Raw genomic sequence first — 228,643 nt, 5'->3', positions numbered from 1 at the left:
CATCCGCGTCCTGCTCGACAATGCCACCGCCACCATTAATCCCGGTCAGAAGGTCGGGCTGGTGGGTAAAAACGGCTGTGGAAAATCCACGCTGCTGTCGCTGTTAAAAGGTGAGATCACCAGCGATGCCGGCACCGTCACCTTTCCTGCTCACTGGGCGCTGGCCTGGGTTAACCAGGAAACCCCCGCGCTGGACAAAGCCGCGCTGGAGTATGTGATTGATGGCGACCGCGACTATCGCCAGCTTGAGGCTGAACTGGCGGAGGCGAACCGGCGGGACGACGGCAATGCGATCGCCCTGCTGCACGGCAAGCTTGATGCGGTGCAGGCGTGGAGTATCCATGCGCGCGCCGCCAGCCTGCTGCATGGGCTGGGCTTCAGTCAGGAGCAGCTGCAGCGCCCGGTCAGCGACTTCTCCGGTGGCTGGCGGATGCGCCTCAATCTGGCACAGGCGCTGATCTGCCGCTCCGATCTGCTGTTGCTGGATGAACCGACCAACCACCTCGATCTTGATGCGGTGATCTGGCTGGAGCGCTGGCTGAAGAGTTACGAAGGTACCCTGATCCTGATCTCGCATGACCGTGACTTTCTCGATCCGGTGGTCGACAAAATCATTCATATCGAACAGGCGTCGATGTTCGAATATACCGGCAACTACACCTCCTTTGAGCGGCAGCGCGTCGCCAAACTGGCTCAGCAGCAGTCGCTGTATGAGAGTCAGCAGGAGAAGGTGGCGCATCTGCACAGCTACATTGACCGCTTCCGTGCCAAAGCCTCCAAGGCGAAACAGGCGCAGAGCCGCATCAAAATGCTGGAGCGCATGGAGATGATTGCGCCTGCCCATGTCGATAACCCGTTCAGCTTCACCTTCCGCAAGCCGGAAAACCTGCCCAACCCGATTCTGAAGATGGAGAAGGTCACGGCGGGGTATGGCGATCGCATCATTCTCGACGCCATCAAGCTCAACCTGGTACCGGGTTCGCGCATTGGTCTGCTGGGCCGCAACGGGGCGGGCAAATCGACCCTGATTAAGCTGCTGGCGGGCGAGCTGGAGGCGATGGAGGGCAGGATTGGCCTGGCGAAAGGGATCAAGCTCGGTTACTTCGCCCAGCATCAGCTGGAGTACCTGCGGGCCGACGAGTCCCCGCTGCAGCATCTGGCGCGCATTGCGCCGAACGTGCTGGAGCAGCAGCTGCGCGACTATCTGGGCGGCTTTGACTTCCGCGGCGATAAAGTCACGGAAATGACCGAACGCTTCTCCGGCGGTGAGAAAGCGCGCCTGGTGCTGGCACTGATTGTCTGGCAGCGCCCTAACCTGCTGCTACTGGATGAACCGACTAACCACCTTGATCTGGATATGCGCCAGGCGCTGACGGAAGCGCTGATCGACTTCGAAGGCGCGCTGGTGGTGGTGTCGCACGATCGCCATCTGCTGCGCGCCACCACGGACGATCTCTATCTGGTGCACGACGGCAAAGTGGATGTCTTTGCCGGCGACCTCGAAGATTATCAGCAGTGGCTGAGCGATCTGCAGAAGCAGCAGGCGCAACAGGAGGCCACGCCAAAGCAGGACAACGGCAACAGCGCCCAGGCGCGAAAAGATCAGAAGCGCCGCGATGCCGAACTGCGTGCGCAGACTCAGCCGCTGCGTAAAGAGATCGAAAAGCTGGAAAAGCAGATGAGCAAATGGCAGAGCCAGCTGGCCGATGCCGAAGCTCAGCTTTCGGACAGTGCCATTTATGATCCTGGCCGCAAAGCGGATCTGACCACCGCGCTGCAGCGTCAGGCAGAGAGTAAATCGGCGCTGGAAGAGGTGGAGATGGCGTGGCTGGAGGCGCAGGAGCAGCTCGAACAGATGATGGCGTCCTGACGGGCTGGCCTTCTCCCTGCCCGCAGGGAGAAGGCTGTGCGCTTAACGGGGTCTGTCGCCCAGGACGGTGGCCCGCTGCATAATCCGGCGCGCCGGATAGTAGTCGGCATTGGCATAGTGCTGTGTGACCCGATTATCCCAGATAGCCAGATCGTTGGGCTGCCAGCGCCAGCGCACCTGGAACTCCGGTTTGGTGGCGTGAGCGAACAGAAAGCGCAATACCGCCTCACTCTCCTTCTCACTTAACTCCACGATCCGCGTCGTGAACCCCTCATTCACAAACAGGGCTTTTTTGCCGCTGACCGGATGAGTGCGGATCACCGGATGCTGCACCGGCGGATGTTTATCGACCGCCTGCTGCCAGCGCTGATGCTCCTCCGGGGTTTTGCGGTACTTATACTCCTGGAAGGACTTTTTAAAATCGTGTTCCGCACTCAGGCCCGTCAGCAGTTGCTTGAAGGGTTCAGAGAGCGCCTCGTAAGCCGCTATCCCGCTGGTCCAGAGCGTATCGCCGCCCGCCGCCGGTAGCACCTTAGAAGCCAGCAGCGCAATCGCAGGCGGCGTGTCGATAAAGGTGACGTCGGTGTGCCAGTTATCATTATCCGGCGGGTTATCCTGGTGGGTATCCAGCACGATAATCTCCTCCACGCCTTCCGCATGCGGATAGACCGGATGGATATGCAGGTCACCGAAGCGCACCGCCAGCGCGCGATGCTGCTCCGGCGTAATCTGCTGATCGCGCAGAAACAGCACCTGATGCCGCAACAGGCCGTGATAGAGCTGCTCAAACTGCGCATCGCTCAGGGGGCGCGAGACATCCAAATCAGAAACCTGTGCGCCAATATAGGGGCCAAGCGGGGTAAAACTAAGACGTTCACTCATGATTGTTCTCCACTCCAGGGCGTCAGACGGCGCTGCAATGCGCGGAGCCCGAGTTCTAAGCTAAAAGCGATAACGGCAATCACCGCGATACCTGCCAGCACCACGTCGGTGGCAAGAAACTCTCCGGCCGACTGCACCATAAACCCCAGTCCTCGCGTGGCGGCAATCAGTTCAGCCGCCACCAGCGTCGACCAGCCCACGCCCAGACCGATGCGCAGTCCGGTCAGGATCTCCGGCAGCGCACCCGGCAGAATCACCCAGCGCAGCAGCTGCCAGCGGTTAGCCCCCAGCGAGCGGGCCGCCCGCAGCCGCACCGGCTGTGTGTTTCGTACCCCGGCCAGGGTGGAGAGCGTCACCGGTGCGAAGATGGCCAGATAGATCAGCAGAATTTTTGAGGTTTCGCCGATGCCGAACCAGATCACCATCAGGGGCAGATAGGCGAGAGGCGGAATCGGGCGATAAAGCTCAATCAGCGGATCGAGCAGTCCACGCGCAACCGGGCTGAGGCCCATGAGAATGCCGGTCGGAATACCGATGGCGGCAGCAGCGGTCAGCGCAATCAGCATGCGCGTCAGGCTGGCGGCCAGATGCTGCCAGAGCGTGGCATCCATAAACCCCTGTGCGCTGGCAATCAGCAGCAGCTTGCTGAACACCTGCTGCGGCGGTGGCAGAAACAGCGGCGCGATCAGGCCCAGCGCGGTCACGCCCCACCAGAGCAGTAACAGCAGAGAGAGACTCAGCAGGCTCAGCGTCAGGGCAGTTGAGAAAGGCCAGCGCAGCCGACGGCGCACCGGCAGAGATTTGTCGTTGATAAGCGCGCTCATGCAAATGCCTCCCGCTGATCAAACACCCGGCTCAGCACATACTCGCGCTGGGCGATAAACTGCGGATCGGATTTGATGCTGCGGCACGACTCGCCCGCGGCAAAGCGCCGGCCAAAATCGGGGCGCAGGCGCTCGACAATGCGGCCCGGTCCGGGTGAGAGCAGAATCAGTTCGCTGGCGAGGAAAATCGCCTCTTCAATGTCGTGCGTAATCAGCAGGATCTGTTTACCGCTGTCACGCCACAGTGTCAGCAGCAGGGTCTGCATCTGTTCGCGGGTAAACGCATCCAGCGCACCGAAGGGTTCATCCAGCAGCAGCAGTTGCGGATCGGTCGCCAGCGCGCGTGCGATGCCCACCCGCTGACGCTGACCGCCAGAGAGCTGCCAGATGGCGCGCTTCTCCGCCCCTTCCAGCCCCACCTGTCTGATCAGACGGCGCGCCACCGCCTCACGCGGCTGGCGGGGCATCCCGGCCAGCTGCAGACCAAACGCAACATTATCCAGGACGTTGCGCCACGGCAGCAGCCCCTCATTCTGAAACACCACGCCGCGCTCCGCGCCAGGTCCGGTCACCGGCTGGTTATCCAGCGTAATGGAGCCCGACTCAACCGGCAGGAATCCGGCGACCAGATTCAGCAGCGTGGTTTTGCCGCAGCCGGAGGGGCCCAGTACCACCAGCAGTTCCTGGCTGTCCAGTTGCAGGTTGATATCCTGCAACACCGGCTGCCCGGCATACCGTGCATTAAGGTGAGCGATGCGCAGCATAGTGCCTCCTTACTGTTTAACGAGTGGTGCGACGAAGCGGGAAGTGACGTAGCTGCTGTAGTCGTTATCGGCCTGTGGCACTCTGCCCTGCGCTTTCAGAAACTGCGCGGTATCGACAATCGCTTTATTGACCGGTTTGCCCAGCTGCTCAACCTGCTGCTGCGCCGTCAGATAGGTATTCCCCTTCACCAGGTCCGGCACCTGCGCTTCCGGCACCCCGCTCAGGCGTGACAGTTTGCTGAGGTTTTCAGGCTGCTTCAGCCAGCTGTCGGGACTCTTCAGGTAGGCCTGTTGCGCCTCGATAGCGCTGCGGGCAAAGGCAGTGACGATCTCCGGATGCTGTTCGGCAAAATCTTTGCGTACGACCCAGACATCCAGCGTCGGTGATCCCCAGCTCCCCACCTGCGAAGAGTCGGTTAACACCCTGCCCTCTTTTTCCAGCTCATTCACCGCGGGTGCCCAGACATAGGCACCGTCAATATCGCCGCGCTGCCAGGCAGCAATAATCGCGGGCGGCTGCAGATTGACCAGCTGAACCTGTGACGGCTTAATGCCCCAGTGTTTCAGCGCAGCCAGCAGGCTGTAGTGGGTGGTGGAGATGAACGGCACCGCGATGCGCTTGCCGATAAGATCTTTCGGGGAGGTGATGCTTTTTTTGACGACCAGGGCTTCCGAATTACCCAGCTGCGACGCGAGTAAAAAGGCTTCAATCGGCAGCTTCTGCGCCGCGGCCACTGCTAACGGACTGGAACCGATATTACCAATCTGAACGTCACCGGAGGCCAGCGCACGTAATACGCCCGCGCCGCTGTCAAACTTACGCCAGTCGACGCTGGCCCCGCTATCTTTGGCAAAACTGTTGTCCGCCTGCGCCACTTTTGCCGGTTCGGCGGAAGTCTGGTAGGCCACGGTGACATTCACCGCATCAGCCCGGAAAGCCAGCAGCGCCAGCGCGGCGGCTAAAAGTGTGAAACGTGTTGTTGCCATGATCGTTTTCCCCCCTGTTTTTTTATCGTGGGGGCAGTGTCTCTGCGCACTATAGTTTCATAAAGGAATTAAAAATTATCCCTAATAGAAATAAGTTCTTAGATCACTATCTGCAAACCTAAGTCAGAAATCGCAAATGCTGAAAATAGCTAAAGTAAGCAAAAATGTCAGGCGCTCACATTGTCCCTGTGATATTGATATGTGTTCCCATTCATTGCCTGTTAAGGTCTCTGTAACCCGATGTCGATTGAGAAAGTCGCTCAGCTGGCTGGCGTCTCCAAAGCCACGGTATCGCGGGTACTCAACGCGCATCCTGGCGTCAAGCCCGATACGCGTGAGAAAGTTCTGGCGGCGATCTCTGCCTGCGACTATCAGCCCAACTTACTGGCACGTCAGCTGCGTACGGCGCAAAGCCACATGCTGCTGGTGCTGATCTCAGATATCACCAATCCCTTCTGCTCGCGCGTGGTGCAGGGGATAGAGGCAGAAGCTGAGCTGCATGGCTATCACATCCTGCTCTGCAACTCCGCTTCGCAGCTGCAGCGGGAAGCCGCCTATCTGAGTTTGCTGACCGGAAAAGTGGTGGATGGCGTGATTACCATGGATGCCGCGTCGGGCTTGCAGGATTTGCAGGCGCTGATTGCCGGTGCGCCGTGGGTGCAGTGCTGCGAGTTTGATCCGACGATCCCCGCCTCCTCGGTCACCATCGATCATCTTGAAGCTGCGCGTGACACCGTCCATTACCTTGCCGGTAAAGGACGTAAACGCATCGGGCTGGTGAATGGCGATATGCGCTACCTCTATTCACATCATCGTGAAAAGGGCTACCGTCAGGCACTGGAAGAGCTGGAGTATCCCTGGTCCGGCGTCGCTTATACCGATGAAATTTCCCCTGAGGCGGGCAGTCAGGCCGTGAAGGAGCTGCTGGCGCTGCCGGAACCGCCGGATGCGGTGTTTGCGGTTTCCGATGTGCTGGCGGTGGGCGTGGTGCATGCGGCACTGGAGGCAGGTCTGCGCGTACCGGAAGATCTGGCGGTGGTCGGTTTTGATGGGATTCCGTTCACCCGCAGCCTGAATCCGCCGCTGACCACCATCGAACAGCCGATGAACCAGCTGGGCGCTCGTAGCGTGCAGCTGCTGTTGCAGAAGATCCGTAATCCGAACGCGCCAGTAGTCCGCGAAGTGCTGCCCTGGACGCGCGTTGAACGCGCATCCAGTTAACTCAGTGCCAGATTAACAGCACGCAGGCGGCAGTCAGCAGCCCCATGGCGAGGTTGAAGATTTTCCAGGCGCGACGGCTGCGCAGAATGCGGCCAATCATCGCGCCGAATCCCATCCAGATTGCGCCCGACAGCAGATTGACCATAAACATGCCGATGCTTATCGCGGCAATCGAATGGCGATAAGCGTCCCCTGCCAGGCTGAAGCTGGCGACCGCACCCAGCGCCATCAGCCAGGCTTTAGGGTTGATCAGCTGCAGCACGCTCCCCTGCCAGAACGGCATCGGCGCGTCCGGGCCCTGGCCAGTTTCCAGCTTTTCATAACTGGCTGTGGCAATTTTCCACGCCAGCCAGAGCAGATAGAGGCTGCCGGCGATTTTCAGCATCAGATGCAGTGACGGATAGAGCAGGATCAGGCCACCCACCCCAAAGGCCACCATCAGCAGCATCACCTGCATGCCGATCATGATGCCAATCATCAGCGGAATGGTGCGCACAAAGCCAAAATTAGCGCCCGAGGCGGTGAGTAACATATTATTAGGGCCTGGCGTGATGGCAGCGACCCAGAGAAACCCTAACATCGATAAGAAAAGACTCAGTTCCATGGCAATCGGGTACTCCTTACCCCTGCAAGAAAAAACCTTTCGAAGCTAACAGTGTGATATGGAACAGACAAGCTTTTACCCCATGAAATTCACCGGACCCGGAAATGAGCGCTTTATCCCGCCGGGCTCACTGCGTAATGCGCATCTGCAGACCGTGCTGCCGCGCCTGTTGCGGCGCCATGTCACTCTCCAGCCCCACTGGCAGCGTCTCGATCTGCCGGATGGCGATTTTGTCGACCTCGCCTGGAGCGAAGATCCGCACACGGCGCAGCATAAACCGCGTGTGGTGCTGTTTCACGGTCTGGAGGGGAGTTTTCACAGCCCCTATATCCATGGCCTGATGGCAATCTGCCGTGCGCGCGGCTGGCTGGCGGTAGTGATGCATTTTCGCGGCTGCAGCGGCGAGCCTAACCGGCTGAACCGGATCTATCACTCCGGCGAAACGGACGATGCCCGCTTTTTCCTGCAGTGGCTGCACCGCCGCTGGGGACGCGTGCCCACCGCCGCCGTAGGCTTCTCGCTGGGCGGCAATATGCTGGGCTGCCTGCTGGGTCAGCAGGGTGCAGACGCCGGGGTTGATGCGGGCGTGATCGTCTCCGCCCCGCTGCAGCTGGAACCCTGCAGCCTGAGACTGGAGCGCGGCTTTTCCCGCGTCTATCAGTACTATCTGCTGGCGCAACTGAAGAAAAATGCCCGCCGCAAGCTACACGCCTGGCCGGATACGCTGCCGGTCAACCTGGCGCAACTGAAAGCCCTGCGGCGACTGCGTGATTTTGATGACGCGATCACGGCCCGTGCCCACGGGTTTGCGGATGCGACCGACTACTATCAGCGTGCCAGCGCCATGCCGTGGCTGAAGCAGGTCGAAACACCGCTGCTGATCATCCATGCGAAAGACGATCCCTTTATGAGCGATGAGGTGATCCCGCACAGCAGCCAATTATCTGCCACTATTACTTATCAACTGAGCCTACACGGCGGCCACGTCGGCTTTGTCGGTGGGACGTTACGTCAGCCCGAAATGTGGCTGGAACAGCGCATCCCCCAGTGGATCGCCCCTATTCTGGATAACTGATCGCGTGATTATTCCCTGGCAACAGGTCTCCCCGGAGACCCTCGAAAACCTGATTGAAACGTTTGTGCTGCGCGAAGGCACCGACTATGGCGAACAGGAGCGCAGCCTGGTCGACAAGGTCGCGGATGTGCGTCGGCAGCTGGAGTCTGGCGAAGTGGTGCTGGTATGGTCGGAACTGCATGAGTCGGTCAATATTATGCCGCGCAAAGAATTTCGCGGCTGATGCACCGGCGGGCATTTCATGATAACAATGCTCATTGCCCGACCACACAGGGAGCTTTTCTATGTCTGCTCGTCATCCCATTATCGCGGTGACCGGTTCCAGCGGCGCAGGAACCACCACCACCAGCCTCGCGTTTCGCAAAATCTTCCAGCAGCTAAATCTGCATGCGGCGGAGCTGGAAGGCGACAGCTTTCACCGCTTTACCCGCCCTGAAATGGATATGGCGATTCGTAAAGCGCGCGATTTAGGACGTCACGTCAGCTATTTCGGCCCGGAGGCCAACGACTTTGGCCTGCTGGAGCAGAGTTTCAAAGAGTATGGTCAAAGCGGACAGGGCCAGTCGCGTAAATATCTGCACACCTATGATGAGGCGGTGCCGTGGAATCAGGTGCCTGGCACCTTTACGCCGTGGCAGCCGCTGCCGCAGGACACCGATATTCTGTTCTATGAAGGCCTGCATGGCGGCGTGGTTACCGCGCAGCATAACGTCGCAGAACAGGTGGATCTGCTGGTGGGCGTGGTGCCGATTGTTAACCTTGAATGGATTCAGAAGCTGGTGCGGGATACCAGCGAGCGCGGCCACTCACGCGAAGCAGTGATGGATTCGGTGGTGCGGTCGATGGAGGATTACATCAACTTCATTACGCCTCAGTTCTCCCGCACCCATATTAACTTTCAGCGCGTCCCGACCGTGGATACTTCGAACCCGTTTGCCGCCCGCGCTATCCCGTCACTGGATGAGAGCTTTGTGGTAATCCACTTTCAGGGACTGGAGGATATCGACTTCCCCTATCTGCTGGCGATGCTGCAGGGGTCGTTTATCTCGCATATCAATACGCTGGTGGTGCCCGGCGGCAAAATGGGTCTGGCGATGGAGCTGATCATGGGGCCGCTGGTGAAGCGGCTGATGGAAGGTAAACGGATAGAGTAAGAGGTCAGCAAAAAAACCTCAGAGAGCAGATGCCTTTCGCAAAAATGTAAAACCGGTTTTTCTGCGGATAAAGGCTTACTGCTGAGCAGGCTTCAGGGAGAATACGCCTTTCGTAAAGACGCAAAACCGCCATTCCTGGCCCGCTATGCTTTGCTACAGGCGTATGCTCCCTTCGCTTCATGTCCGGTAGCCGCATCCGGTTTCAGTAAGGCCGCTACAAACAAAACCTGCATACAAAGAATCTGACAGCAACACGAAAGCTCATCATGCAGGGAACCGGGTCAGAAGAGGAAAGCGTCCCGCCGCCCGGATAAAAACGCCGGGAGCGTTTTTGAACAACGCAACGTGTTGGCCCGGCTACGGGCGCACCTCAGGGATGAGGTGCGTAATCGCGCGGGCCGAGCGGCCATGGATTGGCTCAAGCGACTTTCCGATCTGACCCGGTTTCCTGCGCAGGCACGACCTCACACCGGACAGCCAGCAACTTTAAAAAAACCTGCGGCTATTACAGCTCAACCACCTCATAGCTGTGCGTCATCGTCACCCCTTTCCCCAGCATGATGGCCACCGAACAATATTTTTCCGCAGAAAGATCCACCGCGCGTGAGACCGCTTTATCCTGAAGTGCTTTGCCACTCACGATAAAATGCAGGTTGATGTGCGTAAAGATTCGCGGTGCCTCTTCACGACGTTCTGAGGTCAGTTTTACTTCACAATCAGCCACATCGTTGCGGCCTTTTTGCAGAATTGATACCACGTCGATCGCGCTGCATCCGCCCGCTGCCATCAGCACCATCTCCATTGGGCTGGGCGCTTTATCCCCTGAATTGCCATCCATCAGGATCTGATGGCCGGAGGATGACTCACCAAGGAATGTCATCCCTTCTACCCATTTCACTCTTGCCTGCATGATTTTTGCTCCGGAATACGCTGTTTTGTCGCCAGAGTACGCTTTCGCCTGATAAACAGCAATCCAGAGAAATCCGCCCTTAGCTGAAGCGAGACAACAGAAGACAGTCGGCAAAAGCTGTGCTACAAACAGAGCTGAAAATATTTTTCGTCACCCGATGGCGAAGCCGGGAAGAATGATGCGCACTGCGCCTGATGCGGCCCGAATAATTTCCTGAAAAGGAAACGCTTGAAGCTTTCACCGCCTGACAGGGAAAACTGCCCCCTGTATTTTGGGCACGATTACAACAGAGGATAATAGCGAATGGTTCTCGGCAAACCGCAAACAGACCCTACACTCGAATGGTTCCTGTCCCATTGCCATATTCACAAGTATCCATCCAAAAGTACGCTGATTCACCAAGGTGAAAAAGCTGAAACGCTTTACTACATCGTGAAAGGTTCCGTCGCGGTTCTGATTAAAGATGAAGAAGGCAAAGAGATGATTCTTTCCTACCTGAATCAGGGGGATTTCATCGGCGAGCTTGGCCTGTTTGAAGAAGGTCAGGAGCGCAGCGCCTGGGTTCGTGCTAAAAGCGCGTGCGAAGTGGCGGAGATCTCCTACAAGAAATTCCGCCAGCTGATTCAGGTGAACCCTGACATCCTGATGCGACTCTCGTCGCAGATGGCGCGTCGCCTGCAGGTGACGTCAGAAAAAGTGGGTAACCTCGCTTTCCTCGACGTGACCGGACGCATTGCACAGACTCTGCTTAACCTGGCGAAACAGCCAGATGCCATGACGCATCCCGACGGCATGCAAATTAAAATTACCCGTCAGGAAATTGGCCAGATTGTAGGTTGTTCACGCGAAACCGTGGGCCGTATTCTGAAGATGCTGGAAGATCAGAACCTGATCTCTGCACACGGCAAAACCATCGTCGTTTACGGCACCCGCTAATTCCTGTCATCCACGGCGTGATGTTCGCATCACGCCGTTATTGTTTGTGCTGAGCCGATGTGGCGTCGAATTATTTATCACCCTGAAGTGAACTATGCCCTGCGGCAAACGCTGGTGCTCTGCCTGCCGGTCGCGCTGGGCTGGCTGGCTGGCGACCTGCAAAAAGGTCTGCTGTTCTCGTTAGTCCCCGCCTGCTGCAACATTGCCGGTCTCGATACCCCGCATAAACGCTTCTTCAAACGTCTGATTGTGGGCGGCAGCCTGTTTGCGCTTGGCAGCTTCCTGATCCAGTGGCTTACCCTGCATGCGGTTCCGCTGCCGCTAATCCTGTTTACGATGCCCCTGTTGCTGGGCGTCACCGGGGAGATCAGCCCGCTGCATGGCCGCCTGCTCTCCGGCACCCTCATCGCCGCTATTTTTACCCTGAGCCTGACGGGCCGCATGCCCATCTATGTGCCGCCGCTGCTCTATATCGGCGGCACCCTCTGGTATGGCGTGTTTAACTGGTTCTGGTTCTGGCTGTGGAAAGAGCAGCCGATGCGCGAAAGCCTGAGCCTGATCTACCGCGAGCTGGCGAACTACTGCGACGCCAAATATACCCTGCTGACGCAGCTGACCGATCCGGAGAAGGCCCTGCCGCCGCTGCTGGCTCGGCAGCAGAAAGTGGTCGATTTGATCAACACCTGTTATCAGCAGATGCATATGCTGTCGGCGAGCCGCGACAATAGCCATAAACGGCTGACGCGCGCCTTTCAGGTGGCGCTGGATCTGCAGGAGCACATCTCGGTCAGCCTGCACCGGCCGGAAGAGGTGCAGAAACTGGTTGAGCAGAGCCATGCTGAAGCGGTGATCCGCTGGAACGCCAAAACCATCTCAGCCCGGCTGCGGGTGCTGGCCGATACCATTCTCTACCACCAGTTAGCCGATCGTTTTGCGATGGATAAACAGCTTGGCGCGCTGGAGAAGATCGCCCGTCAGCATCCCGACAATCCGGTGGGCCACTTCTGCCTTTATCACTTCAACCGCATTGCGCGGGTGCTGCGCACCCAGAAACCGCTTTACCAGCGCGACCTGATGGCTGACCGCCAGCGCCGTCTGCCGCTGCTCCCGGCGCTGCGCAGCTACCTCTCATTTCGCTCCTCAGCGCTGCGCACTGCCGGTCGCTTTGCGGTCATGCTGATGCTGGGCAGCGCGCTGGCGCTCTTCTTCAACATCCCTAAGCCCTACTGGATTCTGATGACGATCATGTTCGTCAGCCAGAACGGCTACAGCGCCACCCGCGTCCGTATCCAGCACCGTGCGCTCGGCACCTTTGCCGGTCTGGTGGTCGCGGCGGCCACACTGCGTCTGGCGGTGCCGGAACCTGTCGTCCTGCTGGTGATGCTGGCGATTACCTTTATCAGCTATCGCTTTACCCGTCAGTTTTATGGCTGGTCGATGATTGGCTTTACGGTCACCGCGGTTTACTCGCTGCAGCTCCTCTCACTGAATGGCGCGCAGTTTCTGCTGCCGCGACTGATGGATACGCTGATGGGCTGCCTGATCGCCTTTGGCGGCATGATCTGGCTCTGGCCGCAGTGGCAAAGTGGCTTACTGCGGCAAAATGCCCATGACGCGCTGGAAACTTATCAGGATGCGCTGCGCCTCCTGCTGGGAGAGGAACAGGCACCCGGCAAGCTGGCTTATCAGCGCGTGCAGGTGAATCAGGCGCACAATGCGCTGTTTAACTCGCTGAATCAGGCGATGCAGGAGCCGGGTTTCAACGCCCAGTATCTGAAAGATATGCGGCTCTGGGTCACGCACAGCCAGTTTATCGTCGAGCACATCAATGCGATGACCATTCTGGCGCGTGAGCACACCATGCTGACCCCCTCGCTGGCGGAACGTTACCTGCAATCCTGTGAGATCGCGCTGCAACGCTGTCAGCAGCGGCTGGAATATGAGGGTGCCAGTTCGCAGGTTAATCTGCTGGATGAGCTGGGGAATATCAGTGAAGGACCGGTAACGGTGGTGGAGCAGCATGTGCGACGCATTCTCGATCATCTCAGCGTCATGCACACCATCTCCTCGCTGGCGTGGAGCCAGCGACCACAACATGGCCGCTGGCTGATCAGACACTTACGGAAAAAATCCGCTAGCCGTTGAGCACTTTGCCGACAGCCGTGGCAAAGCGGCTCATGCCCTCTTCGATGTCAGCAGGCTCGATGATCAGCGACGGGGCAAAACGCATCACGTCGGTGCCGGCGACCAGCACCATCACGCCTTCAGCGGCCGCGGCATTGAGAATGTCGCGCGACCGTCCGGCATGCTGCGGTTTCAGCGCCGCGCCAATCAGCAGCCCCTTGCCGCGAATATCGCTGAACAGATCGTACTTCGCATCGATAGCCTGTAAGGCGGTCACAAAGTGCTGACGACGCGCCTCAACGCCTGACAGCACCTCTGGCGTATTGATGATATCGAGTGCGGTTTCGGCAATGGCACAGGCCAGCGGGTTACCGCCGTAGGTGGTGCCATGCACGCCTGGCGCCATCGTCGAGGCGATCTCATTAGTGGTCAGCATGGCGCTGACCGGGAAACCGCCGCCCAGCGCTTTGGCTGAGGTCAGGATATCGGGCTGAACACCATAGTGCTCATAGGCGAACAGCTTGCCGCTGCGGCCCATACCGCTCTGCACTTCGTCCAGCACCAGCAGCGCCTGATGCTTATCGCACAGCTCACGCAGTCCCTGCATAAAGGCCTGCGTCGCGGGCATCACGCCGCCTTCGCCCTGAATCGGTTCCACCACGATGGCACAGGTGTGATCGTCGATAACCGCTTTTACCGCCTCCAGGTCATTGAACGGCACATGCACGATGTCCGCCGGTTTCGGGCCGAAGCCGTCTGAATATTTTGGCTGACCGCCAACCGTGACGGTAAACAGCGTCCGCCCGTGGAAGGCGTTATGAAAGGCGATGATCTTACTTTTGAAAGGGCTGTGACGTTTGCAGGCGTAGTAACGCGCCAGCTTAAAGGCGGCTTCGTTCGCTTCGGCACCGGAGTTGGCAAAGAAAACGCGCTCCGCAAAGGTGGACTGGATCAGCTTACTGGCCAGGCGCAGGGCCGGTTCGTTGGTGAAAACGTTGCTGGTGTGCCACAGGGTTTCGCCCTGGCTTTTCAGCGCCTCCACCAGCGCCGGATGGCAGTGGCCCAGTGCGGTGACGGCGATCCCGCCGGAGAAATCGATATACTCTTTGCCCTGCTGATCCCATACACGACTGCCTTTGCCTTTTACCGGCACAAACTGCGCAGGTGCATAAACAGGCAAAATAACGTTATCGAACGTCTCCCGGGTAACCGCAATTTTTTCCGCCGCCATTGATGACCCCATTTGAATGATAGTTGTGCAACATTGAAATAATAATCACAAAATATGCATAAAAAATCACTCAAAGGCAACTTATTGCGTCAGGAAATTGCGCAGCAGCTGATGACCCTGCTCGCTGAGAATGCTCTCGGGATGAAACTGCACGCCTTCCAGCGCCAGCGTTTTGTGGCGGAAACCCATGATCTCGTCAGGCTCACCGTCGCGCAGACTCCAGGCGGTGACCTCGAACGCATCGGGCAGCGTCTCGCGCTGCACGATCAGCGAATGGTAACGGGTGACAGTCAGGGGATTGTTGAGATTGCGGAACACACCTTTGCCGGTGTGCTGAATGGCGGAGGTTTTGCCGTGCATCACCTGACGGGCGCGCACCACCTGCGCACCATACGCCTGCGCGATAGCCTGATGACCCAGACAAACGCCCAGCACCGGCAGCTGCCCGGCAAAGTGGCGGATGGCCGCCAGTGAGATCCCCGACTCCGAAGGCGTACAGGGGCCAGGGGAGATCACCAGATGGGTCAGCGGTAAGGCAGCCATCTGCTCCAGCGTGATGGCGTCATTGCGCACCACCTTAACCTGCGCATCCAGTTCGCAGAAATATTGATAAAGATTCCAGGTAAAGGAGTCGTAGTTGTCGATAAGCAGCAGCATGACTGATCCAGAATGATAAACCGCGCCGCTATTCTACGTGGTTAAGCCGCCTCACTCACCACTTTCGCAAAAACCGCCTCCAGCGGAGCCAGATCACCCGCCACACCTGCCTGATTGGCCGCTTTCCAGCTCTCCGCATCGGTCTCTTCCCACGTCAGCAGATACCCGGCATGCAGCGCCAGCTGTTCGAAGAAGATGCGCTGGGCCCGCCCGTTGCCATGGCGGAACGGATGCAGCATGTTGATTTCACAATAGTAGTGGGCGATACGCGGGATAAAGGCGTCACGCGGGAGGTCAGCCAGCCCCTTCTCCTCTTCCAGCGCGGCCATCAGGGCGTTGCCCTCTTTTTCGATATATTCGAAATGACAGAACGGCGTCTCATCGCGCCAGATATCGATGGTGCGCAGTTCACCGGCCCAGCTGTAGAGATCCTGGAACAGGGTGCGGTGGATCTGACGCAGCCAGGGCAAACCGGAGTTGCGGGGCCCCAGTTCCAGCGTGGCGAGACGCGCCGCACTGAAGCTCAGCTCCGCCTTACGCAACTGGGCGGCATCGTGAATTTCGGCCAGATTTTTCAGCACATTGTCGTGCTGCCACAGGTAAGGGTCCTGGCTGACGGCGCTGTTAGAGTCCATATTGCCTCCTCAGTGACGCCAGACGTGTTTCCGCATCGTCACTCTTCACGCTGATCTCATTTGGTGTGAAGCCCTCCAGCCGACAGCTGGCCTGATAGCTGACGCTGCGCCGCTGTTGCCACAGTGTGACCTTCTGTTTTTCGGTGAGTTTGTTCGCCATGCCGCCTCCTGCTCAGGTTTTTGCCCTAAGTATAAGAGCAAATTCTGGCTTTGCCGGAGGCGGCGGGCGATCGCCATCCGCAGAGGGCGACAAAAGGCGTTAAGGCAGGACTTTCGCGGAGAGGATAACGACCGGTTTAGACGGGACATTCTGGTAAGGGCCAACATCTTTGGTCGGCACCTGAGAAATTTTTTCAACCACATCCTGGCCTTTCACAATCTTACCGAAAACGGCGTAGCCAAAATCGCGCTGTCCATGGTCGAGGAAGGCGTTATCCGCCACGTTGAGGAAGAACTGGCTGGTCGCGCTGTCTTTATCCGCAGTACGCGCCATCGAGATGGTGCCACGCAGGTTGCGCAGGCCATTATCGGCTTCATTTTTGATCGGCGCGTTGGTCTGCTTCTGCTGCATATCGGTGGTGAAACCGCCGCCCTGCACCATAAAGCCCGGGATCACGCGGTGAAAAATGGTGTTGTTGTAAAAACCGCTGTTAACGTAATCAACGAAGTTTTTTACGGAAACCGGCGCTTTCTGGTTATTCAGTTCGAGTTCGATATTACCGGCGGAGGTGGTAAGCAGAACGTGCGTGTCGCCTTTTGCGGCCAGCGCCTGGGCGGAAACAGATGAGAGCGCTAACAGGGTAATGGCCGCTGTTAAAGTACGTTTGAACATGAAAGGTTCCTTACCCTGGAGAGTGGGGATCGAAAAAAGTGATTTAGTGTAAAGAGCATGGAATACAAGAGCCAGCGTTTTACCTATATTTACGCTGCCTGCGCAAAAGCGAGACGCAAACGTTAACCCTCAGCAATTACGTGATTAAAATCACACAACACATGAAATTTGGATCTGTAGTTTCACTGCTTGTTTATTAAGATCACAGTTCCGTTTACACTTTCTGACACTTTTTGGCACCCGGTCCCTAACAGGTTCAGAACATGACAAACCGAAATCGTATTGGCCTTACCTGGATAAGCTTTTTCTCCTATGCGCTGACGGGCGCACTGGTAATCGTTACCGGCATGGTAATGGGCGATATCGCAAAAGATTTCCAGATCCCTGTCTCCAGCATGAGTAACACCTTCACCTTCCTCAACAGCGGCATTCTGGCTGCGGTCTTCCTGAATGCCTGGCTGATGGTGATTGTGCCCCTGAAGCGCCAGCTGATTTTCGGCTTCGTTCTGATGGTCCTGGCGATCGTCGGATTAATGACCAGCCGCGATCTGACCATCTTCTCGCTCTGTATGTTTGTGCTGGGCGTGGTCAGCGGCATTACCATGTCGATCGGCACCTTCCTGATCACCCATCTGTATGAGGGTCGTCAGCGTGGTTCCCGCCTGCTCTTCACGGACTCCTTCTTCAGCATGGCGGGCACGCTGTTTCCGGTACTGGCCGGGATCCTGCTGGCGCGTCAGCTGCCGTGGTACTGGGTCTACGTTTGCATCGGCTTCATCTACGTCGCGATCTTCATCATGACGCTGTGTGTGGAGTTCCCGGTGCTGCGCAAGCCTGAAAACAGCCCGACGGTGGAAAAAGAGAAATGGGGTGTGGGCGTGCTGCTGCTGGCAGTGGCGGCTCTCTGCTACATTCTCGGCCAGCTTGGCTTCATCTCCTGGGTGCCGGAATATGCCACCAAAATCATGGGCATGAACATCAATGATGCCGGACAGCTGGTGGGCAGCTTCTGGACAGCCTATATGGTCGGCATGTGGGTCTTCAGCTTCCTGCTGCGCTTCTTCGACCTGCAGCGCATTCTGATGGTGCTGGCGGGTCTGGCCACGGTGCTGATGTACTGGTTCGTCAGCAGCAACGATGCCGGCATGCTGAAATGGATCATCATGATTCTTGGCTTCAGCTCCAGTGCGATCTACACCACCATCATCACGCTGGGTTCGCTGCAGACCAAAGTCGCCTCACCGAAGCTGGTGAACTTTATCCTGACCTGTGGCACCGTCGGCACCATGCTGACCTTTGTGGTGACGGCGCCTATCGTTGAGAAAAGCGGAGTGCATACCGCACTGGCGACCGCCAACGCGCTTTACGCGGTGGTGTTTGTCATGTGTGCGCTGCTCGGCTTTGTCAGCCGTCATCGTACGCACGGTCACATCACGCATTAATGCTTCAGGGCGGCGATTCATCGCCGCCCTGCTCGTTAACGCCGGAAATCTATGCGCTCCCGCTCCCGCCAGTAAATTTCACTTTCCGCCGGTTTTGTTTCGGCCACGACGGTGCCACGCCGCACCGAGTAGCGCACCGGAACCTGCCTTCTCACCGCATCAAAGCCACTCTCAGCCGGCAGAATGATCAGGCTCGCCTCGTTGCCGCTCTGAATGCCATAGCCGGCAAGCTGCATCGTCTTCGCGCTGTTATGCGTAATCAGATCCAGCCCCGCATCAATCTGCTCGTAGCCCATCAGCTGACAGACATGTAAGCCCATGTGCAGCACCTGCAGCATGCTGGCGGTGCCCAGCGGATACCAGGGATCAAACACATCGTCGTGGCCGAAGCAGACGTTGATCTCCGCCTCCAGCATCTCTTTCACCCGCGTAATGCCGCGCCGCTTAGGATAGGTGTCGAAACGCCCCTGCAGGTGAATATTGACCAGCGGGTTCGCGACAAAGTTGATGCCCGACAGCTTCAGCAGGCGGAACAGCCGCGAAGTGTAGGCACCGTTATAGGAGTGCATGGCGGTGGTGTGGCTGGCGGTCACGCGTGCGCCGTTGCCGTCGCGATGGGCCAGCGCCGCCACGGTTTCCACAAAGCGCGACTGCTCATCATCGATCTCATCGCAGTGAACATCGATCAGCCGGTCGTAGCGGTTCGCCAGCGCAAAGGTCTTATGCAGCGACTCCACGCCATATTCGCGGGTAAATTCGTAGTGCGGAATCGCCCCGACCACATCAGCACCCAGCCGCAGTGCCTCCTCCAGCAGCGCCTCCCCGTTGGGATAGGAGAGGATGCCCTCCTGCGGAAAGGCGACGATCTGCAGGGTTATCCAGGGGGCCACCTCCGCCTTCAGCTCCAGCATCGCTTTGAGCGCCGTCAGGGAGGGATCGGAGACGTCAACGTGGGTGCGAACAAACTGGATGCCGTTGGCGATTTGCCATTTCAGCGTCTGCATCGCCCGCTGTTTAACATCCTCGTGGCTGAGCATCGCCTTGCGTTCCGCCCAGCGCTCTATGCCTTCAAACAGGGTGCCGGACTGATTCCACGCGGGCTGACCCGCGGTCTGGGTGGTATCCAGATGAATGTGCGGCTCAATAAAGGGCGCACAGGCCAGACCGCCCTCACCGTCCAGTGACTGATCGGCCGGTGTCGCCTGCTGGGGCTGGGCCGACAGACGGACAATCCTGCCGTCGGCAATTTCGATCTGCCACAGACCTTCCCGCCAGGGTAAACGCACGTTGTTAATCCACTTGGGTGACCGCATTGCCAGCTCCTTATCCGGGTTTTGGTTAAAACTAGCACGAATCGTCGTCCCGGCGGCAATACCGGATTATCAGCGGGTTAGCTCTTCCGGATAAAATCAATTCAAATCAACCACCTAACCCTAAATAGGTATATGGGCGGGTGGTTGATGTACATCAATAAGCGCCAGAAAGGGCGCGCTATTGTAGCCGCAGAAATCGCAAATCTGAGGCAAAAATGAGCAAGCACAATGTCGTCGTTATCGGTAACGGCATGGTCGGCCACCGCTTCATAGAAGAGTTAATGGAGAAAGCGGAACCTGACCAGTTTTCGCTGACCGTCTTTTGTGAAGAACCGCGCGTCGCCTACGATCGTGTCCACCTCTCGGCTTACTTCTCCCACCACACCGCAGAAGAACTCTCGCTGGTGAGTAAAGGGTATTACGAGAAACATCAGGTCACGCTGCTGCTGGGCGAGCGCGCCATCGCCCTTAACCGTGATGAGAAACTGATCCACTCCAGCACCGGTCGCACGGTCCGCTACGACACGCTGATTTTTGCCACCGGCTCTTATCCCTGGGTCCCGCCGATTAAGGGAGCGGACGGCAGCGACTGCTTTGTCTACCGCACCCTTGACGATCTTGATGCGATTGAGGCCTGCTCACGCAGCAGCTCACGTGGCGCGGTGATTGGCGGGGGTCTGCTGGGCCTGGAAGCGGCGGGTGCTCTGAAAAATCTGGGCATAGAAACCCACGTTATAGAATTTGCCCCCGTGCTGATGGCAGAACAGCTGGATCAGCAAGGCGGAGAGCAGCTCCGTCGCAGGATCGAAGAGATGGGTGTACGGGTCCACACCGGCAAAAATACCCAACAGATTGTGCATCATGCACAGGGCGGCAAAACACTGCAGTTTGCCGATGGCAGCACGCTGGCGGTCGATTTTATCGTCTTCTCCACCGGTATCCGTCCGCAGGACGCGCTGGCGAAGCAGTGTGGCTTGACGCTGGGGCCGCGCGGCGGCATCGCGATTGATGACCAGTGCCGCACCAGCGACCCCGCCATCTACGCGATAGGTGAGTGTGCCGCCTGGCAGAACCGCGCCTATGGCCTGGTGGCACCGGGGTACAAAATGGCCCAGGTCGCCAGCGACCATCTGCTGGGCCGCGACAATGCCTTTACCGGCGCGGACATGAGCGCGAAGCTCAAGCTGCTCGGGGTCGATGTCGGCGGGATTGGCGATACGCGCGGCACCACACCGGGCGCCCGCAGCGTGGTCTGGCTGGACGAAGGCAAATCGATCTATAAACGCCTGATTCTCAGCGAGGATCAGAAAACCCTGCTGGGGGCCGTGCTGGTGGGCGACACCCGCGACTATGGCAATATGCTGCAGCTGGTGCTGAACGCGATTCCGCTGCCTGACCAGCCGGAAGCGCTGATTCTGCCCACAGGCAGCGGCGAAAAACCGGCTATCGGCGTCGACTCTCTGCCGGAGAGCGCGCAAATCTGTTCCTGCTTCGACGTCACTAAAGGCGATATTGTGCAGGCGGTCCAGGCGGGCTGCCACACCGTGGCTGCACTGAAAACCACCACCCGTGCAGGCACCGGCTGCGGCGGCTGTATTCCGCTGCTCACACAGGTGCTCAACAGTGAGCTCAGCCGCCAGGGGATTGCGGTCAGCGACCATCTTTGCGCCCATTTTGCGTATTCCCGTCAGGCGCTGTATCACCTGATTCAGGTGGAAGAGATCAAAACCTTTGATGAACTGCTGGCCCGCTATGGCCAGGGTTACGGCTGTGAAGTCTGCAAGCCCACGGTGGGTTCGCTGCTCGCCTCCTGCTGGAATGAGTATGTGCTCAAACCCCAGCACGCCCCGCTGCAGGACAGCAATGATCTCTGCCTGGGCAATATTCAGAAGGATGGCACCTACTCCGTGATCCCGCGTTCCCCCGGTGGGGAAATCACGCCGCAGGGACTGAAAGCGATAGGTGAGATCGCCGGGCGCTACCAGCTCTACACCAAAATCACCGGCTCACAGCGCATCGGCCTTTTCGGGGCGCAGAAAGACGATCTGCCCGCCATCTGGTCACAGCTGATCGACGCCGGATTCGAAACCGGCCAGGCCTACGCTAAGGCACTGCGAATGGCGAAAACCTGCGTCGGCAGCGCCTGGTGCCGCTATGGAGTCGGCGACAGTCTCGCTCTGGGCGTGATGCTGGAGAACCGCTACAAAGGCATCCGCACCCCGCATAAGATGAAATTTGGCGTCTCCGGCTGCACCCGCGAGTGCGCGGAAGCCCAGGGGAAAGATGTCGGCATCATCGCCACCGAAAAAGGCTGGAACCTTTACGTCTGCGGCAACGGCGGCATGAAGCCGCGGCATGGCGACCTGCTGGCCGCCGATCTGGATCAGGAGACCCTGATCGCCGCACTTGACCGCTTCATGATGTTCTATATCCGAACCGCCGATCGCCTGCAGCGCACCTCGCTGTGGCTGGAGAGCATGGAGGGCGGCATCGGCTATCTGCGTTCGGTGATCATGGATGACCGGCTCGGTCTCAACAGCCAGCTGGAGCAGCAGCTGGCTGCGCTGCGCGCCACTGTCCGCTGCGAATGGAAAGTCACGCTGGAAGAGGAACCGTCCCTGTCGCGCTTCGCCCACTTTATCAACTCGCCGCAGCGCGACCCTGGCATACAGCGGGTGGCCGAACGCGACCAGCACCGTCCGGCCCGCGCCGACGAGCGTATTGCCATCACCCTGACAGAGGAGACGAAATCATGAGCCAGTGGCATCCGGTGTGCGCGCTGACGCAGATCCTGCCCGCCACGGGCGTCTGTGCGCTGGTCAACGGCGAGCAGATCGCCATCTTCCGTCCACGCGATGATGAACAGCTCTATGCCATCAGCAATATCGACCCGTTCGCCGGGGCCAGTGTGCTGTCGCGCGGCATCATCGCGGAACATCAGGATGCGCTCTGGGTGGCCAGCCCGCTGAAAAAGCAGCGTTTTCGTCTCAGCGATGGTGTCTGTATGGAGGATGCCTCGCGCAACGTGGCCGCCTGGCCGGTGCGGGTCAATGCCGGACAGGTCGAAGTCTGCCTGTAACTCTCTTCACAGCCCGCTCCGGCGGGCTTTTTTAAGGATCGCTGATGGACTACTTCCCCCTCTTCTGCCGCCTGCAGGGCCGGCGCTGTCTGCTGGTGGGTGCGGGTGATGTGGCGGAGCGCAAAGCCCGCATGCTGCTGGAAGCCGGTGCCGAACTCCGGGTGGGTGCCCCTGATTTTTCGCCCGCCTTCCGGGCGTGGGCACAGCAGCGTGCGGTTACGCTGCTGCCGGGACATTTCGATCCGCACTGGCTGAACGGCTGCTGGCTGGTGGTAGCCGCCACCAGCCACAACGCGGTCAATCAGCAGGTGGCGGAAGCGGCGGAAAGGCAGCAGATCTTCTGCAACCTGGTGGATGCACCGCAGCAGGCCAGCGCGATTGTGCCATCGATCATCGATCGTTCCCCGCTGATGGTGGCGGTGTCGTCCGGCGGACGGGCGCCGGTGCTGGCGCGCCTGCTGCGGGAGAAGCTGGAGGCGAGGCTGCCGCAACATCTCGGCCAGCTGGCGCAGCTGGCCGGTCACCTGCGCGCGCGGGTGAAAAAGCAGTATGGCACGCCAGATGCCCGCCGCCGCTTCTGGGAGCGCTTCTTTCACAGCGAGCGACTGGCGCAATCGCTGGCGAACGGCGACAGGCCGCGTGCAGAGCAGATCGCTGACGCGCTTTTTGACGCCGATCCGGCCCGCCAGGGGGAGGTGGCGCTGGTCGGTGCCGGACCGGGCGATGCCGGACTACTGACCCTGAAAGGCTTACAGCTTATTCAGCAGGCGGACGTCATCGTCTATGACCGCCTGGTCTCCGATGCGGTCCTGAATCTGGTGCGCCGCGATGCCGAGCGTATCTTCGTGGGTAAACGCGCCGGACATCACTGCGTGCCGCAGGCGTCGATTAATCAGCTGCTCTGCGAACAGGCGCAGCGCGGAAAGCGGGTGGTACGCCTGAAAGGGGGCGATCCCTTTATCTTTGGACGGGGCGGCGAAGAGCTGGAGGCGCTGGCGCAGCAGCAGATCCCCTTCAGCGTGGTGCCGGGGATCACCGCCGCATCAGGCTGCGCGGCCTACAGCGGCATTCCCCTGACCCACCGCGATCATGCGCAGAGCGTCAGGCTGGTTACCGGCCATCTGCAGAAAACGGGCACCCTCGCCTGGCAGACGCTGGCGGCGGAACAGCAGACGCTGGTCTTTTACATGGGGCTGACGCAGGCCGGAGAAATTCAGCAGCAGCTGATAAAACATGGGATGCGCAGCGATATGCCGGTGGCGCTGGTGGAGAACGGCACCACAGCGCATCAGCGGGTGGTGACCGGCACGCTGAGCGAGCTGGAGAGTCTGGCCGGACAGGTGAGCAGTCCGGGCCTGGTCATCATTGGCAGCGTGGTCAGTCTGCGCGAGACGCTGCGCTGGTTCTGAATCGACAAATAAAAACGGCGGACATCATGTCCGCCGTTTCATTGACTGCTCAGCCGTTACGGCATCGCAACGAAGCCCACCGCCTCATACACCTTCTTCAGGGTTTCCTGCGCCTGTGCGCGTGCTTTCGCCGCGCCATCACGCATCACCTGCTCCAGCAGTGCTTCGTCGTTGCGGAAGGTGTGATAACGCTCCTGCAGCTCAGAGAGCATGCCCGACACCGCATCCGCCACTGCACCTTTCAGATGGCCATACATCTTACCCTCAAACGCCTGCTCAAGCTCGGCGATACTCTGACCGGTCACGCCCGACAGAATATCCAGCAGGTTAGAGACGCCCGCCTTCTCTTTCACGTCGTAGCGCACCACTGGTGGCTCTTCAGAGTCGGTGACGGCGCGTTTAATCTTCTTCACCACCGCTTTCGGATCTTCCAGCAGGCCGATCACGTTGTTGCGGTTGTCGTCAGACTTGGACATCTTCTTCGTCGGTTCCAGCAGCGACATCACGCGCGCGCCAGACTTCGGAATGAACGGCTCCGGCACCTTGAAGATGTCGCCATACAGCGCATTGAAACGATGCGCGATATCACGGCTCAGCTCCAGATGCTGTTTCTGATCTTCACCGACCGGCACCTGATGGGTCTGATAGAGCAGAATGTCCGCCGCCATCAGCACCGGATAGTCGAACAGACCGGCATTGATGTTCTCTTCGTAGCGTGCGGATTTATCCTTGAACTGCGTCATGCGGCTCAGCTCACCGAAATAGGCGTAGCAGTTCAGGATCCAGCTCAGCTGCGTATGCTCCGGCACATGGGACTGAACAAAGATGGTGCTTTTTTGCGGGTCGATGCCGCAGGCCAGATAGAGCGCCAGCGTGTCCAGCGTCGCTTTACGCAGTGCGGCAGGGTCCTGACGCACGGTGATAGCATGCAGATCAACGATGCAGTAAATGCAGTGGTAATCATCCTGCATCTGCACCCACTGACGCAGCGCACCCATATAGTTGCCGATGGTCAGTTCGCCGGACGGCTGTGCGCCGCTGAAAACGATGGGTTTCATACTTAAGTCCTGATATTTACAGCCCCAGAGCGGGCAAAAGTTCGTCGAAAGAGTCGAGAGTTAAATCGGGCTGGCTGGTGGCAATCGGCTCGCCATAGTTATAGCCATAGGTCATGGCCACATTGGGCACGCCTGCCGCCTGCGCCGCCTGGATATCATTGCGGGAGTCGCCGACAAACAGCAACTGATCCTGCAGCACCCCAAAGGTGCCAAGCACCATAAAAATGGCGGCCGGATGCGGTTTTTTAACCGGCACATCATCGCCACCAATAATCAGCGAAAACGCATCGGCAATCCCCAGCGATTCCAGCAGCGGCGCCACAAACGGCGTCGGCTTGTTGGTGACAATCGCCATCGGCAGTCCGGTCGCTTTAAGGGCTGCCAGCGTCTGCTTCACGTGCGGAAACAGCGTACTGCCCGCCTCCACGGTATCAGCGTAGTGCCGGTCAAACAGCGCCCGCGCATCGCGCTGCTCTTCCGGCTGCGGTTCGCGGCCCAGCGCAAAGGTCAGCGCGCGCGCCATCATGATATCGGCACCGTTGCCAATCCACGTGGAGACCCGCGCCAGGCCCGCCTGCGGCAGACGCAGGTCGTTCAGCGTGCGGTCAATAGCCTCGGCAAGGCCGGGTGCGCTATCCACCAGGGTGCCATCCAGATCAAACGCCAGTGCGCGAATATCAGTGAAATGAGCCATTGGCCTTCTCCAGTTCGTTGCGCATGTCGTCGATGACTTTTTTATAGTCGGGATGACCGAAGATGGCGGAACCGGCAACAAACATGTCGGCACCGGCGGCGGCAATCTGGCCAATGTTGTCGATCTTCACACCGCCATCCACTTCCAGACGGATGTTGTAGCCGCTCTGATCGATACGCCGGCGCGCTTCACGCAGTTTATCCAGGGTGCCCGGGATAAACGACTGACCGCCAAAGCCCGGGTTTACAGACATCAGCAGAATGATATCCAGCTTATCCATGACGTAATCGAGGTAGCTCAGCGGGGTCGCCGGGTTAAAGACCAGACCGGCTTTGCAGCCATGCTCTTTAATCAGCTGCAGGGTGCGGTCAACGTGTTCGCTGGCTTCGGGATGAAAGGTGATATAGGTGGCACCCGCTTTGGCGAATTCCGGGATCAGCGCATCGACGGGTTTCACCATCAGATGCACATCGATAGGGGCGGTGATGCCATAGTCACGCAGGGCTTTCAGCACCATCGGACCCATGGTCAGGTTTGGCACGTAGTGGTTGTCCATCACGTCGAAGTGAACCACGTCACCTCCGGCCGCCAGCGCTTTGGCTGTATCTTCGCCCAGGCGGGCAAAGTCCGCCGACAGGATTGAAGGGGCCAGCAAATATTGTTTCATCCGATTCTCCCACTGTTGTGCGCCAGCACTCAGGCTGGCGTAATGCGTTGGTCGCGGACGAAACAGACTAGCGATAAAGTGCCAGCAGTTCGTCGACCTTGGTGCGACCGGTTATGCTCCGGCTGATAGAACGCCGGGCTTTGACCACATGTAACACTGCATCCTGATACCACAGACGCGTCAGTGCAGTGTCGTGGTTAGAAATCAGTACCGGAATCCGGTGTTCCGACGCGGCCAGCTGTGCCGCCAGCATCGCCAGATTCTCCTGCTCACGCAGGCTGAAGCTGTTGGTGTGATAAGCCGTAAAGTTGGCCGTTGCCGACAGCGGCGCATAAGGGGGGTCACAATAGACCACCGAGCCTTTGCCGGCACTGGTCAGGGTAACATCGTACGATTCACAGACAAACGTCGCTTTTTGCGCTCGCTCGGCAAACCATAACAGTTCAGCTTCCGGAAAATAGGGTTTGCGGTAGCGGCCAAACGGCACGTTGAACTCACCACGCAGGTTATAACGGCAGAGGCCGTTATAACAGTGGCGGTTCAGATAGAGGAACAGCAGCGCGCGCTGGTAGGCATCCGTGCTGAGGTTAAATTCGGTGCGACGCTGGTAGTAACAGGCTTCGGTGTTCCCTTCCGGCGTGAACAGCAGTTGCGCGTCACGAATGAAATCCGCGGTGCGCAGTTTGACGATGTTATAGAGATTAATCAGGTCGCTGTTGATGTCAGCGAGATGATAGCGATCAAAGTCGGTGTTCAGAAACACCGAACCCGCGCCAACAAATGGCTCGACCAGGCAGTCGCCTTGCGGCAGATGGCGATGGATCTCTTCGACTAAGGGAAATTTTCCCCCTGCCCATTTCAGGAAAGCGCGATTTTTTTTCATGCTGTCGTGGTAATTACATCTTATTGTGAGGCTGTGGCTGGACCGACAGCAGATCTGCGCTTAAAACGGGGCCAGAGACTGGCCCCCTGTCCGCTATTGACTGGCTTCTTTCTTCACCTGGCTGACCGGTTTTACCCACGGATTTTTCGCGCGTACGTCTGCAGGCAACGAGGCGACAGCGCGTTTGGCATCAGCCGGTGTGGCATAGGAGCCGCTCACCAGCACATACCACGCCTGACCATTACGGGTGGTTTTGTAGACGTGATAGCCGCTCAGATTCTGCTGCTTCGCCCAGGCATTCAGGCTTTCTGCTTTAGACGCGCCGCTCAGCTGCAGGGTGTAGCTGCCGCCTGGCAGTGATTTGCTGGCCGTGCTGCTGCCTGCTGCCGATGTAGCGGGCGCAGAACTGACGGGTGACCGTGCTGGCGTCGTGTGTGTTTTGCTGTCGCGGGTTGCCGGCTTCGCCGCCGCTTTGTGCGCGGTGTCGTGCGCCGGACGGGAGGCCGCGTTTGAGCGGGCTGGTGTCTGACGCGTCACCGGTGCGGTAACGGGATTCGCCGCCGTTCCGGCATTGCCGCTGACGGTGGCAGGCGCGGTCGGCAGTGAGCTGCCGCCCTGCGAGCCCATTGCCGCACTGTCGACCTGCTGCTGCTGATTACTCAGCGCACTGTTCAGATCGCCTGGCAAGGTGACGCGCTGCTGATTCGCTGGGGCGTCAACCGGTGCAGCCTGGGTCGGCGTAGAGGCAACAGGCGGCATTGAGACGTCACGCGCCTGGCCGGACGCCGCCTCACCGCTGGCCGCCGCATTATTGTCGGTGGTGGCCGGCGTGTTCTGAGCGCCAGACATGGAAGAGGAGCCGGTCAGGTCGATGTTCTTCTCACTGCCGGTGCTGCCACCCGCAGCAGGCGTAGTGCCCGCTGACGCGGTTTTTTTCTCATCAGGGCCGTTCAGCGCGGAACCAATCCCCAGAACCAGTAACAGCAGAACCAGAATCCCGACGCCCATCATGATGCGCTGGCGCGAAACCGGTATTCTGGCTGCGGTAGACGACTTACGAGGGCGCGAGGGACGGCGGTCGCTGGCGTCAGGTTTTAACTCATCTTCCGGTTTAAACTCATCCATTTTGCCTCCTCCGTAAAGCGGCATTCCGCACTGCGCACCCTGCGCGCCGCGTCACCACTCAACTGCTTATTCTCAGGGTTGCTGACAATCGTTAATTGCAGCCAGCACCATATCATGTGCCACGCCGCCACGCACTTCAGAGCGGCCGATCGACAACGGCAGAACCAGCCGCAGTTCGCCCGCCAGAACTTTTTTATCGCGCATCATGTGCGGCAGGTACATCTCTGCACGCATCGCCTGTGGGCCATGCACCGGTAAACCGGCACGCTGCAACAGGGCAATGAGGCGTTCCGTCTCGTGCGGCTGGAACTGCCCCAGCCGTTCCGCCGTGCGGGCCGCCATCACCATACCTGCGGCAATCGCTTCACCGTGCAGCCAGTTGCCGTAGCCCATATGCGCTTCAATCGCATGGCCAAAAGTGTGCCCCAGATTGAGCAGCGCCCGCTGACCGTTTTCACGCTCGTCAGCCGCCACCACCTCGGCTTTCAGCTCACAGCAGCGACGAATGCAGTAGGCCAGCGCCTGTTCATCCAGCGCCAGCAGCGCATCAATATTCTGCTCCAGCCACTGGAAAAAGGCGCCGTCGAGGATAACGCCATACTTGATCACTTCTGCCAGACCGGAGGCCAGCTCACGCGCCGGCAGGGTCTGCAGACAGGCGGTATCGATCACCACCGAGGCAGGCTGATAGAAGGCGCCGATCATGTTTTTGCCCAGCGGATGGTTCACCGCGGTTTTGCCACCCACCGACGAGTCCACCTGCGACAGTAAGGTGGTCGGAACCTGAATAAAGCGCACACCACGCTGATAGCTGGCCGCAGCAAAACCGGCCAGATCGCCAATGACGCCGCCGCCTAAGGCAACCAGCGTCGTATCACGACCGTGCGGCTTCTGCAGCAGTGCGGTAAAAACCTGATCCATCACCGCCAGCGTCTTATATTGTTCGCCATCGGGTAAGATCACCTGATCAACTTTTACGCCTGCCGCCGTCAGCTGCGCCGTTATCCTGTCAAGATAGAGCGGTGCCAGCGTCTGGTTGGTCACCACCATGGCGTTTTCGCCCGCGGTCAGCGGCCAAAAAGAAGCCGGATCGTTAAACAGTCCGGCGGCGATAGTGATGGGGTAACTGCGTTCCCCCAGTGAGACGGTGATCTTCTCCATGATGCTCAATACCTGTCAGAGAGCCTTCGAACGTTGGATCAACTTTTTTCCAACATGTGGATAATCTGATTCGCCACGACTTTCGCACTTTGGTCGTCTGTACGAATGGTCACATCGGCGATCTCTTCGTAGAGCGGGTTACGTTCGCCAGCCAGCGCTTCAAGCACCTCACGCGGCGGGGAGTCCACCTGCAGCAACGGACGTTTTTTATCGCGCTGAGTGCGCGCCAGTTGCTTCTCGATCGTGGTTTCAAGATAAACCACAACACCACGGGCGGAGAGACGGTTACGCGTTTCCCGGGATTTGACGGAACCACCCCCTGTCGCCAGGACGATGCCTTGCTTCTCGGTCAGTTCGTTAATGATTTTTTCTTCGCGATCGCGAAAGCCAGCTTCGCCTTCGACATCAAAAACCCAGCCCACATCCGCTCCGGTGCGTCGCTCAATTTCCTGATCGGAATCGAAGAACTCCATGTTGAGTTGCTGAGCCAACTGACGGCCAATAGTGCTTTTGCCGGCACCCATCGGCCCAACCAGAAAGATATTGCGTTTCTCTGCCATTTTGTCGGTATTACTAAGAATTCGTTAATGATACCCCGCGTTCAGCTTTTGCTGGCGGGACAGGAACTGAGACCTCATGAGCGTTAGCAAGAGTCAGATGAAAAATTATCTCAACACTCAAGGCTGTTTGGCAACCGATTATATTGCCTTCAGCACATCCATTTCTGAATTGGCCTGTGTTCGCGAAACTGTAACGCGCCAGCGCTGCGTCTTTTACCACGCTGCTTACAGAGGAGTTGTCTGATCTGTTAACCGGGATTTATCCGGTTCAGACGGTTACACCGTATTGAAAATCGCTAAACCTTGTAAGCTAATTCCTCTTCTGCGTCAACGCAGATGACCCCGAGGGCCTCATTTTCCGTTTTATCCCGTCGTAAGCGCTGCTTCCCTGACCAATCGCGGCGTAATAAAGATAACCAGCTCTCTTTTTTTGCGCTGCGCCGATTGCTGGCGAAACAGTCCGCCAATCAGCGGCACCTTTCCCAGCAGCGGCACCCTGTTCTCTCCCCGGTTTCGCTGCTGCTGAAAGATGCCGCCTAAGGCCAGCGTTTGTCCGTCGCTGACCGTGACCTGGGTCTCTATTTCCTGTTTATCGATGGATAAGATGTCGCTGTCACCGGTCCGGATGCTGCGCCCCGGCATATTCTGACTGATATGGATCTTCAGCCGGATGCGGCCGTTTCCGGCGATAGTGGGCGTCACCTCCATGCCCAGCACCGCTTCTTTAAACTCAATCGAGGTAGCGCCGCTGTTGCCTGCCGACACTTCATAGGGAATTTCAGTGCCCTGCTTAATCGAGGCGGTCTGCTGGTGCGAGGTGAAGAGGCGCGGACTGGCGATGATCTCAATCTGGTTCTCCTGCTCCAGGGCGCTCAGCTCCAGATCCAGCAGGGCGCCGCCGATACGCGCCAGCGCCATCCCCGCGCTGATACCGGGTGAACTTACTGCCAGCGGAACAGCGAGCCGGGGATGATGCAGGCTCTCTGTCACCGCAGCGTCTCCCGCCAGCATGCCCCACTGCACCCCCAGCTCCTGCAGGTGCTCCTCACTGATGGTGACGATATGGGCAGAGAGTTCAATCTGCTCCAGTGGCCGATCCAGCCCCTGAATCCAGCGTACTGTCTCTTTCAGTGCCGCGGCGGTATCGCGCAGAAGCAGCGCGTTGGTGCGTTTATCCACCGTCACGCTGCCACGCGGCGTCATCAGTGACTGACGTTCACTCAGCAGGCTGGCATGAACGTCGCTGGCGCTGGCATAACGGAGTGTGACCGTGCGCTGTTGCAAAGGTGTCTGCTGTAACTGCGCCTGTCGCTCCGCCTCCCGGGCCGCGTCCTGTGCCTGCTGCCAGCGCAGCGGATAGACCAGCAGAACATTATCCTGCTCAATAACCGTCAGTTTTGCCATCCGCGCAACCAGCGCCAGTGACTGACGCCACGGCAGGTTATCCAGCCGCAGCGATAGCGTCCCCTCAACCTCAGGCGCGATCAGCAGATTGACCTGCTGATAGTCAGCCAGCGCCTGCAGAATCTGTTCCACCGGTGCGTGGTCAAAAGCGAGGCTGAGCGGCGCCTCGTCAGCGGCGTAAACCGGCTGCAGGCTGCTGATGAGGAGCAGGGTCGCTATCCTTAACATGCGCATATCCTTTTAAATAAAATGTGGTTCGCTGAGCGTGACAGCTCACTGGCACGGCAAGCGTGAGGCTGCGGGAGGTGATCGCCACCAGTTGCCAGGGCGTCAGCGGAAAAGGCTTGTCGCTGCCCACCGTGACGCGTTCTCCCTGCGGGGTAAGCAGCCAGGCCTGATAGCGGGTTTCCCGCCCGGCAATCCCCTGCAGACGCCAGCCGGTGAGCGGGGCCACCGCCTCCTGACACAGGGAACCGGCAACAGGCCGGAAGGGATCGCGTGCCAGCACATCCCCCCAGCACAACAGCAGAATCAGCAGGCTATGGCGCATCGGCTGGCTCCAGCCAGAGTTGCGCCTCCAGGTCGTGCGGCTGCGCCAGCAGCAGGAAATGCACAGGCAATGGCGCAGAAGCCTGGGCAAATTCAGCAAAGAGAGTGCGGAACGCCTGCCAGGGCAGATGCAGCGTCAGCAGGCGGGCGGGGCCATCCGGCTGCCACGCCTCCAGCTGGTGAGAGCGGCCCGCCAGAATATCGTCGATAGCCCCCTCCGATGCGGCTGCGCGAGTCAGAGCGAGCTGCATCGTCTCCCGCTGCGCCTGCAGCTGCGCGATAGCGGGATGCTGACGCCACTGCTGCTGGCCCTGCTGCAGAGTTCGGGTTAACTGTGACAGCGCCGCCCGTTCAGCGGCCAGTGCCTGCTGCTGAGGCCGTAAGCCCGACAGCCAGATAAGCAAAAGCAGACCCAACGCGAGAAGGAGCAGCAGGCCGTAGCGCGGAACAGCCGCCATCTGACACCAGCGATCAATCATCGCGTCCCCCGGCTATCTGCGCCCGTAGCGAAAAATGGTAGCGGCCATCCGCCTGACGCCGGACCCCACCCTGCTGCACCTGCCCCAACAGGGCGGCGGTAGCGAGCTGCTGGCGAAACTGCCTGATTGCTGCCATATCCTGCGCCTGCCCCTCCAGGATCAGGCGGTTATCGCGCTTCTCCAGCCGGGTCAGCCAGGCGGTGTCGGGCAGCATGCCGGGCAGATCGCGCCAGAACTGTTGCCACCCGGCCAGCTGCGCAGCCTTGTCACGCTGCTTCGCCTGCTGTTTTTGCAGAAGCGCGAGCTGTTCCAGCAGCTGCTTCTGCTGCGCTAAACGCGCAGCCAGTGTCTCCAGCGCCTGCTGCTGCATTCTGCTCTCCTGCGCTATCCGCTGGCGCGCCTCATGGACCCGGTACGCCTGCTGCATCACCAGCAGCAGCAGACCGCCCGCCACCAGAGCCAGCACCAGCAGGTTCTGCCGTCGCTGCCGTTGCCGCCGTTGCTGCCGCCACGGCAGCAGATTTACCGCCACGCCGGGTCATCTCCGCTGGTCAGTGCCAGCCCGGTCGCCAGTGCAAAGGCTCCCGGATTCGCGGGCAACGGGGGCTGCTGATAACGAAGCAGATCAAAAGGGGAAAACGCGACAGCGTCAGCGGGCAGCGCGGCTGGCGTGGCGGCACACCAGGCGATGGCCGTTGCCCGGGGAAAGGCCTGCTGTTTCAGTGCGTCCAGCGTGGTGGCGTCGTCACACTCTGCTGCGGTCTGCGCATCGCTCCAGAGCCAGCGCCCCTCCTGCTGCAGCACCAGCACCGTGCCGCCCGGCAGTCGCGCCTGCCGGGCCAGCCGCTTCAGCGCATCGGTGGTCAGTTCCAGCACCTGCGGCCTGAATCCCGCCTGTAACAGGGGCATCATCCACTGGTCAACACTCTCCCGCCGGGCCGCCGTGACGCAGAGCTGACGGTTTCCGGCCTCCTCGTAATAGTCCAGCGCCAGCGTGTCAGGCTCCAGCGGAAAGAGACGACGCGCGGCCACCTGCACGTAGTGGCCCAGCGCTGGCTCCCTGAGTGACTGTGCGGGCAGGGGAAGCGGCCGCTGCAGCACCAGCCGGGCGGGGAACCCGACCCTCAGCGAGTAACGGCGCGGCAACTGCTGACGCCAGGCTGTCAGGACCGCCTGTAATTCAGGCGAAGATTGCAGCACGCCGTTTCTTAACGTATCTTGCGGCAGCCGTTGCAGCCACCAGTGGCGTAGCTGCCAGCCATCACGACGACGCTGGAGGGCCAGGCCACACATCTGCCTGTTCTGAATATCCAGCCCGATTTGCCAGGTATGAAAAGCCATGCGCGCGATCTCCTTATCGTCCGGGAAAATGGACATATCAAAGCGTCTGGCTTGCCTTTATACTACCGCGCGGTTGTTTATAAACTGCTCAAACGACAATAGATGGGAAACTCCAGGTGAAGTTCGTAAAGTATTTATTGATCCTTACAGTGTGTTGCATCCTGTTGGGAGCTGGCTCGATTTATGGCTTGTACAAGTACATCGAGCCACAGCTGCCTGACGTCAACACGCTGAAAGATGTGCGTCTGCAAACCCCTATGCAGGTTTACAGCGCCGATGGCGATCTGATCGCCCAGTATGGCGAAATGCGCCGTATTCCTTTGACCCTGCAGCAAGTGCCACCTGTGATGGTGAAAGCGTTTATTGCAACCGAAGACAGCCGTTTTTATGAGCACCACGGTGTGGACCCGGTGGGGATTTTCCGTGCGGCCAGCATTGCGCTGGTTTCCGGTCACGCCTCCCAGGGGGCAAGTACCATCACTCAGCAGCTGGCCCGTAACTTCTTCCTGAGTCCGGAACGCACCCTGATGCGTAAAATAAAGGAAGCGTTTCTGGCAATCCGCATTGAGCAGTTACTCAATAAGGATGAAATTCTTGAGCTCTACCTGAATAAGATCTACCTCGGCTACCGGGCTTATGGCATCGGTGCGGCTTCGCAGGTCTATTTTGGTAAGCCGGTTGACCAGCTGTCGCTGAGTGAAATGGCGATGATTGCCGGTCTGCCGAAAGCGCCGTCCACCTTTAACCCGCTCTACTCGCCGAGCCGCGCCCTGTCGCGTCGCAACGTGGTGCTGGCGCGTATGCTGGATCAGCACTACATCACGCAGCAGCAGTATGATGAGGCACGCAATACGCCGCTGGTGGCGAAGTATCATGGCCCGGAAATCGCCTTCTCTGCCCCTTATCTCAGCGAGATGGTGCGCCAGGAGATGGTGAAGCGCTACGGCGACAACGCCTACACCGACGGCTATAAGGTTTACACCACCGTGACCCGTCGCCTGCAGGAAGCGGCTCAGACTTCGGTGCGTAACAACGTCATCGCCTACGATATGCGTCATGGCTATCGCGGCCCGACCAGCGTGCTGTGGCGGGTGGGCGAGCCCGCCTGGGATCAGACTAAGATCGAGAAAGCGCTGAGTGCGTTGCCGGTCTATGGCCCGCTCTATCCGGCGGTGGTCACGGAAGCACGCAGTGATGAAGCAACCGTGATGATGAAAGATGGCAGCAATGTGTCGCTGGCCTTAGCGGGTGTGCGCTGGGCGCGTCCTTATAAGTCTGACACCGTGCAGGGCCCGACGCCGAAAAGCGTGACGCAGGTGCTGCAGCCAGGCCAGCAGATCTGGGTGCGCAAAGTGGGTGATGCGTGGTGGCTGGGCCAGGTACCGGATGTGAACTCGGCGCTGGTCTCACTCGATCCGAATGATGGTGCGGTGCGGGCGCTGGTAGGCGGCTTCGCCTTTAACCAGAGCATGTTTAACCGTGCAACCCAGGCACTGCGCCAGGTCGGCTCTAACATCAAGCCGTTCCTCTACACCGCCGCGATGGATCGCGGACTGACGCTGGCGTCGATCCTGAACGATGTGCCGATTTCACGCTGGGATGCCGGTGCGGGTGCCGACTGGCGTCCGAAAAACTCCCCGCCAACCTACGATGGACCGATTCGCCTGCGTCAGGGACTTGGCCAGTCGAAAAACGTGGTGATGGTGCGTGCGATGCGCGCCATGGGCGTGGATTATGCCGCAGAGTATCTGCAGCGCTTTGGATTCCCGGCGCAGAACATTATTCATACCGAGTCGCTTGCCCTGGGGGCGGCCTCGTTCACCCCGTTACAGGTGGTGCGCGGCTACTCCGTGATGGCGAATGGCGGCTTCCTGATTGACCCGTACTTCATCACCCGGATTGAGAATGAACAGGGCGGCATTGTCTTTGAAGAGAAACCGAAGATCGCCTGTCCGCAGTGCAATCTGCCGGTGATCTACGGCGAAACGAAGAAAGCGCTGGCGCTGAACGAAGAGAGCGTTGAGAACGTGGCCGCGTCAGACAGCAATCAGAACCAGGCGGTGCCACAGCCTGCACTGGAGCAGGTTCCGGCGCAGGCACAGCAGGGCGAACAGCAATATGCCCCGCATGTCATCAACACCCCGCTCAGCTTCCTCATCAGGAGCGCACTGAACAGCAACATCTTCGGTGAACCGGGCTGGATGGGAACCGGCTGGCGTGCCGGGCGTGACCTCAAGCGTAATGACATTGGCGGGAAAACCGGTACCACGAACAGCTCGAAAGATGCCTGGTTCTCGGGTTATGGCCCTGGCGTCGTGACCTCCGTCTGGATCGGTTTTGATGATGCGCGCCGCAATTTAGGCCGCAGCACCCTTTCCGGTGCGATTCCCGATCAGATTTCAGGCTATGAGGGCGGCGCTAAGAGTGCGCAACCGGCATGGGATGAATATATGAAGAGTGCGCTGGAGGGGGTACCGGTGCAGCCGTTAACGCCGCCGGATGGCGTGGTCACGGTCACGATTGACCGCAGCACCGGCAAGCTGGCAAATGGCGGAGGCAATACGCGTCAGGAGTACTTCATCAACGGCACCCAGCCGACCGAGTATTCCGTTCATGATGTGGGCACCACCATTATGGACAACGGCGAGAGTCACGAGCTGTTCTGATGTGACCCACACACCTACCCTGTTAAAAGGCCGACATCAGTCGGCCTTTTTTATTCAGTAGCGCAGACGCCCCTGCTTCACCAGCCATTCGCGCGCCATAAAGAGCGCACTGACGTTGCGTGCCTCGCGAAAATCGGGCTCCTCCAGCAGCGACAGCATATCGCTCAGCGGCCAGCGGTGAACAATCAGTGGCTCCGGCTCGTCACCTTCCAGCTTATCGGGATAGAGACCTTCTGCCACCACGATATTCATTTTGCTGGAAAAGTAGGAGGGGGCCATCGTGAGCTTGCCCAGCGGCGTGAGGTGCTCAGCCCCAAAACCGACCTCTTCTTTCAGTTCACGCACCGCCGCCTCATTCACGGTTTCGCCTGCATCGATCAGCCCTTTGGGAAACCCGAGTTCATAGGTTTCCAGTCCGACGGCATACTCCTGAATCAGGATCAGATGGTCATCAATAATGGGCACAATCATGACCGCTTCACGTTCTGACGGCTTCATGCGCTCATAGACGCGACGCGCCCCATTACTGAAGGCGAGATCGACCGATTCAACGGTAAACAGCCGTGAACGCGCCACGGCGGTGATATTGAGGATGTCAGGTTTTTTTGGAATTTTCATATCAGCCTCAAAAGTTTCTGCGCCGGCTATCAGGAACGAATTAGCATACCTAACCCCAGGCAATTGTGCGACAGTCTCACCATAACGATATCGTTACATAGATTCCGGCAATTGAATAACGGCCTTTGGTTATCAGTTAAGACTAAATTTGCATTAGTCAATATGCTGCGATAAGTTTCAGATAATACCGATATTTAATCCAGTCTGAGCCGGTTACCATTCGGACAAGGCAGGGTTTAATAAATGCTAATCAGATATTCCCTGGCACTATTTAATCGGGTGTCTGACTCCTCAGGATTATATAATCTTCCGGAATGCCTCTTCAGAAGTGAGCATCCCCCGGAGCGTACGTTTAAAGTGAAGGCAGCATTTTGGCTGAATTGAGCAGAGCATGAGCACAATCTTTATGATCCTGGCCATAGTGCTGACCTGTTCAATCCTGGCAGGTATTGGGTTCTGGTACGCTATGCGGCATCGTCCGCCGTTGGCGAAACCGCTGCCATTTATCAGTCCGCCCTGCCGTAAGCTTTCCCCTCAGGAGCGCGAGGCGGTAGACAAATATGTCACCGCACTGGCAAAACAGCCCCGCACCGCCGTGACGACCGACAAGCGCAGCGCGTCTGAACGCCTGACGCTGACCGCGCAGAGCAACAACGTCTATCCGGTGACCCGCGCCATTACCCGCTACGGCCTCTCAACGGACGATCCCCATAAATGGCGTTACTATCTGGATGAAGTCGAAGTTCATCTTCCGCCGCTGTGGGAGCAGTACATCACCGACGAAAACTACGTCGAGTTGATCCGCACCCAATCCATTCCGCTGGTGATTTCGCTCAACGGCCATTCGCTGGTGGATTACGCGGTGGATCAGCAGTCCCTGCCGACGCTGATGCGTCCGGTGTCGACCAACGCCTCGATCCGCAAAGCAGAAACGGAAAACGTTGAACTGCTGCAGGTGCGTAAAGAGACCCCGGAAGAGTATCGCCTGTCGCGGCCAGACGGCACGCGTGAAGGGGTCATCATCTCGCTTGCCTTCTTACTGTTCTTCTTCAGCCTGCTGGTGCCCACGACTCTGATGATCTGGCTGGTGCTGGCCGGTGCGGGAATGATCGCAGCCAGCCTGTGGCTGCTCTATCGCATTCCGGGTGAGCGCGGCCTGCGTGACATCCACTGCCTGCGCGGCGCGCCGAAGCGCTGGGGCCTGTTCAGCGAATCGAACCAGGAGCAGAGCAACATCACGCTGGGAATTATCGATCTCGCCTATCCGGCGCACTGGCAGCCCTATGTTGCGCACGACCTCGGTCAGGTGACCGACGTGGAGATCTACCTTAATCGTCAGGTGGTGCGTCAGGGCCGCTTTTTATCCCTGCAGGATGAGGTCAAAAATTTCCCGATTCAGCGCTGGCGGAAAAATGTGGTGCTGGCCTGCGGCTCGCTGCTGGTGCTGACCCTGCTGGTCACCTGGATCCCGCTCGGGATGCCGATCAAGCTCAGTCTCGCCTGGGCCAGAGGCACCGACAGCCTGGAGGTCAACAGCGTCGATAAACTCAGCAGCGTGGCCCTGAATATTGGCGACAGCCTGAAGGTGAGCGGTACCGGCATGTGTTCAGTGCCGGACAACTACCAGAGTAACCGGAGTTACGCCTTTATGCCGTTCGACTGCTCGGCCATCTACTGGAATAACGCGAAGCCGTTGCCGCAGCCGCAATCTGACATCATTGATAAAGCCGCCGCCCTGCTGGATACCACGACCCGGCAGCTGCACCCGGAAACCAATACCGATCCCAAACTGAACCCGCAGCTGGCGTCAGCGATCCAGAAGTCCGGCATGATTCTGCTGGATGACTTCTCCGATCTGGTCATGAAGACCCAGGATCTCTGTAATCAGCCGCAGGATTGCGTGCGCCTGAAAAACGCGCTGGTAAACCTGGGCAACGCCAAAGACTGGGAGGCGCTGATGCGCCGCGCCGACTCCGGCCAGCTAAACGGCATGAACGTGCTGCTGCGACCGGTCAGTGCGGAAGCACTGGAGAACCTGGTGAATACCGCCACCTCGACCTTCTTTTTCCGCGAAACCCGCCGTGCGGCTGAAAATCTCAACAGCCCGCCGCCGGGAGGATTCCTGATCGTCAGTGACGAGGGTCGCCAGCTGGTCAGTCAGCCTCAGCCTGCCGTGTCACTGTTCGATCTCGATCCGCCCGCTCAGTGGCATGAGCTGCAGCGCATCTCCGCCATGCTGCTGCATACGCCTTTCAGCGCCAGCGGCATCATCACCAGCATCACCACCGATGCCAACGGCACGCGTCACATCGCGCTGCACAATGAACCGGATGCCATGGCGCAGTGGCGCTATCTCGGCACCGTACTGCTGCTGATGGTGCTGCTGGCCTGCGGCGTGATCAACGGACTGCTGGCTCTGCGCCGCATGCACCGTAATCGCCAGCGCATGATCGATATCCAGCTCTACTACGACAAGTGTTTCAACCATAATCTCAGCACTTTGCAGAGCGTGCGCTCGATATTCTGAGCCCTGCCCTTCTGTGCTACCCTGTCGCCCGGTTTTTTTACAGGGTGAGAGCCACGATGCTCAACTGGTCTGAAATTGACACCGTGCTGCTCGACATGGATGGCACGCTGCTGGATCTGGCGTTTGATCGTCATTTCTGGCTGGAGCATGTGCCCGCGGTGCTCAGCCAGCAGCGCGGCATCACCCTGGCTGACGCTGACCGGATCATCACGGAAAAGTATCAGGCCGTCGCCCATACGCTAAACTGGTATTGTCTGGATTACTGGGCAGAGGCGCTGGCGCTGGACATCCGTGCCATGACCTGGGCGATGCGCAGCCGGGTCGCACTGCGTGACGACACCCTGCCCTTTTTGCAGGCGCTGCGTCGCGCCGGCAAGCGCACCATCCTGCTGACCAACGCGCATCCCTATAATCTCGACGTCAAACTGGCGCAGACAGGTTTAGCGCCACACCTTGATTTATTACTTTCCACCCATACCTTTGGGTATCCGAAAGAAGACCCGCGTCTGTGGCAGGCGGTACAACAGCACACCGGCTTTTCTGCGCCGCGCACGCTGTTTATCGACGACAGCGAAGTGATTCTGGATGCTGCGGCGTCATGGGGCATCGGCTGGTGCTTAGGCGTAAAAAATCCCGATTCGGGTCGTCCTGAGCAAATCTTTCAGCGTCACCGCGCCACCGGCGACTACCGGACGCTGATCTGAGTCAGGAGCAGCAATGAAAGAGAAAAGCAGCGAAGAGGTTCGCCTCGACAAATGGCTGTGGGCGGCGCGCTTTTACAAAACCCGGGCGATTGCGCGGGAGATGATTGAAGGCGGCAAAGTGCACTACAACGGTCAGCGCAGTAAACCCGGCAAGATCGTCGAGCTGAATGCGGAACTGACCGTGCGTCAGGGCAACGATGAACGCACCGTGGTGGTGGCGAATATCAGCGCTCAGCGCCGCCCCGCCAGCGAGGCACAGCAGCTCTACCGCGAAACCGATGCCAGTATCGAGAAACGCGAAAAAATGGCGCAGGCACGCAAACTGAATGCGCTGACTATGCCCCATCCCGATCGGCGACCTGACAAAAAAGAGCGTCGCGATTTGATGAAGTTTAAATTATCGGGCGATGAGTAATGCCGTCTTCGCGGACGCGCCATCGCCCCGTTCCAGTGAGAGAAAAAATATGTCAGTCCAGGATCAACTGCACCGTTATCTGTTTGAAAATGCCGCTGTGCGCGGCGAGCTGGTGAACGTCTCCGACACCTGGCGTGAAACCGTGAAGAACCACGACTATCCGGCTCCGGTTAAGACGCTGCTGGGTGAGATGCTGGTCGCCACCAGCCTGCTGACTGCCACGCTGAAGTTTGACGGTGAAATTACCGTGCAGCTGCAGGGTGACGGTCCGCTCTCTCTGGCGGTGATCAACGGCAACAACAATCAGGAGCTGCGTGGCGTGGCGCGCATTAAAGGCGACATCCCGGCCGACAGCACCCTGAAAAGCATGGTGGGCAACGGCTACCTGGTGATCACCATTTCCCCTGAAAAAGGTGAACGCTATCAGGGCGTGGTGGGACTGGAAGGTGAAACGCTGGCGGAATGCCTGGAAGATTACTTCATGCGTTCTGAGCAGCTGCCTACGCGGCTGTTTATCCGCACCAGCGACCAGGGCGCCGCCGGTATCCTGTTGCAGGTTCTGCCGGCACAGGAGACAGAGAAAGAGGCGTTCGACCACCTCGCGACCCTGACGGAAACCATCAAAACCGACGAGCTGATCACCCTGCCGGCCAATGAGGTGCTGTGGCGTCTCTACCATCAGGAAGAGGTCACCCTCTATGATCCGCAGCCGGTCATCTACAAATGCACCTGTTCGCGTGAACGCTGTGGTGAAGTGCTGACCACGCTGCCGAAGGAAGAGGTGGATGAGATCATTGCGGAAGATGGCAAAATTGACATGCACTGCGACTACTGCGGTTCAGACTACGTGTTTGACGCGGTCGATATCGCGGCGATTCGCAGTCATTCTCACGGGAATGACGAGCGTCTGCACTGATTCACCGGGCGGCGTCTGCCGCCCCGTTTTCCTCTCCCCCTCCTATCCCCATAATTTCTCAGGCAAATTATCTTTTTTTACTTTCATAACATCTTTAAAACGTTCGAAACATAGCCTTAACGCGCCCTGAGTCGCATTTTTAGATCGCTGCCCTTTTTCCCTCAACGCAGAAGAGTAAACTGCGCGCGATCGTGCAGCCGCCCGGAAGGCAGAGGCAGAAGCCCTGATAAGCCTGGTTGTGCCTGCAGGCTGAGGTGACGACGCGCTGTGACTTTTCAGTGCGTCGTCGCATCAGTGCAACAGCCGGCCGTACGATCCCAACCTATCTCTGCTTTGCAGAACAGACACCGATTTAAGGAGCAGTAAAATGCGCGTTAACGGCCTGACCTCGCAAGACCTTGCCGCTTTGGGCATCGTGGATACCACGGAAGTGGTTTACAACCCTGATTACGACACGCTCTTTCAGGAAGAGACGCGCCCGGACCTCGAAGGTTTTGCACGTGGCACCCTGACGCAGAGCGGTGCGATTGCAGTAGACACCGGGATTTTCACCGGGCGATCGCCAAAGGATAAGTACATTGTGCGTGACGACACCACGCGCGATACCCTGTGGTGGAACGACCAGGGCACCGGCAAAAATGACAACCAGCCCCTGTCGCAGGAGACCTGGAACGCGCTGAAAAGCTGCGTCACCCGGCAGCTCTCCGGCAAGCGCCTGTTTGTCGTGGATGCCTTCTGCGGTGCCAATGCTGACTCCCGTCTGAGCGTGCGTTTCGTCACCGAAGTGGCCTGGCAGGCCCACTTCGTCAAAAATATGTTCATCCAGCCGACCGACGCTGAGCTGGCCGACTTCACGCCCGATTTTGTGGTGATGAATGGCGCGAAATGCACCAACCCGGACTGGCAGGCGCAGGGTCTGCACTCTGAGAACTTTGTCGCCTTCAATCTGACGGAGCGCATGCAGCTGATTGGTGGCACCTGGTACGGCGGCGAGATGAAGAAAGGTCTGTTCGCCATCATGAACTACCTGCTGCCGCTGAAAGGCATCGCTTCGATGCACTGCTCTGCCAACGTTGGCAAAGCGGGCGACGTGGCGGTCTTCTTTGGCCTGTCGGGCACCGGGAAAACCACACTCTCGACCGATCCTGACCGCCAGCTGATTGGCGATGATGAACATGGCTGGGACGATGACGGCGTGTTTAACTTCGAGGGCGGCTGCTACGCCAAAACCATCAACCTCTCAGAGCAGGCTGAGCCGGAGATCTACCGCGCCATTCGCCGTAATGCGCTGCTGGAGAATGTGGTGGTGCGCGAAGATGGCAGCGTGGATTACGCCGACGGCAGCAAAACCGAAAACACCCGCGTCTCTTACCCGATCAATCACATCGACAACATCGTGCAGCCGGTCTCAAAAGCGGGCCATGCGAAGAAGGTAATTTTCCTGACCGCCGATGCGTTTGGGGTGCTGCCACCGGTTTCCCGTCTGACGCCGGAGCAGACACAGTATCATTTCCTGTCCGGTTTTACCGCCAAACTGGCCGGAACCGAGCGTGGTGTGACTGAGCCGACACCGACCTTCTCTGCCTGTTTTGGCGCCGCATTCCTGACCCTGCACCCGACGCAGTATGCCGAAGTGCTGGTGAAGCGGATGGAGGCGTCTGGTGCGCAGGCGTATCTGGTCAATACCGGCTGGAACGGCAGCGGCAAGCGTATCTCGCTGAAAAATACCCGTGCCATCATCAACGCGATCCTGGCGGGTGAACTGGATGATGCGCCGGTAGAAACCCTGCCGATCTTCAATCTGCAGATGCCGGTGACACTGGGTGAGCTGGACAGTGAGACGCTCGATCCGCGTCGCAGCTGGGAGAGTGAAGAGAAGTGGACCGCCGCCGCCGAAGGGCTGGCGCAGCGTTTTATTGATAACTTCGATAAGTACACCGATAACGCAGCCGGTGCAGCGCTGGTAAAAGCGGGCCCGCAACGCTGACGGAACGGGCGCGGCAGTCCTCCTGCCGCGCCCGTTTTATCCGCCTGAGACGCTGTTGCTGCCGTTGTTATGGCTCAGCGCCATATTTTCCGTTAACGGCAACCAGGCGCGAATACGCAATCCCCCGCGCTCGCTCTCGCCAATCTCCAGCGACCCCTGATGCGCATCAATAATACGCTGTACAATCGCCAGGCCGAGACCGGTTCCGCTGGTGCTGCGGGCACTGTCGCCGCGCACAAACGGCTGGAAGAGATGCGCCAGCTGATCGGGCTTAATACCCGGCCCGTCATCTTCCACCTGAAACCAGGCGCGATGCAGTTCCCGTCCGCTGCTGACTTTAATCCAGCCATTGCCGTATCGCGCGGCGTTGACCACCAGGTTAGCCAGTGCGCGTTTGATCGACAGCGGGTTGATATCCAGCATTAACTCTTCCGGCATCACCGCATTTTCGATCTCACGTTCGTAGCCACTCTCTGCGGCCACCACCTCGCCCAGCACGCTGTTCAGGTCGGCGCGCTCGGTCTGCATCTCCTGACCGGTGCGCAGGTAGTCGATGAACTGTTCGATGATGGCGTTGCACTCTTCGATATCTTTGTTAATCGATTCGGCCAGATAGCCATCCTGCTCGCTCATCATCTCGGTGGCGAGACGAATACGGGTCAGCGGCGTGCGCAGGTCGTGACTGACCCCCGCCATGAGCAGCGTGCGGTCATCCGCCAGCTGTTTTACCCCGGCCGCCATCTGGTTAAAGGCCCGGGTCACCGATCGGACTTCGGACGCGCCATACTCGCGCAGCGGCGGCGGAATAATCCCGCGCCCGACCTGCAGAGCGGCGTGCTCCAGATCCACCAGCGGCCGGTTCTGGATGCGGATAAACAGCCAGGCGCCGCCAATCGCCAGCAGCATTATCGCCAGGGTATAGCGGAACAGCGGCGAGAAGTCGCCCTGATGGATTTCCGTCAGGGGCACCCGCACCCAGATATCAGGCGACAGCCAGGTTTTCAGCCAGACCACAGGCGAGTTTTTGTTGACCTCGACCCGCACATCGGTGGGCCCGCCCAGCTGCTGCCCCATCTGTTCACTCAGGAATTCATAGTGCTGCGCCCAACGCAATCCGCTCTCCTCTGCTGCTGCATTGGTGTAGAGCGAGATCCCCAGTTCGCGGTAGATTTCCCGGCGAAACGCCGGAGGCACTTCCAGCTGCGTGCCATCCTCCAGCTGCAGCCGGTCGGTCATCAGCATACGTACTTCGTATGCCAGCACCTTATTGAACTGCTGCAGGCTGGGAAGGATGGCAAAGTTCAGCACCACCAGATAGGTCGTGACCAGGCTGACAAACAGCAGGGTCACGATCAGCAGCAGGGTGCGCGCAAACGAACTGCGTGGCGAGAAGCGCAGTCGCCTCATGCTTTACTGCCGTCCGGCACGAAGACGTAGCCCAGACCCCAGACGGTCTGGATGTAACGTGGATGCGCCGGGTCCTCTTCCACCATGCGACGCAGGCGTGAGATCTGAACGTCGATCGAACGCTCCATGGCACTGTATTCACGGCCACGCGCCAGGTTCATCAGCTTGTCGCGCGACAGCGGCTCACGCGGGTGGCTCACCAGGGCTTTCAGCACGGCGAACTCACCGCTGGTCAGCGGCATCGGCTCATCTTCACGGAACATCTCGCGGGTGCCGAGATTAAGTTTGAATTTACCAAAGGCGATAATCGCCTCTTCCTGCGACGGTGCACCGGGCAGTTCATTGGCCTGACGACGCAGCACCGCGCGGATACGCGCCAGCAGTTCGCGCGGGTTAAAGGGTTTAGGAATGTAGTCGTCCGCGCCGATCTCCAGCCCGACGATACGATCGACCTCTTCACCCTTGGCCGTCACCATAATGATAGGCATCGGGTTGCTCTGACTGCGCAGACGACGGCAGATAGAGAGGCCATCTTCACCCGGCAGCATCAGGTCGAGCACCATCAGATGAAAGGATTCACGGGTTAACAGACGATCCATCTGCTCGGCATTAGCGACACTGCGCACCTGAAAGCCCTGCTCGGTGAGATAGCGTTCAAGCAGAGCACGCAGACGCATATCATCATCGACGACCAGAATTTTGTAGTTCTCTTGCATTTTCAACTCCCAAAGGCGCTATTGCCTGAGCCAACATTGTTAAAAAAAGATGCCTTATAGTGACAGTCATTAATGGTTTATATTCTAGCCAAAATTGTTACAAAGCATATTAAACAGGAGCTTATATTTAATTTCGGGCCAATTTCGGGGCCAGGCTCACCCTTTTTACCGGCGACAGGGCAGGATACGGCAAATCTGAAAAAACGGCCCTGTTTCTCAGAATCGCTGGCGTCAGAAGCGGACCGGCATTTATTCGATGAATAAATTCAGCGGCTTAGCAGTTAATTTGGCTTAAAACGGAGTCATCATTATGGATAAGCTCCAGATAATCTATCCTGCCCGCATTCAGACAGCATAATATTCCAGCAAAAGCGTCCGGGACGCCATCCTCATCTCGGATTAATTTCAGTGCTTCTCACAGCAAGGCCAGTTGAAATTAAAGTCACATAAATCAATCAGTAAAGCCAACTTTTCGCCTTCTCCGTTTTCAACCAGACTGCTCAGGCACCATTCGACGTCTCAACGGGGATTACACAATGAAAAAAACGATTTTACTGCTGAGCGCGCTGGCATTAGGCAGCGTTAGCCCAGGTTATGCTGCCACAGCGACCGGTGAAGCGGCCGGTGCAGCGGCAACCTCAACCGCTAAAGGTAACTCTGACGCCATTGGCGTTGGCGCAGTCGCAGCCCTGCTGGGCGTTGCGCTGGCGACCATGGGCGGCGGCGGCGGTGACGGACATGGCACCGGCACCTCGACCACCACGGCGACTCACGCCGGAAAATAAGTCTGTTTTATTGGCCAGCGTCCTGTGACTGGCTTCAGATTACGCTTCAGCAGCACCCCTTTCGCCGCCGGGGAAGTCAACGCGGGTTTTTAGCTTTAAAAACCCCTTCCCCGACTCTTTTTTGCCGCGCCCTGTTTGCCTTACACTGTTTCTCTTTTGATTTGGCTGGCCGGATTAGCATGAAAACCCGACTGATTACCCGCGAAGGCTTCGATAAGCTGAAAGCGGAACTCGACTACCTCTGGCGTGAAGAGCGACCGGAAGTGACCAAAAAGGTGACCTGGGCTGCCAGCCTTGGCGATCGCAGTGAAAATGCCGACTATCAGTACAACAAGAAACGGCTGCGGGAAATTGATCGTCGCGTTCGCTACCTGACCAAAAGTCTTGAGCAGCTGCGCATTGTTGACTACTCGCCCCAGCAGGATGGCAAAGTCTTCTTCGGTGCCTGGGTGGAAATTGAAAACGATGCGGGCGACCTCAAACGCTTCCGCATCGTGGGCTACGATGAGATTTTTGGCCGCAAGGATTACATCTCCATCGACTCGCCGATGGCGCGGGCACTGCTGAAAAAAGAGGTGGGCGATGCTGCCACCGTCGAGACGCCAGTGGGTCCGGCGCTCTGGTATGTCAACGCGATTGATTACCCGCAATAACGTTTCAGATTATGGCTGAAAGCCGCCAGCGTCTCTGGCAATTTTGACCATCAATCCGTATAACTGTCCGCTATTTCTCAACCCGGAAAGCAAGACAGTCCTGATGATGAACGTTCTGAGCCAGATAATAGCCAGTGAGCTGCAGGCGCGTCCCGAACAGGTTGACGCCGCCGTTCGCCTGCTGGATGAAGGGAATACCGTGCCGTTTATCGCACGCTATCGTAAAGAGGTCACCGGCGGGCTGGATGATACCCAACTGCGCCAGCTGGAAACCCGCCTCAGCTATCTGCGTGAACTTGAAGAGCGACGCCAGTCGATTCTGAAGTCGATTGACGAGCAGGGAAAACTCACCGACGACCTCGCCCGCGCGATCAACACCACCCTCAGCAAAACCGAGCTGGAAGATCTCTACCTGCCCTACAAACAGAAGCGCCGTACGCGTGGACAGATCGCGATTGAAGCGGGTCTTGAGCCGCTGGCGGACACGCTGTGGCAGGATCCGTCTCACACCCCTGAGCAGCTGGCTGCACAATATGTCGATGCCGACAAAGGGGTGGCTGACGTGCGTGCCGCGCTGGATGGCGCCCGCTACATTCTGATGGAGCGTTTCGCTGAAGATGCGGCGCTGCTGGCGAAAGTGCGTAACTATCTGTGGAAAAATGCTCACCTGGTGTCGCGCGTGGTGGAAGGGAAAGAGGAAGCGGGCGCGAAGTTCCGTGACTACTTTGACCACCATGAAGCGCTGAGCAGCGTGCCGTCACACCGTGCACTGGCGATGCTGCGCGGCCGTAACGAAGGCGTTCTGCAACTCTCGCTGAATGCTGACCCGCAGTTTGATGAAGCGCCGCGTGAAAGCCACGGCGAAACGCTGATTGCGGAACACCTGAACCTGCGCCTGAACAACGCCCCGGCAGACAGCTGGCGTAAAGCGGTCGTGAGCTGGACATGGCGCATCAAAGTGATGCTGCATCTGGAAACCGAGCTGATGGGCACGGTGCGCGAACGCGCAGAAGATGAAGCGATCAACGTTTTTGCCCGTAACCTGCACGATCTGCTGATGGCCGCGCCCGCGGGCATGCGGGCCACCATGGGACTGGACCCGGGCCTGCGCACCGGCGTTAAGGTCGCCGTCGTTGATGCCACCGGCAAAGTAGTCGCGACCGACACCGTCTATCCGCACACCGGTCAGGCCGCGAAAGCCGCCGCCGCCGTTGCGGCCCTCTGCGTTAAGCATCAGGTGGAGCTGGTGGCAATTGGTAACGGCACCGCATCCCGCGAAACCGAGCGCTTTTTCCTCGATCTGCAGAAGCAGTTCCCGCAGGTCACGGCGCAGAAAGTGATTGTCAGTGAGGCGGGCGCGTCCGTCTACTCCGCCTCTGAACTGGCGGCGCAGGAGTTCCCGGATCTGGATGTCTCTCTGCGCGGCGCGGTGTCGATTGCCCGACGTCTGCAGGACCCGCTTGCTGAGCTGGTGAAAATCGATCCGAAATCGATCGGTGTCGGTCAGTATCAGCATGATGTCAGCCAGAGCCAGCTGGCGAAGAAACTCGACGCGGTGGTGGAAGACTGTGTGAACGCCGTCGGCGTGGATCTGAATACCGCCTCGGTGCCGCTGCTGACCCGCGTCGCGGGCCTGACGCGCATGATGGCGCAGAACATTGTCGGCTGGCGGGATGAAAATGGCCGCTTCCGCAACCGCCAGCAGCTGCTGAAAGTGAGCCGCCTGGGACCAAAAGCCTTTGAACAGTGCGCGGGCTTCCTGCGTATCAATCACGGCGATAACCCGCTCGACGCCTCCACGGTCCACCCGGAAGCCTATCCGGTGGTCGAGCGCATTCTGGCCGCTACCGAACAGGCGCTGAGCGACCTGATGGGTAATGCGGGCAGCCTGCGCAATCTCAGCCCGCGCGATTTCATTGATGACCGCTTTGGTCTGCCGACCGTAACCGACATCATGAAAGAGCTGGAGAAGCCGGGCCGCGATCCGCGTCCTGAGTTTAAGACGGCGCAGTTTGCCGAAGGCGTCGAGACGCTGAGCGACCTGACGCCGGGCCTGATTCTGGAAGGCAGCGTTACCAACGTCACTAACTTCGGGGCGTTTGTGGACATCGGCGTGCATCAGGATGGCCTGGTGCATATCTCCTCGCTCTCTGACCGCTTCGTGGAAGATCCTCATCAGGTGGTAAAAGCGGGCGATATCGTCAAAGTCAAAGTGATGGAAGTCGATCTGCAGCGCAAACGTATTGCCCTGACCATGCGTCTCGATGAGCAGCCAGGTGAAGGCAATGCGCGTGGCGGCGCGAAAAATGGCGCGCCGCGTGACGAGAAACGTCCGGCTGCCGCGAAAGGCCGTCCGCGTCCGGTCAGCGCCTCTGCGGGTAACAGCGCAATGGGTGATGCCCTGGCCGCCGCGTTCGGTAAAAAACGCTAAGCTTATCAGGGGGCCGCACGCTGGCCCCCTGTTCCCGCCGCTTTCCCCGGTTGAAAATCCCCGCCATAACGCTACGCTAAAAAGACGCCTGTCATAAAAACAACATCTGCTGTGGCATCCAACTCACGATGGAAACGATCACCGATCTGATTGATAAGATTTATGCCGGCACCTTTCCCCAGGCTACCCTGACGCGCCTGCTGAGTGAGATCGCCACCGCCCGCGACGCCATCAAGCTGCCGCGCAAGGCGCACTGGGACGAGCAGGATGTGGTGCTCATCACCTATGCCGATCAGTTTCGGGAAACCGGCAAGCCCACACTCACGACCTTTTCCCGCTTCTATCAGCAGCATCTGCAATCCCTCTTTCCGCTGGTTCACCTGCTGCCTTTCTTTCCCTGGTCGTCTGACGACGGCTTTTCTGTCATTGATTACCATCAGGTTGATCCGCTGTGCGGTGACTGGCAGGACGTTGCCCGCCTGCATCAGGAAACCCGACTGATGTTCGATTTTGTCTGCAACCATATGTCGTCGCGGAGCGCCTGGTTCCGCCACTTTCTGGCGCAGGACCCCGGCTGGGACGATTTCTTTATCAGCATGCCGCCCGCCACTGACCTCAGCGCCGTCACCCGTCCGCGAACCTCGCCGCTGCTGACCCCTTTTCAGATGGCCGATGGTGACACCCGCTTTATCTGGACCACCTTCAGCGCCGATCAGATCGACCTGAACTTTGCCAATCCTGAGGTGCTGCTGCGCATGGTCGGGGTGCTGCTCGACTACCTGATACGCGGCGCGGACTACGTGCGGCTCGATGCGGTCGGCTACATGTGGAAAACGCCCGGCACGCGCTGTATTCACCTGGAAAAAACCCATCAGCTGGTGAAGCTCTTTCGCGCGATTGCCGACCAGGTCGCCCCTGGCACGGTGATTATCACGGAGACCAACGTGCCACATCGGGACAACATCAGTTACCTGGGCAACGGCCACGATGAGGCGCAGATGGTTTATCAGTTTTCGCTGCCGCCGCTGGTGCTGCATGCGATTCATACCGGCTCGGCGCGCGCGCTGCGGCAGTGGGCCAGCTCGCTGGATCTCAGCAGCAATGACACCACCTTTTTTAACTTTCTGGCGTCCCACGATGGTATCGGCCTGAATCCGGCGCGCGGAATTTTGTCGGAGGTGGAGATCGTGGCGCTGGTGCGCGACCTGGCACTGGAGGGTGCGCTGGTCTCCTACAAAAATAATCCGGACGGCACCACCAGCCCGTATGAAATCAACGTCACCTATCTGGATGCGTTAAACCGTGAGGCGGACGACGACGCCACGCGGCTGAAACGTTTTTTACTGGCCCATGCCATTCTGCTGGTGTTCCCTGGCGTGCCGGCCATCTATATCCAGAGCATTGTGGGCGGGCGAAATGATTACGATGGGGTACGTGCCGCCGGACACAACCGGGCGATTAATCGCCAGAAGTATGATCTGCAGACGATAGAAGCGGCGCTGGCGGGGGAAGAGTGGCTGCGTCAGCAGATCTATATCCGGCTCGGTCAGCTGATCCAGCTGCGCCGTCGCCAGCCTGCTTTTCATCCCGATAATCCGATGACGATCTCAGAGAGCGAAAATGCCCTGCTGGTACTCAGACGTCATTCGCCGGACAGCGATGAAGGATTGCTCTGCGTGTTTAATCTCAGTGGACGGCCGGTGGAGACACCGCTACCTGAGGCACGTATGTGGCAGGATCTGATAAGCGGAGAGAAGATGGATGGCACCCAGCCGGTTAAGCTGGATGCCTGGCAGTTCATGTGGCTACGCTGATTACTTGTAGACTTCAGCGGTGGCGCTGAATTTACCGTGTTCGCGACCCGCGATCACCAGGTAGTATTTACCGCCTTTCTCGTCAGCAAGCTGAGACAGCACTTTTTTAGCATCCATTGGCGAGGTGGTTTCCGCTGTGGTGTTAACAGTGCCAATCTTCTGCAGGTTCATTGATTTAACTTCTTCTTTGGTGACTTCTTTCGCTGCCATCGCAGAAAATGAAATCGCGCCCATCATCATTGAAGCCACAACCCATTTAAAAACCTTCATTATGTTTACCCTCATTCATGATCCATTGTGAGATGTAAGCAGCCGCTAAACGCGTAAGGCAGTATGGAACGGCATAGTCATTTCCGTGACTAATCACATAAATTTGCAGCGGCCTTGCTCACAGAGAGAAGTATTGCTGCTGCCAGCGATTTTGCCAACTTAAAGCCTCATTATCCCGGCAAATCACTGATAAAGTTAATAATATGCTGACAAAAGATGTCTGGATGGGAAATAAAAGGTGCATGTGCTGCCTTGTCGATAACGACTGAAGGCGAGGCTGGCAACATTTCATCAATCTCTGCAGCAATCCGGCGCGGCACCAGCCCATCGAGTGCGCCATAGAGACGCAGGAACGGCAGCCCGATCTGCGGTAACGCGCTGCGCAGATCGACCTGACGCAGAATCTCCAGTCCGCTATCCAGCACCGCCACTTCCGGCATCGGTTGCGACAGCACCACCTCTTTCAGCTGCCGTGCATCGGCGCGCGCCGTTTCGGTGCCCAGCGTCTGCAGCGCCAGAAAGCGCTCCACCGTGCGCTGAAAATCGTTGCTGAGCATCTGCTGAAAGTTCTGCAGCGTCTCGGGTTTAATGCCGGGCCAGTGCTCTGTGGCGGTGAAACAGGGCGACGATGCAACGGTAATCAGTGCAGCCAGTTTTTCTGGCGCGGTCAGCGCCAGCTGTGTCGCCACCAGTCCGCCCAGAGACCACCCCATGACGATCGCCTGTGCGGGCAGCGCAGGCAGCAGCGCCTCTGCCATCTGTGTCAGCGTCAGCGCACCCGCATCCTGACTGCGGCCATAGCCCGGCAGATCGACCAGATGCAGGCGGTAATGCGGGCTGAGTCGCGGAATAATGCTTTGCCAGACTTCGGCATTCAGCCCCCATCCGTGCAGCAGCACAAGATCGCGTTTTCCTTCTCCGCAGGTGTGCCAGTAGAGCGACGTCATCAGTTACTATCCCGAAAATGATAAGGAGGTCGCTATGCTAGCAATGCCTGCCCTGTGTTGGCTATGCCAGATGCCGTTACAGATCGCCCGTCACGGTCTGTGCAGCTTATGTCTGCGTGAATTACCGCCGCTGCCTCTGCTCTGTCCACGCTGCGGATTGCCCGCCGGGACGACGCGGGTCGCCTGTGACCGCTGCCAGCGCAAACCGCCCGCCTGGCAGGCGCTGGTCTGCGTCAATGACTATCGCCCGCCATTCAGTGAGTGGGTTAATCAGCTTAAGTTTTCTCACATAACCGCACTCAGGGTGATGCTGGCGCGGCTGCTTTTGCTAAGCTGGCTGGATGTCTGGCGGCACGGTCGTGTGGTGCGTCCCGACCTGCTGCTGCCGGTGCCGCTGCACTGGCGGCGACGCTGGCGGCGTGGTTACAACCAGAGCGCCCTGCTGGCCGCCCCGCTGGCGCACTGGCTACGGTGCGAATGGCGTGACGGCCTCTCCCGCCAGCGAAGGGGAGCGTTGCAGCATCAGCTCACTGCCCGCCAGCGCCGCACCAACTTACGGGATGCCTTCCGCCTTGAAATGGCGGTGCAGGGTCGCCATATCGCCCTGCTGGATGACGTCATCACCACCGGCAGTACGGTCGATGAAATCAGTCGTCTGTTACTGGCGCAGGGCGCGGCCAGCGTGCAGGTCTGGTGCCTGTGCCGTACCTTGTAGAGCGTCATTGATGGGCGTATTATAACCAACTAAATTAGTCAACTATTGAGCAATCGACATGATCCGAATTACTGACTCTGCCCAGGAACATTTTTCTAAACTGCTATCCAAACAAGAAGATGGCACCCAGATTCGCGTATTCGTGATTAACCCGGGTACGCCAACAGCGGAGTGCGGCGTCTCTTACTGTCCGCCTGATGCCGTTGAAGCGACTGACACCGAGCTGAAGTTCGAAAAGCTCTCTGCGTATGTTGATGAACTGAGCAAACCTTATCTGGAAGATGCGGAAATCGACTTCGTGACTGACAATCTCGGCTCACAGCTGACGCTGAAAGCGCCGAACGCCAAAATGCGGAAGGTGTCTGACGATGCGCCGATGGTAGAGCGCGTGGAGTATCTGCTGCAGGCGCAGATCAACCCACAGCTGGCCGGTCACGGCGGACGCGTGTCACTGATGGAGATCACCGATGACGGTTACGCCATTCTGCAGTTTGGCGGCGGCTGTAACGGCTGTTCGATGATCGACGTCACCCTGAAAGATGGTATCGAGAAAGAGCTGCTGGCTGCCTTCCCGGAACTGAAAGGCGTGCGGGATATTACCGAGCATCAGCGCGGCGAACACTCCTTCTACTGATGTTAACGCACAGGATAAGAGCGCGGCAGTCAGACTGCCGCGCTCTTGTTACTTCTCTTTCCTGCCTGACTGACGCTGCTGGCTGACCACCTTCAGCAGTGCATTCACTTCCCTGTCGGCAAAGATCGCCTCCAGCGTTTTGCTCAGCTTACGCCGCCAGTTGGGATATTGATCTACCGTGCCCGGCACGTTGACCGGCGTGGTCATGCCGAGCCAGTCCTCCGGTTGCAGCCCCAGCAGCGCACTGTCGGTGTCGGCCAGAAAACGGTGGATTGCCCGGTTCAGTGCAGGCGTCATTGCCAGCTTCTCCGCCTTTTTCTGACTGCGAGCCGGCAGGGCCCCCGCCTGATGCAGGGCATCCAGCAGCGCCTGCTTCTGCGTCGCCCGCTGCTCATGCAGTGCCTTCACCGCGTCGCCCGGATAGAGGCCCAGTTTCTCGCCCAGCGCCAGGTCGCCCTGCTCCCAGAAACCGGTGAGGGTGGGCAGATCGTGCGTGCTGGCGCTGGCAATCGACTGACGCGGATAGTCCTGCGGCGCGCGATAACGCTGATCTTTCTCCTGCTCGAACCAGAGCACCTTCCATGAAAAGACGCCGCTTTTGCGCAGCAGGCTGACTATCGCCTCCGGCACGGTGCCCAGATCTTCGCCAATCACCATGCAGCGCAGCCGGTGGCTCTCCAGCGCCAGAATCCCCAGCAGATCGTCGACCGGATAGGCGACATAAGCGCCTTTATCCGCCGTCTCTCCGGCGGGCACCCACCACAGACGCAGCAGCGACATCACATGATCGATGCGCAATGCACCGCAGTCACGCATGTTGGCTCGCAGCATGTCGATAAAGGGCTGATAGCCGCGCGCCTGCATCACATGCGGGTCCATTGGCGGCAGGCCCCAGTTCTGCCCCAGCGGACCGAGGCGGTCGGGCGGTGCGCCGACAGAGGCTTTAAGGCGGTAGAGCTCCGGGTCGTGCCAGGTTTCGGCGCTGCCTTCCGCCACGCCAACCGCCAGGTCACGGTAGAGACCCACGCTCATGCCCAGCGCCTGGCTGTGCGCCCAGCAGCCTGAGAACTGCTGCTGCGCCAGCCACTGCAGCCACTGCCAGAAGGCGATCTCCTCTTCATGCTCCTTACACCACTGCTGCACCTCCGGCTGCTGACTGTTGCGCCACCCTTCCGGCCACGCGGGCCAGCCCCACTGTTTTGCATTCTCAGCCCGTCGGGCCTGCTGTATGCCGTCGTAGGCCGCCTGATAACGCAGGCTGTCACCGCCTTCACGCACAAACTCAGCCCAGGATTGCTGCTCGTCGCTGGCGCGGTCACGGGCCTGAAAGTGGGCCCAGGCGTGGCGCAGTGCGGCGAGCTTCAGCGCCATCACCGCTGCGTAATCGACATGCTCCGCCTCGCGGGCTTTGGCCAGCGCCTTCTGCGTTCTGGCACTTTTCCACCACTTCTGTGCCGCCGCGCTTTGCTGAAAATCGACCACCTGGCTGACATCGATATAGATGATGTTCAGCCAGCGGCGTGATGACGGACTGTAAGGACTGGCGAAATCGGCGCTGGCGGGATAGAGCGCATGCAGCGGATTCAGCCCGACGAAATCGCCTCCGCGTGCGGCCAGCTGCACCAGCAGCTGGTCGAGATCGCCGAAGTCACCGATGCCCCAGTTCTGTTCAGACCGTACGGTATAGAGTTGCACCAGTGCGCCCCAGCGTTTCTCTCCCGCCTCCAGCGCCGGCGGCAGATAGCAGCGGCGCGGGGCAACAATGACCCGCGTCTGCCAGCTTTTCTTCCCTTTGCTGAGCGTCAGCTGGTGATACCCCTGCGCCAGCGGCGTGGGCAACGTAAAGGGTTCGCCCGCGGTTAACTCGCCGCTGAGCAATTTGCCCTTCTCTGTCTGCAGCTGCCAGCGATAGACGCCACGGCCCTGCGGCGTCAGCTGACGTTTGCCTCTGCCGCTGAAGACGGCGACTGGCGGCAGCGGCGATTTACCCGCCTCCTGCGGATCGCCCATTACCGCCAGCAGCGCACGTTTAGTTTCGTCGCTGATCGCCTCTTTCTCGCCGTTGACGTTGATGTAATCCAGTGAAATACCCGCAGCACGGGCGGCCTGATCAAGTGAATCCTGTTTCATTGCTGCTCCTTAGCGGGGTGCCTGCCAGATACGTTGCTGATAGTCACGAATGGACCGGTCCGAACTGAACATGCCGGTCCGGGCTGTGTTGAGGATGGCGGCGCGGGTCCAGCCTTCCGGGTCGCGCCACAGGGCTTCCACCCGTTGCTGCGCCTCGATGTAAGGCTGGAAATCGGCCAGCACCAGCCAGGGATCGCCGTGTTTCGTCAGGCTCTCCAGCATCAGGTCAAACGCGTGCTTATCCCCGTCGCTGAATTTGCCCTTCTCCAGCGCTTTCAGTAAATCATCCAGCGCCTTGTTCTGCCTGCGCACCTTTTTCGGGTTATAGCCTTTGGCCTTCAGCGCTTTCACCTCCTCTACGGTGTGACCGAAGATAAAGATATTCTCCTCGCCCACCTGCTCAGCGATTTCGACATTGGCCCCATCCAGCGTGCCGATGGTCAGCGCGCCGTTCAGCGCCAGCTTCATGTTGCCGGTGCCCGAGGCTTCATAACCGGCGGTAGAGATCTGCTCAGAGAGGTCGGCCGCCGGGATCATCATTTCGGCGACGGTGATGCGGTAGTCGGGGAGAAAAACCACTTTCAGCCGGTCGCCGATGCGGGGATCGTTGTTCACCACCTCCGCCACCCGGTTTATCGCGTAGATAATGTTTTTCGCCAGGTAGTAACCCGGTGCGGCTTTTGCCCCGAACAGGAAGACCCGCGGCGTGAAGGTGACATCCTCCGGGTTATTACAGAGCTGCTGATAGCAGTAGAGGATATGCAGCAGGCTGAGGTGCTGGCGCTTGTACTCATGCAGTCGCTTGATCTGCACATCGAACAGGGCCGCCGGGTTGACGATAATCCCGGTGTGCCGGGCGATATAGTCGGTCAGCTGCGCCTTGTTCTGCTGCTTGATGCTGCGATAGCGCTGACGAAACGCCGGGTCGTCGGCGTAAGGTTCCAGGCCGATCAGCGCGTCGAGATTGCTGGCCCATTCGGTTTTCAGCGTCTCATCAATCAGCCCGGCCAGCGCCGGATTGCACTGCTTCAGCCAGCGGCGCGGGGTAATGCCGTTGGTGACGTTATGGAATTTTTGCGGCCACAGCTGGTGATATTCCGGGAAGAGATCGCTGACCACCAGCCGGGAGTGCAGCGCCGCGACGCCATTGACCGCAAACCCACTGACAACGCAGAGATTCGCCATCCGCACCTGACCGTCCGCAATCACCGCCAGCTTATGCCACAGCGCTTTGTCATCCGGCCAGCGCTGCTTCACCACCTTTTTCAGCCGCTGATTGATCGTTTTGATGATCAGCAGATGACGCGGCAGCAGCGCGCGCATCAGCTTCTCATCCCAGCGCTCCAGCGCCTCCGGCATCAGGGTGTGGTTGGTGTAAGCAAACAGCCGGCTGGTGATCTGCCACGCCTCATCCCAGCCGAGCTGGTGCTCATCCAGCAGCACGCGCAGCATCTCCGGGATGGCGATGGTGGGATGGGTATCGTTGAGCTGAATCACTTCGAAATCGGGCAGGCTGTGAATGCTGCGTCCCGCCTGATGGTGGCGGCGCAGAATATCGGCCACCGCACAGGCGCACTGAAAATATTGCTGCATCAGGCGCAGCCGCTTGCCCGCGTGATGATTGTCGTTGGGATAGAGCACTTTGGTCAGCTTTGCCGCCTCAATGCCGGGCTGCTCCGCCTGCAGGAAGTGACCGTCATTAAACGCCGTCAGGTCAAAAGGGTGCGCACTCACCGCCTGCCACAGACGCAGCGGCAGCGTGACGCCATTGCGGTAGCCGGTGACCGGCAAATCCCAGGCTTCACCGCGCAGTGTAAACCCGGGCTGCCAGCGTACCTCGCCGTTCTCCTGCTTTTCGACCCGACCGCCCATCGCCACCTCCACATCCAGCGCCGCGTTGTGGCGGAACCAGGGATAGTGCTCGCGCTGCCAGTCGTCGGGCGCCTCCTTCTGCTGGCCCGCCTGAAAAGACTGGCGGAACAGGCCGTACTGGTAGTTAAGTCCGTGACCGGTTGCAGACTGACCGACCGTGGCCATCGAATCCATGTAGCAGGCAGCCAGTCGCCCCAGTCCGCCGTTGCCGAGTGCCGGATCGACCTCCTGCTCCAGCAGCGCCGTTAAATCGAACTGCTGCTCTGCCAGCGCCGCCTGCACCTCGTCATACCAGCCGAGATTAAGCAGATTGTTGCCGGTCAGCCGGCCAATCAGAAACTCCATCGAGAGATAGTTAACGTGACGCTGCTGCTGCGCCGGACGCGGGGCCGGTTGTGCGGCCAGCAGTTCCGCGATAGCCGCACTGACCGCCTGCCACGCCTGGTGCGGGGTCATCTGCTGAGCGGAAGAGAGGCCGAGGTGTTGCCACTGGCGGGTAAAGGCGGCGTTAAAACGGGCTTTATTGAATTTCTGCTGCGGCATATCACTCCCTTCTGTTACGCAATGAGGTGAAGCAAAAATGGCAAGCGCACGGGCTGGCAGGCGGGGCCAGCAATCGTTAAGTAAAGACGGGAGTGGGGAAAAAAGCGACAGCAATCAAATAAAAACGCCAGCCCGGAGGCTGGCGTGGCAGGAATCAGCAGAGTTCGAGGTGCACCTCATGCTGTTCAATCACCTTCATGACGCTGGCGGGCGGCATCTTGTCGGTGTAGATGTAATCCAGCAGACTCATATTGCCGAGGTTAACCATGGCGTTGCGGCCAAACTTCGAGTGATCCACAACCAGCAGCGCACAGCGGGAGTTTTCAATAATCGCGCGCTTGGTCCGCACTTCGTGATAGTCAAACTCCAGCAGCGAGCCATCCATATCGATGCCGCTGATGCCGAGAATGCCGTAATCCAGCCGGAACTGCGAAATGAAATCGAGCGTCGCCTCTCCCATTACCGCCCCATCGCGGGTGCGCACTTCGCCCCCGGCAATAATCACCCGAAAATCGGGTTTGCCCATCAGCAGCATCGCCACGTTGAGGTTGTTCGTCACTACACGCAGATCGCTGTGGTTGAGCAGCGCATGCGCCACCGCTTCCGGCGTGGTGCCGATGTCGATAAACAGCGTGGCCCCATCCGGGATCTGGCTGGCGACCCGCTGAGCAATGCGCGCTTTCTCCGCCGACCACATCATTTTACGATCGTGCCAGGCGGTGTTCTCAGAGCTGGAGGGGAGCGCCGCGCCGCCGTGGTGGCGCTGAATTTTGTTCTGATCGGCCAGATCGTTGAGATCGCGACGGATGGTCTGCGGGCTGACCTCAAAATGATCCACCAGCTCCTCAGTACTGACATATCCCTGACGACGGACCAAATCGATAATCGCGTCATGACGTTGCGTCTGCTTCACATTCCTCTCCTGTTAACCCGCAAAATCTCTTTACCGACGCGTAACGTTACGCGTATCCACCAGCGCCATCGCCAGCCCGACCAGCAGACCGGCGACGTGCGCTGCGTTGGCAATGGCCAGCCCAAAGACGCCGAACCAGCCAATCACCAGCCAGACCAGCGCAAAACCGATCAGGCCACGTTCAAGATAGACGCCGCTGTCGGGATCGCGCTCGCCGCGCAGCCAGCAGTAGCCCATCAGGGCATACACTACACCCGACAGGCCGCCAAACCAGATGCCGCTGAATTTCGCCTGCAGCCAGCCGCTGAGCAGCGCGGAAATCAGCATAATGACAAAGAGTTTGCCGCTGCCGAGCCGCTTCTCAACCGCCCCGCCCAGATACCACCACCACATCAGGTTAAACAGAATGTGCAGCAGCGAGAAGTGCAGCAGCGCATGGCTGAACCAGCGCCAGACCTGAAAATGCTGGTCATCATCCGGCCAGGCGAGCCAGGCCATCACGGTCTGATCGCCCATCACCTGCATCAGGATAAAGACGGCGATACAGAGCACCATCACCGTCATCGTCAGCGGCCCGGCGCGCTCACGAATGTTTGCCCAGATGTTACTGCGCTCATAGCGCAGCCCGCTGTCGGTTTTGCCGCTGTGCCAGCTGGCCGCCTGATAGCGTGGGTGATTAGGGTCATGCAGAAACTGCTGAAGTTCGTTTTCGACCACGGAAAACTGGCTCTCATCATCCAGCATGATGACATAGTGCTGGTCATGCTCAATACGCAGCGTCACGCCGCGCGTTGCCATGTAGTCCACAAACGCCTGCGCCATGCGCGGCTGATTAAATTGGGTAATGCGCATCAGTAACTCTCCGTGTGACAGGCGGCCACTTACTCACTGCCCAGGGCAACCTGCTGCGGAAAGGCCGCGCGCCAGGCATCGAAACCGCCATCAATACTGTAGGCCGCACTGAAGCCCTGCCCCAGCAGATATTGTGCTGCACTTTTACTGCTGTTGCCGTGATAACACATCACCAGCACCGGCAGGCTGTGGTCTGCACGACTGATAAAGTCGCTGAGGTTAGTGTTGGTCAGATGCAGCGCACCCGCCGCATGGCCCATCGCAAAGCTTTGCGGATCGCGGATATCGACCAGCAGTGCCCCCTGCGCCAGACGCGCCTGCGCCTGCTGCACATCAATACATTCGAACGTTTCCATGGGATCTCTCAAAGTCGTCACAATAGCGCGTAGTGTAACCCGAGAAGCCACGCCGATAACCTGACAATCGTTACGGGTATCTGTTTTTTTGGTGGACATAATGTTAGCTATATCACGCAAAAATGTTTTTAGCGGGTTAAAAGCTGGCGCTAATGTTGGTTTTCGACTATGATAATGCTCGAAAACGAACATTAGTGAACTATTCCGAACATCGGAGGAGATGACGTGGAAACCAAAGACCTGATCGTGATCGGCGGCGGCATCAACGGTGCCGGCATTGCAGCAGACGCTGCAGGACGCGGACTGTCGGTGTTAATGCTGGAGGCGCGGGATCTGGCTTGCGCGACCTCCTCTGCCAGCTCGAAACTGATTCACGGCGGCCTGCGCTACCTTGAACATTATGAATTCCGTCTGGTCAGCGAAGCGCTGGCTGAGCGCGAAGTCCTGCTGAAGATGGCGCCGCACCTGGCCTTCCCGATGCGCTTCCGTCTGCCGCACCGTCCGCACCTGCGTCCGGCGTGGATGATCCGCACCGGCCTGTTTATGTATGACCATCTGGGCAAACGCACCAGCCTGCCAGGCAGTAAAAGCCTGCGCTTTGGCGCGGATTCGGCCCTGAAGCCGGAGATTACGCGCGGATTCGAATATTCTGACTGCTGGGTCGATGACGCCCGTATGGTCGTGCTCAACGCGCAGGAAGTGGTGAAGCGCGGCGGCGAAGTGCGGACCCGCACCCGCGTGACCCGCGCCTGGCGTGAAGGCGGTCTGTGGAAGGTGGAAGCGGAAGATGTCGACAGCGGCAAAACCTACACCTGGCAGGCGAAAGGCCTGGTCAACGCTGCAGGCCCGTGGGTTAAGCAGCTGTTTGACGACAGCCTGAAGCTCAAATCCCCTTACGGTATCCGCCTGATCAAAGGCAGCCACATCGTGGTGCCGCGCGTGCACACCGAAAAGCAGGCTTACATCCTGCAGAACGAAGATAATCGCATCGTGTTTGTGATTCCGTGGATGGATGAGTTCTCCATCATCGGCACCACCGACGTGGAGTACAAAGGCGATCCGAAAAACGTCAACATCGATGACAGCGAAACTGACTACCTGCTGAAGGTGTTCAACGCCCACTTCAAAAAGCAGCTGACCGCTGACGACATCGTCTGGTCTTACTCCGGTGTGCGTCCTCTGTGTGATGATGAATCGGACTCACCGCAGGCGATCACCCGCGATTACACGCTGGATGTCCGTGATGACAACGGCCAGGCGCCGCTGCTGTCGGTGTTTGGCGGCAAGCTGACCACCTATCGCAAGCTGGCCGAGCACGCGCTGGAAAAACTGGCGAAGTACTATCCGAACGCCGGTCCGGCCTGGACGAAGAACTGCGTGTTACCGGGCGGGAACATCTCCGGCACACGTGAAGATTATGCGGCCAGCCTGCGTCGTCGCTATCCGTTCATCAGTGAAAACATGGCGCGTCACTTCTCACGCACCTACGGCAGCAGCACCGAAACCCTGTTAGCCGGAGCGAAAAGCCTGAACGATCTGGGTGAGAACTTCGGTCATGAGTTTTACGAGGCGGAGCTGCGCTACCTGGTGCAGCATGAGTGGGTTCGCGAGCTGGATGATGCTATCTGGCGTCGTACCAAACAGGGTATGTGGCTGACGAAAGAGCAGCAGGCCCGCGTGGCAGAGTGGCTGGCCGCGAAAGCAAAACCGGCACTCTCGCTGGCCTCTTAAGCAGGCCGCAGAAAGCAGAAAGCAGGCTCCGGCCTGCTTTTTTTATGGGTGGCCGACCGCGAACTGAACCGGTTAAATCGTGCCGCAGCCCTTTCCCCTCGCACGCTCTCCTCCTGTCACCCTGCCATTTCCCCCTTCCCGCCTGCCTGCAGCGCCTCGGGTTTCGCCTGCCGCCAGGCCGCTCACCATCGTTACCTTAAATCTAACGTTTCGCTTTTTTGCTTAATTGAACGCCGTATGCAGAACGCGCAGACTTTGTTCAGCAAAAACGTCAGTACCGCGATTCTAATCAGGAGGTTGAAATGAACACAGGCCAAACGCCTGCCCGGGAGTGGAACACACGCCGCAATGAAAAAGCGCGTCGTATGGCCGCCTTCCCCCTTGATGGCAAAGTCATTCCTGTTGAACGAGCCACAGAAGCCCTCGAACACTTAATTGCCCCAGGCGACCGCGTGGTGCTGGAGGGGAATAACCAGAAACAGGCTGACTTCTTATCCCGCACCCTGGCGCAGGTAAATCCGGCAAAGATTCACGACCTGCACATGATTATGCCCAGCGTCGGCCGCAGTGAGCATCTCGATATTTTTGAAAAAGGCATTGCCCGCAAACTCGACTTCTCTTTTTCCGGTCCGCAGAGTCTGCGCATGTCGCAGCTGCTGCAGGATGGCCAGCTGGAAATCGGCGCTATCCACACCTATATCGAACTCTACTCCCGCCTTTATGTTGACCTCTGCCCGAATGTGGCGCTGATTGCCGGTTACAAAGCTGACCGCAAAGGCAACCTCTACACCGGTCCGGGCACCGAAGATACCCCGGCGCTGGTGGAAGCCGCCGCGTTCCGTGACGGTATCGTGATAGCCCAGGTCAATGAACTGGTCGATGACGAAACCGACCTGCCGCGCGTCGATATTCCCGGCTCCTGGATCGACTACATTGTCGTTGCTGACAAACCGTTCTTTATCGAACCGCTGTTTACCCGCGATCCGCGCCTGATTAAGCAGGAACATATCCTGATGGCGATGATGGCGATTAAAGGCATCTACGCCGAACACCAGGTGCAGTCACTCAACCACGGCATCGGTTTTAACACCGCTGCGATTGAGCTGCTGCTACCTACCTACGGCGAACAGCTCGGCCTGAAAGGCAAAATCTGTAAGCACTGGGCGCTGAACCCGCATCCGACGCTGATCCCGGCAATTGAGAGTGGCTGGGTGGAGAGCGTGCACTGCTTCGGCGGCGAGCTGGGGATGGAAGAGTATATCCGCGCCCGTCCCGACATTTTCTTTACCGGCAGCGACGGCTCGATGCGCTCTAACCGCGCCTTCTGTCAGCTGGCCGGCCAGTACGCAGTCGACATGTTTATCGGGGCCACCCTGCAGGTTGACGGGCTGGCCAACTCCTCGACCGTGACCCGTGGCCGCCTCTCCGGCTTTGGTGGCGCGCCGAATATGGGCCACGATCCGCACGGCCGCCGTCACGCGACCCCCGCCTGGCTGAATATGATCACCGAGCCAGACCCGATGCAGCGCGGGAAAAAACTGGTGGTGCAGATGGTCGAGACCTTCCAGGCCGGCGCAAAACCCACCTTCGTTGAAACCCTTGATGCGGTCGATGTGGCCAAAACCTCGGGTATGCCGCTGGCTCCGGTGATGATCTACGGCGATGACGTCACCCACGTGCTGACCGAGGAGGGCATCGCCTACCTCTATCGCGCCGAGAGCCTGGAAGAGCGTCGCTCTATGGTCGCCGCCGTGGCGGGCATTACCGACATCGGTCTGGGTGTGGATGCGGCACGTGTCGCGGCCCTGCGTAAAAGCGGCAAAGTGGTCTATCCGGAAGATATGGGCATCCGCCGTTCCGACGCCACCCGTTCACTGCTGGCCGCGGGCAGCGTGGCTGACCTGGTCGAATGGTCAGGTGGTCTGTACAACCCGCCTGCTAAATTCCGGAGCTGGTAAATGAAACTCCTGTCACAGACTCAAGCCGAGGCGCAGGCCAGCCTGCTGGCGACGCTGGCGCGCGATTGCCTGATCGATGAAGCACGTCTGAGCCCCAAGCCGGGTCTGGTCGACAGTCGGGGTAACGGCGCGCATCAGGATCTGACGCTGGCGCTGATGGAGCGCTCCGCTCACAGCCTGGCACCGACCTTTCTGGCGCTGGCCCGTCACAGCTGGCAGCGTCCCGCCGATATCGCCCTGCGCGAGACGGTCGGGCGTCTGGGCCGCGACGGCGAGCAGCAGATGATGGCGGCCACCGGTGGCGTGAATACCCATCGGGGAGCAATCTGGGCGCTGGGCTTACTGGTAAGTGCCGCTGCCATGCATGGCGGTGCTGCCAGTGCCGACCCGCTGACCCGTACCGCCGCCGCCCTGGCCTGCCTGCCCGACCGGGTAGCGCCGAAACTGTTCAGCAAAGGGTTAAAAGCGACGCACCGCTATCGGGTGCCCGGCGCACGCGAAGAGGCGCAACAGGCGTTTCCTCACGTGATGAAGCTGGCGCTGCCGCAGTTGCTGATCAGCCGGGCGGTGGGGGCCAGCGAAAGCGAAGCCCGCCTGGATGCGCTGATGGCGATCATGACTTCGCTCAGCGATACCTGCGTGCTGTCACGGGCAGGGATGGCGGGGCTGACGGCGATGCAGCACGGGGCACAGGCCGTACTGCTGGCAGGCGGCAGCCGCACCGCAGGCGGAAAGCTGGCGCTGGCGCAGCTTGATCGCCGGATGCTGGCGCTCAACGCCTCGCCGGGCGGGGCCGCCGATTTGCTCGCGGCGACGCTGTTTATCGATCGGGTCTGTTCGCCTGAACACACATATTTTTAGAGGCCATTATGGAACACATCACATTATCTTTACCCGCTAACCGCCTGCTCAATGGCAGAGCGCTGGCCGGGGTCGTGGGTTCCGGTGATATGGAAGTACTGTACACCGCAACCCAGGGCGACACGCTGAACGTTGATATCACCACCTCACTGGATAACAGCGACGCCCGCTGGAAGGCGCTGTTTGACCGCCTGAATTTGATCAACGGCCTGCCGGCCGGCGAACTGATTATTCACGATTTCGGTGCCACACCCGGTGTGGCTCGTATCCGTCTTGAACAGGTTTTTGAAGAGGTAAGCCATGCGTAACGACGCCAGTTTTATTGAATTACGGGCGCGTGAACGCGCCCGTACGCTGCTGGATGCCGGCAGCTATCGCGAACTGCTGGATCCCTTTGAGGGCATTATGTCGCCATGGCTGGCCCCGCAGGGCGTGGTGCCGCAGTCCGATGACGGCATGGTCGTGGCACGCGGCACACTGAACGGTCAGCCTGCGGTGGTTATCGCCATCGAAGGCACCTTCCAGGGCGGCAGCATGGGCGAAGTCTCCGGGGCGAAAATGGCGGCGGCGCTGGAGCTGGCGGCGGAAGACAACCGCAACGGCATTCCGACGCAGGCGGTGCTCTGCCTGGAAACCGGTGGCGTGCGCTTACAGGAAGCGAATCTTGGCCTGGCGGCGATTGCGGATATTCATGCCGCGATTGTCGATCTGCGTCGCTACACCCCGGTGATCGGCATCATCAGCGGCACCGTTGGCTGCTTCGGCGGGATGTCGATTGCCGCCGCGCTGTGCAGCTACCTGATCGTGACACGGGAAGCGCGCCTGGGCCTGAACGGCCCACAGGTCATTGAGCAGGAGGCGGGCATTGAAGAGTATGACTCGCGCGATCGGCCCTTTATCTGGAGCATGACCGGGGGCGAAATCCGCTACGCCAGTGGACTGGTGGATGCGCTGGTGGATGACGGCATCAACGCCGTAAAAACCGCGATGAATGACTTCATTGCCAGAGGCGTACCGGCGCAGCACCGCAGCGACAACTATGCCGACTTCCTGTCACGTCTGACGCGGTTCGACACCCGCCAGCAGGCGGACACCGCCCAGATCAAACAGCTTTTCGCCCGGGAGGAGAAATAATGACCCAGACAAGCAGCCGCGGTGCAACCTGGCTGGAAAAACTCGCACCTCATGCACAGCGTCTCAGTGGCCTGTGCGCCTCTGTTCAGGTGGCTGACGGCCAGCTGAATGGCGAAAACGTCCGCTTCATCGCCGTGGTGCCCGATGCACAGAACCACTATCCGCGCGCCGCGCAGGGGGAAGTGGGTCTGCTGGAGGGCTGGACGCTGGCAAAAGTGGTGAATGAAACGCGGGAAGAGGATAAAAACAGCGCCGTGAAACGCCCGATTGTGGCGGTCATCGACGTGCCGAGTCAGGCCTATGGTCGCCGTGAAGAGGCATTTGGTATTCATCAGGCGCTGGCGGGCGCAGCGGGTGCCTATGCTAACGCGCGCCTGGCCGGCCATCCGGTCATCGGGCTGATTGTCGGCAAGGCGATGTCCGGTGCGTTCCTGGCACACGGCTATCAGGCTAACCGCCTGATTGCGCTTAACGATCAGGGCGTGCTGGTTCACGCCATGGGCAAAGCGTCGGCGGCGCGTATCACGCTGCGTTCGGTGGAGTCGCTGGAGAAACTGGCCGCCACCATCCCCCCCATGGCCTATGACGTGAATAACTTCGCCACGCTGGGTCTGCTCTCCGATCTGCTGAACGTGGGCAATCCCGATGCGCCGTCTGACGCCGACGTGGCGATGGTGGAAATCGCGCTGCACAAGGCGATCGGCAATGCCCGTCAGGACCCGAGCCTGAAAAACCGTCTGGGTGCCTCCAACCGTCACAGCTCTTCCCTGGTGCGCGAGCGTATGCGCGCGACCTGGTAAACCGATAAAAAAAATAAACCTGCCGAATCCGGTCTGACGGGGCGTGTCACAGCGCCCCGGCGCAGTGGCCGTGTTCAGAATTATAAACATCGCTGTTTTTTGGAAAATTCTTTCTTAATAACAGGTGATTTATGATTTATATAATTGTGCATGCCCTTGCGCCTATCTTTGTCATTATGCTGCTGGGTTTCTGGGCCGGTAAGTGCGGAATGGTCAATAACAAAGACGTTTCGCTGCTGAATATTTTCGTGATGGATTTTGCGCTGCCCGCCGCGCTGTTCAGCGCCACGGTGCAGACACCCTGGGCCGGGATTGTGGCGCAGTCGCCGCTGATTGTGGTCCTGACCGGAGCGATGTGGATCACCTATGCGGCGATCTATTTCCTGGCCACCGGCGTATTTAAAAAGTCGCCACAGGATGCGGCGGTGCTGACGCTGACCGTCGCCTTACCCAATTACGCGGCGCTGGGCCTGCCGATTCTGGGCAGCGTGCTGGGCGAAGGCTCATCCACCTCGCTCTCGGTCGCTGTCTCTATCGCCTGCGGTTCGGTGCTGATGACGCCCTTCTGCCTGCTGATTCTGGAGCGGGAAAAAGCGCGCAGTGCGGGTGAGAATGTGGGGTCGACGCTGACCATGCTGCCGGTGCTCATGTGGCGCTCCGTTAAAAAACCGATCGTCTGGGGTCCGCTGCTGGGCGTGGTGCTCTCTGCGCTGGGCGTCAGAATGCCGGAGCTGGTGCTTTCGGCTATTAAGCCGCTGGGCCTGGCCGCCACCGCGGCGGCGCTGTTCCTGACCGGTGTGATCCTTTCTGCCCGTCAGCTGAAACTCAACGCCGTCGTGGGCGTCGGTACGGTGGCGAAACTGCTGATTCAGCCCGTGATTGCCTGGGGTCTGGTGCTGGCGCTGGGGCTGAACGGCCCAGTGGCGATCACCGCGATCCTGATGATTGCGCTGTCGGCCGGTTTCTTTGGTGTAGTGTTCGGCAACCGCTTTGGCGTTCAGTCGCCGGATGCTGAAGCCGTGCTGCTGTTAAGTTCGGTGCTCTCTATTCTGTCGTTGCCCCTGTTCATTACGCTGACATCAGGAATGTAATATGACCGCGCCCTGCCCCCACGATCTGCTCTGGCTGCGTGACCGCAGCGCATTAGCCACGATCTCAGCGTGCTGGGTCGGGACGTTCTGGCATCCCGGCCTGCCGGTGGTGGTGCGGCGCGATCATCGCGAATCCGGCCTGATCCCGATTGGGGTGCGCGGTGAACGGCGGGAGCAGCGTGCCGCCGGATGGATTCATCCGGACGATATTGTCCGGGTGATAACGCCGGAGAGGCTGGCCGATCGCACCCTGCTGCAGGCTTCCCCTTTCAGCGCCTTTGCCCCGGTTCGCGCGGCGATCGTGCTGAGTGAGGCGGAGTGGCCGTGGCGCTGGGGGATCACCGGCAGCACCGGTTATGCGCTGGCGACGCAGCAGCCCACGCTGCACGCCGCCAGCGATCTCGATCTGGTGATCCGCGCCCCGCAGCCTCTGGACCGGGCTGCGCTGCAACGGTGGCAGAACCAGACCGACGCGCTGGCGTGCCGGGTGGATACCCAGGTGGAAACGCCTGCCGGTGCGTTTGCCCTCAACGAGTGGCTGCGCGAGGGACAGGTGCTGCTGAAAACCGACACCGGCCCCCTGCTGACCGCTTCACCCTGGAGCAGAGAAACCTAATGAAAATACTCTTTACCTTTCCCGGCCAGGGCACCCAGCGAGCCGGCATGCTGCAGCATCTGCCTGACGGCGAGGCGCTGTTAGCCCGCGTGCGGGCGGTACTGGGCGACGAAACTGACAGGCTCGACAGCGATGACGCCCTGCAGCACACCCGCGCCGTCCAGCTCAGCCTGCTGATCAGCGGGGTCGCCTGGGCGCACGAGCTGATACGTCGCGGGGTGAAGCCGGATATTGTCAGCGGTCTGTCGATTGGCGCATTTCCGGCGGCAGTGGTGTCAGGTGCGCTCGATTTCAGCGACGCCCTGCGGCTGGTGGCATTGCGCGGCGACCTGATGGAGCAGGCTTATCCGCAGGGATATGGCCTGACGGCGATCACCGGCCTGACGCTGACGCATCTGGAAACGCTGCTGCCTGGCAGCCACACTTACATTGCCAATCTCAATGCCGAAACGCAGATAGTGATTGCCGGTCGTGATGAGGATATGGCGAGGGTGGCGCAAAAGGCGCTGGAGGCAGGTGCCAGTAAGGCGATCAGACTGGCGGTAAGCGTGCCGTCGCACTGCGCGCTGCTGGACAAACCGGCGGCAGAACTGGCGCGTGCGTTTGAATCCGTGCGCCTCTCCCGTCCCGATTGTGCTTACCTCAGCGGCTCAACCGCACGGGTGATCCACGACCCGGAGAAGATCGCGGAGGATCTGGCGTTCAATATGGCACGGACCGTGCAGTGGTATGACACCATGGTCTCGGCTAACCAGCGCGATGCCCGTCTGGCGATTGAGATGCCGCCAGGCAATGTGCTGACCGGCCTGACCCTGCAGGCGGGCTGGCAGGGCGATGCAATCAGCCTGGAACGCAACGGCGTCGACGTGGCAGGTCATCTGGCTAAACGGCTGGAACGGTAAGGTTACGGGCATACATGCGCCCTTCTGCCGCCAGGGCCAGCAGGTCATTGTCGCGTTCGCGGCGATGCGAATAGACAATCGCAACCTGCTGTCGCATCTGGTAAGGCGCCGCGAGCGTCAGCAGCTGGATATTGTTTTCATAGACTTTCCGCATCCTTCCCGGGATCAGCGCCAGGCCGACGCCCGCCTGCACCAGACTGATCATGGAGAAGATGTCATTCACCTTCGTCACCATGCGTGGTTCAAATCCCGCGATCTGAAACGCCTCCTGCGAACCGGCATAGGTGGCAAACCCCTCGGCCAGCGAGACAAAATCGCGGTCGGCATAGTCACGCAGATCGACCGGCGCGTCGCCGCTGCCCGTTTCGCCAGCCGGTGCCGCCAGACAAATCGTGTCCTCGAACAGCGGGATCACATCAAACCGGGCCTCGCTGAGTTCGCCCTCATGGGTGGCAATCAGGATCGCGTCCAGCGCATCATCTTCCAGCATATTCAGCAGCATCTGGTTAGAGCCCATGGTCAGATCCAGCTCCAGCGTCGGCCGGCGCAGTTTCATGCCCATGATCAGCCGGGGAATGGTCTCCAGGGTCAGCGAGTAGAGTGTGCCAAGCCGCAGCCGTCCTCCGCCGATACCCGCCACTTTGCGGGCCTCCTCAATGCCTTTGCCCATCAGGGCCGTGACGTCGCGACAATAGTCCAGCAGCGTCCAGGCGGCGGGCAGCGGCACCAGATTGCGCCCTTTGTGGATAAACAGCGGGCAGTCGATGCCCTCTTCCAGCGTATGCAGCGCGCGGTGCACGCTGACGCTGCTCAGCTCCAGCGCTTCCGCCGTGCGGGCGATATTGCCTTTCGTCATATACATCATGAAGACGCTGAGCTTCCGGAAGGTAATTTCCTGATTGATATTGTCACTCATGGGCTGCTGTTGCCTGTAAGGTCATTTTGCTTTTCCGCATAGTAGCGATTCTCCGCCAGCGTGTAATGATCTGGCTCGCAGCCGGATGATTTACTGCGGCTGAAGGCGGAATCTGCGGAGGTCAGGGAGGAGCGGAACGGGCAGAAAAAAGTGCGGCCGGTTTCCCGGCCGCAGAGCAGATGAATGGACGGCGCGCGCCTTACAGCCTTATCGGTGAAATGTTCCAGATCTCATCGGCATACTCCTGAATCGTCCGGTCAGACGAGAAGTAACCCATGCCGGCGATATTTTTCGCCGCACGGCGCTGCCACTCTTCCGGCTTACGGTAGAGCGCATCCACCTTGTCCTGCGTATCCACATAGCTGCGATAATCGGCCAGTAACTGGTAGTGGTCGCCGAAGTTCACCAGCGAATCGAACAGGTTGCGGTAGCGACCCGGATCCTGCGGGCTGAAGACGCCCGACGCGATCTGCGTCAGCACCTGATGCAGCTCTTCATCGCCCTCGTAATAGTCACGCGGGTTGTAGCCGCCCTGTCGCAGGGCTTCTACCTGCGGCGTGGTATTGCCGAAGATGAAGATGTTCTCTTCACCGACGTGATCCAGCATCTCCACGTTGGCACCATCCAGCGTGCCGATCGTCAGCGCGCCATTCAGGGCAAACTTCATGTTACTGGTGCCGGACGCTTCCGTTCCGGCGGTCGAGATCTGCTCAGAGAGATCGGCGGCCGGAATGATGATCTGTGCCAGACTCACGCTGTAGTTCGGGATGAAGACCACTTTCAGTTTGTTCTTCACCTGCGGATCGTTGTTGATGATGTTGGCGACATCGTTGATCAGATGGATAATGTGTTTGGCAACGTAGTAGGCGGAGGCCGCTTTACCGGCAAAAATATTGACGCGCGGCACCCAGTCCGCCTGTGGATCGGCCTTGATACGGTTGTATCGGGTGATCACATGCAGCACGTTAAGCAGCTGACGCTTGTACTCGTGAATACGCTTGATCTGCACATCAAACAGCGCATTCGGGTCGAGCACCACATCCAGGTTTTTTGCCACCCACTCGGCCAGCCGGCGCTTGTTCTGATGCTTGGCAATCGCCACTTTCTCGATAAACGCCGGGTAGTCGATCTGCGCTTTCAGCTCATCCAGCTGGCTGAGGTCGGTGCGCCAGTTGCGGCCAATCTCCTCATCCAGCACCTCTGACAGCGCCGGGTTAGCCAGCGCCAGCCAGCGACGCGGAGTGACGCCGTTGGTTTTGTTGCAGAAGCGGCCCGGGAACAGGCGAGAGAAGTCTGCAAATAGCGACTGCACCATCAGGTTGGAGTGCAGCTCTGAAACGCCATTCACTTTATGGCTGACCACCACCGCCAGCCAGGCCATGCGTACCCGGCGACCGTCGTTCTCGTCGATGATCGAAATGCGCGACAGCAGATCCAGATCGTCAGGATAGTGATCCTGAATCGTCTTGAGGAAGAAGTCGTTAATTTCAAAAATAATGCTGAGATGACGCGGCAGGATCTTGCCGATCATATCCACCGGCCAGGTCTCCAGCGCTTCGGTCATCAGCGTATGGTTGGTATAGGAGAAGACCTGACAGCAGACGTCAAAGGCGCTGTCCCAGCTGAATTTATGCTCGTCGATCAGCAGGCGCATCAGTTCGGGGATCGCCAGCACCGGGTGCGTGTCATTCAGGTGGATGGCGATCTTATCCGCCAGGTTGTCCCAGGTCTGATGCATGCGCCAGTGACGATTCAGAATGTCCTGCACCGTGGCGGATACCAGGAAGTACTCCTGACGCAGACGCAACTCGCGCCCGGAATAGGTGGAGTCATCGGGATAGAGGACGCGTGAAACGTTTTCGGAGTGGTTTTTATCTTCCACCGCCGCAAAGTAGTCGCCCTGGTTGAACTTACCGAGGTTGATTTCGTTACTGGCCTGCGCGCCCCAGAGGCGCAGCGTGTTGGTGGCGTCGGTGTCGAAGCCCGGGATGATCTGGTCATAGGCCATCGCCAGGATCTCTTCGGTCTCCAGCCAGCGCACTTTGGCCCCTTCGTGCTGGACGCGGCCGCCGAAACGCACCTTGTAGCGGGTGTTGAATCGCTGAAATTCCCACGGATTGCCATACTCAAGCCAGTAATCGGGCGACTCTTTCTGCTCACCTTCCACAATGTTCTGTTTGAACATGCCGTAATCGTAACGGATGCCATAGCCGCGGCCCGGCATACCCAGCGTCGCCAGCGAATCGAGGAAACAGGCCGCCAGACGGCCCAGACCGCCGTTGCCTAAGCCCGGATCGTTCTCCTCCTCCATCAGCTCGGCCAGATCCAGCCCCATTTCGTCGAGGGCCTGGTTGAGATCGTCATAGATCCCCATCGCCAGCAGCGCATTCCCCAGGGTGCGCCCCATCAGGAACTCCATCGACAGGTAGTAAACCTGCCGCACATCCTGCGACAGCTGAGCGCGGCTGGAACGCAGCCAGCGCTCCACCATCCGATCGCGAACCGCCAGCAGCGCGGCGTTCAGCCACTCATGCTTGTTGGCAATAGAGGGGTCTTTGCCGATGGTAAACATCAGTTTGTACGCAATCGAATGCTTTAAAGCATCAACCGTCAGCGTGGGTGAAGCGTAAGTGAAAGGTGCATTCATATCCGGTTTTCCCCATCCGTTACATCAGACGCTGGTAGAGATCGCGGTAGGCCTGTGCGGCCACCTGCCAGCTGAAATCCATGCCCATCGCCTGTCGCTGAACATAACGCCACAGTGAAGGGCGAGACCACAACACAAACGCGCGGCGAATCGCCCGCAACAGCGACCAGGCGTTAGCATCTTCAAAGCTGAAGCCACTGGCAATCCCATCCGCCAGGTTTTCCAGCGAGCTGTCGTTAACCGTATCTGCCAGTCCGCCGGTGCGGCGCACCAGCGGCAGCGTGCCATATTTCAGGCCATACAGCTGCGTCAGGCCGCAGGGCTCAAAGCGGCTCGGCACCACGATCACATCGGCACCACCGACGATGCGGTGTGAAAACGCCTCGTGATAGCCAATCTGCACACCCACGCTGCCCGGATGCTCTGCTGCCGCGGCCAGGAAGCCCTGCTGCAGTTCGGCATCGCCCTGTCCCAGCAGCACCAGCTGACCGCCCTGCGCCAGCAGGCCAGGGAGCGCCTCCAGCACCAGGTCCAGGCCTTTCTGTTTGGTCAGGCGGCTGATCACGCAGAACACCGGCGCTTTGTCATCAACCTTCAGCCCCATCGCCACCTGCAGCTGCCGTTTGTTTTCCGCTTTGGCTTCCAGCGTGTCGCGGTTGTAGCGCGCGCTGAGCAGCAGGTCGTGGGCCGGGTCCCAGATGGTCGGGTCGACACCGTTGAGGATCCCGCTCAGCCGCCCTTCCCGCATCCGCTGCGCCAGCAGCGTTTCCATGCCGTAACCAAACTCCGCAGAGGTAATCTCATGGGCGTAGGTCGGGCTGACCGCCGTCACGTGATCGGCGTAGAAGAGTCCCGCCTTCAGGAAGGAGATCTGCCCGTAAAACTCCAGCCCATGCATGTTAAAGAACGACCACGGCAGGCCAATCTGATCCATGTGGTGCGCCGAGAACAGTCCCTGATAGGCCAGGTTGTGCACGGTAAACACCGATTTGGCTGGCCGGCCGCGCGCTTCCAGATAGGCGCAGGTAAGGCCTGCGTGCCAGTCATGGGCATGGACGATATCGGGACGCCACATCGAATCCATACCGCACGCCAGTTCGCAGCCGACCCAGCCCAGCAGCGCGAAGCGCAGGTAGTTATCGACATAGGCAAACTGCGACTCGTCATGATAAGGGCTACCGGGACGGTCGTAGAGGTCAGGGGCATCGATCAGATAGATGCCCACACCGTTAAATTCACCATATAACAGACGTATATGACCGGCAAATGTCTCTCGCTCTGTCACCCTCTGGAGATCAGGTATGCCTTTGCGCAATGCAGGAAACGCCGGCAGCAGCACCCGCGTGTCTGTGCCGCCCGCAATCTGCGCCTGAGGTAATGCCCCGACTACATCAGCCAGTCCGCCCGTTTTAAGCAGCGGGAAAAGTTCTGAACAGACATGTAAAACCTGCATCCTCGACCTCATTAAGTTATCCGGCACGCTCCGCGTGCCGATTGCGTAAGTTCCGCTTATCGCTTACAGCCCCGCTTTGGCCAGCCTGGCCAGCATGGCGCGGGTGACCAGTACGATCCCTTCATCCGAACGGTGAAACCGGCGACTGTCTTCATCCGGATTTTCACCAATCACCATGCCTTCCGGTAACTCACAGGCGCGATCAATCACGCAGCGGCGCAGACGACACGAGCGACCCACCACCACATCCGGCAGCAGAACGGTTGAATCAATATTGCAAAACGAGTTAACCCGAACCCGGGGGAACAGCACCGAGTTGACCACGACCGAACCGGAGATAATGCAGCCGCCCGACACCAGCGAGTTCATCGTCATCCCGTGACTGCCGGAACGATCCTGAACAAATTTCGCGGGGGGCAGCGGCTCCATGTGGGTACGGATAGGCCAGGTGACGTCATACATATCCAGCTCAGGCATCACCGAGGCCAGATCGAGATTGGCGCGCCAGTAGGCTTCCAGCGTCCCGACGTCGCGCCAGTAAGGCGGCGCGTTGTCATCGTTCTGGACGCAGGAGAGCGCAAAGGAGTGCGCATAGCCTTCGCCGCTTGCCACCACTTTCGGCAGGATATCTTTGCCGAAGTCGTGGTTAGAGCCTGGCGTCTGCAGATCCGCTTCCAGCAGCTCATAGAGATAATCCGCGTTGAAGACGTAGATCCCCATGCTGGCGAGCGACTGCGTGTCATCACCTGGCATAGTGGGCGGCTTCGCGGGTTTCTCCACGAAGTCGATCACCATGTTCTCCTCATTCACCGCCATCACGCCAAACGCCGTGGCTTCATGCACCGGTACCGGTAAACAGGCGATGGTACATTTCGCCTCGTTCACCACGTGGTCCAGCAGCATGCGTGAATAATCCATCTTATAAATGTGGTCCCCGGCAAGGATCACGATGTACTGCGCCTGATAGCGGCGAATCACATCAAGGTTCTGCGTCACGGCATCGGCCGTGCCGCGATACCACTGTTCGGTCGAAAAGCGCTGCTGCGCTGGCAGCAAATCGACAAACTCATTCATCTCTTCATTGAAGATCGACCAGCCACGCTGGATATGCTGAGTCAGGGTATGGGACTGATACTGTGTAATGACGCCAATCCGCCGGATACCGGAGTTGACGCAGTTGGAGAGGGCAAAGTCGATAATGCGGAACTTGCCGCCGAAATGCACCGCCGGTTTGGCACGTTTGGCCGTTAAATCGACCAGCCGCGTGCCGCGTCCGCCGGCGAGGATCAGAGCAACCGTCTGTGTAGGGAGCTGGCGGGCCAGCATCAGGTGTTCTGTTCTATCTAACTTAACCATGTCTGACTCCTTATGATTGCTTTTGGAACACGCACACACCGTGTGCGGGACCATGCCAGACAGTTAGCAGGATGGGGTTGTCGTCCCCGGCGAAAGGAGGAAGGGCACGCCATTCTCCGTCTGGTAACACGATGTCATTCACCGTATCCGTGGCGTTTATTGTTATTAACCAGCGGCCAGACAGCAGGATCTGCAATCTGTGCAGCCCCTGTGCCCATTCATCGTGCTGCAGTGGCTGGCCACCGGCATTGAGCCACTGCACATTGCCATCACCCTCCTGCCACCAGCGATCCGCGGTCAGCGCCGGTATGCGCTGGCGCAGACGAATCAGTGCGGCGGTGAATCCGACCAATCCCTTCTCATCCGCCTGCCAGTCAAGCCAGCTGAGGGCGTTGTCCTGACAGTAAGCATTATTATTGCCGCGCTGCGTGTGGCCGCGCTCATCGCCCGCCAGCAGCATCGGCGTGCCCTGTGACAGCAGCAGCGTGGTGAGCAGTGCCCGCACGCTGCGGCGGCGACGTTCCGTGACGTCAAAACTGACGTTCAGCCCCTCTTTGCCGTGATTGTGGCTGTAGTTATCGCCGTGACCGTCGCGGTTATCTTCCCCGTTGGCTTCGTTGTGTTTGCGTTCGAAGCTCACCACATCCCACAGCGTAAAGCCGTCATGCGCGGTGATCAGGTTAACCGTGGCGTGGGGCAGACGGTCATCGTGCTGGTAGAGATCGCTGGAGGCGGCAAAGTGACGGACAAACTCGCCGTTGCTCATTGCGCCATGCAGCCAGTAGCGACGCGCGGTGTCGCGAAACTGATCGTTCCATTCGGCAAAGGGTGGCGGAAAACGGCCAACCTGATAGCCGTCAGGGCCGATATCCCAGGGTTCCGCAATCAGCTTGACCTGAGAGAGCAGCGGACAGGCGCGTATCGCCGCGAAAAAAGGGGCATCACGCCGGTAATCGGGCGTGCGGCCCAGCACCGGCGCAAGGTCAAAGCGGAAGCCATCAACGTGACAGACCCGCACCCAGTAGCGCAGCGCCTCTAAGGTCCACGCCATCACCTGTGGATGGTGGATATTCAGCGTGTTGCCGCAGCCGGTCCAGTTCTGATAGCCGCCCTGCTCATCCAGCCAGTAGTAGCTGGCGTTGTCGATGCCGCGCATCGAGATCGTCGGGCCGATCTCATCCAGTTCGGCGGTGTGGTTGAACACCACATCCAGCAGCACTTCGATACCCGCGGCGTGCAGGTTTTTTACCGCCTGCTGAAACTCCTGCAGCGGCGTGACGCCTGGCTGACCAGAGGCGTAACGCGGATCGACCGCCCAGAGCGCAAAGGGGTTGTAGCCCCAGTAGTTACTCAGGCCGAGCTGGAGCAGGCGCGGCTCGCTGGCAAAATGGGCCACTGGCAGTAGCTCCAGCGCCGTAATGCCGAGATCGCGCAGGTAGTTCACCATAACAGGATGACCCAGCGCCGCGTAAGTCCCGCGCAGCGTTTCCGGAATTTCCGGATGCTGCTTCGTCAGCCCGCGAACGTGCGCTTCGTAAATCACCGTGTTACCCCACGGCGTGCGCGGGGCGACATCGTCCTGCCAGTCGAAATCTTCCGCCACCACCCGTGACTTCGGCGCGATGGCCGCGTTGTCATGCGGATCGGGCTGCGCCTCGCCGCCCTGAAACAGCGGGTCATCCGGGACGTCGCCCTCAACCGCGCGGGCGCAGGGATCGACCAGCAGCTTCGCCGGATTAAAGCGGTGTCCCTGCTGCGGCGTCCAGGGGCCATGCACCCGGTAGCCGTAACGCTGCCCCGGCTTCAGCGCCGGAACATAACCATGCCAGATATCCCCGCTGCGGCCAGGCAGATCAAGACGCTGTTCACGCCCCTCGTCATCAAACAGGCAGAGCTCGACGCGCCCGGCATGCTGAGAAAACAGGGTGAAATTGACGCCTTTGCCATCGTAACTGGCACCCAGCGGTTCGGGATCCCCGGCAGTAATGGTCATTCCCCCTCCCGCACCAGCCATACCGTTGCCAGCGGTGGCAGATTGAGGCTCAGCGACTGTGGTCGTCCGTGACTCTCCTGCTCATCGGTATGCACCCGGTGATTACGCACATCACTGCCGTGATACTCATGCTGGTCGGTGTTCAGCACTTCGCGCCAGGTGCCAGGCTGATTGACCCCAAAGCGGTAGCCCGGACGCGGCACCGGCGTAAAGTTACTGACGACGATGATTTCGTTACCTTCGCGGTCACGACGTACAAAGGCGAAGACCGAATGTTCCGCATCGTTGACCACCAGCCACTCAAAACCTGCCGGGTCGAAGTCGAGCTGATGCAGCGGCGTGTAGTACTGATAGGTGTGGTTGAGATCGCGCACCAGACGCTGCACGCCGTGATGCCAGTTATCGCCGCCTTCCAGCAGATGCCAGTCCAGGCTGACATCGTGGTTCCACTCGCGGCCCTGAGCAAACTCGTTGCCCATAAACAGCAGTTTCTTGCCGGGGAAACCCCACATCCAGCCGTAATAGGCGCGCAGATTGGCGAACTTCTGCCAGGCATCGCCCGGCATGCGGTCGAGAATGGAGCGCTTGCCGTGCACCACTTCGTCGTGCGACAGCGGCAGCACAAAGTTTTCGGTGTAGTTGTACATCATGCCGAAGCTCATCAGGTTGTGATGATGCTTGCGGTAGATAGGATCAACCTGCATGTAGTCGAGCGTGTCGTGCATCCAGCCCAGGTTCCATTTGAACCAGAAGCCCAGCCCGCCACCCTCTGTCGGACGCGTTACGCCAGGGTAGTCCGTCGACTCTTCCGCCATCGTGACCGCGCCGGACGCCACGGTACCGAGCGTGCGGTTAGTGTGTTGCAGGAACTCAATCGCCTCAAGGTTCTCGCGGCCACCATACTGATTCGGCACCCACTGCCCTTCGACGCGGCTGTAGTCGCGGTAGATCATGGAGGCGACGGCATCCACGCGCAGGCCATCGATGCCAAAGCGTTCTGTCCAGTAGAGCGCATTGCCCGACAGGTAGTTACTCACTTCCCGGCGGCCAAAGTTGTAGATCAGGGTGTTCCAGTCCTGATGGTAGCCTTCTCGCGGATCGCTGTGCTCATAGAGCTCGGTGCCGTCAAAGCGCGCCAGCCCGAAGTCATCGTTGGGGAAGTGACCCGGTACCCAGTCGAGCAGGACGTTGAGGCCGGCAGCATGGGCGCTGTCGATAAAGGCGCGGAAGTCGTCACGGGTTCCGAAACGGCGGGTTGGTGCATACATGCCCAGCGGCTGATAGCCCCAGCTGCCGTCAAACGGATGTTCGTTAATCGGCAGCAGTTCGATATGGGTAAAGCCCATCTCTTTGACGTAGGGCACCAGCTGTTCAGCCAGCTCTTTGTAGCTCAGCCAGAAATTGTTGTCGGTATGACGACGCCAGGAGCCCAGATGTACTTCATAGATGGAGATCGGCGCATCGAAACCGTTGGCGGCCTTGCGCTCCGCTTTCATCTCAACGGGCGCAGGCAGGCCGCAGATCATCGACGCGCTCTCCGGGCGCATCTGTGCTTCGAAGGCGTAAGGGTCCGCTTTGATACGCAGATCGCCATTGGCGTCGATGATTTCATATTTGTAGAGCTGACCGTTGACCGCACCCGGCACAAACAGCTCCCAGATGCCCAGCTCCTGGCGCAGACGCATCGGGTGACGGCGGCCATCCCAGAAATTGAAATCGCCGACGACGGAAACACGACGGGCGTTGGGCGCCCAGACGCAGAAGCGGGTACCGGTCACGCCATCAATCACGTCACCATGCGCGCCCAGGGTTTCGTACGGACGCAGGTGGGTGCCTTCGGCCAGCAGCCACAGATCCATCTCCTGCAGCAGCGGGCCAAAGCGATAGGCATCGTCAACCAGGTTTTGCTGGCCGTGCCAGTTCACCGCCAGCTGATAGCGGAACGGATTTTTGCGACGGGGGATCACGCCGCTGAAGAAGCCGCGTGCGTCTTCACACGCCAGTTGAGCCAGCTTGCGCCCGGTAGAGGTCTCAATGACCCACACCTCAAGCGCTTCGGGGAGCAACGCCCTGACTTCAAGGCCTTGTGGCGTTCGGTGCATCCCTAGTAACGAAAAAGGATCGGCATAATTACCCGCAAACAGGGCATTGATCGCCTCGCGATCGGGAAGCTCTGACATGACTTTCTTCCTGTGATAACTGGCAGCCGAGATGCTCGCGACACGGCCTGTCGCGCGTCATCTGCGCTGCTCTTCATTGAGCCATACGTACGACGGCAAAAAAGTGTCAGGCCATTCCATGGAAAAAGTGTTTTGCCGTGTACCACAACCATTTAATCCGGAAAGCAAAAGCGAAACCTGTGGCACATCATGGTTAAATCATAGCTTGGTCGCAGCAGTTGCCATGGCTGAAAGCAAAATATTCTTTGCCGACCGCCAAAAAGGGGAAGCTGATCACTGAGTAAGCGGTCCGGCAGGTTGTTTCACGTACTGCAAAGCAAAAAAAAGGCCGGATAAATCCGGCCTTTGGCGATATTTTTCTTAGTCGATTAACAACCGCAGCATGCGACGCAGCGGTTCGGCTGCGCCCCATAACAGCTGGTCGCCTACCGTGAAGGCGGAGAGATACTCCGGCCCCATATTCAGTTTGCGCAGACGGCCAACCGGCGTGGTCAGCGTACCGGTCACGGCCGCGGGGGTCAGTTCCCGCATCGTCAGCTCGCGGTCATTCGGCACCACTTTGACCCACTCGTTATGAGAGGCCAGCAGCTGTTCAATTTCAGACAGCGGCAGATCGCGTTTCAGCTTCAGGGTAAACGCCTGGCTGTGGCAGCGCAGTGCACCCACACGCACGCACAAGCCATCAACCGGAATGACGTTGCGGGTCGCGAGGATCTTGTTGGTCTCCGCCTGGCCTTTCCACTCTTCGCGGCTCTGGCCATTCTCCAGCTGTTTGTCGATCCACGGAATCAGACTGCCTGCCAGCGGCACGCCGAAGTTATCGGTCGGCAGGGTGCCGGAACGGGTGAAGTCGGTCACGCTGCGCTCGATGTCGAGAATTGCTGAGGCCGGATTCTGCAGCGCAGGCGCAACGTGGTCGTGCAGCATGCCCATCTGGGTCAGCAGTTCACGCATGTGGCGCGCGCCGCCGCCTGACGCCGCCTGATAGGTGGCGACAGAGGCCCACTCCACCAGGTCCTGCGCGAACAGGCCGCCCAGCGACATCAGCATCAGGCTGACGGTGCAGTTACCGCCGACGAAGGTTTTGATGCCCTGGTCGATGCCCTGACGGATCACCGCGTGGTTGACCGGATCGAGGATGATGATGGCATCGTCCTGCATGCGCAGCGTCGAGGCCGCATCGATCCAGTAGCCCTGCCAGCCGCTGGCGCGCAGCTTAGGATAGACATCGCTGGTGTAGTCGCCGCCCTGACAGGTGATAATGATGTCCAGCGCACGCAGCGCCTCAAGATCAAAGGCATCCTGCAGTGCGCCCTGCTGCTTGCCCGCAAACGACGGAGCCGCCTGACCATGCTGCGACGTCGAGAAGAAGACCGGATTGATTGCATCAAAATCGCGCTCTTCGCTCATGCGGGACATCAGCACGGAGCCGACCATACCGCGCCAACCAACAAAACCTACATTCTTCATGTCGTGTCCGTCTCAGGCAGATTTCACCTGCTTTCATTTCAGTGGAGAGAGCGGCGTGCTATGTTCACGCCGCTCTGCGTAATAATAGGATTTACCTCTGTCTGCTCACTCTACAAAATGCAGGCCTGGTGGCAAGTGAATTAATTCGATTACGCTAACTTTTTCAGCAGCGTAACTAATAACTCCGCTTTCTGGCGGACGGGATGGCGTTAAACCAATGACTGAAATGATTTCGGCGACAATATTATTGTTGTTAATTATGGATCCGCTGGGCAATCTGCCGATTTTTATGTCGGTTTTAAAGCATCTGGAGCCGAAACGGCGGCGGGTGGTGCTGATCCGCGAAATGCTGATCGCCCTGATTATCATGCTGCTGTTTCTGTTTACCGGCGAGCGCATTCTGGCCTTTTTAAATCTGCGCACCGAGACGGTGTCGATTTCCGGCGGCGTCATTCTGTTTCTTATCGCCATCAAGATGATTTTCCCGTCGGCCGAGAGCAGCAGCTCTGGTTTACCGGCAGGGGAAGAGCCGTTCCTGGTGCCGCTGGCGATTCCGCTGGTCGCCGGGCCGTCGCTGCTGGCGACGCTGATGCTGCTGTCGCATCAGTATCCACATCAGATGTCCCACCTGGTAGGTGCGCTGTTGATCGCCTGGGGCGTGACGGTCGGCATTCTGCTGATGTCAGGTCTGTTCCTGCGTCTGCTGGGTGATAAAGGGGTCAACGCGCTGGAGCGTCTGATGGGGTTGATACTGATTATGCTGGCGACCCAGATGTTCCTGGACGGCATCCGCGCGTATCTGAAGTTGTAGAAGAGGCACTGCGCCGCCCTGCTGATCAGGGAAGCGCAGTGTTCAACCTATGACGAGAGCAGTGCGAAAGCAATCATACCGACGATAGCCCCGGTCGTGCCGAGAATCGTCTCCATCAGCGTCCATGTCTTCAGCGTTTCCGCTTCGCTGGCCCCGGTAAAGCGGCCAAACAGCCAGAAACCGGCATCGTTCACATGACTGATGATGATGGAGCCGCCGCCGATACAGATCGAGAGCGCCGCCAGCTGCGCGCCGCTGTAGTGCAGCGGTTCAATCACCGGCATGATCAACCCGACCGTGGTCAGACAGGCGACCGTTGCCGACCCCTGAATGACCCGTACCGCACCTGACAGGATAAAGCAGGCCAGCGCAATCGGCAGGCCCGCGCCGGTCAGCGCGTTGCCCAGCACCGGACCCACACCGGAGTCCACCAGCACCTGCTTGAACACGCCGCCCGCGCCAATCACCAGCAGGATAATCCCCGCCGGTTGCAGCGCGCTGCCGCACACCTGCATCACCCGCTCTTTATCCATGCCCTGACGATAAGCCAGACCATAAATCGCCACCAGCAGCGCCAGCAGGATCGCGGTGAAGGGATGGCCGATAAATTCCAGCCACGCATACAGCGAGGTCCCTTCGGTGGTGAAGCGGGCGCCAATGGTTTTCAGGCCGACCAGCACCAGCGGAAACAGGATCAGAGAGAGGCTGAAGCCAAATGAGGGCAGCTGGTTCTCATCGACATCCGGCTGATGATCTTCCGGCGGGGCGCTGAAGGAGACGTGCTTCGCAATGAAATTGCCAAACAGCGGCCCGGCAATCAGCATCCCGGGGATCGCCGCACACAGCCCCAGCAGGATCATCCAGCCAAAGTCAGCGTGCATCTGTGAAGCCAGCAGCATCGGAGCCGGCCCCGGCAGCAGAAACGCGGCAGCAGCAGCCACCCCGGCAAAGAGCGGGATAACCAGCTTCACCAGATTGCCCCCGGTTCGCCGCGCCACGGCAAAAGCGATGCTGATCAACAGCACGACAGCCACCTCAAAGAAGAGTGGCAGCGCGCAGATCAGACCGGCAATCCCCATGGCGTAGTGGGCGCGGCTCTGACCAAAGGTTTTCAGCATCCGGACAGCAATCTGATCCACGGCCCCGGTTTCATGCAGGATTTTGCCGAACATCGCGCCCAGCGCCACCACGATAGCGAGGAAGCCGAGCGTGCCGCCCATCCCCTTCTGCATGGTGTCCGCAATCTTATCCAGAGGCATGCCGGAGAACAGTCCGGCACCAATTGACACTAACATGAGTGCGACAAAGGCGTGCATACGCGCCTTCATCACCAGAAAAAGCAGCAGCAGGACGGAGCCTGCTGCGGTCAAAACGAGTGTTGCGGTATTCATCTCTAACCCTGACTGATAGCGTCCCGGATAGTCGCAACCGTAGCCGCCACAACCTCATCCAGTGAATGCGTGATATCCACTTCCAGTACATCCGGCTCGTCGCTGCCTGGCGCTTCCAGCGTTGCAAACTGCGTCACCAGCATCTGCGGCTTGAAGAAGTGCCCTTTGCGCGCTTTCAGGCGGGCTTCAATGGTGTCGAAGTCCCCTTTCAGGTAGATGAAACGCAGGTTGTCATTTCCCTGACGCAGAATGTCGCGATAACGTTTCTTCAGGGCCGAGCAGACAATGATGGAGATCGCCTGGGTGCGCTGCATGGCAAAAGCGGCATCGTTCAGGGCCTGTAACCACGGCTGACGATCGTTGTCATCCAGCGGGTGACCATCGGCCATCTTCAGAATGTTGGCACGGGGGTGGAGAAAATCGCCGTCAAGAAAGGCTGTATTCAGCTGGTGAGAGACCTGATTGGCGACGGCAGACTTTCCGCTGCCTGAAACGCCCATCAGGATAAAAACGTGATGCGACGGGGATTGCGTTGTCATTTTTCTGCTCCGGCAGGTGAGAATTTGCCAATGTTACCGATAACAATGTCGTTTCTCATTCTCCTGGCCGCTTAACAGCGTGGCAACCTTTTTACCCGGAAAAGCCTCAAAGTGTGAGCTGACTCATAAAAACGCCACAATCAGATGCTGCCGCCTTCACTGATCGCAAAACCGGTGTCGAGCATGCGCGTTTCGCGGCTTTCCCCGGCGATGCGCGCCAGCAGCAGCGCTGCGGCTTCGCGCCCGATGCGATCACGCGGCGTCAGTACCGTAGCCAGCTGAGGCGTCACCACCTGACTGATATCGTGACCATGGAAACCGGCAATCGCCATCTGATCGGGCACCCGCAATCCCTGGCGCTGGCACTCAAACATCGCGCCGACCGCCAGGTCGTCGTTGGTACAGAAGAGGCTGTCGGTTTCAGGATAGAGACGCTGCGCCTCACGCAGCAGATCGCCACCGGCACTGAATGAAGAGGCATCTTCCATCATGACGCTGCGCGGCGTCAGCCCGGCTTCGCGCATCGCGATTTCGTAACCACGCTGTTTCTGCAGGGTACGCTCATCCAGGCGTGCACCAAGATAAACGGTGTGGCGATGTCCTTTGCCGAGGATCGCCTGAGTCATCTGCCGGGCCGCTTCGACGTTATCAAAGCCGACCGCCATGTCCAGGCAGGGCGTAACGCTGTCCATCATCTCGATGACCGGGATGCCCGCCACTTCCAGCATGCGCAGCGTGCCCGGGGTATGGGTGCGTTCGGTGAGGATTACCCCATCAATGTTCCAGCCCAGCAGCGAGCGCAGTTGCAGCTCCTCTTTTTGTGGGTTGTAACCAAAGTGGGCGACGAGCGTCTGGTAGTTCGCTTCATCCGTGACGGCTTCAATGCCGCGCAGAACGTCAGCAAAGACCTGGTTGGTCAGTGACGGCAGCAGCACGCCAATCGCACGGCTGGTGGCGTTCGAGAGCATATCGGGGGCGCGATTAGGGATATAACCCAGCTCATCCAGTGCCACCGCGATCTTATCCCGCAGGGCAACAGAAACCTGCTCAGGATTGCGCAGGTAGCGGCTGACGGTCATCTTGGTAATGCCGACGCGATCGGCAACGTCCTGTAATACCGGTCTTTTCTTCTTCATCGTAGCGCCTGGGATCGCCCTGAAAGCTAAAGTACGATGAGTCTATCACTTTTCTGTCACAAAATTGCCAGCGGGGCGCACCGGGGTGCGCCCGTCAGTTTTCTCAGACCGGTGGCAGATCAAACAGCAGAACTTCTGCGGCCGTGCTGGCTTCCAGCGTAAGCGCGCTTTCATCCCAGATGGCGAGGGCATCGCTGGTAGTCACCGCGTTACCGTTTACGCTCACATTGCCTTTGACGACCTGGATCCAGATGCGACGACCGGGTTCAATCGCCACGTTATCCTGTTCACCGGCACCCAGTACCCAGCGCGACAGAGTCATGTCCTGATAGACTTTCAGCGACCCTTCACGGGCGTCCGGGCTGAGCACCAGCTGACGTCCCTGCACATCCGGGAAGCGGCGCTGATCGTAGCGCGGCTCAATGCCGGTACGCTCAGGAATGATCCAGATCTGATAGAGGTGCAACGGTTCGCTTTCGCTGGCGTTGTACTCCGAGTGACGCACGCCAGTACCGGCGCTCATGATCTGGAACTCCCCTGCCGGGATCTGCTCTTTGTTGCCCATGCTGTCCTGATGCTCAACCGTACCGGAGAGCACGTAGGTCAGGATTTCCATATCTTTATGCGGGTGGGTACCAAACCCCTGACCGCCGTCGATCACGTCTTCATTAATCACCCGCAACGCGGAGAAGCCCATGAAGTTCGCGTCGTAATAGTTGGCGAATGAGAAGGTGTGCCAGCTATCGAGCCAGCCGTGGTTTGCGTGACCGCGTTCTTCAGCTTTGCGTACATAAATCATTTTCAGATCTCCTCAATGTTTTTTCATAGTCTGTGCCTGAGACGGTCTGATTGATAGCTGAAAAACTTCACTCCTCTGTTCAAAATAGTTGAACAAGGGTTGCGCAGTGGCTGAAAAAGGCTGAAGGAGAGCGGGCAAAAAAAAAGCCAGCGCCCTGGCTGGCTAAATAATACTGGAAGCAATGTGAGCAATGTCGTGCTTTCTCAGGCTGTCGGGCGACCTCCCGGGAACGCATGACAATAATAATCATTATCATTCGCGTCTGTAAAGCGGTTTTCGCACTTTTTCACTTGATTAACGGATTGAATACCTTGATGTTTAAAAGTTTTTTAACGGCGAAAGGAGCGACCATGAGTGAAATCGTTGTCCGGCACGTTATACCCGAAGATGCCGCTGCACTGCACCGGATTTACAGCCAGCCCGATACCCAGGCCGGCACCCTCCACCTGCCCCATTCATCCCTGCAGGGGTGGCATACGCGCCTCGCCACGCCTCAGCCCCATTCATACCTGCTGGCTGCCTGCATTGATGATGAGGTTGTCGGGCAAAGCGCGTTAAAGGTGGAAGAGCGCCCCAGACGCCGTCACGCCGCTTCACTGGGAATGGGGGTGGATGCGCGTTACCGGCAGCGTGGCGTCGGCAGCGCACTGATGCGTGAAATGGTCGCCATGTGCGATAACTGGCTTCAGGTGAGCCGAATGGAGCTGACGGTGTTCGTCGACAACGCGCCGGCCATTGCCCTTTATCAGCGATTTGGTTTTGAGATTGAGGGAACGGCGCGTGGGTTCGCTATACGGGACGGTGAACTCATCGATACGTACTATATGGCGCGGATTAGACCCTGACCTGTGATGATGAAAAAGGGCACCTGCTGGTGCCCTTTGTGCTGAAAACCCTGGCACGTTTCGCTGTCAGTCAGCGCCTGCACAGGAAACGGGGTCAGATCGGAAAGACGCAAAAGCCGTCATCCATGACACGCTCGGCCCGCGCCGTCCTGGCGCGGGACGCTTTCCTCTTCTGACCCCGTTCCCTGCGCGTTAAGCTTATTTATTGCTGTCAGATTCACCTGGGTCAGGTTTGTATCAGTAACCCGCACTTAAATCATCGATGCTGCGCGGGTCAGACGCGCCATACAGCATGCCATCCGGCCCAATCATGATGCTCTGGGTACTGCCCATCGCAGGCAGCACCTTCACATGCTGACCTCTGGCTTCCAGCAGACGCAGTGTGTCCGGACTGAAGCCCTTCTCTACCCGCAACTGATCCGGCAGCCACTGATGGTGGAACCGCGGTGCGTTAGTCGCTTCCGCCACGTTCATGCCAAAATCGATGCTGTTAACCACCATCTGCAGCACGGTGGTGATAATGCGGCTGCCGCCCGGGCTGCCGGTCACCAGCCAGGTTTTGCCCCCTTTGGCCACGATAGTCGGCGACATCGACGACAGCGGGCGTTTCGCTGGCTGCACGGCATTCGCTTCACCGCCCACCAACCCATAGACATTAGGCGTTCCGGGTTTAGCAGAGAAATCATCCATCTCGTTGTTCATCAGAATGCCGCTCTTGCCTGCCACAATGCCGCTGCCGAAATAGGTGTTCAGCGTATAGGTCACCGCAACCGCATTCCCCTGCTTATCCACCACCGAGAAGTGGGTGGTCTGGTTGCTTTCATAAGGGTCGAGTTTACCCGGCTTGATCTCGCTGGAGGGGCGCGCTTTCGCCACATCGATCTGCTGCGCCAGCGTCTTAGCGTAGGCTTTACTGGTCAGCGCCTGCCACGGCACCTTCACGAAATCGGGATCGCCGAGATACTCTGAGCGGTCGGCATAGGCATATTTTTCCGCTTCCGCCATCACCTGCATGGCATCCGCACTGCCAAAGCCCATCTTCGCCAGATCGAAATTCTCCAGGATATTGAGGATCTGCACGATGTGAATGCCCCCGGATGACGGCGGTGGCATCGAGAAGACCTCATAGCCACGGTAAGTGCCGCTAATCGGCTTGCGCTCGACGGCACGATAGGCCGCCAGGTCCGCTTTGGTGATCAGCCCGCCGTGCTGTGCCATCTCTCCGGCGATCTCATCCGCAATTTCGCCTTTATAAAAGGCATCCGGCCCCTGACGGGCGATCAGTTGCAGGCTGTGAGCGAGATTTTTCTGCACCAGCCGATCGCCCTTCTGCCACGGTGTGCCGTCTGGCTTGTAGAAGATCGCCTTGCTGTTGGGATGGGTGATCAGCACCTCTTTGCCGTAGGTTTTCAGGTCATCGGCCAGCGCATCGTTAACCGGAATGCCGTCCCGCGCCAGCCGGATGGCCGGAGCCAGCAGGGTGCTCAGCGGCAGAGTGCCATATTTGTGTGCGGCCAGCGCCAGACCCGCTACGGTGCCGGGGGTACCGGACGCGAGATGTGAGGTCAGCGACAGCTTGCTGTCGGCATTGCCCTGCTTATCCAGAAACATATCGCGCGACGCCCGTCCCGGTGCCATTTCACGGAAATCGATGGCGGTGGCACGGCCCGAGGCGGTGCGCAGCAGCATAAAGCCGCCTCCGCCAAGGTTGCCCGCCTGCGGATGGGTGACCGCCAGCGCAAAACCTACGGCGACGGCGGCATCTACGGCATTGCCGCCCTGACGCAGAATCTCTACGCCGACCTGGGTCGCCATCGCGTCTACCGACGCCACCATCCCGTGCTGCGCTTTGACCGGGTGAAACGTGTCGCTGTCTACGCCATAAGAGACGGGCGGCGCCTGCGTTGGCGCGGCATTAGCACCCGCCACGACGGTAAAACTCATCACCAGCGACCAGCTAAGCTGACGCACCGTTTGCTGCATTTTCATCCTGTCACCATCCCGTGTTGTTATTTACATTTTTTTATCATTTCTGCAAGTGCTTACAAATACAGCAAAAGTGTCAGGGTTAAGTCAAATCAGGAATACATCTGAAAGTCAGGTCTGTGATATCGGGTAAACTTATGGGTGCGACCCAGAAGCCGGTGTGCGCCGTTGTGCACCCATAACCCTGTCGCGTTCAGAAAGGAGGAGTGATGAAAAAGTGGATGATTGTTTTAGCCGCCCTGCTGCCTTTCGCCAGTCAGGCGAACACGCTGAACAGCACTAATGACCCGAACCGGCCGGGCTATAATCCCAGCCAGCAGCGGATGCAGTCACAGATGCAGACCCAGCAGCAGCAGCAACAGCTGAAGCTGCGCCAGGATCAGCAGCGTCAGACTCAGGATATGCAGCGTAAAATGCAGGAACAGCGCGACAGCGCCCGGCAGCGGGTAATCACCACGCAGCCGGGGCAGCAGAATCAGAATTCAAATCAGAACTAACCGAAGTCGGGGCCGATGATGTCGATTGCGTCGGTACAGATGGCATCGACGCCCCATTTCAGTAACTCCCGCGCCCGATCCGGACTGTTCACGGTGTAGACCAGAATCTTCAGGTCCGCGCTTTTCAGCTCGGCAACCCGCTCCGCGGTCAGCACTTTATGGTTGAGGTGGATGGAGACGCACGCCAGCGCCGTGGTCTTTTCCCGCCACTGCGGGTCCCAGCTGTGAGACAGCAGCCCTCGCGGCAGCTGCGGCTCTGCCTGCATGGCGGCTTCCAGCGCCTCAAAAGAGAACGACGAGAGCAGCGGCGCGGTCTGATCCTGCCACAGCATCGCCGCGGCCTGCGCCACGGCACGGCCGGTTTCGGTCTCGCTGCCGGTGGTGGGTTTGATTTCGATGTTGGCCATCATCTGATGCTGACGGCAGCGTGCCGCCACCTCATCCAGCCGCGCCAGCTTTTCGCCCGAGAAGGCGTTGCCAAACCAGCCGCCCGCATCAAGCTGCGATAACTTTTCCCACGGCAGCTGACCCGCCACGCCCCAGCCGTTACTGGTGCGATCCAGCGTGTCGTCGTGCAGCAGAAAAATCTGCGCATCGGCCGAGAGTTTGACATCAAATTCAATCATCTGATGTCCAAACTTCGCGCCAGTGTCGATGGCTGCCAGGGTATTTTCCGGTGCCAGTTTACCGCCGCCGCGGTGGGCGACGATGCGGGGATAGGGCCAGTGTTGTGTGCTCATTCCAGACGCTTTCCATGGGTTGAATCGAAGAAGTGTAACGCATCTGACGGCAGATGCAGCCACAGCGTCGTGCCGGGTTCCGGCCGTTCACTGTGGGCTAAGCGTACCACCAGCGGCGTGTCGCCGATGCGGCCATGGGCCAGATTATCGGCACCCAGCATCTCCAGCGTGTCCACCCGCAGCGGGATGCCGCCCTGCTCGCGGCTGCTTTGCCGGATATGCTCTGGCCGGATACCCAGCACCACCGGCCGGCCAGCCCATTTCGCCCTGCTCTCGCTCAGCGGCAGCGCGTGCGAGGCGTCGAGATTAAAGCGCGACCCGTCGCTGCTGAACTGCCCTTTCAGCAGGTTCATGGCAGGCGCGCCGATAAACGCGGCGACGAACTGGCTGGCGGGACGCTCATAGATCTCCACCGGGGTGCCAAGCTGCTCGACCACCCCTTTATTCATCACCATCACCCGCTGCGCCAGCGTCATCGCCTCAACCTGGTCGTGCGTCACATAGAGGCTGGTGGTCTGCAGGCGGCGATGCAGCTGCTGCAACTCCAGCCGCATCTGCACCCGCAAACGGGCGTCGAGATTCGACAGCGGCTCATCAAACAGAAAGACCGCCGGTTCGCGCACGAGAGCGCGGCCCATCGCCACGCGCTGACGCTGCCCGCCGGAGAGCTCCCGCGGCCGCCGCGTCAGCAAATGATCCAGCTCCAGACTGCGCGCCGCGTCGAGCACCCGCTGACGAATCTGCTCTTTGCCCATGCCGCGAATTTTGAGGCCATACGCCATGTTCTCCTCTACCGACATGTGGGGATAGAGCGCATAGTTCTGGAACACCATCGCGATGCCGCGATCTTTCGGCTCCTCCTGGGTGACGCGCCGGTTATTGATGTAGATATCGCCGGAGGTGACCCGCTCCAGACCGGCCACCATGCGCAGCAGGGTCGATTTTCCGCAGCCGGAAGGGCCGACCATCACCATAAATTCGCCGTCATGGATGGTGACGTTCAGCGGCTGAATGATCTGATTTTTACCGTCATAGGATTTGGTCACTGCCTGAAGGGTTACGCCTGCCATCTTATTTCTCACTCTCAACCAGACCGCGCACAAAGGCACGCTGCATGACCAATACCACCACCAGCGGTGGGATCAGGGTTAATAACATTGCTGCCATCACTTCGTTCCACTGGGTCGGCGAACCGCTGCTGGAGATCATGCTTTTAATCCCCGCCACCGCCGTGCCGAGGCTGGCGTCATTGATAATCAGCAGCGGCCAGAGATACTGGTTCCAGCCGTAGATAAAGGTGATCACGAATAACGCCGCCAGATTGGTTCTGGAGAGCGGCAGCACGATGTCGATAAAGAAGCGCATCGCGCTGGCCCCATCAATGCGCGCCGCTTCGACCAGCTCATCCGGCAGCGACATAAAAAACTGACGAAACAGGAAGGTGGCGGTTGCTGAAGCCATCAGTGGCAGGGTCAGCCCGCTGTAGCTGTCGAGCAGATTGAGATCGGCAATCACCTGCACCGTCGGGAAAATACGCACCTCCACCGGCAGCATCAGGGTGATAAAGATCAGCCAGAAGAAGAGCGTGCGCAGCGGAAAGCGAAACCAGACCAGCGCAAATGCCGACAGCATCGACACGGTGATTTTGCCGAAGGTGATGCCGAGCGCCATGATCATGCTGTTAAGCAGCATCAGACCAAATGCCGGGCCGCTGCCGTTGACGCCGTGAGTCCAGATGCGTGAGACGTTCTCCCAGAGATGGGTGCCGGGCACCAGCGTCATCGGCACCTGATAGACCGCCTCGTTATCCAGCGTTGCGGCGACAAAGGCGACGTAGAGCGGAAACAGGATGGTGAGCACGCCCAGTACCAGCACGAGGTGGCTGAAGAGATCCAGCCCGCGTCGATTCTCAATCATTGGTATTGCACCTTACGTTCAACAAAGCGGAACTGGATGACCGTCAGCCCGATGACCAGCAGCATCAGCACCACCGACTGCGCCGCCGACGAGGAGAGGTCCAGACCGGTGAAGCCTTCGCGGTAGATTTTGTAGATCAGCGTGGTGGTCGCCTGCACCGGCCCGCCGCCGGTAGCCGCGTCGATCACCGGGAAGGTGTCGAAGAAGGCATAGATCAGATTCACCACCAGCAGAAAGAAGCTCACCGGCGCAATCAGCGGCAGGGAAAGGTTGAAGAAGCGTCGCACCGGCCCGGCACCGTCAATCGCGGCGGCTTCCACCAGCGATTTCGGGATCGACTGCAGAGCAGCGAAAAAGAACAGGAAGTTGTAGCTCATCTGCTGCCAGATCGACGCCAGAACAATCAGGAACATCGCCTGACCGCTGTTCTGCGCATAGTTCCACTCATAGCCGATGTGGTGCAGCAGGTAGCTGAAGAGGCCCAGACCGGGATTGAACAGAAACATCCACAGTACCGCGGCCACCACCGGCGCAACGGCGTAGGGCAGCAGCAGCAGGGTCTGATAGAGGCGGCGCAGTCGCACCACATAATCGACCAGCGCCGCCAGCAGCAGCGAAAACAGCATGCCGAACCCCGTGACCATGCCGCTGAATGTCAGGGTGGTCCAGAACGAATCGAGATAGTAGGGATCGGCAAACAGGCGTCTGAAATTTTCCAGCCCGACAAAGCGGCTGGAGAGGCCAAAGGGATCGAGGCTTTGCAGCGAGTACCACAGCGCTTCACCGGCAGGCCAGAGAAAGAAGACCGCGGTGATCAGTAACTGCGGCAGCACCAGCAGATAAGGCAGCAGGCTGGTGCGAAAAACCGGGCGAGAAGAAGACATAGCGCACTCTGATTCAGAAAGAGAGAGGGCCAGCCTGCACTGGCCCTGTCGGGCAGATTACTTCACCTGCTGCTGGAAGCGACGCAGCAGTTCGTTGCCGCGTTTGACCGCGTTATCCAGCGCGCTTTGCGGCGACTGTTTACCGGTCCAGACGCTCTCCAGCTCTTCGTCAATCACGGCACGGATCTGCGGCATATTGCCCAGACGTATGCCTTTGGTGAACGGCAGCGGCGGTTTGTTCATCATCTGACGGGTAGCGATATCTGCACCCGGATTTTTGTCGTAGAAGCCCTGCTGTTTCGTCAGCTCATAGGCGGCCGTGGTAATCGGCAGGTAGCCGGTTTTCTGGTGCCATTCCGCCGCGATTTCCGGTTTCGCGAGGAACTGCATGAACTCCGCGACGCCTTTATACGTTGCCGCATCTTTGCCTTTCATCACCCACAGGCTGGCTCCGCCGATCAGGGCGTTCTGCGGCGCGCCTTTTACGGTGTCGTCATAGGGCATCATGCCAACGCCAAAGTTGAATTTTGCGTAGTGGCGGATATCGGCCAGCGAACCGGAGGAGGCGGTAGTGATGCCGCAGTCGCCGTTGTAGAACTTCGCCGTCGGCTCATCTTTGCGGCCAAAGTAGGTGAAGTCCCCTTTTTTGTTCATCGCTTCCAGCATTTCGATGTGACGCACCTGCACCGGTTTGTTGAACTCCAGCACCGCATCCAGGCCGTCGAAGCCGTTATTTTCCGTGGCGACGGGCAGCGCATGCCAGGCGCTGAAGTTTTCGATCTGAATCCAGCCCTGCCAGCCGCTGGCGTAGCCGCAGCTCATGCCCGACTTGCGCAGCGCGGCGGCATCCGTGGCCAGCTCCTGCCAGGTTTTCGGGGGCTGATCGGGATTCAGACCCGCTTTCTTAAAGGCATCTTTGTTGTAGTAGAGCACCGGGGTAGAGCTGTTGAACGGCTGAGAGATCAGCTGGCCTTTGCTGTCGCTGTAGTAGCCCGCGACCGTTGGCACGAACTGCTTTTCATCAAAGGGGATGCCGGCATCTTTGAAGACCTGATGCACCGGCACAATCGCCTGTGAAGCCATCATGGTGGCCGTGCCCACTTCATAAACCTGCAGCACCGCAGGCGCTTTGCCGCTGCGCACTGCCGCGATCCCGGCCGCCAGGCTCTGCTCGTAGTTACCTTTGTAGGTCGGAACGATTTTGTAATCGGGATGGGTCTGGTTAAAGCGCTGAGCCAGCGAATCGACTTCTTTGCCTAACTCGCCTTCCATGGAGTGCCAGAAAGGGATCTCGGTGGCGGCGATGGCATGGCCGCTAAGGGTCAGACCGAGCAGCGCGCTCATCAGGCTACGGCGAAAGGTAACGACGGACATAGAGTTTTCCTGTGCAGGTAAATACGCGTGAAATCACGGATTTCTGGTTCGCGAAGTAACATGACACGGGGAAATGACGGATTAATAACAGGCAGATGACAGGCGGGTGACAGGCGAAAGGGAAGAAAGGCGGAGCAGCTAACGACTTTGTTGACACAATCTGGCCAGGTTGCTGTAAGACTGAGCATGCACAAGGAACAAGGTCAGATCGGAAAGACGCTAAATCCGTCATCCATGACACGCTCGGCCCGCGCCGTCCATGGCGCGGGACGCTTTCCTCTTCTGATCATGTTCCCTGCGCGTTGAGTTTATTTGTTGCGGCCAGATTCACACTGATTTAGGTTTGTCAGCAGTCTGAGCAGCTATAACATCATTACTACGTCGGATTGATTACCATAAGCTGCAACGGCCTCTGGCAAAGGCCATCGGAACTACCCTTCACACCAGTGCTCCAGGCAGTCGGCGGCGCAGGCAGGTTGCGGGCGGACAGCGCGCAGCCACCGGAGCGTACACGTAGTACGTGAGGATGGCGAGCACTGCCCAACCGGAACCTGGCAAGCAAGCCAGGCCGTGCCCCATCAGGCACCCAGATACGCGCTGCGGACGGCTTCGTTGGAGAGTAATGCTGCACCAGTGTCTTCCAGCACCACATGCCCGTTCTCCAGCACATAGCCCCGGTCCGCCAGCTTCAGCGCCTGATTGGCATTCTGCTCCACCAGGAAGATGGTCATCCCCTCGCTGCGCAGCTGCTCAATGGTGTCGAAGATCTGCTGAATAATGATCGGTGCCAGTCCCAGCGACGGCTCATCCAGCAGCAGCAGGCGCGGCTGGCTCATCAGCGCACGGCCAATGGCCAGCATCTGCTGCTCACCGCCGGACATGGTGCCGGCGCGCTGGATTTTACGCTCCGCCAGACGCGGAAAGAGTTCATACACGCGCTTGATCCGCGACAGGTAGTCCGGACGGCTGGCAAAAAAGCCGCCCATCGCCAGGTTCTCCTCCACCGTCATGCGCGAAAAGACCCGCCGCCCCTCTGGCACGATGGCAATTGCTTCACGCATGATGCGCGCCGTCTGCCAGTCAGTGATGGTTTTGCCATCAAAGGTAATGGTGCCCTGGGTCGCGCGCGGTTCGCCGCACAGCGTGCCGAGCAGCGTGGTTTTCCCGGCGCCGTTGGCACCAATCAGGGTGACGATTTCGCCCTGATTGATGTAAAGACTGACGTTGTGCAGCGCCTGAATTTTGCCGTAATGCGCACTGACGTTCTCAATGGTTAACATCGCATTTGCCATCTCAGGCCTCTCCTAAATAGGCGCGAATGACATCCGGGTTATTACGAATCTCTTCCGGCGTTCCGTTAGCCAGCGGCGTTCCCTGATTGACCACGTAAATGCGGTCAGAGATGCCCATTACCAGCTTCATATCATGTTCAATCAGCAGCACCGAAACCTTGTGTTCGCCACGCAGTTCCGCAATCAGCGCATCCAGCTCGTGGGTCTCTTTGGGGTTGAGGCCCGCTGCCGGCTCATCCAGCATCAGGATCTCCGGGCGCGTCACCATGCAGCGCGCGATCTCCAGCCGGCGCTGCTGACCATAGGCCAGATTGCCCGCCTGACGGTTAGCCAGGTCGAGTAAGCCGACCCGCTCCAGCCAGGTCGCCGCGCGATCCAGCGCTTCGCTCTCACTGCGGCGAAACGCGGGCGTTTTCAGCAGGCCGGAAAACAGGCCGCTCTTCAGGTGCTGATGCTGTGCCACCAGCAGGTTCTCAATCACCGTCATCTCACGGAACAGGCGTACGTGCTGGAAGGTTCGCACAATGCCCATGCGCGCAATCTTCTGACCCGGCAGGCCTTCCAGATGCTGGTCACGCAATGTGATGCTGCCGCCGGTTGGCTTGTAAAAGCCGGTCAGGCAGTTGAACACCGTGGTTTTCCCGGCACCGTTAGGGCCAATCAGCGAAACGATCTCCTGCGGACGCAGCTCCAGCGCCACATTGTTTACGGCTAACAGACCGCCGAAGCGCATCATCAGGCCTTCAACGGCTAATAAAGGCTGACTCATGCCTCTTCTCCTTGTTTACCGGTTCTGAGCTTCAGATGCGGACGCTTCATCGGCAGCAGGCCCTGCGGACGCCAGATCATCATCAGCACCATCAGGCCACCCAACACCAGCATGCTGTACTCATTGAGATCGCGCATCAGCTCGCGGGAAACCACCAGCAGAATGGCAGCCAGAATCACCGCGAACTGCGATCCCATGCCACCCAGTACCACAATCGCCAGCACAAAGGCGGACTCGACAAAGGTAAAGGATTCCGGGCTGACAAAGCCCTGGCGCGCCGCGAACAGGCTGCCGGCGAATCCGGCAAAGGCGGCACTGATAGTAAAGGCGGTCAGCTTGATGCGGGTCGGGCTGAGGCCCAGAGAGCGACAGGCGATCTCATCTTCACGCAGGGCTTCCCAGGCGCGACCCAGCGGCATCCGCAGCAGCCGGTTGATCACGAACAGCGTCACCACCACCAGCAGCAGCGCCACCAGATAGAGGAAGATGATACGGTCGCTGGGGTCGTACTTCAGGCCAAAGAAGTTGTGGAAGGTATCCCAGCCGCCTTCGCGCGGGGTACGCCCGAACTCCAGGCCAAACAGGGTCGGTTTAGGGATCTGGCTGATGCCGTTGGGTCCGCCGGTCAGCGCGGTATTGTTCAGCAGCAGGATACGCACAATCTCACCGAAGCCCAGCGTCACAATGGCCAGATAATCGCCGCGCAGTCGCAGCACCGGGAAGCCCAGCAGCAGACCAAACAGCGCAGCCACGATGCCGGAGAGCGGCAGACACTGCCAGAAGCCAAGGCCGTAGTAGTGGTTCAGCAGCGCAAAGGTGTAGGCACCGATGGCGTAGAAGCCACCGTAGCCCAGCACCAGCAGGCCCGACAGTCCCACCACCACATTCAAGCCCAGGCCGAGCATCACGTAGATCAGCGTCATCGTGGCGATATCCACGGTGCCGCGCGACACCAGGAAAGGCCAGGCGACTGCGGCGATAATCAGCACCGCCATCACCAGCTTCTGCTTCGGCGTTGAGCCATCAAAGCCCGGCAACACCAGCGACGGACCGGAGACTTTCTTCAGGCTGCTCTGCCAGACCGGACGCAGCAGCTGGAACAGAAACACCACCGCACAGCCTGCGGCGATCCAGTTCCAGCGCACGCTGCCCGCGTTCTGCACCACCAGATTTGTGCCATCCAGCGTCAGGCGCAGTCCCATAAAGAAGGTGGCCAGCACCAGCAGCATTACCGAGGCGATCAGGGCGTTGATAAACGAGGTCTTCATACTTTCTCAACCTCCGGACGACCCAGAATCCCGGTCGGCATCACCAGCAGCACCACAATCAGCAGGGCAAACGAAACCACATCTTTATATTCCGTGCTGAGATAAGCTGACGTCAGCGCTTCAGCGATACCCAGCACCAGTCCGCCAATCATCGCGCCCGGAATACTGCCGATCCCGCCCAGCACGGCGGCGGTGAACGCTTTCATCCCCGCCATAAAGCCGATGAAGGGGTTGATCGAGCCGTAGAACTGGCCCAGCAGCACGCCTGCTACCGCGGCCATCGCGGCCCCGATCACGAAGGTCAGCGAGATCACGCGGTCGGTGTTTATGCCCAGCAGACTGGCCATTTTCAGATCTTCAGCGCAGGCGCGACAGGCGCGGCCCATGCGGGAGTAGCGGATAAAGGTGGTCAGCGCCAGCATCGCCAGGAAGGTCACCACCCAGATAACAATCTGCATGGTTGAGATGGTGGCGGCAAACCCGTTGCTCTCCCCCACCGTCCACTGTCCGGTGATCAGGCTCGGCAGCGCCAGGTCGCGTGAGCCCTGGGTCAGGCTGACGTAGTTTTGCAGGAAGATCGACATCCCGATGGCGGAGATGAGCGCAATCAGGCGCTTAGAGGAACGTACGGGCCGGTAGGCCACGCGTTCAATGCTCCAGCCGTAGGCGCTGGAGATAATGACTGCCATCACAAAGCCAGCCGCAATCATCAGCCAGGTGGTGTCGATGCCCATCATCATCAGGGCGGCAATCACGATAAAGGAGACATAGCTACCGATCATGTACACCTCGCCGTGGGCGAAGTTGATCATGCCGATAATGCCGTAAACCATGGTGTAACCGATGGCGATCAGCGCGTAGGTGCTCCCGAGGGTGACACCGTTAAACATCTGCTGAATAAAATAGAGGAACTGCTCGGACATACCTTAACCCTTACTTATCCGATCGCAGGCGATCGGGGTACAAAAAACGCCTGGCAGCGGTGTGCCAGGCGTTCGTGTCGCCGGTGAGTGGAGACCGCTTAGCTGGCCTCCGGCTCACCAGAAAACCGCCTGGTTTACTTCACTGCGGTCGAGGTACCATCGGCATGCCATTTGAAGATGCCGAATTCAAAGCCCTTGAGATCGCCCTTTTCATCCCAGTTCAGGTTGCCCATGACGGTTGGCACCGCAGCCCCTTCTTTAAGGTTCTTCACGATAGCGTCCGGCTCTTCGCTCTTGCTACGTTCCATGCCGGTGGTCAGCGATTGCAGCGCGGCATAGGTGGTCCAGACGAACGGACCGGTCGGATCAAGTTTCTTCGCCTTCAGCGCGTCAACGATCGGTTTGTTGGTTTCAACCTGATCGTAGCGTTTCGGCAGCGTGACCAGCATGCCCTCAGACGCCGCACCGGCAATGTTCGACAGGGAGGCGTTGCCCACCCCTTCTGGTCCCATAAACTGCGTTTTCAGACCGGCCGCCCGCGCCTGACGCAGGATCTGGCCCATTTCCGGGTAGTAGCCGCCGAAATAGACGAAATCGACGTTCTCTTTCTTAAAGCGCGCCACCAGCGTAGAGAAATCTTTGTCGCCTGCGGTGATCCCTTCAAACATGACGATGTTCGCGCCCTGCTTTTTCAGGCTCTCCTGTACGGAACGCGCCAGGCCTTCACCATATTGCTGTTTGTCGTGCACCACGGCGATACGCTGCGGCTTCAGCTCGCTCATAATGTATTTGGCTGCGGTCGGCCCCTGGTCAGAGTCCAGACCGGTGGTGCGCATGATCAGTTTATAGCCGCGGGAAGTCAGGTCAGGTGCGGTCGCCGCCGGGGTAATCATCAGCACGCCTTCATCTTCATAGATGTCAGACGCAGGCTGGGTCGAAGAGGAGCAGAGATGGCCGATAACATAACGGATACCGTCGTTAATCACCTTGTTCGCGACCGCAACGGCCTGTTTCGGGTCACAGGCGTCATCATATTTCACCGCAACCAGTTTGTTGCCGTTAACGCCGCCTTTGGCGTTGATATCTTCAATCGCCTGAGTAGCACCCGCGAACTGCATGTCGCCGTACTGCGCCACCGGACCTGACATTGCGCCAACAATCGCCACTTTAATATCTTCAGCCAGCGCCGCATGGCTCATCGCCAGTGCTACACATCCCGCCAGTAATGCGCGACCTTTCATTTTCATCCTGACTACCCCATCTGTTTTGTCGTGTATGTTGTGAATGCGTGCATTGCCAGATAAAGTCGAAAACTGATTGATCATGAAGGAGTTAGCGTACTTTTCTGGCATTTTTTAATAATAAGGCTTTATTTTTCAGGTTATTAAACAGGATGTTTCTTCTGTAAATCAACTGACATATTCAGAATTGACTGAGTGAAACAGCATAATACACTGGAGGCAATGGCCGGTTTTTCACCACTTTGCCAGCGCATTATGCTGGGTTGATCGCAGGCTTAACCTGTTTACACCTATTATCCTGGCACCCAGGCCATCTTTTGACCTGTTTTATTGATGAAAATGTGGTGGCGCTCTGGTTGTATACTTTCGCTGCACTTTCCCCTTTTTTAGAGGTTTTTGTTATGAAGCTGACTATCCAGCGTTTAACCACGCTGACGCCGCAGGACCACATCGATCTGGGCAAGGTCTGGCCCGATCTGAACATTCAGGAACTGGAACAGCGGCTGGATGAGCGCCATCGTCTCTATGCGGCGCGCTTCAACGATCGGCTGCTGGCGGGGTTACAGCTGGAAATCTCCGGTACGCACGGCAAGATCCACCGGCTGGCGGTGCGTGACGTGACGCGGCGACGCGGTGTGGGCCACTATCTGCTGGAAGAGACGATTGCGCAGAACGGATCGATAGCGGACTGGTGGATTGCCGATGATGGCAGTGACGATCAGCAGGTGCGGGCGGCATTTATGCAGGCGTGCGGTTTTCGGGCGCAGAGTGACGGCTGGATACGGGCAACAGATGACGCAGAGGGGATGGCGGAAGAGGCGTGACAGTCCGGGGCGACAGAAAGCAACAGGGGCGACATGCTGTCGCCCCTGTGGGTATTACGCTTCGATCGCCATACGCAGTTTTTTCATGGCGTTCTTCTCCAGCTGCCGGACTCGTTCGGCTGAGACGCCATACTGATCGGCCAGCTCCTGCAGCGTGGTTTTGTTATCTTCGTCCAGCCAGCGGGCGCGGATGATGTGCTGACTGCGCTCATCCAGGCCTTCCATCGCATAGCTCAGCTTGTCAGCGGCGTGTGCGTCCCAGTTATCCTCTTCAATGCCATCAGCAAAGTCAGAGGTCTTATCCTGGAGATAGAGCACCGGGGCCATTGAGCGGCCTTCACTGCTCTCATCGTCGGCAGACATATCAAAGGTCATATCCTGCGCAGCCATACGCGATTCCATTTCACGTACGTCTTTACTGCTTACGCCCAGCTCACGCGCGACCATCTCAACTTCATCCTGATTGAACCAGCCCAGACGCTGCTTGGTTTTACGCAGGTTAAAGAACAGCTTACGCTGTGCTTTGGTGGTCGCGACTTTCACGATACGCCAGTTACGCAGCACGTACTCGTGAATCTCGGCTTTAATCCAGTGCACGGCGAATGAAACCAGGCGCACGCCAACTTCCGGGTTGAAGCGGCGCACCGCTTTCATCAGGCCGATGTTACCTTCCTGAACCAGGTCAGCCTGTGGCAAGCCGTAACCGGAGTAATTACGAGCGATATGAACTACAAAGCGTAGGTGTGACAGGATCAGCGTCTTAGCTGCATCCAGATCGCCCTGGTAATGCAGCCGTTCAGCTAACGCTTTTTCCTCTTCTGCCGACAGCATCGGCCAGGTGTTGGCAGCCCGGACGTAAGAATCCAGGGTGCCCGGAGAAGCAATAGCTAAAGTTTGCATTTCTTTGGTCATTCAAACCCTCACAAATTCAATGGAATTGCCGCACATTTCCCTGCGCAGACGATACAGTAAGTCAACGTCGCGCGAAATCCGAAAGCAATCTGTGCTACTTAGAGTGTGAAAGTTATCCACAAGTTCAATTATAGCAGTGAATATTTTACACACAGATGACAGGAAGGGAAGAGGGGAAAAGGTCCTCTGCATACACTGTCGGTAGCAGAGGACCATTATAACAAAAAAATGTTGCAGGCGTTTACTGTGGCGTAAATCGGCGTAAATGTTGTACCGTGGCCAGCCAGGCAGCCACCCAGCCGATGATCGCCGCAATCAGCAGCAGCAGCAGCGCTTCATCCCAGGAGAAGCCTTCCAGCGAGAAGGTGGTGCCGAAGACGGTCGCCACGCTGGCAACCACCGACTGCAGGCGCAGCACCAGCACTTCCGACAGCAGCAGCGACAGCACCGCTCCGCTGAAGCCCAGCAGCGCCCCGCCATAGAGGAAAGGCCGCAGGATGAAGCCATCCGTCGCGCCGATCAGCTTCTGAACGTTAATGGTGTCACGCCGGGCGAAAATGCTGAGCCGGACGCTGTTGCCGATCACCAGGAACACCGCCACGATCATCAGTACGCCAATCATCGACGCGATCTGCCCCACCAGCCCGGTCAGCGCGGCCAGTCGTGCAAACCAGCTGTCATCCATCCGGACTTCATCCACGCCCTGCACTTTCGTCACGCGGTCGCGCAGGCTTTGCATGGTGTCGGAGTTCTGGAAATTGAGCTTCGGCGTAATGATCGCAACGGCGGGCAGCGGATTCTGCTCCAGCATATCCATCGCGCCGCCAAAGCCTGACCAGTTACGGAACTCGTTCAGCGCCTCTTCGCGCGTCAGGTAGTTGACGTTATCCACCCCTTCCACCTGTTTGAGCTGCGCCACCACATTTTCGGCCGCGCTGTCATCCAGGGTCTTGGAGAGATAGACGGTTAACTGCGGTGCCGGATACCACTGGGTCGCCGCCTGGCTGACGTTTTTCCACACCATGTAGCAGACGCTGGGCAGCGTCAGGGAGATGGCGATCACCATCACCGTCAGCAGCGTAGCCAGCGGCTGACGCCACATATCAGAGAGGGTGCCGCGCAGCGCATAGCGCCACTGCTCCTGCCAGCCACCCTTCAGCGCTTTACTCTTCGACGGCTGCTTTGCTTTCGGTGCCGCCGGACGTTTAATGCGTTTATTGACCATCGTGGCCTCCGTGCAGGCGTCCCTGATTCAGCGTCATCATCCGATAGTTGCGTCGGGCGATCAGGCCGCTGTCATGCGTTGCCATCAGGACGGTGACGCCGACGCGGTTGAACTCTTCGAACAGGCGCAGAATATCTTCTGACAGCGCGTCGTCGAGGTTACCGGTCGGTTCATCCGCCAGCAGCACTGACGGTTTGTTCACTACCGCACGGGCGATGCCGACACGCTGCTGTTCACCACCAGAAAGCTGAATCGGATAACTTTTCGCTTTGTCGAGCAGACCCACTTTATCCAGCGCGGCCGATACGCGACGACGGATATCTTCGCCACTGGCGCCCGAGATAATCAGCGGGATCGCCACGTTGTCATAGACCGAGCGATCCATCAGCAGGTGGTGGTCCTGGAAGATCATGCCGATCTGACGACGCAGAAACGGCACTTCACTGTTCCGCAGACGGGAAATGTCATGGCCACTGAACCAGATTTTTCCGGCACTCGGGCGCTCAATGCCACAAATCAGCTTCAGCAGGGTACTCTTACCGGCACCGGAGTGGCCGGTGAGAAACGCCATTTCGCCGGGGCGCAGATGGAAATCTACCCCCTGCAGCGCCTGACGTCCGCCGAGATATGCCTTACTGACCTCTTCAAAGCGAATCATCCTAATTAGTCCTCTCGGGCAAACAGTGCCTCAATAAAATCGTCCGCCTTAAACGGTCGTAAATCTTCAATGCCTTCACCGACACCAATGTAGCGAATCGGAATACCGAACTGATCGGCCACCGAGAAGATCACGCCGCCTTTAGCGGTGCCATCCAGTTTGGTGAGCGCAATACCGGTCAGGCCGACCGCTTCGTTAAACAGCCGGGCCTGGCTGACCGCATTCTGTCCGGTGCTGGCGTCCAGCGTCAGCATCACTTCGTGAGGCGCGGACTCATCCAGCTTTTTCATCACGCGGGTGATTTTTTTCAGCTCTTCCATCAGGTGCGATTTGTTCTGCAGACGCCCGGCGGTGTCGGCAATCAGCACATCCACGCCACGCGATTTCGCCGCCTGAATCGCATCAAAGATCACCGAGGCGGAATCTGCGCCGGTGTGCTGGGCAATCACCGGAATGTTGTTGCGCTGGCCCCACACCTGCAGCTGCTCAACCGCTGCCGCACGGAAGGTATCGCCCGCCGCTAACATCACGGATTTGCCTTCGGCCTGATACTGGCGCGCCAGCTTACCGATGGTGGTGGTTTTCCCCACACCATTGACGCCCACCATCAGGATCACAAACGGTGTTTTGCCTGAAACGTCCAGCGGCGCGTCGACTTTGGCAAGAATTGACGCCATCTCCGCCTTCAGCAGGCCATAGAGCGCTTCCGCGTCGCGCAGCTGCTTGCGGTTTGCCTGCTGGGTCAGATGCGTAATGATGCGGCGCGTGGTATCCACACCCACATCCGCAATCAGCAGCTGCTCTTCCAGCTCATCAAACAGATCGTCATCAATCTTTTTGCCCCGGAACAGGCTGATAAAACCGGAACCGAGGTTCTGACGGGTTTTTACCAGGCTGCGTTTCAGGCGGGCAAAGAAGCCCTCTTTGGCGGGACGCTCCTGCTCCTGGGCGATAAATGGCGCAGCAGCCAGCGGCAGATCGCTGACGGTATCAGCAGTGCTCTCGTCCGCCGATTCCTCAGCGATCACCTCTGCGTCGGCCAGCGCCAGCGCGGTCAGCTCCTCCTCGCTCAGCGGCGCGTCAGCCTCGCCAGGCAGGATTTCCGTATCTGCATCGTCCTCTGCCCGTGCGGCAGAATCCTGCTCGCTGTGCGGGGCATCCGCGTCGCTGTGCGGCGTGTCGATAATCTCTGCGTCACCCAGCGCCAGCGCGGTCAGCTCCGCTTCGCTCAGCGGAGCCACGGCGTCATCCGGTGTCGTTTCAACGACAGCGGCATCGCCCAGTGCCAGCGCCGTCAGCTCCTCGTCACTTAACGGTGCGTCTGAGGGGACGGCATCCTCAACCGGCATGACCACGGCGTCGGCGTCAATGACCGGCGCGTCGTCATGTTCAGGTGCAGCAGATTCAGTGATAGCGTCAGATTCGGTAACGACAGATTCAGCGTCATCCAGCGCCGCCGGTGCCGCTTCAGATGGCGCGGCCGCGGTTACGTCCGCCTCATGCTGCTCGCTGGCTACCGTTTCGGTAATGGCAACCGTCTCTTCCGCCTGTGCTTCTGCCTGACTTAAAGCCGGGGCTTCCTGTTCTGGCTGCTGCTGAGCGGGTTCTGCGACCTGTTGTGTCTGCTCTTCCGCTGCAGGTTGTTTCTCTTCCTCTTTGCCAAATCCCAGCCAGGAAAAAAAGCCACGTTTTTTCTCTTTTGCCATTGTGTGACTACACTCCTCGATGGCTTTGTCCCGGTCGCGCAGGGTTTCCAGGGGTAAATCAATGAAAGTTGGTCATCGCCAGACCGGCGTAAACCGCAGAATAATGCATGACTTCAGCAACTCAGTAGTCTAACACTTTCCAGCCAGCTCACCACAGCACCCTTTTTTAACGTTTCTTCTCACCGATTCGCCCGTTAAACTACGCAACAAATTATGACGAGTTGTGAGCAAGATGAATAAAAACCCCCGCAGTACAGGCGGAACCGGGCAGATCCGCATCATTGGCGGCCAGTGGCGCGGACGTAAATTGCCGGTGCCGGACAGTGCCGGACTGCGCCCCACCACCGACCGGGTGCGAGAGACGCTGTTTAACTGGCTGGCCCCGGTGCTGCCCGAGGCGCGCTGCCTCGACTGCTTTGCCGGAAGCGGCGCATTAGGCCTGGAAGCGCTGTCACGCTATGCTGGATCGGCGACCCTGCTGGAGCTGGAACGTCCGGTGGCGCAGCAGCTGACAAAAAATCTGCAGACCCTGCGCGCCAGCAACGGCACCGTCATCCAGACCAATACGCTAAACTGGCTGGCGCAGCCGGGCGAACCCTTCGATGTGGTGTTTATCGACCCACCGTTTCGTCAGGGATTGCTGGCCCAGACGCTGCAGTTGCTGGAGCAGAATCACTGGCTGGCCGATCAGGCGCTGATTTATGTCGAGAGCGAAGTGGAAAATGGCGCACCGCCGGTGCCGCCAGCGTGGGATCTTTATCGCGAGAAAATAGCCGGACAGGTGGCTTATCGTTTGTATCAACGTCAACAGGAGACGCAGGATGTTACTTAATTTGGGGCGTCTGTTGATGCTTTGCGTGTGGGGATTTTTACTGGCTAACGTGGTGCATCCCTACCCGAAACCGCTGACTTACTTTATCAACGTGGCGCTGTTCTTCATGATCATGATGCACGGTCTGCAGCTGGTATTGCTGCGCGCCACGCAGACTAAAGACGCGCCGCCTATCGATCGCGTCACCCAGATCAAAGTCTTTCTGTTCGGGGTTTTCGAGCTGGTCGCCTGGCAGAAGAAACATTTCCCGCGCAAAAAATAGTGCCGGGCGGGCGTCACGCCCGCCAGTTACTGCACGGGCGTGAAGCTGATAAAGCGCGTGCCCTGCATCTTCAGTTCGCCCTTCGCCCCTTTATCCAGCTGATGGTACTCCGCCTCTTTAATCTGCACCTTAATATCGCTGGCCCCGTTCAGCGGATGAAACAGGGCTTCATACCGCATCTCTTCGCCGGCGATCACTTCCCGCTGCCGTGAACGGCGATTGGGTGCCGGAAATTCCCGTTTGGTTCTGACTTCAGCCTGCAACGCCCGCACCGGTGACGCGTCATTGACCGCGCCTTCGCGGCGTTGCTTGATGAACTGACGCGTGGCCAGCACGGCGATAACCGCCAGGACGATAATAAAAATCAGCGGGGGTTTACTCATGGTGAATCTGTGCCTGAGGAGATGATGAAACAGGGAGCAAAGGATACAACCAGAGTTGCCTGATTGTCACATCTCTGAGGCGTAACCTAAACTGGAAGGGATATTTTGGGATCTTTCATCATTCTGAATAAAAAAGGGAGAAACAATGCTCTGGTCTTTCCTCGCTGTCCTTTTCTCCGGCTGGCTCTATGTCGATGCCACCTATCGCGGCCCGCAGTGGCAACGCTGGTTGTTTAAACCGGTCACCCTGCTGCTGTTGGTGGGTCTGGCCTGGCAGGCACCGGTGCTGCAGACCACGGACTACCTGATTCTGGCGGGGCTGATCGCAACCCTGATCGGTGATGCGTTGACGCTGCTGCCGCGTCAGCAGATGCTCTATGCCGTAGGGGCCTTTTTCCTGTCGCATCTGCTCTATACGCTCTGCTTCGCCGCCAGCATGACCATGACCTTCTTCTGGCCGATCCCGCTGACGCTGCTGATCATCGGTGTCGCCCTGATTGGCGTGCTGTGGAGCCGACTGGAAGATCTGCGCTGGCCCGTCTGCACCTTCATCGGCATGACCCTGGTCATGACCTGGATCGCCACCGAGCAGTACTTCTTCCGTCCGACGGATTACAGCTTCTCCATCATGGTGGGTTCAGCGCTGCTGCTGCTGGCAAACATCATCTGGTTTGTCTCTCACTACCGTCGTCGCTTCACCGCCGACAGCGCCATCGTCGCCGCCTGCTATTTTGCCGGTCACTTTATGATCGTGCGCTCCTTGTGGGTGGTGTGATAAAAGCGGCTTGACTCTGGAGTCCACTCCAGAGTGTAGGATAAGGGATGAGCTGCATGGCTCATCCCGCTCTTCTTACGCTCCGGAGGTCATATGCACCAACATCACGCCTGTGGCTGTGGCAAACCCCGTGCCAGTCACGCTGCAGCAAAACCGCTGTGCCAGGTTCGCCAGGCCCGTCCCCTCTCCCTTTCTGTTCATGCTGCGACACCCGTAACGGCTGATACGGCAGGCTGCTGCTGTGAAAGCAACAGCAGCCCTGGCACGGAGGCCGACGCCGCAGAGGAAAGCGACCGGCGAGACGCCGGTTCCCCCTTTAGCTGGCAGGTCAGCGGGATGGATTGCCCCGGCTGCGCCCGCACCATTGAGACGGCCGTGCGCCAGATAAGCGGCGTCACCGACGCCCGCGTCCTGTTCAGCAGTGAGAAGCTCGTCGTCAGCGCCAGCCAGGATGTCCGGAACGCTGTCGAACAGGCGGTCAGAAAAGCCGGATTTGAGCTGACGGCCTCATCAGCCTCCTCAGTCACTCCCGCCGCCCGTCCGGGCTGGCAGCAAAACCGGATGCTGCTTTTACTGGCGCTGCTGGTGCTGCTCAGCAGCGTTCTCGGCCAGTTCGCGCCCGCCTGGGGGGATCGGCTGTTTGTGCTGACCACGCTCATCGGGCTGGCGCCGGTGGCACGCGGCGCCTGGCAGCGCCTGCGCAGCGGTTCGCCGTTTACCATCGAAACATTAATGACGCTGGCCTCGGCGGGCGCGCTGATCATTGGTGCCCACGCCGAAGCGGCGATGGTGCTGCTGCTGTTTCAGCTGGGTGAACAGCTGGAAGGCTATGCCGCCGCCAGAGCGCGCAGTGGGGTGACCCGCCTGATGGCGTTACGGCCTGAATCCGCGATCCGCCTGCAACAGGGTCAGCGCACGGAAGTTCCCCTCGCGGCGCTGCGCCCCGGCGATCGGATTGAAGTGGCGGCGGGCAGCCGACTGCCGGTCGACGGCCGGTTAATCAGCCCGCTCGCCAGCTTCGATGAGAGCGCGCTGACCGGTGAGTCACTGCCGGTCACGCGAGCCAGCGGCGAAACGATCCCCGCCGGTGCCACCAGCGTGGATCGCCAGGTGGAGCTGGAAGTGGTGTCGGAACCGGGTGAAAGCGCTATTGACCGTATCCTGCAGCTGATTGAAGAGGCGGAGACACACCGTGCTCCGGTCGAGCGCTTTATCGACCAGTTCAGTCGTCTCTACACGCCGCTGGTGATGCTGCTGTCGCTGCTGGTGATGGTGGTGCCGCCCCTGCTCGGCGCAGGCGACTGGCAGCCGTGGATCTACAAAGGCCTGACCCTGCTGCTGATCGGCTGTCCCTGTGCGCTGGTGATCTCCACCCCTGCGGCCATTACCTCCGGGCTGGCGGCGGCAGCACGGCAGGGTGCGCTGATCAAAGGCGGCGCGGCGCTGGAGCGGCTGAGTTCGCTGCGCAGAGTCGCGTTTGATAAAACCGGCACCCTGACGCCGGGCAAACCGCAGCTGACACAGATCCTGCGGTTTGGCGCGGTCAGTGAAGCGGAGATGCTGGCGCTGAGCGCCGCAGCCGAACAGGGAGCGACCCATCCGCTGGCCAGCGCCATTGTGGCGGCCGCCCAGGCGCGTCATCTGCCGATGCCGGATGCACGGGATCAGCAGGTTCTGGCCGGGCGCGGTATCCGGGCCCGGGTAGCAGAGCAGCAGATTGAACTGCTGACGCCCGCTCATGCGCCAGGGCTGACCGCACAGCAGCGCAGGCAGATTGCGCAGCAGGAGGAGGAAGGTAACACCCTGGTGGTGCTGATGCGCGACGGTGAGGCGCTGGGTGCGCTGGCATTGCGCGATCGGCTGCGCAGCGATGCAGTGGCGGCCATTCAGGCGCTGAACCGGCTCGGCATTGAGAGCCTGATGCTGACCGGCGATAACCCGCGCGCCGCCGCGACGCTCGCCCGCGAGCTGGGGATCGATTATCGCGCCAGCCTGCTGCCCGCCGATAAAGTGGCCGCTATCCGTGAGCTGAGTCAGCAGCAGCCGCTGGCGATGGTCGGGGATGGCATCAATGATGCACCGGCAATGAAAGCAGCAACGCTGGGCATTGCCATGGGCAGCGGCACCGATGTGGCACTGGAGGCGGCCGATGCGGCGCTGACGCGGAATCAGCTCACGCAGCTGGCCCCGATGATTGCGCTGGCGCGCCGGACACGCCGCATTATCCGTCAGAATATCGGCATTGCGCTGGGGCTGAAAACAATTTTTCTGGTCACGACCCTGCTGGGGCTGACCGGACTCTGGCTGGCGGTGCTGGCGGATTCCGGTGCGACCGCGCTGGTGACGGCCAACGCGCTGCGCCTGCTGCGCCACCGCGACTGAGCGCGCAGCGCTGGCCAGGGGCCGGGGATAACAGCGGCCGGTGCGGCTGGGGTTATCCCGTCATCCCTTTGCGGATCAGAAACTGATAGGGCAGCGTCTCCGTCTGCTGCGCCAGCAGACCATGTTCCATAAAACGGCAAAAGCCGGGAATATCGCGGGTTGTGGCGGGATCGTCGGCGATAATCAGTAAGGTCTCACCCTCCTGCAGGCCACGTACGGTTTTGCGCACCATCATCACCGGCTCCGGGCAACGCAGGCCGCGGGCATCCAGCTGATGGTCGGCAGAGGAAAAAAGATCGCTCATATTCAACTCGCTTCAGGTCAGGGGCGCTCATTCTAGCGCGTGCTGACCGTGACGCAAGGCGATAACGATTGCGCTAAAATTAACCATTGCATAAAAAGCACAACGCGGTAATATGCCGCCGCTTTTTGCTCATAAAACTGCCTGGCACCGCCCGAACGGTGTCCCGCAATGGGTTCCCTCACCCCAACATTAAAAAGGTTGACTATGCTCGCATTTTCTTCGCGTCAGCGCATGTATGCGCTTTTCTGGTTGTCGCTGTTTCACCTGCTGGTGATCACATCGAGCAACTACCTGGTTCAGCTGCCTGTTTCTGTCTTTGGCTTCCACACCACGTGGGGCGCGTTCAGCTTCCCGTTTATCTTCCTGGCGACCGATCTCACCGTGCGTATTTTTGGCGCACCGCTGGCCCGTCGTATTATCCTGGCGGTGATGATCCCGGCGCTGTTTATCTCTTACGGCGTTTCGTCGCTGTTTTATCAGGGAGAGTGGCAGGGCTGGCAGGCACTGAAAGAGATGAACCTGTTCGTGGCTCGCATCGCCTGCGCCAGCTTTATGGCCTACGCGCTGGGCCAGATCCTCGACGTTCACGTCTTCAACCGGCTGCGCCGCCTGCCGCAGTGGTGGGTCGCACCGGGCTGTGCCATGTTCCTGGGGAATATCAGCGATACGCTGGCCTTCTTCTTTATCGCCTTCTATAAAAGTCCCGATGCGTTTATGGCGCAGCACTGGGTGGAGATTGCGCTGGTGGATTACAGCTTCAAGGTGCTGATCTGCATGGTCTTCTTCCTGCCCGCTTACGGCGTGCTGCTTAACGCCGCGCTGAAACGTCTGGCTGAACGCCAGACTGCCCGCCAGGTAAATTTCGGCTAATCCGCCATACATTTTTCCGCCATTACCCGCTAAGATCTTCTGACAATCATCAGGTTGCGTTTGCAGCCTGATTCCTGTTGTACTGATGCCTGACCGGAAATTTAAAAAGGGATTCTGATGCGTAACCTGGTGAAATATGTAGGAATGGGCTTACTGGTTCTGGGCTTAGCAGCCTGCGATCAGAAGAAAGATGACGCGGCGAATGACAACGGCGTCAGCGCCAGTCAGTCGGCGCAAACCGTGACGCTGATGGATGGCAAACTGAGCTTCTCACTGCCGCCAGGCATGTCAGACAAAAGCGGCAAACTGGGTTCGCAGACAACCAATATGCATGTCTATGCGGATGAAACCGGAGCCCGCGCCATCATCGTGATTGCCGGTGAGCCGACCAGCGAAGCGCTGGATGTGCTGTCGCAGCGTATGGAGCAGCAGCAGCGCAACCGCGACCCGCAGCTGCAGGTGGTGTCGAACAAAGCGGTAACGCTGAAAGATCAGCCTGCTCAGCAGCTGGATACGGTGATCTCTGCCAACAACCAGACCTCCTGGTCTTCGGTGGTGCTGGCGAAGGTCGACGGCAAGCTGGTGACGCTGCAGATTACGCTGCCAGGCGATAATCAGCAGCAGGCGCAGAGCGATGCTGACAACATCGTGAAGAGCATCTCGCTGAAATAAGCCGATCGCTGGCCTCTCTGCATTGCAGGGAGGCCAGCATTCTCAGAGCTGTTTATAACCCCGCATTCTCACGAATATATTTTCGCGCTTTGACTGCATATTCAAACGGATTGGCCAGTGCCGGGTCCTGCTCCGCTTCCACGACCATCCAGCCCTGATAGCCATACTCATCCAGAATTTTAAACACCGGCTTAAAGTCGATTACGCCATCGCCCGGAACGGTGAAGGTGCCCTTTTTCACCCCCTCCAGGAAGGAGAGGTGATTCTCGCGAACCGCCGCGACCACCTCATCACGTACATCCTTGAGATGAACATGGAAGATGCGCGGCAGATAGTTCTCCAGCACCGCCAGCATCTGCTGCTGTGACCCCTCGGAGTAGTAGATGTGGCCGGTGTCATAGAGCAATCCGACCCGATCGTCGGTCATGGCCATAAAGCGGTCAATCTCTTCAGTGGTCTGAATGCCGGTGCCCATATGGTGATGCAGCGTGACGCGCATCCCCTTCTCTGCCGCCAGGCGTGCCAGTTCGTTATAGCCATCGGCCGTTAACTGCCACTCCTCATCACTGAAAATGGGTTTCTGCTCAAACACCGCCAGCGGGGTGCCCTGAATACTTTTGCTCTGCTCAGAGCAGCCAATCACCCGTGCGCCCATCGCATGGAGAAAGTTCATGTGATTGATGAACTCATCGATGGTTTTTGCTTTATCGCCGTTGGCGAAGAAGGTACTGAACCAGGCGTTGCAGATTTCAATGCCGCGGATATCGAGCATCGGTTTCAGGATCGCCGGATCGCGCGGGTATTTGCTGCCCACTTCACTGCCGGTAAAACCCGCCAGCGCCATCTCACTGACGGTCTGCTGAAAGGTGTTTTCATGGCCGAGATCCGGCATGTCATCGTTGGTCCAGCCAATCGGCGCGATCGCCAGCTTTACATTTTCTTTGTTCATCATCTTATTCCCGGACGGAGCGCGGCGAGGCCGCATACAGGGCTGAATCAGCGATAGAAATCAGGACGTGGCGGCATCTCTACCGGCTCAATCGCCCCGCTGTTCTGCGCTTTGATGCAGGCATCGGCGGCCACCGAGGCGGCAAAACCATCCCAGGCCGAAGGGCCGGTCAGCTGGCCCGCTCTGATGTCATTAATAAAGGCCTGCAGCTCCACGTCATACGCCTCGATAAAACGATCTTTCCAGTCGACCAGGATCGTATTCGACAGGCGAGCCTCTTTGCGCAGTTGCACAGAGGAGGGTTCGGGCAGACGCGCAATGCCCTCCTCCCCCACCACTTCACACTGGATGTCATAGCCGTAGGCGCAGTTCACAAAAATCTCGACGTCGATGCGCACCCCTTTCCGGGTTTCGAACAGAACAATCTGTGGATCTTTCAGCTGCCCATGCGTCTTCGATGTGACGCGCGGGAAGACCACCTGCACCGTTTTGTAGTCATCATTTGTCAGCCAGCGCAGCACATCCAGCTCATGGATCAGGGTGTTGGTGATCGCCATCGGCGTGGTGTAGTTCTCCGGCACCGTCGGGTTGCGGTGCGCGCAGTGCAGCATCAGCGGCTCACCAATATCGCCATCGGTGATCACTTTTTTCAGCGCGCGGTAGCCTGCATCGTAAGGCCGCATAAAGCCGACCTGCACCAGCCGTTTTCCCGCCTTCATCTCCGCCTCCACCACCCGGCGGCAGCCTTCGGCACTCATCGCCAGCGGCTTCTCGCAGAACACCGGCTTTCCGGCGGCAATCGCCGCCAGGGTGAACTCTTCATGGGTGGGGTCCCATGAGGTGACCAGCACCGCCTCGACATCCGGTGACTGAATCACGTCGTGACCGTTCTGGAAAACCTCCGCTTCAATGTTCAGGCGCTGCAGGGCGGCACGCGCACCCTCGACATTAATGTCAGAGACCGCCACCACCTGTGCCCCCTGCAGCACATGGCTGCAGCGACGAATATGTTCCTGACCGATTGCACCTGTACCGATGACGCCAAGTTTCAAAGTCATAATTACACCTGTGTAGGGTTCGTACGGAGAAGAGGAAAACGGGCCGCGATACGGCCCTGAAATTAATATTTTCGCGCCTGGCCGAGATGCGTATTGAGCTTGTCCGCTACCGCCTGGGCGCGTTCGGTCTGCGAAGCCTGCGCCACCCCGACATGCCACCAGCTGAAATATTTGTGGATCATGGTTTTTGGCAGCACTTTGATGTCGATAAGGGTAGAAATCGTCTGAGTGCGGGCATCTTCCAGCGCCGCCCTGAGCTCTTCAAGCGTGGTAACCCGGTAGGTCTTACAGCCATAGCCTGCAGCAATCGCGGCGAAATCGACCGGGATAAAGCCGCCATCGAGCCTGCCCCCTTCCGGGTTGCGGAAGCGGAACTCGGTGGTGAAGCTGTCCATGCCATGTTCCATCTGCAGGTTATTGATGCAGCCGTTGGTCATGTTATCCAGCAGCACCACGTTGATCTTCGCCCCCTCCTGAATGGAGGTAACCAGTTCGGAGTGCAGCATCATGAAGGAGCCATCCCCGACCAGCGCATAGACCTCACGCTGCGGCTGAGCGAGCTTCACGCCCAGCGCGGCATTGACTTCATAGCCCATGCAGGAGTAGCCATATTCGACGTGATAGGCGTTGTAATCTTTGGTGCGCCAGACGCGCTGCAGGTCACCCGGCAGGCTGCCCGCCGCCGCCACCACCACCGCTTCTTTGGGCAGCTGTTCATTCAGGGTGCCAAGCACGCTGCTCTGCGTCAGCCAGGAGTGGGTCAGCTGGTTAAACTCAGCAAACACCGCGTCGCGGTCGAGATGATCCGCAATCTCCGGCACAAAGTCGCCATCATGCCAGGCCACCTGATAGACGCGCTGCGTCTCTTTCAGCAGCTGGCTCTGCGCCTCTTCAATCTGGCTGCCCCAGTCGTTACTGTAGTGCTGTGATGCCAGCCCGGCGGTGAGCGCCGTCAGCCCCTCACGGGCATCGGCCAGCAGCTGCACGCCATCCAGCTTGTAGCTGTCGAAGTTGCTGACGTTGATGTTCAGGAAGCTGACATCAGGATGGCGGAAAATCCATTTGGAGGCGGTGGTGAAGTCGGTATAGCGGGTGCCGATGCCGATCACTAGATCGGCCTCTTTCGCCAGCAGGTTAGCGGCCAGCGAGCCGGTTTCACCGACGCCGCCGACATTCAGCGGATGGTCAGAAACCAGCGTGCCCTTGCCCGCCTGGGTTTCCGCAAAGGGGATCTGATAGCGCTCGGCAAACTGGCGCAGCGCCTCACCCGCCTCAGAATATTTCACCCCGCCGCCGCAGATAATGAGCGGTTTACGCTTGCGGGAAATCAGGGTCAGCGCATCCGCCAGCTGCGCGGCGACGGGCAGGCGGCGATCGAGCCGGTGCACCCGTTTCTGGAAGAAGTAGTCGGGGTAATCCCAGGCTTCGCCCTGCACATCCTGCGGCAGCGACAGGGTAACCGCACCGGTTTCAGCGGGATCGGTCAGCACCCGCATGGCGTTGATACAGGCGGACATCAGCTGCTCCGGACGGCTGACGCGGTCCCAGTATTTGCTGACCGCGCGGAACGCATCGTTGGTGCTGATGCTGAGGTCGTAGCTCTGTTCAATCTGTTGCAGCACCGGATCGGGCTGGCGCGTGGCGAAGACGTCGCCGGGCAGCAGCAGCAGAGGAATGCGGTTGGCCGTCGCGGTGCCCGCGGCGGTGATCATGTTGGCTGCACCCGGTCCCACTGACGAACTGCAGGCGATAATCTGCCGACGCAGCGACTGACGGGCAAAGCCCGTAGCGGCATGGGCCATCCCCTGCTCATTACGCCCCTGCCAGACCACCAGATCGCCGCTATCCTGTTCCAGCGCCTGGCCCAGCCCCAGCACGTTGCCATGACCGAAGATGGCGAAGATGCCTTTAACGAATTTCGTCTCAGTGCCATCAACATCAATGAACTGGTTATCCAGAAATTTAACCAGCGCCTGTGCCGTGGTCAGTCTGATTGTGCCCATATGCTTTTCCTTTACATGCTGGCGGACCCCAACTCCCGTAACACCGCGCCAGGCGCTGTCATCGGCGGAAAAGGCGACCGGAATAACTGAAACGTGAGGCGATTATAAACAAATATATTTTTCATAAAACACGCTTACAGAAGAAACATTTCATTTTGCGAGTGAGATCAAATTTAGCCGCTGCGTCAGCCCTGGCGGGCTGTCGCGAGGGTGAAAAGCGGAACGTTTAGCCATGAGCAGGGTACGATAAAAAAATTCATTCCGTTGCCACCGCCTGACCGAACGGCACGCCAGCAGGTGCGTTCGCCTTCATACCCCTGCTGCAGCGGGCATCATCCTCTCAGCAAGCAGGCGGAGAGAGGAGATTCAGGATTTTTACCTGGTTCACAAATTTGCGATGGATATTTCATTTCGCATTGAATGTGGAATTTTTATTCCTCATACTGCCCTCATCGCCAGTCAGGCTCTTACAGACCCGAACGCAGCGCGCATCTGACGTCGCGCGTTTTGCCCGCCGGCTCTGCCAGTCACAGAAGGAAACCACAGGTATGAATGCACAACAGAAGCCGCTTGATGTGATTTGTATCGGGCGTATTGCCGTTGATTTTTATGGTCAGCAGATTGGAGCACGGCTGGAAGATGTCACCTCCTTTGCGAAGTATCTGGGCGGATCGTCAGGCAACGTCGCCTATGGCACCGCGATTCAGGGGCTGAAATCGGCCATGCTGGCGCGGGTCGGGGATGAGCACAATGGTCGCTTTCTGCGTGAAGAACTGCAGCGCGTCGGCTGTAACACGGATGCGCTGATTACCGATCCGCGGCGCCTGACCGCGCTGGTGATCCTCGGCATCAAAGATGAAGAGACTTTTCCGCTGATTTTCTACCGCGATAACTGCGCGGATATGGGCCTGGTGCCGGATGACGTGGATGAGGCTTTCATTACCTCAGCCCGCGCCGTGGCGGTGACCGGAACCCACCTCTCCCATCCGCAGACCCGTGAAGCGGTGCTGAAAGCGCTGCAGATTGCCCGCCAGAACGGCCTTCGCACCGCGCTGGATATCGATTACCGCCCGGTATTATGGGGGCTGACCTCGCTGGGTGACGGTGAAACGCGTTTCATTGAATCCTCCCAGGTGACGCAGCAGTTGCAGGAAGTGGTGCACTATTTCGATCTGATCGTGGGCACCGAAGAGGAGTTTCACATCGCCGGTGGCAGCACGGACACCCTGACCGCGCTGAAAAATGTGCGTCAGGCGAGTCAGGCGACGCTGGTCTGCAAACGCGGTCCGCTGGGTTGCGTGGTGTTTGAGGGAGCGATCCCGGATAGCTGGGAAGAGACCCGCCTGCACACCGGCGTGCGCGTCGACGTGCTCAACGTGCTGGGTGCAGGTGACGCCTTTATGTCGGGACTGCTGCGCGGCTGGCTGAATGATGAAGGCTGGGAGCAGGCGTGCCGTTACGCCAATGCCTGTGGGGCGCTGGTAGTCTCACGCCACGGTTGTGCACCCGCCATGCCGACCAAAGCCGAACTGGATGATTTCCTGAGCCGCGACGATGCGGTGAAGCGCCCCGATCTCGACAGCCGTCTGAATCATCTGCACCGGGTCACCACCCGCAAACAGCAGTGGCCGGAGCTGAATGTTTTTGCCTTTGACCACCGCAAACAGCTGGCGGAGATGGCACAGGAGGCGGGCGTGGAGGCCAGTCGGATCCCACCGCTGAAGCTGCTGCTGCTGAAAGCTGCTCAGCAGGCTGCCGAAGAGGCGGGGTTAGAGAATAAAAGCGGGATTCTGGCGGATACCACCTACGGGCAGAAAGCGCTGAATGCGATTACCGGTAAGCAGTGGTGGATTGGCCGTCCGATTGAGCAGCCCGGCTCGCGTCCGCTGCGTCTGGAGCATGGCAATATCGGTTCGCAGCTGATCGACTGGCCCGCCGAGCATGTGGTGAAGTGTCTGGTGTTCTACCATCCTCACGACAGTGCAGAACTGCGCAAAGAGCAGGATGATCTGATACTCGACGTCTGGCAGGGCTGTAACAAAAGCGGCCATGAGCTGCTGCTGGAAGTGATCCTGCCTGAGAGCAATCCGGACAGGAATGAAGCCTATTACGTGGACATTCTGCGCCATTTTTACACTCTGGGCATCCAGCCTGACTGGTGGAAACTGCCGCCGCTGTCCGCAGCGTGCTGGGAGGCGATCGGCACGCTGATTGAGCAGCAGGACCCGTACTGTCGCGGCATTCTGCTACTGGGTCTGGATGCGCCCGAAGAGACGCTGAAAGCGGGCTTTGCCGCAGCGGCCAGCGCGCCCTGGGTAAAAGGCTTTGCGGTGGGCCGGACTATTTTTGGTCAGCCTTCACGCGAGTGGCTGCAGGGGGAACTGGACGATCAGGCGCTGATTGCGCGCGTCAAAGGTAACTATCTGCGGCTGATTGAATACTGGCGCGCGGCGCGCGCCTGATGCTGTTCTGCTAAAAGCCGCTTTGAGAAAGTGCAGGCGCCGGGAACACGGTCAGATCGGAAAGACGCGACACCCGCCATCCATGGCATGCTCGGCCCGCGTCATCCCTGACGCGGGACGCTTTCCTCTTCTGACCGTGTTCCCGGCTCATCTGGCTGATGCGTTGTTGCCAGATAGATCCTGACCGTGGTTTCTCACCCGCCACAGATATTTAACGCCGGTTTTCACCCGCTTATCGCCTGTGAAGAGGCGCGTTCCGGGCTCTCAAACCAATCTGTGAACCATTTCATAAAGCCATGAAATAAACCGCGCGATTGACGCAAACAAATGAAATTTTCCATCCATCTGATACTATAGCGCTCATTATACAGCCATTATTCTAATTATTCGGGCAGAAGTGATGAACAATAATCCCACCCAACTTTCCCTGTTGCAGGACGATATTCGTCGCCGCTACGAAACGCTGAGCAAACGTCTTAAACAGGTTGCGCGCTACATTCTTGATAACAGTAACAGTATTGCGTTTGATACCGTCGCCTCGATTGCCCAGCAGGCCGATGTGCCCCCCTCTACCCTGATTCGCTTTGCTAATGCTTTTGGCTTCAGCGGTTTCAACGAAATGAAACAGGTTTTTCGTCAGCACCTGATGGAAGAGACGGTCAACTACACCGAGCGTGCGCGTCTGTTCCGTCAGACATCCACCGATGACAACGCCAGCGCCCCTGAGAGTCCGTCCGAGATCCTCAATGTCTTTACGATGGTAAACAGCCAGGCGCTGCAGCAGCTGGCGATGCAGGTGAATCCTGAACAGCTGAACAAGGCGGTAAAACTGCTGAGCGAGGCAGAGAACATCTATGTGATTGGCCTGCGCCGCTCCTTCAGCGTCGCCTCCTATCTGGTCTACGCGCTGCGTCATCTGGAGCGGCGCGCGTTTTTGATTGATGGCCTGGGCGGGATGTTTACCGAGCAGCTCAGCCTCGTTAACCCTAAAGATGTGGTGATTGCCATCAGCTATTCACCCTATGCGCGTGAAGCGGTCGAAGTGGTGGAGATGGGCGCCCGACGCGGCGCACATCAGATTGCAATTACCGACAGCCAGGTCAGTCCGCTGGCCGCCTTCAGCGACGTCTGCTTTGTGGTGCGTGAAGCCCAGGTGGATGGCTTCCGTTCACAGGTTGCCTCTCTCTGCCTGGCGCAGACGCTGGCGGTGTCGCTGGCGCTCAACAACGCCGGCACCAGCTGATTTCAGGGCGCAAAAAAGGGCAGCGTGACCCGCTGCCCTTATAGCTGAGAGACTGCTTTTCTGACGCCGCCGTAGGCTAGGTGTTACGCGGATAATTCTCGCTGTTCACCCAGGCGTGATCTTTCTCCCAGGTAAACTTCCACAGCCGCACAGGCCCCGCCATCACGTTCAGATAGTAGTTGTTGTATCCCGCCAGCGTCGCAACCGGATGATAGCCGCGCGGCACCATCACCACATCGCGATTGTAAGGTGCCATACAGGCATCCAGTGAGCGATCGTCGGTATAAACGCGCTGCATGGCGAAGCCGGGTTCCGGATCGAAACGGTGATAGTAAGTCTCTTCCAGAAGGGTTTCGTTTTCACTCTCTTCATCATGCTTGTGGCTGGGGTAAGAGCTGGTGTCGCCCTCATTGGTATAAACCTCGACCACCAGCAGGCTGTCAGCCGGTTTGTCATCGGGCAGAATATTGTGCACCAGACGCTGATTGCGCCCTTTGCCGCGATGCTCAACGCCCACGTCTGCGGGCGTAATCAGTCGTGCAGGCAGATGACCGTGACCGGGGGCGCTGCAGACCGCCAGCTCCAGATCGCTGTCCGCGTAAACCACCACCTCATCATCGTGCGGCACATAAACGGAGTAAGGCGGCACGCGCTCAAAGGGCGACATACGCTGACCAATCCCGGGAAACGCCGCGTGACGGGTTTTCACCGAGGCGAGTCCGGCCACCAGCACCAGACACAGCTCTTTATCTCCGCTGGTAAGCTGCAGGGTTTCCCCTTTTTTCAGCAGATAAGCATCAAACCCGACATAGCGCCAGCCAGCGCGTTCAGGCGTCACATGCTGAATACGACCCTGCGCATCAGGGGCCTGGGCTTTCGACAGTAAAGACATCCTGATCCTCCTCTCTGTCACGGTTATCGCTGCAGTTGCCGCGCGGGCGTGACGTGCAGCCCGCCTGCGAACAGAAAGAGCGGCAGAGTGATCTGCCGGTCGCGCATCCTGCCAGCGTGGAAATAAATCAGCCTAAGGTCGGCATACTGAATTCAGACACGGTCTGCTGACCGGATGGCCAGCGCACGGTGGCGGTTTTCATGCGGGTGTAGAAGCGCACGCCATCCGGCCCGTGCACGTTGAGCGCGCCAAACACCGAGCGCTTCCAGCCGCCAAAGCTGTGGAATGCCATCGGCACCGGAACCGGCACGTTGACGCCCACCATGCCCGCTTCAACGTTCTGCACAAAGTCACGCGCGGTGTGACCGTTGCTGGTAAAAATGGCGCTGCCGTTGCCAAACTCATGGCTGTTAACCAGCTGCAGCGCACTGTCGTAATCCGCCGCGCGCATGATGCTCAGCACCGGACCAAAAATCTCTTCACGCCAGATCACCATGTCAGAGGTGACGTTATCAAACAGCGTGCCGCCGACGTAGTATCCCTCAGCATGCCCTTCGACCTGGACATGACGCCCATCGACCACCAGCTTCGCGCCTTCCTGTTCGCCTTTGTCTATGTAGCCCAGCACCTTCTTCTGGTGCGCCGCTGAAACCACCGGCCCCATCTCATTCTCCAGAGCCCCCTGATTCATACCGGGGCCGATGCGCAGTGCCTGCACCAGCGGGGTCAGGCGGGCAATCAGCTTGTCGGCGGTATCATCGCCCACGGCGACCACGACCGGCAGCGCCATGCAGCGTTCACCGGCAGAACCAAAGGCACCGCCCATGATGGCGTTGACGGTGGCATCCAGATCGGCATCCGGCATCACGATGGCGTGGTTTTTCGCCGCGCCAAATGCCTGCACCCGTTTGCCATGCGCGCTGGCGGTTTTGTAGATGTGCTCAGCCACGCCGGAGGAACCGACGAAGCTGACGGCAGCGATACGCGGATCTTTGTAGAGCTGCTCCGCGTCTTCATTTGAGCTGTGCACCACGTTGAAGACCCCATCAGGCAGGCCCGCCTCGGTCAGCAGTTCAGCCATCCGCACAGACGCCGAGGGGTCCAGTGCCGGTGGCTTGAGAACAAAGGTGTTGCCGCAGGCCAGGGCGATCGGGAACATCCAGAGCGGCACCATCGCCGGGAAGTTAAACGGCGTAATGCCCGCCACGACGCCGACCGGCTGCATCAGCGAATAGCTGTCAACGCCGCCGCCGACGTTAGGGGAGTATTCGCCTTTCAGCAGGTGCGGGATGCCGCAGGCAAACTCAATCACTTCAATGCCACGCGTCAGTTCACCCAGCGCATCAGACCAGACTTTGCCATGCTCAGAAACAATCAGCGCTGCCAGCTCGTCACGATGCTGCTCCATCAGGGCCTTAAAATTGAACAGGACACGGGCACGGCGCAGGGGCGAGGTTTTCGACCATTCGGCAAAGGCCGCATGTGCGACGCCAATCGCCTGAGCCACTTCATCGGCGGTACTCTGCGTCAGTTCACGTACCACTTTGCCGGTTGCCGGGTCGTAAACAGGAATGGTTTCGTTGCTGGCGCTGAACGTAATTTTGCCGCCAATAAAGTTACCTGTGATTGTCATGATGTTGCCTCTTTAGATGGTTAAGTTCCCTGCAGACGAACCATGCGACCTGCCGCGCTGCCTGACCAGGCAAAGCTGAAAGCGTGCTATGAAGCTATTTCATTGGAATAAATTTTTCAAATAATTCTTTTTGGAAGATTTGCTTTTAGCGGCACAGATCGCATTTTCTCCGTCGGCTTGCGCCTGGCGCGCTCCTGACGTCCGGAGAGCGCCCGTTGCCGCAATCCCCAGCCCGGCAGGCGCGGCTTAAGACCATCACGGCGCGGTTCTCTGCGGGATAAACCCCGCGAGGCAGCACCCGGCTGAAACGAAATATGAAATTAATGCGAGGCAGATCCAATAATCTCTATTTCATAATTCACTATTAATGAAATAAATGTTTTCTTTAGTCGTAATCTTCTTCTGTTTCGGGGTAATCACATGGCTATCGATCCGACCCGTTTCTGTATCAACCGCAAAATTGCTCCCCGGCTCTCGCTGGAGGCCTTTTTTCAGCTGGTTCATCGCCTGGGGCTGAGCAAGGTTGAGTTGCGTAATGACATGCCGGGTGGCAGCGTGACAGACGATCTGACGCCCGACCAGCTGCGCGCCCTGACCGACAGATATCAGATTGATATCGTCACCATTAATGCGCTCTATCCGTTTAACCGTATTGATGACGATCTGCTGACCCGCGCAGAGCTGTTGCTGCAGACCGCACAGCAGACGGGTGCGAAGGCGCTGGTGATGTGTCCACTGAATGAGGGGATTGCCCTGTCGCCTCAGGAGACGCAGGCGGCGATACAGCAGCTGGCGCCGCGCTTTGAACACTATGGCATTCAGGGGCTGGTGGAGCCGCTGGGATTCCCGGTCAGCTCACTGCGCTCGGCCGCAGAGGCGCAGCGACTCATCGCCGCCGCAGGCGTACCCTTTAAGCTGGTGCTGGATACCTTCCATCACCATCTCTATGAAAAGGCGGAAGAGGAGTTCCTCACGGGTGTCGACGTGCAACAGATTGGGCTGGTGCACCTGTCGGGCGTGGAAGATCGTCGGCCCACCGCTGAGCTGACCGATGAGGAGCGCATTATGCTGAGTGACAGCGATGTGCTGAACAGCGTCGTGCAGGTTAAACGGCTGGAGATGCTGGGCTATAAGGGGATCTACGCCTTTGAGCCCTTCTCAAGCCAGCTCAACAGCTGGACACCGGATGAAACGGAACGGCAGATCCGCCACAGTATCGAACTGCTGCAGGCCTGAACCCGGTGTTGGCAGGCGCTGAAAAGATGGCTGGCCCGCCCGGGCGCGTTTTACGGCGCAGTCTCGTCGGCTGCCGGTGACAGCGCCTGACGCCGTTGCAGGCGCAGCGTGCAGACAAACGCAACGCAGACCAGCAGCGCCGTGAGCAGATACACCTGCGACACGCCTGCATAGTTCATGATAAATCCGGCGATCGGCCCGGTAATGCCCAGCGACAGATCCATAAACGCGGTGTAAGTCGCCAGCGCACTGCCCTGATTCTGCTGCGGCACCACCTTCACCGCGACGACTCCCAGCGCAGGGAAGACCAGCGAAAAACCGGCGCCGGTCAGAAACGCGCCCGCTTTTGCCATCCAGGGGTCGCCCGCCGCCGCGACCAGAAAGAGTCCGGCAGCTTCCGCCGCCAGGCAGAGGCTGGCAACGCGCAGGCCGCCGTGGCGGTTAATGGCATTCGGGAACAGCAGGCGCGTGCCAACAAAGGCGGCACTGAACAGGGAGAGGGCAAAGGCGGCACCCTCCCAGCCTTTATCCTGATAGAACAGCGTAATAAAGGTGGCGATAACCCCGAACCCCGCCGAGCCCATCGCCAGTATCGCGCCAAAGCCGGCAATTTTTCCCAGCACCGCACGAAACGGCAGCGGCCTGGCCCGGCTGGCTTTGACGGCCGGACGCGGTACGGCGCAGACAATGCCCGCCACGCAGATAGCGACAATGACCAGCGACAGCCAGAGCAGGCCACCCGCCCGGAAGATCACCACGCCGAGCGGCGCGCCAATCGCCATCGCGCCATAGGTGACGATGCCATTCCAGGAGATGACCCGGCCAATATGCAGCGAACCGACCCGCGCAACGCCCCATAACGAGGTGCCGGTGCCGGTAAAGCTCTGGCCCAGACCCAGAATCACCCGTCCCGCACAGAGCAGCGTCAGGCTTGTCATCGGCGAGTCGCTCAGCGCCGCCAGCAGAATACAGAGACCGCTGATCAGGCAGCCCACCAGCCCGATCACCACGACCTTCTTTGGTCCCCAGAGATCGGCGTAACGCCCGGCGTGGGGGCGACTCAGCAGCGTCGCCACATACTGCAGGCTGATCACCACACCCGCCCAGAAGGCGCTGAATCCCAGCTGGTCATGTACCCATCCCGGCAGCACCGCCAGCGGCAGACCGATAGTGAGATAGCTGGCAAAGTTATAGGCCACAATAGAGAGGATCAGCAGCGTGAGACGGAAGTTGCCGGTTGGGGTGGCCGGTTCCACTGTGGGCTGTTCAGGCATAAGAGATCCCGCTCGTATCAGGCTGTATGATAAGGTTTATCCGTCGACTATACCCGCTTTCACCGCTGACGTATCGGCGCTGCGCCGTCAACCAGCCGCAGCGTGCCGGACAAAAACCCTGCCGCGAAAGTGGAGTGTGGTGGCGCTGATTAAGGCCCCCTTCTGCCGCCGCGCTTTACCGTTTCTCTGATAAATCAGATTGTTAATTTTCTTTCAGCTACACTGTCAACAGCCAATTTACGTCACGGGAGAGGGAATGAGCGAGCTGCAACGGGAAAAGATCGGACAAAATATTCTGATCAAACTGGCAATGCTGGTCATTATCCTCGCCGGGGTGCGGGCAGCGTCCGACATTCTGGTCCCGCTGCTGCTGGCGGCTTTCTTGGCCATTGTACTCAACCCGCTGGTGACGATGCTGATGCGGCGTGGCTTCCGCCGCGGGCTGGCGATCGGGCTGGTGATCACAGTGATCTTCTGCGTCATGGTGCTGCTGGGCGCCATCATCGCCAGCTCAATGAGCGAGTTTTCCGATCTCTACCCGCAGCTGCGCGCCACCATGGAGCAGAAAATGACGGTGCTGCAGCATCTGGCCGCGGGCTTTCATCTCAACATCTCAACCGACGTTCTGATCAAACATTTCGACCCCAACACCATGATGAATCTGGCCACGGTGGCGCTGAGCGGCTTTTCCGGCGCGATGACTAACACCGTGCTGCTGGTACTGACTGTCGTCTTTATGCTGTTTGAGGTCCATCACCTGCCCTACAAAATGCGTAACGCGCTGGTGAATCCTAAGATTCGCATCGCCGGGCTGCACAAAGCGCTGAAAGGGGTGACCCACTATCTGGCGCTGAAAACTCTGGTGAGCCTGATCACCGGCGTGGCGGTCTGGCTGACGCTCTTTCTGCTGGATGTGAAGTTCGCGCTGCTGTGGGGTGTGGTGGCGTTTATCCTCAACTTCATTCCCAACATCGGCCCGATCATTGCCGGTATCCCGCCCTTCCTGCAGGCGCTCCTGCTGAACAGCCTGTTTGATGCTGCGATGGTGGCCGCCCTGTTTACGGCCATTCATATGGTGTTTGGCAATATGCTGGAACCGCGCCTGATGGGGCGGGGTCTGGGCCTGTCGACGCTGGTGGTGTTCCTCTCCCTGGTCTTCTGGGGCTGGCTGCTGGGCCCGGTTGGCATGCTGCTGTCGGTGCCGCTTACCAGCATCACGAAAATCCTGATGGAAACCACGCCCGGCGGCAGCCGTCTGGCCATTCTGCTGGGCACCGGACGACCTAAACGGGTGCGGGGCTTAACCAAGTAAGCGCTGCTGGACGTGCCGCAGATGGTTCTCCATGGCCTGACGGGCAGCCGCCTCATCCCCCGCCACGATCGCGCTGGCAATCTGCTGATGGTCAGCGTTCATCTCCAGCGCAAAGCTGTTATCAGCAAAATGGCGCTCCAGCCGCTCGACATGGGGGCTGTGGCGCTTGTTCCAGAGCTGTTCCAGCAGGTCGCGCAGCACATCATTGCCACTCATCTCGCTGATCAGCAGGTGGAAGCGTTTGTCCTTAGCCAGAAAGGCGGCATCGTTTTCCTGATGCTGCTGCAGCTCAGCGGCCAGCGCCAGCAGGGCCGCCCGCTGTTCCGGCGTACCGTTTCGGGCGGCAAAGCCCGCCAGCATCCCTTCGAAGGCTTCACGGGCCTGCAACAGATCCTGCAGACTGCAGGCCTCACTCTCCTGCGTAACTCCGGCCTGCGGCAGCGGCTGGGCGACAAACACCCCGGTGCCGGTGCGGATATCGACCCAGCCGGTCATCTCCAGCGCAATCAGCGCTTCACGCACGGATGATCGGCTGACGCCCAGCTGTTTTGCCAGCTCGCGCTCCGGCGGCAGCAGCCCGCCAGCGACAAAGTCACCGCGCGTGATACCGGCCATGATGGCGTTGGCTATCTGACGGTAGAGCCGCTCCGTTTTAATGGCTGCCAGGGTCATTGTCCTCTCCTCCTGTCCTGCTCAATCGGCCCGCTGGCCGATGCAGTTTATGATGCTGCGATCCGGATCACGGCCTTGTTTTGCACACTATCATACTCTTGGTCCAGCGGCCTGACCACTGGGCCACATCACAGTTAAGGAGCAAACATGGAACATACCTGGCGATGGTACGGCCCGAACGATCCGGTTTCACTGGATGATGCGCGTCAGGCAGGCGCGACCGGCATCGTTACCGCACTGCATCACATTCCCAACGGCGAGATCTGGCCGGTTGAGGAGATCAAAGCCCGGCAGGCCCTGCTGGCGGAAAAAGGGCTGGTCTGGTCAGTCGTGGAGAGCATTCCGGTTCATGAAGCGATTAAAACCCAGCGCGGCGACTACCTGCGCTATATCGCCAATTATCAGCAGTCGATCCGCAATCTGGCCGCCTGCGGCATTGATACCGTCTGCTATAACTTCATGCCGGTGCTGGACTGGACGCGGACCGACCTCGCCTGGACGCTGCCCGATGGCGCTAAGGCGCTGCGCTTCGATGCCGACGCGTTCGCCGCGTTTGAACTCTGCCTGTTAAAACGTCCGGGTGCAGAGCAGGACTACAACGCGGCCGAGCAGCAGGCGGCCAGAGCGCGCTTTGCCGCGATGAGCGAGGACGAGAAAAACACGCTGGTGCGCAATATCATCGCGGGCCTGCCCGGCGCCGAAGAGGGGTACACGCTGGAGCAGTTTCAGGCGCAGCTGGCGCAGTATGACGGCATCGACAAAGCAAAACTGCGTGAACATATGGCGACCTTCCTGCGCGCCATCGTGCCGGTGGCGGAAGAGGCTGGCGTAAAACTGGCGGTGCACCCGGACGATCCACCGCGTCCTATCCTGGGCCTGCCGCGCATTATCTCCACACAGGAAGATATGCAGTGGCTGAAGGAAACCGTCGACAGCCTGCATAACGGATTCTGTTTCTGCACCGGCTCCTACGGCGTGCGGGCCGACAATGCGCTGGTTGAGATGGCGGAAACCTATGCCGACCGCATCAACTTTGTCCATCTGCGCGCCACGAAGCGTGAAGAGAATCCCGCCAGTTTCCATGAGGCGGCGCATCTGGCGGGGGATGTCGATATGGTGGGAGTGATCCGGGTCATTCTGGCCGAAGAGCAGCGCCGTCGTCGGGCGGGCAACCTGCGGGCCATTCCTATGCGCCCCGACCACGGCCATCAGATGCTGGATGACCTGCATAAACGCACCAACCCCGGCTATTCCGCCATTGGCCGCCTGAAAGGACTGGCTGAACTGCGCGGGGTGGAAGTGGCGCTGAAGCAGATCTTTTTTACTGACTAATTCTTCATTCACGCGCCCGCCCTGCGACCGTCCCGTGACGGCGCAGGGTCTTTCGCCCACCGCTGCGCATCGCCCGTTATCCCTCGCGTCCTGCCTGCTGAATTTGTGTCGCTGAATCGCAATAAAGACAAAACAAACGTCACATAAATGACACGCACTGTTCGATAATTGACCTGAGTCAGTCTGATTGATTGCAAAAACGCTAATCTGCTCCGCCCGGAGAGATGTTATTCTGCGCAGCGGATTAGCGCCTCCTGATAACACCAATAATATTCAGAGGATTTTGCGGTGCCGCTACTGAAACGAAAACGCGACTACGCCAGGCTGGTGATTATTATCTCCGGCCTGCTGCCTCTGGTTATTGGCCTGTTTTTTACCGCACTGGATGCGCGCCACACCGTTCATCAGCAGCAGATGAGCGCGGCAGAAACCCTGCTATCCCAGGCGGAGAGAATGAGCGACAGCGCCTGGAATATGATTACCGAGCTGCGCCAGTTTGATCAGGTGCCCTGCAGCCAGATTGAAAACCAGCTGCAGCGCATCGGCTCGCTTAATCCCTATTTTCGCGCTATCGGTAAAATGGAGCAGGGAAAAATTGCCTGTTCATCGGTGTATGGTTCACGTCCTGCCCCGCTGAAAGCGATGATCCTGCGTGATGCCCCCGTCACCGGTAAAGCCTGGTGGAGCCTGTCGATTGCCGGTACCGCCGGTGTGCCGACGCGTCCCGCCGTGATTTTTGTGCGCGACCTGCCCGACGGCGAAAGTTTCTGGGCGGTAATCGATGGGCAGTATCTGATCGATTTTATGCGCGCCATCAGCAGCACCCATCGCTACCATTTCAGCATGGATTTCAGTGACGGCGCGCCCATCTCCTATGGCGATCCGCAAATCGCCGCCGACAGCTGGTTCAAACCGTCGATTTATCAGGCATCCTCCCAGCGCTATCCGCTGACGGTCACGCTGATAGCCTCGCCCACGGAGCTGATTTCGGCCTGGCGTCAGGTGATGTTTATCATTATGCCGATGGCGGCAATCTTCTCTATTCTGCTGATGATGATAATGGCGAACTGGCTGCAGCGACGTATTTCCTGGCGCGATGAGATCCGGCGCGCTATCGCCAGCGGCCAGTTCAGGGCGCACTATCAGCCGGTCTATGACAACCGGCTGCAGCGCTGCGTCGGTGTTGAGGCGCTGCTGCGCTGGACAACCCCGGACGGCAACGGCGTGCGGCCGGATATTTTTATCGGTGCCGCAGAAGCGGAAGGCATGATTGTGCCGCTGACCCGCCACCTGCTGGCGTTGGTCGCAGAGGATGTCCGGAGCTGGCAGGTAGAGCCCCATTTCCACCTGGGAATTAACGTGGCGGCGGAGCACCTGCAGCATCCTGACTTTGTCGACGATATGCTGCACTTTGCTGAACAGGTCAGGGATAAGCAGTTCCTGATTACGCTGGAGCTGACCGAGCGCAGCCTGATCAAAGAGGGCGCGGCGGTGGCACGCAAACTGGAACACCTGCGTCACTGCGGCATGAAAGTCGCGATTGACGATTTTGGCACGGGTCACTGTTCGCTGGGCTATTTACAGACCTTCACGCTGGATTATCTCAAGATTGATCGGGGCTTTATCAACACCATCGAGTCGCTTGAGGGCAGAACACCCGTTCTGGATGCCATTATCCAGCTCAGTCATGAGCTGGAGCTGGAAGTCCTGGGCGAAGGGGTCGAAACCGCCTTGCAGTTCCGTTATCTGCAACAGCGCGGCGTGGTCTTTATTCAGGGCTACTATTACGCGCGCCCGCTGGACAATGCGGGACTGATCGCCTGGCTGGCCGAACAGGGCGACCAGCCCGTGGAGCCGGACCTGGCCCTTACGACCTGACCGGCTACCGGCGTCTGACGACAGAACGCCGATAGCCGATTGGCCCGTCGCGATTATCTTTTTTGTCAGGGTCATCTTCTTCGCGCTCCCTCCCTCCTCCAGCCCGTCATTTCTCCCGTCCGGAAAAGCGTGAGGACCGCCGCTCAAGTGCTGAAAAAAGCGGCGGTCGTAACGCAGAGTGATAATTTTTTTGCGGAGATAAATAGCCTTATCAGTGGCAAAAAGAGGCTACATGTAGCCCAAACATGACAGATATCACACAAAAACGGTATACTCTGTCGCTGTTCGCAATAATCACAACAGTAATTATTGTGTTAACGGGCGCTAAAACAGCGCGTATTTACGGCTATGCTTAAATTTCTCAACGTGGCGGTCTGTACGATTCATCCGGCTCGCGCCGTTGAGAACTTTCGTGTTCCATTACAGGGTAATTCTATGAAATTGCGTAGGAAGCGTGTAAAACCAATTGGGATCAATGATGTCACCATCATTGATGATGCCCGTTTACGTAAAGCCATCACGGCGGCCTCTCTGGGTAACGCGATGGAGTGGTTTGACTTCGGCGTTTACGGCTTTGTGGCCTATGCGCTGGGTAAAGTCTTCTTCCCGGATGCGTCGCCAGGCGTTCAGATGATCGCGGCGCTGGGTACCTTCTCTGTGCCCTTCCTGATCCGACCGCTGGGTGGTCTGTTCTTCGGTATGCTGGGCGACAAATATGGTCGTCAGAAAATTCTTTCCATCACCATTATCATCATGTCGGTCAGTACCTTCTGTATCGGCCTGATTCCCTCCTATGCCTCCATCGGCATCTGGGCGCCGATTCTGCTGCTGTTAGCGAAGATGGCACAGGGCTTCTCGGTGGGCGGTGAATATACCGGTGCCTCGATCTTCGTGGCCGAATATTCGCCTGACCGCAAACGCGGCTTCATGGGAAGCTGGCTCGACTTTGGCTCCATTGCCGGCTTCGTGCTGGGTGCGGGTCTGGTCGTGCTGATCTCTTCCATTATCGGGGAAGCGAACTTCCTTGAGTGGGGCTGGCGTCTGCCGTTCTTCGTTGCGCTGCCGCTGGGCATCATCGGTCTTTACCTGCGTCATGCGCTGGAAGAGACCCCGGCATTCCAGCAGCACGTGGACAAGCTGGAACAGGGTGACCGCGAAGGTCTGCAGGATGGCCCGAAAGTCTCCTTCAAAGAGATTGCGACCAAACACTGGCGCAGCCTGCTCTCCTGTATCGGTCTGGTCATCGCCACAAACGTCACCTACTACATGTTGCTGACGTACATGCCGAGCTACCTGTCGCATAACCTGCACTACAGCGAAGATCACGGTGTAATGATCATCATCGCCATCATGATCGGGATGCTGTTTGTTCAGCCGATGATCGGCATGATGAGTGACCGTTTTGGCCGCCGCCCGTTTGTTATCATCGGCAGTCTCGCCCTGATGGTCTTCTCGATCCCTGCCTTCATGATGATCAACAGTGGCGTGCTGGGCATGATTTTTGGTGGTCTGCTGCTGATGGCGGTGATCCTGAACTCCTTCACCGGTGTGATGGCTTCATCACTGCCTGCCATGTTCCCGACCCACATCCGTTACAGTGCGCTGGCCAGTGCCTTTAACATCTCGGTACTGGTTGCCGGTCTGACCCCTACGCTGGCCGCCTGGCTGGTTGAGTCAACCGACAACCTCTACATGCCTGCCTACTATCTGATGGTCGTGGCCGTGATTGGTCTGATTACCGGTCTGTTCATGAAAGAGACCGCGAACAAGCCACTGAAAGGGGCCACACCGGCCGCGTCAGATATGGAAGAAGCGCGCGAGATTCTGCAGGAGCATCACGATAACATCGAGAATAAAATCGAAGATATCGACGCAGAGATCGCCCGTCTGGAAGCGAAACGTAAAAATCTGGTGCAGCAGCATCCGGATATCAACGAGTAATCGTTCTGCTCTCCCGCCGCCCGGCGGGAGAGCATTTTTCCCCCTCCCTACCGCACACAATCCTTCATGCCCTGCGGGCAAAGGGAGTAAACTGTTGTCACTTTTTTCACCTGCGTAAGAATGAAAATGTCTGATTATTCCCTTATCCAGCGCCCAAGAAGATTGCGCGCCAGCGCGTCAATGCGTGAAATGTTCCAGGAGTCATCCCTGAGCCTGAACGATCTGGCTCTGCCCATTTTTGTTGAAGAAGAGGTCGACGACTACAAACCGATTCAGGCGATGCCTGGCGTGATGCGTATTCCGGAAAAACGTCTCGCTTATGAGATTGAGCGTATCGCCAAAGCCGGTATCCGCTCGGTCATGACCTTTGGTATTTCGCACCACACCGATGCCACCGGCAGCGATGCGTGGAACGAAAACGGTCTGGTGGCCCGCATGTCGCGCATCTGCAAAGAGACCGTGCCGGAGATGATCGTCATGTCTGACACCTGCTTCTGCGAATACACCAGCCACGGTCACTGTGGCGTGCTCTGCGATCACGGTGTCGACAACGATGCCACCCTGGAAAACCTGGGTAAGCAGGCGGTCGTTGCTGCCGCAGCCGGAGCCGATTTTATCGCCCCGTCGGCGGCGATGGATGGGCAGGTTGAGGCGATTCGTCGCGCGCTGGACGCGGCGGGCTTCACCCAGACCGCAATCATGTCCTACTCCACCAAGTTTGCCTCCTCCTTCTACGGCCCGTTCCGTGAAGCCGCGGGCACGGCGCTGAAAGGCGACCGTAAAACGTATCAGATGAACCCGATGAACCGCCGTGAAGCGATTCGTGAATCACTGCTCGACGCGGCTCAGGGCGCAGATTCACTGATGGTGAAACCGGCAGGTGCCTATCTGGATATCCTGCGTGACATCCGTGAGCGCACCGAACTGCCTCTGGCGGCTTATCAGGTGAGTGGCGAATACGCGATGATCAAGTTTGCCGCAGCGGCCGGTGCGATTGACGAGCGTAACGTGGTGCTGGAAAGCCTCGGGGCGATCAAACGTGCCGGTGCAGACCTGATTTTCAGCTATTTCGCTCTTGATCTCGCCGAACAAAAGGTGCTCTGATCCCCTCCTCATAAAGAGCGTGATCGCGATGTCACGCTCTTCTTCTCCGCCAAAAGGCAAACACCAGAACCTGGCTTCGGCTAAACCAACAAAGGTCTCTGTGATGAAAGCACCTGATATTCCTGCCGACGAGGCACAACGTTTATCGCAGCTGCGTGCGCTGAACATCATGAACACCACCGCGGAGGAACGTTTTGATCGTTTAACCCGTCTGGCCCGCCGCCTGTTTGACGTGCCTATCGCGTTAGTCAGCCTGCTGGAAGCTGACCATCAATGGTTTAAATCGGCTCAGGGCTTTGCACCGCCGGGATCGCCGCGCAATATCTCCTTCTGCGGACACGCTATCCTGCAGGATGAGATCATGATTGTTGAAGATGCGCATAAAGATGAGCGTTTTCACGACAACCCGCTCGTCACCGGCGATCCACACATCCGTTTTTATGCCGGCTGTCCGCTGCGTGCACCAGGCGGCGCCAAACTGGGTACGCTCTGCATCATCGGACGCGAACCGCGCCAGTTTGATGAAGAGGATCAGGCTACCATGCGTGACCTGGCCGCGATGGCTGAAGCGGAGCTGGTCGCCTTTCAGACCGCCACCTGCGACGAACTGACGCAGATAACCAATCGCCGCGGCTTTATGACCCTGGGACAGATGGTGCTGAACGAATGCCGGATGAAAAACCGGCCAGCCTCACTGACGTTTCTCGACCTCGACAAGTTCAAGCAGATCAACGACTCGCTGGGCCATCGCGAAGGCGACCGGGCGCTGATGGACTTTGCCGACGCGATGAAGGTGGTGTTTAAACACTCCGATCTCTTTGCCCGACTGGGCGGCGACGAGTTTGTGGTGCTGCTCAATGGCATGTCGCAGCAGCAGAGCGAAGCGCTGTTACAGCAGTTCGCCTGCTATCTGCGTCAGCAGTCGATTAGCCTGAATCGTCGTTACCACCTGCAGTTCTCTTCCGGTATCGTCGAATTCGATCCGGCGCAGCCGCAGTCGCTGGAACAGTTGCTGCACGACAGCGATGAGCGGATGTACCAGCGTAAAAAGCAGAAGCGTGTCGCGGTGTAACCTCAGCCGCCGCCGCGGCTGAAGGGTCAGGGACGCGCCAGATCGTCGAGCAGGGTCTGATTAAACTTTGCAGGCTCTTCCATTTGCGGCGCGTGCCCCAGGCCCGGAAACTCAATCAGCCGCGCCCCCGGAATGCGTTTTGCGACCGCTTTACCGAGCACCCTGTAATCGCCCAGCCGCGCTTTCACCTCTGGCGGGGCGATATCGCTGCCGATAGCCGTGGTGTCAGACATGCCGATCATCAGCGTGGTCGGCACCTTCAGATCGCCGAACTCATAAAACACCGGCTGCGTGAAAATCATGTCGTAGATTAAGGCGGAGTTCCACGCCACCTTCTCATGCCCCGGCCCGCTGTTGAGTCCGGCCAGCATATCGACCCATTTGTCATATTCAGGTTTCCAGCGGCCCGCGTAGTAGGTCTGCTGCTCATACTTCTTAATGCCCTCTGCGCTGAGCCTGAGTTCCCGCTGATACCACTGATCGACGGAACGCCACGGCGCCCCTTTCGCTTTCCAGTCCTCCAGCCCTATCGGATTAACCAGCACCAGCTTCTGCGTCTGCTGCGGGTACATCAGCGCATAGCGCGTCGCCAGCATCCCGCCGGTGGAGTGACCCACAATTACCGCCTTCTCCACACCCAGCCGGGCAAGCAGCTGATGCGTATTGTCAGCCAGCTGCTGAAAGCTGTACTGATAGCGGGCGGGTTTGGTGGCGCTGCAGAAGCCAATCTGATCGGGCGCGATAACGCGGTATCCCTGCTGACTGAGGGCGCGGATGGTCTCTTCCCAGGTGGCACCACAGAAGTTTTTACCGTGCATCAGCACCACGGTTTTCCCGTTGGCACGCGCGACGGGTTTCACATCCATATAGCCCATGCTGAGCGACTGCTGCTGCGATAAAAAATCAAAATGGTGCAGAGGATAAGGGTATTGAAAGCCTTCCAGCTGTTCGCCATAGGTTGTGGCGGCACGGGTGGGGAGAGAGGTTAGCAAGGCCAGCGAGGTCAGCAGCACAGCAAGCGGTTTCTTCAGCAGAAATGTCGGGCCCATCCGGGATTCTCCAGGTTAAAGGTGAGTCGTAAGCCTGGCAGGTCGCGGAAAAAAATCTATTGATGCGCTGTGCGGTGGCGAAGTGCTCATCCGGGCTGGCGCTGCATCCGCGCCGGTTGCCGCCTTATTCCGCCAAAAAAACCAACAGATTAATTACATCTCATCTTATTTATTAATAAGCACCGTTTAAATGAACCTCATGAGAGGTTGCGATTCAAATCCTGAAGAATCTTTACGCAAAGAATAAGCACATTAAGATAAATAATTCAGAATGCCCGCACGTTAAACGGGGGGGTGCCTATGAACGACAATAAATATAATGAAAGCGTAATTGTCTCCATCACTGAGTGGATTAATCACAATCTCGATCAGCGTTTAAGTATTGATGATATTTCGGAAAAGGCGGGTTATTCCAAATGGTATCTGCAGAAACTTTTTGCCCGCTATCATAATGAAACACTGGCGCGCTATATCCGCAGAAAAAAGCTTAACGCCTGTATTCATGATTTAAAAAACAGCCGTACGCCCATTATCAGCCTGGCGCTGAAATACCATTTTGAAAGCCAGCAATCCTTTACCCGCTCATTCAAACAGATGATGGGCTGCACGCCGAGCGCCTGCCGCAAGCGTCCGCTGAGTAATGGGAGCAGCACAGCGCTGGCAGAGGCGCAGAATCCCTGTGCCCTGTGCGGCTACGCGCGGCCCGACGCGGAGATTCAGCCGCGCTGTGCCGTCACGGTGCGCCCTGTTACGCGCCCGGCACGCGGTTATGCGCAGGCCGACACTTTCCGCGATGCCGGTTAATCACTCATCCGGCTGATAATACTGCACACCAATCTGAATCCGCTCACGTCCCTGAGCAACGCGATGACGATTGGTGTCGCGCAGTGAATAGACACAGCCGCAATATTCCTGCTGATAGAAACTTTCGCGCTTGCTGATTTCGATCATGCGCGCCGACCCGCCACCTTTACGCCAGTTAAATTCCCAGTAGAGCAGATCGGGATAAGCGGCCGCTGCACGGACACCGCAGCTGTTAATCTGCTTCATATCTTTCCAGCGTGAAATCCCCAGACAGCTGGTCATAACGGGAAAGCCATTTTCATGCGCATAGAGCGCGGTTCGCTCAAAGCGCATATCAAAGCACATGGTGCAGCGTTCACCGCGCTCCGGCGACCACTCCAGACCGCGCGCCCGCTCAAACCAGTTGTCCCGGTCGTAGTCAGCATCCACAAACGGCACGCCAAATTTTTCAGCAAAACGAATATTCTCCTCTTTGCGCAGCTCATACTCTTTGAGCGGATGAATATTCGGGTTGTAGAAATAGATCGTGTAATCAATGCCGGATGCCAGCATCGCTTCCATCACTTCACCCGAACAGGGGGCGCAGCAGGAGTGCAGCAGGACTTTATTGTGACCGCCCGGCAGAGGCAGCGGCTGACGCTGGAAAGGTTCAGACATAAACACCTTCAATCAATAGCAGGAAAGCGGCAGTGTAATGCCGCCGGTGACGAGTTGCAAAATCTGCGCGGCTTTGTGTAATCGTGCCTCTGCCCCTGTTTTGTCTCCGTCGCCACCCCATTGATCTCTCATGCTTTATTTTGCGTCTCTGTCTGACTGAGCGGTAACAGTGGTCGGAAGTGTGATCGGCAACACACTGGCGTCGACTATGTTTACATAACATTAACAATGTTGACACTGGACTACCGCAAGGAGACTCGCATGGGCGCGGCAAAAAAATCGGGAAGTACGCAGAACCGCTTTACCTGGTTCGTCTGTTTTATGGCTGCGCTGTCCGGCCTGCTGTTTGGCCTGGATATTGGCGTCATCGCCGGTGCCCTGCCGTTTCTGGCGAAGGATTTGCAGATCACCAACCATCAGCAGGAGTGGGTGGTCAGTTCGATGATGTTTGGCGCGGCGCTGGGTGCGCTGGCGGCGGGCTGGATGTCATCAAAGCTGGGACGCAAGAAAAGTATGCTGGCAGGCGCGACGCTGTTTGTGATTGGCTCGCTCTGGTCAGCCTTCTCACCGGATGTGACCTCGCTGGTCTGCGCGCGCGTAATTCTGGGCCTGGCGGTAGGCATCGCCTCCTACACCGCGCCGCTCTATCTGGCCGAGATTGCGCCTGAGCGTATTCGCGGCTCAATGATCTCCATGTATCAGCTGATGCTGACCACCGGCATTGTGGTGGCCTATCTCTCCGACACGGCTTTCAGCTACAGCGGTAACTGGCGCGGCATGCTCGGGGTCATCGCGATTCCGGCGGTGATCCTGTTTATCGGCGTGCTGTTTCTGCCCAACAGCCCGCGCTGGCTGGCGGCACACGGTCGGTTTAATGAGGCGCAGCGGGTTCTGGACCGGCTGCGTAACAGCAGCGAGCAGGCCCGTGAGGAGCTGGAGGAGATCCGGGAAAGCCTGCAGGTGAAGCAGCGCGGCTGGTCACTGTTCCGCTCGAATGGCAATTTCCGCCGCGCGGTGTGGCTCGGCATGCTGCTGCAGGTGATGCAGCAGTTTACCGGCATGAACGTCGTGATGTATTACGCCCCTAAAATCTTCAACATCGCCGGGTTCTCCAGCACCAGTGAGCAGATGTGGGGCACGGTGATTGTCGGGCTGGTCAACATGCTGGCGACGCTGATTGCCATCTTCTTTGTGGATCGCTGGGGCCGCAAACCCATGCTTACCACCAGCTTTCTGGTGATGGCCGTGGGGATGGGGGTGCTGGGCACGCTGCTGCACATCGGCGTTGAGACCGACTTCCGCAAATATTTTGCGGTGGCGATGCTGCTGATGTTTATCGTGGGCTTTGCGATGGCAGCCGGTCCGGTTGTCTGGCTGCTCTGTTCCGAGATCCAGCCGCTGAAAGGGCGTGACTTCGGGATTACCGCCTCCACGACCACCAACTGGGTCGGCAATATGATTGTAGGGGCAACCTTCCTCACCCTGCTCGATCAGCTGGGGAATGCCAACACCTTCTGGTTCTATGGCGCGCTGAATCTGGTGTTTATCGTGCTGACGATGATGCTGGTGCCGGAGACCAAACATGTGACGCTGGAGCACATCGAACGCAATCTGATGAAGGGCAAAGCGCTGCGTGATATCGGGGCGTAACCGCCCCGACGCGGCTTACCACTGCAATGACTGGCCGGCGTAATCGACGTAGTGATGTCCTCCACGACCGCGCCAGTGGGTCAGCTGCCGGACGATACCTTCTGCGCTCTCTTCTGCCGTCAGGGGCGCGCTTTCGCCACCCATGTCGGTTTTTACCCAGCCGGGATGCAGCGTCAGCAGCGTTCCGCCCTGCGCGTCCACCGCAGTGGTCAGGGTGCGGCTTAACATGTTGAGTGCCGCTTTGCTGGCGGCATAAATCGGCATCTGCGCATCCGGGTTTTCATTCAGGCTGCCGAGCTGGGAGGAGGTCAGTGCCAGCACACCACTCGGCTTCAGCAGTGGCAGTAATCTCTCTGCGCTGCGTACCGGCGCGATGGCATTGGTCAGGAAGAGCTGCGCCAGTTCCTGATCGTCACTCTGCGACAGGGTCTGGTGCGACGGCCCGGAAATGCCGGCATTAATCAGAATGGCATCGAACCCCTCACCGGTGAGCTGGCCAGCCAGCTCTTCCACCGCTGACGCCTGGGTCATATCCAGCGCGTGCCAGCGGATTTCGGGCCGGTTGCCCTGCGCCGGGATGCCGCTGCGATGGGTGGCCGTGACCTGCCAGCCCTGCCCGGCGAACGCCTGCGCCACCGCCAGGCCGATACCGCGTGAGGCGCCGATAATCAGTACCTTATTTTGCTGAGCCATATTCACTCCTCGTTAGTGGTCTCATCACAAGCTTAACGGCAAATCGGCGCAGAGCGCGGCCCGCCGTGCTTTTTCGCCGGGCCACCGCACGTCAGGTAACTTTTTTGCTGCTGGCAGAGGGGATGAAGGCAGGTTTCAGGCGCCTGATGAGCGCGCCTGATGAAGGGAAAGGAGCGGGTTTTGATTATCCCTGCGTGTCCCGGCTTTTATCATCCGGACTGTCGCCGTTCTCGTTCCCCTGGCTCTTCTCCACTTCCTGGGGATGGCCCATTGAGAGCGCCGTGGCGCTGGCCGGATCGAACAGTGACAGGCTTTCAATCTGGTCAACCATGATCACCTTACGAAACGACATCGCATCTTTGGGTGTCGAGTCGAGCGTAATGCCATGCTCGGCATACCATTTGCTGTAGTTGTGCTCCACCGCCAGCTTCAGCGTCTTGCTGTCGCGATAGCCGCTCAGCATCGGAATCAGCACAATGTTTTTGGTGCTCTCATATTCGAACGTGGAGGCGTGAACCATGCCAATGTAGATGCGGCGGGACTTCAGCGTGATCCACGCCAGTTCACCCTCTTCCATGCACTGAAACAGCAGTTGCTCCACGCCGTTAGATCGGGAGAGCCGCTGATAGAGATCTTTACGGCCTGAAACGTTCAGCCGTGCGCTGCCCGCCCAGTTGGAGCGGTAGAGACAGAGCAGGATCGCGAAGGCCAGCATAATGACGACCGGAGCCTGGATGCCGAGAAAGCTCCAGTTCATGAACTCCACCTGCCACTTCAGATGGGCGCCCGGTATAACCTGAACAGCATTTGCCAGCGCGGAGATGCCCAGCAGCAGCAGCCAGACAAGGCCGGTGGCAAAGACCCCCTGCAGGACAAAAATACAGCCATACAGCGCGACCAGGAAATAGACGTCCCAGCCTGATGAGCGGCGGATTTTAAAACGGCTGTTGAGATCGCGGCTGGTGTACCAGTAACCACTCACCATCAGGACCATGAATATTGCGGTACCCACCTCAGACTCCCTTTAACGCGTTCACATGGCGGGAAAAATCTTCGTGGACTTCCTCGCTCAGCGTGTTGACCGAGATATTGCCGTTCTCATCAATGATGATGCGTTCACCTTCGGCAATCGAGTCGTTGATATCCTGGCGGGTCATGATCTGCAGAAATTTCTCGGGACTGGCAAAGACCGACTTAATAAACCTGAACATAGCGATCCACTTGTGAGTCAAAAAAAGAAGTATGTGACTGAATCCACACTCTCGCCCAATTAATTTCAGGGGAAATTTCTTAAAATCAGCTAATTAGCGAAGCGGTAAGGCGTTGTTTCCGGCGATTTTTTCCTGAAAACCTCAACGTTACCAGCGGCCTGGCGTCGCAGACGCCTCCTGTTCTGTTGGATTGAGCTGCGGGGACGCGGCGCGCTCTCCCGGCCAGGAAAGACTAAGCTCAAGGGTCATCCGCGTACTCTTACCCTGTCTGAAACGCATCGAGGAAAGTTTGCATGAAACTACGAACACTGGGCCGTACCGGTCAGCGCGTCTCTGAAATTGGCTTTGGCGCCTGGGCTATCGGCGGAACCTGGGGAGAGGTCAGCCTGGAAGATGCCAGAGCCGCACTCCATGCCGCGCTGGATGCGGGCGTCACCTTTATCGATACCGCCGACGTCTATGGCGATGGCCGCTCTGAAAAAATCATTGCCGAAGTGCTGAAACAGCGCGGCGGCGAACGCCCTTTCGTGGCTACCAAGCTGGGGCGGCGCCTCTCTCCCCATGTGGCTGAAGGCTACAATGCGAAAAACCTCAACGATTTCATTGACCGCTCGCGGGACAATCTGCAAACCGACACGCTGGATCTGGTCCAGCTGCACTGCCCGCCCACCGAGGTCTATTACAGCCCGGAGGTGTTTGCGGTGATGGATGAGATGGTGGCCGCCGGAAAAATCCGTCACTACGGCGTATCCGTTGAGAAAGTCGAAGAGGGTCTGAAGGCGCTGGAGTTTCCCAACGTCGCGTCCATTCAGCTGATTTACAACATTTTCCGCCAGCGTCCGGCTGAACGGCTTTTGCATGAGGCGAAAAGCCGTGATGTGGCTATCATCGCCCGTGTGCCGCTGGCATCAGGCCTGCTGACCGGCAAAATGCATGCCGACAGCGTGTTTGCCGCTGACGATCACCGCACTTTTAACCGTCATGGCGAAGCGTTTGATAAAGGAGAGACCTTTTCCGGCGTGCCTTATGAGGTGGCGCTGGAGGCGGTTGAGGAGATTCGCCGCTTTGTTCCGGGCGACATCACGATGGCCCTGTTCGCGCTGCGCTGGATCCTGATGAACGACGATGTCAGCGTGGTCATTCCCGGTGCGAAAAACCGCGAGCAGGCGGAAGCAAATGCGCGTGCCAGCGGCGTTGACGCGCTCTCTGCGGAAACGATGGCGGCGCTGAAGCAGCTCTATCAGGAGAAGATCGCGCCCCACGTGCATCAGCGCTGGTAAACGGGCGTTACAACGCCTGGGCGCAGGCCCAGGCGGAACTCCAGGCCCACTGGAAGTTATATCCCCCCAGCCAGCCGGTCACGTCCGCCACTTCACCAATAAAGTAGAGTCCCGGCACCGCGCGCGCCTCCATGGTTTTTGAGGAGAGCTGCGTGGTGTCCACGCCGCCCAGCGTCACTTCGGCGGTGCGATATCCCTCGGTGCCGTTTGGCTGGATGCGCCAGGCGTGCAGGGTCTGCGCCAGTTCCGTTTGCTGTCGGCTGTTGAGCTGCTTCAGCGTGACATCCGGCACCACGTTCAGCGCCTGCAGCACTTCCACCAGCCGTTTCGGCAGGATTTTGGCCAGACTGTTTTTCAGGCTGAGGTTAGGATGGGCGTCGCGCTGCGCCGTCAGAAACGGTGCCAGCGGGGTGGCGGGCGACAGATCGACCGTCACGAACTCACCCGGCTGCCAGTAGCTGGAGATCTGCAACACCGCCGGGCCGGATAGCCCGCGATGGGTGAAGAGCATCGCCTCTTTAAAGCGGGTACCATCCTCGGCATCGATGGTGGTGTCCAGCGCGACGCCAGAGAGCGTCTGCAACTGCTCCAGCAACGGTTTATGCAGGGTAAAGGGCACCAGTGCGGCCCGCGTCGGGAAGACGCTCAGCCCGAACTGCTCCGCAATTTTGTAGCCAAACGGCGAGGCACCCAGACCCGGCATCGACAGGCCGCCGCTGGCGATCACCAGCTTTTCAGCCTGCACCGTGCTGCCGTTGAGTTGCAGCGTATAACCGCGCTCATCGCGCGTGACGCTGAGCACTTCACTGCGCAGCCGCAGAGTGACATTGCCCCTGTCACACTCGGCCATCAGCAGATCGACAATCTGCTGCGCAGAGTCGTCGCAGAAGAGCTGGCCCAGGGTTTTCTCGTGCCAGGCGATGCCGTGGCGATTAACCAGATCGATGAAATCCCACTGGGTATATCTGGCCAGCGCCGACTTGCAGAAGTGGGGATTGTGCGACAGATAAGCCGCCGGTTCCGTGTAGAGATTGGTGAAGTTGCAGCGCCCGCCGCCAGACATCAGAATTTTGCGGCCCGGCTTCTTGCCATTATCCAGCAGTAATACGCGGCGTCCCCGCTGTCCGGCCTGGGCGGCACAGAACAGGCCTGCGGCCCCGGCACCAATGATGATAACGTCAAACTGTTCCACTGCAGCTCACTCATATAACAGGAAAGGCGCAGATTGTAGTGATCTGCTCACTGAGACGCCAGCGTCAAAAAATTGCCGTAAATGTGTCATAATGTATCTGCTTAATATCTAACCCTTTTTCGCTGACTTACGCGTCAGGCTTACAACGAAAGGTCAAATTAGGGCTATATTTTCCTTTCCCATACAGCACGTTGTCGCGGATAATGCGCCGCGTTCATGTCCTCCAAAAATGGCGTAACGTTTATGCTACATCTGTTTGCTGGTCTAGACCTCAGTACGAGTCTGTTATTGGTTCTTGCCCTGCTGTTTGTATTGTTTTACGAAGCGATCAACGGTTTCCACGACACGGCCAACGCGGTTGCGACGGTCATCTATACCCGTGCCATGCGTGCCCAGCTTGCTGTGGTCATGGCAGGCGTATTCAACTTCCTTGGCGTGCTGCTCGGTGGATTGAGTGTCGCTTACGCTATTGTTCATATGCTTCCCACCGACCTGCTGTTAAATGTGGGATCGGCACACGGTCTCGCCATGGTGTTTTCTATGCTGCTGGCGGCGATTATCTGGAACCTCGGCACCTGGTATCTCGGTCTGCCAGCCTCCAGCTCCCATACGCTGATCGGCGCCATTATCGGTATCGGTCTGACCAACGCCCTGATGAGCGGCACCTCGGTCGTTGATGCCCTCAACATCCCGAAAGTGCTGAATATCTTCCTTTCTCTGATCCTGTCGCCGATCATCGGCCTGGTGATTGCGGGTGGCTTAATCTTTATTCTGCGCCGCTACTGGAGCAGCACGAAAAAGCGTGCGCGTATTCATATGACGCCTGCTGACCGTGAGAAGATCGACGGCAAGAAGAAGCCGCCGTTCTGGACCCGTATTGCACTGATTGTATCGGCAATCGGTGTCAGCTACTCGCACGGGGCAAACGACGGCCAGAAAGGCATTGGTCTGATCATGCTGGTCCTGATTGGTGTGGCTCCGGCGGGGTTCGTGGTCAACATGAATGCCTCCGGTTACGACATCACGCGCACCCGCGATGCGGTCAATCACCTGGAGCAATATTATCAGCAGCATAGCGCCTCGCTGACGCATATCATCCAGATGGCACCGCCAAAACTGCCGACACCGGAAGAAGTACCGGCCACCAGCCCGCAGGAGTTCCACTGTGACAGCGCCCGCGCGCTGCAGGCGGTTCAGCGTGCTCAGGGACTGCTGAATAACCTGCAGAGCTACGATCAGCTGACGGTTGAACAGCGCGGTCAGATGCGTCGTCTGCTGCTCTGCATCTCCGACACTGCTGACAAGGCGGCGAAACTGCCGGAGACCACGCCCGATGACAAACGCTTCCTGGGCAAGCTGAAAAGCGACCTGCTCGGCACCATCGAGTATGCGCCGATCTGGATCATCATGGCTGTGGCGCTGGCGCTGGGTACCGGCACCATGATTGGCTGGCGTCGTGTGGCCACCACCATTGGTGAAAAAATCGGTAAAAAAGGCATGACCTACGCGCAGGGCATGTCAGCTCAGGTGACGGCCGCGCTGTCGATTGGCGTCGCCAGCTACACCGGAATGCCGGTTTCGACCACGCACATCCTCTCCTCATCCGTGGCCGGTACCATGCTGGTTGACGGTGGCGGATTGCAGAGCCGGACCATCAAGAACATCGCGATGGCGTGGGTCTTTACCCTGCCGGTCTGTATTGTGCTGTCAGGTTCGCTCTACTGGATTGCGTTAAAACTGGTGTAATGCAACTGGTGTAATACCAGCTAAAAAGGGCGACTCCGGTCGCCCTTTTTAATGCCAGATCGCCAGCGCCACCAGGCTGATAATGACCAGTCCGCACAGCGCGCTGGTCAGAATAAACTGTCCCCGCACCCGCTCGCAGCGCCGGATAAACTCATCGTCATGATGGTCGAGATAGCGCTTAGCCCAGATATAGGTCACCAGCCTCACCTGCTTGCTCGGCTGACCGTGAGAGGTAAAAAAGCCCGCGCCGTCGACATACTGATAGAGCAGTGGATCGCACCCCCGTAATACCGCCAGCAGTGCGCGCAGAGATGAAAAATAGCGCGCCATATTTACGATACATACCACACAAAGCGCCCAGAAAAGCGCAACCGTGCTGATCATATTCTCCCCCTCCCGACTGGCGGCGCAGTCGCTGACCCAGCGATAAATCCCTGAGCAAACCTGCCGTCATCACCAGCCACTGAATCACCGGACTGCGAAAGTTTTCGACCCCCTGAGCGGCTGCGAATCGGACCGCCTTTTTTCAGTGTAGGAGAAATCTTTACGTTTTTTCCAACGATGATTTTCGTTCGGCGCGAGTAAATCCGGCACAGCCTTGATCTTATTCACAAGCCAGACGGCAACCACAGCATTTACGGTGAGAGAAGACTATACTCAGGGCATAACTACATCACCTGCAACGCAGGCAGACACTTTGGTGGCGCTCATCGCCCGCTCGCGCAAGGGATTTCGCTCAGCTGTGACGCGGCAGGAACACCGGATGCCATCCTTAATCTCGCGAAAGGAGTTTTATCATGGCTTATAAACATATCCTGATTGCAGTAGACCTTTCCCCCGAAAGTCAGTTACTGGTGGATAAGGCCGTTTCGCTGGCTCGCCCGTACGATGCCCGCATTTCCCTGATTCACGTCGACGTGAACTACTCCGACCTTTACACCGGTCTGATCGACGTTAACCTGGGAGATATGCAGAAGCGTATCTCGGAAGAGACCCACACTGCCCTGAAAGGGTTATCAGAGGCGGCCGGTTATCCGATCAGTGAAACCCTGAGCGGCAGCGGCGACCTGGGTCAGGTTCTGGTCGATGCCATTAAGAAGTATGACGTCGACCTGGTGGTCTGCGGTCATCATCAGGATTTCTGGAGCAAGCTGATGTCTTCGGCCCGCCAGCTCATCAACACCGTACACATCGATATGCTGATTGTGCCGCTGCGCGATGCCGACGACGAATAAATCCTTTTCTGAAAGCCGGCGTCAGCCGGCTTTTCTCTGCCGTCTCTTTCAGGTTCGGCCCGGCCCCCGCATTTATCCGCTTCGTTCCGCTTATCTGAACATCATATTAAAACCGGCGTTACATTAATGAATTATTGATTCGCTAATGCGAATCGTTTTATTACATGCAGCGCGCTGTTTATCACAATTTTACTATGGGCAACCTTTTTCCCATTCGCTATCTTTCGCCTGCTCTCCGATCTGTTTACATCAGAGAGAGCAGGAAAAAGATAAGCTGATCTATTTAATCAATAAGGACATTAACAATGAGAGAAATTAACGAGAAAGAAATTGCGGCGGTAAGCGGTGCTGGCCTGCCTGAATTTCTGGGTGACGTGAACAGCGCACTGACCGACGTTTCGGGCTTACTGGACAGCACCCTGACGTCGCTGAAGGAAAGCACCACATTCGGAGAGCGACTGAGTCTGACCTTCAGAGCCCTCGGCCTGAACGTGGCCAAAAGCTTTCTGACCGCCTTTTCCGGCTTCCTGACGACAATATCGGCCTGATTTATTTACCCTGTTTGTACGATTGCGCAAACAGGAGAGGCTGAAGCATGCCTGAAACGTTATCAGGCATGCTCTTTAAGCAAAAACAGAAAACGAAACAGCCACTCGCGCTGACATACGTTATTCGCTGAGCGGAGGATAAATATCAAAGCGATGGCTTTTAGTCACTACGGCGGCCTGCGTCACCACACCCGCCAGCGGCGGCGCATAGTCTGGCCGTTTTACCACAATGCGTTTTCTTGCCAGCCGGCGGGCAGGTTCCAGTAACGCATCCGCATCCTCATCCGGCCCCACCAGCGACTGAAAGACCCGCATCTCCTTTTTCACCAGCGCACTTTTCTGGCGATGGGGATACATCGGATCGAGATAAACGACGTCAGGTGGTGGCGTGATATCACCCAGTGCCTGGGCACTGGCCGCATGAATCAGCGTCAGCCGCTCGCGCAGCCAGGGACCGATTTCCGCATCCTGATAGCCACGCTGCAGACCATCTTCCAGCAGTGCTGCCACCACCGGATGGCGCTCCAGCATCCGTACCCGGCAGCCCAGCGCCGCCAGCACAAACGCATCGCGTCCCAGACCGGCGGTCGCATCAACCACATCCGGCAGATAACTGCCTTTGATGCCGACCGCTTTGGCGACGGCTTCACCGCGTCCTCCACCGAAACGACGGCGATGGGCCATGGCGCCGGTGACGAAATCAACAAAAATACCGCCCAGCTTTGGCTCATCCCGCTTTCGCAGTTCAAGGTGGGTCGCGGTCTGCACCAGCGCCAGCAGCGCGGTGTCATCCTGCTCCAGCTGCCAGCGCTGCGCTAAACGTGACAAGGCGCCGTCTCCGGCGCCTGATTCATCGAGCAAACAGATTTTCACGAACCGACTTATCCCTGAATGCCGTAATGTTCCAGCATCGCATCGAGCTGCGGCTCACGGCCACGGAAGCGTTTAAACAGCTCCATCGGCTCTTCCGAACCGCCGCGCGTCAGGATGTTATCCAGGAACGACTGGCCGGTTTCGCGGTTGAAGATCCCCTCCTCTTCAAAACGGGAATAGGCATCCGCCGCCAGCACGTCCGCCCACAGATAGCTGTAGTAACCTGCCGCATAGCCGCCCGCAAAGATGTGGCTGAAGGCGTGCGGGAAACGGCCCCATTCCGGCCCCGGCACCACCGCCACGCGGCTTTTCACTTCACGCAGGGTTTCCAGAATCTGCGCGCCTTTTTCCGGGTTGAATTCGGTGTGCAGACGGAAATCGAACAGGCCGAACTCCAGCTGACGCAGGATAAACAGTGCGGCCTGATAGTTCTTCGCCGCCAGCATTTTATCCAGCAGGGCTTTCGGCAGCGGTTCGCCGGTCTCAAAATGACCGGAGATAAACGCCAGCGCATCCGGCTCCCAGCACCAGTTTTCCATAAACTGGCTTGGCAGTTCGACCGCATCCCATGGCACACCGCTGATACCGGAAACGCCAGGCGCTTCGATGCGGGTCAGCATGTGGTGCAGACCGTGACCGAACTCATGGAACAGGGTAATCACTTCGTCATGGGTGAAGAGCGCAGGTTTTCCCTTCACCGGACGGTTAAAGTTACAGGTCAGATAGGCGACCGGCTTCTGCAGGGTGCCATCGGCTTTACGCATCTGACCCACGCAGTCATCCATCCAGGCGCCGCCACGTTTGTGTTCGCGGGCATAGAGGTCGAGATAGAAGCTGCCGCGCAGTTCGCCGGTTTCATCGAACAGATCGTAGAACTTCACGTCAGGATGATAGACCTCAACGTCGTTACGCTGCTTCGCACTGATGCCGTAGATGCGTTTGACCACTTCAAACAGGCCAGCGACCGCACGCGCTTCCGGGAAGTATGGGCGCAGCTGCTCATCACTGATGGTATAGAGATGCTGCTTCTGCTTTTCCCCGTAATAGGTGAGATCCCACGGATTCAGCTCTTCAACGCCATGCTCTTTTTTCGCGAAGGCGCGCAGCTGCTCCAGCTCTTTTTCCCCCTGCGGACGGGCGCGTTCGGCCAGGTCATTCAGGAAGTCGATCACCTGAGACGGGCTCTGGGCCATTTTGGTCGCCAGCGATTTGTCGGCGTAAGAGTCAAAGCCCAGCAGCTGTGCCAGCTCGTGACGCAGCGCCAGCTCTTCCGCCATGATCGGGCCGTTATCCCATTTACCGGCGTTTGGCCCCTGATCGGAGGCGCGTGTCGCATAGGCGCGATACATCTCTTCACGCAGCGCCGCGTTGTCGCAGTAAGTCATCACCGGCAGATAGCTTGGGATATCCAGCGTCAGCAGCCAGCCCTCCTGCTCTTTGGCTTCGGCCTGCGCTTTCGCCGCCGCCAGCGCACTTTCTGGCATACCGGCCAGCTCACTTTCGTCGGTGATCAGTTTGCTCCAGCCCATGGTGGCATCCAGCACGTTGTTGCTGTACGCCGAGCCCAGCTCGGAGAGGCGCGCGGCGATTTCGCCATAGCGCTGCTGCTTCTCTTTCGGCAGACCGATACCGGAAAGCTCAAAATCGCGCAGGGCGTTATCTACCGCTTTCTTCTGCGCCAGATCCAGGGTCGCGTATTGATCGCCCTCTTTCAGGTCGCGATACGCCTGATACAGTCCCTCATGCTGACCCACCCAGGTGCTGTACTCCGACAGCAGCGGCAGCGTCTGCTCATAGGCTTCGCGCAGCTCCGGGCTGTTCTTCACGGCATTGAGATGGCTGACCGGCGAGAAGATACGGCTCAGTCGGTCATCCGTTTCAGCCAGCGGCTGAACCAGGTTATCCCAGGTGTAAGGCGCGCCGTGCGCCACGACTTTTTCAACTTCTGCGCGACACTGACTGAGCACTTCAGTCACGGCAGGCACCACATGTTCAGGCTGGATGGCAGAAAAAGGGGGAAGCGTAAAAGATGTCAGTAGCGGATTGGTCATAGCGCAGTCCTTTATGGATGTATGGGGCGCAGCGGGTCGCGCAACGCAATCTCAATAACATGCGGCTTAGTGTAGCGAAAATCAATGGCAGGCAGGATGAGGTGAGGAAGAAACCGCCGGATCGCGCGCCCCGATTTGTTGTCACGCTTCTGGCACATCGCCCGCCCATCCCTGATATAATCGCGGATTCTCATGCTTTTCCTGCGTCGGGTGCTGTGCGTCGTTCTGTGGGTAATACGTGAGGTAATAATTGGTACAAATTGATTTCCCATCGATTAAAACCTTATACATTCAACAGGATAAACAATGCTGAGTTATCGCCATAGCTTCCATGCTGGCAACCACGCCGACGTACTGAAGCACACCGTGCTGAGTCTGATCATTACGGCGCTGAAAGAGAAAGAGAAACCGTTCTTCTACCTGGATACTCACGCTGGCGCGGGCCGCTATCAGCTCAGCGGTGAACACGCCGAGCGTACCGGCGAATATCTGGAAGGCATCTCCCGCATCTGGCAGCAGCCCGATGCGCCTGAACTGCTGCAACCCTACTTTGATGCGATTGCTGCGCTGAACCGCAGTGGCACGCTGCGCTACTATCCCGGCTCGCCGCTGATTGCCCGTCACCTGCTGCGTGAAGATGACAAACTGCAGCTTACGGAACTGCACTCCAGCGACTACCCGCTGCTGCGTAACGAGTTCAGCAAAGATAAGCGCGCGCGCGTCGATCGTGCCGACGGCTATCAGCAGCTGAAAGCGAAGCTGCCCCCGCTGTCGCGTCGTGGTCTGGTGCTGATCGACCCGCCATACGAGATGAAAAGCGATTATCAGGCGGTGGTGAAAGGCATTCAGGAAGGCCATAAGCGTTTCAGCACCGGTGTTTTTGCGCTGTGGTATCCGGTGGTGTTACGTCAGCAGATCAAACACATGCTGCGCGATCTGGAAGCCACCGGTATCCGCAATATCCTGCAGATTGAACTGGCGACCCGTCCCGACAGCGATCAGCGCGGCATGACCGCTTCCGGCATGATCGTGATTAACCCGCCGTGGAAGCTGGCGCAACAGATGGAAACCCTGCTGCCGTGGCTGCATCAGAAGCTGGTGCCCGCCGGAACCGGCCACGCGGTCGTGAACCAGATCGTACCTGAATAAGTGCGTCCGGCCTGATGTGGCTCCTGCTGGCCGGTGCGCTGGCCGCGCTGCAACCCGCCCGACGGCTGGCTCTCCTGCTGTTAGCGTTCGCCGTCGGAGTGGGGTTCTATCAGCATGTTCTGACGTGGCCGGTGCTGCCGCTGCTGGCCGGCACCGGGGTGCTGGTCGCGCTGCGTCTCTGGCATCCGGCCCCTTCCCGGCGGCACCGCCTCAGCGAAGCCCTGCTGGTTGTGATTGCCGTGGGGTTATTTCTCCATCTGTTCCCTGGCTTTGCTAATCCCCGCCAGGTTGATGAGGTGCGTGCTGGCGCGCAGAGCGTGCCTTTCAGTTTTTCCTTTAACTTCGATAAAGCCCTGGTTCCCTTTGTGCTGCTGGCCGCGCTGCCCACCCTCTTCCGCGCCCCTGCCCATCCGCCGCGCTTTCGCTGGCTCAGTGCGCTGGCGTTAATCGCCGCGGTTCCGCTGCTGCTCGGTAGCGCCGTGCTGCCGGGCGGCCTGGCGATTGAGCCTCACTTTCCGCCGTGGCTGGGGGCGTTTGTGCTGGCGAATCTCTTCTTTGTTTCGCTGGCCGAAGAGGCGCTGTTCCGGGGTTATCTGCAACAGCGGCTGAGAGAGGCGCTGGGGGGGATGCCCGCGCTGCTGCTCAGCGCGCTGCTGTTCGGACTGGCGCACGCCCCCGGCGGCGTGCTGCTGGTGATTTTTGCCACCCTGGCGGGAGGATTGTACGGCCTGGCGTGGCACTGGAGCGGCCGCTTATGGCTGGCGACCCTCCTGCACTTAGCCCTGAATCTTACCCATCTGCTGCTGTTCACCTATCCCGCGCTGCAACACTAGACGGTGAAGACCGCCAGGTCGCTCGCCAGCTCGGTGCGGGGGAAAATCGTCTGGCACTCGGCCAGCAGGCGGCTCATATCCTTTGCCAGATAGCGGGAGCTGAAGTGAGTGGCGATCAGCCGTTTGGCTCCGGCGCGCTTTGCCACGTCGGCCGCCTGCAGGGTGGTGGAGTGTCCGCGTCCGTTGGCTTTCTCCTCCATCGCCGCCTCCAGCGTGGTTTCATGCACCATCAGGTCAACATCCGCCGCCAGCTGCAACGCGACATCGGTCGGCGCCGTATCGCCAAAGATGGCCAGCTTTTTGCCCGGCGTCGACGGGCCGAGATAATCCGCGCCATTGACCACCCGCCCATCTTCCAGCGTCACGCATTCCCCCTGTTTCAGCTGCTGAAACCATGGCCCGCGCGGAACCCCTTCCGCTTTCAGCCGCGCGGCATCGAGCAGGCCGGGTTTGTCGTGCTGCTCAATGCGATAGCCAAAACACGCAACCGGATGGTTCAGCGGCCATGCACTGATCCGGAACTCGCCATCATCCAGCGTCCAGCCCGCCTCAATCTCAACAATGTTCAGCGGATAGTCGGTGTAGGAGCCGCTGATCGCCAGCGCCGTTTCAACAAAAGTCTTTAAGCCTTTCGGGCCATAGACCGTCATCGGGGTGGTTAACCCGGCCATTGAGCGGCTGGTGAGCAGCCCCGGCAGACCAAAAATATGGTCGCCATGCAGATGGGTGATAAAAATCTTATCCAGCTTGCCCGGTTTCAGGCTGGAGCGCATAAACTGTAACTGCGTGCCCTCGCCGCAGTCGAACAGCCAGGTTTCCCCGCTCAGTGCGCGGGTGAAGGCGATGGCGGTGACGTTGCGTTGCAGGCTGGGCGCACCGCCGCCGGTGCCGAGAAAAGTAAGGTGCATGGTATGCTTCCCTGAAAGCGATGAAAAAACAGAACCCTATTACAATCATAGGCGCAATCTTTGCGTCATTTCGACCGACAGCGTTACACTCAACCCCAAATTTTTATGCAACCGGATGGATACTTCAATGACCCGACATTTCGACTATCTCGCCATTGGCGGCGGCAGCGGCGGCATCGCTTCAATTAACCGTGCGGCCATGTATGGCCAGAAATGTGCCCTGATTGAAGCCAAAGAGCTGGGCGGCACCTGCGTGAACGTAGGTTGTGTGCCGAAGAAAATCATGTGGCACGCCGCGCAAATCGCCGAAGCTATCCATCTGTACGGGCCGGATTATGGCTTCGACACCACCGTGAATCGTTTCGACTGGGCCACGCTGGTCAAAAACCGCAGCGCCTATATCGATCGTATCCACAACTCCTATGACAACGTGCTGGGCAAAAACAAAGTCGAAGTGATCAAAGGCTTTGCCCGGTTTGTCGATGCGCACAGCGTGGAAGTCAACGGCGAGATTATCACAGCCAGCCACATTCTGATCGCCACGGGCGGCCGCCCGGTTCATCCTTCGATTCCGGGTGCGGAGTACGGTATTGATTCTGACGGCTTCTTCGAGCTGGACGCCCTGCCAAAGCGCACCGCGGTGATCGGTGCGGGCTACATCGCGGTGGAGCTGGCCGGTGTGGTGAACGCGCTGGGATCGGAAACCCATCTGTTCGTGCGTAAACACGCGCCGCTGCGCAGCTTTGATCCCCTGCTCAGCGAGACGCTGGTAGAAGTGATGAACAGCGAAGGGCCGATGCTGCATACCGAAGCCGTTCCGAAAGCCGTGATTAAAAACGAAGATGGCAGCCTGACGCTGCAGCTGGAAAACGGCAGCGACTACACCGTGGACTGCCTGGTCTGGGCGATTGGTCGTGAGCCTGAAACGGACAATCTCAATATTCAGGCCGCGGGCGTGGCGCTGGATGAGAAAGGCTACATCCGCGTCGATAAGTTCCAGAACACCAATGTGTCAGGCGTTTACGCCGTGGGCGATAACACCGGTGCGGTTGAACTGACCCCGGTAGCGGTGGCCGCGGGCCGTCGCCTCTCTGAGCGCCTGTTTAACAACAAGCCGGACGAGCATCTCGACTACAGCAATGTCCCGACCGTGGTGTTCAGCCATCCGCCGATTGGCACCGTCGGTCTGACAGAGCCGCAGGCGCGTGAACAGTATGGCGACGATCAGGTGAAGGTCTACAAATCGTCGTTTACGGCGATGTACACCGCCGTGACGCAGCACCGTCAGCCGTGCCGCATGAAGCTGGTCTGTGTGGGTGCCGATGAGAAGATTGTCGGGATTCACGGTATCGGATTCGGCATGGATGAGATGCTGCAGGGCTTCGCCGTGGCGCTGAAAATGGGTGCGACGAAGAAAGACTTCGACAACACCGTGGCGATCCACCCGACCGCAGCGGAAGAGTTTGTGACCATGCGCTAGCAATCTCCCCCTGCGCATGACTGACCGTTACCCGCTGACACGTTGCTCTGCGGGTAGCGGCTTTACTTAAAATAGGTTTCCCGCAACGGCGTTAATGCCGCACCCAGTGCCGAGCTGTCCCCCTCAATGGCGCTGAGCAGAATATCCGGATATTCCGCAGAAATGCCCCAGCGTTCACCCGAACTCGTGCGCGGCATGGCTAAAAACATCTCGCCCAGCTGACGGGGAATTTCACCCCCTAATATGATGGCGCCGGGATCGATCACCGCATTCATGGCATCCATTGCCCGATGCAGATTTGGCGTTACGTCTTCTACCCACTGTTGCGCAATCGGCCAGGCCGGATCGAATTTATCATTGAGATCGCGTATATCTCTGATTTCAATACCGCCATCACGTAACCGATCGATCAGGATCCCCAGGGCCGGGCGTAGCTTGCCCTCTTCCGGCGTAAAAATACGGCTGATCTCCCCCGCATTCCCGAATGCCCCCTGGAACGGTTTGCCGTTAATCACGATGCCACCGCCAAAACCATAATTAAAAGAGAGATAGCCAAACGTATCGTATTTCAGCCCGGCGCCTAAAAAGGCTTCAGCGTGCGCCGCCGTTGTGGCGTTATTTTCAATCCATACCGGTCGATCAAATAACATGGAAATTTCACGATGCAGATCGATGCCCATCCACGCTTTTAAAGGTTCAGGCGGATTAAAATACTTTCGTGATTCATAAAGAAAGCCCGCCATGCTGTATCCCACCCCACAGACTTTTTCTGGCGAAATACCATATTGTTTTAAGGTATCCAGATAGTGATGTCTGATATTCAGTAAGGTCCGGGCAGGATCGCGCGGGTGCGTATCCAGTACGCAGTATTCTGTAATGCCGCCCCGGAAATTAATCAGGCTGGCGGCCACGCTGTCTGAGTTAATCGAGATGCCGTAACCATAACGCGCGTTCGCATTGAGGGATAACGACGGGCTGGGCTTGCCTCTTCCCTGGGAGGGCGATTCCCCCAGGCTGAGAAAGCCGTTTTCGGTCAGCGTATCAACAATGCGGTGAACAGATGACTGGTTCAGAATGGTTTGCGAAACCAGCGAGGAGCGGGAAATGCCATCGTTGCGGCGGACAAGCTCAAGAATGAGTTTTTCACTGCGATTAAGTTCGACTTCATGACCAGCGGAATATCCATAAACCACAGCGTTCTCCTCACCCTGTTTAATCATGCCTTCTGTTAACAACCTAGCATGCTTTTATGCATAGCGAATAGTTAAAGACCCTGCCCTGGCATTTTCGTTAAATGTGCCGATATTCAGCCTATCCTGCCCTGCCTTACACGATCATAAAAGCGTCATAATAGTGAAACATTACGAGGGGAGACTTCAATATCATGCAATGAGCATGATATTAAAAACGTGCCTTATGTACGGACTGGCACTTTCACCGTGCACAGGGCTCTGCCTTCATTTACACACTTTTTTCTGTGCATCAGGTGAACAATGGAAACGCGCTTAAAGGTTGCTGAACGCATCGCGCAGGAGGCCTCGCTTTTGGCTCTGGACTATTTCAGACGGCTAAGTGAGTCAGAGATCGGCGAAAAAAGGCCGCAGGATCTCTTCAGTGAAGCCAATCGGGAAGTGGAAAATCTGATTCGGCAGCGCCTGGAACATCACTTCCCACAGGAATCAGTTATCGGGGAAGAGCATGGTGGTGAGCCCGGCGCCAGCTACTGGTCTGTTGATCCGATTGATGGTACGAGTCACTTCCTGCGCGGCTCATCCCTGTGGGGGATTTCTGTTGGCTATGTGATCGATGGCGAGCCGGTGATGGGCGTGATCGTCCATCCGGCTTTAAACCTCATGCTGAGCGGCGGCAAGGAGACAGGGCTTTATCTGAATGGCGAACCCTTTCAACGTCCTGTGGTCGCTGAAGCGCTGAAAACCGTGGCGATTGGCGACAGTCCATCATGGGATTTCACCCATCAGCTCTGTATTGAAAAGGCGTATCGGGACGACGGCTGGAATGTGGTGCGCTATCGCTGTACCACCGCAGGTTTAACCTTTAGCGTGCTGGGTTACGTCGACGGTTATCAGGAATGTTTTAGCAGCATGTGTAACGTTTCTGCGGGCTATGCGCTCTGTAAAGCAGCGGGACTGGATGCGCATCTTGCCGGTTCAGAGGAAAAGAGCAGAACACATGTTAGTGTCGGGACAGCCGAAATGAATCGCCTTTCCTCCCGGTTTATCCCTTACCCGCGTTTTACGCCCGCCTGACCACGCATCGCCTCCGGCTTACCTCATCACGGCATTTCAGGACAGCCTTTCCCCGCTGTCCTGCCCGCTATGCACGTTCACCCGGCCCTCTGCCCCGAATATTAATCACAATGCATGAAAATGATTAGGGTGTTAAACGTACGATTCTAAAGTAAACGCCTACTCAACTGTTATATCTAGGTTTTAAAAAGTTAATAAATTCTTAACCTGCCTGAAATTGCTTAACTCCGATACGCCTAATTATTATGCGCCTCGCATTAATTAAAAGTCCCTGGCACTCTATGACGGAGCCGCTCAACGTGAACACGCTAGAAATTCACAATGCCATGCTGACGTTCGACGATTTTGTCGCGCTGAACGGCATTTCACTGCAGGCCAGAAAAGGGCAATTTGTTTCCCTGCTTGGCCCCTCTGGCTGTGGCAAAACCACGCTGCTTAAAGTTATTGCCGGCTTCTACACGCTTGATAGTGGCAACGTCCTGATCCACCAGCAGGACATGCATCATGTCAAACCTGAACATCGCGATACGGCGATGTGCTTCCAGTCCTATGCGCTGTTTCCTCACCTCTCCGTTGCTGAAAATATCGGGTTCGGCCTCAGGCAAAGGAAGATGGAAAAAACAGACATTCACGTTCGCGTCGCGCAGACCGCCGCGCAGGTTTCGTTAAATGCCCATTTATCTAAACTGCCAGCGCAGTTATCCGGCGGTCAGCAGCAGCGTGTCGCGCTGGCCAGAGCGCTGGCCGTGCGTCCGGAAATCGTGTTGTTTGATGAGCCGCTGTCAAATCTGGATGCCAGATTACGCGACAAGGTACGACTGGAGATCAGACAGCTTCAGCGCGTCCATGGGTTTACCGCCATCTATGTTACCCACGACCGCGCAGAAGCCCTGTCGATGTCTGACATTGTGGTGGTCATGAATGCCGGAAAGATTGAGCAAACCGGAACGCCGGATGAGATCTACTATTCCCCGGTAAACCGCTTTGTCGCCGGTTTCGTCGGTCAGGCTAACGTTATGAAAGCCCGCGTACTGGAGAGCGACAGCAGCACCGGTATTTATCGCATTGCGTGCGTACTGGGCGAAATGGAAATCCATAGCCCTGTACCGCCCGTATCGGACGAGGTCTATACCTTCTGGCGCCCTGAGGATGCCGTACTCAGCGAACAGCGTGCCGGAAAAAATACGCGGGCCTTTGAAATCGGCGCGGTGAGTTTTCTGGGCAACCTTTCTGAACTCCAGGTTCATCCGCTGGGCCATGAAGAAACGGAATATCAGTGGTGCATCCAGCTGGTCGGTAAAAGCGCCATCCGCGAAGGGGACAACGTTAATTTCTCTCTTCCGCCAGACAAGATCCGCTTTTTACGGGAAAGCTATTCATGAAAACGCGCACCCGGAACAGGCTCTGCTGGTTGCTGGTTCTGCCTGCGGTCGCGCCGGTCGTCATCACGCTGATGCTGATTGTGATCATGGCACTGGCGCAATCCGTTGGCCTGTTTAATTTTGGCGCCCCGGCGCGCTTTACGCTTCACTACTGGCAAACCATTCTGAATGACAGCCAGCTGTGGCGCGCGACAGGCTACTCGCTCAGAATCGGCGTGATCAGTGCGGTACTGTCCGTTGCCCTGGCGCTTCCGCTGGCACTCTGGCTGAGAAAGCCTTTCCCCGGCTCAATGCTGATGAGCGGCTTACTCAAAGCCCCGCTGATGGTACACGGGCTGGTGGCTGCGCTGCTGTTTATCAACCTGATTTCCTGGCAGGGCTTTATTAACCTGGGCCTGGTCCGGCTGGGGATCCTCTCTCATCCCATCAGAATGCAGAATGACCGCTGGGGCATTGGCGTGATTATTTTGCAGGTCTGGAAACAGCTTCCCTATGCGCTGCTGATCATGACCGGCAGCCTGCGCGCGATTGGCGATGAAATTTTCAATGCCGCGCGGGATTTAGGTGCCGGCAAGCGTGCCCGGTTGTTACAGATCATCCTGCCCTTATCTGTCAGATCCGTTCAGGTATCGCTGGTGCTGATCTTCATCGGCGCCCTGGGTGACTTTTCCTTCCAGGTCGTTGCGGGGCCAACCAGCGTATTCTCTCTTTCGCAATACATGCTGCGCTTCCCTGAAATCAGCGCACAGGGCTGGAATCTTGCGGCCGTTGTCGCGGTGATTTTAATGCTGGCGGCTTTTGTCGGTGCAGTCGTGCTTGCCGCCCTGGCGAAGTGGCTGCAACAAGCCGGAGAACAGAGATAATGAGAGCCAGAGAGACCTTATCCCCGCTGCGTATCGTCATGATGACCCTTATCGCCGCCCTGTTTATGCTGTGGCTGGTTATTCCCTTTATGCTGACCGTGCTGTGGTCCCTGGTCGATAAAACCCATCCGTGGGCATGGCCAGATGCCCTGCCGCCGGTTCTCTCACTGGGACGCTGGGTAGAGGTCTGGACTACGACCGCGTTACCGCAGGCGCTCAGGAACAGCTATTTACTGGCGGCAGCCGTCTCCGTCTGTACGCTGATGTTGTCTCTGCCTGCCGCGTGGGCGTTTGGCAGAATGTCGTTTACGGGCAAACACCTTTTACAGAATGCGATCTTATTGCCGCTTATCGTTCCGGGCTTTGTCGTCGCGCTGTTTTTTTCCATGTTGCTCAACGTAGTGGGCATTCACAGCCGGTTTGGCGGCATTTTGCTGGGGCATATGATTATCCTGATGCCTTATGCCGTGCGCATTCTGACCCTGTCGTTTTCGCAGATACGCCAGGACACGCTCGATGCGGCACGAGATATGGGCGCTTCGGCGATGAACCGGTTTTTAGTGGCCTGCCTGCCCACCCTCAGACCAGGAATATTTGCCGCATTAATTATTGTCTTTACATTATCCATAGAAGAGTTCGCCATAAGTTTTATTGTGGGCTCACCCGATTTTATTACCGTCCCTGCCATTCTCTATTCTTATCTGGGTTATAACTTTATCCGACCCAATGCGGCGGTCATTTCTTTAATGCTGGTTGTACCGAATGTCATTTTAATGTTGATTGCAGAAAAATTACTGACAAAAAATCCTGTCGCCTCCTTTGCGGGAAAAGGCTGACACTCTTTAATACGCGTTATTGGGGAAACATATGTTCAGACTCGCTGCTGCAATATTATTGCTGGCCGGGGCTTTCTGTAGCCCGGCTCAGGATTTAAACACAATGAACTGGGAACAGATTGTCGGACAGGCGAAAAAGGAGGGGAAACTGACCTGGTATCAATGGTATTACCAGGATCGGTTAAAAGAGCAGGTCAGCCTGTTTGAAAAACAGTACGGCATTAACGTTACCCTGTCTGAAGGCACACTTCAGGGCAACATTAATAAGCTCATGGCTGACCGCGGACGGGAAACGGGCGATATCGATCTGTTTTCGATTGGCGGGGGCGCATTCGGAACCGTCTCGCCTGAGCAGACGTTTTTTGGCCCGATTAACAGACTGCTGCCGGAAGGCAAAACCCTGAACTACACCATTGAGGGAACGGACAGTAAAGGCTATGGCGTGGCATTCTGGGGCAACCAGACCGGTCTGGCCTACGATTCGCGCCGCCTGAAAGAAAGTGAGTTGCCGCGAACTTTGCCGCAGCTCACGGCCTTCCTGCAGGCTCATCCTCAGGAATTTGGCTTTAACGTTGAAAACGGCGGTTCCGGCCCGGCCTTTATTGAATCGGTGACGCGCACGCAGGTGCCGGGTTTTGATTTCACCAAAGGCGACGCGGATGTAAAAAGCCTGACGGCTCTGCAGCCCGCCTGGAACTGGTTCAGACAGCAGCGTCCCAACTACATCATTACGGCCTCCAACGCCGACAGCGTCACCCGACTGGTCAGCGGTGAATTCCTGCTGGTTCCCGCCTGGGAAGATTACCTGGTGGGATTAGAAAACCACGGTGAAGTCCCGAAAACCATCCGGCTCTATGTCCCCGATTTCGGCATGCCCGGCGGCGGAAATATGGTGGCGATACCGCAAAATGCCCCCCATAAAGCGGCAGCGTTGCTGTTTATCCACTGGCTGACGCTGCCCACTACCCAGCGGCTGTTCCAGCAGGTTTATGGCATTACGCCGCAGAACAGAGAAGTGAATCGTGATGCCGGGCTGATCGACAGCAAAGAGCGCGTTCATGGCACCCAGTTCATGCCTAAACCGCTGGGTGATGAAGTCAGAACCGAATTCTCTAACCAGGTTTTGCTCAGGTAGACCTGCGATAAAACCCTAACAGAAGGTAAAGCCAGGAATGTCGACAAAAAAAACCCCTGCACGCGTAGTGAATGCCCGCCTGATTGCCCATCGGGGAGCACCGCTGCTGGCACCGGAAAACACGCTGCCTTCGTTTCAGGCGGCTGTTGAACGCAGAGCGACGTGGATAGAGGTGGATGTCAAACTCACCAAAGACAGACACCCGGTCATCATTCATGACGATTCCGTGGACCGGACCACAAATGGCAAAGGCTATGTGGCGAACTTAACCCTGGATGAGATCCGATCGCTGGAGGCTGGCGTGTGTTATGGCCACCTTTTCAGAGGCGTGAAAGTGCCGACGCTGGCTGAAACAGTGGCGTTTGTTCTGGATAAAGGCGTCGGGCTGCAACTGGAGATCAAACCCACCTCCGGGCAGGAAGTGGAAACGGCGGAGATTGCTATCGCTCAACTGAAGTCACTGTGGCCTGCAGGTGAGAAGAAGCTCTTTATCAGCAGCTTCTCGGAGATTTCGCTGCAGGTTGCCGCACAGCTTATGCCTGACGTCCCGCGCGGCCTGGCAGTTTGCGTCCCGCCCAAAGACCCCGAGGCGCTCCTCGCCAGAACGGGTTGCCAGATCCTGCATTTCCTGGGTGATTTCGCGACGGACGAAGATCTGACGCGACTGGCTCGTTCAGGTATTGAATTTGCGATTGCCACGATCAATGACCCGGTTCTTGCCAGAAAATATATTGATGCGGGTGCGCAAACGGTATTAAGCGATATACCCGACTTAGCATTCTGAATAAAAAATTGTTCAGGACGTTCTCAGCCAGAAACCCGTAACACCAGGGAAATTCATTATAAAAATGGCCATTACTTTTATGGCCGCTATAACGCCTTTATTATTTAGCCATTCTGGAAGACGAGAGTCATAGTGAAATAAATGCCGCTCTGAGCGGTCACCTCCTCATGCTTAAGTTAACGGATAAGGGTAGATGATATGCACAATAAAATAAAAGCCGCCGCGCCGTATGCAATCTGTTTTCTGGCCTCATTTTCTGCATACTCCGCTGAGATTTATAATAAAGATGGAAATAAACTCGACCTGTACGGTAAAGTCGATGCGCGTCATGTTTTCTCAGATAATATTGCAGAAGATGGCGACAACTCTTATGCACGCCTGGGTTTTAAAGGTGAGACGCAAATTAACGATCGGCTTAGCGGTTATGGTCAATGGGAATATAACTTCCCGCTGAATCACAGTGAAGGCGGTAGCGACGCGCAAACGGGTAATGCCACACGTTTAGGGTTTGCCGGTCTGAAACTGGCCGACTTCGGCTCGTTCGATTATGGCCGTAGCTTTGGGGTGCTGTACGTTGCCTCTGCCTATACGGATATGGCACCGGTCTACGGTTCCGGCACCATGACTACCAACGATAACTTCCTGTCAAAACGCTCAACCGGCCTCGCGACCTGGCACTCTCCGGCGTGGGGTGGGTTAAAGCTGACCCTGCAGTATCAGGGAAAAAATGACCGCGCCACCGCTAAAGTGGCTAACGGGGATGGCTACGGTGCTGGCGTGACTTACAGCATTACCGATGGGCTGAGCATTGCGGCGGCAGGGATGAAAGCAAAACGGACGCTGATCCAGCAAGCTGACGGTCAGGGAGACGATGCCACCGCCTGGGTCACCTCTGCAAAATATGATGCCAGCCAGCTCTATCTGGCCGCCATGTATGGCGAAGCCAGTGACGTTACGCCTTATGGACAGCTGGCACGGGTCGCCGACAAAACCCATAACGTTGAGGCGATTGCGCAGTACCAGTTCCTGAACGGTCTGCGCCCTTCTGTCGGTTTTGTCATGCAGCGTGGCGAAAACCTGCAGGGCGCAGGGAATTTTGCCGGAGGCAGCCAGACGATGCAGAAATATATTGCGGTGGGCACCTATTTCTATTTCAACAAGAACATGCTGACCTACGTGGACTACCGCATTAACCTGCTGAAGGACAACGACTTTACGCGTGCCACCGGTATTACGACGAAAAACAGTATCGGTCTGGGCCTGACCTATCAGTTCTGACCCGGCTGCTCCTGTTTTGTGCAGCATGGCTTCATACCTGACAACGCGCACTTAGCGAGGCTGGCTCATGCCAGCTTTTTTACGTCAGCCGCAGGGGGAATCATTACAGGGCCGGGGACGCAGCCTGATGAGGGGTTTCCAGCCACTTAACATAGGCCTGATCCCACAACGCCGCCGGCGTTCCCGCTTTGCCCAGACCAAACCCATGCCCGCCTTTGCTGATCTGAATCAGCTCAACCGGCACGCGATTACGCCGACAGGTGTCGCGCATCAGCTCGGTGTTAAACGGGTTGGAGGTGTGATCGTCTTCCGCCTGCGCCAGGAAGGTTGGCGGATAGCGCCGGGTCACAAAGTTCTGCACTGACCAGTTTGCCTCATCCTGTGGGGTGGCATTTTTGCCGACCATCATCAGATGCGTGCTGGTGTGCTGATAGGGCGCTTCCAGGGTAATGACCGGATAGATCAGGCCCACGCTGTCGACGGCGGGCACCACTTCATCCAGCGGGTCGATGGCCGGATAGGATTCAAAGTCCGGGCGCGCCGCCGCCAGCCCCAGCAGATGGCCACCGGCCGAGAAGCCCAGCACATGCACCCTGCGCTCAAACGATCGCACCAGCCGGATAGCACGCTGCGCATCCTGCAGCGGAGCCAGCCGCCCCGCCTGCCACTTCTCATGCGGCAGCCGGTAGCTGAGCACGTAGGCGGTGTAGCCATTGGCGTTCAGCCAGCGCGCCACCGGCCAGGCTTCGCGCCCCATGCCGATCCAGCGATAGCCGCCGCCTGCGGCGATCAGCACCGCTTCGCCGTTGGGATTTTCCGGTTTGAAACGCTGGATCGCCGGGCTGACGATATTGGACCACGAACCGCTGCTGTTAATGTGCAGCTGGCCCGACGGGCCACCGCCGCCGGGCGGGTCGTCCGGCCAGAGGGGAATAATGTCATCGCGGGCAAATAATTTGCCGGTGGTCATGGAGAGCCCAAGCGCTCCCGTGCCGAGAATAAAGCGTCGACGCGTAATCATAGTGCCTGTTAAGTGATGCCAGTAAGAGAGCAGACCGTTGCGGTGTGCTGCAAAAGAATCAACAGATGCAAGTCTGGTGCCAGACGCTGGCGATTATGTACGCAATGCCGGGTGAAAAGCCATAAAAAAACGCGCCCCGCAGGCGCGTTTTATACCGTGCGGCCCGGTTAATCTTCCTGCTGGAACTGCGCCATCACAGCCTGCTCACACTGCTGTTCGTTGACGCGCAGTTTGGCGCGTTCATCGTCACCCAGCTGCAGCCAGGCACTGGCGACTTCCCGCGCCGATTCTTCATCAAATTCGGGCTGATTCATCGCCGATGAGGATTTACTGCGCGCCACGTCAGATTTCATCTGCTCCACATACTGATCCGCGCTGGCGACCTTTTTTTCACTGCTGACGATGTGACACAGCTGACTGGCGTAGACATTCTGTTCGGTGTCAGCGTCGTCCGCCGCCAGCGCGCTGCCGGAGGCGAGCAGGCTCAGCAGGATAATCTGGGTTACTTTCATTCTTCACTCCTGTTTGTTCGGATTAAACTTTGCGCTGAAGGGCTTCGATGCGCTTCTGACGCCAGTTCAGCAGCGGCGACACGGTGGTGCCGTGGACAACCACGCTACAGACCACCAGCGTTAACGCCATATTCGTCATGATTTCCATCTGCGGGCCTTCCATGCCGTGCGTCCAGGCATAGGCAATATAGTTCAGGCTGCCGATTCCGCGGATGCCCAGCCAGCCAATCAGCAGACGCTGACCCAGCGGCAGCCCGGCGCGCAGCGTGACCAGCCAGACGGCCAGCGGACGCACCACCACAAACAGCACCAGGCCCAGCAGCACGCCGTAGATATTCCAGTGCTGTGCCAGCGTCACGCCCAGCACCACCATCATGCCAGCCGCCAGCAGACGTTCAATAGTATCGCCAAAAGAGAGGGCGTCGCCTACTACAAACCCAATCGACTTCACCATATTGTTATTGCCCTGGTGCGCCAGCCGCTTATTGGGATTGACCAGCGCCTCAGAGGGGAGGACGCGTTCATCATCAGAGAGATCCTCCGGCTGATGACGGCGAAACACCCCCAGCTCGGCGCGGCGTAGCCCCAGTCCGGCGGCAAAGGCGGCCAGGAAGCCGGAGGCCCCCAGCCACTCCACCAGCGAATAACTCAGCGCGATCAGCGCCAGCGCGAGAAAATCGTTGGGGGCCACATCGCCGTTGGCATTGCGCAACCGGGTCGTCAGCACACCGATCATCTGCCCCATGACAAAGCCGATAAGCAGCCCGGCGCCAATCGCCCAGATCACCTCGACCGCGCTCCAGTGAGCCAGCATCCCCCCGCTCAGGCTCTCGCCATTGAACAGCAGCAGCGCCAGCACCAGCAGCGGCAGCGCGGAGCCGTCGTTCATGCCCGCTTCGCTGGAGATCGCCACCCGCAGCGAGTCATCATCCTGCGCATCGTTTACCGAGATGAGGCTGGCCAGCACCGGGTCCGTCGGCGCGACAATGGCACCAAACGCCAGCGCAACCGGCCAGTCTAATCCCACCAGGAAATGGGCCAGCAGGGTCATTGCCGCCACGGTCAGCAGCATGGCGGGAAAGGCGAGTTTCAGCCCGGTGTGCCAGCAGTTATTCTGTAACGGCAGACGCAGCTTGAGTCCGGTGATAAACAGCGAGGCGGCCATGGTGATTTCGGTAATGTGGGCCACGGCTTCGGAATGGGTGACGATATCGATGTGGATCACATCAAACGCCCACGGGCCGCACAGTATGCCCGCGATAAGAAACAGACCAAATGAGGTGACTGGCCCCCGGTGAATCCAACCGGAAGCCAGCGACATCAGCAGCAGAAGGCCGCCCGTCGCTGCTGTCCAGGCTAAAAAGTTCATAATGCTCCAGCTTATTTCAGGTTTATCAATAAGCCTGGCACATTTTTTGAAGGGCGAGACGATCAGTTTTTCAGGTGGCGACTGGCGAAGCGCACCGCCAGCGCGGCCGCCCCGGCTAAAGTAGAGAGCGCAACCACCCCATTCCAGCCCCAGTGCGCCAGCGCCAGGCTGCCCAGTGCCGCCCCGCTGGCCATACCGATAAACACCACGGTGAACAGCAGCGCATTGAGGCGACTGCGTGCTTCAGGTGCCAGGCCATAGACCAGCGTCTGGTGCGCGACCAGCGTGGCCTGCACGCCCAGATCAAAGCCGATGGTACAGATCACAATCAGCGCCAGCTGCGCCGGGACAGGCAGCACGGGCAGCAGGAACATCAGCGCAAAAGAGAGCGTCACCAGGGCGGCACCGGCCTGGGTGACCCGCGCCGGGCCGATGCGATCGGCAAAACTGCCCGCCAGCGGGGCCGCCATCGCCCCCGCCGCCCCGGCTAAGCCAAAGGCCCCGGCCACGGCGCTGTCCAGATGAAAGCGATCGCTGAGCATTAACGCCAGCGTCGACCAGAAGGCGCTGAAGCCTACCGACAGCAGTCCCTGAGCCAGGGCGGCGCGGCGCAGCGTCTGGTGGTGACGCCACAGATGCACCAGCGACAGCAACAGGCGCGGATAGCTTACGGTGGTGCCCGGCGTAAAGCGTGGCAGCACCCGTCTGAGCGTCAGCGTAATCAGCAGCACCGACAGCGCCGCAATCAGATACATGGTGCGCCAGCCGAAATACTCCGCCACCACGCCACTGACGACCCGCGACAGCAGAATCCCCACCAGCAGGCCGGTCATCACCGTGCCGACCGTTTTACCCCGGCTGCGTTCCGGAGCCAGCGCCGCCGACGCCGGGACAATATCCTGCGCCACGGTGGCGGTCAGGCCGGTCACAAAGCTGGCGATCAGCAGCGCGCTGAGCCCCGCGGAAAAGCCACACAGCAGCAGTGCGGCGACCAGCAGCAGGCCCTTGATAAAGATAATCGTGCGCCGGTCATGGCGATCGCCCAGCGGGGCCAGCAGCAGGATGCCCAGCGCATAGCCCGCCTGCGTCAGCATCGGCACCATGCCGACCGCGCCGATCCCCGCACTGAACTGTTTACTGATGATATCCAGCATCGGCTGACTGTAGTAAATCGACGCCACGCTGAGCCCGGCCCCGGCGGCCAGGGTGAAGACCAGCGGAGCGGAGAGCGGTTCGTTTCGGGTTGGGTTTTCTATTGCTGACATGGTGTCATCCTCATCATTTCGTGCCGCTATTTAAGCGCATTGCGGTTATACGCGGTAGACTGACGTCAGGCAAAACCGTTATGCGTGGAGCGTATGAATCATTCCAGTGGCAGTGACCGCATCGAACTGATGCAGACTTTTATCCGTATTGTTGAGAGCGGCAGCCTCTCCGCCGCTGCGGCACAGCTCGGCACCACCCAGCCTACCGTCAGCCGGCGGCTGCAAATCCTGGAGCAGCGGCTGGGGCTGAAGCTCATTCTGCGCACGACCCATGCGCTGAAGCTCACCGATGATGGCGAACGCTGCTACGCCCAGGCGCGGCAGCTGCTGGCCACGTGGCATGCGCTGGAAGATGAGCTGACCGGGGCCAGTGACGATCCCATCGGCACGCTGCGGGTTCGCGCCCCGCACGCCTTTGGTCAGGATCAGCTGATCGATCCCCTGGTGGACTATCTGCACCGCTATCCCCGACTCAATATAGAGTGGATGCTGAATGACCGCACACCCGACTTCATCGCGGAGAATGTGGACTGTGCCATTCAGGTCGGCGCGCCCAGCGATCCGTCGGTCGTGGCGGTCCTGCTGGCAGAAGTGCCGCGTTTCGTGGTGGCGGCGCCGCGCCTGCTGGACCAGTTTCCGCCGATTGAGCGGGTGGAACAGCTGGGCGATCTGCCGTGGCTGGCGCTCACCAGCTTCTACCGTAATGAAGTGGCGTTGCAGAAAATAGATGACGGCCAGCCGCTGAACCTGCCGATTATGCCGCGGCTGAGCAGCGACAGCCTTTACGCCGTGCGTAAAGCGGCACTGGCCGGCATGGGGGCGGCGATTGTCTCATCGTGGGCGGTGCAGGACGATCTGGCGGAGGGCAAACTGATTCAGCTGATGCCCGCGTGGCAGGCCCCGCCGCTGCCGGTGTGGCTGACCTATCCGTGGGCGAGTTACTACCCGGCCAGGCTGCAACACTTCTTTGCCATGATCAAAGAGGTGATGCCGCAGCTGACCGGCACCCGTCCGGCCTCACAACCGGCCCGCTCAGACAAGGCGGAGTAACGACGGAGACAGCTAGCGGATTTGGGCAGGGAGACGCGGGAGGAGGAGGCAGAGCAGGCGCCCGCATCAGCGGCGCGCCGGAAAGGGAATGCGTTACTTTTTATCGTAGCGTGACAGCTTATCGAGCCAGCCCATGACAAAGGCGGAGAGCACGAAGGTCAGGTGGATAATCACGTACCACATCAGCTTATCATTATCGACGTTGCGCGCTTCCATAAACACCCGCAGCAGGTGAATCGAAGAGATGGCGACGATAGAGGCGGCCACTTTGTTCTTCAGTGAGCCGGAGTCCATCTTGCCCAGCCAGCTCAGCTTCTCTTTGTCTTCGTCGATATCGAGCTTCGAGATAAAGTTCTCATAGCCTGACAGCATCACCATCACCAGCAGACCGCCAACCAGCGTCATATCGACCAGCGACAGCAGCAGCAGGATCAGATCGTTTTCCGCAATGCTGAAAATGTTGGGCAGCAGGTGGACTATTTCCTGGAAAAATTTAATCGTCAGCGCCAGCAATCCCAGCGAAAGTCCAATGTAAACCGGGGCCAGCAACCAGCGCGATGCATACATCAGGTTTTCGGTAAAACGTTCCATACAATCCCACACGTAATCAGACAGGTCCGGGAGTATAACCGATTCACTGTGAAGTTATTTCAGCTCGTCGTCAGAAATTTCCGGAACCGGCGGCAGGGGAAGCGAGAGACGAAAGGCCGCGCCGCCTTCGGTCCGATTCTCCGCCCAGATCTGGCCGCCGTGGCTCTCAATGATGGTTTTACAGATCGCCAGCCCCAGCCCGACGCCCGGTACGGCAGACTCCTTATCACCGCGCGAAAACTTATCGAATATCCGGCTTAAGTCCCCTTCAGCAATGCCCGGCCCGCCATCCCAGACGGAGATCTCCAGCCGGTTTGCGGCACGCCACGCCCGGATGCCGCGCGGCGCACAGTTACCGGCATACTTCAGGCTGTTTTCAATCAGGTTAGTGAAGACCCGCTCCAGCAGTGTGCTGTCGCCTTTGATCAGCACGATATCGTCCGGCAGGTCGAGCTGCACCTCATGTCCTTTCAGCGACGGCGCCATGCTGCTCAGCGCCCCGCCAATCACCTCCTCCAGCGCCAGCCACTCTTCACGCAGATTGAGGCCGCCCGACTGAATGCGCGCCATATCCAGCATATTGCTGACCAGCCGGATGGTACTCAGCGTCTGCTCGCGGATCTGGCTGGCCTGCGGCACATATTTTGAGTTGTCGCTGGCCAGGTCGAGCATCAGCATTTCCGCCTGACCAAACAGCACGGTCAGCGGGGTGCGCAGATCGTGTGACAGGGCGGACAGCAGCGCATTGCGCAGCTGTTCCCGCTCGGCCGAGAGCCGCGATGCCGCCTCGCTGTGCGACAGCGCCATCCGCTCCAGCGCGTTAGCAATCAGCACCGTAAAGGTTTCCACCAGCCGCTGCTGTTCAGGGATCATCAGCTGACGCAGATTCTGCGGCTCCACCACCAGCAGGCCCCGGCAGTGCCCGCCGCTTTTCAGCGGCAGGATCTGATAAGGCACCGCCGGTAACGTATCGGTGCCCGCTCCCGCCGGCTGGCCTTTGCTGTAGCTCCACTTCGCGATAGCGCGGTCCGGTTCGCTGGCCGGTAACCCCTCACCGACCGGCTGCAGTTCGCCCTGCTCATCCGGCAGCAGCAGCAGGCAGCGCGCCTGCAGGGTGGCATCCAGCACCCGCTGGCTGGTCGCCGCGATATCCTGCGGCGTTAAGGCGCTGCCCAGCGATTTCGCCATCTCATAGAGCTGTCGCGCACGCTGTTCGCGGTAGCGTGCCACCCGCGCCTGATAGCGGACGCCCGCCGTGAGGTTGCCGACGATGACCCCGACCGCCAGCATCACACCAAAGGTGACCAGATATTGCAGGTCGGAGACCGCCACCGTGCCGGTGGGGGCCACAAAGAAGAGGTCGAAGGCGACGATATTCATCACCGTGGCGATCACCGACGGCCAGCGCCCGTAGCGCAGCGCCACGATCACCACCGCCAGCAGGTAGATCATCACGCAGTTGGCGGGATCGAAGTTGATCAGCACCGACTGCCCGGCGGCGGTAACGGCGATGCAGAGCACCAGCGCCATCATCACGCCACGCAGCTGAACCCGCCATTTATCGCTGGTCGGGCGGCCATCCGGCAGCGGATGCGGCGCATCCTTCAGCGGTTCATCCAGCGCCACCACCAGCAGGTCGAGATCCGGCCCCAGCTGGCCGAGCCGCTCGGCAAAACTGTCACGCCGCCAGCGCCGCAGCGGACGGCGGCCGGTGACGATTTTGCCCAGATTATGTTCGCGCGCGTAGCCCAGCACCGCTTCGGCTTCATCCGGCTCGGAGAGGGTGGCGGTTTCCGCCCCCAGCTCCTGCGCCAGCTGCAGCGTGCGCAGAATCGCCCGTCGCCGTCCTTCCGGCAGCCGGTGAAGACGGGGCGTTTCAACATAGACCGCATGCCATTCACTGCCGAGCCGCGCCGCCAGCCGGGCGGCCGTACGCACCAGCTTCTCACTGCCGCTGTCGTCGCCGATGCAGAGCAGAATGGCGTCGCGGGTGTGCCAGACGCGATCCCGCCCCTGCTGATCGCGCCAGGCGCGCATCTGGTCATCCACCCGATCGGCGGTGCGGCGCAGGGCCAGCTCACGCAGCGCGAACAGGTTACCTTTGCGGAAAAAGTTTTCGATGGCGCGCTCTGCCCGGTCACCGATGTAGACCTTGCCCTCTTTCAGCCGCTGACGCAGATCGTCGGGCGGCAGATCGACCAGCACCACCTCATCGGCGCTGTCGAAAAAGGGATCGGGCACGGTTTCGCGCACCTGAATGCCGGTGACGCCCCCGACCACATCGTTGAGGCTCTCAAGATGCTGCACGTTGACGGTGGTCAGCACGTCGATGCCCGCTTCAAGCAGCTCTTCGATGTCCTGCCAGCGCTTGGGATGGCGCGAGCCCTGCACGTTGGTGTGCGCCAGCTCATCCATCAGGATCACCGCCGGATGGCGAGCCAGTGCCGCATCGAGATCGAACTCCGCATGACGCGAGCGACCGGTCGCACGACGCGGCAACAGGGGTAATCCCGTCAGCAGCTGCGCGGTTTCCGGCCGTTCATGGGTCTCCACCACGCCGATCAGCACATCCAGACCCTGCGCGCGCAGCCGCTGCGCCTCCTGCAGCATGGCGTAGGTTTTGCCCACACCGGCACAGGCACCAAAGTAGATTTTCAGCTGCCCGCGATGGGTTTCGCGGTTAGCCTGCAGCAGCGCGTCGGGATCGGGACGCTGGGGTTCGTGATTCATAGCTTCCTTAATGGCATAACAGAAACACCCTTACAGATCGTTGAGCGCCATATTGAGCTGCAGCACATTGACCGTCGGCGAGCCGAGGAATGGCATCAGCGGACGGTGCGTCTGCCGGTCGATCAGCGCCTCGACCTGCGCTAACGGCAGCTTACGGCTGGCGGCGATGCGCGGCGCCTGCCATAACGCGGCGTCAGTCGAGATATCCGGGTCCAGCCCGCTGGCTGAGGTGGTGACCAGCTCAACCGGCACCGCGGCGGGCGCCTGCGGATTGGCGGCCCGCAGCGCCGCGACGCGCTCCGCGACGGCTTTGTCCAGCGCCGGGTTACTGGCTGCCAGATTGCTGCCCCCTGAGGCCAGCGGATTATCGGGTTTGTCGCTGGTGGCTGAAGGGCGGCCCCAGAAATAACCGGGCTGCGTGAAGTTCTGGCCAATCAGCGCGGATCCGCGCACCACGCCATCCTCCTCCAGCAGCGATCCATTCGCCTGCGCCGGAAACAGCCACTGCGCCAGGCTGGTCGTGAGGAAAGGATAAACCACGCCGGTGACCAGGGTAAGCAGTAACAACAGTAAAATTGCCGGACGTAACTGACTCATTTTTTGCTCCTCAGGCCATGCCTGATAACACTAACAGCAGATCGATAGCTTTGATGCCGGCAAACGGCACCAGCAGGCCGCCCAGCCCATAAATCAGCAGGTTGCGGCGCAGCAGCGCAGCGGCACTCAGTGGCCGGTAGCTGACGCCTTTCAGGGCCAGCGGGATCAGAAAGACAATCACCAGAGCGTTGAAGATCACCGCTGAGAGGATTGCGCTGGCGGGCGAGTGCAGCTGCATGACGTTGAGCATGTTGAGCTGTGGATAGGTCGCCGCAAACGCCGCCGGGATGATCGCAAAATATTTCGCCACGTCGTTGGCGATACTGAAGGTGGTCAGCGAACCGCGCGTCATCAGCATCTGTTTACCGATGTGCACCACTTCCAGCAGCTTGGTCGGGTTCGAGTCGAGGTCGACCATGTTGCCCGCCTCTTTCGCCGCCTGCGTACCGGAGTTCATCGCCACCGCCACATCGGCCTGTGCCAGCGCAGGCGCATCGTTGGTGCCGTCGCCGGTCATCGCGACCAGACGCCCTTCCGCCTGATACTGGCGGATCAGCGCCAGCTTCGCTTCCGGCGTCGCCTCAGAGAGAAAATCATCCACGCCCGCTTCCGCCGCAATCGCTGCCGCCGTCAGCGGGTTATCGCCGGTGATCATCACGGTTTTGATGCCCATCTTGCGCAGCTCGGCAAAGCGCTCTTTGATGCCGCCTTTTACGATATCCTTCAGCGCCACCACGCCCAGCACGTTTGCGCCCTCGGCGACGACCAGCGGGGTGCCCCCGGTGCGCGCCACCTCTTCGACCTGGGCATTCACCTCGGCCGGGAAACGGCCATGACTGGCTTCGATGTGGCGACGCACCGCATCCACCGCCCCTTTACGGATCAGCCGGTCCTGCACGTTGACGCCGCTCATGCGGGTCTGCGCCGAGAAGGGAATAAAGGTAGCCCCCATGCTGCTGAGATCGCGTTCACGCAGGTTAAACTGCTGTTTAGCCAGCACCACGATGCTGCGGCCCTCCGGCGTCTCATCGGCCAGCGACGCCAGCTGCGCCGCGTCGGCCAGCTGCTCCTCGCTGACGCCCGGCGCGGGCAGGAACTGCGTCGCCTGACGGTTACCCAGGGTGATGGTGCCGGTTTTATCCAGCATCAGCACATCCACATCGCCTGCGGCCTCGACGGCACGGCCGCTGGTGGCGATGACGTTAGCTCCCAGCATCCGGCTCATCCCCGCCACCCCAATCGCTGACAGCAGGCCACCAATCGTGGTCGGGATCAGACAGACCAGCAGCGCCACCAGCACCGTAACGCTGACCGGCGTTCCGCCCCAGGCCGAGAAAGGCCAGAGCGTCACGGTCGCCAGCAGGAAGACGATGGTCAGCGAAACCAGCAGGATGGTCAGGGCAATCTCGTTTGGCGTTTTGCGACGCTTCGCGCCTTCCACCATGGCGATCATCCGGTCGAGGAAGGTTTCACCCGGGTTGGCGCTGCAGGTGATCACCAGCCAGTCAGAGAGAATGCGGGTCCCGCCGGTCACGGAGGCAAAGTCCCCGCCCGACTCGCGGATCACCGGGGCGGACTCGCCGGTAATGGCGCTCTCATCCACCGAGGCCCCGCCCTCCAGCACTTCACCGTCGCAGGGAATGATGTCGCCCGCTTCTACCAGCACCGCGTCGCCTTTGCGCAGCTGATCGGCGGCCACCTGCTGCCACTCTGCGCCATAGCGCGCCGCTGACAGTTTTTTGGCAAAGCTGGTCTTTTTCACCCCTTTCAGGCTGCTCGCCTGGGCTTTACTGCGCCCCTCTGCCAGCGCCTCCGCCAGATTGGCGAACAGCACGGTAAACCAGAGCCAGAGCGCAATCGCTCCGGTAAAACTGGCGCTGCCGTCGATCCGGCCCGCCAGCATCGCCAGCGCCAGCAGCGAGGTCAGGATGCTGCCGAGGTAGACCACAAACATCACCGGGTTACGGAACTGCACCCGGGGATCGAGCTTTTTCACCGCATCCCAGGCTGAGGTGCGCAGTAGCGCTGCGTCAAATAACGCCTGTTGTTGACGACTCATGAGGATTGTCCCTGAACAAGTTGCAGATGCTCAGCCACCGGGCCCAGCGCCAGAGCAGGAATAAAGGTCAGTGCGCCGACCAGCAGCACCGTACCGATCAGCAGTGCGATAAACAGCGGGCCGTGGGTAGGCAGCGTGCCATTGCCCACCGGCTGCACTTTTTTCGCCGCCATCGCCCCGGCAATCGCCATCACCGGAATGATGATGCCGAAGCGGCCCAGCAGCATGCAGACGGCCAGTAACAGGTTCCAGAACGGCGTGTTGGCGCTGAGTCCGGCAAAGGCACTGCCGTTGTTGTTGGCCGCGGATGAGACGGCGTAAAGCACTTCGCTAAAGCCGTGAATGCCCGGGTTTGCCATAGCGCTGCGTCCGGCGTCGGTCATCATCGCCAGAGCGGTGCCGATCAGCACCAGCGCCGGGGTGACCAGAATCGCCAGGGCGGTCATTTTCATCTCCCAGACATCGACTTTTTTACCCAGAAACTCCGGCGTGCGGCCAATCATCAGCCCGGCGATAAACACCGCCAGCAGCACAAACAGCAGCATGCCGTACAGGCCGGCTCCGACACCGCCGAACACCACTTCGCCCAGCTGCATCAGCCACATCGGCACCATCCCGCCCAGCGCGGTAAAGGAGTCGTGCATGGCATTGACCGCACCGCACGAGGCTGCCGTCGTGATCACGGCGAACAGGCTGCTGTTAAGAATGCCAAAGCGCGTCTCTTTGCCTTCCATATTGACGGCGCTGTCAGCCCCCAGCTGGAGGAAGTGCGGGTTGCCCTGCAGTTCGGCCCACATCACCACCGCCACCGCCGCCACAAACATCAGCGTCATCGCCCACAGCAGCATGTGGCCCTGACGACGGTCACGCACGCTTTCGCCAAACGCGAAGCAGAGCGCCGCCGGGATCAGGAAGATGCTCAGCATCTGCACGAAGTTGGTAAGCACATTCGGGTTTTCAAACGGATGGGCGGAGTTGGCGTTAAAGAAGCCGCCACCGTTGGTGCCCAGCATTTTGATCGCCTCCTGCGACGCCACCGGCCCCATCGACAGCGTCTGCTGCGCGCCTTCCAGCGTGGAGAGGCTGTGATAAGGCAGGACGTTCTGAATGCTGCCCTGACTGACAAAGAACAGCGCCATCAGCAGGCTGATGGGCAGTAAGACGTAGAGCGTGATGCGCGTCAGGTCGCGCCAGGCGTTGCCCAGCGTGGCGATGCTGCGATTCGCGAAGCCACGGATCAGGGCAAATGCCACCGCAATGCCGGTCGCGGCAGAGAGGAAGTTCTGCACCGTCAGGCCCACCATCTGACTGAAATAGCTCAGGGTGCTCTCACCGCTGTAGGACTGCCAGTTAGTGTTGGTAACAAAGCTGATGGCGGTGTTGAGCGCCAGATGCCAGCTCAGGCCAGGCAGCTGCTGTGGATTGAGCGGCAGCGCCCCCTGCATCAGCAGAATCGCCAGCAGCACGACAAAACCCAGCGCATTAAACAGCAGAATCGCCAGCAGATAGTGCGGCCAGCGCATGTCAGATTGCTGCGCCCCCAGCAGTCGCCACAGCGGCGCTTCAAGGCGGGCAAACACTGGTTTATCCGCCACTAACGACGCCAGACCCCGGCCGAGCGGCTGCGCCAGCACCATCAGCAGCAGCAGATAAACGGCGATAAGTAAGAAAGCATTGGCCGCCATCAGAAGGCCTCCGCATTTAACAGGGCATAGATCAGATAGCCCAGTAACAACACCACCAGCAGAATGCCGGTTATTACGCCCACGCTCACAGGAACCTCCAGAGGTTTGGATTTAGGGCATAGCTTGCGCGGAGGCGTATAAAGAAGGGGTTAAAATGCAGCGGGCGGGCGTAAAAATAGTGTAAAAATGGCGAAATATCAGGCGACTTCCAGCGCCCAGATACGATTAAGATCGACATTACCCCACAGCGTGCTGTCCTCTGCGCCGACAATGCTGTCAGTGCAGAAACTGTCGCCAAGGTCGAGCTCCTCCGGTTTGACTTCGCGCTGGGCGTGCAGCGACCAGAACACATGCACACAGGGACGCATCAGCGACTTTTCACCCGCTCTGACCACCAGCGCCACCCGGCCGGAGGCGAGACGCACCAGCGATCCCACCGGATAGATGCCGATGGTACGCACAAAGGTGTGCAGCAGGCCGGGGTCAAAATGGCCGCGCCAGCTCAGCATCTGATGCATCGCTTCAGCAGGCGTCCAGCCGTTGCGATAGGCACGGGTTGAGGTCACGGCATCATAGACGTCACACACCGCCGCCATGCGGGCATAGAGCGAAATCGCCTCCCCTTTCAGGCCGTGCGGGTAGCCGCTGCCATCATATTTCTCATGATGATGCAGGGCGATATCCAGCAGATCGTCATCGGCGTCAGCTTCTATCAGCATCTGCGTGCCAACCACCGGATGCTCGCGCATCACCCTGAACTCTTCGTCAGTCAGTTTGCCGGCTTTGTTGAGGATCGCCAGCGGCACGGCCGCTTTACCGACATCATGCAGTAAACCGCCCATGCCCACCCGCCGCAGCTGCTGGTCGTTCAGCCCGAGTGTTTTACCCAGCGCAATCATCAGCCCGCAGACCGCCATGGAGTGCAGGTAGGTATAGTCATCATGATTCTTCAGCCGCGCCACGCTCAGCATGGCGGAAGGTTCACGCGTGATCGATCCGGCGATTTCATCCACCAGATTCATCATATAGTCGAGCTTCAGGCCGTTACCCAGCCGCGCTTCGTTGAACATCGCCAGGACTTTCGGTTTGCCCTGCTGGAAGATCTGCTGGGCCTGATCGAGTTCCTGAAAAAAGGGGGTGCGACCAATGGTTTTTTTCGCGACCACGGTGGCGATCGGGGCCTGTACTGAACGATCGAGATCGATCCAGAGCTGGCGGATCCCTTCACTGCGTAACAGGGCAATTTGTCGTGGATCGGCGATCAGCATCTCATTACGAATGCGCTGGTCTTTGATCCACCAGACTTCCAGCTTGTGGATAAACATCCCCGGGCGCAGTTCATCAATGGTAATCAGCTTTATCACGCTATCACTCCTTAAGCTCAGCGAGGGAGATAAGGTGATATCGGCAGCTGGACAAATTTTCTTCAGGCTGTTTTGTGCGGCGGCGGCGTTCAGGGGAGTGGTCAGAGGAGAGGCGATTGCGCTCAAACAGAACGACAGGTCAATGCCCGGATTCGTACCAGGCAGATAAAACGCGTAATCATTCAGGTCAGATTTAGCACTTCCATACAGGCGCCGAATGGTTCAGCCTGCCCTGCTATTCTTAACGAATGGCATAATTGTAAGGGTGAATTCTTAGAAAAATTATGTATCCGTATCAATTAAGAATGCATCACACACCACGTAACTTTTGCAAGAATTGAGTAGGATTATTTCGATTTATCACGCAAATCTCTTGAATATAATTGGTACTAAAAGGATATTCTTAACCCTGTTTTGAACGGCGGAGAATGGAAGCATGGCACATAACCTGGCCCCCGGATATTGCGTGGTGGAACACCCTGGAACACTGGAATATCAGGCGCGGGAGCTATTCAGAGATATCCGTTCACCGGCTACCAGTCTGTTTATGACACTTAATGCGGATACACCCTATCTCAAACCTGGACAAATCCTCATTGTGGCTGATCCTGACACGCCAGATTCGCTTACAAGGCAGATGCTGGCAACCCTCCGGCAGGCTAAGAATAAGACCAATTCAGCATTCGTTGGTGTAAACGGCGATGATGCCAGTTTTATGCAAAAACATTATGGAATGATCGCTGCGTTGACAGGTGCCGGAGACAAGATCTTCAGCACTGCGGGGGATGCAGGTGAAAAATATTTTAATGCTATCGAACAGATCCTGAGAAAAATCGAGGCCAGCTATCAGAATCAATATCGCACGCAGGGATCGTTAATCGGCCAGCAGTTCTTCGTTGAACGTAATCAGTTACTGCATCAGCTAAAAGAGCTGGTTAATAAGCCGCTGTTAAAATCCCTTGCGAGATATACCATTAAATTCAGACAATATGAAAACATGAAGCGCGCATTAAATCTTTCCAGCCGTTCGATTGTCCACGAGTGGTCCACCGCTGGTATAGGAGGCATTCCGGGATATTCATACTATGTCGGCAATGCGGCCAGAGCGGCGCGTTTTTTAAAGATGGGTGGACTTATCGGTATTGGATTTGCCTTTGCAGGAACGACTAATGATGTGGTTGATTCCTGCAGCAAAGGGCGTGAAGGAGAATGTGGAAATATTGCTGTCAAAGATTATTCAAAATTTGCCCTTGCCACAGGTGGTGGAATGCTCGGAGGTGTATGGGGTAGTTCTGTTGCGCTAGCTGGTTGTGCAGCTATTGGAATAGCGACAGCAGGGGCAGGTGGTGTTGCATGTGCAGTTGTAGGATCTGTTGCTGGTGGATATGCTGTCGGCTCAGGCGTAGATGCTATATTTAAGAAAGTAATAGAATATTATGATAACTAACGCATTACTGGCTGATACAGCGTTATTTTTTGGTGGGCTGGGCTGCTGCCTTCTGGTGCTGTCGCTTGTTCTGTTTTTGATCAAAAGACAGGATTATTATGGTCTTGTTTCCTCTTATCGGGAAAAATATACCTTGCCTGGCCCCTGCGTCTTTTATTACACGATGGGATTTTTCGGCGTGTTTCCGCTTTTACGATTTTTCATAAAATTAAGCCAAAGAAAGAAAATACGATTTATTTCCCTTAACGACCCCGGTTATGCCTTTTTTGATGACAAAAAACATCAGATTCATTCCTGGATGAAACTTTATTCGCTGCTGTGGTTTGCCGCTACGGCATGTTATATCCTGTTCGCTGTTTTTGGTCTGCTTTTGCCTTAAAGCCCATGCTGGCGTCAGCGTAACTCCCTGCGCAGCGCCTGCCGGGGAAGGCACAGCAGACAGAGGCTCCGAGAAGTGGTTAATCATTTTATAATGACAAATAAAATAATAGCGGAAATGGGACTCTTTTTTGCATTATCAGGCAGTGCAATGATATTGCTTTCTTTAATTTTTTTTCTCTTAAAAAGAGAAGAATATTATTATCTGATAGCACGGTATAAAGAAAAATATCTTTTTCCTGCTCCGGCCTCGTTTCATCATATGACGGGATTTTTTGGTGCTGTTATAGTGATACGCTTTTTTATCAGGCTATCGCATAAAAAAAGAATCTTATTTATGCGTCATGATGATCCTGCCTGCTCTTTCTTCGATGAACCTGATGTAAACCTCCAGGCCTGGATGATCTTTTTCTATTACCTGTGGGTTACCGCGACGGCGTTTTTTGTTGCTGCCGGAATGTTGAGTCTGCTGCTGCCTTAATTCAGACAGGGCGCTGCACAAAAGCGCGAAAATCCTGTCTCTCTGCCGCAGTGCGCGCAGCAATAACGCCACACTTTTCCGGCAAAGTGTGGCGGCGCCAGCAAGAGTGAAAAGAGGCAGTTGTCAAACCTGACTCTCCTTCATAAGCTGCAAATGAGCTTATTTGTCCATTCTCAGAATAAATGAAAAATCCATTCCATCCGGTTAACCTCGGGAGTCCGCAATGAAAAAATGTGCATGGGCAATTCTCTGTCTGCTCGCTCTTTCCACGTCGGCGCTGGCAGAGAAAATTGGCGTGTCGATGGCCTATTTCGACCAGAACTTTCTCACCCTTATCCGCCAGGCGATCGACAAGGAGGCAAAAGCGCAAAAGCTGGATGCGCAGTTTGAAGATGCGCGCGGCGATGTGGGCCGTCAGACCGATCAGGTGCAGAGCTTTATCAGCGCCGGAGTGGATGCGATTATCGTCGATCCGGTCGACTCCGCCAGCACCCCTGCCCTGACCCGCCTGGCGCAGCAGGCTCACATTCCGCTGGTTTACGTTAACCGCACGCCGGGCGATAAAACCCTGCCTCCGGGCGTGGTGTTTGTCGGCTCAGATGAGCGCGAATCGGGCACGCTGCAGATGGAGGCGCTGGCAAAACAGGCCGGCTATCGCGGCCGGGTCGCCATTATGATCGGTAATCTCAGCGATGCGGGTGCGTTGCAGCGCACCCGGGATGTGGAGCAGGTGGTCGCAAAGTATCCCGGGATGAAAGTGGTGCTGAAACAGACCGCCAACTATGCGCGCAACGAGGGAATGGATTTAATGCTCAGCTGGCTGTCGAACGGCGAAGATATCGATATTGTCGCCGCCAACAACGATGAAATGGCGATTGGTGCCACTATGGCGATCGCGCAGGCGAAGCCGAAGAAAACCATTCTGGTGGGCGGTATTGATGCCACGCCGGATGGCCTGAAAGCGCTGGCGAGCGGCAAACTGGCGGTCACGGTTTTCCAGGATGCCGTGGGTCAGGGCAGAAAATCGGTTGAGGTGGCGCAGCAGATGATTAAAGGCCAGAAGGTAGCGTCCCATCAGTGGATCCCGTTTGAGCTGGTTACGCAGCAGAATATGCAGCAATACAGCACGAAGAACCCGTGACGCAGACTGGCGCGGCCGCGTGACCGCGCCGTTTATTACGCGTCGTTCAGCAGCTTCGCCATCATCACGACATCGCGCAGCTGCCCGTCACGCAGGGCAGCCTGGCGCTTCATCCCTTCCCGTTCAAAGCCCAGTCGCTGGTAGAGCCGCAGCGCTCGTTCGTTGTCGTGAAACACCTCCAGCTCCATCCGGGTGATCCCCAGCCAGTTGCGGGCATAGTTCATCGCGGTGCGGATCAGACGCTCACCGACGCCGCGTCCGGCAAAGTCAGGATGTACCCCCAGCCCAAAGCTGATGCAGTGGCGGGTGCGCGGCTTATTGTCAACGAACAGCGTCAGCTCACCGGCCAGCACGCCGTCGATTTCGGCGACAAACGCAACAAAACCCTCTGCATCCATCCTGGCGAATTTTTTCTCCCAGAGGGCGACGCTGGGAAACGGCAGTTGCAGTGTCCAGGGGTAAACATCGGGGTGACTGTAAAGCCGCTGATAGGCGGCAGCATCCTGCGGTTCCCGTGCCCGTATGACAATTTCCATATTTTCTCCTGTTAGCCGGATGGGGTTCATGCACTAAGCTGTAGCTCTTTACCGGATGAAAAGAGCCTCGCTATGTTGTATCGCCGTTTTGAGCGTTTTATCAATATTTTTCATGACGCGCCGACCGATTCACCGCCCTCCACGGTCTGGCCCTTTTATCTCTACTATCTGCGCCAGGTCTGGCCCAGTTTTGCGGCGCTGCTGCTGGTAGGCCTGGTCTCCGCGCTGATCGAGGTGTCGCTGTTTGGCTATCTGAGCCGCCTCATTGATATGGTCAATCACGCCACGCCCGCCACGCTGTTCCGGGATAACTGGCCGCTGCTGCTCTGGATGGGGGCGGTGGCGCTGATTCTGCGGCCGATCTTTATCGGCCTGCACGACATGCTGGTGCACCAGAGTATCAGCCCGAGCATGACCAGTATGATCCGCTGGCAGCATCACAACTACGTGCTGCGTCAGAGCCTCAACTTCTTTCAGAACGATTTTGCCGGTCGTATCGCCCAGCGCATCATGCAGACCGGCAATTCACTGCGCGACTCGGCGGTGCAGCTGGTGGATGCCATCTGGCATGTCCTGATCTACGCCGTGACCTCGCTGATCCTGTTTGCCGATGCCGACTGGCGGCTGATGATCCCGCTGATCCTCTGGATGGTAGCCTACAGCGCCTCACTGCGTTTCTTTGTGCCGCGCGTCAAGGCGCGTTCGGTGGTCTCCTCAGAAGCACGCTCTAAGCTGATGGGCACCATCGTTGACGGCTATACCAATATCGCCACCATCAAGCTGTTCGCCCACAGCGATCTGGAACGTCAGTATGCGCGCGAGGCCATTCAGGAGCAGACCGATAAAACCCAGCACGCCAGCCGCATGGTCACCAGCATGGATCTGACGCTGTCAGCGCTGAACGGCCTGCTGATTGTCTCCACCTCCGGGCTGGCGCTCTGGCTATGGAGCCAGTCGCTGATCAGCGTCGGGGCGATTGCCCTGGCGACCGGTCTGGTGATCCGCCTGGTGAACATGTCCGGCTGGATCATGTGGGTCGTCAACGGCATCTTTGAAAATATCGGCATGGTGCAGGATGGCCTGAACACCATCGCCCAGCCGCTGAGCGTGCAGGATGCGCCGCAGGCGAAGCAGCTGAAGGTGACGCGCGGCCAGATTCGCTATGAAGATGTGCGCTTCGACTATGGTGGCGGTCGTCAGGTCATCAATCACCTTAACCTCACCATTCAGCCCGGCGAGAAGATTGGTCTGATTGGCCCCTCGGGTGCCGGAAAGTCGACGCTGGTTAACCTGCTGCTGCGGCTCTATGACCTGAACGGTGGCCGGATTGTGATCGACGATCAGGATATTGCCAGCGTGACGCAGGAGAGCCTGCGCAGCCAGATTGGCATGATCACCCAGGACACCTCGCTGCTGCACCGCTCAATCCGCGAAAACCTGCTTTATGGCCGTCCCGACGCCAGTGAAGAGGCGCTCCAGCTTGCGATCCGCCGCGCCCGCGCCGACGAGTTTATTCCCCTGCTCTCCGACCCGCAGGGCCGCACCGGCCTGGACGCCCACGTGGGCGAACGCGGGGTGAAGCTGTCGGGCGGTCAGCGTCAGCGTGTGGCGATCGCCCGCGTACTGCTGAAAGATGCCCCGATTCTGATCATGGATGAGGCCACCTCGGCGCTCGACTCAGAAGTGGAAGCCGCGATTCAGGAGAGTCTGGAGTCGCTGATGCAGGGTAAAACCGTCATCGCCATCGCGCACCGCCTGTCGACCATCGCGAAGATGGACCGGCTGGTGGTGCTGGATAAGGGCGGCATCGCCGAGATGGGCAGCCATCAGGAACTGCTGGCGCAAAACGGCCTCTATGCCCGGCTGTGGCAGCATCAGACCGGGGGATTTGTCGGCGTCGATTAATCGCCACGCCGATAGGGTAAGGCGTCGCGCGCTTCTTCCGCCCAGCCGCGCACGCCTTCCCGCTCCTGCTGCAGAAAATCGGCGACGGCATCGCGCAGGCCGGGATGCAGCAGATAGTGCCAGGAGTGGGTGATCTGCGGCTCAAAGCCGCGCACCAGCTTGTGCTCACCCTGCGCACCCGCATCAAACCGCGCCAGCCCTTCATCCAGAGCCAGATCCATTCCCTGATAGAAACAGGTTTCGAAGTGCAGCCGGTCAAACTCCGCCAGACAGCCCCAGTAGCGGCCATAAAGCGTATTGCTGTCACGCAGATAAAAGGCCATCGCCGCCGGTTGCTGCTGTAAGCGGGCGATCACCACCACAATATTCTGCGGCATCCGCTCCGCCAGCAGGCTGAAGAAATCCCGCGTCAGGTAGGGGCGCTGGCCGCGCACCGCATAGGTGTTGGCGTAACAGGTATAGACAAAATCCCACTGATCTTCCCGCAGCTGATGGCCCGGATAGCGGTCAAATTCGAAGCCGCTCTGCGCCACCTGTTCACGCTCTTTGCGTAGCTGTTTGCGCTTGCGCGACATCAGCGTATCGAGGAAATCCTGAAAATCACGGTAGCCCCGGTTGTGCCAGTGATACTGACAGCCGAGCCGCGACAGCCAGTCGGGCTGCTCAGCCAGCAGGGTATTGGCCTGCGCGTCGGTAAAGTTGATGTGCGCGCCGCTTAAGCCCTGCTGCAACAGGTGCTCAGGCAGGGCCGCCAGCAGGTGTGCGGCGGCAGAGGGATCACCCAGCAGACGGGCACCGCTGACGGGGCTGAAGGGAATCGCCCCCAGCCATTTCGGGTAGTAGCGAATCCCGGCGCGCTGGCTGGCATCCGCCCAGGCGTGATCAAAGACATACTCGCCCTGAGAATGGCGTTTGCGGTAGCCCGGCAGCGCGGCGCGGGTCACGCCATTTTCCTGCCACAGCAGATGATCAGGCTGCCAGCCCGATGCAGGCCGCACGCTGCCGCTCTCTTCTAACGTGAGCAGAAAGGCGTGGCGCAGAAACGGCTGGTCATCCGGCAACAGGGCATCCCACTCAGCGGCGGGAATCGCCGTCAGCGAGTTCAGTTGAATCAGCGACATGAATTACTCCAGACAACGGCGGGCAGAGATGCAGTCAAGCAGGTTTTGCGCGTCAGCGAAAGGGCTAAGGCACGCAAAGTGAAGGCTGCATCCGCTGAGCACAGCCCCTATACTGCGACTTTATCCCACAGGACATCGCCATGGATCGACTCGATTGTGACCGGATGTTTGTCACGGTGCTGGAAACCGGCAGCTTTTCTGCGGCGGCGTTACGTCTCGGCACCAGCAGCAGTCAGGCGTCAAAGCTGGTATCGAAGCTGGAGCAGCAGCTCGGCGTGCAGCTGTTTAAGCGCAGCACCCGCGCCCTGTCGCCGACCGATGTCGGGCGCGCCTATTACGAACGGGTCAAACACCTGCTCGACGCATTTGAGACGCTGGATGCCAGCGTGCGCGAAAGCGCCATGACGCCGACCGGCCGGCTGAAAATCAGCGCGCCCGGCTCCTTTGGCACGGCGGTGCTCTCTCAGGTGCTGGTCGCCTTTGCCCGCCGCTATCCGCTGATTGAGCTGGACGTCAGCTTTTCAGATCGGGCCGTGAATATCGTCGATGAAGGATTTGATATGGCGATCCGTATCGGCAACCTGAGCGACAGCAGCCTGGTGGCGCGCAGGCTGGGCGAGGTTCATGTGCGCTTCGCCGCCTCACCGGCCTATCTTGAACAGTTCGGCACCCCGCAGCACTGGCAGGAGATCGCTCAGCATCAGTGCATTATCGACACCAATTTTCGCGATCCCCGGCACTGGCCGTTTGCCGGTTCCGACAGTGAGGTCGTGACCGTGCCTGTGCAGGGCCGTCTGCGCTTCGCCAACACCGAAGCCTGTCTGCAGGCGGCTATCGCGGGTCTGGGCATCGCGCGCCTGCCCGGATTTATCGCGGCCCCTGCGCTGCAACGCGGTGATATCGTCCGGCTGCTGGAGAACTTCGAGACGCCGCCACTGGGTCTGTTTGCGGTTTATCCGCCCGCCCGCCATCTGCCCCACCGGGCGCGCCTGCTTATCGACTTCCTGGTCACCCATTTCATTCATTTTCCACCCCTCTGATTTCTTCCAATATGGAAGAAATGATTGTCTTCAGGACCGGATTATCAGCCTTTTAGTCATCAGTTATGCTGCTTCTCATCTCAACAGAGGAGTCGCACAATGTTAGTAGAAGGCAAGTGGAGTAGTGACTGGCATCCGGTGCAGGCTACCGATAAACAGGGCGGTTTCGTCCGCCAGACATCCGGTTTCCGGGACTTCATCAGCAGCGATGGCTCAACACCATTCCCGGCAGAGCCCGACCGCTACCATCTCTATGTGGCGCTGATCTGCCCGTGGGCGTCACGTGCGCTGATCGCCCGCAGGCTCAAAGGGCTGGAGTCGCTCGTCGGCGTTACGGTGGTGGAGCCGCAGCTCGGTGCTCAGGGCTGGCGCTTCGGTGATTTTCCCGGCGCGCAGCAGGACCCGCTGAACAACGCACAGTACCTGCATGAGATCTATACCCGCGTGGCACCCGATTACACGGGCCGGGCCACCGTGCCGGTGCTGTGGGACAAGAAAACCGGCACCATTGTCAGCAACGAGTCGGCAGATATCGTGCGCATGTTCAACAGCGGCTTTGGCGATCTGGCCGATAACCGCATCGACCTCTATCCCGCCGCGCTGCGCGCTGAGATTGATGCGCTCAATGAGAGCCTCTATCCGCGCCTGAATAACGGGGTTTACCGCGCCGGATTTGCCACGACCGCCATCAGCTATCAGCAGGCGTTTAACGACGTCTTCAGCCAGCTGGATGAGCTGGAGGCGCTATTGAGCGATGGCCGCACGTTTCTGCTGGGGGAACGGCTGACCGAAACCGACATTCGCCTGTTTGTGACCCTGATCCGCTTTGACGTGGCCTATCACGGCCTGTTCAAATGCAACCTGCGCCGCATACGCGACTATGCGCTGCTCAACCGCTATCTTAAGAGCATGCTGTCGGTCTCCGGCGTGCGTGAGACGGTCAACATCGATCACATCAAACAGGGTTACTACTCGATCAAAGCGCTCAACCCGAACGGCATCGTGCCGGCGGGCCCGGATATGAGCGAATACGGTTTTTAAAGGAGCAATGATGGCAAAGGCACTGGTGATTTTTCTGCATGGCGTGGGGAGTAACGGCGATGACCTGGCCCCGCTGGGCCACCACTGGGCGACATTGTTGCCGGATGTGATTTTTGCCGCGCCCAATGCGCCTGAACGTTTTGCCGCAGGGTTTGGCTGGCAGTGGTTCAGCCTGACCGACGTGACGCCAGAAAATCGGCCAGGCCGGGTGCGGGCAGCACGCGCCGCGTTTGACGCAACCCTGAACGCTATCGTTGAGCAGCATGGCTTCGCCGACCGCTGGCAGGATGTGGTGCTGGTCGGCTTTTCACAGGGGTCGATTATGGCGCTGGACGCGCTCGCCTCGGGCCGTTATCCGCTGGCAGGCGTGGTCGCCTTTTCCGGTCGTCTGGCCGTTGAGGGTCAATTAACTCCGCAGGCTCATGTGCCCGCGCTGCTGATCCACGGCCAGTCCGATGAGGTGATCCCGTGGCAGGAGAGCGAATCGGCCGCGACACGACTGAGAGCCGCCGGGGTGCCGGTCGACGCGCGCTTTGAACCGGCCACTGGCCACACCATTTCAGGTCCGGGCGCGATGCACGCCGCCGCCTTTATCGGACAGTGCCTGCAGGATTAACGCCGGTAGCGGTCTAACGCCTGCCAGGCCTGCGCTGCCGCCACCTCAGGCGGCAGGCGTTTCAGTCTGTCGTTGAAGACTTCAATGCCCAGCGGCCCCTGATAGCCTGCGCTTTTGAGCTTATCGACAAAGCGATCCACGTCGATAATGCCGTCGCCAGGCAGCAGACGCTGATGCTTCGCCATCGCCATCAGGCTCTGTTTGTCCTGAGCCGGAACGGCGGCCATATCACACAGCTGCACCTCATAAATGCGGTCGGCCGGAATGCCATCCAGATGGGCGGCGTCGCCCCCGCGCGCGCAGATATGGAACAGGTCAACCACCAGACCGATATTCGGCTGGTCGAGCCGCTGCAACCGCTGCCACGCCAGCGGCAGCGTGTTATCCACACTGCACCAGGCCATCGGCTCATACATAATGCGCATGTTGTAGCGCGCGGCTTCCGAGGCCATCCAGCGCAGGTCATCATCGATCAGTTCGGCACAGCAATCTTCCCGGGTGCTGGCCGGAGCCTGAAGGGTATCGCAGCCCAGCGCCTGGGCGATCTGAATAAACTGACGCAGCTCTTCGCGCTTCTGTGCGCGCAGTGCCATGGGTGCGCCGGTGAAATCGCGCAGCACCTGGAGGTTGGTAAAGCCGGGTCCCTGCCGGGCCGCGATCTCAGCCAGCGCCGCCGCACCGCCCTCGCACGCCTCAACATCCTCGCGCCAGATCTCCACCTGATCGAAACCGGCGTCACGCGCCGCCTGGAGTTTCTGGCCGGGTTCACCGTTTAACAACACCAGGTTAAGGAAGGTGGGGTTGGTTCGCATTGCTCGGCTCCTTAATCGTCCGGAATAATCGGTGATGTTCAGGTCATGCCCCCGGTAAGTGACGGGCGTGACCTGAACCCCTCTGTTTGTCTGGCACACAGGGGCCGGTTAACCGGCTCAGCCCAGCAGCGTCACCAGCGCAAAACCGGCAAACGCCATCAGCAGTGAACCGATCACATGCACCAGCGCGCTGGCCATCGCCCAGAGATACTTACCTGATTGTAGCAACACCATTAATTCTGCCGTGAAGGAGGAGAAGGTGGTCAGCCCGCCGCACAGGCCGGTGACGATCAGCAGTTTCCAGATCGGGTCGATGTCGGGGTGGCGAATAAACCAGGCCATCGCACCGCCAATCACCAGCCCGCCGATCAGATTCACCAGCAGCGTGCCGGGTGGCAGATTGGGAAAGAGCGCATTAAAGCGCATCGCGAACAGCCAGCGCAGCACACAGCCGGCCGAGCCGCCGATCATCACCGCCAGTAACGGTTTCAACATAACTTGCTCCTGATTACAGATTAATGCCGGGCTGAGAGGAGAGGCAGAGATAAACTGCGCCTGACGCCTCAGCTCCCGCGAAAGGATTGAGTGTCAGGCGTCATCAGCCAGTGTTAAGCCCACCGGCGGTTGGGAAAGGTGGCACGCCATCACCTTGAGCCGGTGATAATACGACGCCCGTTTCAGGCTGGCAACCTTGCGCCGGGAAACCGGCCCGGCTGGCGTAAATGCTTGACGCCCACGCCGCGTGCGGGGTAATGCTGAGGGATGAGAGTCGGTGACGGAGAGGCGATGCGAACCCTGATTTTTGATACTGATATCGGCGTGGATGATGCTTTTGCGCTGGCTTATGCGGCGCGCACCCAGCATCTGCTGGGCATTACCACCGTTTTCGGCAACGTGGCGGTGGGTCAGGCGGTGAAAAATGCCCGGCTGTTCTGCCAGAAGATGGCGATCGACGCAGAGGTTTATCGCGGCTGCGCGCGGCCGCTGGCCCAGGCCCCGTCGGCCCCCGCCACCCTGCACGGTCAGGACGGGCTGGGTGATGCGTTTGAAAACAGCTGTAGCGATCAGGCCCCCGGCGCAGTGCAGTTTATTATCGACAGCGTACGGGCACAGCCGCATCAGATTACCCTGGTGGCGATCGGTCCGCTGACCAACATCGCCTCGGCCATTAATCAGGCACCCGACATTATTCCGCTGGTGAAAGAGCTGGTGATCATGGGCGGTACGTTCGGCAGCGGGGGACACAGTGGCAACGTGACGCCCTTCAGCGAATTTAATATCTGGAAAGATCCGCATGCTGCCGATCAGGTGCTCACCTCGGCGCTGAACGTGGTGGTGATCCCGCTGGATGTTACCCACAAGGTCCTGATCACCGGCGAAGAGGTTCAGCGGCTGAATCAGCCGGTGCTGAGCGCCATCTGTCGCCCTTACCTGGCTTACAGTCTGGCGAAAGAGGGATTTAACGGCATGGCGCTGCACGACACCCTGGCGGTGGCATGGCTGAGTCTGCCAGAGGCGTTTACCCTGGCCGAAAGCCCGCTGCGGGTGATCACCGAAGGGATCGCCTGCGGTCAGACGGTGCGCAGGCTGAGCGCACTGGCCTCCCGGCAGGACCCATTTGCCGGTCTGCCCGCCCAGCGCATCGCGCTCGGCGTGGATGCTGACGCGGTGCGGGCGCACTTCTTTAACACCCTCACCGCGCCCTGACGCGCTGGCTGGCCGCGTTACCGGTCGAAATGAATCACGCCTTTGATCAGTTCGCGATTGTTGATGACCTGCGGTTCAAAGGTTTCATCCAGCGTGGAGAACGCCAGAGAGTGATTCAGCATCATACTGGCGCGCAGCTGACCGCTGGCCATCAGGGAGCAGGCCCGATCAAAATCTTCGCGGGTGGCGTTGCGGCTCCCGAGCAGGGTGGCCTCTTTTTTGTGAAACTCACTGTCCGGGATCACCAGATCGCCTTTGTGCAGGCCGACATAGACGACCGTGCCGCCGTGCCGTATCAGGCTGACCGCGTTGTTCATGGCCGCCGGGTTGCCGGTGGCGTCGATCACTTTCAGCGGCAGCCGCCCGCCCGATTGCTCGCGCAACGCGGCATCGAATGCCGCGTCTGCCGGGTTCAGCGCCACCAGGCCAAGCTGGTCAGCGACATGCTGACGACGAAATGCGCTGGTGTCCGCCACAATCACCTGCGCACCGCTGGCAGCGGCAATGGCAGCCACGCCCAGGCCAATCGGCCCTGCACCCACCACCAGCACCTGCTCATCAGCGGTCACGCCAGCCCGACGCACCGCATGCGCGCTGATGGCAAACGGCTCAATCAGCGCAGCCGCCTCCGGTGTCACTTCATCCACCGCCAGCAGCGTGCTGACCGGCACGCTTAAGTAGTCACTGAATCCCCCATCCTGATGGACGCCAATCACGGAGATCTGCTCACAGCAGTTGGTTTTACCGCTCTGGCAGGCGTCGCAGTGCAGGCAGGCGATGTAGGGCATAAGCGCCACCCGCTGGCCCGGCTGAACACCTTCAGCGCCACGGCCCAGCGCGACCACCTCCGCACAGATTTCATGGCCCAGCACCCGGGGATAGCTGAAAAAAGGCTGATTGCCGGACCAGGCGTGAATATCTGTTCCGCAGATCCCGGCGGTGAGAATTTTAATCAGCGCCTCGCCCGCGGCGGGCGCTGGCCTGTCGCGGGTGGCCCAGACCATTCTGCGTGGTTCAGCGATGACCAGTGCTTTCATTGTTGTCATGGTGAGTCTCCGGTTGTCCTGCAGGCAGTTATGCCGAATCCGGCAGCGGACGCGGGTCTCGCTTGCCGGAAGTGTGAAGCACCACGGTTTTTTTGGGCTCTGAATGGTTTTTAATGCATAAAAAACCGGAGAGTGCGATGAGCCGCAGCCAGAATTTGCGTCAGAACGTGGTTAACCAGATGCTGGAAAGTATTGCTCAGCGCCATATTCGCTCACCGCTGCCGCCACAGGCGGCGCTGGCGGAGATGTTCAATATCAGCCGGACCACGGTGCGCCATACCCTGCACTACCTGCATCAGTGCGGCGTACTGGATAAGGTTGAACAGACCTGGGTTATCGTGCGCGAGCCGCGCGAAGAGGACAGTTTCAGCGCCGTTACGCCGCCGATTGAGCAGCAGGCCAGCCACGTAGAGCAGATGTTTTTTAATCTGATTAACCAGCGGCAGCTGGTGCCGGGTGACACGTTCAGCGAACTGCAGCTGGCGCAGCAGGTGAAGGTCAGTCCGGTCGTGGTGCGTGAATTTCTGCTGCGTTTTATGCGCTATGACCTGCTGGAGCCGGTTAAACGCGGCCAGTGGCGGATGAAGAAATTCACCCAGGACTACGCGGAGAAGCTGTTTGAACTGCGCGAGATGCTGGAGACCCACGCCCTGAGCCGCTTCCTGAATCTGCCCGCCAGTGATGAGCGCTGGGTTCAGGCGCGGGATCTGCTGGATCGCCATCGATCGATGCGCGACACCATCGCCAGCAACTATCGCCACTTTGCCGCGCTGGATCGGCAGATGCATTCCCTGATCTTATCCGCCGCCAGCAATCCGTTCTTTAATCAGTCGCTGGAGATCATCTCGGTGATCTTTCATTCGCACTATCAGTGGGATGAGAGCGATCTTAAGCAGCGCAATATCGTGGCGCTGGAGGAGCATATGGCGATTCTGACCGCGCTGATTGGCCGTCAGGATGTCGACGCGCTCTGCGCCCTGCACAACCATCTGGCCACCGCAAAAACCTCCATGGTGCGATCAATCAGCCAGTACAATTAAAAACCGATTAAAAACCACAAAGCATTAGCTCCCGCACGCTTCAGAAACATCTTTGCAACATCCTTTTCCCTTTGCTCTTAGTCTCGACGGTAACGTCACGGCGGCCTTTTGCCGCTGCGCGCAGACCCTTCTCACCATAACGATAACCAGCCAGTTTCGGGAGAGTGCAATGGAAAAGACCTCAGTATCCGGCCGTGATCGCGCGTCCGGTGAGATGACACCAGACCAGGATTTCGTGCCCATGCGCAGCGACGTGGTGCGCTCACCGCGCATCCGTAAGATTCAGATCACCGCGATGCTGCTGTTGCTGTTTGCGGCCGTCATCAACTATCTGGATCGCAGCTCGCTGTCGGTGGCCAATATGACTATCCGCGAGGAGATGGGACTGAGCGCCACCGAAATCGGCGTTCTGCTCTCCGCTTTTTCGCTGGCTTATGGTCTGGCGCAGCTGCCGTGCGGTGCGCTGCTGGATCGCAAAGGGCCGCGCATCATGCTCGGCATCGGCATGTTCATCTGGTCACTGTTTCAGGCGGCCTCTGGCCTGGTGCACAACTTCACCCAGTTTGTGCTGGTGCGCATCGGCCTTGGCATTGGCGAAGCGCCGATGAACCCGTGCGGCGTCAAAGTGATCAACGACTGGTTCAATATCAAAGATCGCGGCATGCCGATGGGGATGTTTAACGCCGCCTCAATGATCGGGCTGTCGGTTGCACCGCCGATTCTGGCGGCGATGATGCTGGTGATGGGCTGGCGGGGGATGTTTGTCACCATCGGCATCCTCGGCATCTTCCTCGCCATTGGCTGGTACATGGTCTATCGCGACCGCGATAACCGCACCCTGAGCGCCGAAGAGATCCACTATCTGCAGTCGGGCAGCGTGGCGTCACGCAAAGAGCCGATCAGCTTCAGGGAGTGGCGCGGCCTGTTTAAGCAGCGCACCATGTGGGGCATGATGATTGGCTTCAGCGGCATTAACTACACCGCCTGGCTCTATATCGCCTGGCTGCCGGGCTATCTGCAGTCGACTTATCACCTCGATCTCAAAAGCACGGGCCTGCTGGCGGCGATTCCGTTCCTGTTCGGCGCGGCGGGCATGCTGCTGAATGGCTATGTGGTCGATACGCTGGTACGCCGCGGGTTTAACGCGGTGAAAACCCGCAAAGTCTGCATCGTCAGCGGCATGCTGCTGTCAGCCGGATTTACCGCCGTCGTCACCCGCGCGACCGACACCACCAGCGCCGTGACGCTGATCGGCATGGCGCTGTTCTTTATCCACTTTGCCGGTACGTCGTGCTGGGGGCTGATCCACGCCAACGTTACCGCGCGCATGACCGCCTCGGTCGGCAGCATTCAGAACTTCGCCAGCTTTATCTTTGCCTCGTTTGCGCCGGTCATTACTGGCTGGGTGCTCGACACTACCCAATCGTTCAGCCTGGCACTGATGATTTGCGCCTGTGTCACGCTCATCGGCGCCCTCGCCTATCTGCTGCTGGTGCGTAAGCCGATCACCGACGGTGAATAACCCCCGCTGACGGCGCGGCGGTCAGCTCAGCGTCGTCAGCGTAACCCCATGTTTCGCCCCGTAACGCTGAATACCGGCGATCACCTTCTCCGTGCTGAGCGGCGGTGGCGGTGGCAGCAGCGGTGCTCTTTCACGCAGCGCCGAGTCGAAGCGGGCAAAGGTAGCAAAATCGCGCGGGAACCGCTCTTCATCCACGCCGATGAAGACCCCCTCATCACGGGCATGGGCCAGCAGCGCCCGCCAGCGATCAATCTCCGCCAGTCCGATGCTGTCGGTGCCGTGAGAAAAGAGCATCATGTCGATATTGCGGAACGGCGGCTGTTTTTCCAGGAAGCGTTGCAGGGCCGCCGCTGACGGCTCGGTGCAGAACACCAGCCAGAACGGGATAGCCTGCTGCCGGATGCTGCTCCACGGGTCCATCAGCAGGAAACTGTCCACCGTCAGACGGGTCGGTAAAATACCGGCAGCCAGATACCAGTCGCGATAGATCTCTGCCACCACATAACTCATCGCTTCCGGATCTTCATAGCGAATCTCCATCAGCCGCCAGTTCTGGGCTTCCGCCAGCTTTTTCAGCGGCGAGATCAGATAGCCATCCAGCCCCCACTCCGCTTCCGGCACCCGATCGGTGATGGCGGGCGGTGTCCAGCGCTCGCGGTCAACGCCATAACGTGCCAGATACTCCGCAACCCGCGGACCACCCTGTAAATACTCCTGCTCGGTTGCCCCGCCGAGCGCGCCAAACTGAAAGAAGGAGCGATCGCTGGTGCGCGTGACCGGCCACTGGCGGGTACAGTGATTAATGAACAGGGTGGATCCGGCAGGCAGGCTGCCCATCAGGAACTCGTTAAAGGCCAGCGGCAGGTCGCGCAGTTTCAGCCGGAAATAGCGCATCTGGTCCAGCATCAGCCGATCCTGATTGGGGTCCTGCATATGGTGAACCGCCAGCCGCGGCCAGGCGGAGAGCAGCGCAGCGGCAATCTCTTTACCCTCCTCAAAACCTGCCTGCGCATCATCGGGATCGTTGCTGGTTGCCCGCACCGGGCAGAGAAAGGTTTGTGGCAGCCAGGGCACGCCCATCGCCGCCGCCAGATGCATCAGCGCACCGTTCGACGAGCCGATAAAGGCGGCGGGATAATCCTGCTGGGGATACTCACTGACCATCCATTCGGCGATGCCCTCCACATCCAGCTCCCCCGCCTGGCGCAGGCTGATGCCCTCTGCCATCCCGCCCAGCGCGTAGCCCCACTCCCGCAGTCCGGTGGGCAGCCGGTTCAGTGACGGCAGCAGCCGATCCAGCGTCGGAGACTGGCTGGGACTGGCAAAGGGGCGATCGTGCAGCGCATTCGCCAGCGCCAGCAGCATCGCTGCGGCGGAGTCAAAACGGGCAATACCTTTCGGGGGTTTACTCATGCTGATTCTCCTGCTGAATGCGCGCCAGGAACGGGCGAATGGCGTGACAGAAACTCCACGGATAGACGTAATGCAGGGTGTGCGTGCCGTCGCGCAGTGTGATCAGTTCGCTGTGCGGCATCAGCGCGGCAAGCTCATCCAGCCAGCGCGCCGGACAGACCGGATCGCGCGAGCCGCGCAGCAGCAGCGTGGGCGCATTGATGTAGGTGAGGCGATGCTCGATGTGGTCGCGCATCATCTCACGCATCGTGCCAAAGGCGCGGCGCAGACCCGCTTTAGCGTAATCGATGCGGGCCAGTGGCCCCGGCGGTCGCCGGGTTTCCAGCCGGCCATTGCGCCAGTCGCGCCACAGCTGACGCGGCAGGCTGCGGGCATGGCGGTCCACCGTCGGCCCCTGCAGCACCAGCCCCGCCACCGCCTGCGGATGCTTCACCGCCAGCGCGGCCAGAATCTGACAGCCAAACGAGTTACCGACCCAGATTGCGCGCTGAAAGCCGTTGTGCTGCAGCCATAACCAGAGCGCCTCCGCCTGCTGGTCGACTGACATCACCGGCGCAGAAGCGGGCAGCGTACTGGCTCCGAAGCCAGGCAGGTCGGGCACCAGCACGTGATAGTCGCGGCTCAGCGCCAGCGCCAGCGGCTCCATCGCCCGGCCTGACATCACCAGTCCGTGGATCAGCACCACCGGCAGTCCCTTATCCTCATTGGGCGTGACCCGGGTGAACATCCGCCACTCGCCCACCTGCTGAAAGTAACCGGCCATGCCGGCATGGTGGCTGCGCGGTGACACCGGCGGTGTCTGTTTCAGCTGCTGCCAGCGTTTCATGCCCCACAGGGTGGCCGCCACACCTAATCCCACGCCTGCCACTATCGCTGCCTGTTTTCGTCGCTGCTTCTGGCTCATCCACTGCTCCTGTTTCAGGGAGAATAATTCAGTGTAGGCCGGGATCGGATGGGAGGCGGTTTATCGGTGTCATGGCGAGGAAAAGTTCAGCGTGTCTCTTGCGGGGAGGCGGGACGCCGGAAAGCGTGTCTTCAGCCCCTGGATTCGCGGAGAGGGGAAAAGGCGCCAGCGCGCCTTTTCCCACTTTTTACTGTGCTTTGCGATAGGGATCTTTGATTAATGCCACGGAGAACGCCCCAATCAGCAGCACGGCAGAGACCGCCAGCAGTGCCCAGGTAAATCCCCCGCTGCTCTGGCGGATATAGCCAATCAGGGAGGGGCCGACAAAGCCACCCAGATTCCCGACAGAGACGATCATGGCTAATCCGCCTGCGGCTGCGCTGCCGGTAAGAAAGCCCGAAGGGAGAGCCCAGAATGAGGCCTGAAAAGCGAGAATGCCGCTGACGGTAAAGCAGAGTGCCAGCATCTTCAGAACGGGCTCATTCACGACGGCGCTGCAGGCCAGCGCAAAGGCGGCGATAACGAGTGCACCACTGATCCAGCGTATGCGATGTCCGGAGGCATTGGCCCGCCGGGCCCAGAACAGCATGCTGAACGCGGCACAAATGTAGGGTAATGCGGTCAGGAAACCGGTGGTGGTGTGGCTGACGCCAAGCTGGCGGATGATCTGCGGCATCCACAGGCCCACCCCGATCGAACCGACAATCCCGCAGAAGTTAATAAACGCCAGCAGATAAAGCAGCGGATTCCGCAGCGCATCGCGCAGGCTGGAGCCGTGTGCTTTTTCAATCTGCTGTTGCTCGTTCTTCAGTCGTCTGCTCAGCAGGGACTTTTCCGTGTCGCTCAGCCAGTTTGCCTTCTCCGGGCGGTCGTTAAGGAAGAAGAGGCACAGCACGCCGAGGATCACCGCCGGGAACCCTTCCAGCAGCAGCAGCCACTGCCAGTTACGGATATGTTCATGCCCGGTGATTTGCATCAGCATCCCCGACAGGGGAGCGCCGATGATATTGGCCACGGGGATCCCGACTAAAAAGGCGGCCGTAATTTTTGCGCGCCAGCTTCCGGGGAACCAGTATGTGAAGAACAGGTAAATACCGGGCGTGAATCCGGCTTCGGCCACCCCCAGACAAAAACGGGCAAAGGCAAAGCTCAGGGGGCCGGATACGAAGGCGGTCGCCATGGAGATGAGTCCCCATGAGATCATGATGCGGGCAATCCAGATACGGGCACCCACTTTTTGCATGATCAGGTTGCTGGGCACTTCAAACAGAAAATAGCCGATAAAAAACATCCCGGCGCCGAATCCGAACTGCTCAGCCGTGATGCCCAGATCGGCATTCATGCCCAGCGCCGCGAAGCTGACGTTGGTGCGATCCAGATAACTGACGACATAACAGATGAAAATAAAAGGCAGGATGCGGCGAAACGCTTTACCGGCTGCCTGTTCACTTTGTTCAAAATCCTTTTGATTCATCTCTTCACGATCGCCGGACACGGTTTCCGGCTCCGCAGGTGAGCCGGTGCTTACAGTATGCAGATTCATGAGTGCCTCCGCTGCGTTCAGAGAACGCAGAGTTGTTCTTAGAGAAAAGCAGTGGACATAAAGGACAGTGGATGGCCGGGCGTCTTCATTGAACAGGTAAGAATGCTGCCGCTGACCGATTCGGTAATAAACAGCTGCTGTAAATTTTCGCCACCAAAGCAGAGGTTGGTGGTGGAGCGTCCGGCGGGACTGGTGAGGATTTCGGCAGGCTCAGCCAGATCGTTTAGCAGCCAGACGCGACCCAGCCCCGGGTTGGCAATCAGTAGCTCACCCTGTGCGTTGATGGCCAGTCCATCGGGACCGCTGGGGCCGTGCGAGGTAAAATATTGACTCACTTTGCTGACTGACCCATCACGCTGAAGCGGCACGCGCCAGATGGCATTGCCGCGCGTCATCGCGACATAAAGCACTTTTTCATCTGGCGACAGAACCAGCCCGTTTGGGCTTGGACAGTTATCCAGCAGGATATCCAGTCGTCCCTCCTGACTGAGACGATAAACACGGCCAGTCGGATCGTGAAGTCCCGTCTGACCCTGATCGGTGAAATAGAGGTTTCCCCGGCTGTCGGGCGTTAAATCGTTCACACCGCGAAAGCTCTCACTGTGGCGGCGAGGCAGCCACGGCGTCACGTCCTGCGTTTTAAGCGAGAGCTTCATTAACCCGTGATGATAATCCGTAATCAAAAGGGTATCCGGATCGACGAGTTTCATGCCGTTCGGTTCGCCATCATATTGCACGACGAGCTCCCAGTTGCCTGCCATATCGACCCGGAATATCCGGCCATACGGGATATCGGTCAGGTACAGACAACCGGAAGGGTGCCAGACCGGCCCTTCCAGGAAGGAGTCGGTAAGCTGTCCTCCACGATTGGCGGCAGCCCAGACATTGTTGCGATCAGGGGAACGAAAGTGGTCGGGCAGCCGGGTAAAAATTGATGTCTCCCTGACATCCGCCTGCGTCAGATAAGTCATACAATGGTGTCCTTTTCAGTGAATCCCTTAACCCGGCTGATACAATCCGTGCGCATGTGTGCGTCTCTGCGGTGAATCAGCGGTGTCTCATCAGCGAACATAGCCTGCCTCACAGTCTGTTTTACTAAGTAAAACTCAGGTGTACATGATGAAATCACTATATCGACGACACTGGCGCTGATGCCAGTGTTATGAGCTTGTTTATTATGTAAACAAGATATCACTCACAATTCACGCAGACGCGTCCTGGCAGGATCAGTAACCGCAGACCGGGAAGCGGAGGGTTTAGTCCAGCAGAGAAAGGCGGGTATGCCTGGAAGCCGGGTGAGGATAATTACCTGCTGGCGGTGCTGGTTGCATGTGTGGGTAAGCGCAAAACGGGTTTTTGTGGCCTGACAGATGTGCTGGAACTTAGGGCCGGTTGAGTGCGAAAGGATGATTTGTCCCTTAGTTATATAACTGACGTATACAGATACAAAGTCGCCGATGAGCTGTGCATTTCTGGTCATCATCATTCACAGTAAAGGTATATGGTTAAATAACGCCTACTAGAATCACCCTCACTGAGGAGGATCGCACATGTTTGAAGGGTTTATGCATACGCAAATCAGCCTTTCAGAAGCAGCGCTCAATGTACGCTATGGGGGGAATGGGCCACCGGTTCTCTTATTGCATGGTCACCCAAGGACCCATGTAACATGGTCAAAAGTGGCTCCGGAGCTAGCCAGATTCTTTACGGTCGTATGTCCTGATTTGCGGGGATTTGGCAAATCATCAAAACCCGCTGATCAGCCCAACCATGCAGGTTCTTCTAAAAGAGCTAAAGCAAAAGATTGTATCGAGTTGATGAGTCAGCTTGGTTTTGAACAATTTGCAATTGTCGGACATGACAGAGGAAGTTATACAGCTTACAGAGCTGCTCTTGACTATCCAGAGCGAATCACACGGCTTGCCGTACTTGATTGCATTCCGATACTTGAAGCGCTCAACCGATGTAATGAAAAGTTTGCCCGACAGTGGTATCACTGGTTTTTCTTTGCTCAGCCTGAAAAACCGGAGCGGGCAATACTGGCCGATCCTGACAAATGGTATGGAGGCCAGCCCGCAACAATGGGTGATGATGAATATCTTGAGTTCAGACAAGCTATTCATGATCCGGAAGTTATACATGGGATGCTCGAAGACTATCGTGCGGGCCTTAGCATTGATAAAGAACATGAGCTTCAGGATCGTCAGAGAGGAAGGCTGATCAAATGTCCGACGCTCTGTTTATGGTCTCAATATGATGATCTTGAGGATTTGTATGGTGACGTCGTAGGTATATGGAAAACGTGGGCGCAAGACGTTCATGGTAAATCGATAGCCTGTGGTCACCACATGGCAGAGGAAGCACCAGAAGAAGTCACAGCTGAACTGCAGCGTTTTCTGCTACAACCTGAAAACACCTCAGGCGCAGAAAAAGGGAATTAAATCAGCGGAAGCAAAACAGAGAGGTGATAATCACCGGTCGATCCCTGACCGCGATTATCGAGGGTTTCCTGCGGGGTGCTCAGGACATGGCACCCGGCGGTACGTGTTTGAACGTCTCAACGTAAGCACGGAAAACGTATTTGAAAATGCGTTTCATGGAGCACCTGATTCAAATTAAGTTGAAGATATACTGAAAAAGTATATCTTCTGTGCGTTTTAACAGCAAATAAATTTGAACCCGATCACAAAAATGCGGCTTCCCGCGCCATAAAACCTATGCGGTGTAGCCGAGATGCTGCAGCAGAATAGTGGAACCAACAGCAATTAAGACGAGGCCACCGAGCACTTCCGCCCATTTACCCAGCACCGGACCAATAAAGCGCCCGACCAGGACACCGGTCGTCGCCATCACCGTGGTCGCGGCACCAATCGTCAGCGCGGTGGTGATGATATTCACCTGTAAAAAGGCCAGGCCAACGCCGACCGCCAGCGCATCAAGGCTGGTGGCTACCGCAGTGGTCGCCAGTACTACAAAGCCGTGGCTTTTTGGCGCTTCACAGGGTTCGGCGACCGCGGTCTGACGGAAGCCTTCCAGCATCATACGGCCACCCAGGAACGCCAGCAGTGTAAACGCGACCCAGTGGTCCCACGCCATGATGTAACGGCTGGCTGCCAGGCCGAGTGCCCAGCCAATCAGCGGGGTCAGTGCTTCAATAGAGCCGAAAATCAGACCGGTGCGCAGCGCTTCTTTAAAACCAGGACGATGCAGCGTCGCACCTTTGCCCAGCGCAGCAGCAAATGCGTCCATCGACATACCCAGCGCAAGAATTAACGTAGCAATAAAGGTCATGATTTATTCACCTGGGGCGAAAAAGCGGCTATTCACGCTGAATTCACCACACAAAGTGTTCAGTTATGAAAAAGTGCGCGCAGTCTATCATGCAAACCCGCAGATAAAAAGACAGCAAAATCAGGGATTTAAGTATAGCAAAGGCTATAACTCTTAACTTCCGCTATGAATGGACCTAAGTCGATGGTGGCAAAGCGTTTTCTGGCCACTCTGAGTGCCTGAATCCCCGCTCCGTTCGCCTTTGCGCCCGACACCGCCATTGAACCGCGCGGCCAATTACCGGAAAATGCCGGGCTGATAATGATGGGATACCGGTAATGAATAACCCTTTTGAAACGTTGATCGTGCCTGGTGGCATTCTGCTGCTGGGTTTTCTCTCGGCGCTGCTGCTGCCCGCCCCCGCCTTCAGCCTGACCGTGGCGCAGCATCTGCTGCAGCTATTCCATCTGCAGGATCTCAATCAGCTTTACACGGTCGTGTTCTGCATCTGGTTTTTACTGCTGGGCGCGCTGGAGTTTTTCGTTATCCGCTTTGTCTGGCGTCGCTGGTTCAGGGCCTGACGGCACAATGTGCGTCCACCAGCGCTTTTAGTTGTCCGGCGCTGCGGGCATAGCCTTCGCGCGGCAGATGTGCCGCGCCCAGCAACAGGCCTGCGCGGCGCTGATCCGCATCCTGATACCAGACTGACAGCGGCGAGGGTGCCATCCCCCACTCTGCCGCCTGCTGAGCAATAAGCTGGTCCGGGGAACCGGCGGGCAGGCGAACGATCACCGCCAGCCCGGCGCGCTGCAGGTCCGGAAAATGGGGGTGCAGCGCGGCAACCATCTGCTCCAGCCGCTCGTGATACACACGCTTCATCCGCCGCAGATGCCGCATGAAGTGACCTTCCCGCAGAAACTCCGCGACCGCATTGTGCAGCAATCCTGCCGATGCCGGTGCCAGTAACGCACACACCTCACCGAACCGGGCAGCCAGTGCGGGCGGCACCACCATAAAACCGAGCCGCAGCTGTGGCGTCAGCGTCTTGCTGAACGTGCCGATATGCAGGACCCGTCCCTCGCTGTCGAGGGCAGCCAGCGCTGGTGCGGCGCGATGACCAGGCTGGAGCTCACCCAGATAGTCATCTTCAATAATCCAGCGCTGTTCGCGGCTGGCCCACTCAAGCAGGGCATGGCGGCGCGCCAGGCTCATCGTCATGCCAAGCGGTGCCTGCTGGCCCGGCGTCACCAGCGCGAAAGCGGCGTCCGGCGCACGCGTCACCCCGGCAGCGACCTGCATCCCCTCCTCGTCGACCGGCACCGCAACCGGGCTGATCCGCAACGCTTCCACCGCGCCGCGCGCCAGCCAGAATCCGGGATCTTCCAGCCAGGCGGTTTTGCCCTGAAAATCCATCGCCAGGCCAATCAGCCCCATCGCGCCTGCATAGCCACTGGTAATCATGATCTGCTCCGCCTGACAGCGCAGACCGCGCGCCACCGCCAGATAGGCCACCAGTGCCTGACGCAGTGCCAGACTGCCACGCGGATCGGGATAGCTGGCTGGCCGGCTGACCTGCATTCGCGCCTGCCGCTGCAGGATGCGCAGCCAGACTTTGGCCGGGAACGCATCGCTGGCGGGCGTCCCCATCTGGAAGGTCAGCGGCGGCGCGTCAAACGCCTCGATTCCTGCAGAGTGCGGCGGAAGGCACCCGGCATCGGAGCGGGCCGGTTTTAATGGCGGTAAAGTGCTGACGAAGGTGCCCGCCGCGCCCCGGGTCTCCAGAAACTGACCATCAGCCAGCATGTCATAACTGGCACGGACGGTGCCGCGGGCAACACCGAGCTGTGCGGCCAGATCGCGACAGGAAGGCAGACGCGCCCCCGGCTGTAAACGGCCTTCACCAATCGCCTGCTCAATCAGCTGGCGCAGCTGTTCGCTCAGCCCACGCGGCGTACCGCGCTGCAGCGTCAGCGAGAAAAGGGGGGATGGACCAGTCAGACTCTCATTTTTTGGCACTTTATCTGCTCCATTCAAAGGCCGAAAATCGCCTCATCAATCCCAGGAGGCAATAAGATGAGCGAACGTATCGATTTTCACCAGGCAGCACCGGCAGGCATGAAAGCACTGAGCGGCGTATACGGTTATCTGTCACAAACCGATCTGCCGCTCACTTTACTGGAACTGCTGTTCCTGCGCATATCGCAGATTAACGGCTGCGCTTACTGCATTGATATGCATACAAAAGCGCTGAACAAGGCGGGGATCGGCTGGGATAAAATTGTACTGACGTCGGTCTGGCACGAATCCGGCACTCTGTTCAGTGAAAAAGAGAAAGCGGCCCTGCAGTGGGCGGAGTGCCTGACGCTGATTGCACAGCATGGCGCGCCGGAAACAAGTTATACCGCGCTGAGGGAGCACTTCAGTGACAAAGCGATTGTCGATCTGAACATCGCCATTGGCCTGATGAACACCTACAACCGCATGGCGATAAGTCTGAAAAAGCTGCCTGCCAGTGCGAATGCGTCATAAGTGAAACCGATGCGTGCGCCGCTGCGCGCGCATTTTCAGACTCACAAAAATGTAACATTTTTTTTACACAAGAACCTATCTGGCTGCTTTGTCGACAATTCAAACTATTCCGCATTGCATAATAAATCGCTAAAATTCAGATAATTAAATAATTCCGCACCGTTCATATCGATTCTGCCGTTGCACCATCATGGCGCTTTTCCGCAACATCATTTCCGGGTTAACCCTCTGACTTAACAATAAAAAATCCCTAATCGCGCAGCCATGCTGATGATTAATTCTTATGCTGAATCATTTCTGCATTTAAAAAATAAACAAATGTTTAATTCAGGGGTGAGAATGTTATATTCGGATGACAAAGCATAACGTGCAGTTAACCCGTTATCACCGCTTTAACCTATACCTGAGACTTAACCTTTGAGAAATAGCGCAACGCGCTCGCAAGAAGCGTGACTATTTCGCCTGCAAAACTGTTGGGCTTCAGGTCAACAGAAGAGGAGATGTCGCCTCATGTGCAATTCAGCTGTAAACCTTGCGCTCGCGATGAGTGCCATGGCAAAGGACACCACTATCGCGCAGGAGCGCAAAGACGTTGACGTGCTGCTGATTGGCGCAGGTGTGATGAGCGCTACCCTCGGTGCATGGCTGCAGGATTTAGCGCCGGACTGGTCCATCGAAATGGTGGAGCGGCTGGACAGCGTGGCCGAGGAGTCGTCCAACGGCTGGAATAACGCCGGCACCGGTCATGCCGCCCTGGCCGAGCTGAACTATACGCCGCAGCAGGCGGATGGCAGCATCGACATCTCTAAAGCGGTGACGATCAACGAATCGTTCCAGATTTCCCGCCAGTTCTGGGCATATCAGGTCCAGAAAGGCAACCTGCGCAATCCCAAAAGCTTTATTCACAGCACGCCACACATGAGTTTTGTCTGGGGAGACGACAACGTCGAATTCCTGCGCAAACGCTATCAGGCGTTGCAGAAAAGCACCCTGTTCCGGGGCATGGCCTACTCCGAAGATCCGCAGCAGATTGCGCGCTGGATCCCGCTGGTCATGAATGGCCGCGATCGTCGTCAGAAAGTGGCCGCGACCTGGACGGAGATGGGCACCGATGTGAACTTCGGTGAAGTAACGCGTCAGCTGATCGCCTCCTTAGAGAAGAAGGCGAACTTCCGCCTGCGTCTGCGTCAGGAAGTGCGTGACCTGAAGCAGCTCGCCGACGGGCGCTGGCAGGTGACGCTGCAGTGTCTGAACAGCGGCAACCGCCGCACGCTGACAGCGGGCAAAATCTTTATCGGCGCTGGCGGCGCGGCATTGCCGCTGCTGCAGAAGGCCGGTATCCCGGAAGCGAACGGCTACGCCGGATTCCCGGTAGGGGGGTCGTTCCTGGTGACGGAAAATCCGCAGGTGGTAGCCCAGCATATGGCCAAGGTCTATGGCAAAGCCAGCGTCGGCGCACCGCCGATGTCCGTGCCGCACGTTGACACCCGCGTACTGGATGGCAAGCAGGTGCTGCTGTTTGGCCCGTTCGCCACCTTCTCCACCAAGTTCCTGAAGCAGGGTTCGCTGATGGATATGTTCACCTCTCTGAACAGCAGCAACATGCTGCCGATGGTGAAAGTGGGGCTGAAAAGTTTCGATCTGGTGAAATACCTGATGGATCAGGTGCTGCAAAGCGATCGCGACCGTATGGACGCCCTGCGCGCCTATGTGCCGCAGGCGAAGCAGGAGGACTGGCGGTTAGTGACGGCCGGTCAGCGTGTGCAGATCATCAAGAAGGATGAGAAAGAGGGTGCTGTATTGCGCCTCGGCACCGAAGTGGTCGCCTCACAGGATGGGACGATTTCAGCGCTGCTGGGCGCCTCACCGGGCGCCTCGACAGCGGCACCGATTATGCTGGAACTGCTGCATAAGGTCTGTCCTGAGCAGATGGCCACGCCGGAATGGCAGAATAAAATCCGCGCCGTCATCCCTTCCTGGGGCCGTAAGCTGAACGGTGACGTGGCCCTGACAGAGAAAGTGTTGGCCGAAACCAGCCGTATTCTGCAGCTCGACTACTCGCCGGTGACACCGATGGCGGCAAACGATGAAGGACGTGAAACCGCGTTCGTTGTCGGCAAGTAATTCCGCACCGCTGATAAAAAGGCCGCTCAGACTCTCTGAGCGGCCTTAAGCGCTTGATTCGTTACTTTAACCAGGTCCAGCCCTTTCAGTCTGGTTTTCAGAACATACTTTGCATCCCTTCCTGCGATTTTAGCTTTGCCTGATAGCTTGCCATCCGCCATTGCCCACTCACTCTTTCCCCCTGTTTAAAATCGTAAAGTTACGATAAAAATATGAGCTCTTGATCACATCTCGCTATATCGCCACTTGTTAAATTTCCGAGCTCACTATTTAAAAAGGGATTTTGTATGAAAGAAATAAACCATTCAGAAGTAATATTTGTCTCTGGTGCTGGCGCTGAATCTTACAGGCTAGCTGTAAATCTTGAGATTGCTCAGGTTATGGCAGCAAAATTTTACCAATGCAATGTTAAAGATTTATCTACAGATATGTTCAAGTCCGCATTAGCATCTGGAGTACTGGGTTCAGTAAGCGCAGGCGTAATCATTCCTGGAATCGGATTGGTACCGGGATGGATCGCCGGAGCCGCTTCAGGCGCCGCAGGTGCGGCCTTTACTTATGGATTGACCTGCTGGTGGTGATGAAGTCGGTAAATAGAGTCATTCTTAATACGCTGCTAATCGTTTTAGCCCTTTTTTTAATTGACTATTTTATTCATGATTCACTGACGACAAAAAACGCAATTAAAATAGCGGTCACTGGAATAGTGATAGGGCTGATAAATTATAGGCTTTATATCAAATAAAGCTGCCCGGCGTTGAATCAAAAAATCATCTTTAAAACGCTTATTCAATGAACTGACGTCATCATGTCGGACAGTTTATATCAAGCGATTTTCACGGCCTGGGTTCGTTATCGATAGGGACCCTGGCCTTTTTTATTGGCCGGTTGCCTGGTCGTCCTGGGGTTTCTCTATTAGGGTTAAGAGATCTTTTAGCTGAACACTCAGGAGGAAAAGGCATGTCTTACTCCCCTGCTTCACCGGAATTCACGCTGCTTGACCGCTACTGGCGGGCGGCGAACTACCTCTCCGTCGGGCAGATCTACCTGATGGATAACCCGCTGTTGCGCGAGCCACTCAGGCCGGAACATATCAAACCGCGCCTGCTGGGCCACTGGGGCACCACGCCAGGGCTGAATTTTATCTATGCCCACCTCAACCGGATTATCCGGCAGCAAAATCTGAACATGATCTACATCTGCGGACCCGGGCACGGCGGCCCCGGCATGGTGGCAAACACCTGGCTGGAGGGCAGCTACAGCGAAATTTATCCGCACATCAGCCAGGATGCGGCGGGCATGCAGCGCCTGTTTAAACAGTTCTCCTTCCCGGGCGGCATTCCCAGCCACGCGGCCCCGGAGACGCCCGGCTCAATTCATGAAGGGGGGGAGCTGGGCTATTCGCTCTCTCATGCATTTGGCGCGGCTTTCGATAATCCCGACCTGGTGGTGCCCTGCGTCATCGGCGACGGCGAAGCGGAAACCGGACCGCTGGCGTCCAGCTGGCACGGCATCAAATTCCTCAATCCGCAACGTGATGGCGCGGTGTTACCTATTCTGCATCTCAACGGCTACAAGATTGCTAACCCGACGCTGCTGGGTCGCAGCAGCGATGAAGATCTGCGTCAGCTGTTCAGCGGTTACGGCTATGAACCGCTGTTTGTCAGCGGGCATGAGCCGGAGAAAATGCATCCACTGATGGCGGAAGCGCTGGACAATGCTCTGGCAAAAATCACCGCCTTCCAGCGTGAGGCGCGCCAGGGCAACGCCACGACCGATGTGCCGCGCTGGCCGATGATTATCCTGCGCAGCCCCAAAGGCTGGACCGGCCCCAAAACGGTCGACGGCAAAAAAGTAGAGGATTTCTGGCGGGCGCATCAGGTGCCGGTCGCCGCCTGTCGTGAAGATGAAGGTCATCGTCAGATTCTGGAAACGTGGATGCGAAGCTATCAGCCGGATGATCTGTTCGATGAACAGGGTCGCCTGAAGCCGGAGCTGCAGGCGCTGGCGCCGGAGGGCGACAAGCGCATGGGGGCTTCGCCTTACGCTAATGGCGGCCTGCTGCGCCGTGAGCTGGAGACGCCCGAGCTCGCCGCGTTTGCCTGCGAGGTCGGCGAACCGGGTTCACAGATGGCGCAGGCCACCGAGCATCTGGGACGCTACCTCAGCGTGCTGTTTCAGCGAAACCGCGACAACTTCCGGCTGTTTGGCCCGGATGAAACCGCCTCAAACCGCCTGACGCCGGTCTTCGACGTGACCAGCCGCACCTGGCTGGAAAGAACAGAGCCCTACGACGAGCAGCTGGCGCGCGATGGCCGCGTCATGGAAATTCTCAGTGAGCATCAGTGTCAGGGCTGGCTGGAGGGCTATCTCCTGACCGGCCGTCACGGGCTGTTCAACTGCTATGAAGCCTTTATCCACATTATCGATTCCATGTTTAACCAGCATGCCAAGTGGCTGAAAGTCACGCGTAAGCTGGGCTGGCGTAAGCCCATCTCCTCACTCAACTATCTGCTCTCTTCGCACGTCTGGCGCCAGGACCACAATGGCTACAGCCATCAGGACCCCGGCTTTATCGATCACGTTGCCAATAAGAAAGCGGACATCGTACGTATCTATCTGCCGCCCGATGCCAATACGCTGCTCTGGGTAGGCGACCACTGCCTGCGCACCTGGGACCGCATTAATGTCATTGTGGCGGGCAAACAGCCTGCGCCGCAGTGGCTCGACATGGCCAGTGCCATAACCCACTGCGAAGCGGGCATGGGCGAATGGCGCTGGGCAGGCACCACGCCCGATAATGCACAGCCGGATGTGGTGATGGCCTGTGCCGGTGATGTGCCCACCATGGAAACCCTGGCGGCCGTCGATCTGCTGCGCGAGATGCTGCCTGAACTGCGGATTCGGGTGGTAAACGTGGTCGATTTAATGGCGCTGCAGACGCAGGATCAGCACCCGCATGGCAAATCCGACGCGGAATTCGATGCGCTGTTTACGCAGGATAAACCGGTGATTTTTGCCTTCCACGGCTATCCGACGCTGGTGCATCGCCTGACCTATCAGCGCACCAATCATCGCAACTTCCACGTGCGTGGCTTCAATGAAGAGGGCACCACCACCACGCCATTTGATATGACGGTGCTCAACGAGCTGGACCGCTATCATCTGGCGCAGGAGGCGATTCTGCGCGTGCCTGGGCTGGCGGATGCTCATCCCGCGCTGCTGGAGGATTTGCAGCAGCGTCTGGCCGCGCATCACCAGTATGTCCGCGAACATGGCGAAGATCTGCCGGAGGTGCAGAACTGGAAATGGCCATCCGCCACTGCACCAGGCGCGCCTGACTAAGCGGCCTGCAGCGCGTCGGTCACCATCCAGACGGTGGTCGCCACCAGCGACAGCGCCATCAGGCTGTTAAACAGCTGGCGCTTCCAGGCAATCTGCAGATGGCTGCGCAGGCGGTCGCCCAGCGCAGCCCAGATCAGGATGCAGGGCAGATTGAGCAGCATGAAGCAGATCATCACCGTGACGACGCCGCTGCTGGCGCTGTAGAGCAGTGCAACGTTGCTGGCCATCAGCCAGGCTTTGGGGTTAATCGCCTGGAAACAGGCGCCACCCAGCAGCGTCATCGGCTGCGGCCGGGTGCGCGTTTCGGGGGCGTCAGCACGAAATATCTTCCAGGAGAGCCACAACAGATAGGTGCAGCCTGCCAGCGTCAACGGCAGGCGAATCGCCGACATCCAGTGCAGCAGCACCTCCAGCGCCATTCCGGCAATCACCGTTTGCACCGCACAGCCCAGTAGAATGCCGAACATCATCGGCAGGGTGCGCCGCATGCCAAAATTGACCCCGGAGGTCGCCAGCAACAGATTGTTCGGGCCTGGCGTAATCGACATGACGGTGACGTAACTGAAGAAAGAGGGATCAAGCATAGTGGCGCTCCTGAAAGTGGACAGTGCTCTATGCTACGGCGCGGAAATGAATGGTAACAGTGACACAAAATCACTATTGTGATGGTTACAGTTTACGTTTGCAGCAATTGTACCCATCCAATCCGGAGGCTACTGTGTCCCTTGCTCCCTCTTCCGATCAGCGTCTTTATCAGCAGCTGGCGGACAGCTTCGCTGAGGCTATCCACCAGGGCACGCTGAAACCTGGCAAACGCCTGCCAGCGATCCGGCGTGTCGCTCAGTCCCATCAGGTCAGTGTGAATACGGTGCTGAATGCCTGGCAGCTGCTGGAAGATCGCGGTCTGATTGAGGCCCGGCCGCAGTCGGGCTACTACGTGCGCGGCGTGCTGCCCGCCGTGACCCGTCACGGTGAGCATAAGACTCGGGTACGCGACCCCGGCAGCGGTAAACTCGACCTGATTGATAAGGTGTTTGCCGCACAGAACCATCCCGACTACGTCAATATCTCGCTGGCCTGCCCGCAGGACAGTGAACTTTTCCCTGCGACCCGCATCGCCCGGATCACGGCTTCACTGCTGCGCCGTCATCCCAATCTGATCGGGCGCTATGCGCTTCCGCCCGGTAGTGAGCGCTTACGGGAAGAGATTGCGCGCCGGGCGCTGCACGCCGGACAGCGGCTGACCGCCGATGAGATCACCCTGACCCACGGCTGCATGGAAGCCCTGCAGCTGGCATTACGTGCGGTCACGCAGCCCGGCGACTGTGTCGGGCTGGAGTCGCCGACCTACTTCTTCCTGTTTCCACTGCTGGCGTCGCTGGGCCTTAAAGCGCTGGAAATCCCCACCGATCCGCAGAATGGCCTGTCACTGGATGCGCTGGAGATGCTGCTGCAGGAGCAGCGCATCAAGGCACTGATTGCCATGCCCGGTGTGCAGAACCCGCTGGGCTGCGGTATGTCACTGGCAAACAAGAAGCGGCTGGCAAAGTTAGTGAATACTTACCACGTCCCGCTGATCGAGGATGGACTGTATGACGAGTTGCAATTCGACTGGCCCCTCTCGCCCGCTGTGAAAGCATTTGATTGCGATGGCTGGGTGATCTACTGCACCAGCTTCACCAAAACCGTGGCACCCGACTTCCGGATTGGCTGGACCGCTGCCGGTCGTTTTCACGACGCGATTGCCCGGCTCAAAGCGGTTTCGTCGATGGCTGAATCGGCCCTGTTGTCAGAAACACTGGCGGAGTTTCTTGCGTCCGGCGGTTACGATCACCACCTGCGCACCCTGCGCCGTCGCTACGCAGCCAATCTGGATGAGGCGCGGGGACTGATCGCCCGTTACTTCCCGCAGGGCACCCGCGCCACGCTGCCGCGCGGAGGATTCGTCTTCTGGGTCGAGTTACCCGGCAACGTGAAGACCACGGAGATGTTTGACCGGCTGCTGCAGGAGCAGATCTGCGTCACGCCTGGCGGGCTCTATTCCCTGAGCGAGCGTTACAACCATGCGCTGCGTCTCTCCTGCTGTTATCCGTTTGATGCGCGCTATAGCCGGGCGATTCAGCGCGCCGGAGAGATTGCCTGTGAACTGTCAGGACTCCCGGCTGGCGAGGCTCAGGGCGTCCCGTTGCGGCCCCAGACAGTGTAACCACGCCGTTCGGTCAGGCGCTCGTAATAGGTGCGAACCGCCGGATAATCGGGATGCTCAAGCGGCGTCTCAAACCAGCGGTTTACCGCCAGACCAATCGGAATGTCGGCCAGGGTGAAATTGCGTCCGGCAACGTAGCGACCGGTTTTTTCCAGCTGCTGATTAAGGATGCTCATGGTGTGCGCCCAGCCTTTGCAGGCCGCTGCCAGCAGGCGCGGATCCTGATGAGCCGGAGAGTTTCTTACCAGCGACATGAAAGCGTAGCGCCAGGAGGTATTCAGTTCTGTGGCCTGCCAGTCCATCCACTGATCGACCGGTGCACGCGCCTGCGGATTAGGCGGATAAAGCCACTCGCCGCCATAGGCATTCGCCAGATAGCGCAGGATGGCGTTAGATTCCCAGATGACCAAGTCATCATCTTTCAGCACCGGCACCATCGCATTCGGATTGAGTGCCATGAACTCCGGCAGATGCGTGGAGCGGAAACCGTCGCCCCACTCTTCGCGCTGGTAATCCAGATCCAGCTCGTCACACAGCCATAATACTTTGCGCACGTTGATTGAGGAGGCGCGTCCCAGGATCGTTAGCATGCAGAGTCTCCGGTAGAATCTTTAACTTATTGATAACGCTGTTAGCTGTTATAAGCAATCATCTGGCAGAGAAAAGGCCACCCTGAACACCCTCAGCAAGGAGTCACCATGCAGGTCGCGTTTAAGCAAGTCGATGTGTTTACCTCATCAGCCTTTAACGGCAATCCGCTGGCGGTCATTATGGATGCGCAGGGGTTAAGCGACAGCCAGCTGGCCGCCATTGCCCGCTGGACTAACCTGTCGGAGACCACCTTTGTGCTGCCGCCTGAGCATGCGGAAGCCGACTATCGGGTGCGCATTTTTACCGTTGAAGGCGAGCTGCCGTTTGCCGGTCATCCCACGCTGGGTACGGCGCACGCCCTGCTGGAGGCCGGCTGGCCAACCCGCACACCCGGCGAGATTGTGCAGGAGTGCGGCGTCGGTAACGTCACGGTGAAGATTAATGAGACGGGTGAATTAGCGTTTGCCGCCCCGGCTGCCACGCTGACACCCTGGCAGGATGCGCTGATGGCGAAAGCGTTAAACAGCGAGGCTTTCGATCTGACGCAAAGCCCGACGGTGGTTGATATGGGTATCCGCTGGCTGCTGGTGCCGATGACCAGCGCCGACGCGGTGCTGGCGCTACAGCCCAGCGTCAGCGAACTCGATCGTCTGCTTAAACAGGCGGACGTATCGGGGATAATGGTGTTTGGCCGCCTGCCGCAGGGAGAAGAGGAGCAGTATGAAGTACGCGCCCTGCTGGTCGAGAATGGCAGCCTGACCGAAGATCCGGTGACGGGCAGTGCCAACGCCTGTCTGGCGCGTTACTTTGCCATGGCGGGACAGACCACGGGCTATCGTGTGCGTCAGGGCACGGCGCTGCAGCGTGCCGGTCGGGTAAACGTGACCTTCGATAGTGGCACGATCTGGATTGGCGGCCATACCATCACCGTCATCGACGGCACAATCGCGCTGTAAGGCTGGCGGCATCGGCGGGCCGCGATGCCGCCGGGGGTTAAATGCCCTGCCCGCCTGAGGCTTCGATACGTTGCGCGGTGATCCAGCCGGTTTCATCACTGAGAATCGCGCTGATGGCATCGCCGATGTCATCCGGTAATCCCACCCGGCCCAGCGCCGTCAGTGCAGCAATCTGATCGTTAATCTCCCGGGTGTCACGCACCCGGCCTCCGCCGAAGTCCGTTTCTATCGCCCCGGGTGCCAGAATATTGACCCGAATCCGGCGCGCCCCCAGCTCCTTCGCCTGATAGCGGGTCAGCACCTCCATCGCCCCTTTCATCGATGCATAGGTCGCAGAGCCCGGATAGACCAGCCGGGTCAGACCGCTGGAGATGTTCAGGATGCGCCCTCCGTCGTTGATCAGCGGGAGCAGCTTCTGGGTCAGAAAGTAGGGCCCCTTGAAATGGACATTCACCAGAGCGTCAAATTCCGCCTCCGTGGTATCGGTAAACGGCTTATAGTGACCGTGCCCGGCGTTGTTCACTAAATAGTCAAAGCGATCCCGCTGCCACTGCTGCTGCAGGGCCTCTTTCACCTGCCCGACAAAGCGATCAAACTGACCGGTGTCGCCGACATCCAGCGCCAGCGCCACTGCACGCCGTCCCATCGCCTCAATCTCTTTGACAACCGCCTGCGCCTCCTCGGCATGAGTGCGGTAGGTCAGAATGATATCGGTGCCTCTGGCAGCCAGTTTTAACGCGCCGTTACGGCCTAAACCGCGATTTGCACCGGTAATTAACGCAACTTTCTGATTCATCTCTCACACCTGTTGAAAAGTTGAACACGTGTTAAGGATATTCGCGAATTATTGATCTATAAACAGTGTAAAAAGCGCATCACTGTTTCAATAAAAACAACAATCGGTGAACAACATGGACAAAATTCACGCAATGCAGGTTTTTGTGCGGGTGGCCGAAATGGGCAGTTTTACCCGCGCGGCAGAAAGTTTAGGTGTGCCTAAAGGCAGCGTATCGCGGCAGATACAGGCGCTGGAGAATCAAATGGCAACCCGTTTGCTGCATCGCACCACGCGCCGGGTGCAACTGACTCAGGATGGACTGGTCTATTACGATCGCTGTCTGGACCTTCTGTCGATGATCGACGATATGGACAGTCTGTTCCAGCACGATCCCGCCACGCTCAGCGGCAAGCTGCGGGTCGATATGTCCGTCGCGATGGCGACCGGTTTTATCCTTCCCCGCCTGCCGGAATTTTTGCAGCACTACCCTGGCGTAGAGATTGAACTGAGCAGCAGTGACCGTCAGGTGGATGTGATCCGGGAAGGCTTTGACTGTGTTATCCGGGTCGGCGAGCTGAAGGATTCGGGACTGATCGCGCGAAAAATTGGCACCCACACCTTGATCAACTGCGCCAGCCCTGGCTACCTTTCGCGTTTCGGGATGCCGGTCCGGCTGGAGGAGCTGTCGCAGCATGCGATGGTCCACTACAGCCAGCAGCTGGGCCAGGCCGCACCGGGTTTTGAATATTTTGATGGCAGGCAGTGCCACTATGTTCACACCGGCGGCGCGGTGACCGTGAACAGCACCGAAACCTATCGCGCCGCCTGTCTGGCAGGATTAGGCATTATTCAGGTGCCGGCGGCCGGCATTCAGCCCCTGCTGGAAAATGGCGAGCTGGTCGAGGTGCTGCATCGCTTCCCCGCCAGGCCCATGCCGATCCACCTGCTCTATCCACACCGGCGCAATGTGGCGCGTCGCGTGCGGGTTTTTATGGAGTGGCTGAGTCAGGTGCTGCAGGAGTACGTCACCTGAGCGACTATACTCTGATTTTAATGACAAACAGGACAGTGAAGGTCTATGACAGACAAGCAGGAACATTCGCAGGATACACAGCCAGAGAAACCGCTTATCGACATTAAAACCGGCAATCAGACCGTGGACCAGTCGATTGTCCGCGTGTCGCGTTTTGCCGCCTGGTTTCAGGCCATTCCGGCGGTGGCGCATTTTATCCGTGCCCTTGAGCGCTTTAACGACCGGCTCGGCAGCCAGTTTGGTGCGGCCATTACCTATTTCTCATTTTTATCGCTGATCCCGATTCTGATGGTGTCGTTTGCCGCCGTCGGTTTTGTACTCGCCTCCAATCCGGATCTGCTGACCGATATCATCAATAAAATCGTCAGCAGCATCAGCGACCCGACGCTGGCGACCACGCTGAAGAATACGGTGAATACCGCCATTCAGCAGCGCGCCACGGTGGGGATCTCCGGTTTACTGCTGGCGCTCTATTCCGGTCTGAACTGGATGGGGAATCTGCGGGAAGCCATTCGCGCCCAGTCGCGCGACGTCTGGGAACGCAATCCTGATGACCAGGAGAAGATCTGGAAACGCTACATCCGCGATTTCCTGTCGCTGACCGGCCTGATGCTGGCCCTGATCATTACGCTTTCGCTGACCTCAGTGGCGGGGTCTGCCCAGGCGACCATCGTGAGCGCCCTGGGGCTGGATGGCATCGACTGGCTGCGGCCTGCGATGACCATTATCGCCACCTCGATTTCTGTGCTGGCTAACTACCTGCTGTTTCTCTGGATTTTCTGGATCCTGCCACGACATAAGCCACGCAAGAAGGCGCTGTTCCGCGGGACGCTGCTGGCGGCCATCGGTTTTGAGGTGATCAAGTTTGTCATGACGCTGACCCTGCCAAAGCTGGCAACCTCCCCTTCAGGAGCGGCCTTTGGTTCCGTGCTCGGCCTGATGGCGTTCTTCTACTTCTTCGCCCGTCTGACGCTGTTCTGTGCGGCATGGATCGCCACAGCTAAATATAAAGACGATCCGCAGATGCCTGAAGCGGGCAGCGCAGCACGACGCAAAACGTCCTGATCTGTTAACAACAGCGGAAAACACCTCCCCTCGGCTATTTTTTATTCAGATAACAGGATGAATAGCTGAGGGGTCACTTTTATTTAGCCCTTTCACAGAGTATCCCGCCAGATATCGTCCGGTTTACCCCGGTATCACCCGGCATTCGCCGCACCACAGAAATTATCCTCTTTTTGCCCGCTGAAGCCAGGCGCGGCGCGGGTTTTCGCCATTGAATGCGCTCAGTCAGGTGCGTAAGATTCTTTGTCTGTATTTACAAATAAGAAACAGTTATGCAAGCCTCCCTCTCAGACACACTCGACAAACAGCAGGACCCCGCACCGGTTAACTCACGCAGTAAAGTGGTGATAGCCTCACTGGTCGGCACGGCCATCGAATTCTTCGACTTTTATATTTATGCCACGGCTGCGGTGATTGTTTTTCCCCATATTTTCTTCCCGCAGGGTGATGCCACCGTCGCCACGCTACAGTCGCTCGCCACCTTCGCTATCGCCTTTATTGCGCGTCCGATTGGCTCTGCCCTGTTTGGTCACTTTGGCGACCGCGTAGGCCGTAAGGCCACCCTGGTTGCCTCGCTGCTGACCATGGGGATCTCCACCGTGGTGATTGGCCTGCTGCCAGGCTATGAAACCATTGGTGTGATGGCGCCGCTGCTGCTGGCGCTGGCGCGTTTTGGTCAGGGGCTGGGCCTGGGCGGCGAATGGGGTGGCGCAGCACTGCTGGCAACGGAAAATGCTCCGGCGAAGAAGCGTGCGCTCTATGGCTCCTTCCCGCAGCTGGGCGCGCCGATCGGCTTTTTCTTTGCTAACGGCACCTTTCTGCTGCTCTCGTGGCTGCTGACTGACGAGCAGTTTATGCAGTGGGGCTGGCGCGTTCCCTTCATTCTCTCTGCCGTACTGGTGCTGATTGGCCTCTATGTGCGCGTTTCGCTGCATGAAAGTCCGGTGTTTGCCAAAGTGCAGAAAGAGCAGAAGCAGGTTCGGGTACCGATTGCGGCGCTGCTGAGCAGGCACCTGACTGCCACCATTCTCGGCACCTTTATCATGCTGGCGACCTATACGCTGTTCTATATCATGACGGTCTATTCAATGAGTTACGGCACCACGCCAGCGCCAGCGGGTCTGGGCATTCCGCGTAACAGTATGCTGTGGATGCTGATGCTGGCAGTCATTGGCTTTGGCGTGATGGTGCCGATTGCAGGCGTGCTGGCGGATCGCTTTGGTCGTCGCAAGACCATGATTACCATCACGCTGATGATTATCGCGTTTTCGTTCCTGTTCCCGGCGATGCTCGGTTCGGGTTCACAGGCGCTGGTGATGGCGTTCCTGCTGCTGGGTCTGAGCATTATGGGGCTGACGTTTGGCCCGATGGGCGCACTGCTGCCGGAGCTGTTTCCGACCGAAGTGCGTTATACCGGTGCCTCGTTCTCCTACAATCTCTCCTCGATTCTGGGTGCCTCGGTTGCGCCTTACATCGCGACCTGGCTGAATGCCACTTATGGCTTACAGGCGGTAGGGTTCTATCTTGCGTCGATGGCGGTGCTGACACTGATTGCGTTGCTCGCCTGTAAAGAGACGCGTCACCAGACGCTGTATGACGTGTAGTCCGGTGGGATGAAAGTCAGTAAAACCCGGCAGATGCCGGGTTTTTTTATGGGTTGGGTTTAGTAAATAAAGGGCGGTTCAGGGAGCATACATTTACTCCGCAGGGGTTAAAGTGTCGCCTTGAGGTTAGCCGACAGGCTCAGGGAGCATACGCCTTTCGCAAAGACGCAAAAGACGCTATCCCTGGCGGGCTCAGCGCGGGCCATCCCTGGCCCGCTATGCTTTGGCTACAGGCGTATGCTCCCATCGCTTTAAGTTGATTGGCTGTCTGTTTGAAGATCCTGCATCGTGCTAATGGGCAGGGTTATTCTGGCAGCAATGCAGAAGCTTAAGGGCACAGGGAACACGGGCAGAAGAGGAAAGCGTCCCGCCGCCCGGATAAAAACGCCGGGAGCGTTTTTGAACAACGCAAAGCGTTGGCCCGTTTACGGGCGCACCTCAGGGATGAGGTGCGTAATCGCGCGGGCCGAGCGGCCAGGGATTGGCTTAAGCGCCTTTCCGCTCTGACCGTATTGCCTGTGCAGGCTCGGTCTCATAGCGAAGCAGGCAGTGCAGGCACCGTTCCACCAGCGAACTTCTCAGGCAGTGTTCACAAACAAAAAACCCCGGCAAGCCGGGGTTTGTTTTGCTGAAAACGGGGGTGCCGCTTATCAGCCTGCGACAGCGATACGCTTCATGTCGGTCATGTAGCCACGCAGTTTGCGGCCCACGATTTCAATCGGATGCTGGCGAACCGCTTCGTTGACGTCACGCAGTTGCGCGTTGTCTACCTGCGTTCCCTCAATGGCTTTACCCAGGTCGCCTGGCTGCAGCGTGGTCATGAACTCTTTCAGCAGCGGTACAGCCGCGAAGGAGAACAGGTAGTTACCATATTCGGCGGTATCCGAGATAACCACGTTCATTTCGTACAGACGCTTACGGGCAATGGTGTTAGCAATCAGCGGCAGCTCGTGCAGGGATTCATAGTAAGCAGACTCTTCGATGATGCCCGCATCAACCATGGTTTCAAACGCCAGCTCCACGCCCGCTTTGACCATGGCGACCATAACGACACCTTTGTCGTAGTACTCCTGCTCGTCGATCTTACCTTCAAACTGCGGCGCATTTTCGAACGCAGTTTTACCGGTCTCTTCACGCCAGGTGAGCAGGTTTTTGTCGTCGTTCGCCCAGTCGGCCATCATACCGGAAGAGAATTCACCTGAGATGATGTCATCCATGTGCTTCTGGAACAGCGGAGCCATGATGGTTTTCAGCTGCTCAGACAGCGCGTATGCACGGATTTTTGCCGGATTAGAGAGGCGATCCATCATCAGGGTGATGCCGCCGAACTTCAGCGATTCGGTGATGGTTTCCCAGCCGAACTGAATCAGTTTTTCGGTGTAAGCCGCGTCATGACCTTCCGCCACCAGCTTGTCGAAGCAGAGCAGTGAACCCGCCTGCAGCATGCCACACAGAATGGTCTGCTCACCCATCAGGTCAGATTTGACTTCTGCCACGAAAGAGGATTCCAGCACGCCAGCACGATCGCCACCGGTTGCGGCTGCCCAGGCTTTAGCAATCGCCATGCCTTCGCCTTTTGGATCATTTTCCGGGTGAACGGCGATCAGGGTCGGAACACCGAAGCCACGCTTATACTCTTCACGCACTTCTGTACCCGGACACTTCGGTGCCACCATGACGACGGTGATATCTTTACGAATGCTCTCGCCCACTTCAACGATGTTGAAGCCGTGTGAGTAGCCCAGCGCAGCGCCATCTTTCATCAGCGGCTGAACAGCCTGAACCACCGCAGAGTGCTGTTTGTCTGGCGTCAGGTTTACCACCAGGTCCGCCTGCGGGATCAGCTCTTCGTAGGTTCCCACTTTGAAACCGTTATCGGTCGCTTTGCGCCATGAAGGGCGTTTCTCAGCAATCGCTTCAGCACGCAGTGCATAGGCGACATCCAGACCGGAATCACGCATGTTCAGACCCTGGTTCAGGCCCTGTGCGCCACAGCCAACGATAACGACTTTTTTGCCCTTCAGGAAACTCGCACCATCTGCGAACTCATCGCGCGCCATGAAACGACATTTGCCTAATTGCGCCAGCTGATTGCGCAGATTCAGTGTGTTGAAATAGTTAGCCATGGGTACTCCGGTAAGTTGTGTTTGCTTTTTTTGTTCAGGAACGGCGTGTCATGCAGCGCCGCGAATGACCCCATCATATGACAGGAATTCTGTTGCTTAAATTGATATATTAACAACGTCACATTGCAATAAATGCAACACCACCCAGAGGCGACGCGCACATGGATTTACGGGATCTGAAACTGTTTCTTCATCTGGCAGAAAGCTGCCACTTCGGGCGCAGCGCGCGTGCTATGCACGTCAGCCCTTCCACGCTGTCACGCCAGATCCAGCGGCTTGAAGAGGATGTCGGCCATGCGCTGTTTCTGCGTGATAACCGTACCGTCACGCTGACGGAGGCGGGTGAACGCCTGCGTCAGTTTGCCCAGCAGACGCTGCTGCAGTATCAGCAACTGCGTCATGTCATGGATCTTAATGGTCCGTCGCTCAGTGGCGAGCTGCGGCTGTTCTGCTCGGTAACGGCGGCCTACAGCCATCTGCCGCCCATCCTCGACCGCTTTCGCGCCGAACATCCGCAGGTGGAAATTAAACTGAATACCGGCGATGCCGCAGATGCGCTGGAAAAAGTTCACTCCGGTGATGCCGATCTGGCGATTGCCGGACGCCCTGAAACGCTGCCAGCCAGCATTGATTTTATGCCACTGGGGCTGATCCCGCTGGTCCTGATTGCGCCCGCCTTACCCTGTGCCGTTCGCACTCAGGCTACACAGCCACAGCCAGACTGGGCACAGATTCCGTTTATTCTGCCGGACCAGGGCCCGGCACGGCGGCGTATCGATCTCTGGTTCCGCCGCCATCGCATTCCTAACCCGCTGATTTACGCCACGGTGTCGGGGCATGAAGCGATTGTCTCGATGGTGGCACTGGGATGTGGCATTGCGTTGCTGCCGCATGTGGTGCTGGAAAACAGCCCGGAACCGGTGCGTAACCGCGTGATGATGCTGGAAAATGTTGAATCGGTCGCGCCGTTTGAACTCGGCATCTGCGTACAAAAAAAGCGGCTCGGTGAGCCGCTGATCAGTGCCTTCTGGAGCCAGCTGTAATCAGCTGCCTGACAGGAAGAAGCGGAACGCCGGGTTCTGGCTTTCATCATGAAAGTCATAGCCCAGATCGGTGAGATGCTCTTCGAAACGCGGCTCATCGCTGCCCAGTTCAAAGGCCGCCAGCACGCGGCCATAATCAGTGCCGTGGCTGCGGTAGTGAAACAGCGAGATATTCCAGTGCGTGCCAAGCGTCTGCAGAAACTTCAGCAACGCGCCGGGTGCTTCCGGAAATTCAAAGCTGAAAAGCCGTTCACGCAGCGGTTTGGAAGGTCGTCCGCCCACCATGTAACGCACGTGCAGCTTTGCCATCTCATCATCAGAGAGATCGACCACCTGATAGCCGCCGTGGGTCAGTTCGCTGATAATCTCGCTGCGCTCCTCGACGCCACGGGTCAGCCTGACACCAACAAAGATGCAGGCTTTATCTGCGTCAGCATAGCGGTAGTTGAACTCCGTGATGGCACGCCCGCCCAGCGTCTGGCAGAAGCGTAAAAAGCTCCCCTGCTGTTCCGGGATGGTCACAGCCAGCAGCGCCTCTCGCTGTTCGCCCAGCTCGCAGCGCTCAGAGACATATCGCAGGCCGTGAAAATTGACGTTGGCCCCGGATAAGACATGCGCCAGCCGTTCGCCTTTGATCTCATGCTGCTGGATATATTTCTTCATGCCCGCCAGCGCCAGCGCCCCGGAAGGCTCCGCCACGGCACGGACATCTTCGAACAGATCCTTCATTGCTGCGCAGATGGCATCGCTGTCGACGGTGATGATGTCGTCAAGATACGCTTTGCACAGGCGGAAGGTCTCGCTGCCGATACGCTTCACCGCCACGCCTTCGGCAAACAGCCCGACGCGGGGCAGATCGACCGGATGACCTGCCTCCAGCGCCGCCTTCAGACAGGCTGAATCTTCTGACTCCACCGCAATCACTTTGATTTGCGGCATCAGCTGTTTAATCAGCACCGCCACACCGGCTGCCAGACCGCCCCCGCCAACCGGGACAAAGACCCGATCCAGATGCGCATCCTGTTGCAGCAGCTCCATCGCCAGCGTGCCCTGTCCGGCAATCACTGCCGGATGGTCAAACGGTGGCACGAAGGTGTAGCCGCGCTGTTCCGACAGTTCGATCGCTTTGGCTTTTGCCTCATCAAAGTTGGCACCAAACAGGTAAGCCTCACCGCCAAACGCGCGCACCGCATCCACCTTGATATCGGCTGTCGCCAGCGGCATTACGATCAGTGACTTAATGCCCAGCTTGCTGGCGGAGAGCGCCACGCCCTGTGCATGGTTACCGGCGGAGGCCGTTACCACGCCGCGCGCTTTCTGCTCTTCGTTCAGGCCGGCAATCATCGCGTAAGCACCGCGCAGCTTGAAGCTGTGCACCGGCTGGCGATCTTCCCGCTTCACCAGAATGGTGTTGCCAAGACGCGATGAGATTTTTTCCATCTTCTGCAGCGGCGTTACCTGTGCGACTTCGTACACCGGTGAACGCAACACCGCGCGCAAATACTCGGCGCCGCAGGGTGCGTCGGGTAGCGGTTGAGACTCGGCCATGGTCAGCCTCCCAGCTTGCTCTTATCGCGGACAGCGCCTTTATCAGCACTGGTCGCAAGTGAGGCGTAAGCACGCAGCGCGAACGAGACTTCACGCTGACGATTGATCGGCGTATAGGCCGCATCGCCACGTGCCTGCTGCTCTTCGCGGCGGGCGTGCAGTTCGTTATCCGGCACGGCAAGTCTGATGCCGCGGTTCGGGATGTCGATCTCAATGGTGTCGCCATCTTTCACCAGCGCAATGGTGCCGCCGTTTGCCGCTTCAGGTGAGGCATGACCGATAGAGAGACCAGAGGTGCCACCAGAGAAACGACCGTCGGTGATCAGGGCGCAGCTTTTGCCCAGTCCCATCGATTTCAGATAGGTGGTCGGATAGAGCATCTCCTGCATACCCGGCCCGCCTTTTGGCCCTTCGTAGCGGATCACGACCACGTCGCCGGCCACCACTTTGCCGCCCAGGATCGCTTCAACAGCATCATCCTGACTTTCGTAGACTTTAGCCGGGCCGGTGAAGGTCAGGATCTCTTTGTCTACGCCTGCGGTTTTAACGATACAGCCATCTTCTGCGATGTTGCCGTAGAGTACGGCCAGACCACCATCCTGCGAATAGGCGTTTTCGCGGGTACGGATACAGCCTTCAGCACGGTCATCATCCAGCGTGTCCCAGCGGCAGCTCTGCGAGAATGCCTGGGTGGTACGGATGCCTGCCGGACCGGCACGGAACATCTCTTTTACCGCCTGATCGCTGGTCAGCATGATGTCGTACTGATCCAGCGTTTCACGCATCGTCTGCTGCAGGATATTTCGGGCGCTGCTGTCGAACAGACCTGCGCGATCCAGCTCGCCGAGAATCGCGTAGACACCACCCGCGCGATGCACATCTTCCATGTGGTATTTCGGGGTACTTGGCGCGACTTTACAGAGCTGAGGGACTTTGCGTGACAGGCGATCGATGTCAGAGATATTGAAGTCGATATCGCCTTCCTGCGCGGCTGCCAGCAGGTGCAGTACGGTATTAGTGGAACCACCCATGGCGATATCCAGCGTCATGGCGTTTTCGAAAGCGGCCTTGTTGGCGATGCTCCGCGGCAGCACGTTGACGTCATCCTGTTCATAGTAACGTTTGGTCAGGCTGACGATGCGCTTACCGGCGTTGATGAACAGCTCTTTACGATCGGCGTGAGTGGCCAGCAGGGAGCCGTTGCCTGGCTGCGACAGGCCGAGTGCTTCGGTCAGGCAGTTCATTGAGTTCGCGGTAAACATGCCTGAGCAGGAGCCGCAGGTCGGACAGGCAGAGCGTTCGATCTGCTCACTGTCGGCGTCGCTGACGTTCGGGTTGGCACCCTGAATCATCGCATCCACCAGATCCAGTTTGATGATCTGGTCAGAAAGCTTGGTTTTACCGGCTTCCATCGGTCCGCCTGAAACGAAGATCACCGGGATATTGAGGCGCAGTGACGCCATCAGCATCCCCGGCGTGATTTTGTCGCAGTTGGAGATACAGACCATGGCGTCGGCGCAGTGTGCGTTCACCATGTACTCGACCGAGTCAGCAATCAGTTCACGCGAAGGCAGTGAATACAGCATGCCGCCATGACCCATGGCAATACCGTCATCCACCGCGATCGTGTTGAACTCTTTAGCCACACCGCCTGATGCTTCGATCTGTTCGGCGACCAGTTTACCAAGGTCACGCAGGTGAACGTGGCCCGGGACAAATTGGGTGAATGAGTTAACCACAGCGATAATCGGCTTACCGAAATCGTCATCGGTCATTCCTGTCGCGCGCCATAAGGCACGGGCACCCGCCATATTACGGCCGTGGGTGGTGGTGGCGGAACGGTACTTAGGCATGCTCTATTTACTCCAGTAAGAAAAAGCTCGCGGACGTCAGATGACGTCCGCGCTGTATCTGATTATGGATTAACCGGATCTAACCAGCCCCATTTGTCTTCGGTTTCGCCGGTAAACAGACCAAAGAAGGCCTGCTGGATGCGTTTGGTCACCGGGCCACATTTGCCTTCGCCCACCTGAATACGGTCAACGCTGCGCACCGGGGTAATTTCTGCAGCGGTACCAGACATAAACACTTCATCAGCCAGATAGAGGGATTCACGCGACAGGGTCTGCTCGCGCACTTCAATGCCCATATCACGCGCCAGGGTGATGATGGCATCGCGGGTGATGCCCGGCAGAGCGGAAGAGGTGAATGGCGGGGTAAAGAGCACGCCATCTTTCACTTCAAACAGGTTTTCGCCCGCACCTTCTGAGATCAGGCCATTGGTATCCAGCGCGATACCTTCCTGATAGCCATGACGACGGGCTTCGCTGCCCACCAGCAGTGAGGAGAGGTAGTTACCGCCCGCTTTTGCGGCAGTTGGCAGGGTATTCGGCGCCACACGGCTCCAGGAGGAGACCATAGCATCAATGCCGTTTTCCAGAGCTTCCGCACCCAGGTACGCGCCCCACGGGAAGGCTGCAATGATCACGTCGGTGGTAAAGCCATCTGGCGGGTTCACGCCCAGGCCCACATCGCCCACGAAGGCCAGCGGACGGATATAAGCACTTTTCAGTTTGTTCACGCGGATGACTTCGCGGCAAGCTTCCATCAGCTCATCAACGCTGCTTTTAATCGGGAAACGGTAGATTTTGGCGGAGTCGTGCAGACGTTGCATGTGTTCACGGTGGCGGAACACAACCGGTCCTTTGTGAGAGTCGTAGCAGCGGACGCCTTCAAACACCGACGTGCCATAGTGCAACGCGTGGGACATGACGCTGACCTTCGCCTCTTCCCACTTAACCATCTCGCCATTGAACCAAATAAAGTCTGCTTTCTTCGTGCTCATTGTTATTCCCTCTCGCGGCTAGGCGCGGATTTGTTGTGTTGTCTGTTGTTGAATCTGAACGCATGCAACGTCAATCAATTTACTTAACTGCGAAGACAGTAAATCGACGGAGCGCTGGCTGGCAACGGTCATTTCAATATTAATGTTTTCCGCGTTGGCGACTGAGGCCATGTTCATAGAACAGACCTGAAAACCGCGGTGGCGCACGACGCGTAAAATGCGCTCCAATATTTCAGGGCGGAAGCGGGCTTCGATAGACAATTGATGCTGGTTCATACGGTTTTCTCCATCATGTTTGCATTGCTGGCACCCGGCGGTACCAGTGGCCAGACGTTTTCATGCTCATCAATTGCAACATGCAGGAAGTAAGGACCTTCGCTGTTCAGCAGAGCATCAAGTGCGGCGTCGACCTGATCTTTACGGGTAATGCGCTGGCCGGGAATATTGAAAGCGCTGGCCAGCGTGAGGAAGTCGGGATTGTCAGAGAGATTGGTTTCGCTGTAGCGACCGTCGAAGAAGAGCTGCTGCCACTGACGTACCATGCCCAGACGCTGGTTATCCAGCAGCACGATTTTGACCGGCAGCTTTCCGCGCTTAATGGTGCCCAGCTCCTGAATATTCATCATGATTGAGCCGTCGCCCGAGACGCAGATCACCGTATCTTCCGGACGGGCGACCTGTGCACCGATGGCGGCAGGCAAACCAAAGCCCATCGTGCCTAAGCCGCTGGAGGTGATGAAGTTCTCCGGCGCGCTGAAGGCCATATGCTGGGCCGTCCACATCTGGTGCTGTCCGACATCGGTGGTGACCACCGCGCTGTCCGGTTTGCGCTCGGAGAGCTGCTTCAGCAGCAGCGGTGCATAGATTGCCTCGCCTGGATGATCGTAGCGCCAGGCATGACTGGCCTTGAGTGCCTTCACCTCGTCGCGCCAGGCGTCGATGTGCAAAGGCTGACTCAGCGCGGGCAGCAGCGCGTTGAGATCGCCCTGCAGTGAGACGTGCGCGCGACGTAACTTATTTAACTCTGCGGGGTCGATGTCGAGATGAATCACGCTGGCGTGCGGCGCGAAGGTATCCAGCTTGCCGGTCACCCGATCGTCAAAACGGGCACCGACCGCAATCAGCAGGTCACACGCCTGAACAGCATAGTTAGCGGCTTTGGTGCCGTGCATCCCCAGCATGCCCAGATAAACCTCGCTCTGCGCATCGACGCTGCCCAGACCTTTCAGGGTCGCAACGGCAGGGATGCCGGTTTCTGCTGCGAATGCACGCAGTGCCGGAACCGCCTGCGCCATGCCCACGCCTCCGCCAACATAGAGCATCGGTTTTCTGGCCTGGGTCATTATTGCCCGCGCCTCGCGGATAGCATGATGCGGCAGCGACTCTTCCTCCTCAACCGAAACCAGATGCGGTGCGGGTTCACCCTGCGCAATCTGAATATCTTTGGGAATATCAACCAGTACCGGACCCGGACGCCCTGACTGCGCCATGGCAAAAGCCTCAGCCATGATAGCGGGCAGCTCATCCAGCGACTCAACCAGGAAGCTATGTTTGGTGCAGGCCAGGGACAGCCCCAGCACGTCGATCTCCTGGAAAGCGTCAGTACCGATAAACGCAGACGAGACCTGACCGGTTACCGCAACGATCGGCACGGAGTCCATCATGGCATCAGCCAGACCGGTGATCAGGTTGGTAGCGCCAGGGCCGGAGGTGGCAATACAGACACCGGTTTTGCCGGTGGAGCGCGCATAGCCAATCGCGGCCATAACCGCCCCCTGCTCATGACGGCACAGTAGGTGTTCTACGCCGCCATCGTATAGCGCGTCGTATACCGGCATGATGGCGCCGCCCGGGTAACCAAATACGGTATCAACACCCTGCGCGCGTAAAGCCTGAACTACCCACTGAGCACCTGTCATCGCTATTCTCCTGTGTCCTGACGGGAACAACAGAATTTTATGCTACTGTTCATTGTTTGTTCCTTGCAGATTTACTGATATTTCCCCGGGTCGAAAAAAAACCCCCGGACCTTTCGGTGCGGGGGTTTTTTCGGATTCGAGGCTTGATTTTTAAGCCTTTCTTTCTCCAAGCGTTGCCCCGCACGGTAGGTTAATAACCACCACCACGCTAATCACGACCAGGCTAATCACTTGTAGAAGGGCTTTCATGTGTTGTTCAATTCTTTTACGTGTTCGAAGTAATGCCTACAGAGTTATCATAGTCAGGGGCCATAACACAACTTTTTTTGCAGGTTTTTTTTAGCGCGGGAGATTAAATCCCGTCCTATCGATTTGTAATACAAGTAATAATTACAAGATGATAAATATTCATCACTTTACTGACGTAATGATGTTCTGCTGAATTTACGTGCAGTTTCGCAGCACGATGAGAGTCAGTGAAAGTGACTTCAATTTCTTGTGCAGTGCGTCGGAATCGTCAGAAGGCGTACTCGCTTTCCTTTTGGGTGCTGATCAGACTGATGGCAACAAGGAGTGAGTATGTCATTGTCTAAAGTTCTGACCCGCGCAGCATTAGGCGTGGAAGCGCCGCTGGTGACCATTGAGGCTCACATCAGTAATGGCCTGCCTGCACTGACGCTGGTGGGTCTGCCTGAAACCACGGTCAAAGAGGCGCGTGAGCGGGTTCGCAGCGCCATTATTAACAGCGGTTTTACCTTCCCGGCCAGACGGGTCACCATCAATCTGGCACCAGCGGATTTACCCAAAGAGGGCGGGCGCTATGACCTGCCCATGGCAATTGCCATTCTGGTCGCCTCAGAGCAGCTTCCTGCGGATAAGCTGATGCACTTTGAGTTTCTGGGTGAACTGGCGCTGGATGGCGCGCTATGTGCCGTTCAGGGGGCAATTCCTGCGGCAATGATGGCTCTTCAGGCTGGACGACAGCTGGTTCTCTCCGCTGAAAATCAGCGTGACGCCGGGCTGATTCGTGAGGGAGCGTCACTGGTCGCCGCTCACCTCAGTGAGGTCTGCGCTTTTCTCCGTAATGCGCTGACATTATCACCGGCTCCCTACCCTGAGCATCAGCATGCCACGCCTGGTGACGATCTCGCGGATATCATCGGTCAGCAGCAGGGGCGCAGAGCACTGGAGATCACCGCGGCGGGCGGGCATAACCTGTTACTGATTGGGCCGCCTGGCACCGGCAAAACGATGCTCGCAACCCGTCTGCCTGGCATCATGCCCGCCTTAAGCGACCAGGAAGCGCTGGAGTGTGCGGCGATAGCCAGCCTGGTAAACAGCACTGCCCTGCACCGACAGTGGCGCAGCCGGCCTTTCAGGTCGCCTCATCACAGCGCGTCTCTCTATGCTCTGATTGGCGGAGGGTCACTGCCGCGGCCCGGAGAGATCTCCCTGGCGCATAATGGCGTGCTGTTTCTGGATGAATTACCGGAATTTGACCGCAGGGTGCTGGATTCACTGCGTGAGCCACTGGAGTCAGGCATCATCGCCATTTCGCGAGCCCGGGCAAAGGTCACGTTCCCGGCACGGTTTCAGCTGATTGCTGCCATGAATCCCGGGCCAACCGGGCATTATCAGGGACAGCACAATCGCTGCTCGCCTCAGCAGATCCTGCGTTATCTCAGTAAGTTATCAGGGCCGTTTCTGGATCGCTTTGATCTTTCACTGGAGGTGCCGCTGTTGCCCGGTGGCATGCTCAGTGGCCAGCGACCGGCCGCAGAAAGCTCTGAGCAGGTTCGTCTGCGGGTCGTTGCGGCGCGAGCGATCCAGCTCGCGCGCGCAGGTAAAATTAACGCGCATCTGAATAATGCGGAAATCCTGCGCTGGTGCCAGCCTGAAAAAGAGGATGCCGAATGGCTGGAGTCTGTGCTGGAGAAACTGGGGTTATCTGTGCGAGCCTGGCAGCGAATTTTAAAAGTGGCGCGCACCGTGGCCGATCTGGCCGGAGAGAAAGAGATTACCCGCCTCCATCTGCAGGAGGCGGTCAGCTATCGCGCGATTGATCGATTAATGATCCATCTGCATAACAGCCTGCAATAAAAAAGGGGCTCTCGCCCCTTTCTGTTAATCGTCGCTGTCGCTGTAGTCTTCAACGGTGTCCATCTGCGGCTTACCGCCAGACAGCGTGTGAAAACGCTTAGGACGCTTGATGCGGGTCATATACTTTGACCATACACGCTCAGCTTCCGTCTGCGGCTCACGCACGCCACGACACACTTCGATAAACAAACGTTCTTCTTCTGTTGCAGGCTCACGCTTCGATAAATCCAGCTCATTAAAGGCGAAACCGTGGCGTTCCAGAAGCTGGGCTTCTTTAATAGTAAAGTCACCGTGGCGTGAGAAACCACGCGGGTAATGTTTGTTATCAAAGAAACGATTCTCTGTTAAGAAGCTTTCCGCCATGTTACACGCTCCTGATTCTCTAATGCCGTGCTGTTAATGGCGCGGAGTATTAGATAGGCTTGACAGAGTGTAAAACAAAACATTTAAATCTATACGACAAACAATTTTTGGGAGCGCGTTGTGGATACGGAATTACTGAAAACTTTCCTTGAAGTGAGCAGAACACGTCATTTCGGGCGTGCTGCTGAAGCCCTTTACCTTACGCAATCTGCTGTCAGTTTTCGCATCCGTCAGTTGGAGAATCAGCTCGGCGTTAACCTTTTTACCCGGCATCGCAACAACATACGTCTGACTGCCGCCGGGGAGCGACTGCTTCCTTATGCGGAAAGCCTGATGAGCACCTGGATAATGGCGAAGAAGGAGGTTTCTCATACTGAGCAGCACCATGAGCTCTCGATAGGTGCCAGCGCATCGCTCTGGGAGGCCTATCTGACGCCCTGGCTTCAGACGCTGTATGAGAATCGTGAGAGCCTGCATTTAGAAGCACGCGTGGCGCAGCGGCATTTGCTGGTTAAGCAGCTTCATGAGCGTCAGCTGGATCTGTTGATTACCACTGAAGCGCCTAAGATGGATGAATTAACCAGCCAGCAGATTGGCCATATTTCGCTGGCACTGTTCTGTGCCCGCCAGAGTGAAAAGCGCGAAAAGTATGATTACATCAAGCTGGAGTGGGGAGCCGATTTCCATCAGCATCAGAGTTACCTTTCTGGCGCTGATGATGTACCGGTGCTGACCACGACATCGGCACATGTCACCCGTGAACTGCTCTGCACTACGGGTGCATGCGCGTTTCTGCCAGACTTCTGGCAAAGCTTATACAGTGAACTGATGGTGATGCCGGACGCACCGGTCGCCGTTCGTCCGCTTTATGCGGTCTGGTTGCAGAACAGCGATCAGCAAGCGCATATCCGTCAGCTGCTTAAATTCCCGATTCTGGTCAGGCAAAACAGCTGAAATAGCAGGCAGGCGTGCAGAAAGAAGAGAGCAGAGACCAGTTAGATTTAGCTGGTTTTTCTTTTTTGCTTTTTATAAGCAAAAAAAAATCCTTTGCCGAAGCAAAGGATCGTTTTCTGGCAGGGGCGGAGGGACTCGAACCCCCAACACCCGGTTTTGGAGACCGGTGCTCTACCAATTGAACTACGCCCCTAAATAGGGTGGCGGAACGGACGGGGCTCGAACCCGCGACCCCCTGCGTGACAGGCAGGTATTCTAACCAACTGAACTACCGCTC

Annotated in this window: 209 protein-coding genes, 1 tRNA gene and 1 riboswitch (1 of these 211 cut by a window edge); of the genes, 94 read left to right on the top strand and 116 right to left on the bottom strand. The window is 58.3% G+C overall.

Going from position 1 to position 228,643, the window contains the following annotated elements:
- Nucleotides 1–1,870: the 3' portion of an ABC transporter ATP-binding protein gene (locus HFD97_RS14460; RefSeq protein WP_154929073.1), read on the top strand. Its footprint begins 35 nt before the window's first position; only the last 1,870 of its 1,905 coding nucleotides appear in the window; its start codon lies off the left edge, out of view; it ends in the stop codon at nt 1,868–1,870.
- A 42-nt stretch (nt 1,871–1,912) separates the two neighbouring features.
- On the opposite strand, the gene tauD is transcribed toward HFD97_RS14460, so the two are convergent.
- The 4 genes from tauD to tauA are packed head-to-tail and all read right to left on the bottom strand — an operon-like array spanning nt 1,913 to nt 5,327.
- Nucleotides 1,913–2,752 (bottom strand): taurine dioxygenase, encoded by an 840-nt coding sequence (gene tauD, locus HFD97_RS14455; RefSeq protein WP_009087629.1) that lies wholly within the window; start codon nt 2,750–2,752, stop codon nt 1,913–1,915.
- The gene (gene tauC / locus HFD97_RS14450; RefSeq protein WP_150030070.1) at nt 2,749–3,576 is read right to left on the bottom strand and encodes a taurine ABC transporter permease TauC; all 828 of its coding nucleotides are present in this window, start codon (nt 3,574–3,576) and stop codon (nt 2,749–2,751) included. Before tauC ends, tauD begins: the two co-directional genes overlap by 4 nt.
- On the bottom strand, nt 3,573–4,340 hold the full coding sequence (gene tauB / locus HFD97_RS14445) for a taurine ABC transporter ATP-binding subunit (RefSeq protein ID WP_009087632.1): 768 nt from the start codon (nt 4,338–4,340) through the stop codon (nt 3,573–3,575). The genes tauC and tauB overlap by 4 nt, the downstream gene beginning before the upstream one ends.
- 9 nt (nt 4,341–4,349) lie before the next feature.
- Nucleotides 4,350–5,327 (bottom strand): taurine ABC transporter substrate-binding protein, encoded by a 978-nt coding sequence (gene tauA / locus HFD97_RS14440; RefSeq protein ID WP_009087634.1) that lies wholly within the window; start codon nt 5,325–5,327, stop codon nt 4,350–4,352.
- A gap of 240 nt (nt 5,328–5,567) precedes the next feature.
- Here tauA and HFD97_RS14435 point away from each other — a divergent pair, with 240 nt between their 5' ends.
- Entirely contained in the window at nt 5,568–6,548 is a 981-nt protein-coding gene (locus HFD97_RS14435; RefSeq protein ID WP_009087636.1) for a LacI family DNA-binding transcriptional regulator, read from the top strand.
- Between the two features lies 1 nt (nt 6,549).
- On the opposite strand, the gene HFD97_RS14430 is transcribed toward HFD97_RS14435, so the two are convergent.
- Nucleotides 6,550–7,152: a LysE family translocator gene (locus tag HFD97_RS14430; RefSeq protein ID WP_167432077.1), complete on the bottom strand. Its 603-nt coding sequence runs from the start codon at nt 7,150–7,152 to the stop codon at nt 6,550–6,552.
- Nucleotides 7,153–7,210: 58 nt separating this feature from the next.
- On the opposite strand from HFD97_RS14430, the gene HFD97_RS14425 reads away from it, so the two are divergent.
- From HFD97_RS14425 to HFD97_RS14415, 3 genes are all read left to right on the top strand, one after another.
- Entirely contained in the window at nt 7,211–8,227 is a 1,017-nt protein-coding gene (locus HFD97_RS14425; protein WP_167432078.1) for a hydrolase, read from the top strand.
- 4 nt (nt 8,228–8,231) lie between these two features.
- Nucleotides 8,232–8,450, top strand: coding sequence for a YheU family protein (locus HFD97_RS14420; protein ID WP_009087640.1), 219 nt, complete (start codon nt 8,232–8,234; stop codon nt 8,448–8,450).
- A 61-nt stretch (nt 8,451–8,511) separates the two neighbouring features.
- The gene (locus HFD97_RS14415; protein WP_009087643.1) at nt 8,512–9,381 is read left to right on the top strand and encodes a phosphoribulokinase; all 870 of its coding nucleotides are present in this window, start codon (nt 8,512–8,514) and stop codon (nt 9,379–9,381) included.
- Nucleotides 9,382–9,886: 505 nt separating this feature from the next.
- Here the strand turns inward: HFD97_RS14415 and HFD97_RS14410 are convergent.
- A complete protein-coding gene (locus HFD97_RS14410; protein ID WP_009087644.1) occupies nt 9,887–10,291 on the bottom strand; it encodes an OsmC family protein in 405 nt (134 codons plus the stop codon).
- 303 nt (nt 10,292–10,594) lie between these two features.
- Between HFD97_RS14410 and crp the strand changes: the two genes are divergently transcribed.
- Nucleotides 10,595–11,227, top strand: coding sequence for a cAMP-activated global transcriptional regulator CRP (crp, locus tag HFD97_RS14405; protein ID WP_003852956.1), 633 nt, complete (start codon nt 10,595–10,597; stop codon nt 11,225–11,227).
- 57 nt (nt 11,228–11,284) lie between these two features.
- The gene (locus HFD97_RS14400) at nt 11,285–13,372 is read left to right on the top strand and encodes a YccS/YhfK family putative transporter (protein WP_167432079.1); all 2,088 of its coding nucleotides are present in this window, start codon (nt 11,285–11,287) and stop codon (nt 13,370–13,372) included.
- On the opposite strand, the gene HFD97_RS14395 is transcribed toward HFD97_RS14400, so the two are convergent.
- The 5 genes from HFD97_RS14395 to ppiA all read right to left on the bottom strand — a co-directional run bounded on the left by HFD97_RS14395 (nt 13,362) and on the right by ppiA (nt 16,706).
- A complete protein-coding gene (locus tag HFD97_RS14395) occupies nt 13,362–14,582 on the bottom strand; it encodes an aspartate aminotransferase family protein (protein ID WP_058957839.1) in 1,221 nt (406 codons plus the stop codon). The two genes, HFD97_RS14400 and HFD97_RS14395, sit on opposite strands and share 11 nt — an antisense overlap.
- Nucleotides 14,583–14,663: 81 nt before the next feature.
- Nucleotides 14,664–15,239 carry an aminodeoxychorismate/anthranilate synthase component II gene (locus HFD97_RS14390; RefSeq protein ID WP_009087650.1) on the bottom strand — a complete coding sequence of 192 codons (576 nt, stop codon included), beginning with the start codon at nt 15,237–15,239 and terminating at the stop codon, nt 14,664–14,666.
- 41 nt (nt 15,240–15,280) lie between these two features.
- Nucleotides 15,281–15,874 carry a putative adenosine monophosphate-protein transferase Fic gene (locus tag HFD97_RS14385; protein ID WP_167432080.1) on the bottom strand — a complete coding sequence of 198 codons (594 nt, stop codon included), beginning with the start codon at nt 15,872–15,874 and terminating at the stop codon, nt 15,281–15,283.
- Nucleotides 15,864–16,034 (bottom strand): YhfG family protein, encoded by a 171-nt coding sequence (locus HFD97_RS14380; protein WP_167432081.1) that lies wholly within the window; start codon nt 16,032–16,034, stop codon nt 15,864–15,866. The genes HFD97_RS14385 and HFD97_RS14380 overlap by 11 nt, the downstream gene beginning before the upstream one ends.
- A gap of 99 nt (nt 16,035–16,133) precedes the next feature.
- Nucleotides 16,134–16,706, bottom strand: coding sequence for a peptidylprolyl isomerase A (gene ppiA / locus HFD97_RS14375; RefSeq protein WP_046100711.1), 573 nt, complete (start codon nt 16,704–16,706; stop codon nt 16,134–16,136).
- 263 nt (nt 16,707–16,969) lie between these two features.
- On the opposite strand from ppiA, the gene tsgA reads away from it, so the two are divergent.
- Nucleotides 16,970–18,148 carry an MFS transporter TsgA gene (gene tsgA, locus HFD97_RS14370; RefSeq protein WP_167432082.1) on the top strand — a complete coding sequence of 393 codons (1,179 nt, stop codon included), beginning with the start codon at nt 16,970–16,972 and terminating at the stop codon, nt 18,146–18,148.
- Between the two features lie 35 nt (nt 18,149–18,183).
- Here tsgA and HFD97_RS14365 read toward each other — a convergent pair whose 3' ends face one another.
- Entirely contained in the window at nt 18,184–19,461 is a 1,278-nt protein-coding gene (locus tag HFD97_RS14365; protein WP_140925661.1) for a cytosine deaminase, read from the bottom strand.
- A gap of 215 nt (nt 19,462–19,676) precedes the next feature.
- Between HFD97_RS14365 and nirB the strand changes: the two genes are divergently transcribed.
- The 3 genes from nirB to cysG are packed head-to-tail and all read left to right on the top strand — an operon-like array spanning nt 19,677 to nt 23,949.
- The gene (nirB, locus tag HFD97_RS14360) at nt 19,677–22,217 is read left to right on the top strand and encodes a nitrite reductase large subunit NirB (protein WP_167432083.1); all 2,541 of its coding nucleotides are present in this window, start codon (nt 19,677–19,679) and stop codon (nt 22,215–22,217) included.
- Nucleotides 22,214–22,540, top strand: a complete 327-nt coding sequence (nirD, locus tag HFD97_RS14355; protein ID WP_009087662.1) for a nitrite reductase small subunit NirD — start codon at nt 22,214–22,216, stop codon at nt 22,538–22,540. Before nirB ends, nirD begins: the two co-directional genes overlap by 4 nt.
- A 44-nt stretch (nt 22,541–22,584) precedes the next feature.
- Entirely contained in the window at nt 22,585–23,949 is a 1,365-nt protein-coding gene (cysG, locus tag HFD97_RS14350) for a siroheme synthase CysG (protein ID WP_167432084.1), read from the top strand.
- 56 nt (nt 23,950–24,005) lie between these two features.
- On the opposite strand, the gene trpS is transcribed toward cysG, so the two are convergent.
- From trpS to pilM, 12 genes are all read right to left on the bottom strand, one after another.
- Nucleotides 24,006–25,007: a tryptophan--tRNA ligase gene (gene trpS, locus HFD97_RS14345; RefSeq protein ID WP_009087666.1), complete on the bottom strand. Its 1,002-nt coding sequence runs from the start codon at nt 25,005–25,007 to the stop codon at nt 24,006–24,008.
- Nucleotides 25,008–25,023: 16 nt separating this feature from the next.
- The gene (locus HFD97_RS14340) at nt 25,024–25,701 is read right to left on the bottom strand and encodes a phosphoglycolate phosphatase (RefSeq protein WP_009087668.1); all 678 of its coding nucleotides are present in this window, start codon (nt 25,699–25,701) and stop codon (nt 25,024–25,026) included.
- Nucleotides 25,685–26,368: a ribulose-phosphate 3-epimerase gene (gene rpe / locus HFD97_RS14335; protein ID WP_009087670.1), complete on the bottom strand. Its 684-nt coding sequence runs from the start codon at nt 26,366–26,368 to the stop codon at nt 25,685–25,687. The genes HFD97_RS14340 and rpe overlap by 17 nt, the downstream gene beginning before the upstream one ends.
- A 67-nt stretch (nt 26,369–26,435) precedes the next feature.
- Nucleotides 26,436–27,251: an adenine-specific DNA-methyltransferase gene (gene dam, locus HFD97_RS14330; RefSeq protein ID WP_046100717.1), complete on the bottom strand. Its 816-nt coding sequence runs from the start codon at nt 27,249–27,251 to the stop codon at nt 26,436–26,438.
- A 93-nt stretch (nt 27,252–27,344) separates the two neighbouring features.
- Nucleotides 27,345–28,376: an SPOR domain-containing protein gene (locus HFD97_RS14325; RefSeq protein WP_009087676.1), complete on the bottom strand. Its 1,032-nt coding sequence runs from the start codon at nt 28,374–28,376 to the stop codon at nt 27,345–27,347.
- 72 nt (nt 28,377–28,448) lie between these two features.
- Complete coding sequence (aroB, locus tag HFD97_RS14320; RefSeq protein ID WP_009087678.1) at nt 28,449–29,537, bottom strand: 3-dehydroquinate synthase; 1,089 nt, start codon at nt 29,535–29,537, stop codon at nt 28,449–28,451.
- Nucleotides 29,538–29,575: 38 nt separating this feature from the next.
- On the bottom strand, nt 29,576–30,097 hold the full coding sequence (gene aroK, locus HFD97_RS14315; protein ID WP_003852989.1) for a shikimate kinase AroK: 522 nt from the start codon (nt 30,095–30,097) through the stop codon (nt 29,576–29,578).
- Nucleotides 30,098–30,460: 363 nt separating this feature from the next.
- Nucleotides 30,461–31,729 (bottom strand): DNA uptake porin HofQ, encoded by a 1,269-nt coding sequence (gene hofQ / locus HFD97_RS14310; RefSeq protein ID WP_167432085.1) that lies wholly within the window; start codon nt 31,727–31,729, stop codon nt 30,461–30,463.
- Nucleotides 31,671–32,051, bottom strand: coding sequence for a HofP DNA utilization family protein (locus HFD97_RS14305; protein WP_167432086.1), 381 nt, complete (start codon nt 32,049–32,051; stop codon nt 31,671–31,673). Before HFD97_RS14305 ends, hofQ begins: the two co-directional genes overlap by 59 nt.
- Entirely contained in the window at nt 32,041–32,529 is a 489-nt protein-coding gene (locus HFD97_RS14300; RefSeq protein WP_167432087.1) for a hypothetical protein, read from the bottom strand. The genes HFD97_RS14305 and HFD97_RS14300 overlap by 11 nt, the downstream gene beginning before the upstream one ends.
- Entirely contained in the window at nt 32,522–33,061 is a 540-nt protein-coding gene (locus HFD97_RS14295; RefSeq protein ID WP_167432088.1) for a PilN domain-containing protein, read from the bottom strand. Before HFD97_RS14295 ends, HFD97_RS14300 begins: the two co-directional genes overlap by 8 nt.
- Entirely contained in the window at nt 33,052–33,870 is an 819-nt protein-coding gene (gene pilM, locus HFD97_RS14290; protein ID WP_167432089.1) for a type IV pilus biogenesis protein PilM, read from the bottom strand. Before pilM ends, HFD97_RS14295 begins: the two co-directional genes overlap by 10 nt.
- A gap of 116 nt (nt 33,871–33,986) precedes the next feature.
- On the opposite strand from pilM, the gene mrcA reads away from it, so the two are divergent.
- Nucleotides 33,987–36,536 carry a peptidoglycan glycosyltransferase/peptidoglycan DD-transpeptidase MrcA gene (mrcA, locus tag HFD97_RS14285; RefSeq protein WP_009087693.1) on the top strand — a complete coding sequence of 850 codons (2,550 nt, stop codon included), beginning with the start codon at nt 33,987–33,989 and terminating at the stop codon, nt 36,534–36,536.
- Between the two features lie 54 nt (nt 36,537–36,590).
- Here the strand turns inward: mrcA and nudE are convergent, their stop codons facing one another.
- Nucleotides 36,591–37,154 (bottom strand): ADP compounds hydrolase NudE, encoded by a 564-nt coding sequence (nudE, locus tag HFD97_RS14280; RefSeq protein WP_046100723.1) that lies wholly within the window; start codon nt 37,152–37,154, stop codon nt 36,591–36,593.
- A gap of 391 nt (nt 37,155–37,545) precedes the next feature.
- Between nudE and HFD97_RS14275 the strand changes: the two genes are divergently transcribed.
- The 5 genes from HFD97_RS14275 (at nt 37,546) to pckA (ending at nt 43,703) form a co-directional block, all read left to right on the top strand.
- The gene (locus tag HFD97_RS14275; protein ID WP_111207883.1) at nt 37,546–39,681 is read left to right on the top strand and encodes an intracellular growth attenuator family protein; all 2,136 of its coding nucleotides are present in this window, start codon (nt 37,546–37,548) and stop codon (nt 39,679–39,681) included.
- 56 nt (nt 39,682–39,737) lie between these two features.
- Entirely contained in the window at nt 39,738–40,385 is a 648-nt protein-coding gene (yrfG, locus tag HFD97_RS14270; RefSeq protein ID WP_009087698.1) for a GMP/IMP nucleotidase, read from the top strand.
- A gap of 13 nt (nt 40,386–40,398) precedes the next feature.
- Nucleotides 40,399–40,800, top strand: coding sequence for a ribosome-associated heat shock protein Hsp15 (gene hslR / locus HFD97_RS14265; protein ID WP_009087700.1), 402 nt, complete (start codon nt 40,399–40,401; stop codon nt 40,798–40,800).
- 49 nt (nt 40,801–40,849) lie between these two features.
- Entirely contained in the window at nt 40,850–41,716 is an 867-nt protein-coding gene (gene hslO / locus HFD97_RS14260; RefSeq protein WP_009087701.1) for an Hsp33 family molecular chaperone HslO, read from the top strand.
- Between the two features lie 367 nt (nt 41,717–42,083).
- Nucleotides 42,084–43,703 (top strand): phosphoenolpyruvate carboxykinase (ATP), encoded by a 1,620-nt coding sequence (gene pckA / locus HFD97_RS14255; protein ID WP_009087703.1) that lies wholly within the window; start codon nt 42,084–42,086, stop codon nt 43,701–43,703.
- A gap of 36 nt (nt 43,704–43,739) precedes the next feature.
- Here the strand turns inward: pckA and envZ are convergent, their stop codons facing one another.
- Both envZ and ompR read right to left on the bottom strand, forming a co-directional pair.
- Complete coding sequence (envZ, locus tag HFD97_RS14250; RefSeq protein ID WP_009087704.1) at nt 43,740–45,110, bottom strand: two-component system sensor histidine kinase EnvZ; 1,371 nt, start codon at nt 45,108–45,110, stop codon at nt 43,740–43,742.
- Nucleotides 45,107–45,826 carry a two-component system response regulator OmpR gene (gene ompR, locus HFD97_RS14245; protein WP_003853014.1) on the bottom strand — a complete coding sequence of 240 codons (720 nt, stop codon included), beginning with the start codon at nt 45,824–45,826 and terminating at the stop codon, nt 45,107–45,109. Before ompR ends, envZ begins: the two co-directional genes overlap by 4 nt.
- 536 nt (nt 45,827–46,362) lie before the next feature.
- Between ompR and yjbE the strand changes: the two genes are divergently transcribed.
- The 4 genes from yjbE to HFD97_RS14225 all read left to right on the top strand — a co-directional run bounded on the left by yjbE (nt 46,363) and on the right by HFD97_RS14225 (nt 51,509).
- On the top strand, nt 46,363–46,611 hold the full coding sequence (gene yjbE, locus HFD97_RS14240; protein ID WP_009087705.1) for an exopolysaccharide production protein YjbE: 249 nt from the start codon (nt 46,363–46,365) through the stop codon (nt 46,609–46,611).
- A gap of 179 nt (nt 46,612–46,790) precedes the next feature.
- Nucleotides 46,791–47,264, top strand: a complete 474-nt coding sequence (gene greB, locus HFD97_RS14235) for a transcription elongation factor GreB (RefSeq protein ID WP_009087707.1) — start codon at nt 46,791–46,793, stop codon at nt 47,262–47,264.
- Between the two features lie 103 nt (nt 47,265–47,367).
- A complete protein-coding gene (locus tag HFD97_RS14230) occupies nt 47,368–49,695 on the top strand; it encodes a Tex family protein (protein ID WP_140029822.1) in 2,328 nt (775 codons plus the stop codon).
- Nucleotides 49,696–49,823: 128 nt separating this feature from the next.
- Complete coding sequence (locus tag HFD97_RS14225; protein ID WP_167432090.1) at nt 49,824–51,509, top strand: alpha-amylase family glycosyl hydrolase; 1,686 nt, start codon at nt 49,824–49,826, stop codon at nt 51,507–51,509.
- Here HFD97_RS14225 and HFD97_RS14220 read toward each other — a convergent pair whose 3' ends face one another.
- Both HFD97_RS14220 and bioH read right to left on the bottom strand, forming a co-directional pair.
- Nucleotides 51,510–51,779 carry a YdgH/BhsA/McbA-like domain containing protein gene (locus tag HFD97_RS14220; RefSeq protein WP_009087712.1) on the bottom strand — a complete coding sequence of 90 codons (270 nt, stop codon included), beginning with the start codon at nt 51,777–51,779 and terminating at the stop codon, nt 51,510–51,512. It lies immediately after the preceding gene.
- A 170-nt stretch (nt 51,780–51,949) separates the two neighbouring features.
- Nucleotides 51,950–52,726 carry a pimeloyl-ACP methyl ester esterase BioH gene (gene bioH, locus HFD97_RS14215; protein WP_046100728.1) on the bottom strand — a complete coding sequence of 259 codons (777 nt, stop codon included), beginning with the start codon at nt 52,724–52,726 and terminating at the stop codon, nt 51,950–51,952.
- Nucleotides 52,727–52,760: 34 nt separating this feature from the next.
- Here bioH and gntX point away from each other — a divergent pair, with 34 nt between their 5' ends.
- Nucleotides 52,761–53,441 (top strand): DNA utilization protein GntX, encoded by a 681-nt coding sequence (gene gntX, locus HFD97_RS14210; protein ID WP_167432091.1) that lies wholly within the window; start codon nt 52,761–52,763, stop codon nt 53,439–53,441.
- 58 nt (nt 53,442–53,499) lie between these two features.
- Nucleotides 53,500–54,075 carry a Fe-S biogenesis protein NfuA gene (gene nfuA / locus HFD97_RS14205; RefSeq protein WP_009087718.1) on the top strand — a complete coding sequence of 192 codons (576 nt, stop codon included), beginning with the start codon at nt 53,500–53,502 and terminating at the stop codon, nt 54,073–54,075.
- A gap of 48 nt (nt 54,076–54,123) precedes the next feature.
- Here the strand turns inward: nfuA and malQ are convergent, their stop codons facing one another.
- The 5 genes from malQ to glpE form a co-directional block, all read right to left on the bottom strand.
- Complete coding sequence (malQ, locus tag HFD97_RS14200; RefSeq protein ID WP_167432092.1) at nt 54,124–56,205, bottom strand: 4-alpha-glucanotransferase; 2,082 nt, start codon at nt 56,203–56,205, stop codon at nt 54,124–54,126.
- Nucleotides 56,206–56,214: 9 nt separating this feature from the next.
- A complete protein-coding gene (gene malP / locus HFD97_RS14195; RefSeq protein WP_167432093.1) occupies nt 56,215–58,620 on the bottom strand; it encodes a maltodextrin phosphorylase in 2,406 nt (801 codons plus the stop codon).
- Between the two features lie 154 nt (nt 58,621–58,774).
- Nucleotides 58,775–59,533 carry a DeoR/GlpR family transcriptional regulator gene (locus tag HFD97_RS14190; RefSeq protein WP_009087722.1) on the bottom strand — a complete coding sequence of 253 codons (759 nt, stop codon included), beginning with the start codon at nt 59,531–59,533 and terminating at the stop codon, nt 58,775–58,777.
- 30 nt (nt 59,534–59,563) lie between these two features.
- Nucleotides 59,564–60,385 (bottom strand): rhomboid family intramembrane serine protease GlpG, encoded by an 822-nt coding sequence (glpG, locus tag HFD97_RS14185; protein WP_009087724.1) that lies wholly within the window; start codon nt 60,383–60,385, stop codon nt 59,564–59,566.
- A 29-nt stretch (nt 60,386–60,414) separates the two neighbouring features.
- The gene (gene glpE, locus HFD97_RS14180) at nt 60,415–60,741 is read right to left on the bottom strand and encodes a thiosulfate sulfurtransferase GlpE (protein WP_009087726.1); all 327 of its coding nucleotides are present in this window, start codon (nt 60,739–60,741) and stop codon (nt 60,415–60,417) included.
- A gap of 225 nt (nt 60,742–60,966) precedes the next feature.
- Here glpE and glpD point away from each other — a divergent pair, with 225 nt between their 5' ends.
- From glpD to mdcH, 9 genes are all read left to right on the top strand, one after another.
- Complete coding sequence (gene glpD, locus HFD97_RS14175) at nt 60,967–62,472, top strand: glycerol-3-phosphate dehydrogenase (RefSeq protein WP_009087728.1); 1,506 nt, start codon at nt 60,967–60,969, stop codon at nt 62,470–62,472.
- A 302-nt stretch (nt 62,473–62,774) separates the two neighbouring features.
- Nucleotides 62,775–64,430: a malonate decarboxylase subunit alpha gene (mdcA, locus tag HFD97_RS14170; RefSeq protein WP_167432094.1), complete on the top strand. Its 1,656-nt coding sequence runs from the start codon at nt 62,775–62,777 to the stop codon at nt 64,428–64,430.
- Nucleotides 64,431–65,291, top strand: a complete 861-nt coding sequence (locus tag HFD97_RS14165; RefSeq protein ID WP_167432095.1) for a triphosphoribosyl-dephospho-CoA synthase — start codon at nt 64,431–64,433, stop codon at nt 65,289–65,291.
- 8 nt (nt 65,292–65,299) lie between these two features.
- Nucleotides 65,300–65,599, top strand: a complete 300-nt coding sequence (gene mdcC / locus HFD97_RS14160; protein ID WP_140029815.1) for a malonate decarboxylase acyl carrier protein — start codon at nt 65,300–65,302, stop codon at nt 65,597–65,599.
- Nucleotides 65,592–66,425 (top strand): biotin-independent malonate decarboxylase subunit beta, encoded by an 834-nt coding sequence (locus tag HFD97_RS14155; protein ID WP_167432096.1) that lies wholly within the window; start codon nt 65,592–65,594, stop codon nt 66,423–66,425. Before mdcC ends, HFD97_RS14155 begins: the two co-directional genes overlap by 8 nt.
- The gene (gene mdcE, locus HFD97_RS14150) at nt 66,425–67,225 is read left to right on the top strand and encodes a biotin-independent malonate decarboxylase subunit gamma (protein WP_167432097.1); all 801 of its coding nucleotides are present in this window, start codon (nt 66,425–66,427) and stop codon (nt 67,223–67,225) included. The genes HFD97_RS14155 and mdcE overlap by 1 nt, the downstream gene beginning before the upstream one ends.
- A gap of 131 nt (nt 67,226–67,356) precedes the next feature.
- Nucleotides 67,357–68,316, top strand: a complete 960-nt coding sequence (locus HFD97_RS14145) for an AEC family transporter (RefSeq protein ID WP_167432098.1) — start codon at nt 67,357–67,359, stop codon at nt 68,314–68,316.
- Between the two features lies 1 nt (nt 68,317).
- On the top strand, nt 68,318–68,932 hold the full coding sequence (locus HFD97_RS14140; protein ID WP_167432099.1) for a malonate decarboxylase holo-ACP synthase: 615 nt from the start codon (nt 68,318–68,320) through the stop codon (nt 68,930–68,932).
- Nucleotides 68,932–69,834 (top strand): malonate decarboxylase subunit epsilon, encoded by a 903-nt coding sequence (mdcH, locus tag HFD97_RS14135; protein ID WP_140925639.1) that lies wholly within the window; start codon nt 68,932–68,934, stop codon nt 69,832–69,834. Before HFD97_RS14140 ends, mdcH begins: the two co-directional genes overlap by 1 nt.
- Here mdcH and HFD97_RS14130 read toward each other — a convergent pair.
- The 6 genes from HFD97_RS14130 to glgB all read right to left on the bottom strand — a co-directional run bounded on the left by HFD97_RS14130 (nt 69,815) and on the right by glgB (nt 80,379).
- Nucleotides 69,815–70,750, bottom strand: a complete 936-nt coding sequence (locus tag HFD97_RS14130; protein WP_167432100.1) for a LysR family transcriptional regulator — start codon at nt 70,748–70,750, stop codon at nt 69,815–69,817. The two genes, mdcH and HFD97_RS14130, sit on opposite strands and share 20 nt — an antisense overlap.
- Nucleotides 70,751–70,949: 199 nt before the next feature.
- Nucleotides 70,950–73,397 carry a glycogen phosphorylase gene (gene glgP, locus HFD97_RS14125; protein ID WP_009087747.1) on the bottom strand — a complete coding sequence of 816 codons (2,448 nt, stop codon included), beginning with the start codon at nt 73,395–73,397 and terminating at the stop codon, nt 70,950–70,952.
- A gap of 19 nt (nt 73,398–73,416) precedes the next feature.
- A complete protein-coding gene (gene glgA, locus HFD97_RS14120; protein ID WP_167432101.1) occupies nt 73,417–74,850 on the bottom strand; it encodes a glycogen synthase GlgA in 1,434 nt (477 codons plus the stop codon).
- Between the two features lie 63 nt (nt 74,851–74,913).
- Nucleotides 74,914–76,206, bottom strand: a complete 1,293-nt coding sequence (glgC, locus tag HFD97_RS14115; protein ID WP_009087751.1) for a glucose-1-phosphate adenylyltransferase — start codon at nt 76,204–76,206, stop codon at nt 74,914–74,916.
- 10 nt (nt 76,207–76,216) lie between these two features.
- The gene (gene glgX, locus HFD97_RS14110; protein WP_167432102.1) at nt 76,217–78,199 is read right to left on the bottom strand and encodes a glycogen debranching protein GlgX; all 1,983 of its coding nucleotides are present in this window, start codon (nt 78,197–78,199) and stop codon (nt 76,217–76,219) included.
- Nucleotides 78,196–80,379 carry a 1,4-alpha-glucan branching enzyme gene (glgB, locus tag HFD97_RS14105; protein ID WP_009087753.1) on the bottom strand — a complete coding sequence of 728 codons (2,184 nt, stop codon included), beginning with the start codon at nt 80,377–80,379 and terminating at the stop codon, nt 78,196–78,198. The genes glgX and glgB overlap by 4 nt, the downstream gene beginning before the upstream one ends.
- 118 nt (nt 80,380–80,497) lie before the next feature.
- Here glgB and HFD97_RS14100 point away from each other — a divergent pair, with 118 nt between their 5' ends.
- A complete protein-coding gene (locus HFD97_RS14100; RefSeq protein WP_167432103.1) occupies nt 80,498–80,659 on the top strand; it encodes a hypothetical protein in 162 nt (53 codons plus the stop codon).
- An 80-nt stretch (nt 80,660–80,739) separates the two neighbouring features.
- On the opposite strand, the gene asd is transcribed toward HFD97_RS14100, so the two are convergent.
- Nucleotides 80,740–81,849, bottom strand: a complete 1,110-nt coding sequence (gene asd, locus HFD97_RS14095; protein WP_009087755.1) for an aspartate-semialdehyde dehydrogenase — start codon at nt 81,847–81,849, stop codon at nt 80,740–80,742.
- A gap of 217 nt (nt 81,850–82,066) precedes the next feature.
- On the opposite strand from asd, the gene HFD97_RS14090 reads away from it, so the two are divergent.
- Nucleotides 82,067–82,660 (top strand): YhgN family NAAT transporter, encoded by a 594-nt coding sequence (locus HFD97_RS14090; protein WP_009087757.1) that lies wholly within the window; start codon nt 82,067–82,069, stop codon nt 82,658–82,660.
- A 47-nt stretch (nt 82,661–82,707) separates the two neighbouring features.
- Here the strand turns inward: HFD97_RS14090 and gntU are convergent, their stop codons facing one another.
- The 4 genes from gntU to HFD97_RS14070 form a co-directional block, all read right to left on the bottom strand.
- Nucleotides 82,708–84,051, bottom strand: coding sequence for a gluconate transporter (gene gntU / locus HFD97_RS14085; protein WP_167432104.1), 1,344 nt, complete (start codon nt 84,049–84,051; stop codon nt 82,708–82,710).
- 2 nt (nt 84,052–84,053) lie between these two features.
- Nucleotides 84,054–84,590: a gluconokinase gene (gntK, locus tag HFD97_RS14080; RefSeq protein WP_009087761.1), complete on the bottom strand. Its 537-nt coding sequence runs from the start codon at nt 84,588–84,590 to the stop codon at nt 84,054–84,056.
- Between the two features lie 140 nt (nt 84,591–84,730).
- A complete protein-coding gene (gene gntR, locus HFD97_RS14075) occupies nt 84,731–85,726 on the bottom strand; it encodes a gluconate operon transcriptional repressor GntR (protein WP_009087763.1) in 996 nt (331 codons plus the stop codon).
- Nucleotides 85,727–85,829: 103 nt separating this feature from the next.
- Nucleotides 85,830–86,525, bottom strand: coding sequence for a pirin family protein (locus HFD97_RS14070; RefSeq protein ID WP_009087765.1), 696 nt, complete (start codon nt 86,523–86,525; stop codon nt 85,830–85,832).
- A 350-nt stretch (nt 86,526–86,875) separates the two neighbouring features.
- Between HFD97_RS14070 and HFD97_RS14065 the strand changes: the two genes are divergently transcribed.
- Nucleotides 86,876–87,370 carry a GNAT family N-acetyltransferase gene (locus HFD97_RS14065; protein ID WP_167432105.1) on the top strand — a complete coding sequence of 165 codons (495 nt, stop codon included), beginning with the start codon at nt 86,876–86,878 and terminating at the stop codon, nt 87,368–87,370.
- Between the two features lie 237 nt (nt 87,371–87,607).
- Here the strand turns inward: HFD97_RS14065 and ggt are convergent, their stop codons facing one another.
- The gene (gene ggt / locus HFD97_RS14060; protein ID WP_033736081.1) at nt 87,608–89,359 is read right to left on the bottom strand and encodes a gamma-glutamyltransferase; all 1,752 of its coding nucleotides are present in this window, start codon (nt 89,357–89,359) and stop codon (nt 87,608–87,610) included.
- A gap of 206 nt (nt 89,360–89,565) precedes the next feature.
- Here ggt and HFD97_RS14055 point away from each other — a divergent pair, with 206 nt between their 5' ends.
- The gene (locus HFD97_RS14055; RefSeq protein WP_009087771.1) at nt 89,566–89,853 is read left to right on the top strand and encodes a DUF2756 domain-containing protein; all 288 of its coding nucleotides are present in this window, start codon (nt 89,566–89,568) and stop codon (nt 89,851–89,853) included.
- Here HFD97_RS14055 and ugpQ read toward each other — a convergent pair.
- The 10 genes from ugpQ to HFD97_RS14005 form a co-directional block, all read right to left on the bottom strand.
- Nucleotides 89,850–90,593 carry a glycerophosphodiester phosphodiesterase gene (gene ugpQ / locus HFD97_RS14050; RefSeq protein WP_058956966.1) on the bottom strand — a complete coding sequence of 248 codons (744 nt, stop codon included), beginning with the start codon at nt 90,591–90,593 and terminating at the stop codon, nt 89,850–89,852. The genes HFD97_RS14055 and ugpQ overlap by 4 nt on opposite strands.
- Complete coding sequence (locus HFD97_RS14045; protein WP_167432106.1) at nt 90,590–91,663, bottom strand: sn-glycerol-3-phosphate import ATP-binding protein UgpC; 1,074 nt, start codon at nt 91,661–91,663, stop codon at nt 90,590–90,592. The genes ugpQ and HFD97_RS14045 overlap by 4 nt, the downstream gene beginning before the upstream one ends.
- A 1-nt stretch (nt 91,664) precedes the next feature.
- On the bottom strand, nt 91,665–92,510 hold the full coding sequence (ugpE, locus tag HFD97_RS14040) for a sn-glycerol-3-phosphate ABC transporter permease UgpE (protein ID WP_046100748.1): 846 nt from the start codon (nt 92,508–92,510) through the stop codon (nt 91,665–91,667).
- The gene (gene ugpA, locus HFD97_RS14035) at nt 92,507–93,394 is read right to left on the bottom strand and encodes a sn-glycerol-3-phosphate ABC transporter permease UgpA (protein ID WP_009087778.1); all 888 of its coding nucleotides are present in this window, start codon (nt 93,392–93,394) and stop codon (nt 92,507–92,509) included. The genes ugpE and ugpA overlap by 4 nt, the downstream gene beginning before the upstream one ends.
- 57 nt (nt 93,395–93,451) lie before the next feature.
- Nucleotides 93,452–94,768, bottom strand: a complete 1,317-nt coding sequence (ugpB, locus tag HFD97_RS14030; RefSeq protein WP_009087781.1) for a sn-glycerol-3-phosphate ABC transporter substrate-binding protein UgpB — start codon at nt 94,766–94,768, stop codon at nt 93,452–93,454.
- Between the two features lie 578 nt (nt 94,769–95,346).
- Complete coding sequence (gene livF, locus HFD97_RS14025; RefSeq protein ID WP_033736083.1) at nt 95,347–96,060, bottom strand: high-affinity branched-chain amino acid ABC transporter ATP-binding protein LivF; 714 nt, start codon at nt 96,058–96,060, stop codon at nt 95,347–95,349.
- Between the two features lies 1 nt (nt 96,061).
- Nucleotides 96,062–96,829: a high-affinity branched-chain amino acid ABC transporter ATP-binding protein LivG gene (gene livG, locus HFD97_RS14020; protein ID WP_009087785.1), complete on the bottom strand. Its 768-nt coding sequence runs from the start codon at nt 96,827–96,829 to the stop codon at nt 96,062–96,064.
- Nucleotides 96,826–98,097 (bottom strand): high-affinity branched-chain amino acid ABC transporter permease LivM, encoded by a 1,272-nt coding sequence (locus tag HFD97_RS14015; protein WP_009087787.1) that lies wholly within the window; start codon nt 98,095–98,097, stop codon nt 96,826–96,828. The genes livG and HFD97_RS14015 overlap by 4 nt, the downstream gene beginning before the upstream one ends.
- Nucleotides 98,094–99,020, bottom strand: coding sequence for a high-affinity branched-chain amino acid ABC transporter permease LivH (gene livH, locus HFD97_RS14010; RefSeq protein WP_009087789.1), 927 nt, complete (start codon nt 99,018–99,020; stop codon nt 98,094–98,096). Before livH ends, HFD97_RS14015 begins: the two co-directional genes overlap by 4 nt.
- 134 nt (nt 99,021–99,154) lie before the next feature.
- Nucleotides 99,155–100,267: a branched-chain amino acid ABC transporter substrate-binding protein gene (locus HFD97_RS14005; RefSeq protein ID WP_009087791.1), complete on the bottom strand. Its 1,113-nt coding sequence runs from the start codon at nt 100,265–100,267 to the stop codon at nt 99,155–99,157.
- Nucleotides 100,268–100,662: 395 nt separating this feature from the next.
- Here HFD97_RS14005 and panM point away from each other — a divergent pair, with 395 nt between their 5' ends.
- Complete coding sequence (gene panM / locus HFD97_RS14000) at nt 100,663–101,085, top strand: aspartate 1-decarboxylase autocleavage activator PanM (RefSeq protein ID WP_009087793.1); 423 nt, start codon at nt 100,663–100,665, stop codon at nt 101,083–101,085.
- 54 nt (nt 101,086–101,139) lie between these two features.
- On the opposite strand, the gene rpoH is transcribed toward panM, so the two are convergent.
- From rpoH to ftsY, 4 genes are all read right to left on the bottom strand, one after another.
- Nucleotides 101,140–101,997, bottom strand: a complete 858-nt coding sequence (gene rpoH / locus HFD97_RS13995; RefSeq protein WP_009087795.1) for an RNA polymerase sigma factor RpoH — start codon at nt 101,995–101,997, stop codon at nt 101,140–101,142.
- Nucleotides 101,998–102,238: 241 nt separating this feature from the next.
- On the bottom strand, nt 102,239–103,222 hold the full coding sequence (gene ftsX, locus HFD97_RS13990; protein WP_009087796.1) for a permease-like cell division protein FtsX: 984 nt from the start codon (nt 103,220–103,222) through the stop codon (nt 102,239–102,241).
- Nucleotides 103,212–103,880, bottom strand: coding sequence for a cell division ATP-binding protein FtsE (ftsE, locus tag HFD97_RS13985; RefSeq protein WP_009087798.1), 669 nt, complete (start codon nt 103,878–103,880; stop codon nt 103,212–103,214). Before ftsE ends, ftsX begins: the two co-directional genes overlap by 11 nt.
- A 5-nt stretch (nt 103,881–103,885) precedes the next feature.
- Nucleotides 103,886–105,586, bottom strand: a complete 1,701-nt coding sequence (gene ftsY, locus HFD97_RS13980) for a signal recognition particle-docking protein FtsY (protein ID WP_167432107.1) — start codon at nt 105,584–105,586, stop codon at nt 103,886–103,888.
- Between the two features lie 232 nt (nt 105,587–105,818).
- Here ftsY and rsmD point away from each other — a divergent pair, with 232 nt between their 5' ends.
- Together rsmD and HFD97_RS13970 are read left to right on the top strand one after the other, a co-directional pair.
- The gene (gene rsmD, locus HFD97_RS13975; RefSeq protein WP_009087801.1) at nt 105,819–106,418 is read left to right on the top strand and encodes a 16S rRNA (guanine(966)-N(2))-methyltransferase; all 600 of its coding nucleotides are present in this window, start codon (nt 105,819–105,821) and stop codon (nt 106,416–106,418) included.
- Nucleotides 106,408–106,680 carry a DUF1145 family protein gene (locus HFD97_RS13970; protein ID WP_009087803.1) on the top strand — a complete coding sequence of 91 codons (273 nt, stop codon included), beginning with the start codon at nt 106,408–106,410 and terminating at the stop codon, nt 106,678–106,680. Before rsmD ends, HFD97_RS13970 begins: the two co-directional genes overlap by 11 nt.
- A gap of 26 nt (nt 106,681–106,706) precedes the next feature.
- Here the strand turns inward: HFD97_RS13970 and HFD97_RS13965 are convergent, their stop codons facing one another.
- The gene (locus HFD97_RS13965; RefSeq protein WP_058956962.1) at nt 106,707–107,063 is read right to left on the bottom strand and encodes a DUF2500 domain-containing protein; all 357 of its coding nucleotides are present in this window, start codon (nt 107,061–107,063) and stop codon (nt 106,707–106,709) included.
- A 145-nt stretch (nt 107,064–107,208) separates the two neighbouring features.
- Here HFD97_RS13965 and HFD97_RS13960 point away from each other — a divergent pair, with 145 nt between their 5' ends.
- A complete protein-coding gene (locus tag HFD97_RS13960) occupies nt 107,209–107,838 on the top strand; it encodes a lysoplasmalogenase (RefSeq protein ID WP_009087807.1) in 630 nt (209 codons plus the stop codon).
- A 93-nt stretch (nt 107,839–107,931) separates the two neighbouring features.
- Nucleotides 107,932–110,220, top strand: a complete 2,289-nt coding sequence (locus tag HFD97_RS13955; protein WP_167432108.1) for a zinc/cadmium/mercury/lead-transporting ATPase — start codon at nt 107,932–107,934, stop codon at nt 110,218–110,220.
- 52 nt (nt 110,221–110,272) lie between these two features.
- Here the strand turns inward: HFD97_RS13955 and tusA are convergent, their stop codons facing one another.
- Nucleotides 110,273–110,524 carry a sulfurtransferase TusA gene (gene tusA / locus HFD97_RS13950; RefSeq protein ID WP_167432109.1) on the bottom strand — a complete coding sequence of 84 codons (252 nt, stop codon included), beginning with the start codon at nt 110,522–110,524 and terminating at the stop codon, nt 110,273–110,275.
- 204 nt (nt 110,525–110,728) lie between these two features.
- On the opposite strand from tusA, the gene HFD97_RS13945 reads away from it, so the two are divergent.
- Nucleotides 110,729–111,394: a 7-cyano-7-deazaguanine/7-aminomethyl-7-deazaguanine transporter gene (locus HFD97_RS13945; protein ID WP_009087813.1), complete on the top strand. Its 666-nt coding sequence runs from the start codon at nt 110,729–110,731 to the stop codon at nt 111,392–111,394.
- A 117-nt stretch (nt 111,395–111,511) separates the two neighbouring features.
- Nucleotides 111,512–112,066, top strand: a complete 555-nt coding sequence (locus HFD97_RS13940; RefSeq protein ID WP_009087815.1) for a DcrB family lipoprotein — start codon at nt 111,512–111,514, stop codon at nt 112,064–112,066.
- A gap of 52 nt (nt 112,067–112,118) precedes the next feature.
- Here the strand turns inward: HFD97_RS13940 and iolE are convergent, their stop codons facing one another.
- The 3 genes from iolE to iolD all read right to left on the bottom strand — a co-directional run bounded on the left by iolE (nt 112,119) and on the right by iolD (nt 116,076).
- Nucleotides 112,119–113,015 carry a myo-inosose-2 dehydratase gene (iolE, locus tag HFD97_RS13935; RefSeq protein ID WP_009087817.1) on the bottom strand — a complete coding sequence of 299 codons (897 nt, stop codon included), beginning with the start codon at nt 113,013–113,015 and terminating at the stop codon, nt 112,119–112,121.
- Between the two features lie 47 nt (nt 113,016–113,062).
- Nucleotides 113,063–114,073, bottom strand: coding sequence for a Gfo/Idh/MocA family protein (locus HFD97_RS13930; protein ID WP_009087818.1), 1,011 nt, complete (start codon nt 114,071–114,073; stop codon nt 113,063–113,065).
- A gap of 62 nt (nt 114,074–114,135) precedes the next feature.
- Nucleotides 114,136–116,076, bottom strand: a complete 1,941-nt coding sequence (gene iolD, locus HFD97_RS13925) for a 3D-(3,5/4)-trihydroxycyclohexane-1,2-dione acylhydrolase (decyclizing) (protein WP_140925627.1) — start codon at nt 116,074–116,076, stop codon at nt 114,136–114,138.
- A 548-nt stretch (nt 116,077–116,624) separates the two neighbouring features.
- Here iolD and iolC point away from each other — a divergent pair.
- Together iolC and HFD97_RS13915 are read left to right on the top strand one after the other, a co-directional pair.
- Entirely contained in the window at nt 116,625–118,538 is a 1,914-nt protein-coding gene (gene iolC, locus HFD97_RS13920; protein ID WP_167432110.1) for a 5-dehydro-2-deoxygluconokinase, read from the top strand.
- 400 nt (nt 118,539–118,938) lie between these two features.
- Nucleotides 118,939–119,781, top strand: coding sequence for a MurR/RpiR family transcriptional regulator (locus tag HFD97_RS13915; protein WP_009087824.1), 843 nt, complete (start codon nt 118,939–118,941; stop codon nt 119,779–119,781).
- Nucleotides 119,782–119,857: 76 nt separating this feature from the next.
- On the opposite strand, the gene iolB is transcribed toward HFD97_RS13915, so the two are convergent.
- Both iolB and HFD97_RS13905 read right to left on the bottom strand, forming a co-directional pair.
- Nucleotides 119,858–120,673, bottom strand: a complete 816-nt coding sequence (gene iolB, locus HFD97_RS13910) for a 5-deoxy-glucuronate isomerase (protein ID WP_111207856.1) — start codon at nt 120,671–120,673, stop codon at nt 119,858–119,860.
- A gap of 127 nt (nt 120,674–120,800) precedes the next feature.
- Nucleotides 120,801–122,306 carry a CoA-acylating methylmalonate-semialdehyde dehydrogenase gene (locus HFD97_RS13905; protein ID WP_009087827.1) on the bottom strand — a complete coding sequence of 502 codons (1,506 nt, stop codon included), beginning with the start codon at nt 122,304–122,306 and terminating at the stop codon, nt 120,801–120,803.
- 420 nt (nt 122,307–122,726) lie between these two features.
- Between HFD97_RS13905 and HFD97_RS13900 the strand changes: the two genes are divergently transcribed.
- Complete coding sequence (locus HFD97_RS13900; RefSeq protein ID WP_167432111.1) at nt 122,727–123,542, top strand: TIM barrel protein; 816 nt, start codon at nt 122,727–122,729, stop codon at nt 123,540–123,542.
- A gap of 50 nt (nt 123,543–123,592) precedes the next feature.
- Here HFD97_RS13900 and HFD97_RS13895 read toward each other — a convergent pair whose 3' ends face one another.
- Nucleotides 123,593–124,816 (bottom strand): MFS transporter, encoded by a 1,224-nt coding sequence (locus HFD97_RS13895; RefSeq protein WP_046100760.1) that lies wholly within the window; start codon nt 124,814–124,816, stop codon nt 123,593–123,595.
- 256 nt (nt 124,817–125,072) lie between these two features.
- On the opposite strand from HFD97_RS13895, the gene HFD97_RS13890 reads away from it, so the two are divergent.
- Nucleotides 125,073–126,128: an AI-2E family transporter gene (locus tag HFD97_RS13890; RefSeq protein ID WP_167432112.1), complete on the top strand. Its 1,056-nt coding sequence runs from the start codon at nt 125,073–125,075 to the stop codon at nt 126,126–126,128.
- On the opposite strand, the gene HFD97_RS13885 is transcribed toward HFD97_RS13890, so the two are convergent.
- Complete coding sequence (locus tag HFD97_RS13885; RefSeq protein WP_111207853.1) at nt 126,117–126,800, bottom strand: FadR/GntR family transcriptional regulator; 684 nt, start codon at nt 126,798–126,800, stop codon at nt 126,117–126,119. The genes HFD97_RS13890 and HFD97_RS13885 overlap by 12 nt on opposite strands.
- 147 nt (nt 126,801–126,947) lie before the next feature.
- Here HFD97_RS13885 and uxuA point away from each other — a divergent pair, with 147 nt between their 5' ends.
- From uxuA to HFD97_RS13860, 5 genes are all read left to right on the top strand, one after another.
- Nucleotides 126,948–128,132 carry a mannonate dehydratase gene (gene uxuA, locus HFD97_RS13880; protein WP_167432113.1) on the top strand — a complete coding sequence of 395 codons (1,185 nt, stop codon included), beginning with the start codon at nt 126,948–126,950 and terminating at the stop codon, nt 128,130–128,132.
- Between the two features lie 288 nt (nt 128,133–128,420).
- Complete coding sequence (locus HFD97_RS13875) at nt 128,421–130,010, top strand: EAL domain-containing protein (protein WP_167432114.1); 1,590 nt, start codon at nt 128,421–128,423, stop codon at nt 130,008–130,010.
- A 435-nt stretch (nt 130,011–130,445) separates the two neighbouring features.
- On the top strand, nt 130,446–131,951 hold the full coding sequence (gene proP, locus HFD97_RS13870) for a glycine betaine/L-proline transporter ProP (protein WP_009087842.1): 1,506 nt from the start codon (nt 130,446–130,448) through the stop codon (nt 131,949–131,951).
- Nucleotides 131,952–132,077: 126 nt separating this feature from the next.
- Nucleotides 132,078–133,055 (top strand): porphobilinogen synthase, encoded by a 978-nt coding sequence (gene hemB, locus HFD97_RS13865; protein WP_009087843.1) that lies wholly within the window; start codon nt 132,078–132,080, stop codon nt 133,053–133,055.
- A gap of 103 nt (nt 133,056–133,158) precedes the next feature.
- The gene (locus HFD97_RS13860) at nt 133,159–134,127 is read left to right on the top strand and encodes a diguanylate cyclase (protein ID WP_009087845.1); all 969 of its coding nucleotides are present in this window, start codon (nt 133,159–133,161) and stop codon (nt 134,125–134,127) included.
- A gap of 26 nt (nt 134,128–134,153) precedes the next feature.
- Here HFD97_RS13860 and HFD97_RS13855 read toward each other — a convergent pair whose 3' ends face one another.
- Complete coding sequence (locus tag HFD97_RS13855) at nt 134,154–135,176, bottom strand: alpha/beta fold hydrolase (protein ID WP_167432115.1); 1,023 nt, start codon at nt 135,174–135,176, stop codon at nt 134,154–134,156.
- 300 nt (nt 135,177–135,476) lie between these two features.
- Here HFD97_RS13855 and HFD97_RS13850 point away from each other — a divergent pair, with 300 nt between their 5' ends.
- Nucleotides 135,477–135,980 carry a helix-turn-helix domain-containing protein gene (locus HFD97_RS13850; protein ID WP_167432116.1) on the top strand — a complete coding sequence of 168 codons (504 nt, stop codon included), beginning with the start codon at nt 135,477–135,479 and terminating at the stop codon, nt 135,978–135,980.
- Here the strand turns inward: HFD97_RS13850 and HFD97_RS13845 are convergent, their stop codons facing one another.
- Nucleotides 135,981–136,637 carry an epoxyqueuosine reductase QueH gene (locus HFD97_RS13845; RefSeq protein WP_009087852.1) on the bottom strand — a complete coding sequence of 219 codons (657 nt, stop codon included), beginning with the start codon at nt 136,635–136,637 and terminating at the stop codon, nt 135,981–135,983.
- Between the two features lie 261 nt (nt 136,638–136,898).
- On the opposite strand from HFD97_RS13845, the gene HFD97_RS13840 reads away from it, so the two are divergent.
- Entirely contained in the window at nt 136,899–138,287 is a 1,389-nt protein-coding gene (locus tag HFD97_RS13840; protein ID WP_046100768.1) for a sugar porter family MFS transporter, read from the top strand.
- A gap of 15 nt (nt 138,288–138,302) precedes the next feature.
- Here HFD97_RS13840 and HFD97_RS13835 read toward each other — a convergent pair whose 3' ends face one another.
- The 3 genes from HFD97_RS13835 to HFD97_RS13825 form a co-directional block, all read right to left on the bottom strand.
- Nucleotides 138,303–138,980, bottom strand: coding sequence for an SDR family oxidoreductase (locus HFD97_RS13835; RefSeq protein ID WP_167432117.1), 678 nt, complete (start codon nt 138,978–138,980; stop codon nt 138,303–138,305).
- 184 nt (nt 138,981–139,164) lie between these two features.
- Nucleotides 139,165–139,992 (bottom strand): hypothetical protein, encoded by an 828-nt coding sequence (locus HFD97_RS13830; RefSeq protein ID WP_033736088.1) that lies wholly within the window; start codon nt 139,990–139,992, stop codon nt 139,165–139,167.
- 1 nt (nt 139,993) lies between these two features.
- Entirely contained in the window at nt 139,994–140,191 is a 198-nt protein-coding gene (locus HFD97_RS13825; protein ID WP_033736089.1) for a hypothetical protein, read from the bottom strand.
- A gap of 293 nt (nt 140,192–140,484) precedes the next feature.
- Between HFD97_RS13825 and HFD97_RS13820 the strand changes: the two genes are divergently transcribed.
- Nucleotides 140,485–141,471: an aldo/keto reductase gene (locus tag HFD97_RS13820; RefSeq protein WP_167432118.1), complete on the top strand. Its 987-nt coding sequence runs from the start codon at nt 140,485–140,487 to the stop codon at nt 141,469–141,471.
- Nucleotides 141,472–141,478: 7 nt separating this feature from the next.
- On the opposite strand, the gene HFD97_RS13815 is transcribed toward HFD97_RS13820, so the two are convergent.
- A complete protein-coding gene (locus HFD97_RS13815; protein ID WP_009087861.1) occupies nt 141,479–142,663 on the bottom strand; it encodes an NAD(P)/FAD-dependent oxidoreductase in 1,185 nt (394 codons plus the stop codon).
- Between the two features lie 243 nt (nt 142,664–142,906).
- Here HFD97_RS13815 and pitA point away from each other — a divergent pair, with 243 nt between their 5' ends.
- The gene (gene pitA / locus HFD97_RS13810; RefSeq protein ID WP_009087862.1) at nt 142,907–144,409 is read left to right on the top strand and encodes an inorganic phosphate transporter PitA; all 1,503 of its coding nucleotides are present in this window, start codon (nt 142,907–142,909) and stop codon (nt 144,407–144,409) included.
- 48 nt (nt 144,410–144,457) lie between these two features.
- On the opposite strand, the gene uspB is transcribed toward pitA, so the two are convergent.
- On the bottom strand, nt 144,458–144,793 hold the full coding sequence (gene uspB / locus HFD97_RS13805; protein ID WP_009087864.1) for a universal stress protein UspB: 336 nt from the start codon (nt 144,791–144,793) through the stop codon (nt 144,458–144,460).
- A 413-nt stretch (nt 144,794–145,206) separates the two neighbouring features.
- On the opposite strand from uspB, the gene uspA reads away from it, so the two are divergent.
- Nucleotides 145,207–145,644 carry a universal stress protein UspA gene (gene uspA / locus HFD97_RS13800; protein ID WP_009087866.1) on the top strand — a complete coding sequence of 146 codons (438 nt, stop codon included), beginning with the start codon at nt 145,207–145,209 and terminating at the stop codon, nt 145,642–145,644.
- Nucleotides 145,645–145,949: 305 nt separating this feature from the next.
- Nucleotides 145,950–146,192 (top strand): hypothetical protein, encoded by a 243-nt coding sequence (locus HFD97_RS13795; protein WP_058956944.1) that lies wholly within the window; start codon nt 145,950–145,952, stop codon nt 146,190–146,192.
- 120 nt (nt 146,193–146,312) lie between these two features.
- On the opposite strand, the gene rsmJ is transcribed toward HFD97_RS13795, so the two are convergent.
- The 3 genes from rsmJ to HFD97_RS13780 are packed head-to-tail and all read right to left on the bottom strand — an operon-like array spanning nt 146,313 to nt 149,310.
- Nucleotides 146,313–147,065 carry a 16S rRNA (guanine(1516)-N(2))-methyltransferase RsmJ gene (gene rsmJ / locus HFD97_RS13790; protein ID WP_046100774.1) on the bottom strand — a complete coding sequence of 251 codons (753 nt, stop codon included), beginning with the start codon at nt 147,063–147,065 and terminating at the stop codon, nt 146,313–146,315.
- An 8-nt stretch (nt 147,066–147,073) separates the two neighbouring features.
- Nucleotides 147,074–149,116 carry an oligopeptidase A gene (gene prlC, locus HFD97_RS13785; protein WP_167432119.1) on the bottom strand — a complete coding sequence of 681 codons (2,043 nt, stop codon included), beginning with the start codon at nt 149,114–149,116 and terminating at the stop codon, nt 147,074–147,076.
- A gap of 11 nt (nt 149,117–149,127) precedes the next feature.
- The gene (locus HFD97_RS13780; protein WP_058956941.1) at nt 149,128–149,310 is read right to left on the bottom strand and encodes a hypothetical protein; all 183 of its coding nucleotides are present in this window, start codon (nt 149,308–149,310) and stop codon (nt 149,128–149,130) included.
- 112 nt (nt 149,311–149,422) lie between these two features.
- On the opposite strand from HFD97_RS13780, the gene HFD97_RS13775 reads away from it, so the two are divergent.
- Together HFD97_RS13775 and HFD97_RS13770 are read left to right on the top strand one after the other, a co-directional pair.
- On the top strand, nt 149,423–150,265 hold the full coding sequence (locus HFD97_RS13775) for a 23S rRNA (adenine(2030)-N(6))-methyltransferase RlmJ (RefSeq protein ID WP_009087873.1): 843 nt from the start codon (nt 149,423–149,425) through the stop codon (nt 150,263–150,265).
- 14 nt (nt 150,266–150,279) lie between these two features.
- Entirely contained in the window at nt 150,280–151,098 is an 819-nt protein-coding gene (locus HFD97_RS13770; RefSeq protein WP_167432120.1) for a CPBP family intramembrane glutamic endopeptidase, read from the top strand.
- Here the strand turns inward: HFD97_RS13770 and rnz are convergent.
- The gene (gene rnz, locus HFD97_RS13765) at nt 151,095–152,006 is read right to left on the bottom strand and encodes a ribonuclease Z (RefSeq protein ID WP_058956939.1); all 912 of its coding nucleotides are present in this window, start codon (nt 152,004–152,006) and stop codon (nt 151,095–151,097) included. The two genes, HFD97_RS13770 and rnz, sit on opposite strands and share 4 nt — an antisense overlap.
- Nucleotides 152,007–152,133: 127 nt before the next feature.
- Between rnz and gorA the strand changes: the two genes are divergently transcribed.
- The gene (gene gorA, locus HFD97_RS13760; protein ID WP_009087879.1) at nt 152,134–153,486 is read left to right on the top strand and encodes a glutathione-disulfide reductase; all 1,353 of its coding nucleotides are present in this window, start codon (nt 152,134–152,136) and stop codon (nt 153,484–153,486) included.
- A 62-nt stretch (nt 153,487–153,548) separates the two neighbouring features.
- Here the strand turns inward: gorA and HFD97_RS13755 are convergent, their stop codons facing one another.
- On the bottom strand, nt 153,549–154,679 hold the full coding sequence (locus HFD97_RS13755) for an ROK family transcriptional regulator (protein WP_167432121.1): 1,131 nt from the start codon (nt 154,677–154,679) through the stop codon (nt 153,549–153,551).
- A 300-nt stretch (nt 154,680–154,979) separates the two neighbouring features.
- Between HFD97_RS13755 and HFD97_RS13750 the strand changes: the two genes are divergently transcribed.
- The 7 genes from HFD97_RS13750 to HFD97_RS13720 all read left to right on the top strand — a co-directional run bounded on the left by HFD97_RS13750 (nt 154,980) and on the right by HFD97_RS13720 (nt 162,031).
- Nucleotides 154,980–155,753: an inositol monophosphatase family protein gene (locus tag HFD97_RS13750; protein ID WP_167432122.1), complete on the top strand. Its 774-nt coding sequence runs from the start codon at nt 154,980–154,982 to the stop codon at nt 155,751–155,753.
- 281 nt (nt 155,754–156,034) lie between these two features.
- Nucleotides 156,035–157,135: an ABC transporter ATP-binding protein gene (locus HFD97_RS13745; protein WP_058956937.1), complete on the top strand. Its 1,101-nt coding sequence runs from the start codon at nt 156,035–156,037 to the stop codon at nt 157,133–157,135.
- Nucleotides 157,132–157,998: an ABC transporter permease gene (locus HFD97_RS13740; protein WP_140925613.1), complete on the top strand. Its 867-nt coding sequence runs from the start codon at nt 157,132–157,134 to the stop codon at nt 157,996–157,998. Before HFD97_RS13745 ends, HFD97_RS13740 begins: the two co-directional genes overlap by 4 nt.
- Nucleotides 157,998–158,834, top strand: a complete 837-nt coding sequence (locus HFD97_RS13735; protein ID WP_140925612.1) for an ABC transporter permease — start codon at nt 157,998–158,000, stop codon at nt 158,832–158,834. Before HFD97_RS13740 ends, HFD97_RS13735 begins: the two co-directional genes overlap by 1 nt.
- A gap of 31 nt (nt 158,835–158,865) precedes the next feature.
- Complete coding sequence (locus HFD97_RS13730; protein ID WP_140029777.1) at nt 158,866–159,969, top strand: extracellular solute-binding protein; 1,104 nt, start codon at nt 158,866–158,868, stop codon at nt 159,967–159,969.
- A gap of 37 nt (nt 159,970–160,006) precedes the next feature.
- Nucleotides 160,007–160,753 carry a glycerophosphodiester phosphodiesterase family protein gene (locus tag HFD97_RS13725; RefSeq protein ID WP_167432123.1) on the top strand — a complete coding sequence of 249 codons (747 nt, stop codon included), beginning with the start codon at nt 160,007–160,009 and terminating at the stop codon, nt 160,751–160,753.
- 198 nt (nt 160,754–160,951) lie between these two features.
- Entirely contained in the window at nt 160,952–162,031 is a 1,080-nt protein-coding gene (locus HFD97_RS13720) for a porin (protein ID WP_167432124.1), read from the top strand.
- Nucleotides 162,032–162,134: 103 nt separating this feature from the next.
- Here the strand turns inward: HFD97_RS13720 and HFD97_RS13715 are convergent, their stop codons facing one another.
- The 4 genes from HFD97_RS13715 to HFD97_RS13700 form a co-directional block, all read right to left on the bottom strand.
- A complete protein-coding gene (locus HFD97_RS13715) occupies nt 162,135–163,052 on the bottom strand; it encodes an alpha/beta hydrolase (protein ID WP_033736095.1) in 918 nt (305 codons plus the stop codon).
- A 167-nt stretch (nt 163,053–163,219) separates the two neighbouring features.
- The gene (locus tag HFD97_RS13710) at nt 163,220–163,564 is read right to left on the bottom strand and encodes a hypothetical protein (protein ID WP_009087900.1); all 345 of its coding nucleotides are present in this window, start codon (nt 163,562–163,564) and stop codon (nt 163,220–163,222) included.
- 22 nt (nt 163,565–163,586) lie between these two features.
- Nucleotides 163,587–164,933 carry a sodium:proton antiporter gene (locus HFD97_RS13705; protein WP_167432125.1) on the bottom strand — a complete coding sequence of 449 codons (1,347 nt, stop codon included), beginning with the start codon at nt 164,931–164,933 and terminating at the stop codon, nt 163,587–163,589.
- Nucleotides 164,934–164,995: 62 nt separating this feature from the next.
- Nucleotides 164,996–166,198 (bottom strand): MFS transporter, encoded by a 1,203-nt coding sequence (locus HFD97_RS13700; RefSeq protein WP_009087904.1) that lies wholly within the window; start codon nt 166,196–166,198, stop codon nt 164,996–164,998.
- Nucleotides 166,199–166,291: 93 nt separating this feature from the next.
- Between HFD97_RS13700 and HFD97_RS13695 the strand changes: the two genes are divergently transcribed.
- Nucleotides 166,292–167,248 carry a LysR family transcriptional regulator gene (locus tag HFD97_RS13695; RefSeq protein WP_167432126.1) on the top strand — a complete coding sequence of 319 codons (957 nt, stop codon included), beginning with the start codon at nt 166,292–166,294 and terminating at the stop codon, nt 167,246–167,248.
- Nucleotides 167,249–167,341: 93 nt separating this feature from the next.
- Here the strand turns inward: HFD97_RS13695 and HFD97_RS13690 are convergent, their stop codons facing one another.
- From HFD97_RS13690 to HFD97_RS13660, 7 genes are all read right to left on the bottom strand, one after another.
- Entirely contained in the window at nt 167,342–167,839 is a 498-nt protein-coding gene (locus HFD97_RS13690) for a TIGR00645 family protein (protein WP_009087908.1), read from the bottom strand.
- Between the two features lie 54 nt (nt 167,840–167,893).
- Nucleotides 167,894–170,569, bottom strand: a complete 2,676-nt coding sequence (gene kdpD, locus HFD97_RS13685; protein ID WP_167432127.1) for a two-component system sensor histidine kinase KdpD — start codon at nt 170,567–170,569, stop codon at nt 167,894–167,896.
- Between the two features lie 30 nt (nt 170,570–170,599).
- Nucleotides 170,600–171,166: a potassium-transporting ATPase subunit KdpC gene (kdpC, locus tag HFD97_RS13680; RefSeq protein ID WP_167432128.1), complete on the bottom strand. Its 567-nt coding sequence runs from the start codon at nt 171,164–171,166 to the stop codon at nt 170,600–170,602.
- A gap of 10 nt (nt 171,167–171,176) precedes the next feature.
- Nucleotides 171,177–173,225 carry a potassium-transporting ATPase subunit KdpB gene (gene kdpB, locus HFD97_RS13675; RefSeq protein WP_009087915.1) on the bottom strand — a complete coding sequence of 683 codons (2,049 nt, stop codon included), beginning with the start codon at nt 173,223–173,225 and terminating at the stop codon, nt 171,177–171,179.
- Entirely contained in the window at nt 173,222–174,910 is a 1,689-nt protein-coding gene (gene kdpA, locus HFD97_RS13670) for a potassium-transporting ATPase subunit KdpA (RefSeq protein WP_046100787.1), read from the bottom strand. Before kdpA ends, kdpB begins: the two co-directional genes overlap by 4 nt.
- Nucleotides 174,910–174,999 carry a K(+)-transporting ATPase subunit F gene (gene kdpF / locus HFD97_RS13665; protein WP_009087918.1) on the bottom strand — a complete coding sequence of 30 codons (90 nt, stop codon included), beginning with the start codon at nt 174,997–174,999 and terminating at the stop codon, nt 174,910–174,912. Before kdpF ends, kdpA begins: the two co-directional genes overlap by 1 nt.
- A gap of 108 nt (nt 175,000–175,107) precedes the next feature.
- Nucleotides 175,108–176,274: an HD-GYP domain-containing protein gene (locus tag HFD97_RS13660; protein WP_009087920.1), complete on the bottom strand. Its 1,167-nt coding sequence runs from the start codon at nt 176,272–176,274 to the stop codon at nt 175,108–175,110.
- A 436-nt stretch (nt 176,275–176,710) separates the two neighbouring features.
- On the opposite strand from HFD97_RS13660, the gene HFD97_RS13655 reads away from it, so the two are divergent.
- The 4 genes from HFD97_RS13655 (at nt 176,711) to HFD97_RS13640 (ending at nt 179,721) form a co-directional block, all read left to right on the top strand.
- Nucleotides 176,711–177,721 (top strand): hypothetical protein, encoded by a 1,011-nt coding sequence (locus tag HFD97_RS13655; protein ID WP_167432129.1) that lies wholly within the window; start codon nt 176,711–176,713, stop codon nt 177,719–177,721.
- The gene (locus HFD97_RS13650; RefSeq protein ID WP_167432130.1) at nt 177,711–178,100 is read left to right on the top strand and encodes a hypothetical protein; all 390 of its coding nucleotides are present in this window, start codon (nt 177,711–177,713) and stop codon (nt 178,098–178,100) included. Before HFD97_RS13655 ends, HFD97_RS13650 begins: the two co-directional genes overlap by 11 nt.
- Nucleotides 178,101–178,193: 93 nt before the next feature.
- Complete coding sequence (locus HFD97_RS13645) at nt 178,194–178,580, top strand: hypothetical protein (RefSeq protein ID WP_244319811.1); 387 nt, start codon at nt 178,194–178,196, stop codon at nt 178,578–178,580.
- A gap of 223 nt (nt 178,581–178,803) precedes the next feature.
- Complete coding sequence (locus tag HFD97_RS13640; protein ID WP_058956922.1) at nt 178,804–179,721, top strand: sugar ABC transporter substrate-binding protein; 918 nt, start codon at nt 178,804–178,806, stop codon at nt 179,719–179,721.
- Between the two features lie 35 nt (nt 179,722–179,756).
- On the opposite strand, the gene HFD97_RS13635 is transcribed toward HFD97_RS13640, so the two are convergent.
- Nucleotides 179,757–180,257: a GNAT family N-acetyltransferase gene (locus HFD97_RS13635; RefSeq protein ID WP_167432131.1), complete on the bottom strand. Its 501-nt coding sequence runs from the start codon at nt 180,255–180,257 to the stop codon at nt 179,757–179,759.
- Between the two features lie 72 nt (nt 180,258–180,329).
- Here HFD97_RS13635 and HFD97_RS13630 point away from each other — a divergent pair, with 72 nt between their 5' ends.
- Complete coding sequence (locus HFD97_RS13630) at nt 180,330–182,162, top strand: ABC transporter ATP-binding protein (protein WP_009087928.1); 1,833 nt, start codon at nt 180,330–180,332, stop codon at nt 182,160–182,162.
- On the opposite strand, the gene HFD97_RS13625 is transcribed toward HFD97_RS13630, so the two are convergent.
- Complete coding sequence (locus HFD97_RS13625) at nt 182,159–183,283, bottom strand: GNAT family N-acetyltransferase (RefSeq protein WP_167432132.1); 1,125 nt, start codon at nt 183,281–183,283, stop codon at nt 182,159–182,161. The two genes, HFD97_RS13630 and HFD97_RS13625, sit on opposite strands and share 4 nt — an antisense overlap.
- A gap of 140 nt (nt 183,284–183,423) precedes the next feature.
- Here HFD97_RS13625 and HFD97_RS13620 point away from each other — a divergent pair, with 140 nt between their 5' ends.
- The 3 genes from HFD97_RS13620 to HFD97_RS13610 all read left to right on the top strand — a co-directional run bounded on the left by HFD97_RS13620 (nt 183,424) and on the right by HFD97_RS13610 (nt 185,980).
- Nucleotides 183,424–184,323, top strand: a complete 900-nt coding sequence (locus tag HFD97_RS13620) for a LysR family transcriptional regulator (protein ID WP_167432133.1) — start codon at nt 183,424–183,426, stop codon at nt 184,321–184,323.
- A gap of 99 nt (nt 184,324–184,422) precedes the next feature.
- On the top strand, nt 184,423–185,364 hold the full coding sequence (locus HFD97_RS13615; protein WP_167432134.1) for a glutathione S-transferase family protein: 942 nt from the start codon (nt 184,423–184,425) through the stop codon (nt 185,362–185,364).
- A gap of 10 nt (nt 185,365–185,374) precedes the next feature.
- On the top strand, nt 185,375–185,980 hold the full coding sequence (locus tag HFD97_RS13610) for an alpha/beta hydrolase (protein ID WP_244319813.1): 606 nt from the start codon (nt 185,375–185,377) through the stop codon (nt 185,978–185,980).
- Here the strand turns inward: HFD97_RS13610 and HFD97_RS13605 are convergent.
- A complete protein-coding gene (locus HFD97_RS13605; RefSeq protein WP_058956919.1) occupies nt 185,977–186,792 on the bottom strand; it encodes a sugar phosphate isomerase/epimerase in 816 nt (271 codons plus the stop codon). The genes HFD97_RS13610 and HFD97_RS13605 overlap by 4 nt on opposite strands.
- 117 nt (nt 186,793–186,909) lie before the next feature.
- Nucleotides 186,910–187,287 (bottom strand): fluoride efflux transporter CrcB, encoded by a 378-nt coding sequence (gene crcB / locus HFD97_RS13600; protein ID WP_150030137.1) that lies wholly within the window; start codon nt 187,285–187,287, stop codon nt 186,910–186,912.
- Between the two features lie 87 nt (nt 187,288–187,374).
- Nucleotides 187,375–187,450: riboswitch (Fluoride riboswitch) on the bottom strand.
- A gap of 128 nt (nt 187,451–187,578) precedes the next feature.
- On the opposite strand from crcB, the gene HFD97_RS13595 reads away from it, so the two are divergent.
- The gene (locus HFD97_RS13595; RefSeq protein ID WP_167432135.1) at nt 187,579–188,499 is read left to right on the top strand and encodes a nucleoside hydrolase; all 921 of its coding nucleotides are present in this window, start codon (nt 187,579–187,581) and stop codon (nt 188,497–188,499) included.
- A 17-nt stretch (nt 188,500–188,516) separates the two neighbouring features.
- On the opposite strand, the gene HFD97_RS13590 is transcribed toward HFD97_RS13595, so the two are convergent.
- Entirely contained in the window at nt 188,517–189,545 is a 1,029-nt protein-coding gene (locus tag HFD97_RS13590) for a zinc-binding alcohol dehydrogenase family protein (RefSeq protein ID WP_167432136.1), read from the bottom strand.
- Between the two features lie 137 nt (nt 189,546–189,682).
- Here HFD97_RS13590 and HFD97_RS13585 point away from each other — a divergent pair, with 137 nt between their 5' ends.
- Nucleotides 189,683–190,585 (top strand): GntR family transcriptional regulator, encoded by a 903-nt coding sequence (locus tag HFD97_RS13585; RefSeq protein ID WP_009087945.1) that lies wholly within the window; start codon nt 189,683–189,685, stop codon nt 190,583–190,585.
- 169 nt (nt 190,586–190,754) lie between these two features.
- The gene (locus tag HFD97_RS13580) at nt 190,755–192,107 is read left to right on the top strand and encodes an MFS transporter (protein ID WP_167432137.1); all 1,353 of its coding nucleotides are present in this window, start codon (nt 190,755–190,757) and stop codon (nt 192,105–192,107) included.
- Between the two features lie 21 nt (nt 192,108–192,128).
- Here HFD97_RS13580 and HFD97_RS13575 read toward each other — a convergent pair whose 3' ends face one another.
- The 4 genes from HFD97_RS13575 to HFD97_RS13560 all read right to left on the bottom strand — a co-directional run bounded on the left by HFD97_RS13575 (nt 192,129) and on the right by HFD97_RS13560 (nt 196,938).
- Nucleotides 192,129–193,520: a hypothetical protein gene (locus HFD97_RS13575; RefSeq protein WP_167432138.1), complete on the bottom strand. Its 1,392-nt coding sequence runs from the start codon at nt 193,518–193,520 to the stop codon at nt 192,129–192,131.
- A complete protein-coding gene (locus HFD97_RS13570) occupies nt 193,513–194,424 on the bottom strand; it encodes an alpha/beta fold hydrolase (protein WP_167432139.1) in 912 nt (303 codons plus the stop codon). The genes HFD97_RS13575 and HFD97_RS13570 overlap by 8 nt, the downstream gene beginning before the upstream one ends.
- Nucleotides 194,425–194,611: 187 nt before the next feature.
- Complete coding sequence (locus HFD97_RS13565; RefSeq protein ID WP_058956913.1) at nt 194,612–195,967, bottom strand: MFS transporter; 1,356 nt, start codon at nt 195,965–195,967, stop codon at nt 194,612–194,614.
- 38 nt (nt 195,968–196,005) lie between these two features.
- On the bottom strand, nt 196,006–196,938 hold the full coding sequence (locus HFD97_RS13560; protein WP_167432140.1) for an SMP-30/gluconolactonase/LRE family protein: 933 nt from the start codon (nt 196,936–196,938) through the stop codon (nt 196,006–196,008).
- Nucleotides 196,939–197,517: 579 nt separating this feature from the next.
- Here HFD97_RS13560 and HFD97_RS13555 point away from each other — a divergent pair.
- Nucleotides 197,518–198,408, top strand: coding sequence for an alpha/beta fold hydrolase (locus HFD97_RS13555; protein ID WP_167432141.1), 891 nt, complete (start codon nt 197,518–197,520; stop codon nt 198,406–198,408).
- A 79-nt stretch (nt 198,409–198,487) separates the two neighbouring features.
- Here the strand turns inward: HFD97_RS13555 and azuC are convergent, their stop codons facing one another.
- Together azuC and mntP are read right to left on the bottom strand one after the other, a co-directional pair.
- Complete coding sequence (azuC, locus tag HFD97_RS22495) at nt 198,488–198,565, bottom strand: stress response protein AzuC (RefSeq protein ID WP_150030152.1); 78 nt, start codon at nt 198,563–198,565, stop codon at nt 198,488–198,490.
- A gap of 117 nt (nt 198,566–198,682) precedes the next feature.
- A complete protein-coding gene (gene mntP, locus HFD97_RS13545) occupies nt 198,683–199,258 on the bottom strand; it encodes a manganese efflux pump MntP (protein ID WP_167432142.1) in 576 nt (191 codons plus the stop codon).
- 317 nt (nt 199,259–199,575) lie between these two features.
- Here mntP and HFD97_RS13540 point away from each other — a divergent pair, with 317 nt between their 5' ends.
- On the top strand, nt 199,576–199,818 hold the full coding sequence (locus tag HFD97_RS13540; protein ID WP_009087958.1) for a DUF1158 domain-containing protein: 243 nt from the start codon (nt 199,576–199,578) through the stop codon (nt 199,816–199,818).
- Here the strand turns inward: HFD97_RS13540 and HFD97_RS13535 are convergent.
- On the bottom strand, nt 199,808–201,253 hold the full coding sequence (locus HFD97_RS13535) for a PLP-dependent aminotransferase family protein (RefSeq protein ID WP_167432143.1): 1,446 nt from the start codon (nt 201,251–201,253) through the stop codon (nt 199,808–199,810). The genes HFD97_RS13540 and HFD97_RS13535 overlap by 11 nt on opposite strands.
- A gap of 57 nt (nt 201,254–201,310) precedes the next feature.
- Between HFD97_RS13535 and HFD97_RS13530 the strand changes: the two genes are divergently transcribed.
- From HFD97_RS13530 to HFD97_RS13515, 4 genes are all read left to right on the top strand, one after another.
- Nucleotides 201,311–201,766, top strand: coding sequence for a carboxymuconolactone decarboxylase family protein (locus HFD97_RS13530; RefSeq protein ID WP_150030142.1), 456 nt, complete (start codon nt 201,311–201,313; stop codon nt 201,764–201,766).
- Nucleotides 201,767–202,276: 510 nt separating this feature from the next.
- Nucleotides 202,277–203,890, top strand: a complete 1,614-nt coding sequence (gene mqo, locus HFD97_RS13525; protein WP_167432144.1) for a malate dehydrogenase (quinone) — start codon at nt 202,277–202,279, stop codon at nt 203,888–203,890.
- Between the two features lie 287 nt (nt 203,891–204,177).
- Nucleotides 204,178–204,471 (top strand): hypothetical protein, encoded by a 294-nt coding sequence (locus HFD97_RS13520; protein ID WP_167432145.1) that lies wholly within the window; start codon nt 204,178–204,180, stop codon nt 204,469–204,471.
- A gap of 379 nt (nt 204,472–204,850) precedes the next feature.
- The gene (locus HFD97_RS13515; protein WP_111207825.1) at nt 204,851–207,235 is read left to right on the top strand and encodes a phosphoketolase; all 2,385 of its coding nucleotides are present in this window, start codon (nt 204,851–204,853) and stop codon (nt 207,233–207,235) included.
- Here HFD97_RS13515 and HFD97_RS13510 read toward each other — a convergent pair.
- Complete coding sequence (locus tag HFD97_RS13510) at nt 207,232–207,819, bottom strand: LysE family translocator (protein ID WP_009087966.1); 588 nt, start codon at nt 207,817–207,819, stop codon at nt 207,232–207,234. The two genes, HFD97_RS13515 and HFD97_RS13510, sit on opposite strands and share 4 nt — an antisense overlap.
- Nucleotides 207,820–207,953: 134 nt before the next feature.
- Here HFD97_RS13510 and HFD97_RS13505 point away from each other — a divergent pair, with 134 nt between their 5' ends.
- Nucleotides 207,954–209,441, top strand: coding sequence for a PLP-dependent aminotransferase family protein (locus tag HFD97_RS13505; protein ID WP_167432146.1), 1,488 nt, complete (start codon nt 207,954–207,956; stop codon nt 209,439–209,441).
- Here HFD97_RS13505 and HFD97_RS13500 read toward each other — a convergent pair.
- Nucleotides 209,408–210,031, bottom strand: coding sequence for a glutathione S-transferase family protein (locus HFD97_RS13500; RefSeq protein ID WP_009087970.1), 624 nt, complete (start codon nt 210,029–210,031; stop codon nt 209,408–209,410). The two genes, HFD97_RS13505 and HFD97_RS13500, sit on opposite strands and share 34 nt — an antisense overlap.
- A gap of 108 nt (nt 210,032–210,139) precedes the next feature.
- Here HFD97_RS13500 and HFD97_RS13495 point away from each other — a divergent pair, with 108 nt between their 5' ends.
- Nucleotides 210,140–210,988, top strand: a complete 849-nt coding sequence (locus HFD97_RS13495) for a PhzF family phenazine biosynthesis protein (RefSeq protein WP_167432147.1) — start codon at nt 210,140–210,142, stop codon at nt 210,986–210,988.
- A 37-nt stretch (nt 210,989–211,025) separates the two neighbouring features.
- On the opposite strand, the gene HFD97_RS13490 is transcribed toward HFD97_RS13495, so the two are convergent.
- The gene (locus tag HFD97_RS13490; protein WP_009087973.1) at nt 211,026–211,784 is read right to left on the bottom strand and encodes an SDR family NAD(P)-dependent oxidoreductase; all 759 of its coding nucleotides are present in this window, start codon (nt 211,782–211,784) and stop codon (nt 211,026–211,028) included.
- A 115-nt stretch (nt 211,785–211,899) separates the two neighbouring features.
- On the opposite strand from HFD97_RS13490, the gene HFD97_RS13485 reads away from it, so the two are divergent.
- The 3 genes from HFD97_RS13485 to HFD97_RS13475 all read left to right on the top strand — a co-directional run bounded on the left by HFD97_RS13485 (nt 211,900) and on the right by HFD97_RS13475 (nt 215,468).
- On the top strand, nt 211,900–212,799 hold the full coding sequence (locus tag HFD97_RS13485) for a LysR family transcriptional regulator (RefSeq protein WP_009087975.1): 900 nt from the start codon (nt 211,900–211,902) through the stop codon (nt 212,797–212,799).
- A 45-nt stretch (nt 212,800–212,844) separates the two neighbouring features.
- A complete protein-coding gene (yhjD, locus tag HFD97_RS13480) occupies nt 212,845–213,864 on the top strand; it encodes an inner membrane protein YhjD (RefSeq protein ID WP_009087977.1) in 1,020 nt (339 codons plus the stop codon).
- 272 nt (nt 213,865–214,136) lie between these two features.
- Nucleotides 214,137–215,468: an MFS transporter gene (locus HFD97_RS13475; protein WP_167432148.1), complete on the top strand. Its 1,332-nt coding sequence runs from the start codon at nt 214,137–214,139 to the stop codon at nt 215,466–215,468.
- A gap of 650 nt (nt 215,469–216,118) precedes the next feature.
- On the opposite strand, the gene ilvC is transcribed toward HFD97_RS13475, so the two are convergent.
- Nucleotides 216,119–217,594, bottom strand: a complete 1,476-nt coding sequence (ilvC, locus tag HFD97_RS13470) for a ketol-acid reductoisomerase (protein ID WP_046100812.1) — start codon at nt 217,592–217,594, stop codon at nt 216,119–216,121.
- A gap of 161 nt (nt 217,595–217,755) precedes the next feature.
- Between ilvC and ilvY the strand changes: the two genes are divergently transcribed.
- Nucleotides 217,756–218,637, top strand: coding sequence for an HTH-type transcriptional activator IlvY (gene ilvY, locus HFD97_RS13465; RefSeq protein WP_009087982.1), 882 nt, complete (start codon nt 217,756–217,758; stop codon nt 218,635–218,637).
- Here ilvY and ilvA read toward each other — a convergent pair whose 3' ends face one another.
- The 6 genes from ilvA to ilvL form a co-directional block, all read right to left on the bottom strand.
- A complete protein-coding gene (gene ilvA / locus HFD97_RS13460; RefSeq protein WP_111207821.1) occupies nt 218,638–220,185 on the bottom strand; it encodes a threonine ammonia-lyase, biosynthetic in 1,548 nt (515 codons plus the stop codon).
- Nucleotides 220,186–220,187: 2 nt separating this feature from the next.
- Nucleotides 220,188–222,038: a dihydroxy-acid dehydratase gene (gene ilvD, locus HFD97_RS13455; protein WP_009087985.1), complete on the bottom strand. Its 1,851-nt coding sequence runs from the start codon at nt 222,036–222,038 to the stop codon at nt 220,188–220,190.
- Between the two features lie 62 nt (nt 222,039–222,100).
- Nucleotides 222,101–223,030, bottom strand: a complete 930-nt coding sequence (locus tag HFD97_RS13450) for a branched-chain amino acid transaminase (RefSeq protein ID WP_009087986.1) — start codon at nt 223,028–223,030, stop codon at nt 222,101–222,103.
- Between the two features lie 18 nt (nt 223,031–223,048).
- Nucleotides 223,049–223,306 (bottom strand): acetolactate synthase 2 small subunit, encoded by a 258-nt coding sequence (ilvM, locus tag HFD97_RS13445; protein WP_008926359.1) that lies wholly within the window; start codon nt 223,304–223,306, stop codon nt 223,049–223,051.
- On the bottom strand, nt 223,303–224,949 hold the full coding sequence (ilvG, locus tag HFD97_RS13440) for an acetolactate synthase 2 catalytic subunit (protein WP_009087987.1): 1,647 nt from the start codon (nt 224,947–224,949) through the stop codon (nt 223,303–223,305). Before ilvG ends, ilvM begins: the two co-directional genes overlap by 4 nt.
- Nucleotides 224,950–225,099: 150 nt before the next feature.
- A complete protein-coding gene (gene ilvL, locus HFD97_RS13435; RefSeq protein WP_072101316.1) occupies nt 225,100–225,198 on the bottom strand; it encodes an ilv operon leader peptide in 99 nt (32 codons plus the stop codon).
- Between the two features lie 330 nt (nt 225,199–225,528).
- On the opposite strand from ilvL, the gene HFD97_RS13430 reads away from it, so the two are divergent.
- On the top strand, nt 225,529–227,049 hold the full coding sequence (locus tag HFD97_RS13430) for a YifB family Mg chelatase-like AAA ATPase (RefSeq protein ID WP_167432149.1): 1,521 nt from the start codon (nt 225,529–225,531) through the stop codon (nt 227,047–227,049).
- A gap of 24 nt (nt 227,050–227,073) precedes the next feature.
- Here HFD97_RS13430 and HFD97_RS13425 read toward each other — a convergent pair whose 3' ends face one another.
- Nucleotides 227,074–227,412, bottom strand: coding sequence for a DUF413 domain-containing protein (locus tag HFD97_RS13425; RefSeq protein ID WP_009087989.1), 339 nt, complete (start codon nt 227,410–227,412; stop codon nt 227,074–227,076).
- 120 nt (nt 227,413–227,532) lie between these two features.
- On the opposite strand from HFD97_RS13425, the gene hdfR reads away from it, so the two are divergent.
- Nucleotides 227,533–228,366, top strand: a complete 834-nt coding sequence (gene hdfR / locus HFD97_RS13420; RefSeq protein WP_167432150.1) for an HTH-type transcriptional regulator HdfR — start codon at nt 227,533–227,535, stop codon at nt 228,364–228,366.
- Nucleotides 228,367–228,483: 117 nt separating this feature from the next.
- On the opposite strand, the gene HFD97_RS13415 is transcribed toward hdfR, so the two are convergent.
- Nucleotides 228,484–228,559 (bottom strand) — tRNA-Trp (locus tag HFD97_RS13415).
- Nucleotides 228,560–228,643 lie beyond the last annotated feature (84 nt).

The organism is Pantoea sp. EKM103V, assembly GCF_011800365.1.
Lineage (GTDB): Bacteria > Pseudomonadota > Gammaproteobacteria > Enterobacterales > Enterobacteriaceae > Pantoea > Pantoea anthophila.
The sequence above is the reverse complement of the archived record's forward strand: the minus strand, read 5'-3'. Positions and strand labels throughout refer to the sequence as shown.

Coding starts and splice junctions, on each gene's coding strand:
- HFD97_RS14390 (WP_009087650.1), bottom strand. CDS start 15,239: ATGCTGCTGCTTATCGACAACTACGACTCCTTTACCTGGAATCTTTAT.
- uxuA (WP_167432113.1), top strand. CDS start 126,948: ATGGAACATACCTGGCGATGGTACGGCCCGAACGATCCGGTTTCACTG.
- HFD97_RS13620 (WP_167432133.1), top strand. CDS start 183,424: ATGGATCGACTCGATTGTGACCGGATGTTTGTCACGGTGCTGGAAACC.
- HFD97_RS14325 (WP_009087676.1), bottom strand. CDS start 28,376: ATGGATGAGTTTAAACCGGAAGATGAGTTAAAACCTGACGCCAGCGAC.
- HFD97_RS13705 (WP_167432125.1), bottom strand. CDS start 164,933: ATGAACTTTTTAGCCTGGACAGCAGCGACGGGCGGCCTTCTGCTGCTG.
- HFD97_RS14380 (WP_167432081.1), bottom strand. CDS start 16,034: ATGGCGAACAAACTCACCGAAAAACAGAAGGTCACACTGTGGCAACAG.
- HFD97_RS14275 (WP_111207883.1), top strand. CDS start 37,546: ATGAGCACAATCTTTATGATCCTGGCCATAGTGCTGACCTGTTCAATC.
- HFD97_RS13430 (WP_167432149.1), top strand. CDS start 225,529: ATGTCATTGTCTAAAGTTCTGACCCGCGCAGCATTAGGCGTGGAAGCG.
- HFD97_RS13700 (WP_009087904.1), bottom strand. CDS start 166,198: ATGTCAGCAATAGAAAACCCAACCCGAAACGAACCGCTCTCCGCTCCG.
- glpE (WP_009087726.1), bottom strand. CDS start 60,741: ATGGAAACGTTCGAATGTATTGATGTGCAGCAGGCGCAGGCGCGTCTG.
- HFD97_RS13495 (WP_167432147.1), top strand. CDS start 210,140: ATGCAGGTCGCGTTTAAGCAAGTCGATGTGTTTACCTCATCAGCCTTT.
- yrfG (WP_009087698.1), top strand. CDS start 39,738: ATGCTCAACTGGTCTGAAATTGACACCGTGCTGCTCGACATGGATGGC.
- HFD97_RS14130 (WP_167432100.1), bottom strand. CDS start 70,750: ATGAGTGACAATATCAATCAGGAAATTACCTTCCGGAAGCTCAGCGTC.
- kdpB (WP_009087915.1), bottom strand. CDS start 173,225: ATGAGTCGTCAACAACAGGCGTTATTTGACGCAGCGCTACTGCGCACC.
- HFD97_RS13840 (WP_046100768.1), top strand. CDS start 136,899: ATGGGCGCGGCAAAAAAATCGGGAAGTACGCAGAACCGCTTTACCTGG.
- ilvC (WP_046100812.1), bottom strand. CDS start 217,594: ATGGCTAACTATTTCAACACACTGAATCTGCGCAATCAGCTGGCGCAA.
- HFD97_RS13740 (WP_140925613.1), top strand. CDS start 157,132: ATGAAAACGCGCACCCGGAACAGGCTCTGCTGGTTGCTGGTTCTGCCT.
- envZ (WP_009087704.1), bottom strand. CDS start 45,110: ATGAGGCGACTGCGCTTCTCGCCACGCAGTTCGTTTGCGCGCACCCTG.
- HFD97_RS13930 (WP_009087818.1), bottom strand. CDS start 114,073: ATGACTTTGAAACTTGGCGTCATCGGTACAGGTGCAATCGGTCAGGAA.
- malQ (WP_167432092.1), bottom strand. CDS start 56,205: ATGAAACAGGATTCACTTGATCAGGCCGCCCGTGCTGCGGGTATTTCA.
- aroB (WP_009087678.1), bottom strand. CDS start 29,537: ATGGAGAAGATCACCGTCTCACTGGGGGAACGCAGTTACCCCATCACT.
- HFD97_RS13655 (WP_167432129.1), top strand. CDS start 176,711: ATGGCACATAACCTGGCCCCCGGATATTGCGTGGTGGAACACCCTGGA.
- hslR (WP_009087700.1), top strand. CDS start 40,399: ATGAAAGAGAAAAGCAGCGAAGAGGTTCGCCTCGACAAATGGCTGTGG.
- HFD97_RS14395 (WP_058957839.1), bottom strand. CDS start 14,582: ATGGCGGCGGAAAAAATTGCGGTTACCCGGGAGACGTTCGATAACGTT.
- ugpE (WP_046100748.1), bottom strand. CDS start 92,510: ATGATTGAGAATCGACGCGGGCTGGATCTCTTCAGCCACCTCGTGCTG.
- tauD (WP_009087629.1), bottom strand. CDS start 2,752: ATGAGTGAACGTCTTAGTTTTACCCCGCTTGGCCCCTATATTGGCGCA.
- HFD97_RS14100 (WP_167432103.1), top strand. CDS start 80,498: ATGGAAAAAGTGTTTTGCCGTGTACCACAACCATTTAATCCGGAAAGC.
- HFD97_RS13745 (WP_058956937.1), top strand. CDS start 156,035: ATGACGGAGCCGCTCAACGTGAACACGCTAGAAATTCACAATGCCATG.
- HFD97_RS14055 (WP_009087771.1), top strand. CDS start 89,566: ATGAAAAAGTGGATGATTGTTTTAGCCGCCCTGCTGCCTTTCGCCAGT.
- ilvD (WP_009087985.1), bottom strand. CDS start 222,038: ATGCCTAAGTACCGTTCCGCCACCACCACCCACGGCCGTAATATGGCG.
- HFD97_RS13955 (WP_167432108.1), top strand. CDS start 107,932: ATGCACCAACATCACGCCTGTGGCTGTGGCAAACCCCGTGCCAGTCAC.
- panM (WP_009087793.1), top strand. CDS start 100,663: ATGAAGCTGACTATCCAGCGTTTAACCACGCTGACGCCGCAGGACCAC.
- ilvG (WP_009087987.1), bottom strand. CDS start 224,949: ATGACAGGTGCTCAGTGGGTAGTTCAGGCTTTACGCGCGCAGGGTGTT.
- HFD97_RS13845 (WP_009087852.1), bottom strand. CDS start 136,637: ATGTCTGAACCTTTCCAGCGTCAGCCGCTGCCTCTGCCGGGCGGTCAC.
- pilM (WP_167432089.1), bottom strand. CDS start 33,870: ATGGCTTTTCATACCTGGCAAATCGGGCTGGATATTCAGAACAGGCAG.
- nirB (WP_167432083.1), top strand. CDS start 19,677: ATGAGCAAGCACAATGTCGTCGTTATCGGTAACGGCATGGTCGGCCAC.
- ftsX (WP_009087796.1), bottom strand. CDS start 103,222: ATGGTCAATAAACGCATTAAACGTCCGGCGGCACCGAAAGCAAAGCAG.
- uspB (WP_009087864.1), bottom strand. CDS start 144,793: ATGATCAGCACGGTTGCGCTTTTCTGGGCGCTTTGTGTGGTATGTATC.
- HFD97_RS13730 (WP_140029777.1), top strand. CDS start 158,866: ATGTTCAGACTCGCTGCTGCAATATTATTGCTGGCCGGGGCTTTCTGT.
- HFD97_RS13580 (WP_167432137.1), top strand. CDS start 190,755: ATGGAAAAGACCTCAGTATCCGGCCGTGATCGCGCGTCCGGTGAGATG.
- glpG (WP_009087724.1), bottom strand. CDS start 60,385: ATGCGCATTACCCAATTTAATCAGCCGCGCATGGCGCAGGCGTTTGTG.
- HFD97_RS14305 (WP_167432086.1), bottom strand. CDS start 32,051: ATGCGCCATAGCCTGCTGATTCTGCTGTTGTGCTGGGGGGATGTGCTG.
- HFD97_RS13590 (WP_167432136.1), bottom strand. CDS start 189,545: ATGACAACAATGAAAGCACTGGTCATCGCTGAACCACGCAGAATGGTC.
- dam (WP_046100717.1), bottom strand. CDS start 27,251: ATGAAAAAAAATCGCGCTTTCCTGAAATGGGCAGGGGGAAAATTTCCC.
- pitA (WP_009087862.1), top strand. CDS start 142,907: ATGCTACATCTGTTTGCTGGTCTAGACCTCAGTACGAGTCTGTTATTG.
- HFD97_RS13770 (WP_167432120.1), top strand. CDS start 150,280: ATGTGGCTCCTGCTGGCCGGTGCGCTGGCCGCGCTGCAACCCGCCCGA.
- HFD97_RS14015 (WP_009087787.1), bottom strand. CDS start 98,097: ATGAAGACCTCGTTTATCAACGCCCTGATCGCCTCGGTAATGCTGCTG.
- HFD97_RS13825 (WP_033736089.1), bottom strand. CDS start 140,191: ATGTTCAGGTTTATTAAGTCGGTCTTTGCCAGTCCCGAGAAATTTCTG.
- HFD97_RS14385 (WP_167432080.1), bottom strand. CDS start 15,874: ATGGACTCTAACAGCGCCGTCAGCCAGGACCCTTACCTGTGGCAGCAC.
- nirD (WP_009087662.1), top strand. CDS start 22,214: ATGAGCCAGTGGCATCCGGTGTGCGCGCTGACGCAGATCCTGCCCGCC.
- azuC (WP_150030152.1), bottom strand. CDS start 198,565: ATGAAACGCATTTTCAAATACGTTTTCCGTGCTTACGTTGAGACGTTC.
- HFD97_RS14340 (WP_009087668.1), bottom strand. CDS start 25,701: ATGGCTCATTTCACTGATATTCGCGCACTGGCGTTTGATCTGGATGGC.
- HFD97_RS13890 (WP_167432112.1), top strand. CDS start 125,073: ATGAGCGAGCTGCAACGGGAAAAGATCGGACAAAATATTCTGATCAAA.
- ilvM (WP_008926359.1), bottom strand. CDS start 223,306: ATGAACCAGCATCAATTGTCTATCGAAGCCCGCTTCCGCCCTGAAATA.
- crcB (WP_150030137.1), bottom strand. CDS start 187,287: ATGTTGAAACCGTTACTGGCGGTGATGATCGGCGGCTCGGCCGGCTGT.
- HFD97_RS13635 (WP_167432131.1), bottom strand. CDS start 180,257: ATGGAAATTGTCATACGGGCACGGGAACCGCAGGATGCTGCCGCCTAT.
- glgX (WP_167432102.1), bottom strand. CDS start 78,199: ATGACCATTACTGCCGGGGATCCCGAACCGCTGGGTGCCAGTTACGAT.
- HFD97_RS13715 (WP_033736095.1), bottom strand. CDS start 163,052: ATGATTACGCGTCGACGCTTTATTCTCGGCACGGGAGCGCTTGGGCTC.
- HFD97_RS13940 (WP_009087815.1), top strand. CDS start 111,512: ATGCGTAACCTGGTGAAATATGTAGGAATGGGCTTACTGGTTCTGGGC.
- ilvY (WP_009087982.1), top strand. CDS start 217,756: ATGGATTTACGGGATCTGAAACTGTTTCTTCATCTGGCAGAAAGCTGC.
- HFD97_RS13615 (WP_167432134.1), top strand. CDS start 184,423: ATGTTAGTAGAAGGCAAGTGGAGTAGTGACTGGCATCCGGTGCAGGCT.
- livF (WP_033736083.1), bottom strand. CDS start 96,060: ATGGCAAATGCGATGTTAACCATTGAGAACGTCAGTGCGCATTACGGC.
- HFD97_RS13960 (WP_009087807.1), top strand. CDS start 107,209: ATGCTCTGGTCTTTCCTCGCTGTCCTTTTCTCCGGCTGGCTCTATGTC.
- iolB (WP_111207856.1), bottom strand. CDS start 120,673: ATGTCTTTACTGTCGAAAGCCCAGGCCCCTGATGCGCAGGGTCGTATT.
- rnz (WP_058956939.1), bottom strand. CDS start 152,006: ATGCACCTTACTTTTCTCGGCACCGGCGGCGGTGCGCCCAGCCTGCAA.
- HFD97_RS13530 (WP_150030142.1), top strand. CDS start 201,311: ATGAGCGAACGTATCGATTTTCACCAGGCAGCACCGGCAGGCATGAAA.
- mdcH (WP_140925639.1), top strand. CDS start 68,932: ATGAAAATACTCTTTACCTTTCCCGGCCAGGGCACCCAGCGAGCCGGC.
- ilvA (WP_111207821.1), bottom strand. CDS start 220,185: ATGGCCGAGTCTCAACCGCTACCCGACGCACCCTGCGGCGCCGAGTAT.
- HFD97_RS13490 (WP_009087973.1), bottom strand. CDS start 211,784: ATGAATCAGAAAGTTGCGTTAATTACCGGTGCAAATCGCGGTTTAGGC.
- HFD97_RS14090 (WP_009087757.1), top strand. CDS start 82,067: ATGACTGAAATGATTTCGGCGACAATATTATTGTTGTTAATTATGGAT.
- HFD97_RS13475 (WP_167432148.1), top strand. CDS start 214,137: ATGCAAGCCTCCCTCTCAGACACACTCGACAAACAGCAGGACCCCGCA.
- crp (WP_003852956.1), top strand. CDS start 10,595: ATGGTTCTCGGCAAACCGCAAACAGACCCTACACTCGAATGGTTCCTG.
- HFD97_RS13855 (WP_167432115.1), bottom strand. CDS start 135,176: ATGGGCCCGACATTTCTGCTGAAGAAACCGCTTGCTGTGCTGCTGACC.
- mqo (WP_167432144.1), top strand. CDS start 202,277: ATGTGCAATTCAGCTGTAAACCTTGCGCTCGCGATGAGTGCCATGGCA.
- HFD97_RS13905 (WP_009087827.1), bottom strand. CDS start 122,306: ATGACAATCACAGGTAACTTTATTGGCGGCAAAATTACGTTCAGCGCC.
- tusA (WP_167432109.1), bottom strand. CDS start 110,524: ATGAGCGATCTTTTTTCCTCTGCCGACCATCAGCTGGATGCCCGCGGC.
- nfuA (WP_009087718.1), top strand. CDS start 53,500: ATGATCCGAATTACTGACTCTGCCCAGGAACATTTTTCTAAACTGCTA.
- ugpQ (WP_058956966.1), bottom strand. CDS start 90,593: ATGAGCACACAACACTGGCCCTATCCCCGCATCGTCGCCCACCGCGGC.
- gorA (WP_009087879.1), top strand. CDS start 152,134: ATGACCCGACATTTCGACTATCTCGCCATTGGCGGCGGCAGCGGCGGC.
- HFD97_RS14300 (WP_167432087.1), bottom strand. CDS start 32,529: ATGATTGATCGCTGGTGTCAGATGGCGGCTGTTCCGCGCTACGGCCTG.
- HFD97_RS13560 (WP_167432140.1), bottom strand. CDS start 196,938: ATGACTTATCTGACGCAGGCGGATGTCAGGGAGACATCAATTTTTACC.
- HFD97_RS13570 (WP_167432139.1), bottom strand. CDS start 194,424: ATGAGCCAGAAGCAGCGACGAAAACAGGCAGCGATAGTGGCAGGCGTG.
- HFD97_RS14140 (WP_167432099.1), top strand. CDS start 68,318: ATGACCGCGCCCTGCCCCCACGATCTGCTCTGGCTGCGTGACCGCAGC.
- nudE (WP_046100723.1), bottom strand. CDS start 37,154: ATGAAAATTCCAAAAAAACCTGACATCCTCAATATCACCGCCGTGGCG.
- iolE (WP_009087817.1), bottom strand. CDS start 113,015: ATGAACAAAGAAAATGTAAAGCTGGCGATCGCGCCGATTGGCTGGACC.
- ilvL (WP_072101316.1), bottom strand. CDS start 225,198: ATGAAAGCCCTTCTACAAGTGATTAGCCTGGTCGTGATTAGCGTGGTG.
- livH (WP_009087789.1), bottom strand. CDS start 99,020: ATGTCCGAGCAGTTCCTCTATTTTATTCAGCAGATGTTTAACGGTGTC.
- HFD97_RS13585 (WP_009087945.1), top strand. CDS start 189,683: ATGAGCCGCAGCCAGAATTTGCGTCAGAACGTGGTTAACCAGATGCTG.
- HFD97_RS13945 (WP_009087813.1), top strand. CDS start 110,729: ATGCTCGCATTTTCTTCGCGTCAGCGCATGTATGCGCTTTTCTGGTTG.
- ugpA (WP_009087778.1), bottom strand. CDS start 93,394: ATGTCTTCTTCTCGCCCGGTTTTTCGCACCAGCCTGCTGCCTTATCTG.
- livG (WP_009087785.1), bottom strand. CDS start 96,829: ATGAGTCAGCCTTTATTAGCCGTTGAAGGCCTGATGATGCGCTTCGGC.
- HFD97_RS14225 (WP_167432090.1), top strand. CDS start 49,824: ATGGAAACGATCACCGATCTGATTGATAAGATTTATGCCGGCACCTTT.
- HFD97_RS14365 (WP_140925661.1), bottom strand. CDS start 19,461: ATGCGGTCACCCAAGTGGATTAACAACGTGCGTTTACCCTGGCGGGAA.
- kdpD (WP_167432127.1), bottom strand. CDS start 170,569: ATGAATCACGAACCCCAGCGTCCCGATCCCGACGCGCTGCTGCAGGCT.
- HFD97_RS13970 (WP_009087803.1), top strand. CDS start 106,408: ATGTTACTTAATTTGGGGCGTCTGTTGATGCTTTGCGTGTGGGGATTT.
- HFD97_RS13900 (WP_167432111.1), top strand. CDS start 122,727: ATGGCTATCGATCCGACCCGTTTCTGTATCAACCGCAAAATTGCTCCC.
- gntR (WP_009087763.1), bottom strand. CDS start 85,726: ATGAAGAAGAAAAGACCGGTATTACAGGACGTTGCCGATCGCGTCGGC.
- uspA (WP_009087866.1), top strand. CDS start 145,207: ATGGCTTATAAACATATCCTGATTGCAGTAGACCTTTCCCCCGAAAGT.
- HFD97_RS13595 (WP_167432135.1), top strand. CDS start 187,579: ATGCGAACCCTGATTTTTGATACTGATATCGGCGTGGATGATGCTTTT.
- HFD97_RS13610 (WP_244319813.1), top strand. CDS start 185,375: ATGGCAAAGGCACTGGTGATTTTTCTGCATGGCGTGGGGAGTAACGGC.
- HFD97_RS13895 (WP_046100760.1), bottom strand. CDS start 124,816: ATGCCTGAACAGCCCACAGTGGAACCGGCCACCCCAACCGGCAACTTC.
- HFD97_RS14145 (WP_167432098.1), top strand. CDS start 67,357: ATGATTTATATAATTGTGCATGCCCTTGCGCCTATCTTTGTCATTATG.
- HFD97_RS13780 (WP_058956941.1), bottom strand. CDS start 149,310: ATGAGAATCCGCGATTATATCAGGGATGGGCGGGCGATGTGCCAGAAG.
- aroK (WP_003852989.1), bottom strand. CDS start 30,097: ATGGCAGAGAAACGCAATATCTTTCTGGTTGGGCCGATGGGTGCCGGC.
- HFD97_RS13640 (WP_058956922.1), top strand. CDS start 178,804: ATGAAAAAATGTGCATGGGCAATTCTCTGTCTGCTCGCTCTTTCCACG.
- malP (WP_167432093.1), bottom strand. CDS start 58,620: ATGCCGCAGCAGAAATTCAATAAAGCCCGTTTTAACGCCGCCTTTACC.
- HFD97_RS13735 (WP_140925612.1), top strand. CDS start 157,998: ATGAGAGCCAGAGAGACCTTATCCCCGCTGCGTATCGTCATGATGACC.
- HFD97_RS13425 (WP_009087989.1), bottom strand. CDS start 227,412: ATGGCGGAAAGCTTCTTAACAGAGAATCGTTTCTTTGATAACAAACAT.
- mdcE (WP_167432097.1), top strand. CDS start 66,425: ATGACCCAGACAAGCAGCCGCGGTGCAACCTGGCTGGAAAAACTCGCA.
- cysG (WP_167432084.1), top strand. CDS start 22,585: ATGGACTACTTCCCCCTCTTCTGCCGCCTGCAGGGCCGGCGCTGTCTG.
- HFD97_RS14415 (WP_009087643.1), top strand. CDS start 8,512: ATGTCTGCTCGTCATCCCATTATCGCGGTGACCGGTTCCAGCGGCGCA.
- HFD97_RS14425 (WP_167432078.1), top strand. CDS start 7,211: ATGGAACAGACAAGCTTTTACCCCATGAAATTCACCGGACCCGGAAAT.
- HFD97_RS14220 (WP_009087712.1), bottom strand. CDS start 51,779: ATGAAGGTTTTTAAATGGGTTGTGGCTTCAATGATGATGGGCGCGATT.
- HFD97_RS13710 (WP_009087900.1), bottom strand. CDS start 163,564: ATGAAAGTAACCCAGATTATCCTGCTGAGCCTGCTCGCCTCCGGCAGC.
- HFD97_RS13520 (WP_167432145.1), top strand. CDS start 204,178: ATGAAAGAAATAAACCATTCAGAAGTAATATTTGTCTCTGGTGCTGGC.
- rpe (WP_009087670.1), bottom strand. CDS start 26,368: ATGAAACAATATTTGCTGGCCCCTTCAATCCTGTCGGCGGACTTTGCC.
- HFD97_RS13860 (WP_009087845.1), top strand. CDS start 133,159: ATGAAAGCACCTGATATTCCTGCCGACGAGGCACAACGTTTATCGCAG.
- tauB (WP_009087632.1), bottom strand. CDS start 4,340: ATGCTGCGCATCGCTCACCTTAATGCACGGTATGCCGGGCAGCCGGTG.
- HFD97_RS14430 (WP_167432077.1), bottom strand. CDS start 7,152: ATGGAACTGAGTCTTTTCTTATCGATGTTAGGGTTTCTCTGGGTCGCT.
- HFD97_RS13625 (WP_167432132.1), bottom strand. CDS start 183,283: ATGTCGCTGATTCAACTGAACTCGCTGACGGCGATTCCCGCCGCTGAG.
- HFD97_RS13695 (WP_167432126.1), top strand. CDS start 166,292: ATGAATCATTCCAGTGGCAGTGACCGCATCGAACTGATGCAGACTTTT.
- HFD97_RS13750 (WP_167432122.1), top strand. CDS start 154,980: ATGGAAACGCGCTTAAAGGTTGCTGAACGCATCGCGCAGGAGGCCTCG.
- HFD97_RS13725 (WP_167432123.1), top strand. CDS start 160,007: ATGTCGACAAAAAAAACCCCTGCACGCGTAGTGAATGCCCGCCTGATT.
- tsgA (WP_167432082.1), top strand. CDS start 16,970: ATGACAAACCGAAATCGTATTGGCCTTACCTGGATAAGCTTTTTCTCC.
- HFD97_RS14155 (WP_167432096.1), top strand. CDS start 65,592: ATGCGTAACGACGCCAGTTTTATTGAATTACGGGCGCGTGAACGCGCC.
- HFD97_RS13690 (WP_009087908.1), bottom strand. CDS start 167,839: ATGGAACGTTTTACCGAAAACCTGATGTATGCATCGCGCTGGTTGCTG.
- iolD (WP_140925627.1), bottom strand. CDS start 116,076: ATGGGCACAATCAGACTGACCACGGCACAGGCGCTGGTTAAATTTCTG.
- ftsE (WP_009087798.1), bottom strand. CDS start 103,880: ATGATTCGCTTTGAAGAGGTCAGTAAGGCATATCTCGGCGGACGTCAG.
- gntX (WP_167432091.1), top strand. CDS start 52,761: ATGCTAGCAATGCCTGCCCTGTGTTGGCTATGCCAGATGCCGTTACAG.
- HFD97_RS13605 (WP_058956919.1), bottom strand. CDS start 186,792: ATGCGAACCAACCCCACCTTCCTTAACCTGGTGTTGTTAAACGGTGAA.
- glgB (WP_009087753.1), bottom strand. CDS start 80,379: ATGTCAGAGCTTCCCGATCGCGAGGCGATCAATGCCCTGTTTGCGGGT.
- gntU (WP_167432104.1), bottom strand. CDS start 84,051: ATGAATACCGCAACACTCGTTTTGACCGCAGCAGGCTCCGTCCTGCTG.
- HFD97_RS14230 (WP_140029822.1), top strand. CDS start 47,368: ATGATGAACGTTCTGAGCCAGATAATAGCCAGTGAGCTGCAGGCGCGT.
- pckA (WP_009087703.1), top strand. CDS start 42,084: ATGCGCGTTAACGGCCTGACCTCGCAAGACCTTGCCGCTTTGGGCATC.
- ftsY (WP_167432107.1), bottom strand. CDS start 105,586: ATGGCAAAAGAGAAAAAACGTGGCTTTTTTTCCTGGCTGGGATTTGGC.
- glgC (WP_009087751.1), bottom strand. CDS start 76,206: ATGGTTAAGTTAGATAGAACAGAACACCTGATGCTGGCCCGCCAGCTC.
- hslO (WP_009087701.1), top strand. CDS start 40,850: ATGTCAGTCCAGGATCAACTGCACCGTTATCTGTTTGAAAATGCCGCT.
- HFD97_RS13645 (WP_244319811.1), top strand. CDS start 178,194: ATGACAAATAAAATAATAGCGGAAATGGGACTCTTTTTTGCATTATCA.
- HFD97_RS13965 (WP_058956962.1), bottom strand. CDS start 107,063: ATGAGTAAACCCCCGCTGATTTTTATTATCGTCCTGGCGGTTATCGCC.
- HFD97_RS14435 (WP_009087636.1), top strand. CDS start 5,568: ATGTCGATTGAGAAAGTCGCTCAGCTGGCTGGCGTCTCCAAAGCCACG.
- trpS (WP_009087666.1), bottom strand. CDS start 25,007: ATGAAACCCATCGTTTTCAGCGGCGCACAGCCGTCCGGCGAACTGACC.
- HFD97_RS13575 (WP_167432138.1), bottom strand. CDS start 193,520: ATGAGTAAACCCCCGAAAGGTATTGCCCGTTTTGACTCCGCCGCAGCG.
- HFD97_RS13835 (WP_167432117.1), bottom strand. CDS start 138,980: ATGGCTCAGCAAAATAAGGTACTGATTATCGGCGCCTCACGCGGTATC.
- ggt (WP_033736081.1), bottom strand. CDS start 89,359: ATGAAAATGCAGCAAACGGTGCGTCAGCTTAGCTGGTCGCTGGTGATG.
- prlC (WP_167432119.1), bottom strand. CDS start 149,116: ATGACCAATCCGCTACTGACATCTTTTACGCTTCCCCCTTTTTCTGCC.
- yjbE (WP_009087705.1), top strand. CDS start 46,363: ATGAAAAAAACGATTTTACTGCTGAGCGCGCTGGCATTAGGCAGCGTT.
- HFD97_RS14400 (WP_167432079.1), top strand. CDS start 11,285: ATGTGGCGTCGAATTATTTATCACCCTGAAGTGAACTATGCCCTGCGG.
- glgP (WP_009087747.1), bottom strand. CDS start 73,397: ATGAATGCACCTTTCACTTACGCTTCACCCACGCTGACGGTTGATGCT.
- mdcC (WP_140029815.1), top strand. CDS start 65,300: ATGGAACACATCACATTATCTTTACCCGCTAACCGCCTGCTCAATGGC.
- rsmD (WP_009087801.1), top strand. CDS start 105,819: ATGAATAAAAACCCCCGCAGTACAGGCGGAACCGGGCAGATCCGCATC.
- HFD97_RS14005 (WP_009087791.1), bottom strand. CDS start 100,267: ATGAAAATGAAAGGTCGCGCATTACTGGCGGGATGTGTAGCACTGGCG.
- HFD97_RS13500 (WP_009087970.1), bottom strand. CDS start 210,031: ATGCTAACGATCCTGGGACGCGCCTCCTCAATCAACGTGCGCAAAGTA.
- HFD97_RS14410 (WP_009087644.1), bottom strand. CDS start 10,291: ATGCAGGCAAGAGTGAAATGGGTAGAAGGGATGACATTCCTTGGTGAG.
- yhjD (WP_009087977.1), top strand. CDS start 212,845: ATGACAGACAAGCAGGAACATTCGCAGGATACACAGCCAGAGAAACCG.
- hemB (WP_009087843.1), top strand. CDS start 132,078: ATGTCTGATTATTCCCTTATCCAGCGCCCAAGAAGATTGCGCGCCAGC.
- proP (WP_009087842.1), top strand. CDS start 130,446: ATGAAATTGCGTAGGAAGCGTGTAAAACCAATTGGGATCAATGATGTC.
- glgA (WP_167432101.1), bottom strand. CDS start 74,850: ATGCAGGTTTTACATGTCTGTTCAGAACTTTTCCCGCTGCTTAAAACG.
- HFD97_RS13540 (WP_009087958.1), top strand. CDS start 199,576: ATGAATAACCCTTTTGAAACGTTGATCGTGCCTGGTGGCATTCTGCTG.
- HFD97_RS13885 (WP_111207853.1), bottom strand. CDS start 126,800: ATGACCCTGGCAGCCATTAAAACGGAGCGGCTCTACCGTCAGATAGCC.
- HFD97_RS14065 (WP_167432105.1), top strand. CDS start 86,876: ATGAGTGAAATCGTTGTCCGGCACGTTATACCCGAAGATGCCGCTGCA.
- asd (WP_009087755.1), bottom strand. CDS start 81,849: ATGAAGAATGTAGGTTTTGTTGGTTGGCGCGGTATGGTCGGCTCCGTG.
- mntP (WP_167432142.1), bottom strand. CDS start 199,258: ATGACCTTTATTGCTACGTTAATTCTTGCGCTGGGTATGTCGATGGAC.
- HFD97_RS13510 (WP_009087966.1), bottom strand. CDS start 207,819: ATGCTTGATCCCTCTTTCTTCAGTTACGTCACCGTCATGTCGATTACG.
- ompR (WP_003853014.1), bottom strand. CDS start 45,826: ATGCAAGAGAACTACAAAATTCTGGTCGTCGATGATGATATGCGTCTG.
- iolC (WP_167432110.1), top strand. CDS start 116,625: ATGAATGCACAACAGAAGCCGCTTGATGTGATTTGTATCGGGCGTATT.
- HFD97_RS13650 (WP_167432130.1), top strand. CDS start 177,711: ATGATAACTAACGCATTACTGGCTGATACAGCGTTATTTTTTGGTGGG.
- HFD97_RS14070 (WP_009087765.1), bottom strand. CDS start 86,525: ATGATTTATGTACGCAAAGCTGAAGAACGCGGTCACGCAAACCACGGC.
- HFD97_RS13630 (WP_009087928.1), top strand. CDS start 180,330: ATGTTGTATCGCCGTTTTGAGCGTTTTATCAATATTTTTCATGACGCG.
- HFD97_RS13485 (WP_009087975.1), top strand. CDS start 211,900: ATGGACAAAATTCACGCAATGCAGGTTTTTGTGCGGGTGGCCGAAATG.
- HFD97_RS13850 (WP_167432116.1), top strand. CDS start 135,477: ATGAACGACAATAAATATAATGAAAGCGTAATTGTCTCCATCACTGAG.
- rpoH (WP_009087795.1), bottom strand. CDS start 101,997: ATGACCAAAGAAATGCAAACTTTAGCTATTGCTTCTCCGGGCACCCTG.
- mdcA (WP_167432094.1), top strand. CDS start 62,775: ATGAACACAGGCCAAACGCCTGCCCGGGAGTGGAACACACGCCGCAAT.
- hofQ (WP_167432085.1), bottom strand. CDS start 31,729: ATGTTAAGGATAGCGACCCTGCTCCTCATCAGCAGCCTGCAGCCGGTT.
- HFD97_RS13555 (WP_167432141.1), top strand. CDS start 197,518: ATGTTTGAAGGGTTTATGCATACGCAAATCAGCCTTTCAGAAGCAGCG.
- HFD97_RS13450 (WP_009087986.1), bottom strand. CDS start 223,030: ATGAGCACGAAGAAAGCAGACTTTATTTGGTTCAATGGCGAGATGGTT.
- HFD97_RS14165 (WP_167432095.1), top strand. CDS start 64,431: ATGAAACTCCTGTCACAGACTCAAGCCGAGGCGCAGGCCAGCCTGCTG.
- HFD97_RS13820 (WP_167432118.1), top strand. CDS start 140,485: ATGAAACTACGAACACTGGGCCGTACCGGTCAGCGCGTCTCTGAAATT.
- HFD97_RS13565 (WP_058956913.1), bottom strand. CDS start 195,967: ATGAATCTGCATACTGTAAGCACCGGCTCACCTGCGGAGCCGGAAACC.
- tauC (WP_150030070.1), bottom strand. CDS start 3,576: ATGAGCGCGCTTATCAACGACAAATCTCTGCCGGTGCGCCGTCGGCTG.
- ugpB (WP_009087781.1), bottom strand. CDS start 94,768: ATGTCCGTCGTTACCTTTCGCCGTAGCCTGATGAGCGCGCTGCTCGGT.
- HFD97_RS13795 (WP_058956944.1), top strand. CDS start 145,950: ATGAGAGAAATTAACGAGAAAGAAATTGCGGCGGTAAGCGGTGCTGGC.
- greB (WP_009087707.1), top strand. CDS start 46,791: ATGAAAACCCGACTGATTACCCGCGAAGGCTTCGATAAGCTGAAAGCG.
- HFD97_RS13720 (WP_167432124.1), top strand. CDS start 160,952: ATGCACAATAAAATAAAAGCCGCCGCGCCGTATGCAATCTGTTTTCTG.
- HFD97_RS13775 (WP_009087873.1), top strand. CDS start 149,423: ATGCTGAGTTATCGCCATAGCTTCCATGCTGGCAACCACGCCGACGTA.
- bioH (WP_046100728.1), bottom strand. CDS start 52,726: ATGACGTCGCTCTACTGGCACACCTGCGGAGAAGGAAAACGCGATCTT.
- gntK (WP_009087761.1), bottom strand. CDS start 84,590: ATGACAACGCAATCCCCGTCGCATCACGTTTTTATCCTGATGGGCGTT.
- HFD97_RS13515 (WP_111207825.1), top strand. CDS start 204,851: ATGTCTTACTCCCCTGCTTCACCGGAATTCACGCTGCTTGACCGCTAC.
- HFD97_RS14045 (WP_167432106.1), bottom strand. CDS start 91,663: ATGGCAGGCGTAACCCTTCAGGCAGTGACCAAATCCTATGACGGTAAA.
- HFD97_RS13915 (WP_009087824.1), top strand. CDS start 118,939: ATGAACAATAATCCCACCCAACTTTCCCTGTTGCAGGACGATATTCGT.
- ppiA (WP_046100711.1), bottom strand. CDS start 16,706: ATGTTCAAACGTACTTTAACAGCGGCCATTACCCTGTTAGCGCTCTCA.
- kdpC (WP_167432128.1), bottom strand. CDS start 171,166: ATGAGTCAGTTACGTCCGGCAATTTTACTGTTGTTACTGCTTACCCTG.
- tauA (WP_009087634.1), bottom strand. CDS start 5,327: ATGGCAACAACACGTTTCACACTTTTAGCCGCCGCGCTGGCGCTGCTG.
- kdpA (WP_046100787.1), bottom strand. CDS start 174,910: ATGGCGGCCAATGCTTTCTTACTTATCGCCGTTTATCTGCTGCTGCTG.